Here is a 223584-nt window from a genome sequence, read left to right as displayed (position 1 = left end):
GCACGCGTACGCCGCCGCGGACGGCTCCGGCGACGTGTACTTCGACGTCCGCAGCTGGCCGGCGTACGGCGAGCTGACGCGGCAGCGCCTCGACGACATGGAGGCCGCCGAGGACGCCGACCCGCGCGGCAAGCGCGACCCGCGCGACTTCGCGCTCTGGAAGGGCCGCAAGCCCGCCGAGCCGGAGACCGCGTCCTGGCCGAGCCCCTGGGGCCCGGGCCGCCCGGGCTGGCACATCGAGTGCTCGGCGATGGCCGGCAAGTACCTCGGCCCGGCGTTCGACATCCACGGCGGCGGCGTCGACCTGCGCTTCCCCCACCACGAGAACGAGCAGGCCCAGTCGCGCGCCGCGGGGCACCCGTTCGCGTCGTACTGGTTCCACAACGCCTGGATCACCACCGCCGGCGAGAAGATGAGCAAGTCGCTCGGCAACTCGCTGCTCATCCCCGAGGTGCTCAAGCGGGTGCGCGGGATCGAGCTGCGGTTCTACCTGGTCGCGAGCCACTACCGCAGCCACGTCGAGTTCAGCTTCGAGGCGCTCGACGAGGCCGCGCAGGGCTTCCGCCGGATCGAGGGCTTCCTCGGGCGTGCCGGCGCGACCGCCACCGGCGAGGTGCCGGCGGCGTTCGCCGAGGCGATGGACGACGACCTCTCGACCCCCGCTGCCGTCGCGGTCCTGCACGACGCGGTGCGCGAGGGCAACCGACTGCTCGGCGCCGGCGACGACGCGGGCGCGCGGGCCGTGGCCGCGGGCGTGCTCGCCATGCTCGACGTGCTCGGGCTGCACCCGGCCGACCCCGCGTGGGGCGCAGCGCCGGGCGACGACGACAAGCTCACCAGTGCCGTCGACGCCCTCGTCGCCGGCCTCCTCGAGCAGCGCGCGCAGGCGCGCGCCGCCAAGGACTTCGCCACTGCCGACGCGATCCGGGACCGGATCAAGGCCGCCGGCATCGAGGTCGAGGACACCCCCGACGGACCGAAGTGGACACTGATCTGATGCCAGGCAACTCCAGCCGCAAGGGCGCCATCCGCAAGACCGCCAAGAAGCCGACCGCCGGGTCCGGCGGCCGGGTCAAGCGCGGCCTCGAGGGCCGCGGCCCGACGCCGAAGGCCACGGACCGGCCCTACCACCAGGCGTACAAGGCCGCGAAGAAGTCCGACAAGTCCGCACCGGCGCGGCCCCGGCGCCGCAGCACCGGCGGCGACGCGGAGTGGATCGCCGGCCGCAACCCGGTGGTCGAGGCGCTGCGCGAGGGCGTGCCGGTCAGCGGCCTGTACGTCGCGGAGGGCGCCGAGCGCGACGCCCGCCTGCGCGAGGCGTTCGCGCTGGCGGCCGAGCGCGGCGTCAGCCTCCTCGAGGTCGGCCGCGGCGAGCTGGACCGGATGACCAGCGGCGCCGTGCACCAGGGACTCGCGGCGCGCGTCCCGGCGTACGAGTACGCCCACCCCGACGACCTCCTCGACGCTGCGGCTGCCCAGGAGGAGCCGCCCCTGATCGTCGCCCTCGACCAGGTCACCGACCCCCGCAACCTCGGCGCGATCGTGCGCAGCGCGGCCGGGTTCGGCGCGCACGGCGTCCTCATCCCCGAGCGGCGCGCGGCGAGCATGACCGCGTCGGCCTGGAAGACCAGCGCCGGCGCCGCGGCCCGCACCCCGGTCGCCCGCACGGTCAACCTGGTCCGCCAGCTCAAGGCCTACCAGGAGGCGGGCTGCATGGTCGTCGGGCTGGACGCCGACGGCGACGTCACCCTGCCCGAGCTCGTCTCGCCCGAGGGCCTCGCCGACGGCCCGATCGTGCTGGTGGTCGGCGCCGAGGGCGGCGGGCTCTCCCGCCTGGTCGCCGAGACCTGTGACCAGCTCGTCTCGATCCCGATGGTCAACCAGGTGGAGTCGCTCAACGCCGGCGTCGCCGCCAGCGTCACCCTGTACGCGATCGCGGAGGCCCGCGCCCGCCGCTGACCGCGTCACCTGTGGGCTGCGTCACCTTCGTCGGCGTGCCTCGTTGGAGGAGTGTGTCCCGCTCACCGACCCGAGGCAGGTGCCGCTCATGTCGCTCCTTGAGGTCGACGACGTCGTCGTGCAGTTCGCAGGGGTCGCGGCGGTCGACCACGCCACCTTCGCGGCGCAGTCGGGCCGGGTCACCGGCCTGATCGGGCCGGCCGGCGCCGGCAAGACCACCTGCTTCAACGTGATCAGCGGGCTCCAGCGCCCGGTGACGGGGCGGGTGCGCTTCGACGGGCGCAACGTCACCCGGCTGCCGGCGCACCGCCGCGCCGGGCGCGGGATGGGCCGCGCGGTCCAGCGGCTCGAGGCGTTCGGCGCCCTCTCGGTCCGCGAGAACGTCCGCGTCGCCGTCGACCTCCACCGCGGCCTCGTCGGGTGGGTGCGGCCCGCGGCCGCGAACGTCGACGCGCTGCTCGAGCGGGTCGGCATCCTGTCCTACGCCCAGGAGCGGGCCGACTCGATCCCCACCGGCACCGCCCGGCTGCTGGAGCTCGCGCGCTGCCTCGCCGGCAACCCCCGGCTGCTGCTCCTCGACGAGCCGTCCTCGGGCCTCGACGAGATCGAGACCCGCGCGCTCGGCGACCTGCTCCGGGAGCTCGCCGCCGAGGGCCGCGGGATCCTCCTCGCCGAGCAGGACCTGGACCGGGTGACGGGCGTCTGCGACGACGTCCACGTCCTCGAGTCCGGGTCGGTCATCGCCTCCGGCGCCCCGTCGCTGGTCCGCTCGGACCCGGCGGCCGCCGAGTCTCCGTGATCCCGAGGGCCCCGATGCCGGTCGCGTCCGGGGCGGTCAGAGGGGCAGGCCGGGCGGCAGGTGGTGGGAGAGGTCGCCGACCAGGTCGACGTACATCGTGCGGGTGTCGAACCACCAGCGGCCCTCGAGCCGGTGGAAGGTGTCGCGGTAGCGGCCGGTGACGATCACCTGGAGCGGCAGCTCGGGCGTCGCCTGCGCGACGAGGTAGCGCGAGGAGCAGGTCGCGGTGCCGGCGTCCTCGTCGACGTCGATGCGGGCGTTGGTGACGGCGTGGTGGGTCCGGGGGGTGCCGTCGTCGTGGCGGCGCGTGGTGGCGCCGTACAGGCGGCGTACGGCGTCGCGCCCCTCGAAAACCGCGCCCGGCGGACCGCCCTCCTGGCCGTGGATGCGGCCGTGGGCGAACAGGTCGGCGACCCCGTCGAAGTCGCCCGCGTCGATGCGCTCGGCGTAGAGGTAGAGCAGGTTCTCGATCTCGCGCGCGCTGTCGGCCACGGGACGCAGCCTAGGGACGGACGCCGCACCTGACCGACGAACCTTCCGCTTGACCGATGGAGCTTCGTCGGTCAAGCGGAGGATTCACCGGTCGACCGGTGAATCGTCCCCCCGCCTCAGACGTCCCCGACCGCCTCCGCGGACTCGGCGGTGACCACCTCGTCGGGCTTGGTGACGAGCACGTTGGCGATGTAGTCGGCGGCGGTCTCGCGGATGTCGACCTCGCGGCCGGCGCGCTCGGAGAGGTACCAGCGGTGCACCAGCACCTCGTGGAAGAACTCGGCCGGCTCCAGCTTGCCGCGCAGGTCGTCCGGGATCATCTCCACCAGCGGCTCGTAGACGTCGACCAGCCAGCGGTAGGCGACCAGGTTGCGGTCCTCGCGGCCCAGGTCGTGGTGCGCGGTGAACGCGGCGATGTCGTTGAGCAGCCGGCGGGCCTGCGCGTCCTCCACGTCCAGCCCGGTCAGGGCCTGCAGCTCGCGGCGGTGGTGTCCGAGCTCGACGACCTTGGGCTGGATGCGGACCCGGTCGCCGTCGAAGTCGGTGATGATGTCGAGCTCGTCGACGTCGAAGCCGAGGTCGTTGAGCCGCTCGATGCGCTGCTCGATGCGCCACATCTCCCCGGTGTGGAACTCCTCGACGTCGGTGAGCTCGGCCCAGAGCGCGGCGTACCGCTCCTGGATCAACGCGATGATGTCGTGCGGCTCCACGTTGGCGTCGAGGGAGCGGCTGGCCTGGAGGTCGAGGAGCTCGGCGAAGACGTTCTCGGTGGCGATGGTGAGGTCGTACTCGCGCATCTGCCGCGACAGCGTGGAGCGCAGCTCGCCGGTCTCGGCGTCGACGAGGTACGCCGCGAAGCCGCCGGCGTTGCGGCGGAACAGCACGTTGGAGAGCGAGACGTCGCCCCAGAAGAAGTCGGCGAGGTGCAGCCGGACCAGCAGCACGACCAGCGCGTCGACGAGCGCCGGGAGGCTGTCGGCGCTCAGCCCGTGGGCGAACAGGCTGCGGTAGGGCAGCGAGAACCGCAGGTGCTGGGTCAGCAGCGCCGCCGGCAGCTCCTCGCCGTGGGCGTCGACGCGGCCGGTCACGACCCCCTGCGGCGCCACCGCGGGCAGCCCGAGGCGGTGCAGGTCGCGGAGCAGCCGGTACTCCCGGAAGGCGATCTCCGCCACGGTCTCCTTGACCGCGTACGTGCGGGTGCCCAGGCGCACGATCCGGACGACGTGGCGGGAGAGCCCGCGGGGGAGCGGGACGACGTGCTGGTCGGTCCACTCCTCCAGCGGCAGGGACCACGGGAGGGTGACGATCGCCGGGTCGGGCCGGCTGGCGACGATGCGCAGCGGCATGCCCGCCACCCTAGGACCCGGGCCGGGGTCCGGCCAGGGAAGATTGACGCTTCAACCGGCGTTGGCTGGGCATGAAGAACTTCGGGTTCCTGTCCTTCGGTCACTGGACGCCGTCGCCGCAGTCGCAGACCCGGTCGGCCGCCGACGCGCTGCTGCAGTCGATCGACCTGGCCGTCGCGGCCGAGGAGCTCGGCGCGGACGGGGCGTACTTCCGGGTGCACCACTTCGCCCGCCAGCTCGCCTCGCCGTTCCCGCTGCTCGCCGCGGTGGGCGCCCGGACCAGCCGGATCGAGATCGGCACCGGCGTCATCGACATGCGCTACGAGAACCCGCTCTACATGGCCGAGGACGCCGGGGCGGCCGACCTGATCTCCGGCGGCCGGCTGCAGCTCGGCATCAGCCGGGGGTCACCGGAGCAGGTGGTCGACGGGTTCCGCTACTTCGGCTACCAGCCCGCCGAGGGCACCGACCACGCCGACATGGCGCGGCGGCACACCGAGGTGCTGCTCGAGGTGCTGCGCGGCGAGGGGTTCGCCGAGCCGAGCCCGCGACCGATGTTCCCGAACCCGCCCGGGCTGCTGCGGGTCGAGCCGTTCTCCGAGGGGCTGCGCGACCGCATCTGGTGGGGCGCCGGCTCCCGGCGTACGGCGGAGTGGACGGCCGAGCAGGGGATGAACCTGATGAGCTCCACCCTGCTCACCGAGGACACCGGCGTGCCGTTCCACCAGCTGCAGGCCGAGCAGATCCAGCTGTTCCGCGACGCCTGGAAGGCCGCGGGCCACGCCCGCGAGCCGCGCGTCTCGGTCAGCCGCAGCATCTTCCCGCTGGTCAGCGACGAGGACCGGGCGTACTTCGGTGCCGAGTCGCGCAGCCGTGACCAGGTCGGCATGCTCGAGGGCGGCCCGGCCCGCTTCGGCCGGACGTACGCCGCCGAGCCCGACCAGCTGGTCCGCGAGCTGGCCGAGGACGAGGCGATCGCCGCCGCCGACACCCTGCTGCTCACCGTGCCCAACCAGCTCGGCGTCGACTACAACGCCCACGTGCTCGAGAGCTTCGCGACGCACGTGGCTCCGGCGCTGGGCTGGAAGCCGCGGACGGCTGCCTGATCACCGTCTGATCACGGCACCCGCCGGAGCATCCGCGTCGAGCGACTCCAGGTAGGCGGCGTTCCCGCGCAGCGCCGCCTCGTAGCGGAGCACCTCGTCGGTCCGGAACTTGTCGGCGACCAGCTGGAGCACGGACCCGAGGGCAGCACTCGGCCTCCCCGCCGCATGCAGCGTCAGCGACCTGAACAGCACCAGCGACTCCGACTCGGGGAACCGCCGGATCCCCTCGTCGAACAGGGCGAGGCTCTCGTCGAAGAGCCCCAGGTTGCGCAGCGTGCTGCCGTACTGCAGGTAGCACTGACGCAGCCACGTGCCCTCGAGCCCGGCGTCCATCGCTCGGCGGTAGTACTCGGCCGCGACCGCTTCCTGCCCGTCGGTGTCGTACGCCCCGCCGACCTCGTACAGCACGGCCGGATCGTTCGGGTGCTGCTCCAGGACCCGGGTGAACGCCTCGATGGTGGGGGCCATGTCCTCCCGATCTCGAGCAGCGAAGATCTCGTCCAGGGTCGCGCGGAGGTCGTCGTGGGTCATCGTCGTTCTTGCTCCTCAGTGGGCGGTCTCCCCGGTGAACCGGGGAGACCTGATGTTCTCAGGCGATCCCCGGGTCCCAGTCACCCCCTCAGAGGCGCCAGATCCAGAGACCCGGGCCGCCGGCAGGCAGTCGTACGACGCCGCGGCGGTCCCGGAGGTCGGGGCCGTCACCCTCGGTGGCGAGCAGCAGCGACCCGTCGGTGAGGCCCAGCGGACCCGCGGGGAGGTCGAGCGCGGGCCCGGCGGAGCGGCGGGCGCAGACGAGCACCGAGCCCGAGGGGTGCTCGCGCAGGAAGACCATCGTGTCGTCGTCGACGTGGGCCCACCGCAGCCCGCCGCGGCGCAGCGCGTCGTGGTCGCGGCGGGCGGCCGCGAGCGCGCCGTACGCCGCGAGGGTGGCGCGGTCCCAGAGCTCGGGGCGGTCCCACGGCATCGGGCGCCGCGAGTCCTCGCCGAGCACGCCCTCGAGGCCGATCTCGTCGCCCGCGAAGATCATGGGTACGCCGGGGAGGGTGAACTGCAGCCCGGCCGCGACCCGGTGCACCTCGCCGGAGCCGGTGACCGTGCGGATCCGGGCGCTGTCGTGGGAGCCGAGGATGTTCCACGAGGTCGACGCGGCCAGCCAGCCGTAGCGGGCCAGCCACTCCCGCAGCGTGCGGTGCACCAGCGGGCCGGTCCGCCGGGGCACCGGCAGCGGCCGGCCGAAGGAGCGCGCCGGCGACTCGGGGTCGCGCAGCCACGACCACACCGGCCAGGAGAACCCCGAGTAGTTCATCGTCCCGTGCCAGCCGTCGCCGTCCAGGTCGCCGGACGCGTCGTGGTTGTGCTCGCCGATCACCAGCGGGTCGGGCCGCTCGGCGGCCGCGGTCCGGCGTACCGCCTGCGCGACGTCGTTGTTGACGTCGATCGCGCCCAGGCGGCCGGTCATGTTCGCGACGTCGATGCGCCACCCGTCCACGTCGTACGGCGGCCGCAGCCAGCGCGCCACGACGGAGTCGGGGCCCTCGACCATCGCTGCGCGCAGCGAGGGGTCGGCGAGGTTGAGCTTCGGCAGCGTGCCGTGCCCGAGCCAGCACTCGTAGCTGCCGTCGTGGTTGAAGTAGTACCAGCTCCGCGTCGGGGACGCCGGGTCCGCCGACGCCTGCACGAACCACTCGTGGGTGTCGCCGGTGTGGTTGGTGGTGAGGTCGCCGAGCAGCCGCCAGCCGCGCTCGTGCACGGCGCTGCTGAGCCGGGCGTACGCCGCGTCGCCGCCGAGCAGCGGGTCCACGCCGGCGAACGTCGAGGCGTTGTAGCGGTGGTTGCTCTCCCCGGGGAAGACCGGCGTCGTGTAGAGGATCGTGGCGCCGGTCGCCGCGACGTGGTCGAGGTGCTCGACGACGCCGTCGAGGTCGCCGCCGAAGTACTGCAGCGGCGTGTGCGGGTCGCTGCCCTCGAAGACCACCTCGTCGTGCCACTCCGCCGGGACCGCCCAGTCGGGCACCGGGCGCTCGTCGGCGGCGGCCGAGCGGGCGAACCGGTCCGGGAAGACCTGGTAGACCACGCCGTCGCGCCCCCAGTCCGGCGCGGGCTCGTGGACGGTCACCCGGAAGTCGAAGGTGTCCGGCCCGTCGTGCTCCACGACGCCCGCGGCGGTCAGCCAGCGCTGGTTGCCGTCGGCGTCGGCGAGGAGGAACCGGTAGTGGGTCACCGGGTTGTGCACCGGCAGCTCGCCCTCCCACCAGACCGCGTGCTCCTCGTGCGAGACGACTCCGCAGGCGTGGAACGTCGGCTCCGCGTCGTACGTCGTGCGCACCCACACCGACTCGACCGGGTCGCCCGCCCAGGTGCGGACCCGGACCTTGACCGGCCAGCCGAGCGAGGGGGACTCGTGCTCGAGGTACGTCGGCGAGCCGTCGTGGTGCGGCTCGTGCAGCAGGTGGCCGGGGGGCTGGGCGGTCATGGGACCAGCGTCGCGGGCCGTCGTTCGGACCACCAAGTCCCGGGCCGTGTGGCGCCGCCGGAAACCTAGAACGGGTTCTAGTTCCGCTGCTACCGTCCCGGCATGACCAGCACCCCCACCGACCAGCCGCGCGTCGTCGTCGTCACCGGCGCCGCGTCCGGCGTCGGCCACGCGACCGCCACGATGTTCCGCGACGCCGGCGCGACCGTCTTCAGCCTCGACGTGAACACCACCGTCCCCGACGGCACGACGTACGTCGCGTGCAACGTCGGCGACAAGGCGTCGGTCGACGCGGCGATCGAGGTCTGCGGGCAGCACGGCCGCATCGACGTGCTCGCCAACGTCGCGGGCATCGTGCAGTTCGGCCGGTTCGAGAAGATCAGCGAGGCCGAGCTGGACCGGGTGCTGACGGTGAACCTCAAGGGCCCGTTCCTGCTCACCCAGGCCGCGCTGCCGCTGCTCGAGGTCGGGCCCGGCTGCGTCGTCAACGTCTCGTCGGTGGCCGGGCGCGTGCCGCAGCCGTACGCCGCGGCGTACGGCGCCTCGAAGGGCGGGCTCACGCAGCTGACCAAGAACCTCGCGCTCGAGCTGGTCTCGCGCGGGATCCGGGTGAACGCGGTGTGCCCCGGCACCATCGACACCCCGATGGTGGCGCACGTGGCGGAGAGCTACCCGACCGACCTCGAGCCGCGGATCGCCGAGCGGCTGTTCATGCAGATGCCCGGCGCGATCCCGGCGCAGGAGGTCGCGGAGGCGATCGGCTACCTCGCCTCCCCGAGCGCCCGGTTCGTCACCGGCGAGGTGCTCGCCATCGACGGGATGATGAGCTGACCGGCGTCCTGGACGGCCGCATCGCGGTCGTCACCGGCGCCGGCCGCGGCGTCGGCGCCGGCATCGCCCGGGCACTGGCCAAGGAGGGCGCGCACGTCGCGGTCGTCGACATCGACGCCGAGGCCGCCGAGACCGTGGCGGCCGAGCTGTCGTCGTACGCCGCGGTGCTCGCGGTGCGCTGCGACATCCGCGACTCCGCCCAGGTGGACGCGTGCGTGGCCGAGGTGGTGGAGCGGTTCGGCACCGTCGACGTGCTGGTCAACAACGCCATCGACGCACGCGGCGCGGGCCCGTTCGAGGCGACCACCGACGACGACCTCGACCGGGTCCTCGACACCGGCCCGAAGGCGACGCTGTACTTCATGCGGGCCTGCTTCCCGCACCTGCGCGAGACCGACGGCGGCGGCCGGGTGATCAACCTGCGCTCCGGCTCCGAGCCGCAGGGCCTGGCCGGGTTCGGCGCGTACATCGCGTCCAAGGCCGCGATCGGCGGCCTGACCCGGGTGGCGGCCCGCGAGTGGGGCCGGCACGGGATCACCGTCAACAACCTCGCGCCGTTCGTGCTCAGCGACGGGGCGCGCTCGCACTTCGACGAGCACCCCGAGGAGCTGGAGAAGGTCGTGCGGACCCTGTCCCTGCGCCGGGTCGGCGACGCCGAGACCGACGTCGGCCGGGCCGCGGTCTACCTGGCCGGGCCCGACTCCTCCTACGTCACCGGCGTGACGCTGAGCGTCGACGGCGGCGGCAGCTTCTTCAGCTGAGCCGGGGGGCCACTAGCATGGCCCGGCCGCCCGAGGGCGGCACGCCGCCTTAGCTCAGTTGGTAGAGCATCGCCCTTGTAATGCGAATGTCGAGAGTTCGATTCTCTCAGGCGGCTCCACCGCGTCGCGGACGCCCGCCGGACGTCATACGAATCGGTCACGATGGCGACCAGCTCGTACGACGTCCCGCGGGACGTCATGCGATCCGGCGGCCATCACGACCAGCTCGTATGACGTCCCCGGCGGCGGTGGCGGCGGCTCAGGCGGCTCCGCGGCGGCGGCCGCTCAGCGCAGCTGCCGCACCTCGAACCTCGCGGGCGGGTGGGCGATCGCCTCCTGGGCGGCGACCAGCTGGATCTCGCGGGTGCCGGCGGCGATGGTCTGCTCCAGGATCGCGAAGACCGTCGACGTCGTGGCGCCGAGCGCGGCGGCGGGGGAGCCGGTGCTGCGCAGGTGGGCGAGGTACAGCGCGGCGGTCACGTCGCCGCAGCCGTTGGGCGCGATCGGCAGCAGCGGCGTGGTCACCGCCCAGGCGCCCTCGTCGGAGACGGCGACCACGTCGAGGTGGTCCGCGGCGCCGTCGGCGGTCAGCACGCTGGTGACCAGCACGTCGCGGGGTCCGCGGTCGCGCACCTCGTCGACGGCGTCGAGCACCTCGGCCATCGTCGTGGTGGTGCGGCCGGCGAGGAAGTCGAGCTCGAAGTGGTTCGGCGTGAGCACGTCGGCCTGCGGGACGACCGTGTCGCGCATGAACTCCGGGATCCCCGGCCGCACGAACATCCCGCGACCGACGTCGCCCATCACCGGGTCGCAGCAGTAGATCGCGTCGGGGTTGAGCGCCTTGACCTGGGCGACGGTGTCCAGGATGACCGCGCCGACGGCCGGGTCGCCCTGGTAGCCGGAGAGCACCGCGTCGACCTCGCCGAGCACGCCGCGGTCGGCGATCCCCGCGATCACGTCGGCGACGTCGGTGGGCGCGAGCAGCGGCCCGCGCCACGCGCCGTACCCGGTGTGGTTGGAGAAGTGGACGGTGAGCACCGGCCACACCTCGTGCCCCAAGCGCTGCAGCGGGAAGACCGCTGCGGAGTTGCCGACGTGGCCGTACGCGACGGAGGACTGGATCGAGAGGATCTGCACGGGGACATCGTGCACCCTCGGAGAACTAGAACAGGTTGCAGTTCATGTCGTATCGTGGCCCACGACACATTCCCGCAGTATGTGAACTCGAGGACGGCCATGTCGAAGACCCCCTACCGCAACGAAGCCGACTACGTCGTCGTCGGCTCGGGCAGCGCCGGCGCCGCGATCGCCGGCCGCCTGGCCGAGTCGGGCGCGAGCGTGATCGTCCTCGAGGCGGGCAAGAGCGACGAGCAGTTCCTGACGAAGAAGCCGGGGATGATCGGGCCGATGCACTCGGTGCCGGAGATCAAGAAGCGGGTCGACTGGGGCTACTACTCCACCCCCCAGAAGCACATCCTGGACCGGACGATGCCGGTCCCGCGCGGCAAGGTCGTCGGCGGCTCGAGCTCGGTCAACGGGATGGTCTACGTGCGCGGCAACCGCGCCAACTACGACTCCTGGGCGGCCGAGGGCTGCACGGGCTGGGACGCCGACAGCGTCAACGCGGCGTACAAGAAGATGGAGGACTTCGAGGGCGGGGAGAGCTCCTTCCGCGGCGCCGGCGGCCCGATCCGGGTGACCCGCAACGAGCACCCGCAGGAGGGCACCCTCCAGTTCATCCAGGCCACCTCGGACGCGCTGGGCGTGAAGGTCCTCGACGACTACAACGGGGAGTCGCAGGAGGGCGTCAGCCGGATGCAGCAGAACGCTGCGCAGGGGCTGCGCTACAGCGCCTCGCGGGGCTACATCCACCACCTCGCGCCGCCGACCCTGCAGCTGCAGTCGCAGGTGCTGGTGCGCAAGGTCGTCATCGAGAACGGGCGGGCCACCGGCGTCGAGGTGACCGACAAGAACGGCGCCCGCCGCACGGTCCGCGCGGGCAAGGAGGTCATCCTCTCGGCCGGGTTCGTCGGCTCGGCGCAGCTGCTGATGCTCTCCGGCATCGGCCACGCCCAGCACCTGAAGGACCACGGCATCGACGTGGTCGCGGACCTGCCGGTCGGCGACAACCTGCACGACCACATGTTCCACGCGATGACCTTCCACACCACGTCCTCGAAGCTGCGGGGCAACGCCTTCTTCTTCGGCCGCGGCATCGCCAAGGAGGTGGTGCGGCCCGGCACCACGTTCCTCGCGAACTCGGTCTTCGAGGCGGTCGGCTTCGTACGCACCTCGCAGGCCGCCGACGTCCCCGACCTGCAGCTGCACCTGCTGCCCTGGGCCTACGTCTCGCCCAACCAGGACGCGCCGATCCGCCACGACGTCGACCAGCGGCCGGCCCTGACCGTGCTCGCCACGCTGATCTACCCCCGCAGCCGCGGCACCCTGCGCCTGGCCTCCGCCGACCCGACCGCGGCGCCGCTGATCGACCCGCAGTACCTCGCCGACCCCGCCGACCTCGAGGTCCTCGGCGAGGGCTCGGAGATGGTGCGGGAGATCATGGGCGGCACGGCCTTCGGCGGCGCCGTGAAGAGCGAGATCCACCCCGGCACCGACCTGCAGGGCCAGGCGCTGCGCGACGCGATCCTGAACCGGGCGACCTCGGTCTACCACGGCGTGGGCACCTGCCGGATGGGCGTCGACGAGCTCGCGGTCGTCACCCCCGACCTCAAGGTCCGCGGCGTCGAGGGCCTCCGGGTCTGCGACGCCTCCATCATGCCGTCGATCACCGGCGGCAACACCAACGCGCCCGCGATCATGATCGGTGAGCGCGGCGCCGAGCTCGTGCTCGGACGGAGCTGAGATGACCACCATCCCGCAGACCCCCCACCGCGTGACCCGGCCCGCGAGCCTGACCGACGCCTTCCTCGAGGGGCTCGTCGCCCGCGTCCCGTCGACCAGCGGCGGCACCTGGAAGCTCACCGAGGTCTACACCGGCGAGCACCTCGTCGACCTCCCGCAGTCGACCCCCGCCGACATCGAGCAGGCGTACGCCGCGGCGCGGGCGGCCCAGCGGGAGTGGGCGGCGTGGCCGCTGGCCAAGCGGCTCGCCGTGTTCAAGCGTGCGCACACCCTGCTCGTCGACAACGCGCACACCACCGCCGACCTGATCCAGGCCGAGAGCGGCAAGAACCGGCGGATGGCGATCGAGGAGACCTGCGACCCGCCGATGGTGATCAGCCACTACCTCAAGCGGGCGCCCAAGGTGCTGGCGCCGACCAAGCGCGGCGGGCCGGTGCCGTTCCTGTCCTCCTCGACCGAGATCCGGCAGCCCAAGGGCGTCGTCGGGATCATCGCGCCCTGGAACTTCCCCTTCGCCACGGGGCTCTCCGACGCGGTCGCCGCGCTGATCGCCGGCAACGGGGTGGTGCTCAAGCCCGACAACAAGACCGCGCTGTCGCCGCTCTACGGGATCTCGCTGCTCGAGCAGGCCGGCCTGCCGAAGGGCCTGTTCCAGGTCGTCTGCGGCGAGGGTCCTGACGTCGGGCCGACGCTCATCGACCACGCCAACTACGTGATGTTCACCGGCTCCACCGCCACCGGGCGGGTGATCGGCGAGCGCGCCGGGCGCAACCTGATCGGCTGCTGCCTCGAGCTCGGCGGGAAGAACCCGATGATCGTCCTCGACGACGTCGACGTGGACGAGTGGGTCGCCGGCACCCTGTTCGGCGTCTTCGGCAACACCGGCCAGATCTGCATGCACATCGAGCGGATCTACCTGCCCGACTCGCGGTACGACGAGCTCAAGGCCGCGTTCGTGGCCGCGACCGAGAAGCTGCGGATCGGGGCGGCGTACGACTTCGGCCCCGAGCTCGGCTCGCTCGTCTCCGTCGACCACATGCGCCGGGTGCAGGGCCACGTCGAGGACGCCGTCGCCAAGGGCGCCACGGTGGTCACCGGCGGGAAGCCGCGGCCCGACCTCGGCCCGGCGTTCTTCGAGCCGACCGTGCTCGAGGGCGTCACCACCGACATGGTCTGCGGGGTCACCGAGACCTTCGGGCCGGTCGTCGCGCTGCACCGCTACCGCACCGTCGACGAGGCGGTCGCGCTCGCCAACGACACCGACTACGGGCTCAACGCCTCGGTGTGGGGCCGCGACATCTCGCGCGCCGAGGCGGTCGCCCGGCGGATCGAGGCCGGCAACGTCAACGTCAACGACGCGCTCGCCACGGCGTACGCCTCCAAGGGCACGCCGTCGGGCGGGGTGAAGCAGTCCGGCGTCGGCGCCCGGCACGGCGACCAGGGCCTGCTGAAGTACACCGACGTGCAGAACCTCGCGGTGCTCAAGAAGCAGGTGATGATGCCGCGGCCCGGCCAGGACTACGAGGACCACGTGAAGGGGATGCTCTCCGGGCTCAAGATGATGCGGCGCACCGGGATCCGCTGACGCCGGTCGCGGCGGTCAGCGGACCCGGACCGGCACCGGGTTCGCGCCGTCCGCCACCAGCCGGGCGGGACCGCGTCGTACGCCGGCGGGCAGGTCGACCGTCCAGGTCACCTGGCCGTCCTCGCCCGCATCGGCCGTGCCGAGCTCGAAGGTGCGACCACGTTGGCGCAGCTCGAGCGCGACGTCCTGCGCAGGGACGGGCGGCGGGTCGTCGTCCTCGCAGGACTGGCAGCCGAAGGAGATCGTGCAGCTCATGCTGTCCTGGCAGCCGTCGACGAAGGCCCGACCCCGCACGGTGCGGGCCGCGCCGCGCTCGAGGACCGGGCTCTCGCCGACCTCGAGGTACGGCGCGGCGCAGGACGCCGAGGCCGGGCGCTCGGGGTACGGCGCGAGCACGAGGCCGAGCAGGACCGACAGGGGCAGCAGGCTGGCGCGACGCACGAGGAGTGGACGTCGCGGAGGACCGATCGGTTCCCGTCCCGGGTGGTGGTGCAGCGATCGCCGCTGCGCCGCCGCCGTCGCCCCCATGTCGACGGCGGCGCCGTCTCGGTCTCCGAGGACCGGCGACCGCCGCACGAGGGCCTGATCGGCGGGCCGGGATCGCAGTTGAGGAACCGGTCGCGACTGTCCGAGGAGTGGTCAGGCGACCTGCAGGGACCGCTTCGAGAGGCCCATCCAGAAGCCGTCGACGACCTGCGCGCCCGGCTCGCCGGGGTCGCTGGCGGCGCCGAGGGTGACGAACAGCGGCGAGTAGTGCTCGACCGTGGGGTGCGCGTAGGGCATCCCGGGCGCCTTCGCGCGGTAGTCGGCGAGCTCGTCGACGTCGCCGCGGGCGAGCGCCTCGCCGGCCCAGGCGTCGAAGTCGGTCGACCAGCCGGGCGGCGCGGCGTCGATGCGGAAGTCGGTGAGGAACGGCAGTCCGTGGGTCAGGAAGCCGGAGCCCACGATCAGCACGCCCTCCTCGCGCAGCGGGCGGAGCCGCTGGCCGATTCGCATCAGCCGCTCGGGGTCGTGGGTGGGCAGCGACATCTGCAGCACCGGCACGTCGGCGCCGGGGTACATGATCGTGAGCGGCACCCAGGCGCCGTGGTCGAGCCCGCGCGAGGTGTGCTGGTGCACCGGCTCGCCGGCCGGCATCAGGCCCGCGACCCGGCGCGCGAGCGCGGAGGCGTCCGGCGTCGCGTAGGTCATCTGGTAGTACCGCGGGGCGAACCCGCCGAAGTCGTAGACCAGCGGGGCGCCGCTCGCGGAGAGGCTGACCGGGGCCGACTCCCAGTGCGCGCTCACGATGAGGACCGCGGTCGGGCGGGGCAGGTCGGCTGCCCAGGACGCCAGCTGCCCCGACCAGAGCGGGTCGTCGAGCAGCGGCGGGGCGCCGTGCCCGAGGTAGAGCGCGGGCATCCGGGCGGCGGGGGTCATGTCCACTCCAAATGGTTTCACTTTCAACCTTATTCCATCGGCAGGCGCCAGTCGAGGGGCGCGCCGCCCTGCTCCACCAGCAGCGCGTTGACCCGGCTGAACGGCCGCGAGCCGAAGAACCCGCGGCTGGCCGAGAGCGGGGACGGGTGGGCCGACTCCACCCACGGGACCGTGCCGAGCGCCGGCTTCAGGCTCTGCGCGTCCCGGCCCCACAGCACCGCGGCGAGCGGCCCGCCCCGGCGTACCAACGCCTCGATCGCGCACGCCGTGACCTCTTCCCAGCCCTTGCCGCGGTGCGACGCGGACGCCCCCGGCTGCACGGTGAGCACCCGGTTGAGCAGCATCACCCCGGCGTCCGCCCAGGCGCTGAGGTCGCCGTGCGCGGGCGGCTCCACCCCGAGGTCGTCGCGCAGCTCGCGGTAGATGTTGGCCAGGCTGCGCGGCACCGGCCGCACGTGCGGGTCGACCGCGAAGCTCAACCCGATCGGGTGGCCCGGGGTGGGGTAGGGGTCCTGGCCCACCACCAGCACGCGGACGTCGGCGAGCGGGCGGCGGAACGCGCGGAAGACGTGCTCGCCGGCGGGCAGGTAGGGCCGCCCGGCCGCGAGCTCGGCGCGCAGGAACCGGCCCAGCTCCGCCACCTGCTCGTCCACCGGCGCCAGGGCCGCCGCCCAGTCGGGTGCCATCAGGTCCTGCTCGACGAGTCCGGCCAGCGCGCTCACGCGGGCACTCTAGGTGGTCGTGACAGCTGCGGGTCAGCGGCCGAACCGCGCGCTCCGGGCAGGTACGGCGCCCGCCCGCGCTCGCCGACCTCGACGGCGAGGATCGCCTGGTGGTCGGCGTCGCCCGCGATCGCCGACTGGTTGGCGACCAGCACGCGGGTGCCGAGGAAGGTCGCGCTGCACGGGGTGTCGAAGGGGATGGCGGAGCCGTTCTCGCCGGTCAGCGGCAGGTCCGGGAACCGGTCGACCTCGCGCCCGCGGGCGGTGAGCTCGACGATCTGGTTGGTGCCGAGCAGGGCGACGTAGAGGTGCCCGGACCGGCCGATGCCGAAGCCGTCCGGCAGCTCCAGGGCGCCGGAGGTCCAGAGCTTCGCGAGCCGCCCGGGGGCGCCGCTGCGGCGTACCTTCAGGGAGTAGAGGGCGCCGGAGACCGGGAGCTGCGAGCCGTCGAGGACCGCCTGCTGCGAGACCACCAGGTCGCGGCGTCCGGGGCGGAACCGGATGCCGGTGGTGCCGAAGTCGGTGCCCTCCAGTGCGGACGAGCGGAACCACGGCCGGGGCGTGCGGGACCCGCGGGCGAGCCGCCAGATCACCGGCTGGTGGTAGTCGGTGACGTACAGGGCGCCGTCGGGACCCCAGGTGGCGTAGTTCGGCACCGCGCCGTCGGGGAAGCGGGCGATCCGCCGCCACCGCCCGGTGCGCACGTCGAGCGTGCGGACCGTCCGGGTCGAGGTCTCGAGGACCACCAGCCTCCCGCCGCGGGTCTGCTGGGCGACCTGGACGCCGTGGGAGCCGTCGCGCACCTGTCTCGGGACCGGCCAGGACCGGAGCAGCTGACCGCGGCGCGACCACTCGAAGACCCGGGACGGCACGCCGGTCGCCCCGCTGTTGACGTAGGTGCCGGCGTAGACCCGGCCGTTGGTGTGCGCGTGGACGTACGCCGGGTAGCCGGGTGCGGGGACGCGCGAGAACACCGCGGTGTCCCAGACCTCCCGGTCGGCGGGCGCGGCCGGCGCGGCCGCCGCCGGGACCGTAGCGAGCGGCAGCACCAGGGCGAGAGCGGCCAGCCAGGGGAGCAGGCGCCTCACAGCCGCTCCAGCACCTCGGTCGCGGCACGCTTGCCGGCGCGCACGGCGCCGTCCATGTAGCCCGACCAGTACGTCGCGGTCTCGGTGCCGGCCCAGTGCACGCGGCCGAACGGCTTCCGGATCACCGGGCCGAGCTGCACCATCGTGCCGGGCGCGTGGAACGCGGTCGGGCCGCCGCGGGTCCAGCGCTCGCGGGTCCAGTCCTGCTCGGTGTACTCGATCGGGCGCAGCGCCTGCTCGCCGAACATCGCGGCGAACCCCTCCAGCACGTGCCGGCGGCGCCGGTCCTTGCTCATCGTGCCGTAGGTGCGCCAGGTCGAGCCGCCGACGAACGCCAGCAGCACGCCCGGGCTGCCGTCGCGGGGGGAGTTGTCGAAGACCGCACGGGCCGCGCCGGAGTCGTTGATGCCGAACCCGGTCAGCCCCTCCTTGCGCCAGAACGGCGTGCGGTAGACCGCGTCGCACTTCATCAGCCGGCCCATGTCGAGGCTGCGGAGCAGCTGCTGGCGCCGGGTCGGCAGCCGCGGGAACCAGTCGATGTCGAGCACCAGCGGCGGCGGGGCGGCCACGACCACCCGCTTCGCGACGACCGTCCCGCGGCGGGTGTGCACGTGCACCCGGTGGTCCTTCTGCACGATCCGCTCCACGCCCGCGCGCAGGGCGACCACGTCCCCGAGCCGCTTGGCCAGCCGGAGGGGGATCAGCTGCGAGCCGCCGACGAAGCGGCGCTCCTGGGCGCCGTTCGCGGTGTCGGAGTTGCGGGAGAAGGTGCCGACGTTCCGCTCGTTGCCCGAGCACGCGACGTACCAGAGCACGAAGAGGAGGGAGAGCTCGTCGGGGTCGGCGCCGAACCCGGGCTGGGTCCAGGCATCGATCAGGGTGCCGACACCGGACGGGTTCAGCGTCTGGCGGCGGATGAACTCGCCGAGGCTCATCGCGTCCCACTCCGCGCCGCGGGGGTGGTCCCAGGGCGCCTCGACGTCGAGCTCCGCGGCGTACCGGTCGATCAGCGTGAGCAGGATCGCCGCGTCGGCGAGGATCGTGGGGTCGGGCGGGACGGTGCCGGTGTACTCGAGGCGGCCGGTCAGGCCGGAGACGTAGACGCTGCTCCCGGTGTTGTGCTCGAGGAAGGTCGGGACCTTCAGCTCGCGGGCCAGCCGGAGGATGTGGTCCTGGGTCGGCCCGACGAACGCGCCGCCGGCCTCGATCACCCCACCGGACTCGAGGCGGTGGTTGAGCACCCGCCCGCCGACCCGGCCGCGGGCCTCCACGACGAGGACGTCGACCCCGCGGCGGGCGAGCTTCTGCGCGGTGACCAGCCCGGAGATGCCGGCGCCGACCACGACCACGTCGGCCGTGCGGGGGAGGCGCCCCTGGCGGCCGAGCGCCTCGGCCTCGGTGAGCGCGCCGACGCCGAGCGGCACGGTCGCGGCGCCGGCGGCGCCCCCGAGCAGCAGTCGGCGGGACAGGCCCGGGTCGGGGGCGAGGGGCAGCGGCATGGGGGCTCCCGGCGGCAAGAAGTGAACATGTGTCAGGTTCGGCTCCGGACCCTACACTCTGGAGCATGTCGTCCGCACCGGTCGAGGAGTCCTTCCCCGCCCGCCGCCGGGTCCCGATCCAGGAGCGCAGCCGGATGCGGGTCGAGCGGATCCTGGACGCCGCCGCGACGCTCGTGGTCCAGCGCGGGGTCGAGGCGCTGACCACCCGGGAGATCGCCCGGGTCGCGGCGGTCCCCGTCGCGTCGCTCTACCAGTACTTCGCCGACAAGGACGCCGTGCTGCTGGCCCTCGCCGAGCGGGACATGGCCGAGATGGACGAGCAGGTGCTGGCCGACCTCGCCGACCTGGGCGCGCCCACCGTGGCCGAGGTCGTGCGCACGGTGCTGGCCTCGTTCGTCACGGTCTACGACCGGCGCCCGGCGTTCGTCGAGCTCTACCTGCGGGGGCGCACCAACGCCGCCGTCGCGCAGTTCGGCCGGGAGCACAACGCGCGCGTCGCGCGCCTGCTCCGGGCGTACGCCGTGGACGCGGGCCTCGCGCTCCCGACGCTCACCGACCAGGTCGTCGAGCTCGCGGTCGAGGTCGGCGACCGGGTCTTCCAGCTCGCCTACGAGCACCGCCGCGACGGCGACCCGGCTCTGGTGGCCGAGGGCGCGACGATGGTGACCGCCTACCTGGAGCGGCACGCGGTGGACCCGCCGGCGCCGGCGTGACCCGGCGGGCCGGTCGGAGGGATCAGGCGGGCGCGGGCTGGGTGTCCGGCTCGAAGGGCGGTACGCCGGGGTCCTCGCCGGGCGCGGGCCCGGGGTCGATCGGGACCGGGTCGCCGCTCGGGACGATGTCGGGGTCGGGTGCGGGCTCGCCAGGTGTCGTGGTCATGCGTCCCGGTACCCGATCCGGCGTCAGCCGACGGCCCGCACCGGCCGCGACAGCCGGTCCAGGAACGCCACCAGCAGCGCCTCGCGCATCGCGGGGGAGGCCAGGTCGAGCATCGCGTTGACCTCGGCCATCCGGTCGGGGAGCGCGAGGTCGTCCCCGGCGCCGTCCCCGCCGTCGCCGCCGACCAGTCCGGAGGCCGCGAGCAGGCCGTCGAAGTCGGCGTCGGTGAGGGTGGCCGGGTCGAGCGAGGCGATGTACGCCGCGACGCCGGGGTCGACCGCGACCGGTCCGGCCGCGACCGCCGCGGCGACGGCCTCGGCCAGCGCGACCAGGAAGTCGTCGACCGACGCGAGCGTCGCGGCGCTGACCGAGAGGTGCACGGTGGCCGGCCCGCCGGCGTACGACATCTGCGGCTGGACGTACCAGCCGCGCGCCGCCATCTCGTCGCAGACCGTGAACGCGTCGCAGCTGCCGTCGGTGGCGAGGGCGACCAGCGTCGAGTCGGGCGGGACGACGACCCGCAGCGCGGGGATCGCCGCGATCCCCGCCACGATCCGGTCGACCGCCTCGAGGACGTCGCGGGTCAGCCGCAGGTAGCCGTCGTCGCCGAGGGTCCGCAGCACCGCCCACGCGCCAGCGAGCGGGCCGCCGGACTTGGTCGACTGCATCGTGGAGTTGAGCATCGTGTAGCCCGGCCAGGCGGCGGACGCGAAGAACTGCGGGCGCCGCAGCTCCGGGGTGCGGTGCAGCAGCACCGAGGTGCCCTTGGGCGCGTAGCCGTACTTGTGCAGGTCGACGGAGATCGAGGTGACGCCCTCGACCGCGAACGTCCAGGGCGGTACGGCGCGCCCCAGCCGCGCGGCGTACGGCAGCACCCAGCCGCCGATGCAGGCGTCGACGTGGCAGCGGATCCCACGGGCGGCGGCCGCGGCGGCGATCTCGGTGACCGGGTCGACGACGCCGTGGGCGTACGACGGCGCGCTGGCCACGACGAGCACGGTGCTGTCGTCGGTGGCCGCGGCCATCGCGGCGGGGTCGGCGCGGAGGTCGGGGCCGACCGGCACCAGCCGCGCCTCGACGCCGAAGTAGTGCGCGGCCTTGTGGAAGGCGGCGTGCACGGTGTCGGGCAGCACCATGCTGGGGGCGGCGACCGAGGGGCTGCCGTCGCGCGCGGCCTGCACGGCGAGCAGCACCGACTCGGTGCCGCCGGAGGTGACGGTGCCGACCGCGGTCGCGGGGGCGTCGAGCAGGTCGGCGGTGAACCCGACGACGTCGTTCTCCATCCGCAGCAGGCTGGGGAACGCGGTGGGGTCCAGCCCGTTGGAGCCGGCGTACGCCGCGACGGCGGCGCGGCCGACCTCGTCGACCTCCGCGAGCCCCGAGTCGTAGACGTAGGCCAGCGTGCGGCCGCCGTGGACGGGCAGGTCCGCGGCCTGCATCTCCTTGAGCCGGGCGAGCGCGTCGCTCATGCCGGCACCGCCTCCTCCTCGACCGCGTCGGCCTCGAGCGTGTAGCGCGCCAGCCACCAGAGGCTGGCGAGGACCAGGACGGCGGGGAGCAGCGCGAAGCCGAGCACGATCGCGGTCTCCGCCGAGCCGGGCTGGGCGACGCCGGAGCCGGATCGGTAGCCGCCGAGCTGCAGCACGACCGCGAAGACCGCGGGGCCGAGCGCCAAGCCGAAGGTCTCGCCGGCGGTCCAGACGCCGGTGTAGACGCCGACCCGGTTCTCGCCGGTGCGCTGGGTGTCGACCGCCGCGGCGTCGGGGAGCATCGCCATCGGGAAGACCTGGCAGCCGGCGTACCCGACGCCGCTGACCGCGACCGCCGCGAACAGCACCGCGGCCGGGGCGGCGTCGGCGAGCACCGAGACCAGCGAGCCGAGCGCGAGCAGCAGCGAGGAGACGACGTACCCGCGCTTCTTGCCGACCCGCTGGCCGAACGCCGCCCAGACCGGCGTCAGCAGCAGCGCGGGCGCGACGAAGCAGGCGAACAGGGCGGTGACCGCGCCCGTGCTGTCGAGGACGTCCTCGGCGAGGTAGTCGACGCCGGCGAGGATGCACCCGACCGCGAGCGCCTGGACGACGAACGTGGTGAGCAGCATGCGGAAGTCCCGCGCGCCCGCGACCACCCGAAGCTGGTCGCGCAGGGTGCCCGCCCCCGGATGCACCGTGCCGAGCGGCGCGCGGCGGGTGCCGACGTACGCCCCGACGACGCCGACGAGGATCAGGCCGGCCATCACCAGCCCCATCAGCCGGTAGCCGTCACGGCCGCCGACGGCGTCGCGGATCGCGGGCGCGGTGGCGCCGGCGAGCAGGATGGTCAGCGCCAGGATCGCGACCCGCCAGGTCATCAGCCGGGTGCGCTCGTCGTACGACGCGGTCATCTCGGCGGGCATCGAGACGTAGGGCACCTGGAAGAACGCGTACGCCGACGCGCAGGCCAGGAACGCAACCAGCACCCACGCGGCCTCCAGGCCGGTGGACGTCTCGGGTGCCGCGAAGAGCAGTGCGAACGCGACCGCCAGCGCGATGCCCGCGCGGAGCAGCCACGGGCGGCGCGCGCCCCGGGGGTCGACGGTGCGGTCGCTGATCCGGCCCGCGATCGGGTTGAGGACGACGTCCCACGCCTTCGGCAGGAAGACGATCACGCCCGCCGCGGCCGCCGCCATCCCCACCTCGTCGGTGAGGTAGGGCAGCAGCATCAGCCCCGGGACGGTCCCGAACGCCCCCGTCGCCACCGACCCCGACCCGTACCCCGCCCGGACGCTGCGGGGCAGGGTGGCCTGCTGGGTGGTGGGCATGGCGGGGAGGGTAGCGGGGGGTTTCCCCGGATCACCGGGGAAACCGGACGTTCTCGGCCGGAATTTCCCCTGAGAACATCAGGTTTCCCCGGATCACCGGGGAAACCTTCACCCCCCACTCACGGCGACAGCGACCGCGACCCACCCGACCCGTACCGCCGCTTGGGGTTGGCGCCGATCGCCTTGGGGGACGGCGCGGTGCGGGCGGCGGGCGCCCGCTTGCCCGCGGCCTTGCGCGGGGTCGCGTCCGGCGCCTTCTTCCGGGCCGCGGCCTTCTTCGCCTGCTTCTTCTTCGCGGCGGCCTTGGCGACCGGCTCGCTCGAGGTCCACTCCTCGAACCACTCGTCGAGGACCGGCCAGGTCGCGGTCCGCGCGGCCCGGCCGGTGAGCATGCCGAGGTGGCCGCCGGGCACGATCTCGAACCGTACGTCGCGCGCGCCGGCGAGGTGCTGCACCACGGCCTTCACCGCGGCGACCGGCGCGATCCCGTCGGTCGTGCCGGCGAGGACCAGCACCGGCGCGGTGATCGAGGACAGCGTGATGGTGCGCCCGGACAGCTCCATGCTGCCGCCGACGAGCGCGTTGCCGGTCACGAACCGGTGGTAGAGCTGCCCGAAGGCGCGGCCGGAGTACGCCGCCATCGCGGCCGTGAACCGGTCGACCGCCTCGACCTGCGCGAGGAACTCGCTGTCGTCGAGGTGGGCCGCCACCGCGAGCGGCTTCGCGACGAGCCGCTGGAACGACGGGAGCCGGACCGCCCACCGCACCCCCGGCACCGCGCCGGCCACCTGGAAGCCGCGGGCGACCAGGTCCCGCCCCTCCGTGGGGTCGAGCAGCGGCCGCGGCGGGGCGACCAGCGGCACCTGCGAGACGTCGGTGGGGGAGCCGACGACGCTGACCGAGGCGATCGGCAGGTCCGTCCGGTCCGCGGCGGTCAGCAGCGCGAGGATCCCGCCCAGGCTCCACCCGACGAGGTGCACGGGCCGGCCGCCGGCGTGCGCGGAGACCGCCTCGATCGCGCGGGGGACGACCTCGTCGACCCACGGCTCCATCCCGAGCTCGCGGTCGCGGACGTCGACCTCGCCGTACTCCACGAGGTACGTCGGGCGTCCCGCGGCGACGAGGTGCTCGACCAGCGAGCAGCCGCGCCGCAGGTCGTAGCAGCGCGCCGGCGCGGCCAGCGGCGTCACCAGCAGCACCGGGTCGCCCTGCTGGCGCACCCCGGCGGCCGGCCGGTAGTGGTGGACCTCGCGCAGCGGACCCTCTTCGACCAGGGTGCGCGGCATCGGGCGCAGGTCGGCGACCCCGCCACCGAGGACCAGGTGCGCGACGTTGCCGGCGGCCGAGACGACCTGGCCGGGCTTCGGGATCAGGTCCATGGCCGCAACGTACCCGCCGCTCAGCCGCCCTGGTAGGTCCTGCCCATCCAGGTGGAGTCGTCGGAGATCGGCGCGTAGCCGTAGCGGGCGTACAGGCCGGGCGAGGACGTGGTCACCAGCAGCGCCCGCTTGATGTGCCGCCCGACCAGCTCCTTGTCGATCGCGTCCATCAGCGCGGTGCCGATGCCCTGGGCGCGGTGCTCCGGGGCGACGTACACGTCGCAGAGCCAGGCGAACGTCGAGCGGTCGGTGACCAGCCGGGCGAAACCGACGAGCACCTCGTCGTCGTACGCGCCGAAGCACAGCGAGTTGGCGATCGAGGTCTCGACGACCTCGCGGGGCCGGCCGAGCGCCCAGTAGGCGTCGGTCGAGAGCCAGCGGTGGACGGTGTCGACGTCCAGCCGGGCGGGGTCGGTCGAGATCTCCAGCACGTCAGGACCGCCTCGCGGGCCGCACGGCCTTCCCGTGCGAGCTGCGGACGTCGGACAGCTCGGTCATGAAGCTGTCGGCCCAGGCCGCCACGTCGTGCTGGGTGACGGTCCGGCGCATCGCCCGCATCCGCCGGGTCAGCTCCTTGGGCTCGGCCCGGTAGGCCTCGAGCATCGCCGACTTCATGCCGTTGATGTCGTAGGGGTTGACCAGCCACGCCTGCCGCAGCTCGTCGGCGGCGCCGGCGAACTCCGAGAGCACCAGCGCGCCGGTGTTGTCGGCGCGGCACGCGACGTACTCCTTGGCGACGAGGTTCATCCCGTCGCGGTACGGCGTGACGGCCATGATGTCGGCGGCGCGGTAGAGCGCGGCCATCTCCTCGCGGGGGTACGACGAGTGCAGGTAGCTGATCGCGGGGCGGCCGATCCGGCCCAGGTCGCCGTTGATCCGGCCGACGAGGCGGTCGATCTCGTCGCGCAGGATGCGGTACTGCTCGACCTCCTCGCGCGAGGGCACGGCGACCTGCACGAACACGGCGTCCTCGACGTCGAAGTGGCCGTCGACGATCAGCTCGCTGAACGCGCGCAGCCGCGCGTAGATGCCCTTGGTGTAGTCGAGGCGGTCGATGCCGAGGAAGACCTTGCGCGGGTTGCCCAGCGCCTCGCGGATCTCGGCCGCGCGGCGCTCGACCGGCGCGGAGCTCGCGAGCTCCTCGTACCCCTTGGCGTCGATCGAGATCGGGAACGCCTTCGCCCGGACGGTGCGCCCGTCGGGCAGGTAGACCAGGTCGCGGTGGGTCTTGTGGCCGACCCGCTGGCGGACCAGCCGGACGAAGTTCTGCGCCGCCCCCGGCAGCTGGAAGCCGACGAGGTCGGCGCCGAGCAGCCCCTCGAGGAGCTCGCGGCGCCACGGCAGCTGCTGGAACAGCTCCCCGGGCGGGAACGGGATGTGCAGGTAGAAGCCGATCCGGAGGTCGGGGCGGAGCTCGCGCAGCATCCGCGGCACCAGCTGCAGCTGGTAGTCGTGGACCCAGACGGTGGCGCCCTCGGCGGCGAGCTCGGCGGCCTTCTCCGCGAACCGGTGGTTGACCGCGACGTAGGACTCCCACCACTCGCGGTGGAACTCCGGCTTGGCGACCAGGTCGTGGTAGAGCGGCCAGAGGGTGCCGTTGCTGAAGCCCTCGTAGAACCCCTCGATGTCCGCGGCGGTCATCGACATCGGGACCAGGCTCATGCCGTCGTCCTCGAACGGCGCCAGGTCCTGGTCGGTGCCGCCCGGCCAGCCGACCCAGACGCCGTCGTTGGCCCGCATCACCGGCTCGATCGCGCTGACCAGGCCGCCCGGGGAGCGACGCCAGCCGACCGAGCCGTCGGCCTGCTCGACCCGGTCCACGGGGAGCCTGTTGGCGACGATCACCAGGTTGTTCGGCACGGCTCTCACCCTAGTCACTCGATCCTCGTCCCGGTGCACGGACCGTGCGCGGGTGGTGCAGGCACCACCTCCGGGCGGCGGGCGTGCGCCCCTGTACCCGCCCCCGGCCGTCCCTAGCGTGGAGCCATGACCGCCGCCTCCACCCGCCTCGTGCACGACACCGCCTACGTGCTGTCCGCCCTGGTGCTGGCCGTCGTCTCGTTCGTGGTCGCCGTGGTCGGCGTCTCGGTCGGGACGGCGCTGCTGCTCACGCCCGTAGGGGTGCTCGTGCTCGCCGGGACGGCGTACGTCGCCCGCGGGCTCGCCCAGCTGGAGCGGGTCCGGATGGCCCGGCTCCTCGGCGCCGATGTCCCGCCCGCGTCGTACGCCGCGGCGCGGCCGGGCGCCGGCTGGCTGCGGCGCACGGCGACCCCGCTGGGCGACCCGCAGACCTGGCTCGACCTGCTCTGGTCGGTGCTCGCGCTGGTGACCGGGACCGCGGCGTTCGCCGTCACGGTCACGTGGTGGGCCGTGGCGGGCGGCGGGTTGACCTACTGGTGCTGGCAGCGGTGGGTGCCGCAGGAGGGCGACGACGAGACCCTCGCCGCGCTGCTCGGCCTCGGCGAGGGCCAGCAGGCCGAGAGCCTGCTGCTGCTCGCGATCGGGCTCGCCGCCGCGGTCACGCTGCCGTTCGTGGTGCGGGGCTGCGCCGCCGTGCACGCCGGGCTGGCCGCCGCGCTGCTGTGCACGCGTGGCGCCCTCACGCGTCCGCCGCGTAGCGGACCCCGATCTGCTCGCGCAGGGCGTCCATCTGCCGCATCAGGGTGAGCGTCTGGGCGTGCGGCACCAGCGGGCTCTCCAGCAGCCCCTCGCGGAGGCAGCGGCCCACCTCGGCGATCTCGTTGCCGTAGCCCTGGCCGATCACCGGCTCCGCGCCCGCGATCCGCTGCGGGTGGGTCGGCCCGTCCGGCCCGACCTCGGTGTACGTCGCGTGCCGGGGGTGGTTGAACTCCCACGGCAGCTCGATCCGCCCGCGGTCGGTCGCGATCGCGGCCGTGCACGAGGACCACCCGGTCATCGACGCGGTCATGGTGGCGACGGCGCCCCCGGCGTACCTCCCGGCGACGGCGACGTCGAGGTCGACGCCGGTGGGGCCGAGGCCGGCTTGGGCGCTCAGCGACTCGGCCTCGCCGAGCATCAGGTGGGCGAAGGTCAGCGGGTAGACGCCCATGTCGAGCAGCGCGCCGCCGCCGAGCGCGGGGTTGAACATCCGGTCCTCCGGGGGCGCGTCGACCGCGAACCCGAGCTCGGCGCGCAGTGCCCGGGGGGTGCCGAAGTCGCCGGCGTGCAGCCGCTCGCGGAGCGCGCGGATGACCGGGTGGCAGGCCATCCACATCGCCTCCATCAGGAACAGCCCGCGCTCCCGCGCCAGCCGGACCATCTCCTCGGCGTCCTGGGTGGTCAGCGTCAGCGGCTTCTCGCAGAGCACGTGCTTGCCGGCCGCGAACGCCAGCCGGGCGTTCTCGAGGTGCAGCGCGTGCGGCGTGGCGACGTACACGACGTCGACGGCGGGGTCGGCGACCAGCTCCTCGTAGGACCCGTGGGCGGTCGCGGCGCCGCCGGTGTGGCGGGCGGAGAACTCCTCGGCCGCCGCGATCCGGCGCGATCCCACGGCGGCGATCTCCGTGTCGGGGACCAGGGCGAGGTCGTGGGCGAAGGCGTGCGCGATCTTGCCGGTGGCGAGGATGCCCCAGCGGACGGTGTCGGCCATGACGGGACCCTACGCGGATCCGACACCTCGTACGACGACCTCGGCAGGTCGAATGACACCGGTGTGGTTCGACGTCTACAGTGGTGCCGCAACAGCTCGACCCGCGCACCGCCTTTCCTGGGAGACATCGCATGGACGCCGCGAACGCCCTTCACGGCCACGAGGCCGAGGCTCCCTCGACCCTCAGTGACCGCGACCGCGACATCCTCGAGTTCGAGCGGCAGTGGTGGAAGTACGCCGGCGCCAAGGAGACCGCGGTCCGCGAGAAGTTCGACATGAGCTCCACCCGGTACTACCAGGTGCTCAACGCCCTCATCGACCGTCCCGAGGCGCTCGAGGCCGACCCGCTGCTGGTCCGCCGGCTGCGCCGGCTGCGCGCCGCCCGGCAGCGTCAGCGCTCGGCCCGCCGCCTCGGCTTCGAGGTCTGAGACCGCGATGCGCCAGCGCGGGCTGCTCTTCCCCTCACCCGTGGTGATGCTCAGCATCATCGCCGTCGCGATGGCCGCGATCGCCTTCGTCGCCACCCGCGGCGGGGAGCCGACCGAGCGCAAGGTGAGCATCGTCGCCGACGCCTCGCCGAGCGCCCCCGCGACGCCCGAGGCCCCGGAGACCCTGCGCAAGGACCCCAAGCCGGAGCCGCCTCCGGTGGACCGCGCCAAGGTCTACGTCGAGGTCTACAACAACTCCGGCATCTCCGGCCTCGCCGGCCGGGTCGCCACCAGCGCCACCGACGCCGGGTGGATGGTGGTCGGCTCCGACAACTGGTACGGCACGATCCCGGCCACCACCGTCTACCACCCGCCGCGGCTGGCCCGCGCCGCCAAGCTGCTCGCCCTCGACCTCGGCATCCAGCGCACCGCGCCCGCCGTCGGCGCCATGCGGCTCGACCGGCTGACGGTCGTGCTCACCGGCGAGCTCGGCTGACGCTGGACCCCGTGCCCGCTCCCGCGGCGGGGCTGGTTGGCTGACCCCATGGAGTTCACCTCGACGGCCGGGGAGCAGCGCTGGGCCGCCCTCGTCCGGGCGGCCGCCGAGACGGTGGTCGGGCTGGACTTCGACGGCACCCTCTCGCCGATCGTCGACGACCCCGAGCAGGCGCACATCCACCCCGACGCCGGCGAGGTGCTCGCCGACCTGGCGACCCAGGTCGCCGCGGTGGCCGTCGTCACCGGGCGGCCGGCGCGCCAGGCGCTCGTCCTCGGGGGTCTCGAGGAGGTCGGCGAGGCGATCAGCGACGCCGGCAAGGAGCTCTACCTCTTCGGCCAGTACGGCAACGAGCGCTGGAGCTCCAGCAAGCGCCGGATCATCTCCCCGCGCCCGCCCGCCGGACTCGCAGCATTCCTCCGCGACCTGCCGCGCGCGCTGCGTACCGCCGGCGCCGCCGACGCGTACGTCGAGGACAAGGGGCTCGCGCACGCCGTGCACACCCGGCGCCTGTCCGAGCCCGACGCGGCGTACGCCCGGCTGCTGCCGCTGCTGCGCGACCTCGCCGGGCGCAACCACCTGGTGCTCGAGCCCGGCCGGCACGTCATCGAGGTGCGGGCGCCGGGCATGGACAAGGGCCAGGCGGTCCGGACCATCGTCGAGGAGGTGGGCGCCGGCGGCTTCCTGTTCGCCGGCGACGACCTGGGCGACCTGGAAGCGTTCGAGGCGGTCTCCGCGCTGGCCGCCGAGGGGATGCCCACGCTGCTCGTCTGCTCGGCCTCGGACGAGGAGTCCGCGCTGATGGAGCACGCGGACGTCGTCGTACCCGGCCCGGACGGCGTGCTCGACCTGCTCCGTCAGCTCACCGCCGACGCCCGGGAGTCCCGCGCCTGACGGGCGCGCCGAATCCCGCCCCGCCTGCTGTAACGCGGTGTCCACCGCTGTTCTGCGGTGCTGCAGCACCGCAGAACAGTCGCGGACACCGCGTTACAGCGGCGCGCCGCCGCGGGTCCACATCGCGGAACCTGTGTGCACATGCTGAGACGGCACCCCGTAGAGTTCCGACCAGCTCATCAAGAGGGACTGAGGGAACGGCCCAGTGAAGTCCCGGCAACCGCCACGAGCCTCCGCCTCCCGGACATCGGGATCGGATCGTGGAAACGGTGCTAATTCCGCCCGGACCGCGACCGTCGCGCCGGGGAAGATGAGAAGGAGGACTTCATGAGCGCCGTCACCACCGCCGAGCCCGTCACCGAGGGCCAGACCCTGCGCGAGGGCGCGTTCGGCAACGCCACCGCCCTGGCCTGCCGCGAGTGCGGGCACCAGGTCGAGCTCGGCCCGCACTACGCGTGTCCGGAGTGCTTCGGCCCCCTCGAGATCGCCTACGACTTCCCGCAGGTCACCCGCGAGGAGATCGAGGCCGGTCCGCGCAACATCTGGCGCTACAAGGCGCTGCTGCCGGTCCCCGCCGACATCGAGGACAGCCCCAACATGGAGCCCGGGTTCACCCGGCTGCTCAAGGCGCACAACCTCGGCCGCGAGCTGGGCATCGACAACCTGTGGGTCAAGGACGACAGCACCAACCCCACCAACTCCTTCAAGGACCGCGTCGTCGCCTGCGCGCTGAGCGCGGCCCGCGAGTTCCACAGCAAGGTCTTCGCCTGCCCCTCCACCGGCAACCTCGCGAACGCCGTGGCCGCCGCCGGCGCCCGGGCCGGTATCAAGACCGTCGTCTTCATCCCGAGCAACCTCGAACAGCCCAAGCAGGTCAACTCCGCGGTCTTCACCGAGTCGCTGGTCGCCGTCAACGGCAACTACGACGACGTCAACAAGCTCGCCTCCGAGATCGCGGGCGAGGAGGACGGCTGGGCGTTCGTCAACGTCAACGTCCGCCCGTACTACGCCGAGGGGTCCAAGACGCTCGGCTACGAGATCGCCGAGCAGCTGGGCTGGCGGCTGCCCGACCAGGTCGTCATCCCGGTCGCGTCCGGCTCCCAGCTGACCAAGGTGCACAAGGCCTTCCAGGAGCTGGTGAAGCTCGGCCTGGTCGAGGACAAGCCGTACAAGATCTACGGCGCGCAGGCCACCGGCTGCTCGCCGGTCTCGGTCGCCTACAAGGCCGGCGTCGACGCGATCCGCCCGGTCAAGCCGGACACCATCGCCAAGAGCCTGGCCATCGGGAACCCCGCCGACGGGATCTACGTCCTCGACATCTGCCGCGAGACCGGCGGCGCCGTCGAGGACGTCACCGACGAGCAGGTCCGCGACGGCATCGTGCTGCTGGCCCGCACCGAGGGCATCTTCACCGAGACCGCCGGCGGCACCACGGTCGCGGTGCTGAAGAAGCTCGTCGAGACCGGCCAGCTCGACACCTCGCTCGAGACCGTCGTCATCAACACCGGCCACGGCCTGAAGACCCTGGACGCCGTCTCCGGGTCCGTCGGCCCGGTCGCCACCATCGACCCGTCGTACGCCGCGTTCAGCGCGACCGGCCTGGCCTGAGTCTCGATACACCGGCCGCTCGTTCCTCGCGTCCGGCACTCGACCACCGAAAGAAGGGCACCGTGAGCGTCTCCGTCCGCATCCCGACCATCCTGCGCACCTACACCGGCGGCGAGTCCGAGGTGTCCGCCTCCGGCGCCACCCTGGCCGAGGTCATCGACGACCTCGACGCCAGCTACAGCGGCATCAAGGGCCGGATCCTCGACGACGCCGGCGAGCTGCGCCGGTTCGTCAACGTGTACGTCGGCAACGAGGACGTCCGCTTCCTCGACAGCCTCGGCACCGCCACGCCCGACGGCACCCAGGTCTCGGTCATCCCGGCGGTCGCGGGCGGCTGAGCCCCCGCCGCCCCCGCAGGTGCGCGGCCTCCGCCGCGTTGTCGCACAGCGCCAGCGCGGCGTCGTACGCCTGCAGCGCCTCGTCGCGGCGGCCCAGCCGGGCGAGCAGCTCGGCGCGGACGGCGGGCAGCCGGTGGCCCCCGAGGGCGACCCCGTCCAGGGCGTCCAACCCCGCACCCGGGCCGTCCCGCTCGGCGAGCGCCACCGCGCGGTTGAGGCGTACGACGGGGGAGTCGCCGAGCGCGAGCAGCTCGTCGTACCGCTCCACGATCCGCGCCCAGCAGGTCTCCTCGGCGGAGGGGGCGATCGCGTGCTCGGCGGCGACCAGCGCCTGGAGCAGGTACGGCGCGGGCGGCGCGTGCACCAGCGGGCGGAGCAGCTCCAGCGCCTCGAGCGCCTCGTCGTGGTGCCAGCGGCCGCGGTCCTGGTCGGGGAGGAGCACCAGTCGGCCGTCGACGGCACGGGCGTCGCGGCGGGAGTGCTGGAGGAGCATCAGCGCGAGCAGGGCGTCGAGCTCGGCGCGGACGCCCGGCTCGAGGTCGGAGGGCAGCACCGACCGCAGCACCCGCACCAGCCGGACCGCCTCCGCGGCGACGTCGGCGCGCAGCACGTCGGGGCCGGAGCCGGGCGCGTACCCGCTGGTGAACGCGAGGTAGGCGACGTCCGCGACCACCCCGACCCGCGAGGCCAGCTCGGCGCCGGACGGCACCAGGAACGCGGCGCCGGCGAGCTTCTTCCGGGCCCGGGTCAGCCGGGCCGCCATCGTCGCGGTCGGCACCAGGAACAGCCGCGCCACGTCGGTCGTGGGTACGCCGAGGACCAGCCGCAGCGTCAGGGCGGCGGCCGCCTCCCGCGAGAGCCGCGGGTGCGCGCAGAGCAGCACGAGCCGCAGCCGCTCGTCCACGACCGGCTCCCCGGCGTCCGCCATCACCCGCTGCGCCTCCTCGGTCAGCCCGGCGTCGACCACGAGCAGCGGCCGCTTCCGCGCCGCCACCCCCTCGGTCCGCAGCCGGTCGAGGACCCGGCGCCGGGCGGTCGTCAACAACCACGCGGGCGGGTTGTCGGGCGGCTCGTCCCAGGTGCGGGCGGCGGCCTCGAAGGCGTCGGCGAGCGCGTCCTCGGCCAGGTCGAGACGCCGGAACTGCGCGACGAGCAGGGCCAGCAGCCGGCCCCACTCCTCGCGCAGCAGCGTCTCGAGGGGGGTCAGGGCGCTCAGCCGTCCGTGGTGGGCCGGATCTCGACCGAGCCCGACCGTGGCAGCAGCCGTGCCAGCTCCACCGCCGTGTCGCGGTCGGGCAGGTCGACGATCCACAGTCCGCCCACCTGCTCAGCCGTCTCGGTGTACGGCCCGTCGGTGACGGTGCCGTCGGGGCGCAGGGTCACGGCCGCCGAGGGCCCGGCGAGTCCCTCGCCGGCGACCACCGCACCCCGCTCGGCCACCGCGGCCGAGAAGGCCGCGAAGGACTCGAACACCGCCGCGCGCTCCGCGTCGGACAGGTGCGGCCACCGCTCGTAGTGGTCGGTCTCGGCCATCAGCAGCACGAACCTCACGCCGCGTCACCGCTGTGGTCGACCACGGCGCGCACCTCGACCGCCTCGCCGGTGGCGATCAGCACCCGGCAGACCTCGAGGAGGTCGTCGAGGTCGTCGCTCTCCACGAGGTAGAAGCCGCTGAGCTGCTCGACGGCCTCGGCGTACGGCCCGTCGGTGACGTGGAACGCGCCGTCGTCGGTGCGGCGCACGGTCCGCGCGGTGCGGGAGTGGGTGAGCTCGGCGCCGCCCGTGATGCGGTGCCCGCGCTCCTCCAGCAGGCGGGAGAACTCGGCGTGCTGGGCGAAGACGGCGGCCTGCTCCTCGGGGGTCAGGGACTCCCAGGCGTCCTCGTCGCCCGGCAGCAGCACGGCGTACTCGGTCATGGTGGTTCCTCCTGTGCAGGTGGGGCTGAGTCTGTCACTGGGATGACGGACGAGGGGGCCGCGGATCGACAGCGTCTAGGGTCGCGCCGTGCCCGCACCCCAGGTCCTCCTCGCCACCTTCCACGCGCTGCCCGGCGGCGAGCCCGGCCACCCGGCCCTCGACGAGGAGCTCGCCCGGCGCGGGATCACCAGCCGCTGGGTCACCTGGGACGACCCGCAGGTCGACTGGAGCGGCTCGGCCCTGGTCGCCGTGCGCTCGACCTGGGACTACGAGACCCGGCTCGCGGACTTCCTCGCGTGGGCCGAGGAGGTGGAGTCGGCCGGGCCGGTGCTGCTCAACGGCGCCGCGACCTTCCGCTGGAACACCGACAAGCGCTACCTCGTCGAGCTCGCCGACCACGGTGTCCCGACGGTGCCGAGCGTGCTGGTCGACGACCGGGACGGCGTGCGCGCGGTGGTCGAGCGGTACGGCCGGGCCGTCGTGAAGCCGCGGGTCGCCGCCGGCGGGCGGGGCCTGCTCGTGGTCGACGACGCGGACGCCTGGGCGCCCCCGGAGCCCGGCCCCTGGCTCGGGCAGCCGGTGGTGGAGTCGGTGCACACCGAGGGCGAGGCGTCGGTGTTCGTCCTCGACGGTCGCGCGGTCAGCCAGGTCCGCAAGGTCGCGCCGGCCGGCGACGTCCGCGTCCACGAGGAGTACGGCGGCTCGTCGTACCTCGCCGACCTCGACCCGGAGGCCGCCGAGCTCGCCGTCTCCGTGATGGCCGCGAGCGCGGAGCTGGTCGGCGCCGACCTCTGCTACGGCCGGGTCGACCTGATGACCTACGACGGCCGGCTGGTGGTCAGCGAGGTCGAGGTGACCGAGCCCGGTCTCTACCTCGACGTGCTGCCCGGCAACGCCGTACCGTTCGCCGACGCGCTCGAGGCGAGGCTCTGAGGGACGCTGCCCTCCAACCTCCGTCCCCGGTCAGGCGTTGGAGAGGGCATGGGCGAGGAGCAGGGGCGCCGAGCCCCGCGTCCTCGCCTGGCGGGTCGGCACGCGGGAGCACGGAGTCGTCTCCCGGATCGTCGGGCTGGGCGCGGACGAGAGCTTCCTGGCGGCGTTCGCGGCGCTCTCCTGAGTCGGCAGCTGCTTGCACTCGCAGGGGTCGAGTGCTAACAATGGGGCTGGCACTCTTACCATGAGAGTGACAAACCGGAGCGGTGCCAGTTGAGGTCCGAGCGCCGGCGAGAATGGTTCGCCGGGTCCAGCAAGGATCGTCCGTCGCGGGCAACCCACCGATCCGGAACCCCGAACTCCAAGTGTGAGGAACCGCAGGAGTTATGCCCAAGCTGATCGCATTCAACGAGGAGGCCCGGCGTGGTCTCGAGCGTGGCATGAACACGCTCGCCGACGCCGTCAAGGTCACCCTCGGCCCCAAGGGCCGCAACGTCGTCCTGGAGAAGAAGTGGGGAGCCCCCACGATCACCAACGACGGTGTGTCCATCGCCAAGGAGATCGAGCTCGAGGACCCCTACGAGAAGATCGGTGCCGAGCTCGTCAAGGAGGTCGCCAAGAAGACCGACGACGTCGCGGGCGACGGCACCACCACCGCCACCGTCCTGGCCCAGGCCATGGTCCGCGAGGGCCTGCGCAACGTCGCTGCCGGCGCGAACCCGATGGGTCTCAAGCGCGGCATCGAGGCCGCCGTCACCGCCGTCTCCGAGCAGCTGCTCGCGATGGCCAAGGACGTCGAGACGCGCGAGCAGATCGCCGCCACCGCCACCATCTCCGCCGGTGGCGACACCACCGTCGGTGACGCCATCGCCGAGGCGATGGACAAGGTCGGCAAGGAAGGCGTCATCACCGTCGAGGAGTCGAACACCTTCGGCATCGACCTCGAGCTGACCGAGGGCATGCGCTTCGACAAGGGCTACATCTCGGCGTACTTCGTCACCGACCCCGAGCGGATGGAGACGGTCCTCGAGGACCCCTACGTCCTGATCGCGAACCAGAAGGTCTCGAACGTCAAGGACCTGCTGCCGCTGCTCGAGAAGGTCATGCAGTCCGGCAAGCCGCTGCTGATCATCGCCGAGGACGTCGACGGCGAGGCCCTGTCCACGCTGGTCGTCAACAAGATCCGTGGCACCTTCAAGTCCGTCGCCGTCAAGGCTCCGGGCTTCGGCGACCGCCGCAAGGCCATGCTGCAGGACATCGCGATCCTGACCGGCGGCCAGGTCATCTCCGAGGAGGTCGGCCTGAAGCTGGAGTCGACCGGCATCGAGCTGCTCGGCCAGGCCCGCAAGGTCGTCATCACCAAGGACGAGACCACCATCGTCGAGGGCTCCGGCGACGCCGACCAGATCGCCGGCCGGGTCAACCAGATCCGCGCGGAGATCGAGAAGTCCGACTCCGACTACGACCGCGAGAAGCTCCAGGAGCGCCTCGCCAAGCTGGCCGGCGGCGTGGCCGTCATCAAGGTCGGCGCGGCCACCGAGGTCGAGCTCAAGGAGCGCAAGCACCGCATCGAGGACGCCGTTCGCAACGCGAAGGCGGCCGTCGAGGAGGGCATCGTCGCCGGCGGCGGCGTCGCCCTGGTGCAGGCTGCGGCCACGTCCTTCGACAAGCTCGACCTCCACGGCGACGAGGCCACCGGTGCCAACATCGTCCGCGTGGCGACCGAGGCCCCGCTCAAGCAGATCGCGATCAACGCCGGTCTCGAGGGCGGCGTCGTGGCCGAGAAGGTGCGCAACCTGGAGGCCGGTCACGGTCTCGACGCGGCCACCGGCGAGTACGTCGACATGATCGCCAAGGGCATCATCGACCCGGCGAAGGTGACGCGCTCCGCGCTGCAGAACGCCGCGTCGATCGCTGCGCTGTTCCTCACCACCGAGGCCGTCGTGGCCGACAAGCCGGAGAAGTCGGCGCCCATGGGCGGCGGCGACCCCACCGGCGGCATGGGTGGCATGGACTTCTGAGTCCCCCCGCACCACCGCACCACCAGCTCCACCCCGGCGGCCCCGGTCCTCACGCAGGACCGGGGCCGTCCGGCATTTCCCCGTGAGCCGACGCCGCCGACCGTCGTGTGCTGAGGGGCTGGGAGGGTAGAGGGGTGGACGTGGACGCCGAGGACCGACGCCGCCGCTTCGAGGCGCTGGCGCCCGCGATGGTCGACCCGCTGCGCCGGTTCCTCCTCCGCCGCACCGACCCCGACACCGCCGACGAGGTGCTCGCCGACACCCTGCTCGTGTGCTGGCGCAAGGTCGAGCAGCTGCCCGACGAGCCGCTGCCCTGGGCGTACGCCGTCGCGCGGCACTGCCTGCACAACGCCCAGCGGGGCGAACGCCGCCGCCGCCGGCTGGCCGCCAAGGTCGCCGGCCTCGCGCAACCGGGCGACGTACCCGGTCCCGAGCCGGACGGCGACCCCGCGGTCGAGGCGGCGCTCGCCGCGCTGCGCCCGGCCGACGCCGAGCTGGTCCGGCTCTGGGCGTGGGAGCAGCTGACGCCCGCCGAGATCGCGACGGTCCTCGACATCACGCCGAACGCCGCGAGCATCCGGCTGTACCGGGCGCGGCAGAAGCTCGCGGAGCGGTTGCGAAAGAACGACGCCGGTGCCGGACATGAAGGGTCGAGAGAGGGGAGAAGGCCATGAGCGGGACGCACGACGACTTCCACGGCGACGACGAGCTGCGGGCGCGGCTGCGCGCTGCCGACCCGGCCGCCTCCCTCCGGCCGGCCGACCCCGACGGGGTGGCCCGACTCCTGGAGGAGACCATGAGCCACGACACCGACAGCCTCGCCCCCGCGACCCGCCCGGCCGGGGGCCGCTCCCGCGGCCCGCTCACCTGGGTGGTCGCGGCCGCCGCCGCCCTGGTCATCGCCGGCGCCGGCGTCTTCGCCGTCACCGGGCTGCCCGGCGACGACGACGAGGCCCCGCCCGTCGCCGGACCCGGCACCGACCCCACGGTCACGGAGCTCGTGGCGCCCGCCGCCACCGAGGGGCGCTGCATGGTCCCGAACGCCGAGGCGCTCGCCCAGCAGGAGGTCGCCTTCGAGGGCACGGTCACCGAGGTCTCCGACGACGTCGTCGTCCTCGAGCCCAGCACGTTCTACGCCGGCGAGGAGACCGACCGCGTCGAGGTCGCCGCCACCAGCGAGGAGATGCAGGCGCTGATCGGGGCGGTCCCCTTCGAGGTCGGCGGCACCTACCTGGTCTCCGCCACCGACGGCCGGGTCACGGTCTGCGGGTTCAGCGGGCCGGTGTCCCCGGAGCTCGAGCAGCTCTACACCGACGCGTTCGGCGCCTGAGGAGCAGGCCGTGAACGTCCACGGCCTGCTGCTCGCCGCGGGGGCGGGCCGCCGGATGGGGATGCCGAAGGCGCTGGTCGTCGACGAGGCGGGGGAGCCCTGGCTCGCACGGGCGGTCGACGTCCTGCACGAGGGCGGCTGCGCGGAGGTCACGGTGGTGCTGGGTGCGGCCGTCGAGGGCGCGGTCCGGCTGCTCGACGGCCGGGGCGCCGACGTCGTCGTCGCGCACGACTGGGCCGAGGGGATGTCGGCGTCGCTGCGCACCGGGCTCGGGTCCCTCGCCGGGGGCTCCGAGGCTGCGCTCATCCATCTCGTCGACCTGCCCGACGTCACCGCCGCGGTCGTACGCCGGGTGCTGGCGGCCGGCACGGGGCCCGCCGGGCTCGCCCGGGCGGCGTACGACGGGACGCCGGGGCACCCCGTGCTGCTCGGTCGCGACCACTGGGAGCCGGTCGCGTCGGCCGCGACCGCCGACCGAGGCGCCCGCGCCTACCTGCGGGACCGCGACGTACAGCTCGTCGAGTGCGGTGACCTCGCGACCGGGCGGGACGTCGACGTCCCCTCGTGACCCGGTGGGCCGACGTACGGCGTTGTCGGGGGCCCTGCGTTCGCTGCGGGGGACGCTCCTATGTTGCGTCAAGGGGTGATGGTGGGTTCTCGAGGCGTCGGTAGAGGTCGCGGGCGATGTAGCGCTTGAGGCATCGGCGGATCTCGCGGGGGTTCTTGCCTTCGGTGGCACGGCGGGCGGTGTAGTCGCGGGTGGGTTGGTGGCAGCGTTGCCGGGTGATGGCGATGGTGTGCAGGGCGCGGTTGAGTTGTCGGTCGCCGTGGCGGTTGAGGCGGTAGCGGTTGGTGGTTTGGCCGGAGTTGGCGGGGATGGGTGCGGCGCCGGCGAGCATCGCGAAGGCTGCTTCGGAGTGGATGCGGCCGGGGTGGGACCAGGCACACAGCACGATCGCGGCGGTGATCGGTCCGATCCCGGGTTGGTCGAGGAGGTCTGGGCGCCAGGACTTCACGATGGCGGTGATGGTCTTCTCGTAGTCGTCGGCCTCGGCCTGCAGGTGTTGGCTGCGGCGGGCCAGGGTCCGCAGTGTGGTCACGGTCGTGGTGGTCTCGAGGTCCCAGGTGGTGTGGGTGCGCATCGCGGCGGCGGTGCGGATCATCGTTTTCAGTTGCTGGCCTCGGAAGCGGCTCCGGATCTGTTCGGGGGCGGCGATGATCAGGGCGAACAGTTGCCGTTGCGCATCGCCGGCTGCCTGGATCGCTGAGCGTCGTGCGGTCACCAGGACGGCCAGGGCTTGGCGGTCGCCACCGGTGCGTGGGGTGCCGAGTCGGGGTCGGGCTAGGGCCTCGCGGGCGGCGCGGATCGCGTCGAGGGGGTCGGACTTCGCGCCGTTGCGGCGCTTGGCCCGCACGGGCCGGTCGAGCTCGATGACGACCTCGCTGCGCTCGCTGAGGACCCGGGTCAGGCCGGCGCCGTGGCTGCCGGTTCCCTCGATCGCCCAGGCACGCAGCGCGGCGTGACGCTCGGTGAACTCGATGAGCTCGGCGTAGCCCTCGCAGGTGGCCTCGACGGTGATCTCACCGAGCACTCCACCGGTACGGGCATCGACGACGGCAGCCGAGTGGGTGTGCACGTGGGTGTCGACGCCGATGACGACGTCGACTACCTCCCGCAGGTCGATCGAGTCAGTCAGACTGGTCATGCGTTCTCTCCTTGCCGGGACGGGGACGTGGTTCCGGTCCGGGACGGAGAATCGGCAGGACTGTGATGAGACACGTCGGGCGCCGCTAACGCCAGGCGGTCAAGCTCCTGATCAGGCCAGCTCCTCCGACCTGGGCCGGGGCCGACGACCACGAGCGGACAAGTCCCGAGGAAGGCACCTCTAAGTCCCCAAGGACTCGCAGGGCCAGTCTCGACAGGGGTCACGCCCGCGGCCGTCGTACCCACAGCCCATCAGTGATCAGGGCTGCAAGGAAAGACTCACAGTCTCGACATCGCTCGTCGCTGGCGCTCCTCGCTGCTCGACCACCGGGGTCCGCTGGCGCTCCTCGCTGCTCGACCACCGGTGTGCGCTCGCCAACCGCGCGCCAACACCGCGGTCAGTAGCCTCTCTCCATGGAGACCGGGCAGCCCGCGAGCGCCGAGGAGGTCGCCGCGCGCCTGGGGACGACCGGGTACCTCTGCGACGACGCGCTGGCCACCGTCGCCTTCCTCGCCGTGCGGATGCAGCGGCCGCTGCTGCTCGAGGGGGAGCCCGGCACCGGCAAGACCGCGCTCGCGGAGGCGCTCGCCGAGAGCCTCGGGCTGCCGCTGGTGCGGCTGCAGTGCTACGAGGGCATCGACGCGACCCAGGCGCTGTACGACTGGGACTTCCCCCGGCAGGTCCTGCACCTGCGCGCGCTGGAGGCGGCCGGCGGCGACGGCCGCACGGTCGAGGAGGCCGAGAAGAGCCTGTACGACGAGCGGTTCCTGCTCGCCCGTCCGGTGCTGGCCGCGCTCCAGCAGGCGCCGGCCGTGCTGCTCGTCGACGAGGTCGACCGCGCCGACGACGAGTTCGAGGCGTTCCTGCTCGAGGTGCTCTCGACCTACCAGGTGACCATCCCGGAGCTCGGCACCGTGCGCGCCGCGACCCCGCCGCTCGTCGTGCTGACCTCCAACCGCACCCGCGAGCTGCACGACGCGCTCAAGCGGCGCTGCCTCTACCACTGGATCGACCACCCGGGGCTCGAGCGGGAGGTGCAGATCGTGCGGTCCCGGGCCCCGGAAGTCTCCGCGGGGCTCGCGGCGCAGGTGGTCGGCGTGGTCCAGCAGCTGCGCGGCGGCGGCGACCTGCTCAAGCCGCCCGGCGTCGCCGAGACCCTCGACTGGGCGCGCGCCCTGCACCACCTCGGCAGCGTCGACCTCGACCTGGAGACCGCGTCGCGCACGCTGGGCGCCCTGGTCAAGTACCGCGAGGACGCCGACCGGGTCCGCGCCGCGCTGGACCGGATGCTGGCCCGATGACCGACGCCGGGAGCGAGCGGGTGCGGGAGGCGGACGAGGTGCTGCTCGGCTTCGCGCGGGCGCTGCGCGCCGCCGGCGTACCCGTCACCCAGGACCGCGGCCAGACGTTCCTCGCCGCGACCGCCCTGGTCGGGGTCGACGACCGGCGCGCGACGTACCACGCGGGCCGGGCGACGCTCTGCGGCGGACCCGACGACCTGGCCCGCTACGACCAGGTCTTCGAGGCCTACTTCGGGTCGCGCGACGGGCTCCCGCGGCCCCGGCCGGCGCCGCCGGCGACCGTCCCGGCGTACGCCGACCTGCCGGAGGCGGAGTCCGCGGGCGGCGAGGGCGACCAGGACGAGGACGCCGAGGTGGTGCGCGCCCGGGCCAGCGAGCGGGAGGTGCTGCGGCACCGCGACGTGGCCACGCTGACGCCGGCGGAGCGGCAGCGGCTCGCGGGGATGTTCGCGACGCTGCGCCCGCGCGCCCCGCGCCGGCGTACCGCCCGGCACCAGCCGTGGCGCCGCGGACGCGTCGACGCCTCCCGCACGCTCCGCGCCAGCCTGCGCCGGATGGGGGAGCCGGCCGAGGTGGTCCGGCGGCGGCGCGGGAGCAAGCCGCGGCGGGTGGTGCTGCTGGTCGACGTGTCCGGGTCGATGAGCGGGTACGCCGACGCGCTGCTGCGGCTCGCGCACCGGTTCACCCAGGCCGCGCCGGGCTCGGTCGAGACGTTCACGCTCGGCACCCGGCTCACCCACCTGACCCGCGCGCTGCGGCTGCGCGACCCCGACCGGGCGCTGGTCGCCGCCGGCGGCACGGTGCCCGACTGGTCCGGCGGCACCCGGCTCGGGGAGACCCTCGGCTCGTTCCTGGACCGCTGGGGCCGCCGCGGGACCGCGCGCGGGGCGGTCGTGGTGGTGCTCAGCGACGGCTGGGAGCGCGGCGACACCAGCGAGCTGGCCACCCAGGTGGCCCGCCTGCACCGCATCGCGCACCGGGTCGTGTGGGTCAACCCGCACCGCGGCAAGGCCGGCTACGAGCCGGTCCAGCAGGGGGTGCTCGCGGTGCTCCCGCACGTCGACGACTTCGTCGCCGGGCACTCGCTCGCGACGTACGCCGAGCTGGTCGAGGTGGTCGCCCGTGCGTGAGGTGCTGCCCGAGCTGCTCGCCTGGTGGGAGGCCGGCGAGACCGTCGGCGTGGGCACGGTGATCGCGACGTTCCGGTCCGCGCCGCGCCCGCCGGGCGCCTCGATGCTGGTCGGTCCGGACGGGACCGCGGTCGGCTCGGTCTCGGGCGGCTGCGTCGAGGGCGCCGTCTACGAGACCGCCCAGCAGGTGGTGGGCGACGGCGTCCCCGTCCTGGAGCGGTACGGCGTCTCCGACGACGACGCGTTCGCGGTCGGGCTCACCTGCGGCGGCGTCCTCGACGTGTACGTCGAGAAGGTCTCCCGCGAGACCTTCCCCGAGCTGGCCGCGCTCGCCGCCGACGTCGACGCCGGCCGCCCCGTCGCCCTCGCCACCGTCGTCGAGCACCCCGACCCGGCGCGGATCGGCTGCCGGATGGTGGTGCGGCCCGACGGGGTCGCCGGGTCCGTGGGGTCGCCGCGGGCCGACGACGCCGTGCACGACGACGCGCTCGGGCTGCTGGCGGCGGGCCACCACGCCACGCTCACCTACGGCCCCGACGGCGAGCGGCGCGGCGAGGGGATGCGGGTGTTCGTGTGGGCGTTCGCGCCGAAGCCGCGGCTGCTGGTCTTCGGGGCGATCGACTTCGCCGCGGCGGTGGCGCGGGTGGGCGCGTTCCTCGGCTACCACGTGACGGTGTGCGACGCCCGGCCCGTCTTCGCCACCGCGAGCCGGTTCCCCGACGCCGACGAGGTGGTCGTCGACTGGCCGCACCGCTACCTCGCCGCGCAGGCCGAGGCGGGCGCGATCGACCCGCGCACGGTCATCACCGTGCTCACCCACGACCCGAAGTTCGACGTACCCCTGCTCGAGGTGGCGCTGCGGCTGCCGGAGGTGGCGTACGTCGGGGCGATGGGCTCGCGGCGTACCCACGACGACCGGATGGCCCGGCTGCGCGAGGCCGGACTCACCGAGGCCGAGCTGGCGCGCCTGGCCAGCCCGATCGGCCTGGACCTCGGCGCCCGGACGCCGGAGGAGACCGCGATCAGCATCGCCGCCGAGATCATCGCCGGCCGGTGGGGCGGCTCGGGCGAGCCGCTCGGGCACACCCGCGGCCGGATCCACCGGGAGGGGCCGCTCGCATGAGGCGTCCACGGCGGACCACCCTGGCCGCGCTGCTGCTCCTCGCGCCGCTGGTCGCGTGCAGCGGGGAGGAGGAGCCCGCCGAGCCGGACCCGTCGCCCTCCGCGACCCCGAGCGCCGCCCCGTCGACACCCCCGTCGACACCCCCGTCGACGCCCAGCGAGAGCCCTTCGGGCCCCACCCAGCCCCCCACCCCCACCGAGCAGGACGAGACCCTGCCACCGGTCGCCGACGGTCCGGCAGGAAAGGTGTCGCTGCCGGCGCTGATGCGCGAGGACGTCGAGGCCGGCCGGATCCGGCGCACCTCCCGGATCGGCGGCACCGACCGGTGGACGGGCTGGGCGGTCACCTACACCGTCGACGGCGCGACCGTGTCCGGGGAGCTGCTGGTGCCGGCCGGGCGCGGGCCGTTCCCCGCGCTGGTGCTCAACCACGGCTACATCGACCCGGCGATCTACACGCTGGGCCGCGGGATGTCGCGCGAGCAGGAGTGGTTCGCCGACAACGGGTTCGTCGTCCTGCACACCGACTACCGCGGGCACGCCGGCTCCGACCCGGTCGACGACCTGGGGCGCGAGTCGCGGCTGACGTACACCCGTGACGCCATCGGCGCCGTCGAAGCCCTGAAGAAGGAGCGGTACGTCGACGACGATCGGCTCGGCATGGTCGGCCGGTCGATGGGCGGCGCGGTCACCTACAACGCGATCGTCGCGCAGCCCGACCTGGTCGACGCGGCGGTCGTCTTCGCGCCGGTCAGCTCGGCCTTCGTCGACAACCTGCGGCGCTGGACGATCCCCGAGCGGCCGGACGCCGCGCAGGCGCTCTACGGCCGGCTCGGCGGCAGCCCGCGCGAGAACCCGCGGGCCTACCGCGAGCTCTCGGCGCGCACGTACTTCGACCGGGTCGAGGCGCCGGTGCTGATCCTGCACGGCACCTCCGACGACAGCTGCCCCGTCGACTGGTCGCGCGAGACCCAGCGGCTGCTCACCGAGGCGGGCGCCGACAGCACGCTGCAGATCTACCCGGGGGAGGAGCACGCGTTCGGGCCGAGGTTCGCCGACTCGATGACCCGGACGGTGCGGTTCCTCCGGGCCCGGCTGGGGGACTGACGCCGGATCTGTGACCCGGGTCACGCCGACCGGGTACGTTGGCCGCCCGCGCACCCGGAGCCGCCATGAGCCTCACCGACCCGACCGACCTGAGCGCCCGTCGGCACGACGCGGTGCGCGCCTGGACCTCGTTCGTCGAGCACGGCGACCGCGCCGAGCCGCTGGTCCGGCCCGAGATCCTGCACAGCTGGACCCGGTCGGAGGCCGCGATCTCCACCGAGGTCACCCACGCCCCGCTGGCCGACGAGTCGGAGACCGCGTCGATCTGGCGCGACTCGCCGCTGCAGGTCGCGGTCGAGAGGGTCGAGTCCGAGCTCCGCCGTACTGCCGAGGACGGCGACCTGGTCGTCGCCGTCACCGACCCGCAGACCCGGATCCTGTGGACGTACGGCGGCCGGGTGATGCGTCGCAAGGCCGAGACCGTGAACTTCGTGCCGGGCGGGCGCTGGGACGACCAGTCGGTCGGCACCAACGCGCTCGACCTCGCCACCCGCCTGGACGCGCCGGCGATGGTGTTCAGCGCCGAGCACTACGCCTCGATCGTGCACAACTGGGTCTGCTGGGCGGCGCCCGTGCACGACCCGGTCACCGGGGCGGAGCTCGGCGTGATCGACCTGTCGACCACGTGGGACCGCACCCACCCGATCGGGCTCGCGACGGCCCGGGTGATGGCGCGGCTGATCGAGTCCGCGGTGCCCGCCCGTGCGCTCGGCCCGGGCAGCGACGACACCAGCGACCCCGGCCTGGTGATGACGCTGCTGGGCACCGCCGAGACCCGGCTCGACGGGCAGCGGCTGCTGCTCAACCGCCGGCAGACCGAGATCCTCGCGCTGCTCGCGATGAACCCCGGCGGCCTCTCGCTCGAGCAGCTGCACGCCGCCGTGTACGGCGACCAGCCGGTCACCTTCTCCACGCTCAAGGCGGAGGTGTCTCACCTGCGGGCGGCCCTCGGCGGCCAGCTCTCCTCGCGCCCCTACCGGCTGCTGATGCCGGTCGCCACCGACGTCGACCACGTGCTCCTCCTGCTGCGGCGCGGCCGGGTCGCCGCCGCGGTGGAGGCGTACGGCGGCGACCTGCTGCCCGGCACCAACTCGCCGGGGCTCGGCGAGCTCGGGGAGTACGTCGCGGTCGCGGTCCGCGAGGCGCTCCTCGCCGACCCGCAGCCCGACGCCGTGGTCCGCTACAGCGAGCGGGCGCCGTACGACGCCGAGGTGCTGGAGGTCTGCCTCGCCGCCCTCGGCGGCCGCCCGCACCCCGCCGTACCCCTGCTCAAGGGGCGGCTGGCCGTCGCCCGCCGCTGACCGCGCCCCTACTCCTCGCCGGCCCGCAGCCCGGCCCGCAACCGGTCGAGCAGGACGTGGACCGGGTCGGACCGGTCCCGGGCCGGTCGGGGTCCGGGCGCCCCGCTCGCCACGAGCCGGCCGGCGTCCGAGCGCGTCCACTCGCGGACGGCCCACCGCTCCCGGATCCGCCATCCGCCGTCCCGGCGCACGAGGTGGTCGACGTAGCGGAAGCCGGTCGTGAAGTTGAGCGCCGGCTCGTCCGCGGGCGAGCCCCAGTGCACGGCCTGCCCGTAGGTCTCGGCCACGGCCTCGTCCCCGAAGACCTCCACGAGGTGGTTCCCGATGAGGTGCATCGTCCCGTCGAGCGCGGGGAGCATCCTGGCCAACCAGGCGACGTACTCGTCGGCGGAGCCGCTGAACCCGGTGTGGTGGTCCACGCCGTCCTCGGCGTACACCGCCCGGACCCCCTCGAGGTCCATCCGGTCCACCGCCCGGCAGTAGGAGCACACCAGCTCATAGATCTCTGCCCGGTCGTCTCGGAGCGTCGCCACGGGCCCACCCTGGCGTGCCGCACCCCGCAGATCGAGCACGCACTCCGCCGAGTCGGCGCTCGTGTCCGCTTTCTCCACAGCCGGCCTGTGCAGAACCCGGACGACTCGGACGTCATACGAGGCGGCGGCGATGGCCACGAGCTCGTACGACGTCCCGCGTGACGTCGTACGAGGCGGCGGCGATAGCGACCAGGTCGTATGACGTCCGGGGCGGACACAAGCGCCGACTCGGCGAGCTTGCGCGCGGTGACCAACGAGCGGCCAACCCTGCATCCCTACCGTGACCCACGTCACAGCAGGACAGCGACCCCAGGGAGAGCCATGACCCGGATCAACCTCACCGTCGACGGCGCGCGGGTGGCCGACGACGTCGAGCCGCGGATGCTGCTGGTGCAGTACCTCCGCGAGCGGCTCGGCAAGACCGGCACCGTGATCGGCTGCGACACCAGCAACTGCGGCGCGTGCACGGTCCACCTCGACGGCACCAGCGTGAAGTCCTGCAACGTGCTCGCCGTCCAGGCCGACGGCAGCGAGGTGACCACCATCGAGGGGCTCTCGCAGGACGGCGAGCTGCACCCGGTGCAGGAGGCGTTCCGGGAGTGCCACGGCCTGCAGTGCGGGTTCTGCACGCCGGGGATGATCATGCAGAGCGTCGACCTGCTCAAGGAGAACCCGCACCCCTCCGAGGAGGAGATCCGGCTCGGGCTCGAGGGCAACCTGTGCCGCTGCACCGGCTACCACAACATCGTCCGGGCCGTGCAGCACGCGGCCGGCGCCGGCGTCGCCGCCGAGGGCGTGACCGGATGACCGCCGTGCAGGAGAAGCCCGCGGAGAAGGAGATCGGCCGCGACCGGCGCCGCAAGGAGGACCAGCGGCTGATCACCGGCCGCACCCGCTGGACCGACAACATCGCGCTCCCGGGGATGCTGCACCTCGCGATGGTGCGCAGCCCGTTCGCACACGCGCGGATCACCAGCATCGAGGTCACCGAGGCCAAGGCCGCCACCAACGTCGTCGACGTGGTGACCGGCCAGGACCTCGCCGACGTCCAGGGCGTGCTCATCAACGCCTGGCCGATCACCCCCGACCAGAAGGCGCCGACCCACCTGCCGGTCGCGATCGACCGGGTCGCGTTCGCCGGCGAGGTGGTCGCCGTCGTGATCGCCCGCACCGCGGCCGAGGCCCGGGACGCCGCCGAGCTCGTCGACGTGGAGTACGACGTGCTGCCGCCCGCGCTCGACCTCAAGGAGGCGGCCGCGGACCAGACCCTGGCCCACCCCGACCTCGGGACCAACCGCTCGGCGCACTGGGTCTTCGACTCCGCCGAGGCCGGCACCGGCGGCGACGCGCAGCAGGCGATCGCGCAGGCGCGCACCGACGGCATCGTGATCGAGCGCGAGTACCGCCAGCAGCGGCTGATCCCCGCCTTCATGGAGCCGCGCTCCACCGTGGTCGACCCGACCGGCGAGCAGCTCACCGTCTGGTCCTCGACCCAGATCCCGCACATCCTGCGCTACGCGCTCGCCGCCACCACCGGCATCCCCGAGTCCAAGCTGCGCGTGATCGCCCCCGACGTCGGCGGCGGCTTCGGCGGCAAGCTGCAGACCACCCCGGAGGAGTGGATCACCGTCGCGGTGGCCCGCCGTACGGGCAAACCGGTGAAGTACACCGAGACCCGCAGCGAGTCGCTCGTCGCCGGCCACCACGGCCGCGACCAGTGGCAGCGGCTCACGCTGGCGGCCGACAAGCAGGGCAACGTCACCGCGCTGCACGTCGACCTGCTCGCCGACCTCGGCGCATACGTCTCGCTGATCGGCGGGGGCGTGCCGGTCCTCGGCGCCTTCATGTTCAACGCGATCTACAAGTTCCCGGCGTACCGCTTCGAGGTGCAGACGGTCCTCACCAACAAGACCTGGACCGACGCCTACCGCGGCGCCGGGCGCCCGGAGGCGACGTACGCCATCGAGCGGCTGATGGACGAGCTCGCCGCCGAGGTCGGCGTCGACCCGCTGACGATCCGCGAGCAGAACTGGATCACCCACGAGGAGTTCCCGTTCACCACCGTCGCCGGCCTGGAGTACGACTCCGGCAACTACGAGGCGGCGACCGCGCGGGCCAAGGAGATGTTCGGGTACGACGAGCTGCGCGCGGAGCAACGACGTCGCCGCGAGGCGGGTGATCCGGTGCAGCTGGGCATCGGCGTCTCGACGTTCACGGAGATGTGCGGCCTGGCGCCGTCGCGGGTGCTGGGCTCGCTCGACTACGGCGCCGGCGGCTGGGAGCACGCGAGCGTGCGGATGCTCGCCACCGGCAAGGTCGAGGTGGTGACGGGAGCCACCGCTCACGGGCAGGGGCACGCGACGGCGTTCAGCCAGATCGTCGCCGACCGGCTCGGCGTCCCGTTCGAGGACGTCGAGGTGCTGCACGGCGACACCCAGGTCGGGCCGAAGGGGATGGACACCTACGGCTCGCGGTCGCTGGTCGTCGGCGGCGAGGCGCTGGTCAAGGCGACCGACAAGGTCGTCGAGAAGGCGCGGGCGGTCGCCGCCCACCTGCTGGAGGCGTCCGAGGACGACCTGGAGTACGCCGGCGGCCGGTTCACCGTCCGCGGCACCGTCCAGGGCGTCGCGATCCAGGAGATCGCGGGCGCGGTCTTCGCGGCCCACGACCTGCCCGACGGGATGGAGCCCTCGCTGGACTCCGACGCGACGTACGACCCGGTGAACTTCAACTACCCGCACGGCACCCACCTGTGCGCGATGGAGGTCGACACCGAGACCGGCGCGGTGAAGATGCGCAAGTACGTGTGCTGCGACGACATCGGCACCGTCATCAACCCGCTGATCGTCGGCGGCCAGGTGCACGGCGGGCTGGTGCAGGGCATCGCCCAGGCGCTGTGGGAGGAGGCGGTGCACGACGAGTCCGGGACGCTGGTCTCCGGGTCGTTCGTCGACTACCTGCTGCCGACCGCGGCCGACACGATCAGCTTCGAGGTCGACCACACCACGACCCCGTCGCTGACCAACACCCTCGGCACCAAGGGCGTGGGCGAGGCCGGGACGATCGCCTCGACGCCCGCGGTCGTCAACGCGGTCGTCGACGCCGTCCGCCACCTCGGCGTCAGCGACGTCCAGATGCCCTGCACCCCCGAGCGGGTGTGGAAGGCGATCCACGGCGACGGCTCCTCCGGCGGGCCGGCCACCGAGGGCGCGGCGATGCCGCACTTCGAGTCCGACGGCGCCGCCGGCAACCAGGAGACACCCGGCACCAGCAGCACGGAAGGACTGCCCCGATGATCCCCGCTGCCTTCGACTACCTCGCCCCGACGTCGGTCGAGGAGGCCGTCGCGGCGCTCGCCGAGCACGGCGACGACGCCAAGATCATCGCCGGCGGGCAGAGCCTGCTGCCGGTGCTCCGGATGCGGCTGAACGCCCCCGAGATGGTCATCGACCTCGGCCGGATCCCGTCGCTGCGCGGGGTCCGGGACGACGGCGACGCGATCGTCGTCGGCGCGATGACCCCGCACGCCGTGGTCGGGACCGACCCGCTGGTGGCCGAGCACGCCGGCCTGGTCGCCCAGGCCGTCGAGCACCTCGCCGACGCCCAGGTGCGGCACCGCGGCACCTTCGGCGGGGCGCTCGCGCACGCCGACCCCGCCGGCGACCTCGGCGCCCCGGCGCTGGCCCTCGGCGCCGAGTTCGTGGTCGCCGGGTCCGCCGGCACCCGGACCGTGGCGGCCGACGACTTCTTCGTCGGGCTCTTCGAGACCGCGATCGGGGAGGACGAGATCCTCACCGAGGTGCGGCTGCCCAAGCACACCGGCTGGGGCGCGCACTACGAGAAGTTCGTGCGGGTCGTCCACCAGTGGCCGATCGTGGCGGTCGCCGCCACCGTGCGGATCGAGGGCGGCGCGGTGGCCGAGGCGCGGATCGGGCTGACCAACATGGGTGCGACGCCGTTGCGGGCGCGGGCCGTCGAGGCCGCCCTCGTCGGGCAGCCCGCGACGGAGGACGGCGTACGCGCGGCCGCGGAGCTCGCCGCCGAGGGCACCGACCCGCCGTCGGACCTCAACGGCGCCGCCGACTACCGCCGGCACCTGGCCCGGGTGCTCACCCGGCGGGCCGTCCTCGCAGCGGCCGGGGTCGCGTAGTGGACCTCCAGCACCGCTTCACCGTGCCCACGTCGGTCGCGGACACCTGGGCGCTCTTCGACGACGTCGCCTCGGTCGCGGAGTGCTTCCCCGGCGCGACCGTCACCTCGGCCGAGGGCGAGACATTCGCGGGGTCGGTCAAGGTGAAGCTGGGGCCGATCGCGCTGGTCTACAACGGCTCGGGCCGCTTCGTGAGCAAGGACGAGGCCGCGCACCGGTTCGTGGTCGAGGCGAACGGCAAGGACAAGCGCGGCAACGGCACGGCCGGCGCGACGGTCACCCTCTCGATGGCCGAGGCGGCCGGCGGCGCCACCGACGTCGAGGTGCTCACCGACCTCGCGGTGACCGGCAAGCCGGCCCAGTTCGGTCGCGGGGTCATGCAGGACGTCTCCGACAAGCTGCTGGGCCAGTTCGTCGCGTGCCTCGAGCAGCGGCTCTCGTCGTCCCCCGGGCCCTCCGAGCCGGCCGGCGGTGAGCAGGCAACCGAACCTGGGGGTGATCAGGTTGCCAGCTCACCGCTGGCCCCGGAGCCGGAGGCGATCCCCCTCCCGGGCCCGAGTCCGGGCGCCGGCGGGGGCGCCGGCGACGCGCTCGACCTGGGCGCGGCCGTCGTACCCGTGCTGCTGCGGACCTACCGGGTCCCGCTCCTCGCCGCGCTCGCGGGGTTCGTCCTCGGTCGGTGGTCGCGGCGGGGGTAGTCCGACACACCCGTGCTGTTGTCCCGACCTGAGACGACCGGCATGTGTCGGACTACCCCGCCGGGGCGCTCTCCGCCTCGCGCACGCCGTTGGCGCGCGGGGTGAGCTGGGGCTCGAGGCGGAGGATGGCGAGGGCGCCGAGGGCGAGGCAGCCGACGCAGAGGACGCCGATGTAGGCGTTGCCGAGGTGCCGGCCGATCAGGAAGCCGCTCACGGGCGGGGCGATGATCGCGGCCAGCTGGAAGGCCGCGGAGCTGAGCGCGTTGTAGCGGCCGCGCAGGTGGTCGGGGGCGAGCTCGTTGACCAGCGCCGGGATCGTCGGCTGCAGCAGCGTCTCGCCGAGCGCGAACACCGAGGCGCACGCCGCGACCAGGATCGTGGCGCCGAGGGTGCCGGGCACCAGCCCGGAGGCGCCCAGCAGCAGCCAGGCGATCGCCCAGAAGACGCCCATCACCGCGATCACCCGGGTACGCCGGCGCCCCTCGATCCGCTGCAGGACGACCAGCTGCAGCAGCACGATCACCAGCGTGTTCGCGCCGAACGCGAGCCCGAGACCCTGGGTCGAGACCTCCCCGACGGCGCGGGCGTACGCCGGCATCCCGGCGTTGAGCTGGGAGTAGCCGACGAACGAGGACACGAACCCCAGCAGCATCAGCGAGGCGACCGCGGGCCGGCGCAGCACGGTGAGGTAGCCGACCTGCTCCGGAGGCCCGGACTCGTCGTGGACCGGGCGACCCGCGACCCCGCGCAGCGGCACCGCCAGCAGGAAGATCGCCGGCAGGTAGCTGGCGGCGTCGGCGAGGTAGATCCCCTGGAACGTCGAGGCGCGGTCGACGTCGACCACGACGCCGCCGACGACGCCGCCGATCCCGATCCCGAGGTTCAGCAGGGTGAAGTTCACCCCGAAGTAGCGCTGCCGGAGCTCGGCCGGCACCACCGTGGCGATGAAGCTCTGGGTCGCCGGCCAGGACATCCCGAACGCCGCGCCGTTGAGGACCAGGCCCGCCGCCGCCATCGGCCGGGTCTCTGCGAAGGCCAGGACCGTGCCGCCGGCGACCAGCATCAGCAGGGTCCCGAGCAGGATCCGGCGCGGCCCGAGCCGGTCGATCGCGGCCCCGCCGGGGCCGACGACCAGGAAGCCGGCCAGCGGCGGGATCGCCAGCAGCAGCCCGACGTCGCTGAGCGGGAAGCCGCGCACCTCGTTGAGGTAGACGACGTGGAACGGCAGCACCAGGCCGGTGCCGAGGAACTGCACGACCACCACCGAGAGCAGCAGCTTGCCCTCGCGCGGGAGGTCGTGCCAGAAGGAGGAGAGGGTCAGCGGGGAGGGGGTCTGGCCGGTCATCGGCGCGCACTCTGCCAGCCGCTGCGGCCGGTGCGCTGGCGGGGTTCGGACCTCGCGGTCAGTGCCGGTCGCGGCGCACGCGACGCCGCAGCTGCAGGATCCGCAGGGAGGCCGCGAGGATCGCGAGCGCCATGCCGGCGGCGGTGGCGATGAGCAGCGTCGCGGCCAGCGGCGCCTCGCCCTCCCAGCCGAGGTAGGCCACCTCGACCTGCTGGGTGTTCTGCACGATGAAGATCACCAGCAGCACCAGCAGGATGGCGCCGAGCACCACGGCGGTCCACACCCCGCTGGTGCGCGAGCCGCGCAGCGGGTCCTTGGCCGGGCGGCCCGGCTCCGGCGCGGACGTTCCGGACGTGGCCGGTGTCCCGGAGGGGCCGGACGTGCCGGTGGTGCCGGACGTGCCGGTGGTGGGACTCGGCTCGGGGTGGGTGGGGTGCGGGTCGCTCATGCCTCCCGGTGCCCCCGGGCGCCCTCCGGCACGCCCCGGTCAGAAGACGTTCAGCGGCCGGAACTGCACGGAGATCCGCGGGCCGGCCGAGGCGACCTTGGGTACGGCGTGCTCCCAGGTGCGCTGGCAGGAGCCGCCCATCACGACCAGTCGCCGTGGCCCATCTCGATCACCACGCTCTCGCCGCCGGTGCGCGGGCGCAGGTGCAGCTTGCGCGGGTCGCCCACCGAGACGATCGCGACCATGGTGTCGGCGAGCTTGCCGCGCCCGATCGTGTCGCCGTGCCAGGCGACGCTGTCGCGCCCGTCGCGGTAGTAGCAGCAGCCCGCCGTGCGGAACGGCTCGCCCAGCTCGGGGAGGTAGTGCTCGCTCAGCGCGTCGCGCGCCTCCTCCAGCACGGGGTGGGGGAGCGGCTCGCCGATCAGGTAGGTGTGCAGCAGCCGGGGCACGTCGACGACCCGGTCGTACATCTCCCGTCGCTCCGCCCGCCACGGCACGTCGGCGACCAGCCGCTCGAAGACGTCGTCGGCGTCCGGCACCCAGCTGCGGCGCACGTCGACCCAGGCGCCCCGGGTGAGCGGGATCCGCTCCAGCCCCGAGAAGTCGCGGACCCCGGCGGGGGCCGCCTGGAAGAGCAGGCTCTGGAAGTCCATAGCGCCCAGGATATCGAACACGCGTTCGATCCGTCCAGGCTCAGGTGCGGTTGATCAGCACCCGCTCGAGCTGGGTCACCGCCTCGTCGGCGTCCCGCTGGAGGCGGCGCCCCAGCACGAGCGGGGCGAGGAGGCCCCGGACCCCGCGCAGCGCGATGTCGGTGCGCAGGTGCACCCGGCTGCCGCTCCCCGCCGCCACCGGCGTGATGGTGACGGTCAGCAGCACCGTGGCCGCGCCGCCCGTGCCGCGGACCTGGAGCCGCGAGGGCCGGTCGTGGGCGACCGTCGTGTACGTCGCCTCGGTGCGCTGCCCGAGGACCAGCGAGAGGTTGGCGTACGTCGTGCCGACGCCGCCGTCGCCCGACGTACGCCGGGTCTCCAGGGTGCCGGGGTCCCACTCGTTGGTGCGGGTGAAGTCGGCGAGGTAGTCGAAGACCGCGCCGGGCGGCCGGGGGACCGTGAGGGTGCGCTCGGCGTGCATGGGCGCACGTTACGGCCCGACCGGGCCCCAGGTCGGACACCCCGAGGGGTGTCGCGGTCCGGCCCCGGGGTCGGCTCAGGGGACGTTCCGGTGGCGCCGGTTTCACCCCGCACGGGAGCATCGGGGCATGAGCGAGACGCCCACCGCCGGCACCAGCACCGGCACGGTCGCGTGCCGGGTGCGCGGCCTGGTCAAGACCTACGGCACCGGCCCGGCGCAGGTGCGCGCGCTCGACGGGGTGACCCTCGACGTGCTCGCGGGCGAGTTCACCGCGGTGATGGGGCCGAGCGGGTCGGGCAAGTCCACCCTGATGCACTGCCTGGCGGCGCTGGACACCGCCGACTCCGGGGAGGTGTTCGTCGGCGAGGAGGAGCTCACCCGGCTCGACGACAAGGCGCTGACCCGCCTGCGGCGCGACGAGGTCGGCTTCGTGTTCCAGTCCTTCAACCTGGTCCCGACCCTCACCGCCGAGGAGAACATCCTGCTGCCGCTCGCGATCGCGGGTCGCCGTCCCGACCGGGACTGGTTCGACTCCGTGGTCGCCGACGTCGGCATCGGCGACCGGCTGCGCCACACGCCGCAGGAGCTCTCGGGCGGTCAGCAGCAGCGGGTCGCGGTGGCCCGGGCGCTGGTGGGCCGGCCCCGGATCGTCTTCGCCGACGAGCCCACGGGGAACCTCGACTCCCGCTCCGGGGCCGAGGTGCTCGGCCTGCTGCGCCGCAGCGCCGATGCCGGCCAGACGATCGTGATGGTGACCCACGACCCGGTCGCGGCGTCGTACACCGACCGGGTCGTGTTCCTCGCCGACGGCCGCCTCGTCGACGAGCTGCGCCGCCCGACCCGCGAGCAGGTGCTCGAGGTGATGAGCCGGATGAGCGACGCGTGAGGGGCGGGGTCTAGTGCTCCGCGCCGCCCTCAAGAGCCTGCTGGGGCGCAAGGTGCGCCTGCTGATGAGCACCTTCGCGATCGTCCTGGGCGTCGCGTTCGTCGCCGGCACCCTGGTCTTCTCCGACACCCTGAACCGCAGCTTCACCGCGCTGTTCGCCTCCACCGTCGGCGACGTCGTCGTCCAGCCCGAGGGCGCGGCCACGTCGATGGGGGACGTCTCCACGCTCACGGTCCCCGCCGACCTGGTGGACCGGTTGGCGGACGTCGAGGGCGCCGCCCGGGCCGACGGCAACGTCGAGGCGCAGAACGTCGTGGTGATCGACGGGGACGGCAAGGTGGTCGGCGGGTTCGGCCCGCCGTCCCTGGGCGGCAACTGGACCGACGCGCCCGCCGGTCACGGGCTCGAGGGCATGGTCATCACCGAGGGCCGCGAGCCCGCCGGGGCCGACGAGGTCGTGCTCGACGCGGCCACCGCCGAGCAGGCCGGGTACGCCGTGGGCGACCGGGTCCGGCTGAACACGGCCGGCAGCCGGGTGGAGCTGGACCCCACCCTGGTCGGCATCGCCGACTTCCCCTCCGGCGGCTCGCTGAACGGCGCGACCCTCGCGTCGTTCGACACCGCCACCGCGCAGGACCTCTTTCTCGAGGGCGAGGACGTCTACCACGACGTGTGGGTCACCGCCGAGGACGGCGTCTCGCAGGAGGAGCTGCGCGACCGGGTGGCCGACCGGCTGCCCGACGGGTTCGAGGCGGTGACCGGCGACGACGCCGCCGACGAGGCCGCCTCCGACCTGCTGGAGGCGATCTCGTTCCTCACCACGTTCCTGCTGATCTTCGCCGGGATCTCGCTGGTGGTCGGCGCGTTCCTCATCGTCAACACCTTCTCGATCCTGGTGGCCCAGCGCAGCCGCGAGCTCGCCCTGCTCCGGGCGCTGGGGGCCTCGCAGCGCCAGGTCGTCGGCTCGGTGCAGCTCGAGGCGCTGGTGCTCGGCCTGCTCGGCTCGACCCTCGGCCTGGGGCTCGGCGTGCTGCTGGCCGTCGCGCTGCGCGTGGTCTTCGGGCGGATCGGGCTCGACCTGTCCGGGCAGCCGCTGGTCTTCGAGCCGCGCACCGTCCTGGCGGCGTACCTGATCGGCGTGCTGGTCACCATGGCCGCCGCGCTGCTGCCCGCGCTGCGCACCACCCGGATCGCCCCGGTGCAGGCGCTGCGCGACGACGTGGTGCTGCCGGAGTCCTCCATCCACCGGCGGCTGCAGGCGGGCGTCGTGCTCGTGGTCGCCGGGGCCGTGGCGCTGGTCCTGGGCCTCGGCGGCGTCGTCGAGGTGCCGCGCGGAGGCTGGTTCGTCGGGGCCGGGGTGCTCGCCGTCCTGCTCGGCGTCGCCGCTGCGAGCCCGGTGATCAGCCGGCCGTTCCTGGCCCTGGCGCGGGCGGTGTACGCGCGGCTGTTCGGCACCGTCGGCAACCTCGCCGGGCAGAACGCGCTGCGCAACCCCCGGCGTACCACCGCGACCGCGTCGGCGCTGATGATCGGCCTGACCCTGGCCTGCACGATGGCGATCGTCGGCGACTCGGCGAAGGCGTCGGTGGACCGGTCGGTGGAGGAGAACTTCGTCGGCGACTACGTCGTGAGCAACGTCGTCGCCGGCTCGTTCTCGCCGGCGATCGCCGACCGGATGGCCGCGGTCGAGGGCGTGGACCAGGTGGTCCGGCAGCGGCTCACCGGCGGCATGGTGGACGGCGAGCCGCAGGGCGTCACCGGCACCGACCCCGAGGGCGCCGCGTTCCTGGAGCTCTCCGCCGTCGACGGCGCGGTCGAGGACCTGCGCGACGGCACCGTGCTGGTCCAGGAGTCGTACGCCGAGGACGAGGGCCTCGCGGTCGGCGACCGGCTGGCGATCGAGATGCCGACCGGCCCCGAGGAGTGGGAGGTCGTCGGCGTCTACGAGGACAACCCGGTGGTGTTCTTCCCGATCCTCACGACCGTCGACACGCTGCTGGCCACCGGCGCGCAGGACAAGGACAACGCGCTGATCATCGACGTCGACGAGTCCTCGGCCGGGGTGGGCGAGCGGCTCGAGGCGGCGATCGCCGACCTGCCGATCGTCACGGTCAAGGACCAGCGCGAGTTCGCCGAGGAGCAGCGCGAGCCGATCGACCAGTTCGTGCTGCTGATCTTCGCGCTGCTCGCGCTGGCGCTGCTGATCGCGGTGCTCGGCATCGTCAACACCCTCGCGCTCTCGGTGATCGAGCGGACCCGCGAGGTGGGCCTGCTGCGCGCCGTCGGGCTCTCCCGTCGGCAGCTGCGCTGGATGATCACCCTGGAGTCGGTGGTCATCGCCGTGCTCGGGGCGGTCCTCGGAGTCGTGCTGGGCGTGGTCTTCGGCGTGGTGCTGATGCGGGCCGTGCGCGACGAGGGCCTGGAGGTGATCAGCGTGCCGGTCGGCCAGCTCGCCGTCTTCCTGGTCCTGTCGGTGGCCGTCGGGGTGCTCGCCGCCGTGCTGCCCGCCCGCCGCGCGGCCCGGCTCGACGTGCTCCGCGCCATCGCGACGGAGTGACGGGCGGGCCCCCACCTCTGGAAAAACGCAAGTTCTGTGATTTCCCTGTCACCAGGTGTCTAGTCCATCTACGCTCCTTGACGTGGAGGAAGTCATGGTGCCGGACGGACGCGCACTCAAGCACGTGCAGGTGCGCGAGTACGTCCGCTCCCTGGTCACGGGCAGCCTGCCCGGGGCGCCGGCCCCCTCCGAGCGCGAGCTGGTCCACCGCTTCGGGGTCGCCCGGATGACGGTCCGGCAGGCCATGGACGCCCTGGTCGTCGAGGGGCTGCTCGAGCGGATCCCCGGCCGCGGCACCTTCGTCGCGCGACCGCGCCGTACCGCCAGCCGGATCACGAGCTTCACCGAGGAGATGGCGCGCCGCAACCTGCTCGCGGAGTCCCAGACGCTGCTCGCCCGCCGCGAGCAGGCCGGTCCGGGCGTGGCCCGGGCGCTGAGCCTCACCGAGGGCGACGCCGTCATCCACTGGCGCCGGCTGCGCCGCGCCGACGGCACCCCGATGTGCCTCGAGGACGCCTACCTCAACGAGGTGCTGCTGCCCGGCTTCCTGCAGAGCGGCATGCCCACCAGCCTGTACGACGCGCTCGACGCGCGCGGCCTGCGTCCCTCGTGGGCGGAGGACTCCATCAACGCCGACATGGCCACGCCGGACGAGTGCACGCTGCTCGAGATCGAGCCCGGCACCGCCGTGCTGCGCCACTCCCGCCGCGCGATCGCCGGCGAGAAGGTCGTCGAGGTCTCCCGCACCGTCTACCGCGCCGACCGGTTCACCCTCTGGGTGCAGCTCGGCCAGGACGGCTAGGGCTACAGCATCCCCAGCGCGGCCACCGGCTCGCCGGTCTCCTCGCAGACCCAGACCGGGTCGGGACCGCCCAGGTCCGGCTGGATGTAGAGCGCGTGGGGCTCGCCCTCGCAGGTCAGGCAGAGCGGCCAGCGGCACTCGATCTCCAGCAGCGCGTCCTGGACGTCCTGGGCGACCAGGCCCGCGACGTACACCTCGCCCTCGGGCCACTGCTCGGCCCACCACTTGCGGGCCGAGACGGCGTCCTCGAGCGCGCTGACCGCGGCGGGGGTCGCGGCCCCGCGGGACTGGAGGTCGGCCAGGACCCGAGCTCTGGCGTTGAGCAGCAGCACGTTGTCCACAGTCCCATTGTGCGGGTGTTTCAAGAGAAGGCTCCGCCGGGCACGCGTCGGGCACCGGCCGCAGGGGGTGGCCGCGGTCTCGGGAGGTCGTCGATGAGCGGTGCAGCGGTCGGTGCAGAGGTGTGGGTGGAGCGGTGGGACGACCTGCGGCGGCTGCCGGGGGTGATGGACGAGGTGGGGGCGCAGGCCGACCAGGTGGTGCGGCACGCGACGACCTGGGTGGCCAGCCGGCGGGGCTTCGAGCCGAGCCCGGTCTGCCTGCTCCGGCCGCTCGCCGAGGCGATGGACCTGGTCGCCTGGGCCTTCGAGAGCGCGGGCCGCGAGCTCGCCGAGCAGTGGGCCGAGGTGCGTGCGGGCGTGGTCCTCGCCGAGCGGGCGCTCGCGTCCTCCGACGGGGCCGCCGCGGGCGCCTCGGCGGCGCTCACCGGGGCCACCCGGGCGGTGGGCTGAGATGGGCGTCCCGGTCCTGGCCGAGATCCGGCTCGAGGAGCCCGGGCGGGGCGACGCCCAGCTCCGGCACGACGCGACGTTCACCGCCTGGGACGACGCGTTCTCCACGATGCGCGACGTCGTCAACCGCGGCATCGACGCCGTCAACGAGGCCGGCGCCGGGCTGCGCCGGCTGCCCGAGGGCAGCCTCGAGGAGCTGCTGATCCTGCCGCTCACCGGCGACTACCCGGCGATCCGGCAGAACGCCGCGGCCTGCCACGACGTCCGTGACGCGCTCGGCACCTGGAGCGACAACGTGCTGCGGCTCGGGCTCGCCACCGAGCCCGACTGGGGCGGCCGCGCCGCCGCGGCGTACCTCCTGCGCCTCGGGGCGCTCGGCCTGGCGGCGCGCGGCGCCGGCGAGGTCGTCGCCCGGGGGTCCGTCGTCCTCGACGAGGTGGCCCGGGTGTCCGAGGCCGTCGGCATCCGGGTCGAGAAGCTGGTCGTCGAGCTCGGCAAGACCCTGGTCCGGCTGGCCCGGCGGATCCTGAGCAAGGTCGGCGGGCCCGTCGGGTGGGGGGTCTTCGCGCTCGAGGTGCTGACCCAGGGGCTCGACGCGATCACCGACATTATCGACGACGTACGCCGGGTGCTGGAGCTGGTCGACACGCTCCGCGAGCTGCACGCGACGGTGAGCGACTGGGTGGGCGAGCAGCGGGAGCGGCTCGAGCTCTTCGCCGAGCTGCCCGCGCTGCTGCGGCCGTGAGCGCCACCGGCGCCCGGCTCGACGCGCTCCTCGAGCGGGTCGAGGCCGTCACCGAGCGGGCCGCGGCGGCCACCCGCGCGGCGCCGGTCGACCCGGCCGTCCGGGCCGCGCTGGTCGCGGTCGCGGGCGAGGACGCGCCCCGCGACCCCGACGGCCTCTGGCGCGACCCGGCGGCGGCGGGGCCCGAGGGGGTGCGCCTGGTGCAGCGGGCCATCGTCCACGTCGCGGGCGACGTCCGCCGCGCCGCAACCGGCCACGGCTGAGCCGGCTCTCCCTTAGCCTCTCCCCATGGGCGAGGTGCTCCTCGAGGTGACGACGCTGCAGCAGCGCGACGTCCCGGGCGCCCTGGAGGGCGGGGCCGACCGGCTGCACCTGGTCGCGGGCGTGCCCGGCCCGGCCACGTCGACCTCGCCGGAGCCCGCGCTGGTCTCGGCGGTCTGCCGGGAGAGCGACGTCCCGGTCTTCGTGCTGCTCCGGCTCAGCGACGGGTGGACGACCACCGGAGGCGAGCTGGCCCGGTTGGTCGGGCTCGCCGAGACCTACCTCGCCGTCGGCGCCGCGGGGCTCTCGTGGGGCTTCCTCGACAGCGACCTCGAGATCGACACCCAGGTCTGCCGCCACCTCGCGGAGCGGCTGCCGGGCGTGCCCTGGACCTTCCACGGCGCCTTCGACCACGCCCTCGACCCGGCCCGGTCCTGGCGTCGGGTGCTCGACCTGCCCGGCCTGGTCGGCGTGCGCTCGGCGGGCTCGCCGCGCGGCATCGAGGTCGGGTACGACGACCTGCTCGCGCACGCCACGGCCGACCCCGCGGTCGCCCGCCTGCTGCTGCCCGGCGGCGGGCTGCTCGCCGAGCACGTGCCGTGGCTGCTGCGTGCGGGCGTGCGCCAGGTCCACCTCGGCGTGCAGGCGCGGCCCGGGGCGTCGTACCGCTCCTATGTCGAGGCCGGCCACGTCCGCTCGTGGCGGCGGCTCCTCGACGACTCGTCGGCCCGGCTGCAGGGCGACCGGTGACGATCCTCATCGACCCGCCCAACGCCGCCGGGCACGGCCGGCTCTGGTCGCACCTCGCCAGCGACGCGTCCTACGACGAGCTGCACGCCTTCGCCCGCACCCTCGGCATCCCCGAGCGCGGCTTCGACCGCGACCACTACGACGTGCCCGCCGAGTGGTACGACGACGTGCTGGCCGCCGGCGCGCGGCCGGTCAGCTCCCGCGAGCTGGTCGCCCGGCTGATCGCCGCCGGCCTGCGCCGCCGCAAGCCGCGCCCCCGCTGAGGGTGGACCACCGGTGGTCCAGCAGGGACGAAGTCCCGGGGTCGAGACCGGGCGAGGGGCGCGGGGCCTTGGTTGAGGCTGGTTCTCGGCTCACGGGGTTTCGACGACGCTCAAGCACGGCGACGGGCGTCGTCGTACCGGTGAGCGAGCGTGTCGAGGCCCCCGCAGCCCACGAAGTGACGGTGATCTGTCGGTCGGTCTACGTGCGCCGGTGGAAGGTGATCTTCCCGTCGGGTCGGCAGGTGGTGGTGTACGCCGGGTCGTGGGCGCGTGCGTGATGCTGGGGGCAGAGGAGTCGGGCGTGGTCGATGTCGGTGACCCCGCCCTGGGTCCAGGCCGGGTCGTGGTGGGCGTGGCACATGCCGGGTGGCCAGTCGCAGTCTTCGGCGGTGCAGCTCCCGTCGCGGATCGCGATGGCGATCCTCTGGGACTTGGTGTGGAACCGGCGGGTGCGGCCCAGGTCGAGGACCTGGCTGGGTCCGCCGAGGACGGCGGGGATGATCCCGGCCTCACACGCCAACCGGCGGGCTTGGCCGGCGGAGATGGTCGCGCCGGTGTCGAGGTGCGCGACGCCGTGGCCCCCGCAGAAGGTCTCCAGGCTCATCAGCACCGCCGCGGTGGCGTTCACCCCACCGGCCGCAGGAAGCACGTTGGCGGGGATCCGCTCGATGAGCTCACACAGCGCCTGCCCCATCCGCTCCGGACCCGGGCGCCGCACGGGCAGCGTCCCGTGACGGGCGGTCTGGGCTTTGGGTGCGGCGATCGCGTGCAACGCCTTCTTCAGCATCTGCGCTTGGGCGGTGGGGAGCTGGAACCGGCCGTGGGTGATGCCGTGGCCGTCGTCGGTCATCGTCAACCGGGTGTGCGCACGGGCGCGCTCCTCTTCGGCCTCGACGACCTTCGCCTCGTGCGCCTCACCGACCTCCGGGGCCACCACGTCGAGGAGTCGCTTGCCGAGGCGGCGTAGCGCGACCGGGTCGTGGTGGCCGGCCTCCGCGAGCAGCACGTCGACGGCACGGTCGCGGGTCTCGGGCTCGACCTCGTCGGGGAGTGCATCGACGGCGTCGGTGATCACCAGCGCCTGGTCGGGGTTGACCCTGCCCTCGGACAGCGCCACCCGGACCGGCTCGAACACGTCGCGATCCAGGGACTCGGCCAGCCGCATGAACCGGTGGGTCGAAGTGCGGGACTGCCGGGTGGTGACCGCGAGCCAGTTCGCCAGCGAGGTGGCACCGGTGGTCTCGGCGGTGCCGGCCTGCTGGGCGCGGACCGCGACCCGGGCCTGGAGCTCGGTGAGCTCGGACTGCAACCGGTTCAGCTCGACCAACGCGGCACCGGCGGCGGCGGCGTCCATGGAGACCAGCCACGCATCCCTCATCGCGGCGACGTTGTCAGCGGTGCGCGCGACCAGCCCGGTGACCGGGTGGATCCCTGCGACGGTGGCTGCTGACATACCTCTATCGAAGCCGTCACCACCGACAGTCCAGGTCCCGAACGCCCCTTTCCGCCGGGTGCTCAGGTCACGACTCGGTCACGAAGAATCGGCTCCTCCACAGGCCTGATCCGGAGCTGTGGACGCCGTACCGGTCATCGATCGAGGCCCTGCCTTCGCTCACCGGGTTTCGACAACGCTCAGGCGCCGGGGCGCCTTCGCTGCTCAACCACCGGCGGCGCGCTCCACGGTGACTCGATAGCCCAGATTCTCTGCCCGGAACGGGGGCGTCGCCGCTCCTCGTTGCTCAACCACCGGGGGTCGAGGAGTCCGGCCAGAGCCGGCGCGCCCGGCGGGTCAGGTCGGCGCGCAGGGAGGCCAGGTCGGCGCCGACCAGGTGGCCGTCGGCGACGACCGGCACGCCGCCGACGTACACGTGGCGCGCGGACCGCTCTGGGCCGAGGACCAGCGCCGCCAGGGGGTCGAGGACGTCGGCGACGTCGTCGCCGGGCCAGACGACCACGTCCGCGCGGAGCCCGACCTCCAGCCGCCCGATGTCGGTGCGGCCCAGGCACGCGGCGCCGCCCGACGTGCCCAGGGCGAGCGCGTCGGCCGGGCCGAACGCCGTCGGGTCGCCGGCGCGCTGGCGGGCCAGGAAGAGCGCCATCCGCAGCTCGGGCTGCAGGGTGCCGATCTCGTTGGAGGCGACGCCGTCGACGCCGAGGCCGACGGGGGCGCCGGCGTCCACCAGGTCGCGGACCCGGGCGATCCCGGCGCCGAGGCGGGAGTTGCTCGAGGGGCAGTGCGCCACGCCGGTGCGGGCCTCCGCGAGTCGCTGGACCTCGCGGTCGGAGAGGTGGATCCCGTGGGCCACCCACACGTCGGAGTCGATCCAGCCCAGGTCGTCGAGCAGCTCCACGGGGCGCTTGCCGAACCGGGCGAGGGAGTCCCGCTCCTCGTCGAGGGTCTCGGCGAGGTGGGTGTGCAGCCGGATCCCGAGCCGGCGGGCGAGGTCGGCGGACTCCCGCATCAGCCGCTGGCTCACGCTGAACGGGCTGCACGGGGCGGCGGTGACGAACAGCGTCTCGCCGTCGTGGAGCCGCGCGTGCACCGCCTCGGTCGAGGCCAGGATCGCGTCGAGGTCCTCGACCACCGAGTCCGGGGGCAGGCCGCCGCGGCTCTCGCCAAGGTCCATCGACCCGCGGGCCACGTGGGTGCGGATCCCGACCAGCCGGGCCGCCGCCGCGATCGCGTCGAAGACCGAGTCGTCGCCCCCGGGCACCAGGTAGTGGTGGTCGGCCGCGGTCGTGCACCCCGAGAGCGCCAGCTCGGCGAGCGCCACCGCCGCGGCCGCCTCGACGTCCTCCGGCGAGAGCCGCGCCCACACCGGGTAGAGCGTCTGCAGCCAGCCGAAGAGGGTGCTGTCGACCGCCCAGCCGCGGGTCAGCCACTGGTAGAAGTGGTGGTGGGTGTTGACCAGGCCGGGGGTCAGCAGGTCGCCGGAGCAGTCGACGACGACGTCGCCGTCCGCGGCGGGCACCGACCCCACAGCGACGATCCGGCCGTCCGCCATCGCGACGTCGCCGGGCCACCGTGCCCCGCGCAGGACGGTGCGCGTCACCGGCCCGGTCCGCCGAGCTCGCCGAGCTCGCGCTCGAGGTTGGCGCGGGCCGCGGCCTCCCAGCGCTCGCGGGCGTACGGCGTGTGGAACAGGTGGACCTTGCCGCCCAGCGCGCCGAGCACCTGCGCGCGCCCGGTGCGGAACGCCGCGTCGTCGAGGTGGGCGTACTCGCGGCGGACGGCCGCGGTGTAGGCGGCGTACCGCTCGGGCGGCGCCGCGAGGATCGCCAGGTCGGCGTCGGACAGCGCGCAGCCGTGCGGGTCGTCGTCGTCGGGGCGGTGGGTCCCGGTCAGCCGCACCAGCCGGGCGACCTCCGCGACCACCCGGTCGCCGACCAGGCCGCGCAGCGCGTCCTCGGCCCAGGCCGCGGAGCGCTCCTCGTCGTCTCGGTCGCCGTCGTACACCGCGTCGTGGAACCAGGCCGCGAGCCGCACCGGCGCCGGGTCGTACGGCGTGCCGGCGGCGGTCAGCTCGTCGAGCCGGTCGAGCACCTCGGTCAGGTGCTCGGTGTCGTGGTAGCCGCGGGTCGGCCCGGCGTACGCCGCGAGCAGCCGGTCACGGAGGTCGGGGGCGTCGGGGAGGGGCCATCTGTCGGAGAGGTCCACCCGCCCATTCAACCAAGCGCTACCGTGTCGCGGAACGAGAACCTGTTACAGAAATGGGGACGACATGGCAGCGACCAACGAGCGGATCCGCGAGGTCGTCGAGCGGTACGTCGCCCTGGTGGGCTCCGGCACCGCGGCGGAGATCGTCGACCTGTACGCCGAGGGCGCGACGGTCGAGGACCCGGTCGGCAGCGACGTGCTCACCACGCGCGAGCAGATCGCGGCGTTCTACGGAAACCTCGAGGGCCTCGAGATGGAGACCCGGCTGGTCGCGCTGCGGATCGCCGGCGGCGAGGCGGTCTTCCACTTCGAGATCGTCACCAAGGCCGACGGGGCGACCTACACGCTGGCGCCCTTCGACGCGATGACCTTCGACGACGACGGCCGGATCACCACGATGCGGGCCTTCTGGAGCGGCGAGGACATGGTCGCCGGCTGACGCTGCCCCGGGTCGGCTCAGACCCGGGTCCGGGCCAGCATCACCGCGGCGTTCGACCCGTACTGCGCCGTGGCCGACCGCAGCCGCGGCGCGCGCTGCGGGCGGTCGTCGACCGCCAGCGCCAGGTCGCCCAGGTCGTGCCACTGGCCGTCGGCCACGGTGATCCCACCCCGGCGGTGCGCGAGGTGGTCGTGGCTCGCCGGCGCCGGGCGCACCACGAGCTCGAGGTCGGCGGCGGACGCCAGGCCCTCGAACGCGACGCGGCCCCCGGCGTCCGAGCGCGCGCGGGCCACGAGGCGGCCGTGCCGGTCGAGCAGCCGCAGCCGGGCACCGGAGAGCGGGCGCGTCGGGTCGGCGCCGTCGACCACCCGGCACTCCAGCACCCCGCAGGGGCGCGGCGCGGGACGCTGCGGGCGGGCGGGGGAGGCGGCGGTGTCGCGGGTCAGGCGGACGTCGACCTCGGCGACGTACTCGTCGCGCACCACGATCGCGACGACGGCCGTCTCGACGCGGGACGGGTCGGAGGCGGCCCGCTCGTCCGCGACCTCCAGGAAGTACCGCCCGACGGGGAGGACCAGCCGGAACGGGCCGGCGTAGACCCGCCTGCGGCCCAGGCAGCGCCCGTCCGCGGCGTACCACCGGACCTGCACGACGCAGGGTCCCGGCGCGTGCACCGTGCCCCTGACCGTCCCGCGCTGCGTCGTCTGCATGGCGTTCCCCCGACGTGCTCCAGCGGGGCGCAGGTCGCCCCGATGCGGGCGACGCTAGGCACCGACCGTCAAGAGCGGATGCGCAGTTCGGTCAGGAACCGCTCAAGAAACCGCCGGCGGGCTCATCGCCCACCGGATCGTGCCGGTCGCGGCGGTGCCCAGGCCGCGCACGACCGTGCGCTCGGAGACGGGGAGCCACGGCAGCCGCAGCGGCAGCCGCGTCCACGCCGGCATCAGCCCGACCGCGGCGGCGACCAGCACGCCGTACGGCGCCCGCGCGGCCAGCGGCAGCGGCGGGCGGAGCATCAGGTAGCGGACCGCCTCGCGCGCCTCCGGCGTGCCGCGCAGCTCCGGGCGGTACGCCGCGAGCGCCGCGTCCAGCTCGGCCTCGGTGCTCGGCACGTCGACGGCGCCGAGCCGGCGGGCGACCTCGCCGACCTGGGCGACGTACTCGTCGCGCTCGGCGGGGGTCAGCGGCTCCGCGCCGTACACGGTGTGGGCGCGCAGGAAGCTGTCCACCTCGGCGAGGTGCACCCAGGTGAGCAGGTGCGGGTCGGTGGCGGCGTACGGCGTGCCGTCGGGCATCGTGCCGGTGACCCGCTCGTGGATGCGGCGGACGACGGCGATCGCCTGCTCGGCGTCCTCGGCGTGCCCGAAGGTCGTGGTCGCGAGGAAGGTGCTGGTGCGGGCGAGCCGGCCCCACATGTCGCCGCGGTAGCCGGAGTGCTCCGCGACCCCGCGCATCGCCGCCGGGTGCAGGGTCTGCATGAGCAGCGCGCGGATGCCGCCGACGAACATCGAGGCGTCGCCGTGCACCCGCGTGATCGGGCTGCCGGGCTCGAAGAGGCGCGGTCCCGGGCGGCCGTGGATGCGGTCGCGGTGCCGCGCGCCCTCCGGTCCGGCGACGCGCGTGAAGATCGCCTCGCCCAGCATGCTCCGCAGGTCAGCCATGCCCTTGACGGTACGGCGGTGGTGGTCGTCGGCCGGGCGGCTCCGGGCGGCTCCCGGCGGGGCTGGCTCACAGCCCCAGGGCGTCGGCCTCGTCCTCGACGAGCGCGGCATAGAGCGCGTCGGCGGGCTCGAACCCGCCGACGAAGTGGCCGTTCAGCTCCAGCGTGAGCAGCCCGACGAGCCGCGCGAACGCGCCGACCAGGCGCAGGGTGCCGGCCTGCTCGAGGGGCAGGTCGAGCTCCGCCGTGACCGCGTCGAGCTGCCGCCGGAGCGGGCGCGGCAGCCCGGGGCGGGGCGCCGGTGCGCCGTCCACGACGGGAGCGGCCAGGGCCCGGACGACCCGGGCGGCGGGCGCGATCGTGTCGGCCGGCGCGGCGTACCCCGGGATGGCGGAGCCGTAGACCAGCGCGAACCGGTGCGGCTGCGCGACCGCCCAGGCGCGCAGGCCGTCGCAGGTGTCGGCCCACCGGCGACGGGGGGAGCGGCGGGTCCCGCCGGCCGCCTCCAGGGCGTCGGCCAGGTCGGCGTACGCGTCCAGGATCAGCGCGGTGATCAGCTCGTCGCGGCTGGGGTAGTAGCGGTAGATCGCGCTCGAGACGAGGTTCAGCTCCCGGGCGATCGCGCGCAGCGACAGCGAGGTCGCGCCCTCGCTCGCGAGCTGCCGCAGGGCGAGCTCCTTGATCCGCTCGATGTTCGCGGCGCGGGCGAGCTGGCGGGGCGTCTGTCCGTCGGGCACGCCCCGAGCATCGCACGTCGCAGATCACCAGTCACTTAAGAGAGCACCGCTCTTGTTTTCGTGCACGCGCTGTGCGATGGTCGACTCATCAAACAGAGAGCACCGCTCACACATCGGGAGAATCGATGAAGACCACCCGCACCGCCCTCGTCCTCGCCGGCCTGGCCCTCGCCGGCTACCCCGCCCTGCGTCCCTACGGCCCGGAGACCGGCCTCGAGGGCGCCGCCGACCTCGGCTCGACGGCCTGGCTGGTCTCGCACGTGCTCGGCATGCTGGGGTTCGTGCTGGTCGCGCTCGCCCTCCGCTCCGCCTCCGTGGCCGGGGTCGCGTGGCGGGGGCTGCCGCTGCGGTCGGTGGAGTCCCGCGCCTGGGTCGCGGTGGCGCTGCTGCTGCCCTACTACGGCGCCGAGGCCTACGGGCTGAACGAGCTCGGCCGGCACGCCACCGCCACGGGCGACGCCACCGTCCTCGACGTCGCCGACGCGTTCCGCTACGCGCCGCTCGAGGTGGCGACGTTCGCCGCCGGACTGCTGGTGCTCGCGGTCGTCGGCGTCCACCTGGCCCGCGGCCGCTGGGCGGTCGGCGGGGTCGCCCGGTGGGGCGGGCTGCTCGCCGGCGCCGGGCTGGCGACGTACCTCCCGCAGTTCTTCGCGACTCCCGAGCTGCGCGTCGCCCACGGCGCCGTGCTCGGGCTCGGGCTGCTGCTGACCGCCGCCGGCCTCCGGGAGGACCGGGAGCCGGCGGCGGCCGAGCAGGCCGCTCAGTCGCCCTTGACGTTGACGATCTGACGCAGCACGTGCCGGACCTCGACCAGGTCGGTGGCGTCGGCCATCACCTGGTCGATGTCCTTGTACGCCGCGGGGATCTCGTCGAGGAAGGCGTCGGTGTCGCGGTACTCGATGCCCGTCATCGCCGCCCGCAGCTGCTCGCGCGTGAAGGTCTTCCGGGCCCGCGTCCGGGAGTACTCCCGCCCCGCCCCGTGCGGGGCCGACCGCAGCGCCCGCTCGTCACCCTTGCCGACCACGACGTACGACGCGGTGCCCATCGAGCCCGGGATCAGCCCGGGCCGGCCGGCCTCCGCGTTGATCGCCCCCTTGCGGGAGAGCCACACGTCCTCGCCGAAGTGCCGCTCGCGCTCGGTGTAGTTGTGGTGGCAGTTGATCTCCTCCACCCGCCGCACGTCGCCACCGACCCACTCGCCGAGCTGGCGGACGACCCGGTCCATCATCTCCTCGCGGTTCAGCAGCGCGTAGTGCTGCGCCCACGTCATCTCCCGGATGTAGCGGTCGAACTCCGGCGTGCCCTCCTCGAGCCAGGCGAGGTCCCGGTCGGGCAGGTCCTCGCCCTCCCGGAGCCGCCGGGCGACCGCGATGTGGCGCTGCGCGATCTTGTTGCCGACGCCGCGCGAGCCGCTGTGCAGGAACAGCCACACCCGGTCCCGCTCGTCCAGGCTCACCTCGATGAAGTGGTTGCCCGAGCCGAGCGTGCCCAGCTGCAGCTCCCACCGCTTCGCGTACGACGCCGGGTCGAAGCCGGCCGCCTCCGCCTCGCGGGCGAGCAGGTCCAGCCGCTCGCGGGTGTGCTCGCGGCTGACGCTCCGGTTGGCGGCGCCGGCCGAGAGCGGCACGGCGCGCTCGATGGCCTCGCGCAGCGGGCGCCGGTCGGCGGGCAGCTCGCTGCCGACGTACTGGGTGCGGACCGCGATCATGCCGCAGCCGATGTCGACCCCGACCGCGGCCGGCATGATCGCGCCGAGCGTGGGGATGACCGACCCGACGGTCGCTCCCAGGCCCAGGTGGGCGTCGGGCATCAGCGCCAGGTGCGGGTGGATGAACGGCATGCTCGCCGTCGTCACCGCCTGGGCGCGGGTGCCCTCCTCGAGGATCGAAGCCCAGCTGAGGAGCTTCGGGGTGATGGTGTCCATGGTCCTTCCTGTCTCAGGGGCACGCCGACCGGGCGGTCGGCGCGGCCGCTGAGACTAGGTGCCCCGAAATGTCTTGCACCCCAGGTTTTCGGCGTGCTGCGGAGCGTCGGCGGTCGGGTCAGCGGGTCATCAGGTGGTAGGAGAGGACGAGGGACCCGACCGCGAGCGCGAGCGACGTCAGGGCCAGGAAGAGCTGGAGGCTGAGGAGCAGGACGGCGGCGAGCATGCCTTCGCGGGGCTGCGGCCCGGGGCCGATCCTGCCGGGGGCGAACCGGTGCATCGGGGGTGCGTAGGACACCGGCACCGTCTGCCCGGGCGCGACGTCGACGTCGATCGCGGCGTGGCCGTACTCCGCGACCAGCTGGCACCGCGCGTCCACCCGGATCCTCCCGGGGTGGACCGGCAGCACGTTCTCGCCGTACGACGCCGGCACGACCTGGCCGTTGAGCCGGACGACCGGTGCGAACGGACTTGCCGTCCACCGGTTGCCCTGCACGGAGAGCGCGATCCAGCCGGGCGGAGGCAGGGGCTGGTGGAAGGTCTGCGGCTGCTGGTCCGGTCTGGTCACGGTGCCCAGCGTTCCCAGCCGGGCGGACGTCATACGTCCTGGTCGTCAGGGCAGCCAGCTCGTATGACGTCCCGCCGCCGACGGCGCCTCAGGCGGGCAGGTCTTCCGCGTCCACGATCCGGTAGGCGTACCCCTGCTCGGCGAGGAACCGCTGCCGGTTCTGGGCGAAGTCGGCGTCGACGGTGTCGCGCGAGACCACGGTGTAGAAGCGCGCGACCTTGCCGTCGTGGCCGGGCCGCAGCAGCCGGCCGAGGCGCTGCGCCTCCTCCTGGCGCGAGCCGAAGGAGCCGGAGACCTGGATGGCGACCTCGGCGTCGGGCAGGTCGATGGAGAAGTTCGCGACCTTGGAGACGACCAGCAGCCGCTCCTCGCCGGTCCGGAACGCCTCGAAGAGCCGCTGGCGCTCCTTGACGCTGGTGTCGCCCTTGATCACCGGCGCGTCCAGGGCGGCGGCGAGCTCGTCGAGCTGCTCGAGGTACTGGCCGATCACCAGCGTCGGCTGGCCCGCGTGCTTGGCCACCAGCTCGCGCACGACGCGCGTCTTCTCGGCGGTGCACGACGCGATCCGGTAGCGCTCCTCGGGCTCGGAGGTCGCGTAGACCAGCCGCTCGTCGGTGGGCAGGGTGACCCGCACCTCGACGCAGTCGGCCGGCGCGATCCAGCCCTGCGACTCGATGTCCTTCCACGGCGCGTCGTACCGCTTGGGGCCGATGAGGGAGAACACGTCGCCCTCGCGGCCGTCCTCGCGCACCAGCGTCGCGGTCAGCCCGATCCGCCGGCGGGCCTGGAGGTCGGCGGTCATCCGGAAGATCGGCGCGGGCAGCAGGTGCACCTCGTCGTACACGATCAGGCCCCAGTCGCGGGCGTCGAGCAGGTCGAGGTGCGGGTAGACGCCCTTCCGCTTCATCGTGAGCACCTGGTACGTCGCGATCGTGACCGGCCGGACCTCCTTGACCGACCCGGAGTACTCGCCGATCTCGTCCTCGGTGAGCGAGGTGCGCTTGACCAGCTCGTCCTTCCACTGGCGCGCGGAGACGGTGTTGGTGACCAGGATCAGCGTGGTGGCCTGGGCGTGCGCCATCGCGGCCGCGCCGACGACGGTCTTGCCGGCGCCGCAGGGCAGCACCACGACGCCGGAGCCGCCGTGCCAGAACGAGTCCGCGGCGTCGCGCTGGTAGTCGCGCAGCTGCCACTCGGTCTCGTCGAGCGCGATCGGGTGCGCCTCGCCGTCGACGTACCCGGCGAAGTCCTCGGCGGGCCAGCCGAGCTTGAGCAGCGCCTGCTTGAGGTTGCCGCGCTCGGAGGCGTGCACGACGACGGCGCCGACGCTGTCGGGGAGCGGGTCGAGGCGGGCGCCGAGCATGCCCTGCACCTTCTTGGCGCGCAGCACCTCCTCGAGCACCGGCAGGTCGTTGCTGGCCAGCACCAGCCCGTGGGTCGGGTGCTTCTCCAGCCGCAGCCGGCCGTAGCGGGCCATCGTCTCGGCGACGTCGACGAGCAGCGAGTGCGGGACGGCGTACCGGCTGAACTCCAGGAGCGTGTCGACGACCTGCTCGGCGTCGTGCCCGGCGGCGCGGGCGTTCCACAGGCCGAGCGGGGTCAGCCGGTAGGTGTGGATGTGCTCGGGGGAGCGCTCCAGCTCGGCGAACGGCGCGATCGCCTTGCGGCACTCCTGGGCGCGCTCGTGGTCGATCTCGAGCAGCAGGGTCTTGTCGGACTGGACGATGAGGGGGCCGTCGTTCATGCGGGCTGGGCCGCCTTCCGCCGGGCGCGGTACGCCGCGACGTTGGCGCGCGAGGAGCACCGCTCGGAGCAGTAGCGGCGCGAGGCGTTGGGGGAGGTGTCGACGTACACGTGGGTGCACGGGGACGCCGCGCAGGTGCCGAGCCGGGACGGGCCGAGGTCGCAGACCAGGGTGGCCAGGCCGAGCAGCGCCTCGCCGACGAGCAGCTCGGCCACCGAGGCGGAGCGCGCGGCGACGTGCAGGTGCAGGTCGCCGGGGTCGTGGTCGGAGATCCGGGGGGTGACCGGGTGCCGCACCATCAGGTCGTTGAGCCCGTCGACGACGCCCCGCTGGTCGTCGGCGGCCGAGGCCTCGAAGACCGGGCGCAGCTCGCGCTGGAACTTCCGCAGCAGCATGCAGTCGCGGTCGGTCGCCTGCGCGTGCAGCCACTCCCGCCCGGCGAGGTGCGCGACGAGGGCGTCGACGTCGGGCAGCTCGGTGTTGAGGAGCGCGGCCGACTGCTCGGCGTACCGGATGAAGTCCACCTGCGGAGTCTACGAACCGCCCTCAACCGCGGTGACCACGGAGATCCGGTGCACGGCGAAGGTGCGCACGTCGTCGGAGCGGTGGTCGTGCGCGGTCAGCGTGCCGCCCTCGACCGAGAGCGGGTCGACGACCCGCTCCGAGGTCGCGCCGTGGTTGTCGACGTACCCGATCAGGACGGTGGCGCGGCTCTCGACCGCCTCCCGCAGCGCGGCCAGCGACCCGCTCGGGCTGAGCGGGGCCGGCCCGGTGGTGGGCCGGGCCTCGGCCGCGCGGTCCCCGGCGCGCAGCGCGGTGACGACCGCGGCGACCTTGGCGGTCTCGCGCGCGGCGGCGGCGCCCGCACCGGCACTGGACCCGCGGCGGTGCTCGCGGGGGGTGCGGGCGCGGAGCAGGTCGGGCCGGGAGACCCGGACGGTGCCGTCGGGGGCCTCGACGACGGGCGAGGCCCCGAGGTCGCGCAGGCGGGGGAGGAGGACGTCGAGCGGCGTGCTGCTGATCAGCACCGTCGGCGCCAGCTGCCGCAGGCCGAGGGTGCCGGCCTTGGGGTGGTGCAGCAGCTCGGTGAGGGCCGCCTCGTCGTCGGAGCGTAGGAACGCCTCCGCATGCCCGACCCGGACGGTGCCGAACGTGCGGGCGGCGTCGTCGACGAGGTAGCTCAACGGCTGCGGCACCGGCGTGCGCGAGACCCCGCCGAGGAACTCGTGCAGCTCCACGGCGGTCCAGCCGGTGTCGAGGGCGCGGCGCACCGACCGGGGCGTGAAGCGGTACGTCGTGGCGCCGCCGCGCGACTCGACGTCGGCGACCAGGGCGAGGGTGCGGGCCAGCGCGGACTCCAGGGGGCCCGGCGCGACCGCGGTGAGGTCGGCCTGGAGCAGCACGTGGTCGACGGGCTCCGGCAGCAGCGCGGCGAGACCGGGTGCGGGGTCGTCGCCGGTGAGCAGCGCCCGCGCGTACGACGCGAGCCCGCCCAGGCCGCTCACGCCGAGCGCCGCCGACTCGGTGAGCGCCCAGACCACCTGCTCGGCGCGGGTGCGCGGCCGGCGCGGGCGCAGCCAGGCGACCCGCGCGACCAGCGACGGCGTGCCGGTGCCGGTGGCGAGCACCTGGCCGTCGGGCAGCGACCCGAGCGCCTCGAGGGCCATCCGCCGGCTCTCCACCTGGTGCACACCGGCGAGCTCGGGGGCGAGCGCGTTCCACGCCTTGCCCGCGGTGTCGCGGGAGCCGACCAGCCCGGGCATCCGCGGCGAGGCCAGCCAGGCGCGGGCGAGCGCCGCCCACCGCTCGGCGGACGGCAGCGCCGACCACGCGTCGTACGCGTCGGTGGGGACCCAGGCCGGGTCGCCCCCGGCGTCGGCGGCGGTCGCGAGCAGGCCGGCCGCGTGCGCGGTCTCGACCAGGAGCGCCGCGGTCGGCTCGTCGACCTGGAGGAGCTGGGCGGTGGCGCGCAGGTCGCGCACGCTGAGCCCGCCGCTGCGCAGCGCGGTCGGCGGGTGCACGCCCCAGTGGTCGAGGAGCAGCTCGACCCGGCGTACCGCCTCGAACGCCGCGCCCGCCGCCCCGCGGTCGACCATCGCCCGCGGCCGGTCGGACGTCACCAGCACCGGGACGTCGTCCACCGGCGCCGTGGTGCTCCGGCCGCCCCGCAGGGCCAGGCCCACCTCGCCGGGCAGCACGACGACGCCGCCCGATCGGGGCACCAGCAGCCGGCGCGCGAGCAGCTCCTCGGCGGGGGTCGCGGCGTCCTCGGGCAGGACCGTGTGCCGCGAGCCGCCGGTGGTCGCCTCGCCGCCGCTGTCCGCGACGTGCTGGAGCAGCGTCCGGGCGGCCTCGGAGAGCCCCTCGAGGCGCCGGGCCACGTCCTCGGGCGGCGCCGGGTCGTCGGAGACCGGCCGGAGCCCGCTCGACCCCGGTCCGCCGGCGAGCCCGTCCGCGACACCGGTGAGCGCGCGCAGCCCCGACGTGCTCCGCCACACCAGCGCGAGGTCTTCGAGGCGGGCCAGCGCGCCGGCCACGGCGTCCGGGTCGGCCCGCACCACGGCGGCCAGGCCCTCGGGCGTGGTTTGCCTCAGGACGACGAGGGCATCGAGTACGCAGAGCTCGAGCCGGGTCAGCTGGTCGAGCGCCCGCAGCAACGAAGACCGGACAGCAGCCCTGGACGCCAGCTGGCCGGAGTCATGGGGGACTGGAGTGGCCAGGTCGGGTCGGGCGGTGAGCAGCCGCCGCAACCGCTCGTCGGACCAGCCGCGCAGCTGGTCGGCGAGCGAGCGGGAGCCCGCCTCGGGGTCGCGGTGTCCGGACATCGTTCCCACGCTACCGAGGTTTCCGTGAGCGCCGTCGAGCTGCACCACGGGGCGGCCACCCACGTCGGCCGGGTGCGGGAGGTCAACGAGGACTCCCACCTCGCCAGCCCGCCGGTCTTCGCGGTCGCCGACGGCATGGGCGGCCACGACGGGGGCGACGTCGCGAGCGCGATCGTGGTGGAGGAGTTCTCGCGGCTGGCGGCGACCGGGTACGACCCCGCCCGCGGCGCCGAGGTCGTCGCCGGCGTCCTGGACACGGCGAACGCCCGCATCGACCAGTACGTCGCGGAGCAGCAGGCGGCCGGGCAGCCGGACTTCCAGTCCGGGACCACCGCCGTGGCCGCGCTGCTCGTCGAGGCCGAGGGGGAGACCCGGTGGCTGCTGGCGAACGTCGGCGACTCCCGCGCGTACCGCTTCGACGCCGGCCGGCTCGAGCAGGTGAGCGTCGACCACAGCCTGGTCCAGGAGCTGGTGGAGGCCGGGGAGATCTCCGCCGCCGAGGCCGCGGAGCACCCGGCGCGCCACGTCGTCACGCGCGCCCTCGGCGGGCCCGACCGCCCCGAGCCCGACTTCTTCCTGCTGCCGCTGGCCGGCACGTCGCGGCTGGTGCTGTGCTCCGATGGGATCAACGAGATGCTCGACGACGAGGAGATCGCCGCCGTCCTCGCGCGCGCCCCCGACCCCCGTGACGCCGCCGAGGGGCTGGTCGCCGAGGCGGTCGCCGCCGGAGGTCGGGACAACGCGACGGCGGTCGTCGTCGATGTGGTGGGATGGGCCGACGACCCTGCCGAGGACTCAGACCGGCAGCGGGTCGGCCTCGAGGAGAAGCTGGGAGCCCTGCCATGACCGACGCGCCCCCCGCTCTCCGGTCCTACCGGACCGGCGAGTGGTACGCCGTCCTGGGCGAGCAGGTCGCGGTGCTGGTGCCGCCCTCCGAGCGGTCCCGGGTCGCCGCGCTCTGGGAGCTCGTCGACCAGGGCGCTGACGCCGACGAGGTCCTCGACGCGCTGATCGCCGGCGGTCTCCGCGCGCTGCCCGCCTTCGTCCTGGTCGACGACACCGGTGACCGGGTCCGGGTGCTGCTCCGCGGCCCGGCCCGCGCCGGGATCGACACCCACGACGGTCCGGTCGCGCTCGACGGCGCCGACGCCACCACCTGGGTCGAGCGGGTGCTGTCCGGTGTGACGGCCGTCCGCATCGACGTCGACGGGCACGCCCCCGGCGCCGAGGACCGTCGCGTCGACACCGGCCTGCTCCGGGTCGGCCGCGTCGACCGGCCGCCGTACGCCGAGCCGGTGGTGGCTGAGGAGCAGGTCGCCGACGAGGTCGTCCCGGTGGCCGTCGACACCCCGGCGCGCGACCCCGAGCCCGTCGTCGAGCCGGACGTCGAACCCGTTGTCGAGCTCGAGCCTGAGCCGGCGCCTGCGCCGAGGGCCGAGCCGGCGGAGAACCTGGGCCTGTCGCTGCTCGACGACCCCGAGCCGGACGACAGCGAGCTCACCGAGGCGATCGCCCTGCCGGCTGACGTCGGCTCCTGGGGCGCACCGACGGTCCCGCCGCCGCCGGTGCCGCCCGCCGGCTGGTCGGGCGGCGACCACGACGGCGCCACCCGCCACGGCGGTCCCGGCGAGGACCAGCTGGTCCGCGACCAGCCGGGCATCCCCGGGCAGCCCCCGGCGCCCTCGATCACGCGGCCGGTCGCCCACCTCGACTTCTCCCACGGGGAGAGCGTCGAGGTCGACCGGGTCGTGCTGGTCGGCCGGGCGCCCGAGGCGCGCCGGTTCACCGTCACCGAGCAGCCGCGCCTGGTGACCGTGCCGAGCCCCCACCAGGAGATCTCCTCGACCCACCTCGAGATCCGTCCCGGATCGGGCGCCGACCACGGCAGCGCGGTCGTCACCGACCTCGGCTCGACCAACGGCACGGTCCTGGTGCAGCCCGGCCTGCCGCCGGAGGCGCTGCAGCCCGGCATCGCCGTGCAGCTGCTGCCGGGGGCCGTGGTCGACCTCGGCGACGGCGTCACGATCCGGGTCTCCCACCCCCGCCCGTGAGCGAGCAGACCCTGACCAGCGACCAGGCGGCCGCCGGGACGACGTACCCCGCGGCCGGGTTGGAGCGCCGCTTCCACGCCTTCACCCTCGACCGGCTGGTGGCCTGGGCCCTGGACGCGGCCGGCATCGCCGCGGCGTACCTCCTCCTCGTCGAGCGGGGCCGCACCGCGGCGGGCGTCGCCGCGATGGTCGGCACGGTGCTGCTGGTCTCCCTCGCGTACGCCGTCCTGCTCGGGCTGCGCGGCACCTCGCCCGGGCGCGCGGCGGTCGGGCTGCGGGTCGTCGACGCCACCACCGGCACGCCGATCGGCGTGGGGCGCGCGCTGCTGCGCACCGCCGTCCTCGGCGTCGCGACGCTGCCGACGTTCGGGCTCGGCGTGGCCACGCTCGCCTGGACCGCCGTGATGGACGTGGGCGCCCGGCGCCGCGGGTGGCACGACCACCTGGCCCGGTCCGTCGTCGTCGACGTGCGCCCGGCGCCGGTCGAGGTGGTCGAGGAGGCCCCGGCCCCGCGCGCGATCGTCAACCTCACCGCGATGCGGCTCGCCCCGCGCGCCCAGACCCCGCCCGACTCCGCGCCCCGGGCCGTCGCCCGACCGGAGGCCCCGGCGCCCGTGACCCGGCCGACTCCGGAGGCCGCCCCGGACGTCGCCCCGGAGGCGGCGCCCGCGCCGGAGCCCGAGCCGGTCCCCGTCCCGGCTCCGCCCGCGCCGGCCCCCGCCGAGCCGCGGCACGCCGCGCAGGAGTCGGCCTCCCTGGACACCGCCACCTCGCCGGCCCGGACCCGCCGCCGGCGGCTGGGGTACCCGCTGGTCGGCCAGCCGCCGGCCGGTCCGCCGGCCTCGCCGCCGCCGTCGGGGCCGCCGTCCACCCCGCCGCCGCCCCCCACCCCGCCCCCGACCACCGCTCCGCCCACCGTGCCGCCCGCGGTCCCGCCGCCCGTCGCGCGCTGGCGGGTCGCCTTCGACACCGGGGAGTCCTTCGAGGTCACCGGACTGACCCTGGTCGGCCGCCGGCCCGAGGGCCGGCCGGGCGAGCCCGTGCACCGGCTGGTGCCCCTGCACTCCGAGGACCTGTCGCTGTCGAAGACGCACGCGCAGTTCCAGGTGGTGCCCGACGGCGCGCTGGTCGTGATGGACCGCGGCTCGACCAACGGCTCGGTGCTGATCCGCCGCGGCGTACCCCGCCACCTCACCGGCGGCCGCCCCTCCACCCTCCTCGACGGCGACGTGGTCCGCTTCGGCGACCGCACGATGACCGTCGCCCGCGAGTCCTCGGGGTAGTCCGGCACGTTCCGGTCGTGATCGGGCGGGTTCGACGGCCGAAACGTGCCGGACTATCCGTGGGGTGTCGGGTTGGTGGGGTAGTCCGACACATGCGTGCTGTTTCGGGCCGGGAGAACGGCAAGGGTGTGTCGGACTACCCCGTCGGGGAGGTAGTCCGGCACGTTCCGGTCGTGATCGGCCGGGTTCGACGACCGAAACGTGCCGGACTACCCGGAGACAGGGTCTCTGCGGCCCTGGGAGCCGGGCCCGGGCTGGCCTAGATTGCTGGGCATGACCTTCGAGCTCGAGCAGACCGTGACGACCAGTGCCAGCCCGGCGGACGTGTGGGCGCTGTGGAGCGACCCGGGCACCTGGCACCGGTGGGACCCGGCGGTGCGCAGCGTGGCGATGGAGGGGCACTTCGCCGAGGGCGCGGCGGGGACGATGGAGCTGGCGGGGCCGATGGAGGCGCCGTTCGTGCTGGAGATCGTCGAGCCCGGGGCGCGCTACCTGGACCGGCTGACCATCGGCGACCTGGTGATCCGCATCGACCACGTCGTGGTCGCGGCCGGGGACGGCGCCGAGGTGACGGTGCGTACGACGATCGAGGGTCCCGGCGCCGAGGAGATCGGGCCGGTCGTCACCCAGGACACCCCGCGCGCGCTGGAGGCGCTCACCGCGCTGGCCGAGGGCCGCGAGGAGTAGGCCCACATGTAGGGCTCAGCGGGTCAGCAGCACCGGCACCCGCGTGACCGAGCCGTTCGCGCCGCGCCAGGTGACCCAGCCGTCGTCGAACGGCCGCGCCGCGGGGCCGCTGACCCGCATCGTCCAGGTGGCCGACTCGCCCGGGTCCAGCCGCAGCGCGGCGGGGGTGACCAGCACCCGGTGGCGCCGGAAGCCGGTGGCGGACGAGGAGAAGTACATGGTCCGCTCGCCGACGTTGGTCACCGTCCTGCGGGCGACCTCCTGGCCCGCGTGCAGCAGCACCGACGGCGTGTTCAGCGAGGTACGCCGTCCCGCCAGCCAGGCGCGGTACGCCGCGGGCTCGAGGTCGTAGGCGAGCCCCGGCCGCGGCGCCTCCTCGAGCCGGATCCGGCCCGCGCCGCTGCGCAGCACGGAGCCGCCGGGGGCGTCGGTCGCGGTGGTGGCCAGGGCGGAGCGGACGGTCGCCGCGGACCAGTCGTCGTGCCGGCCGAGCAGCACGGCGGCGGCGCCGGCGGTGCGGGCGCTGGCCACCGACGTGCCCGCGACCAGGTCCCAGCGACCGGCACGGACCGACGCCGGGACCGCCGCGAGCTGCCCGGTGGCGGGAGCGACGACGTCCGGCTTCAGCACGGCGGCCGAGGGGTCGCCCGAGCTCGACCACGGCACCACCCGCGGGGCGGTACGGGTCTTGCCGAGCGGCGCGAGGGTCACGGTGCCGGCCGGGTGCCGCCGCGCCCAGCGGCGTACGACGCGCCCGTCGCCGGCGTCGAGGTGGACGGTGGGGACGTCGTGCAGGTCGGCGTTGCGCGAGCCGGGCCCGGTGTTGACCAGGACCATCCCGGCGCCGTCGGCGCGCGCGACCGCCTCGGACTTGCCGACCCGGGCCACCCGGCCGCGCTCGCACAGCACCACCCGGCCGTCGACCCGCCCGGCGTCGAGGCTGCCCGGCGCGCAGGTGCGGGCCTCCGCCCGCGACCAGCCCGGCGCGACGACGTCCGCGGCGAGGACCAGCCGGACGGGACCGACCCTGCGGGAGGCGGCGGTGGCGCCGGCCAGCCGGGGGCCGTCGCCGAGGCGGACCTCACCGACCCGGGCGACCCCGGTGGTGCCGCCGACGGTCGTCACCCAGGGGGAGGGGTGGGCGGCGAACGTGTCGGCGCCGCCGTTGCCGGCGGCCGCCACGACGACGATGCCGGCCTCGGCCGCCCCGAGCAGCGCGCGGTCGAGGGTGTCGGCCCGCGCGGGTCCGCCCACCGAGAGGTTCAGGACGTCGACGCCGTCGGCCGTCGCCCGGTCCACCGCGGTCACCAGGTCGGCCGTGGCGCACCCGTCGTCGTGGGGGTCGGGGGCGGTCCAGCAGGCCTTGTAGACCGCGAGCCGGGTCTGCGGGGCGACGCTCGCGAACCGCCCGAGCGACTCGCGGCCGGCGCGCACCGTGACGCCCGCGTTGCCGGCCGCGACCGAGGCGAGCTGGGTGCCGTGGCCGTGGTCGTCGCGGGGGGAGAGGTCGGCGGAGCTGCGCACACGGTCGGCGCCGAAGCCCTCGACGAAGAAGCGCGCGCCGGCCAGCTTGTCCGAGCAGGTGCCGGTCTCCCAGTCCTCGCCCGGCTGGCACTCGCCGGTGAACCCCTCCGGCCCCCGCCCCAGCGCGGGGACGTCGGCGAAGAGCGGGTTCTCGGGGTCGATGCCCGTGTCCACCATCCCGAGGACGACGCCGGCCCCGCCGCGGCGGGCGCCGCCGGCCGTCGCGAGGTCCGAGGTGGCCGGAGCGCCGCCGGCCAGCGGCCGCACGGCGTTTTGCTCGACCGCCGCGACCCGGTCGACGGTGGCCAGCTCGCGGGCCTGGGCGGGGGTGAGCTCGACGGCGACGCCGTTGAGTGCCGTCGTCCAGCGGTACGTCGGGGCGGGCGCGCCGACGCGGGCCAGCACGGCGTCCTGCTGGAGCGAGAGCCGCAGCCGGCCGACCACGGCGGGGCCGGTGCGGCCCGCGGCGGTGCCGGGGGAGTCCAGGGTGACCAGGTACAGCGCGGTCCGGGGGGCCGCCTGCGCGGCCGGGACCGGCGCCAGGAGGCCGAGCGCCAGGGCGGACCCGAGGACGGCGGCGAGCGCGCACACGAGCGCCGGCGCCCGGCGTACGCCGCCTGCGCGTCCTCGTCTCGTCCGCATCACGATTCCCCGTCGCCCCTCGCGTCGCCAGCCGTCCCAGAAACCCCCAGAGTGGCAGGGACGGCCCAGCCTGCCAACCGACGACCCCGCCCCGACTAGCCTGCAGCCATGCCCGAGGCCACCGACCCACCCCCGCTGGTGGTCGGTTTCGACCTCGACATGACGCTGATCGACACGGTGCCCGGCTTCGGCTCCGTGCTGCGGGCGCTCGGCTCCGAGCTCGGGGTCGACTTCCCGGTCGAGGAGATGACGGCGCGGCTCGGCCCGCCCCTCGAGCAGCTGCTCGCGCCGTACCTCGCCGCCGACGCGATCCCCGCAGCCGGCGACCGGTTCCGCACCCTCTACCCCGACCACGCGGTCGCCCCGGTGCCGGCGCTCGCCGGCGCGCACGACGCGATCGCGGCGGTCCGCCGCCATGGCGGCCGGGTCGTCGTGGTCACCGGCAAGTTCCCCGAGAACGCTCGCCTGCACCTCGACCACGTCGGGTTCGACGTGGACCACCTCGAGGGCTGGGTGTGGGGCGTCGGGAAGGCCGACGTGCTGGTCCGCGAGGGCGCGTCGGTGTACGTCGGGGACCACGTCCACGACGTCGAGGGGGCGCTCGCCGGGGGCGTGCTGAGCGTGTCGGTGCTGACCGGCGGCTGCACCCGCGAGGAGCTGGTCGCCGCCGGCACCCACGTCGTCCTCGACTCGCTGGAAGAGTTCCCCGCCTGGCTCGAGGAGCACCTGCTCACCACCCGGCTCGCGGCGCTCGAGGCCGACCTCCGCGCGCGGGGCTCGGTGCTGGTCGCCTACAGCGGCGGCGCCGACAGCGCGTTCCTGCTCGCGGCCGCCGTCCGGGCGCTCGGGCCGGACCGGGTCGTCGCCGCGACCGGCTACTCCCACTCGCTGCCCGAGGCCGAGCGCGACCCGGCCCGGGCGTTCGCCGAGTCGCTCGGCGTCGAGGTGCTCACGCCCCGCACCCACGAGATGGAGCGCGAGGGCTACCGCGCCAACGCCGGCGACCGCTGCTTCTTCTGCAAGGCCGAGCTCCTCGACGTGCTCGCCCCCCTCGCGGCCGAGCGCGGCCTCGCCCACGTCGCCACCGGCACCAACGCCGACGACGCGGTGGCCGGCTTCCGTCCCGGCATCCGGGCCGCGGCCGAGCGTGGCGCGATCACGCCGCTGCGCGACGCGGGGCTGACCAAGGCCCAGGTCCGCGAGGCCTCCCGCCGCTGGGGGCTGCCGACCTGGGACAAGCCGGCCGCGGCCTGCCTCTCCTCGCGCGTCGCCTACGGCATCGAGGTGACCCCGCACCGGCTCGGCCGGATCGAGCGGGCCGAGACGGCCGCGCGGGCCGCCCTGGCCGGCGTACCCCTCCGCGACCTGCGGGTCCGCGACCTCGGCGACCGGGGCTCGGTGGAGGTCGACGCCGCCCTGCTGCCGCTCCCCGCCGAGCTGGAGGCGGCCGTCCTGGACGCGGTGCGCTCCGCCGGCTTCGACGCGGCCGCGGTGGACCCGCGCGGATTCCGGTCCGGCTCCCTCAACGACGCCCTGCGCGACTGACCACAGACGCAGAACCGGCTCGCCGGGTCCCGCGCGGCCACTAGGCTGGGCGGTCGGACGCGGCACCGGGCCGCGCCGGCGAGGGAAGAGGTCAGGGCCGTGCCCACAGGCAAGGTGAAGTGGTTCGACGCCGACAAGGGCTTCGGGTTCCTCTCGCAAGACGACGGCGCCGACGTCTACGTCCGCACCGAGGCCCTTCCCGAGGGGACGACGACCCTCAAGGCCGGCACCCGCGTCGAGTTCGGCATCGCCCAGGGCCGCCGCGGCGACCAGGCCCTGCAGGTGCGGGTGCTCGAGGCGCCGGCCTCGGTCGCGCGCAGCCAGTCGCAGGCGCGCCGCAAGAAGCCCGAGGAGATGGTCGCGATCGTCGAGGACCTGATCCGCCTGCTCGACGACGTCGGCGAGGCCTACCGCCACGGCCGGCACCCCGACGCGCGGTCGGCCGGGCCCACCGCCAAGCTGCTGCGCGCGCTCGCCGACGAGCTCGAGGCCTGAGGCGCCCTCAGGCAGCAGGGGTACGCCGGGGGCGGGCCGCCTGCGCCCGGCCGCCGAGCACGAACACCGCCCACCCGGCCACGGCCGCGAACGCGACCGCCAGGCCGAGGCGCGCGGGGTCGAGCGGGAGCGCGATCCCGATGAACCCGCCGAGCACCCACGCCACCTGGAGCGCGGTGTCGCTGCGCGCGAAGGCGCTGGCCTGGACCCGCTCGGGGACGTCGCGCTGGATGGTGGCGTCGAGGCAGAACTTGCCGAGCGACTGCGCCAGGCCGGCGGTGAGCCCGAGCAGGGCGAGGAACACCACGCCGTAGAACAACGCGGCGAGCAGCGCCGCCGCCGCGTCGGCAACCAGCACCAGCACCACGGTGACCGACGGGTTGATCTTCTTGAGCAGCGCGGCCGCGGCCACGCCCAGGGCGTTGCCGAGCCCGGCGGCCCCGACCACGAGGCCGATGAGCACCTCGGCGCTCAGGCCGCTCTCGGGAGGGTTCTCGCGGAGCAGGAAGGCCATGAACATCAGCAGGAAGCCGGAGAGGAAGCGCGGCCCGCAGTTGGCGCGCAGCGCGAACGCCACCGCCGGCGGGATCGGCGTGCGGATCCGGCCGCGGGGGGTCGTCGGCCGCGAGTCGTCCTCCCGGAGCACCAGCGTGCCCTCGCCGGCCGAGGAGTCCACGGCCTGGGGCAGCCGGATCGCGCAGACCGTCGCCACCACGAACAGCAGGAACGCGTAGCGCAGCGACCACTCCGGCCCGGCGAGGGAGGCCAGGCCCGCGAGCGGCGCGGAGACCGCGGCGCCGACCATGCCGGACACCGAGACCCGGCCGTTGGCCTTCACCAGCGTGAAGCCCTGCGGCAGCAGGCGCGGCACGGCGGCGGCGCGCGTGACGCCGTACGCCTTGGAGGAGACGAGGACGCCGAGCGCGGCCGCGAACAGCCAGGGGGAGGACTCCCCGCTGATCGCGCTCGCCAGCCCCCAGCACAGGAAGGCGCGCAGCGCCTGGGTGGCCCCGATCGCCCACCGGCGGCCGTGGCTGAACCGGTCGAGGAACGGGCCGATCAGCGGCGCCACGATCGCGAACGGCAGCATCGTCAGGCCGAGGAACAGCGCGACCTGGCCGCGCGCCTCGCCCGAGGGCACCTGGAAGAACAGGCTGCCGGCCAGCGAGATCGCCACGGCCGCGTCGCCGGCGGTGTTGAAGAAGTGCAGGTAGATCAGCCGGTTGAGCCCGGACTGCTCCGCCCCCTGCGCCCCGGCCGCGCGCCGCGCCTGCCGACCGATCGTGCGGCTCATCCGCCCGGTGACCCGCCCCGCGCCGGCGACCCCGCGCGCGGCGGCGCGGGCGCCGGTGCCCAGCCCGCGGCCGACGGTGCGGGCCCGGTCGGTCCGATCGGTCCCGTGCGACGACATGGGCACATCCTGCCCTGCCGCGCCCCCGCACCGCCCCCGACCTGACAGCGCGGCGACGGATGGGTCATGATGCGGAACGTGACGACGACGCTGCGCGCCAAGCCCGACGCCGCTGCCGTGGCGGCGGTCGACCTGGCCCGGGAAGCCCTGGCGCTGGGCGCCGAGCCGAGCGACATCGGTGACTACCTCGGCCACCAGGTCGAGGGGGAGCGGGTCGTGACCCACCTCTTCGCCTGCACGCGCCCCGGGTACGTCGGGTGGCGCTGGTCGGTGACCGTCGCGCGGGCCCCCCGGCAGAAGTACGTCACGGTCGACGAGGTCGTGCTGGTGCCGGGCGAGGACGCGATCGTCGCCCCCGAGTGGGTGCCCTACCGCGAGCGGATCCAGCCCGGCGACCTCTCCCCGGGCGACCTGCTGCCCGTCGACGACGACGACCCGCGCCTGGTCCCGACGTACTCCTTCGGCGACGACCCGCTCGACCAGGACGACAAGGCGCAGGTCCGCATGGTCGCCCAGGACCTCGGCCTCGGCCGGGTCCGCACGCTTTCGCCCGAGGGCCGCGACCTCGCCGCCGAGCGGTGGTACGACGGCGACGGCGGCCCCTCCTCGCCGGTGGCCCAGGCGGCCCCCGACCACTGCTGGACCTGCGGGTTCCTGGTGCGGCTCAACGGCCCGCTCTCGGAGCTCTTCGGCGTCTGCGGCAACGGCGACGCCAACGACGACGGCCGGGTGGTCTCCTACGACCACGGGTGCGGCGCGCACTCCGAGGTGCGGCTGGCCAAGAAGCACGAGCCGCAGCCGCTGCCCGAGCCGGTCGTCGACACCCTCAGCACCGACGAGCTCGAGCGCTTCTAGGCCTGCTCCGCCGGGCCCTGCTCCTCGAGCCCGACCCGGGCCGCCCGACGGCGGCGGCAGTACTCGTAGCCGAACAGCCCGAGGCCGAAGCCGGCCAGGCAGGTCCACAGCCACCAGGTGCGGCCGGCATCGGCGAGCCTGCCGTAGAAGGGCAGCAGCGCGACGAACGCCACCGCCCAGATCGCCGCCCCGACCTGCACCGTCCGGACGCCGTCGACGTCGAGCGGCTCGACATCAGCGACCATGTAGAGGCGACTGCCGAGCTCGTGCTGCGTCGGCTGCTCGTCGCGGAACTCCACGCTGGACACCGTACTCCGCCGCCGACCCCCTCATGAGAGGCTCACGCCCCGTGACCATCGACTCCTACTTCCGCATCAGCGACCGGGGTTCCACGATCGGGCAGGAGGTGCGGGGCGGTCTCGTCACGTTCCTCACGATGTCCTACATCATCGTGCTGAACCCGCTCATCCTCGGCTACGTGCCCGACTCGGAGGGCAACTTCCTCGCGGGCGGCGCCGACGGGCCCAACCTGCCGGCCATCGCCGCCGGCACCGCCCTGGTCGCGGGCGTGCTGACGATCCTCATGGGTGCGGTCGCCAACTTCCCGCTCGCGCTGGCCACCGGGCTGGGGCTCAACGCGTTCGTCGCCGTGGCCATCGCCACGCAGTCCACCTGGGCCGACGCCATGGGCCTGGTGGTGCTGGAGGGCATCGCGATCCTGGTGCTGGTGCTCACCGGGTTCCGCACCGCGGTCTTCCACGCCGTCCCGACCCAGCTCAAGGTCGCGATCTCGGTCGGCATCGGCCTGTTCATCGCGCTGATCGGCTTCGTCGACGCCGGCTTCGTGACCCGCATCCCCGACGCCGCCTCGACCACCGTGCCCGTGCAGCTCGGCTCCGGCGGCCAGCTCTCCGGCTGGCCGATCCTGGTCTTCACCGGCGGCCTGCTGCTGCTCATCGCGCTGTGGGTACGCCGGGTCAAGGGCGCCATCCTCATCTCCATCGTCGTGGCCACCGTCGTGGCGGTGCTCCTCGAGGCGGCCCTCGACCTCGGCGCCCGCGAGGACAACCCGGGCGGCTGGTGGCTGACCGTGCCCTCGCTCGACGGCGTCGTCGACGTCCCCGACTTCGGCACCCTGGGGGAGTTCTCGCTCTTCGGCGCCTTCTCCTCGATCGGCGTCGTGGCCGCCCTGCTGCTGGTCTTCTCGCTGATGCTCGCCGACTTCTTCGACACCATGGGCACGATGACCGCCATCGGTGCCGAGGCCGGCCTCAACGACGAGAACGGCGTCCCGCCGAACACCCAGCGGATCCTGGTCATCGACTCGGTCGCCGCGATCGCCGGTGGCGCGGGCGGCGTCTCGTCCAACACCTCCTACATCGAGTCCGCCTCCGGCGTCGGCGAGGGCGCCCGCACCGGCCTGGCCTCGATCGTGACCGGGCTGCTGTTCCTGCTCGCGACGTTCTTCACCCCGGTGGTCCGCGCGATCCCCTCGGAGGCCGCGGTCCCGGCGCTCGTGCTGGTCGGCTTCCTGATGATGCAGCAGGTCACGGAGATCTCCTGGTCCGACATCGAGATCGCGATCCCGGCGTTCCTGACCATCGTGCTGATGCCGTTCGCCTACTCGATCAGCGCGGGCATCGGCGCCGGCTTCCTCGCCTACGTCCTGATCGCCGTCGTCGTCGGCAAGGCCCGCAAGGTCCACCCGCTGATGTGGGTGGTGGCCGCTCTGTTCCTCGTCTACTTCGGCATCGACCCGATCACCGACCTGCTCACCTGACCCGTCCCGCCCGACACCCGGAACGCCCGTGCGCCCGTCGGCGCACGGGCGTTCTTCGGCGGAATACTTAGCACGGGTAACGAGTTATGCTCGGTACATGCCTACGCTGGAGAAGGTCACCCGCACCGACGCCGGACTCGCCTCCGAGCTCCGGCTCTCCGTCATGCGCCTGCGCCGGAGGCTGGTGGCCGAGCGGCACCCCGACAACGAGTTGAGCATGAACGCGATGGCGGTCCTCGGCGCCCTGCACCGGCACGGCGAGCTCACCATCGGCGAGCTCGCGACCCGCGAGCGCGTGAAGGCGCCGAGCATGACCCGCACCGTCAACTGGCTCGAGGACGGCGGGCACGTCGCCCGTCGGCCCCACGAGACCGACGGCCGCCAGGTGCTCGTCGCCCTCTCCGACCGGGGCCGCGAGACGCTCCTCGCCGACCGGCGCCGCCGCGACGAGTGGCTGGCCCGCCGGCTCCGCGACCTGACCCCGGCGGACCGCGACCTGCTGCGTCGCGCCGCACCGATCCTCGAACGACTCGCCCAGGAGGACTGACCCGCTTCGTGAGCCCCACGTTCCGCTCCCTGCACAACCCGAACTACCGCCGGTACGCCGCCGGGGCCGTGGTGTCGAACACCGGCACCTGGATGCAGCGCGTCGCGCAGGACTGGCTGGTCCTGCAGCTGGCCGTCAACGGCGGCACCGCGGTCGGCATCACCACCGGCCTGCAGTTCCTGCCGGCGCTGCTGCTCTCGCCGCTGGCCGGCGTCGTCGCCGACCGGGTCCCCAAGCGCAGCCTGCTGCAGGTGACCCAGGTGATGATGGCGGTCCCGGCGTTCCTCCTCGGCCTGCTCGCCGTCACCGGCGTCGCCGAGGTCTGGCACGTCTACGTGCTGGCGCTCGTCTTCGGCATCGGCACCGCCTTCGACGCCCCGGCCCGGCAGTCGTTCGTCAGCGAGATCGTCTCGGACGACGACCTGACCAACGCCGTCGGCCTCAACTCCGCCTCCTTCAACGCCGCGCGCGTGGTCGGCCCCGCGGTCGCCGGCGTGCTGATCGCCGCGCTCGGTGGGGGAGCGACGGCCACCGGCTGGGTGATCATGATCAACGCCGTCACCTACCTCGCGCCGATCCTGGCGCTGCGCAGGATGAACCCCGAGACGCTGAGCACCGTGACGCCCGCAGGACGGACGCCGGGGATGGCGCGGGAGGGCCTGCGGTACGTCCGCAGCCGGCCCGACCTGATGCTGGTGCTCGCGATCGTCTTCGTGGTCGGCACCTTCGGCCTGAACTTCCAGATGACCTCCGCGCTGATGGCCACCGACGTGTTCGGCAAGGGCGCCACCGAGTACGGCCTGCTCGGCACGTTCATGGCGGTCGGCTCGCTGACCGGCGCGCTGCTCGCCGCCCGGCGCACCCGGATCCGGCTGCGGCTCGTCGTGGTCGCCGCGATCGCCTTCGGGCTGTCCGAGGTGGTCGCGGGCCTGCTCCCGACGTACCTCACCTTCGCGGTGTGGATGCCGGTGCTCGGCCTCACCGCGCTGACGATGATCACCGCCGCCAACACCCTGATGCAGGTCTCGACCGCACCCGCCCTGCGGGGCCGGGTGATGGCGCTCTACCTGATGATCTTCATGGGCGGCACCCCGCTCGGCGCCCCCGTGGTCGGCTGGGTGGGGGAGACGTTCGGCGCTCGCTGGACGCTGCTCGGCGGCGGCGCGATGACGCTGATCGGCGTGGGGATCGCCACCGCGCTGTACCTGCTCCGTCCCGGCGCCCGTTCGCCCGTTTTGACCCCCGCTGGGGGTGCCGGTAGCCTCTTTCCTCGTGTCTGGGACAACCAGGCCGTTGCGCGTGCTCGGAAGTAGTCAGCGGGACAGGACCGCGGTTCTCCGGCACGGAAACCGACACCACAGCACCACCGTGGTGGCCGTTGATCGGGCGACACGCCCGACCTCGGGGGTGAGCAACGCCGGTTGGTTAGCACCACCCGGACACCGCAGCAGAACGATCGTGCGAGGCACCGTGCCCCGCACTGAGACCCAGACGAAGGGGAACCACCAGGTGCCCACGATCAACCAGCTGGTCCGCAAGGGCCGTCAGGACAAGGTGTCGAAGAACAAGACGCCTGCCCTCAAGGGATCGCCCCAGCGGCGCGGTGTCTGCACCCGCGTCTACACGACCACCCCGAAGAAGCCGAACTCCGCCCTCCGCAAGGTCGCCCGCGTGCGCCTGAGCAGCGGCGTCGAGGTCACGGCGTACATCCCGGGTGTCGGCCACAACCTCCAGGAGCACTCCATCGTGCTCGTCCGCGGCGGCCGGGTGAAGGACCTCCCCGGTGTCCGCTACAAGATCATCCGCGGCACGCTCGACACCCAGGGCGTGAAGAACCGCAAGCAGGCCCGCAGCCGTTACGGCGCGAAGAAGGAGAAGAGCTGATATGCCGCGCAAGGGTCCCGCACCGAAGCGGCCTATCGACATCGACCCCGTCTACGGGTCGCAGCTGGTCTCCCAGCTCGTGTCCAAGGTCCTCCAGGACGGCAAGAAGCAGGTCGCGCAGCGCATCGTCTACACCGCGCTCGAGGGCTGCCGCGAGAAGACCGGCACCGACCCCGTCGTCACGCTGAAGCGTGCGATGGACAACGTGAAGCCGGCCATCGAGGTCAAGTCCCGCCGCGTCGGCGGTGCGACCTACCAGGTCCCGATCGAGGTCAAGGGCACGCGCGGCACCACGCTCGCGCTGCGCTGGCTCGTCGGCTACGCCGCGGACCGCCGTGAGAAGACCATGCACGAGCGGCTGATGAACGAGATCCTCGACGCTTCCAACGGCCTCGGTGCCGCAGTGAAGAAGCGTGAGGACACGCACAAGATGGCCGAGTCCAACAAGGCCTTCGCGCACTACCGCTGGTGAGTACGGCGGGAGCCGGGTACCGGCTCCCGCCCCCAGCGTTCTACCTCCGACCCCCAAGGGACGTAACAGACAGTGGCTGTCGACATCACCACGGACCTCAACAAGGTCCGCAACATCGGCATCATGGCGCACATCGACGCCGGCAAGACCACCACCACCGAGCGCATCCTCTTTTACACCGGCATCACCTACAAGATCGGTGAGGTCCACGAGGGCGCGGCCACGATGGACTGGATGGAGCAGGAGCAGGAGCGCGGCATCACCATCACGTCCGCCGCGACGACCTGCTGGTGGAAGCAGCACCAGATCAACATCATCGACACGCCCGGCCACGTGGACTTCACGGCCGAGGTCGAGCGCTCCCTGCGGGTGCTCGACGGCGCGGTCGCGGTGTTCGACGGTGTCGCGGGCGTCGAGCCGCAGACCATGACCGTGTGGCGGCAGGCCAACAAGTACTCCGTCCCCCGCATGTGCTTCGTCAACAAGCTCGACCGCACCGGCGCGGACTTCTTCCGCTGCGTCGACATGATGATCGACCGCCTCAACTCCACCCCGCTCGTGCTGCAGCTGCCGATCGGCGCGGAGTCCGACTTCCTCGGCGTCGTCGACTTGGTCGGCATGCGTGCCCTGACCTGGCGTGGCGAGACCACGATGGGTGAGGACTACACCGTCGAGGAGATCCCGGCCGAGCTGGCCGAGCAGGCCGCGGAGTACCGCGAGAAGCTGCTCGAGACGCTCTCCGACGCCGACGACGAGATCATGGAGAAGTTCCTCGACGAGGGCGAGTTCACCGTCGAGGAGATCGAGGCCGCGATCCGTCGCGCCACGCTCGCCGACAAGGTCAACCCCGTCCTGTGTGGCACCGCGTTCAAGAACAAGGGCGTGCAGCCGCTGCTCGACGCGGTCGTCAAGTACCTCCCGTCGCCCCTCGACATCGAGGGCATCGTCGGCCACTCGGTCAAGGACGAGACCGTCGAGGTCATCCGCAAGCCCTCCGACGACGAGCCGTTCGCCGGCCTGGCGTACAAGATCGCCTCCGACCCGCACCTGGGCAAGCTGATCTACGTCCGGGTCTACTCGGGCAAGCTCGAGGCCGGCTCGACCGTGGTCAACTCGGTCAACGGCCGCAAGGAGCGAATCGGCAAGGTCTACCAGATGCACGCGAACAAGCGTGAGGAGATCGCGTCGGTCGGCGCCGGCCAGATCGTGGCGGTCATGGGTCTGAAGGACACCAAGACCGGCCACACCCTGTGCGACCCCCAGCACCAGGTCATCCTCGAGTCGATGACGTTCCCGGCCCCGGTGATCGAGGTCGCGATCGAGCCCAAGACGAAGAGCGACCAGGAGAAGCTCGGCACCGCGATCCAGCGGCTCTCCGACGAGGACCCGACCTTCACGGTCAAGGCCGACGAGGAGACCGGGCAGACCATCATCGCCGGCATGGGCGAGCTCCACCTGGAGATCCTGGTCGACCGGATGAAGCGCGAGTTCCGCGTCGAGGCCACCGTCGGCAAGCCGCAGGTGGCCTACCGCGAGACCCTCCGCAAGGAGGTCGTCAAGCACAGCTACACCCACAAGAAGCAGACCGGTGGGTCGGGCCAGTTCGCGAAGGTCGTCGTCAACCTCGGGCCGAACATCGACCCCGAGACCGGCACCGGCGCGGGCTATGAGTTCGTCAACAACGTCTCCGGTGGCCGCGTGCCGAAGGAGTACATCCCCTCGGTCGACCAGGGCGGCCAGGAGGCCATGGAGTTCGGCGTGCTCGCCGGCTACCCGATGGTCGACGTGAAGTTCAGCCTCGAGGACGGCGCCTACCACGACGTCGACTCCTCCGAGCTGGCGTTCAAGATCGCCGGCAACCAGGCCTTCAAGGAGGCCGCACGCATGGCCAAGCCGGTGCTGCTGGAGCCGATGTTCGCGGTGGAGGTGACGACTCCCGAGTCGTTCCTCGGCACCGTCATCGGCGACATCAACAGCCGTCGCGGCCAGATCCGCGCGCAGGAGGAGCGGCACGGCGACATCGTCGTGAACGCCCTCGTGCCGCTGTCCGAGATGTTCGGGTACGTTGGCGACCTGAGGTCCAAGACCTCCGGGCAGGCGTCGTACTCGATGGAGTTCGACTCGTACGCCGAGGTTCCCACGAACATCGCCGACGAGATCATCAAGAAGGTTCGCGGCGAGTAGCCCACCCGGGCCTACCAGCACGGACCCTCGGCACCACCCAGTCAGTACGAGTCAGCAACACACCAACCAGGAGGAGCCCCCAGTGGCTAAGGCGAAGTTCGAGCGGACCAAGCCGCACGTCAACATCGGCACCATCGGTCACATCGACCATGGGAAGACGACGCTCACCGCGGCGATCACCAAGGTGCTGCACGACAAGTACCCGGACCTCAACGCCGCGTCGGCGTTCGATGAGATCGACAAGGCTCCCGAGGAGCGTCAGCGCGGCATCACGATCTCGATCGCGCACGTCGAGTACCAGACCGAGTCGCGGCACTACGCGCACGTCGACTGCCCCGGTCACGCCGACTACATCAAGAACATGATCACCGGTGCGGCGCAGATGGACGGCGCGATCCTGGTCGTGGCGGCCACCGACGGTCCGATGCCCCAGACGCGTGAGCACGTGCTGCTCGCCCGCCAGGTCGGCGTCCCCGCCCTGGTCGTCGCCCTGAACAAGTGCGACATGGTCGACGACGAGGAGCTCATCGAGCTCGTCGAGATGGAGGTGCGCGAGCTCCTCTCCGAGTACGAGTTCGACGGCGACGACATCCCGGTCGTCCGCGTGGCCGCCTTCCCGGCGCTGCAGGGCGACGCCAAGTGGGGCGACTCGATCCTCGAGCTGATGAACGCTGTCGACGAGGCCATCCCGACCCCCGAGCGTGAGACCGACAAGCCGTTCCTCATGCCCGTCGAGGACGTCTTCACGATCACCGGTCGCGGCACCGTCATCACCGGTCGCATCGAGCGCGGCATCGTCAAGGTGAACGAGGAGGTCGAGATCATCGGCATCCGCGAGAAGTCGCAGAAGTCGACCGTCACCGGTGTCGAGATGTTCCGCAAGCTGCTCGACGAGGGCCAGGCGGGCGAGAACGTCGGTCTGCTCCTCCGTGGCACCAAGCGCGAGGACATCGAGCGCGGCATGGTCGTCATCAAGCCGGGCACGACCACCCCGCACACCAACTTCGAGGCCTCGGTCTACATCCTCTCGAAGGAGGAGGGCGGCCGCCACACGCCGTTCTTCAACAACTACCGTCCGCAGTTCTACTTCCGGACCACGGACGTGACGGGCGTCGTCACGCTGCCCGAGGGCACCGAGATGGTCATGCCGGGTGACAACACCGAGATGTCGGTCGAGCTCATCCAGCCCATCGCGATGGACGAGGGTCTGCGCTTCGCGATCCGCGAGGGCGGCCGCACCGTCGGCGCCGGCCGGGTCACCAAGATCACCAAGTGATCGACTGATCCACCGCACCACCCAGCACCACCGAGGAGCCCCCGGAGCCGACAGGCACCGGGGGCTCCTCGCATTTCACGCCGGCTCGGCGGTCAACTCGCGCCGGCTCGGCGGTCAGCTCGCGCCGACTCGGCGGGGCTGGGCGATCGTGGCCGGGGGAGCCGGGTGGGGGAGGATGGTCGGCATGTCCGACGAGCGTGTCCGCCCCGCCCGCCCGCACCACCGGCTCATGGAGGACGGACGCCGGGTCCGCGAGGTGCTGAGCTACTCGCGGCGCAGCTCGAGGTTCACGCCCAACCAGGCCGCCGCCTGGGCCGCGCACCAGGAGAAGTGGGTGGTCCCGGACGCCGCGGTGGACGACCCCGACTTCTCCTGGCGGCACTGGTTCGGCCGCGAGGCGCCGATGATCGTGGAGATCGGGTCGGGCGTGGGGGAGGCGACCGCCCCGCTCGCCGCGGCCCGCCCGGCGTACGACGTGGTGGCGTTCGAGGTGTGGCGCCCCGGCATCGCCGACACCCTCTGGAAGCTGGCCGAGGCCGGCGCCGACAACGTGCGGCTCTGCGGCGTGGACGCGGTGTGGTCCCTCGAGCACCTCTTCGCGCCGCACAGCATCAGCGAGATCTGGACGTTCTTCCCCGACCCGTGGCACAAGACCCGGCACCACAAGCGCCGGCTCGTCGACGCGGCGTTCGCCCGCCTCGTCGCGTCCCGGCTGGTGCCCGGCGGTGCCTGGCGGCTCGCCACCGACTGGGCCGGCTACGCCGACCAGATGCGCGAGGTCCTCGACGCCGAGCCCGGCCTGGAGGGTGGCGTGGTCGAGCGGTGGGCCGAGCGACCGGTGACCCGCTTCGAGCGCAAGGGGCTCGAGGCCGGGCGGGAGATCACCGACCTGTGCTACCGCGCCGTCGGCGAGGGCCCCGCGCCGGCCTGAGCCGGTCCGGCGACCCTCTCAACCTCGCGGGCTCCCGAGGGCTCTTCTCCCTCCGTGACCACCAGGAGGCAACGATGACCGAGGCGGGCTTCGAGGACTTCATGGCCGCTCGGTGGGGGCCGCTCTACCGGACGGCGTACCTGCTGACCGGCGACCGGCACCAGGCCGAGGACCTGCTCCAGGACGCCCTCGCCCGCACCTGCGTGCGGTGGGGCTCGATCCGCGACAAGCGGGCCGCGGACGCCTACGTGCGCCAGGCGATGGTCCGCCAGATGACGCGGGCGTGGCCCCGCCGACGGAGGGAGGTGCCGACCGAGGTGCTCCCGGAGGCCGGCCACGGCGGCGGTCTCGACCTCCGTGCGGACCACCTCGACCTGTGGGACCAGATCCGCCTGCTGCCCCCGCGGATGCGGGCCACCCTCGTGCTCCGGTACGTCGAGGACCTCACGGTCGAGGCGACGGCCGCGGAGCTCGGCTGCTCGACCGGGTCGGTCAAGAGCCAGACCCACCATGCCCTCAAGCGGCTGCGTGCCGCGCTGCCCGACCACGAGCTGGAGCTGCGATGAGCACCACCGAGATCCGCGAGACCCTGTCCGCAGTCCGCGACGCCGTCGCGCCCCCGCCCCCCGACCACCTGGCGGTGCGCGCCCGCGCTCGGGCCGAGCGCCGCCGGCGGGCGTCCTTCCGGTCGGCGGTGGCCCTCTCCGGCGCCGCGGCCGCAGCCGTCGCCGCCGTCGGCGTGGTCGGTCTCGTCCGGGACGCACCGCCCCGGGCCACCGCACCGGCCGCCGGCCCCGTCGCGGAGCCCGCGGCGGTCACGGGCTTCGTCCTCGACGGCCGGCTCGTCGTGGGTGGCTCCGGCGGCTACGAGCGCACCCAGCACCCGGCGCGCACCGTCCTCGGGGTGCTCGACGGCACGCTGGCGTTCCTCGATCCCCGAGGCGGCCTGTTCGGCGTCCCGGTCACCGACCGGGGTGCGGTGGGCGAGGTGCGACGGCTCCTGCCGGGCGTCGTCGACCGCTCCTGGTACGACGCCGGCACCGGCACGTTGACCGTCCAGGAGCGCGGCGGGTCCGTGCGCACCTGGGCCGGGGGCGCTGCTGCCTGGGTTCCGTGGGACCGGCAGTCCGACGCGGACCTGTACCTCGTGCGCGACACCACCTGGGTGGAGTCCGACGCCGACGGCCTGACCCTGCGGGGCCCCGGCCTGACCCGTCGCCTCGGCGCGGGCGGCGGCGTCCTCGACGGTGACCTCGCCGGGACGGCGCTGGCCCTCGCGACCACGGAGGGGCTGCGGTTCCTCGACACCCGGACCGGGCGGCGTACCGGCCGGCAGCCGGGGGAGTGGGCGGGACGGCTCACCCCCGACGGCCTGCGGTACGTCGGGGTCACGGACGGCGGGGTGTACCTCCTGGACCCGGTGAGCGGGGAGCGCGAGCCGATGAGCGGCCCCGACCACCTCGACGGCCTCACCTGGACCTCCGAGGACACCGCCGTCGGGCGCGAGCGCCGCCCGGACGGCTCTGCCGTCCTCTGGGAGTGCCGGGTGGACCGGCGCGGCTGCCAGGAGCTCTACACCGACCCGGACGGGTCCCTGGCGCTCACCAAGTGACCCCGGGGCGGGGCCTCACCGCCGCGAGAGGTGGCTCGGGAGCACGCACGCCTCGTCCAGGCCGAGCACCCGGTTGAGCCGGCCGAAGGCGATCCAGGACCCCAGGCACATCGACAGCTCGACGATCTCGCGGTCGGTGTAGCGGGCCTTCATCCGAGTCCAGAACGCGTCGTCGAGGCCGTGGTGGTCGAGGGTGAACCGCTCGGCGTACTCCGCCGCCAGCCGGGCCCGGTCGTCGAGGTCGCGGGCCGTCCGCCAGCCGCTCACGGCCTCCTCGAAGCCCTCCTCGACGCGGACGCCGTCGCGCTCGGTGCGCCAGTCCTGGCAGAACACGCACCCGTTGAGCTGGGCGACCCGGAGCCGGGCGGCCTCGAACTCCCGCAGCCCGAGCGTGCCGTGCTCGTAGACGCTCTGCGAGAAGGCGGCGGCCGCGGGCCCGATGCCGGGCACCATCGACCCCCACACGTGCAGGATGGGGTCCGACCCGTCGGGGACGTCGATGATCATGAGCACCTCGGGGGAGTGGGGGCCGCTGGATTTGGCCCTGCCTGGGAGATCTGCCAAGATAGTCCGGTTGCTCCGGCGGGTCGCCGGGCTGCGCACATCTTGACTCCTGAATCGCGTCTCCTCTCCCATTGCGGGGAAGCTTTCGGTGACAGGTGTGCGTCCGCACCGTCCTTCGCAGAGATGCGGAGGGGAGACCCGATCATCTCGACGAAACCGTCGGGAGCCATCAACACTGCAGCAGGATCCCGGTCCTGTGTCGCGTCCAGAGGCCGCGACACGCCCGACCGCGGGGGTCGGCCAGCAGGGTGGCGAGCAGCAGGGCGGGACCTACTCAGCCGGAGGACGTCCCGGACACGCACGCGGCAGATGAGAAGAAGGACGGACGAGACCTATGGCGGGACAGAAGATCCGCATCAGGCTCAAGGCCTATGACCACGAGGTGATCGACACCTCGGCGCGCAAGATCGTGGACACCGTCACCCGCACGGGTGCGAAGGTCGCCGGCCCGGTGCCGCTGCCGACCGAGAAGAACGTCTACGTCGTGATCCGCTCGCCCCACAAGTACAAGGACTCCCGCGAGCACTTCGAGATGCGCACCCACAAGCGCCTCATCGACATCATCGACCCCACGCCGAAGACGGTCGACTCGCTGATGCGGCTCGACCTGCCTGCCGGCGTCGACATCGAGATCAAGCTCTGAGGTCTGAGGACATGACTTTCGAACGTAACGCGAAGGGCCTGCTGGGCACCAAGCTCGGCATGACCCAGCTCTGGGACGAGAACAACCGCATCGTCCCCGTGACCGTGATCGCCGCCTCGACCAACGTCGTGACGCAGGTCCGCACGCCCGAGTCCGACGGCTACAACGCCATCCAGGTCGGCTTCGGCGAGATCGAGGGTCGGAAGGTGACCAAGCCCCAGGCCGGTCACTTCGACAAGGCCGGCACCACCCCGCGCCGCCACCTCGTGGAGATCCGCACGACCGCCGCGACCGAGTACACCGTGGGCCAGGAGCTCGCCGTCGACACCTTCGCCGCGGGCGAGGAGATCGACGTCACCGGCACCAGCAAGGGCAAGGGCTTCGCCGGTGTCATGAAGCGTCACGGCTTCCACGGCGTCTCCGCCTCCCACGGTGCCCACCGCAACCACCGCAAGCCCGGCTCGATCGGCGCCTGCGCCACGCCGGGCCGCGTCTTCAAGGGCATGCGGATGGCCGGCCGGATGGGTAACGACACCGTCACCACCCAGAACGTCACCGTGCACGCCGTCGACGTCGAGAAGGGCCTGATCCTCCTGAAGGGTGCCGTCCCCGGCCCCAAGGGTGGCCTCGTGGTCCTGCGCTCGGCCGCCAAGAAGACCCAGGAGGTCTGAGCATGGCTACGCAGAACTCCCGCGTGGAGGCCGTGAACGTCGACCTGCCCGCCGAGATCTTCGACGTGGAGGTCAACGTCCCGTTGATCCACCAGGTCGTCGTGGCGCAGCAGGCCGCCGCCCGCCAGGGCACGCACTCCACCAAGACGCGGGCCGAGGTCCGCGGCGGTGGTCGCAAGCCCTACAAGCAGAAGGGCACCGGCCGCGCCCGCCAGGGCTCGACCCGTGCGCCGCAGTTCGCCGGCGGTGGCGTCGTCCACGGCCCGCAGCCGCGCAACTACGACCAGCGCACGCCCAAGAAGATGAAGGCCGCCGCCCTGCGCGGTGCCCTCTCGGACCGGGCGCGCAACGGCCGCATCCACGTCGTCGACGGGCTCGTCAACAGCGAGGCCCCCTCGACGAAGGCCGCGCTCGCCGCACTGACCGCGCTCGTCGCGGACCGGGCGAACTTCCTGGTCGTGCTCGAGCGCACCGACTCCGTCACCTGGCTCTCGCTGCGCAACGCGCACGAGGTGCACATCGTCGCTGTCGACCAGCTCAACACCTACGACGTCCTCTCGGCTGACGACATCGTCTTCAGCAAGGGCGCGTACGACGCGTTCGTCGGTGGCACCACCAAGGAGGACTCCGCGTGAGCACCCTGCACAAGGACCACCGCGACATCCTGATCGCGCCGGTCGTGTCCGAGAAGAGCTACGGCCTCCTCGACGCGAACAAGTACACCTTCATCGTGCGTCCCGACGCCAACAAGACCGAGATCAAGATCGCGGTCGAGAAGGTCTTCGGCGTCAAGGTCACCTCGGTCAACACGCTCAACCGCCAGGGCAAGACGCGCCGCACCCGCAACGGGCTCGGCAAGCGCAAGGACACCAAGCGCGCCATCGTCTCCCTGGCCGAGGGCGACCGCATCGACATCTTCGGAGGTCCGGTCTCGTGACCGGGCGCCTGATCGCGAGGAACTGAACCATGGCTATCCGCAAGTACAAGCCGACCACCCCGGGCCGTCGTGGCTCCTCGGTGGCCGACTTCGTCGAGATCACCCGGACCACGCCGGAGAAGTCGCTGACGCGTCCGCTGCCCAAGAAGGGCGGACGCAACAACCAGGGCCGGATCACCACCCGGCACCAGGGCGGCGGGCACAAGCGTGCCTACCGCATCATCGACTTCCGTCGCTACGACAAGGACGGCGTGCCGGCCAAGGTCGCTCACATCGAGTACGACCCCAACCGCACCGCGCGCATTGCGCTGCTGCACTACGTCGACGGCGAGAAGCGCTACATCGTCGCGCCGAAGGGCCTCGAGCAGGGCACGCCGGTGGAGTCGGGTCCCAACGCCGACATCAAGCCGGGCAACAACCTGCCGCTGCGCAACATCCCCGTCGGCACCACGATCCACTGCGTGGAGCTGCGGCCGGGCGGCGGCGCGAAGATCGCCCGCTCCGCCGGCAACAGCGCCCAGCTGGTCGCCCGTGAGGGCAGCCGCGCCACGCTGCGCCTGCCCTCGGGCGAGATGCGCTTCGTCGACGTGCGCTGCCGCGCCACGGTCGGCGAGGTCGGCAACGCCGAGCAGTCGAACATCAACTGGGGCAAGGCCGGCCGGATGCGCTGGAAGGGCAAGCGCCCGACCGTCCGCGGTGTCGTCATGAACCCGGTCGACCACCCGCACGGTGGTGGCGAGGGCAAGACCTCGGGTGGTCGTCACCCGGTGTCCCCCTGGGGCAAGGCCGAGGGCCGTACGCGCAAGCGCAAGGCCAGCGACTCCCAGATCATCCGCCGTCGCAAGTCCGGCAAGAACAAGCGCTGATAGGGAAATAGACAAATGCCTCGCAGCCTGAAGAAGGGCCCCTTCGTCGACGACCACCTTCAGAAGAAGGTGGACGCCGAGAACGCCAAGGGCTCCCACAACGTGATCAAGACCTGGTCGCGCCGCTCGATGATCGTGCCGGACATGATCGGCCACACCATCGCTGTCCACGACGGGCGCAAGCACGTCCCGGTGTTCGTGACCGACTCCATGGTCGGCCACAAGCTGGGCGAGTTCGCCCCCACCCGCACCTACCGCGGGCACGTGAAGGAAGACCGGAAGGGACGTCGCCGATGAGCACCACTGAGCGTCAGCGCACCAGCGCCCGTCGTGAGTCGTTGCTCGGCGACCAGCCGGGCTCCTTCGCCACCGCCCGCTTCGTGCGGATCACGCCGATGAAGGCCCGTCGCGTCGTCGACATGGTCCGCGGCATGGCCGTGGACGACGCCCTCTCGCTCCTGCGGTTCGCGCCGCAGGCCGCCGCGGCCACCGTCTACAAGGTGCTCGAGAGCGCCGTCGCCAACGCCGGGACCACCGAGGGTCTCGACACCGGCGACCTGGTGGTCTCCGTGGCGCAGGTCGACGAGGGCCCGACGATGAAGCGCTGGCGCCCCCGTGCCCAGGGCCGGGCCACCCGCATCAACAAGCGCACGAGCCACATCACCCTGGTGGTCCAGCCGGCCGCCGTGGTGAAGGCATCGAAGGCGACCAAGAACGGAAAGAGTGCCTGATGGGCCAGAAGATCAACCCGAACGGGTTCCGCCTCGGCATCTCCACCGACCACAAGTCGCGGTGGTACGCCGACAAGCTGTACAAGTCCTACGTCGGCGAGGACGTCGCGATCCGCAAGCTGCTCTCCAAGGGCATGGAGCGGGCCGGCATCTCGAAGGTGGAGATCGAGCGGACGCGTGACCGCGTCCGCGTCGACATCCACACCGCGCGTCCCGGCATCGTGATCGGTCGCCGCGGCGCCGAGGCCGACCGCATCCGCACCGAGCTCGAGAAGCTCACCGGCAAGCAGGTGCAGCTGAACATCCTCGAGGTCAAGAACCCCGAGGTCGACGCGCAGCTGGTCGCCCAGGGCGTCGCGGAGCAGCTCGCCGGTCGCGTGCAGTTCCGTCGTGCGATGCGCAAGGCGATGCAGACCTCGATGCGCTCCGGTGCCAAGGGCATCCGGATCCAGTGCTCCGGCCGCCTCAACGGCGCCGAGATGTCGCGCACCGAGTTCTACCGCGAGGGCCGCGTGCCCCTGCACACCCTGCGCGCCGACATCGACTACGGCTTCTACGAGGCCAAGACGACCTTCGGCCGGATCGGCGTGAAGGTCTGGATCTACAAGGGCGAGGTCGCCGGCACCCGTGCCGAGCGTCAGGCCCAGGCCGCTGCCCGCGCCGGCGTTCCCGGCCGTGGCGGCAGCCGTCCGCAGCGCGGCGGCGAGCGTCCGACCCGTGGCACCCGTGGCGACCGCCCGGCGCGTGCCGACCGTGGCGACGCCCCTGCCGCGACCGAGGCGCCTGCCGGTGGCGACACCGCTCAGGCGGCCACCCCGGCCGAGACTCAGGAGGGCTGAGCCATGCTGATGCCCCGTCGTGTCAAGCACCGCAAGCAGCACCACCCCAAGCGGACCGGTGCTGCCAAGGGTGGCACGAAGCTCGCCTTCGGCGACTTCGGCATCCAGGCGGTCGAGGGACACTACGTGACCAACCGCCAGATCGAGTCGGCGCGTATCGCGATGACCCGCCACATCAAGCGTGGCGGCAAGGTGTGGATCAACATCTACCCGGACCGTCCGCTGACCAAGAAGCCCGCCGAGACCCGCATGGGTTCCGGTAAGGGCTCGCCGGAGTGGTGGATCGCGAACGTCAAGCCCGGCCGTGTCATGTTCGAGCTTTCCGGTGTGGATGAGGTGACCGCTCGCGAGGCCATGCGCCGTGCGATGCACAAGCTCCCCATGAAGTGCCGGTTCATCACCCGTGAGGCAGGTGAATTCTGATGACGACCGCTCACGAGCTCGACGAGATGAACGACATCGATCTCGAGTCCAAGCTGCGCGAGGCCAAGGAGGAGCTCTTCAACCTCCGCTTCCAGGCGGCCACCGGCCAGCTGGAGAGCCATGGCCGGCTCCGTACGGTCAAGAAGGACATCGCCCGGATCTACACCGTGGTGCGCGAGCGCGAGCTCGGCATCCGGACCGCTCCGGACGCTGGCGACAACCAGAGCAACGAGGATGGTGCCGCATGAGCGAGCAGACCCCGACCACCGAGCGCAACGCGCGGAAGGTCCGAGAGGGCCTGGTCGTCAGCGACAAGATGGACAAGACCGTGGTCGTGTCCGTCGAGGACCGCGTCAAGCACGCGCTCTACGGCAAGGTCCTGCGCCGCACGAGCAAGCTCAAGGCGCACGACGAGACCAACGAGTGCGGCATCGGCGACCGGGTCCTCCTGATGGAGACCCGTCCGCTGTCGGCCACCAAGCGGTGGCGCGTCGTCCAGGTCCTCGAGAAGGCCAAGTAGCCCGTCGAACCGTCGAGCGCAGCCAGCGTGGCTCGACGGAACGAGAAGTCAGCCCGGCGAAGCCGGACGACCATAGACACGTTCCCCCAGGCTCACCGTCAGGTGAGAACCGGGTGACAAGGAGAAGACAGTGATCCAGCAGGAGTCGCGACTCAAGGTCGCCGACAACACCGGTGCGAAGGAGATCCTTTGCATCCGTGTTCTCGGTGGCTCGGGTCGGCGCTACGCCGGCATCGGCGACGTCATCGTCGCCACCGTGAAGGATGCGATCCCCGGTGGCAACGTGAAGAAGGGTGACGTGGTCAAGGCCGTGATCGTGCGCACCGTCAAGGAGCGCCGTCGCGCCGACGGCTCGTACATCCGCTTCGACGAGAACGCCGCCGTCATCCTCAAGAACGACGGGGAGCCCCGGGGCACCCGCATCTTCGGCCCCGTGGGTCGCGAGCTGCGCGAGAAGAAGTTCATGAAGATCATCTCGCTGGCCCCGGAGGTGCTGTGATGACCAAGAACGTCGTGAACATCAAGAAGGGCGACACCGTCAAGGTGATCGCCGGCAAGGACAAGGGTGCCGAGGGCAAGGTCATCCAGGTGCTCCGTGAGGAGCAGCGGGTGATCGTCGAGGGCGTCAACCGGGTCAAGCGACACACCAAGGTCGTCAACCAGGGCGGGCGCGCCGGCACCACCGGCGGGATCATCACCGCCGAGGCCCCCATCCACGTCTCCAACGTCATGCTCGTCGAGGGCGACGGCGTGACCCGGATCGGCTTCCGCCGTGACGAGGTCACCAAGCGCCGTCCCGACGGCTCGACGTACTCCGCGACGCGCAGCGTCCGCATCTCTCGCAAGACCGGCAAGGAAATCTGATGACCGAGACCCAGACCACCGCGTCCGCGTCCACCACCCCTCGTCTCAAGACCCGCTACCGCGAGGAGATCCTCCCCGCGCTGCGCTCCGAGTTCGAGATCCCCAACGTCATGCAGGTCCCCGGTCTGGTGAAGATCGTGGTCAACATGGGCGTCGGCGAGGCGGCCCGCGACTCCAAGCTGATCGACGGCGCGGTCAAGGACCTCACCGCGATCACCGGCCAGAAGCCGCTGGTCACCAAGGCCCGCAAGTCCATCGCGCAGTTCAAGCTGCGCGAGGGCATGCCGATCGGCGCGCACACCACGCTGCGCGGCGACCGGATGTGGGAGTTCCTGGACCGCCTGCTCTCGCTCGCGCTGCCCCGTATCCGCGACTTCCGCGGGTTGAACCCGGGCCAGTTCGACGGCCGTGGCAACTACACCTTCGGTCTGACCGAGCAGGTCATGTTCCACGAGATCGATCAGGACAAGATCGACCGGTCGCGCGGCATGGACATCACGATCGTGACCACGGCCACCAACGACGACCACGGCCGGGCGCTGCTCAAGCAGCTCGGCTTCCCGTTCAAGGAGAACTGACATGGCGAAGACCGCTCTGAGGGTCAAGGCCGCCCGCAAGCCCAAGTTCGCGGTGCGCGGCTACACCCGCTGCCAGCGCTGCGGCCGGCCCAAGGCCGTCTACCGCAAGTTCGGCCTGTGCCGCATCTGCCTGCGCGAGATGGCGCACCGCGGCGAGCTGCCCGGCGTCACCAAGTCCTCCTGGTGAACCCCAGGACCCACGACCGCTGAAGGTCGCCCGTCCCGCGAGGCGTGCGAAACCACAGAAGAGAGAGAACGACGTCCCATGACGATGACTGACCCGATCGCAGACATGCTGACCCGTCTGCGCAACGCCAACCAGGCGTACCACGATGCGGTGACCATGCCGTACAGCAAGCTCAAGCAGGGTGTCGCCGACATCCTCAAGCAGGAGGGCTACATCACGTCGTACGACGTGGCGGAGCCCGCCGAGGGCGAGGTCGGCAAGACGCTGACCATCACCTTGAAGTACGGCCGCAACCGCGAGCGCTCGATCGCCGGGGTGCGCCGCATCAGCAAGCCCGGACTGCGGGTCTACGCCAAGCACACGGGTCTCCCGAAGGTGCTCGGCGGCCTGGGGGTCGCGATCATCTCGACCAGCCAGGGCCTGCTCACCGACCGCCAGGCCAACCAGAAGGGCGTGGGCGGAGAAGTCCTCGCCTACGTCTGGTGACCCCGATTACTGCGAAGGAGTAACAACAGCATGTCGCGTATTGGCAAGCTCCCCGTCGCGGTGCCGTCGGGTGTCGACGTGGCGATCGACGGCGCGCTGGTGACGGTCAAGGGCCCCAAGGGCACCTTGTCCCACACCGTCGCCGCCCCGATCTCCATCGAGAAGGCCGACGGCGTCCTCGACGTCAAGCGCCCTGACGACGATCGCATCAGCAAGTCGCTCCACGGCCTGACCCGCACGCTGGTCAACAACATGGTCGTGGGCGTCACCGACGGTTACGAGAAGAAGCTCGAGATCGTGGGCGTGGGCTACCGCGTCCTGTCGAAGGGCCCGACCCAGCTGGAGTTCCAGCTCGGGTACTCCCACCCGATCATCTTCGACGCCCCCGAGGGGATCACCTTCGCCGTCGAGAGCCCCACCAAGCTCGGTGTCCAGGGCATCGACAAGCAGCTCGTCGGCGAGGTTGCCGCGAAGATCCGCAAGCTGCGCAAGCCCGAGCCCTACAAGGGCAAGGGCGTCCGTTACGCCGGCGAGCAGATCCGCCGCAAGGTCGGAAAGGCTGGTAAGTGACCCATGGCGATCTCACTGAAGAACAACAAGCACACCGCGACCCGCGTCCGGGCGCGCCTGCGCCGTCAGGTGCGTGGACGCAAGAAGGTCTCCGGAACCGCCGAGCGTCCGCGCCTGGTCGTGACCCGCAGCGCAAAGCACATCACCGTCCAGGTCGTCGATGACCTCGAGGGCAAGACGCTGGCCTACGCCTCCACCATGGAGGCCGACCTGCGCGGCACCGACGGTGACAAGACCGCCAAGGCGAAGCGGGTCGGCGAGCTCGTCGCCGAGCGCGCCAAGGCTGCCGGGATCGACGGCGTGGTCTTCGACCGGGCCGGCAACAAGTACCACGGTCGCGTCGCGGCCCTGGCAGACGGCGCTCGCGCCGGCGGCCTGACCTTCTGATCGCACGAAGAGCTAGAAAGAGAAGAGGAACAGTCTCATGAGCGGAGCCCAGCGCGGACAGCGCAGTGGCGGGCGCCAGGGGGGTCGCGACGACCGTCGCGGCGGCCAGGCTGCTGACAAGACCGCCTACATCGAGCGCGTCGTTGCGATCAACCGTGTCGCCAAGGTCGTGAAGGGCGGTCGTCGCTTCAGCTTCACCGCCCTCGTCGTCGTCGGTGATGGTGAAGGACTCGTCGGTGTCGGGTACGGCAAGGCCAAGGAGGTGCCCGCGGCGATCGCCAAGGGTGTCGAGGAGGCCAAGAAGGCCTTCTTCCGCGTCCCGCGGATCCAGGGCACCATCCCTCACCCCGTCCAGGGTGAGAAGGCCGCGGGCGTGGTCATGCTGCGTCCCGCCGCTCCTGGTACCGGCGTCATCGCCGGTGGCCCGGTGCGCGCGGTCCTGGAGTGCGCCGGCATCCACGACATCCTGAGCAAGTCGCTCGGCTCGTCGAACCAGATCAACATCGTGCACGCGACCGTCGAGGCGCTGCGGATGCTCGAGCAGCCCGAGGCCGTGGCCGCCCGTCGTGGTCTGCGCGTCGAGGACGTCGCCCCGGCGGCGCTCCTGCGGGCGCGGGCCGAGGTCGTCGCCCCCGCCGGGGGTGCGTCCTGATGGCGCAGCTGAAGGTCCGCCAGGACCGGGGCCTCGTCGGTCTGAAGAAGAACCAGCGCGAGACGCTGCGGACGCTCGGCCTCAAGCGCATCGGCGACGTCGTCGTCAAGGAGGACCGCCCGGAGATCCGCGGCATGGTCAACACGGTCCGTCACCTCGTGACGGTCGAGGAGGTGGAGTGACATGACGCTCAAGCTGCACCACCTGCGCCCGGCGCCCGGTGCCAAGACCGCGAAGACCCGTGTGGGTCGCGGTGAGGCCTCGAAGGGCAAGACCTCCGGTCGCGGTACCAAGGGCACCAAGGCCCGCTACCAGGTTCCGTCCTCCTTCGAGGGCGGCCAGATGCCGATCCACATGCGGCTCCCCAAGCTGAAGGGGTTCAAGAACCCGTTCAAGGTGGAGTTCCAGGTCGTCAACCTCGACCGGATCAACGACCTGTTCCCCGAGGGTGGCGCTGTCACCGTCGAGGAGCTCGTGGCCCGGGGCGCGGTTCGCAAGAACCAGCCCGTCAAGGTCCTCGGACAGGGCGAGATCTCGGTGAAGGTCGACGTCAGCGTCCAGGCGGTCTCCGCGTCCGCCAAGGAGAAGATCGAGGCGGCGGGCGGAACCACCACCCTCGTCTGAGTCGTTGTGATCAAGGGCGCGGCGGGGCTGCACTGCGCAGCCCCGCCGCGCCCTTCGCTGTCCCGCGACGCCGACCGGGCGTCGAGTCCGAGACCGCACCAGGCCCCTGTTAGGCTTCGCGGGGTTTCTGGCCGCTGTCTGCGGAGACCATGATTTTCTGCTGGAGAAAGAGGATCGTCTCGTGCTAGGCGCGTTCGCCAACGCTTTCCGGACGCCGGACCTGCGGCGCAAGCTGCTGTTCGTCCTGCTGGTCGTCGTGATCTTCCGGGCCGGTTCCCAGATCCCAGCTCCCGGGGTCCACGTCGCCAACGTGCAGACGTGTGTGGACCGGCTGGAGGACTCCAGCCTCTACAGCCTGATCAACCTGTTCTCGGGCGGAGCGCTGCTCCAGCTCACGATCTTCGCGCTGGGCATCATGCCCTACATCACCGCCAGCATCATTCTGCAGCTGCTCGTCGTGGTCATCCCGCGGCTCGAGGCGCTGAAGAAGGAGGGCCAGGCGGGCCAGACGAAGATCACGCAGTACACCCGCTACCTCACCCTCGGCCTCGCGCTGCTCCAGGCGACCGGCATCGTGGCGCTCGCCCGGTCCGGCAACCTGCTCCAGGGCTGCGACTTGCCACTGCTGCACGACGAGGGCACCGCGACGTTCCTGGTGCTGGTCATGACCATGACCGCCGGCACCGCGGTGATCATGTGGCTCGGTGAGCTGATCACCGACCGCGGCGTCGGCAACGGCATGTCGATCCTGATCTTCACCCAGGTGGTCGCCACCTTCCCGACCGCGCTCTGGCAGGTCCAGAAGGGCCAGGGCTGGTGGGTCTTCGGCATCGTGATGGCGATCGGCCTGGTCATCGTCGCGGCGGTCATCTTCATCGAGCAGGCGCAGCGCCGGATCCCGGTGCAGTACGCCCGCCGGATGGTCGGCCGCAAGATGTTCGGCGGCAGCTCGACGTACATCCCGCTGAAGGTGAACCAGGCCGGCATCATCCCGGTCATCTTCGCCTCGTCGCTGCTCTACCTGCCCGCGATGGCGGTCCAGTTCAACCAGAACAGCGGCGCCTCGTGGATCGGCTGGGTCAACGACTACTTCGTCGACGGCTCGCACCCGCTGTACATGGCGACGTTCTTCCTGCTCATCGTCTTCTTCACCTACTTCTACGTGTCGATCACCTTCAACCCCCAAGAGGTGGCCGACAACATGAAGAAGTACGGCGGCTTCATCCCCGGGATCCGGGCGGGCAAGCCGACCGAGGACTACCTGTCCTACGTCCTGTCCCGCATCACGCTGCCGGGAGCGCTCTACCTCGGGCTCATCTCGCTGATCCCGTTGATCGCCCTGGTTCTCATCGACGCGAACCAGAACTTCCCGTTCGGCGGCACGTCCATCCTGATCATGGTGGGCGTCGCGCTCGACACGGTGAAGCAGATCGAAAGCCAGCTCCAGCAGCGCAACTACGAAGGATTCCTGCGGTAAATGCGACTCATCATCATGGGCCCCCCCGGAGCGGGGAAGGGCACCCAGGCGAAGTTCATCGCGGAGCACTTCGGGATCCCCGCGATCTCCACCGGTGACATCTTCCGCGCCAACGTCTCCGAGGGCACCCCGCTCGGCATCGAGGCCAAGCGCTTCATGGACGCGGGGGAGTACGTCCCCGACGAGGTCACGAACAAGATGGTCCGCAACCGGATCGACGAGAAGGACGCCGAGCGCGGCTTCCTGCTCGACGGCTACCCGCGCACGGTCGCCCAGGTCGAGGAGCTCGACGGGATGATCGCCTTCACCGGCCACCAGCTCGACGCGGTGCTGGTGCTGACGGTCGACCAGGACGAGATCGTCAACCGGCTCCTCCAGCGCGCCCAGGTCGAGGGTCGCGCGGACGACACCGAGGACGTCATCCGCCGGCGCCAGGAGCTGTACGTCCAGGAGACCGAGCCGCTCATCGAGGTCTACCGCGACCGCAGCATCTGCCGCGAGGTCGACGGCATGGGCGAGGTCGACGAGGTCACCCAGCGGATCTTCGAGGCCCTCGACGACATGCCGGAGAGCTAGCGGGGACGCGTCAGCGGATCCGCTGGTGGTGGTCGAGCGAGCCGCGCGACCGAGGAACGAGGTCGCGACCGGCGTGTCGAGACCCGGCAACTGACAGGAGACGGACGTGGGCTTCCTGGATCGCGGCCTGGAGATCAAGACCCCCCAGCAGGTCGACGCCATGCGGAGGGCCGGGCTGGTGGTCGGCCGGACCCTCGAGGTGCTGCGTGCCGCGGTGCGCCCCGGCATCAGCACCGCCGAGCTGGACGCGATCGCCGAGGACAGCATCCGCTCGTCCGGCGCGACCCCGTCGTTCCTGGGCTACCAGGGGTTCCCGGCCTCGATCTGCGCGTCGGTGAACGACGAGGTCGTGCACGGCATCCCGGGGCCCCGCGTGCTCGTGGACGGCGACGTCGTCTCGATCGACTGCGGCGCGATCGTCGCCGACGAGTCCGGGCAGGGCTGGCACGGCGACGCCGCGATCACCGTGGCGGTGGGCGACGTGCCCACCGAGGTCCAGGAGCTGATGCGGGTGACCGAGGAGGCGCTCTGGCTCGGCATCGCGGCAGCGCGCCGCGGCGGCCGGGTCGGCGACATCTCGCACGCCGTCGAGAGCCACGTCCGGTCCCAGGGCCCCTACGGGATCCTCGAGGACTACGTGGGTCACGGCATCGGCACCCAGATGCACCTGCCGCCCAACGTCCCCAACGTCGGCCGCGCCGGCCGCGGTCCCCGCCTGGTCGAGGGCCTGGCGCTGGCGGTCGAGCCGATGATCACCCTCGGTGGCAAGCAGACCGACCTGCTCGACGACGACTGGACGGTGGTCACCACCGACGGCAGCCCCGCCGCGCACTACGAGCACACGTTCGTGCTGACCGATTCGGGTACCTGGGTGCTGACAGCACTCGACGGCGGCGAGGCGCGGCTGACGGCGCTCGGCGTCCCCTTCGGGGGACGGTAGTCGGAGGCCGGCCACGCGGTCGCAGCCGACGACGTGGAAGGATGGAGGCGCAGGAGGGGAGTATTCCTTCGCTGCGGTCTCGTCAGCACGTCCGGTGACATCGCCGGTCCGGGGCCGTGGGCCGCTCACGCGGCGGAAGAGACCTCTGGCATGCCGCCGTTCGCCAGACCAGGAGGAACCCTGTGGAAGTCTCTGCCCTTGAGTGGGGCATCACGATCGGGGCCACCATCGCGGTGCTGCTCTTCGACGTGGTGGTCATCGCCCGCAAGCCGCACGAGCCGTCCCTGCGCGAGTGCGCCGTCGCGCTGAGCGTCTACGTGGGAGCGGCGCTCGCCTTCGGAGCCTTCATCTGGGGCTACCACGGCGGCGACTACGGCATCGAGTTCTACACCGGCTGGCTGGTCGAGTACTCCCTGTCGGTCGACAACCTCTTCGTCTTCATCGTGCTGATGAGCGCGCTCAACGTGCCCCGGAAGTACCAGCAGGAAGCCCTGATGGTGGGCATCATCCTGGCGCTGATCTTCCGCGCGATCTTCATCGCCGTCGGTTACCAGCTGGTCGAGAACTTCTCCTGGGTCTTCTACATCTTCGGGGCGTTCCTGATCTACACCGCGATCACGCTGGTGCGCAGCTACCGCTCCGAGGAGGAGGAGCACCCCGAGGAGAACCGGATGGTCAACTTCGCCCAGCGGCGGCTCAACGTGGGTGAGGACTACCGCGGCCTCACGCTGTGGTGGAAGGAGAACGGCACCCGCGTCGTCTCACCGATGCTGATCGTGATCTTCGCGCTGGGCCTGACCGACATCATGTTCGCGCTCGACTCGATCCCGGCGATCTTCGGCATCACCCAGGAGCCGTACCTGGTCTTCACGGCCAACGTCTTCGCCCTGATGGGGCTGCGCCAGCTCTACTTCCTGCTGGGCGGGTTGCTCAAGCGGCTGGTCTACCTGTCGCTGGGCCTGGCGTTCATCCTGGCCTGGATCGGCGTGAAGCTGATCGTGCACGCCCTGCACGAGGGCCACGTGATCGGCTTCGAGATCCCCACCCTCGCCAGCCTGGCGGTCATCATCGTCACCCTGGCGATCACCGCGGTGCTCAGCCTGCGCAAGACCAAGAACGACGAGCAGGTCGGGATGACCACGACGGCGCCCCCGGCGCCCAAGCCGGTCGACTGACCTCGGTCCGACCCGGAATGCGGACGGGGTCGGCGGGCGTTCACCACGGGTGACCCCGCCGACCCTCTCCGTCCTCGACCTGGTGCCGGTGCGCGAGGACCAGAGCACCTCCGACGCCCTCGCCGCCACGCTCTCGCTCGCCCGCACGGCCGACGAGCTCGGGTACCGGCGCTACTGGCTCGCCGAGCACCACAACATGCCGGCCGTCGCCGCCACCAACCCGCCGGTGCTGATCGGGATGGTCGCCGGCGCGACGCGCAGGATCCGGGTCGGGTCCGGCGGCGTGATGCTCCCCAACCACGCCCCGCTGGTGATCGCCGAGCAGTTCGCGCTGCTCGAGGCGGCGTACCCGGGCCGGATCGACCTCGGCATCGGCCGCGCCCCCGGCACCGACCCGGTCACCGGGTGGGCGCTGCGGCACGGCGCCGGGGGAGTCACCGACGAGGCGGTCTCCCGGTTCCCGGAGTACGTCGAGAACGTGCTGGCGATGATGGACGCCGCCGGGGTCGGGCTCGCGGTCCAGGGCCGCACCCACGTGCTCCGCGCGACCCCGGTCGCCACCTCGGTGCCGACCGTCTGGCTGCTCGGGTCCTCGGACTACTCGGCCCGGCTCGCCGCCGAGAAGGGCCTGCCCTACGTCTTCGCCCACCACTTCTCCGGCAGCGGCACCGCCGAGGCCCTCGCGCTGTACCGCTCGTCCTTCCGGCCCTCGCCGGAGCTGGCCGAGCCGAGCACGTTCCTGACCGTCAACGCCTCCGTGGCCGAGGACGCCGACGAGGCGCGCCGCCGCGCCCTCCCGCAGCTGCTGATGATGCTCGCGCTGCGCACGGGCCAGCCGCTCGGCCCGCAGGTGTCGGTCGAGGCGGCCGAGAAGGTCGAGCTGGCCGCCGGGCAGCGCGAGATCGTCGAGGCGATGGCGGCGCGGTGGGTGATCGGCGGTCCGGCCGAGGCCCGCGAGCAGGTCGCGCGGCTGGCTGCGACGTACGACGTGGACGAGGTGATGATCCACCCGGTCGCGGGCGCGGCGGTCGGCGCGGAGCCCACCGGCAGCCCGGCGCGCGAGGAGACGCTGCGCCTGCTCGCCGGGTGAGGACCGGACGGATTCGTCTTTCCTGGCAGTTCCCGACTAAACTGGTGTGTCGGCCCAACGTGGGTCTGTTTCGCGGCGCCTCGCGGCTGCCCGGATCGCTAGCGGTTCGCTCCCAGAGCGCCCCGTTCGCGTGCCCGGGAAGAGGAGCCCGGAACGGCCGCACGAGGTCCACCGGGAGCCCAGGCTCCCGGAGGTTCCCGGGCCACCCGGATCCGGTCCGTACCGGCCCCGGTGCTCCACCGGTGGACAGATCGACAGATTGTGGAGGACATGCCGAAGAAAGAAGGCGTGATCGAGCTCGAGGGCACCATCACGGAGGCCCTTCCCAATGCGATGTTCCGCGTGGAGCTGAGCAACGGACACAAGGTGCTCGCCCACATCAGCGGAAAGATGCGCCAGCACTACATCCGGATCCTTCCCGAGGACCGCGTGGTGGTGGAGCTCTCTCCGTACGACCTCACCCGGGGTCGGATCGTCTACCGCTACAAGTAGCCAGCCGAGCATCTGAGAGGACCTCCTCGTGAAGGTCAACCCCAGCGTCAAGGCCATCTGTGACAAGTGCAAGGTGATTCGTCGCCACGGCCGCGTCATGGTGATCTGCGAGAACCCGCGCCACAAGCAGCGTCAGGGTTGATGCCGAAGGCATCAAGGTCGAGTAGCCCGAGCCGCTAGGCGAGGGCATATCGAGACCCAGCAGGGCCGCACCATCACAACTGAACAACCCACATCGTGACTGCTAGCCGCCTCGTGCGGCGAATCACCTCCGGAGCAGCGGCCGGAGCCCGGGAGCACCCGGGACGCGTCACGAACGAAACCGCTGTGAACCAGAGAAGGAACGCCACATGGCACGCCTCGTCGGTGTCGACCTCCCGCGCGACAAGCGCATCGAGATCGCACTCACCTACATCTACGGCATCGGCCGTACCTCCGCCCAGAAGCTGCTCGCCGACACCGGCGTGAGCCCGGACCTCCGGGTGCACCAGCTGGGTGACGAGGAGCTGGTCAAGCTCCGTGACGCCATCGAAGCCAACCACAAGATCGAGGGTGACCTCCGTCGCGAGGTCCAGGCTGACATCCGTCGCAAGATCGAGATCGGCAGCTACCAGGGTCGCCGCCACCGCATGGGTCTCCCCGTCCGCGGTCAGCGCACCAAGACCAACGCTCGTACCCGCAAGGGCCCGAAGCGCACGGTTGCCGGCAAGAAGAAGGCGAAGTGATTCGGCGCTGACGCGCTGATCTCTTCGTCCACCGAGCTTTCTAGACCAGACCTCAGGAGAACTGCATGCCTCCCAAGAGCCGCACCGCGGCCGGCGCCAAGAAGGTGCGTCGCAAGGAGAAGAAGAACGTCGCTCAGGGCGAAGCCCACATCAAGAGCACGTTCAACAACACCATCGTCACCATCACCGACCCCACCGGGGCGGTGATCTCGTGGGCCTCGGCCGGCACCGTCGGCTTCAAGGGCTCGCGCAAGTCCACCCCGTTCGCCGCGCAGATGGCCGCTGAGGCCGCCGGACGCCGGGCGATGGAGCACGGCATGAAGAAGATCGACGTCTTCGTCAAGGGCCCGGGTTCGGGCCGCGAGACGGCGATCCGCTCCCTGGGTGCGATCGGCCTCGAGGTCGGCACCATCCAGGACGTCACGCCCACGCCCCACAACGGCTGCCGCCCGCCCAAGCGCCGCCGCGTCTGATCCCGGCACCCAGAACAGGAGACTTGAGAAATGGCCCGTTACACCGGCCCCATGACCCGGAAGTCGCGCCGCCTGGGCGTCGACCTCGTCGGTGGGGACGCCGCGTTCGAGCGTCGTCCCTACGCCCCCGGCCAGCACGGCCGCGCGCGCATCAAGGAGAGCGAGTACCGCTCGCAGCTGCAGGAGAAGCAGAAGGCTCGCTTCACCTACGGCGTCCTGGAGCGTCAGTTCCACAACTACTACGTCGAGGCCTCGCGGCGCGCCGGCAAGACCGGTGACAACCTGCTGCAGCTCCTCGAGTGCCGCCTGGACAACGTGGTGTACCGCGCCGGCTTCGCCCGGACCCGCCGCCACGCCCGCCAGCTGGTGAACCACGGGCACTTCCTGGTGAACGGCAAGAAGGTCAACATCCCGTCCTTCCAGGTCACCGCCCACGACATCATCGACGTGCGCGAGAAGTCGCTCGAGATGACCCCGTTCATCGTGGCTCGCGAGACCCACGGCGAGCGCGTCGTCCCCGCGTGGCTGGAGGCGCTCCCCACCCGGATGCGCATCCTCGTGCACCAGCTCCCGACCCGGGCCCAGATCGACCTCCCGGTCCAGGAGCAGCTCATCGTCGAGTTCTACTCCAAGAAGTAACCGCCCGGGGGTCGCCCCCCGGTGCACCAGCACCACTTCCGTCACCTCAGCAGTTCGGGCCCGTCATATAGCGGGTGGGCCCGGAAAGGAAAGATTCAGTGCTCATCGCACAGCGCCCCACCCTGTCGGAAGAGTCCGTCGACGAGTTCCGCTCGCGGTTCGTGATCGAGCCGCTGGAGCCTGGCTTCGGCTACACCCTCGGCAACTCCCTGCGCCGTACCCTCCTCTCCTCGATCCCCGGTGCCTCGGTCACGAGCATCAAGGTCGACGGAGTCCTCCACGAGTTCTCCACCATCGAGGGGGTCAAGGAGGACATCACCGAGGTCATCCTCAACCTCAAGGGCCTGGTCGTCTCCTCGGAGCACGACGAGCCCGTGACGATGTACCTCCGCAAGTCCGGCGCCGGTGAGGTCACCGGCGCCGACATCACGCCGCCCGCCGGCGTGGAGGTGCACAACCCCGAGCTGGTCCTCGCCACCCTGTCCGACAAGGGCAAGCTGGAGATGGAGCTGGTCGTGGAGCGTGGCCGCGGCTACGTGTCCGCCGTCCAGAACAAGGGCGCGGACAACGAGATCGGCCGGATGCCGGTCGACTCGATCTACAGCCCGGTGCTCAAGGTGACCTACAAGGTCGAGGCGACCCGTGTCGAGCAGCGCACGGACTTCGACAAGCTCGTCATCGACGTCGAGACCAAGCCGTCGATCCGTCCCCGCGACGCGATCGCCTCGGCCGGCAAGACCCTGGTCGAGCTGTTCGGCCTGGCCCGCGAGCTGAACGTCGAGGCCGAGGGCATCGACATCGGTCCCTCGCCGGTCGACGAGCAGCTGGCTGCCGACCTCGCCCTCCCGGTCGAGGACCTGCAGCTGACCGTCCGGTCCTACAACTGCCTCAAGCGCGAGGGCATCCACACCGTGGGTGAGCTCATCAGCCGCTCGGAGCAGGACCTGCTCGACATCCGCAACTTCGGTGCGAAGTCGATCGACGAGGTCAAGGCCAAGCTGGTCGAGATGGGCCTGTCCCTCAAGGACAGCGCGCCCGGCTTCGACCCGCAGGCGGCCCTGGCGGCGTACGGCGACGACGACGACGACGCGTTCGTCGAGGACGAGCAGTACTGAGCCCCACCCCCTGACCGGCGGCGACCGCCGCCGGCCTACTACCCCGGTACCTGGTACGGCCGGGGAGGAACGAGAGAACCATGCCTAAGCCCACCAAGGGTCCCCGCCTCGGCGGGAGCCCGGCCCACCAGCGTCTGATCCTGGCGAACCTGGCCACCCAGCTCTTCGAGCACGGCCGGATCACCACGACCGAGTCCCGGGCGCGCGCGCTGCGCCCGCACGCGGAGAAGCTGATCACCAAGGCCAAGAAGGGCGACCTGCACAACCGGCGCGAGGTCCTCAAGACCATCCGCGACAAGTCGGTCGTGCACGTGCTGTTCACCGAGATCGCCCCGACCTTCGCGGAGCGTCCCGGCGGCTACACCCGCATCACCAAGCTCGGCCCCCGCAAGGGCGACAACGCCCCCATGGCCGTGATCGAGCTGGTCACCGAGGCCTACGCCCCGTCGGGCTCGACCACCCAGGCCGCCCCGGCCGCCGCCCCGGTGGAGGCTCCCCTCGAGGAGACCGCCGCCGAGGACAGCACCGAGGGGACCGCAGTCGAGAACCCGCCGACCGAGCTCACCGAGGAGGCGTCGCTCGAGGAGAGCGTCGTCGCCGAGGAGGAGCCGGTCGAGGGCACCGAGGAGACCGCGGCCCCCGAGGCCGAGGCGACCGAGGACGACCCGAAGGCCTGAGTCACAGAACCGCCGTACGCCGGCCCGTCACCCGCGAGGGTGGCGGGCCGGTGTCGTTGTCGGGGGGCGCTCAGCCGGCGTGCAGGGTCTCCAGCAGGCCGGCGGCGTCCAGGGTGCGCGGGGCGGCGCCGGCGCGGGCGTGCTCGTGCACGACCCGCTGGAGCAGCTCGTTGACCGGGGTGGGTACGCCGTGCAGCCGGCCGAGGAGGACGACCTCGCCGGCCAGGTAGTCGACCTCGGTGTCGACCGCACCGCGGGCCAGGCTCTGCCAGGTCGAGCCGCCGACGGGGACCGGCAGGTCGTCGCGGCGGCGCAGCACGTCGCCGCGCCGCTCGCGGTCCTCCTCGGCGCTGACGAGCGGTACGCCGGCGGTGCGCAGCACCAGCTCGCCCTCCTCGGTGGCGAGCGCGGCCAGCTCGTCGGCGGCCGGGCCCGGCTCGCAGACGGCGTCGACGGCGTTGCCGACGTTCATCAGCAGCTTGCGGTGCTTCCAGGCCGCCACCAGTGCCCGCGGGACCGACTCGAAGCCGGCGGCGCGGAGGTCGGCGGCGATCGCCTCGCAGGTGGGGTCGGCGCCGTGCGGCACCCGGCCGATGTCGAGGATGCCGGGCACCGGCCAGCACTTCTGGACCACGACGCCGGGCTCGAGGTGGGTGGCGGGCAGCATCACGCAGACGGAGTACGCCGCGGCGAAGCGCCGCAGCACGGCCGCCTCGTTGGCGACGCCGTTCTGCAGGGAGACCACGACCGTGCACGCGGGGGCGTGGGCGGCGAGGTCGTCGAGGGCCGCCGCCGTCTGGTGGCCCTTGACCGCCAGCAGCACCACGGTGTCGTCGGTCCACGCGACCTCGGCAGGCGAGGTCACCGCGGGTGCGCGGACCACGTGCCGGCCGTCGGCGCGGTCGAGGAGCAGCCCGTCCTCCTGGAGCCGGTCCAGGTGGGCGCCGCGGGCGACGAACGTGACCGGGATCCCGGCCAGGTGCAGGTTGCCGCCGACGACCCCGCCGACGGCACCGGCCCCGAGGACGACGTACCGCACCTCAGCGCCCGGTCGGCCGGTTGCGGAGCACGATCGTCCAGCTGCCCACCGCGACCGCCATCACGATCAGGACGACGCCGGCCACCACCAGCCAGGTGGTGTCCTGGGCGAGACCGATGCCGGCGAGCACGAGGCCGACCACGGCGTCGGAGGAGGCCATCAGGGCCAGCATCGGGATGAGCCGGCGGGGGTCCGCGGTGTCGGGCATGGCGCGCATCATGCCAGCCGGCTCACCAGGCGTCCTCGAGCAGGCGGGTCGCCTCGTCGCGGGTGAGGCCGAGCCGGCGCGCGGCCACGGCGTACGTCCGGGCGGCGGCGAGCGCGTCGCCGGTCGAGGCGGCGGCCGAGGCGGCCACGAAGGTGCCGCGGCGGCCCTCGGTGACCACGACGCCGTCGGCCTCGAGCTCGCGGTAGGCGCGCGCGACGGTGCCGGCGGCGATCCCGAGCTCGGCCGCGAGGCCCCGGACGGTCGGCAGCCGGGTGCCGGCGGGGAGGTCGCCCGAGGTGGCGCGCGCGGCGATCTGGGCGCGCAGCTGCTCGTACGGCGGGCTGGCCGCGGCGTCGTCGAGCGGGTGCACCTGCATGGCGCGAGCGTAGGGCCTGCCTAGGGTGGAGGGGTGGACGGTGACGTGCTGGTGGTGGGGGAGTCCCTGGTCGACGTCGTGCAGCGCGCCGACGGCAGCGTCGTCGAGCACGCCGGCGGCAGCGCCGCCAACGTCGCGGTCGCGCTCGCCCGGCTGGGGCGGCCGGTCCGGTTCGCGACGGCGATCGCCGACGACCGGTACGGCGGGCTGGTCGCCGCCCACATCGGCCGCGACGGCGTCCGCCTGGCCGTCGACCCCGAGGTGGTGGAGCGGACCGCGTCGGCGCGCGCGACGCTGGCCGTCGACGGATCGGCGTCCTACGAGTTCGACCTGGAGTGGCGGCTGGCGGAGGTGCCGTCCGACCCGGCGCCGCTCGCCGTGCACGCCTGCTCGATCGGGGCGGTCCTCGAGCCGGGGGCCGCGCAGGTGCGCGCGCTGCTGGCCCGGATGCGGCCGGTCGCGACGGTGACGTACGACGTCAACGCCCGCCCGGCGATCACCGGCACCGGGCCGGACCTGCGCGCGGCCGTCGAGGCGGTGGTCGCGCTCGCCGACCTGGTCAAGGCGAGCGACGAGGACCTGGCCGCGCTGCACCCGGGCCTGGACCCGGTGGCGGCGGCCCGCCGGCTGCTGGACCTCGGTCCCGCCGCGGTCGTCGTGACCCGCGGCGCCGAGGGCAGCAGCTGGGTCGCCCGGGACGGCGTGGTCGACGTCCCCGCCGTGACCACGGAGGTCGTCGACACGATCGGCGCCGGCGACACCTTCGGGGCGGCGCTGCTCGACGGGCTGTGGACGCGCGGGCTGCTCGGGGCCGACCGTCGCGACGACCTCGCCGCGATCCCGGACGTGGAGCGGCTGGCGCTGCTCCAGCACGCGGCCCGCGCCGCGGCGCTCGTGGTCGGTCGGCCCGGCGCCGACCCGCCGTACCGCAACGAGCTGGGGTAGCCCCGCCTCAGGACTCCGCGGGGGCGAGCCACCGGTGGATGAGCGCGACCACGCTGGCCCCCTCGCCGGCCGCCGCGGCGACCCGCTTCATCGAGCCGGCGCGGACGTCCCCGGCGGCGAAGACACCGGGGACGGTGGTGGCCAGGCTGGCCGGGGGCACGCCGTCCGCCCAGTGCGCGCGCGGGGTGTCGCGGCCGGTGAGGACGAAGCCGTTCTCGTCGAGGGCCACCTGCGGCGGGACCCAGTCGCAGTGCGGCTCGGCCCCGAGGAGCAGGAAGAGACCGTGCGTGTCGTGGCGGGTGCGCTCGCCGGTGCGGGTGTCCTCCAGGCCCACCCACTCCAGGTGCCCGTCGCCCCCACCGTCCACGACCTGGCTGCAGACCCGGACCGAGATGCGGGGGTTGTACCGGATCTCGCCGACGAGGTACTGCGACATGGTCTCGGCGAGGTCGGGGCGGCGGACCAGGATCGTGACCGACCGGGCGAAGCGGGACAGGTGCACCGCGGCCTGCCCGGCGGAGTTGCCGCCGCCGACCACGAAGACGTCCCGGCCCTCCATCTCCCGGGCCGCGGTCATCGCGGCGCCGTAGAAGACGCCGCTGCCGACCAGCTGCTCCAGCGGCTCGACCCGGAGCTTGCGGTAGGCGACCCCGCTGGCGATCACGACCGCACGGGCGCTGACGTCGCCGCCGGCCGTGCGGACCACGTGCGGGCCGCCCACCGGTCCCGGCTCGAGCGCCTCGACGGTCCAGCCGGTGACGAAGTGGGTGCCGAACCGCAGCGCCTGGTTGCGTGCCCGCTGCGCCAGCCGCATGCCGGAGATGCCGCGCGGGAAGCCGAGGTAGTTGCGGATCATCGAGCTGGTCCCGGCCTGGCCGCCGACGGCCTCGGCCTCCAGCACGACCGTGGAGAGACCCTCGGAGGCGGCGTACACGGCGGCGGCCAGGCCCGCGGGCCCGGCGCCGACGACGCACACGTCGACGGTGCCCGCCACGTCCAGGTCGCCGGGCGCGCCGAAGACCGACGTCGCCACGTCGCTGACCGAGGTGGCGAGGATCGGCGCCCGGCCCAGGGGCAGCACCAGTGGGTACGACGGCGCCTGGCCCGGCGGCAGCTGGGAGAGGGCGTAGCGCCCGCCCTCGGAGTCGGGCTCGTAGACCCGGTTCGGCATGCCCATCCGGTCCAGGAAGTCCCGGATCTCCAGGGTGAGCCGGTCGCGGACCGGGCTGACGATCTTCGTGGACACGACCTCCGGGTCGGCGACCGTCGAGCCCCAGTCGGAGAGCAGGTCCGTGACGGCGTGGTGGAACTCCTCGTCCCGCGTGCCGCGCGGCATCAGCAGGTAGGCGTCGTACTTGCCGGTGGCCAGGCCCACGCGGAGCGCCGGGGCATCCGCGATGAACCGCTGCCAGTGGGCCGCGATCATCCGCCGCGCGTTGGGCGCCACCGCCCGCCACCGGGCGAACGCCGCCAGGACGTGGGCGTCGGGGAGCACCGACTCGGTGACGAGGAGCGCGACGGCGCCGCCCGCCCCGACGACCTCCCGGGCGACCGCCTCGGCCTCGGCGGCCGACGACGCCGTGCGGACGTCGTACTCGTCCTGGTAGCGGCGGAACGCGCCGCGGAGGTCCTCGAGGTGGTGCTCGGAGACCAGGACGATCGCGGGCGGTGCGGCCACGGGACCAGCGTACGGAACAATGGCCGGGTGCGGCTCCGGATCGATCTCGCCTATGACGGCAGCGACTTCCACGGCTGGGCCGGGCAGCCGGGCCTGCGGACCGTGCAGGGCACGCTCACCACGGCGCTGGCGACCGTGCTCCGGGTGCCGTCGGTCTCCGTGACGTGCGCGGGCCGCACCGACACCGGCGTCCACGCGCGCGGCCAGGTGGTGCACCTCGACGTCGAGCGGGCGGTCCTCGAGGCCGTGACCGGGCGGTCCGCCGACGACCCGCTGACCTCGCTGGTCCGCCGGCTGAACGGTCTGCTCCCTCCCGACGTCCGGGTACGCCGCGCGGCGGAGGCCGCGGACGGGTTCGACGCCCGGTTCTCCGCGCTGTGGCGGCGCTACGCCTACCGGATCGCCGACCGCCCCGAGCAGCTGGACCCGCTGGCGCGCTCGCACGTGCTCGCCGCCGCCCGCCCGCTCGACGCCGACCTGATGAACGAGGCGTCGGTGCCGTTGGTCGGCCGCCACGACTTCGCGTCGTTCTGCAAGCAGCGCGAGGGCGCGACCACGATCCGCACCCTGCTCGACCTCACCTGGGCGCGCCGCGACGACGGGGTGCTGGTCGGGACGGTGCGCGCCGACGCCTTCTGCCACAGCATGGTCCGCGCGCTGGTCGGCTGCCTGATCTCGGTCGGGGAGGGCCGGCGCCCCGTCTCGTGGGCGGCCGAGGTCCTGCACGCCCAGCGGCGCGACCCGGGCGTCGCGGTCGCGCCGGCCCTCGGGCTGACGCTCGAGGAGGTCGCCTACCCGGTCGACGACGAGCTCGCCGCCCGCAGCCTGCTGACCCGCGCCCGGCGCGTGCGGGAGGACGCATGAGCGACGAGCACTACTTCAGCGCCGACCCGTCGGTGGCGTTCAAGCGCGCGCCCGTGACCGCGGAGGTCTGGGGGCGCTCGCTGTCCCTGGTCAGCGGCTCGGGGGTGTTCGCGCAGGGCCGGCTCGACGTCGGCACCGCCGTGCTGTTCCGCGAGACCGAGCCGCCCGCCCCCGGGCACGTGCTCGACCTCGGCTGCGGGTACGGCGTGATCGGGCTCGCCGTCGCCGTGGCGGTGCCGGGCGCCACGGTCACCGCGGTCGACGTCAACGAGCGCGCGGTGCTGCTGGCCAACGAGAACGCCGCGTCGCTCGGGGTCGCGCACCGCTACACCGCCACCACCCCCGACGGCGTCAACCCCGGCGCGACGTACGACGAGATCTGGTCGAACCCGCCCATCCGGATCGGCAAGGACGCGCTGCACGAGCTGCTGCTGACCTGGCTGCCGCGGCTGGCCCCCGGCGGTCGGGCGGTGATGGTGGTCGGCAAGAACCTCGGCGCCGACTCGCTCCAGCGCTGGCTCGGCGACCGCGGCTGGCCGACCACCCGACTCGCCAGCGCCAAGGGGTTCCGCGTCCTGGAGACCCGCCGCGCCTGACCCGCCGAGTCGGCGTGAGTTGCGCGGAGAGCGGGCAACTCACGCCGACTCGGCGTCAGGGGTGGGGGTTACTCGGGGATGCCGGACTCGGGGGGCGCGTCGTCGGCCTGGCCGGACTCGTCCTCGGTGATCTCGACGTCGCCGATGTCGGTGGTCAGCACCGGGGTGAGCGGCTCGCCGACGCCGCCCTGGAGCTCCACGAGCCGCAGGCCGGAGATGCCGAGGTGGCTGTCGCCGCTGTAGCGGTACGGCGCGAGCTGCGGGCCGTCGAGGTCCTGGCCCACCTCCTCCATCGCCTCGACGAGACCGTCGCGGGTGAGGTCCTCGCCGGCCTCCTGCAGCGCCTGGACGAACGCGTAGGCGTGCGACATGCCGTAGATCCGGTAGTTGGTGAGCTCGCCCTTCTCGCCGTGCTCGTCCCAGACCTGCTGCCACAGCTGGACCCACGGGTCGTCCGGGGCGTCCACGCCGGGGATGTACTCCGAGGTCAGCACCCCGTCGAGCGAGCTCTCGCTGCCCGGCACCGCGCCCTCGGAGAACTCCGAGAGCAGCGACCCGACCAGGGCCGGGTCGGAGCCGACGTTGCTGTAGTACCACTGCGGCGTGTAGCCGAGCTTGAGCGCGACCAGCTGGCTGAGCGCGGTGTACGACGGGGTGTTGAACGAGAGCACCAGGTCGGCGCCCGCCGCCTGCAGCGCCGCGATCTGCGGGCCGACGTCGGTGTTGCCGGAGGTGTAGCGCTCCGCGGCGACGACCTGGTCGTCGACGAACTGCCGCACCCCCTTCTCCGCGTCGTCGCCGAAGTCGTCGTCCTGGAGGAAGAGCCCGACCTTCGCGTCCGGCATGTTCTCGGCGACGTACTGGCCGATCACCTTGCCCTCGATCTCGTAGTCGGGCTGCCAGCCGAAGGTGTAGGGCCGGTCCTCGACCGCGTCGCCCCACTGCAGGGACCCGGAGCTGACGAAGAAGTCGGGCACCCCCTCGTCGTTGAGGAAGTCGACGACCGCGCTGTGCGTCGGCGTCCCGAGGCCGCCGACCATCGCGAAGATCTCGTCCTGGAGCACCAGCTCGTTGGTGACCTTGCTGGTGTTGGTCGGGTTGTAGCCGTCGTCCTTGACGACGTACTCGATCTGCCGGCCGTGCACCCCGCCGGCGGCGTTGACGAAGTCGAAGTAGGCCTTCGCGCCGGTCGGGATCTCGTTGTACCCCGGCGCCGCGACCCCGGTGAGCGGGAAGTGCGCGCCGACGGTGACGGACTCGGCGGTGACGCCCGGGTCGGCGGCGCCGCCGCCGTCCCCGTCGTCGTCCTCGCGGTCGTCGCCCGCCCCGCAGCCGGCGAGCAGGAGCGAGGACGCGACGAGGCCGACCAGGCCCGCCAGGGGCGCCGGGCCCCGGAGGTTGGGTTTCATGCTGGTGTTCCCTTCGTGGTGGAGGAGGAGGCGCCGGACCGCGGGGGCCCGGGGACTGGGTCGAGCTCGGGATCGGGGGCCGGGTCGGTGGCGGGCGAGGCGTCGCGGACGAGGTCGGGCGGGGTACGGCGGGCGCGGCGCCGGTGCAGCACGCCGCGGAGCGCGCCGGCGAGGCCGAGGGGCGCGACCAGCACGACCAGCACCATCACCACGCCGTAGATCAGCGGCGCCAGCTCGGCGGCACGGATGTCGCTGAGCCCGGCGTCCCTGCCGAGGCCGGTGATCACCTGCGGGAGGAACGTGAGCAGCCCGGCGCCGACCAGCGCGCCGCCGAGGCTCCCGAGACCGCCCAGCACCACGGCCGCGAGCAGCGTGAGGCTGAGCGTCAGCGTGAAGCTGCTCGGCGCCGCCAGCCGGACCGTGAACGCGAGCATCGCGCCGGCGGCGCCGGCCGCGGCGGCGCTGACCACGAACGCCGAGACCCGCGCCCGGCCGAGGTCGATCCCGGCGAGCTCGGCGGCGACCTCGTCGTCGCGCACCGCCCGCCACCGCCGGCCGACCCGGCTGCGGGACAGGTTGGCGAGCAGCACGTAGGTGACGATCAGGGTCAGCCAGGCGAGCAGCGCGACGTACCCGCTGTTCGTGAGCTCCTGGCCGGTGAGGAAGTACGCCGCGTCCAGCACCGGCTCGGAGGGGTCGGGCAGCACCACCCGCAGCCCCTGCTCGCCGCCGAGCCGCTCCTTGAAGGTGAGCGCGATCCCGGGCACCGCGACCGCGAGCGCGAGGGTCGCGCCGGCGAGGTAGGGGCCGTGCAGCCGGGCGGCGGCGACGCCGACCAGGACCCCGACCACGAGGGTGGCCAGCACGGAGGCGAGCACCACCACGAGCAGCGGCACCGAGGCGTCGCGGTCGGGCAGCAGCAGCGCCGCGGTGTACGCGCCGATCGCCATCAGCGCGCCGTGCCCGAGCGAGATCTGCCCGTTCAGGCCGGTGAGCACGGTCAGCCCGCCCGCGGCGATGCCGAGGTAGGCCATCTCGGCCAGCTGGAAGCGGCGGAAGTCGCTGACGCCCCCGAGGACCAGCAGCACCACCACGAGGGCGACCGCGGCCACCAGCAGGTGCCGCAGCAGGGTCGAGGACGACCACAGGCGGGCCACGGCGCGCATCAGACCCGCCTCGCCGGCGCCTGCGCGAACAGCCCGCCGGGTCGCAGGGTGAGCACCGCCATCAGGATCGCCAGCGCCGCGAGCGCGACCAGCCCGGACCCGACGTACCCGCTGACGAAGCTGAGCGAGAGGCCGAGGAGCAGGCCGCCGACCACCGCCCCGACCGGGCTGTCGAGGCCACCGAGCACGGCGGCGACGAAGCCGTAGACCACCACCGAGTCCATGTACGACGGGTGCACCAGGCTGCCGCCGGCGATCAGCAGGCCGGCGAGCGAGCCGACCAGCGAGGCCAGCGCCCAGCCCAGCGTGAGCATCCGGCCGACCCGGACGCCGAGCAGCCGGGCCACCTCCTGGTTGAACGCCGCCGCGCGCATCCGCAGCCCCACGTCGGTGAACCGGAACAGCGCGACCAGCAGCAGCATCACCACCAGCACGGCCACCACCGTGAACACCCCGAAGCCGGTCAGCGCGATGGTGCGGTCGCCGACCTCGAACCCGCGGATGCCGAACGGCGCGGGGAAGGACCGGTAGCTGTTGCCGAACACGACCGCCGCCACCCCGTGCAGCACGATGAACAGGCCGAGGGTGAGGATGACCGCGTTGATCTCCGGGCCGCCCTCGACCGGCCGCACCACGACCCGCTCCAGGAACGCGCCGAGCAGCAGGCCGGAGAGCAGGGCGGCGGCGAAGCCGAGCCAGTAGGAGTAGCCGGCGTCGAGGATCACCAGCGCCACGAACGTCGTCACCATCGCCATCGGCGCCTGCGCGAAGTTCACGACCCGCGTCGAGCGCCAGATCAGGACGAGCGCGAGCGCGAACGCGGCGTACACCATCCCGAGGGTCAGGCCGCCGAGCGCGGTGTTGATCAGCTGCTGCACGTGGTCTCCGGTCTGCGGGGCGGGTCGGCGGGTCAGAACCCGAGGTAGGCGTGGCGGAGCTGGTCGTCGCCGGCCAGCACGGAGGCGTCCTCGTCGGCGACGACCGCGCCGAGGTGGAGGACCACCCCGCGGTCGGCGACGGACAGCGCGCTGCGGGCGTTCTGCTCGACGAGGAGCACGGTGAGCCCGTCGTCGCGCACGAGGCCGCGGAGCAGGTCGAAGATCTGCACGACGACGCGCGGGGCGAGCCCCAGGGACGGCTCGTCGAGCAGCAGCAGCTCGGGCGTGGCCATCAGCGCGCGGCCGATCACCAGCATCTGCCGCTCCCCGCCGGACAGGCTGCCGGCGGGCATCGCCCGGCGGTCGGCGAGCACCGGGAACAGCGCGTACGCCCGGTCCAGCCGGCCGGCGTCGACCTTGCCGGACCGGCCGAGCCCGCCGAGCCGGAGGTTCTCCTCGACGGTCAGCTCGGTGATCACGCCGCGGCCCTCGGGGACGTGGGACATGCCGAGCGCGGGCATCCGCTCGGCGGCGACGCCGCGGACGTCGCGCCCGGCCAGCTCGACGCTGCCCGAGCGGGCCCGGTGCAGCCCCGAGACGGTGCGCAGCAGGGTGGTCTTGCCGGCGCCGTTGGCGCCGAGGACCGCGGTGATCTGGCCGCGGGCGGCGGTGAAGGAGACCTCGCGCAGCGCGGTGACCGCGCCGTACCCGGCGGTGAGGTCGTGGACGGCGAGCATCAGGCGACGTCCTCACCGAGGTACGCGGCGAGCACGGCGGGGTCGTGGCGGACCTCGTCGGGGGTGCCGTGGGCGATCACCCGGCCGAAGTCGAGCACGGTGATCTCGTCGCAGACCCGCATCACCAGGTCCATGTGGTGCTCGACCAGCAGCACCGACGTGCGGTCGGTGAGACCGCGCACGAGGTCGCCGAGCTCGTCGATCTCGGCCGCGGACAGGCCGCTCGCCGGCTCGTCGAGCAGCAGCAGCTCCGGCTCGCCGACCAGGGCGCGGGCGAGCGCGACCCGCTTGCGGACGGGGTACGGCAGGCTCGGCGGGTGCAGGGCCGCGACGTGCGCGACGCCCAGCCCCTCCAGGGTCGCCATCGCCCGGTCGCGCAGCTCGCGCTCGTCGCGCGAGGAGCGGGGGAGGGCCAGCAGCGCGCCGACGAAGCCGGTGCGGGCGTGCCGGTCGCCGCCCACCATCACGTTCTCCAGCACCGAGACCCGGTCGAAGAGCCCGAGCCCCTGGAGGGTGCGGGCGATGCCGAGGCCGGCGAGGTCGTGGGGGCGCAGCCGGTCGAGCGGCCGGCCCTGGCGCTCGAGGTGTCCGCTGTCGGGCCGGACGAACCCGCAGACCACGTTGAACAGCGTGGTCTTGCCGGCGCCGTTCGGCCCGATGACGCCGTGCACCCGGTGCGGGGCGACGGTCAGGCCGACGTCCTGCAGGGCGGTCAGCCCGCCGAAGGTGACGGTGACGTCGCGCAGGACGAGCTCGGGGGTCGCGGTGCCGGGGCCGGACGTGCTCACCAGGGTCCCTCCGGATCTGCCTCGGATTTGGGCGATGTGACCTGCACCACCTTGGTGGGACCGCACAGATCGGTCATTGGGCGGAGCGCACAGAGATCGTTGGTCCGTACGCCGCAGATCGGCCCCGGGGCTGGTCAGCGTTGTGCACCGGGTGCGAACGTGCTCCCATGCGCGCCGTGTCGACCCCGGGTCCGGCCCAGGGGGAGGAGCGGGTCCAGCACGCCTGGGGCCTGCTCCTGGACCAGTCCGACCCGATCGCCGACAGCATCACGCTGACCCTCTTCGAGCGGGACGCGGAGCTCTACGAGCGGATCGGGCCGGAGCTGCGCGCCGACGTACGTGCCTCGACGCGGCAGCACATCCGCCGCGGGCTGCGGATCCTCGCCGGGCGCCACGACGCGGCCCACCCGGACGCCGACAACACCGTCGACCTGTGGCGTGACACCGGCCGGCGCCGGGCGCGGCAGGGGGTGCCGCTGGAGCTGGTGCTCAACGCCTACACGCTCGGCGCGCGGATCCTGTGGGAGGCGCTGGTCTCGCGGGCGCGCACCGACCCCGGCAGCGGCATCGACGACCAGGTGCTGCTGCAGGCGGCGAAGACCGTGTGGTCGAACCTCGACGTCCAGAACGCCATCCTCATCGACGCCTACCGCCGCGAGAGCGCGCGGCTCCAGCGCCGGGACCTGCAGCGCGAGCAGAGCGTGCTGGACGCGCTGCTCGAGGGCCGCGGCGCCGACCCGGAGTTCGCCGACGAGGCGCGCGCGACGCTCGAGATCGGGCCCGACGACGCGATCGCGTGCGTGGTCGCCCTGCACGACGGGGCGCTCGTGGGCGACGACGCCCTCGCACCGGCCGAGGACCGGCTGGACCGGCTCGGCATCCCCGCGCGGTGGCACGTCCGGTCCGGGGTCTACTACGGGCTGCTCTCGGGGCGGCTGCCCGAGGAGGACGGCCTGGTCGAGCTGTTCGCGCCGTACGCCGCGGGCCGGATGGGCATCGCCGCCAGCCCGGAGGGGATCGCCGGCTTCGCGACCGCCTTCCAGCTCGCCACCCGCGCCGCCGAGACGCTGACCCGGGGCGAGCAGCGGGTGGTCTGCGTCCGGGAGCGGCTGCCCGAGGTGCTGCTCGCCGGGAGCCCGCAGGTGACCCCGCTGCTGCTCACCGAGACCCTCGGGCCGGTGCTCGCCCAGCCCGAGGCGCAGGCGAAGACCCTGCTGGACACCCTCGCCGCGCTGCTGCGCCACGATGGCTCACCGACCCACGCCGCGGCCGACCTGTTCTGCCACCGCAACACGGTGATCTACCGGCAGAAGCAGATCGAGCAGCTCACCGGCCGCTCGCTCGCCGTGCCCCGCGACAAGATGCTCCTCGCGCTCGCCCTGCTCGCCACCGGCCGCGGTTGACCCGCCGAGTCGGCGTGAGTTGACCGTGTGGTGGGCAACTCACGCCGACTCGGCGGTCAACTCACGCCGACTCGGCGTCAGGGGTGCAGGACGTCGTGGAACATCCGGCAGGTGTCCTCGACGGCGGACTTGGCGGCCCGGCAGAGGCCGCCCATCTCGACGAAGCCGTGGATCAGGCCGTCGTAGGCACGGAGCTGGACGGGTACGCCGGCCTTCCGCAGCGCCTCGGCGTACGCCGTCCCCTCGTCGCGGAGCGGGTCGAACTGCGCGACCACGACCACGGCGGGGGCCACCCCGGCGAGGTCGCCGTACAGCGGCGAGATCCGGGGGTCGGTGAGCTCCTCGCCGGCGAGCTGCCCGACGTACTGCTCGGCGAACCAGAGCATCGTCGCGGTGTCGAGGAAGTAGCCCTCGCCGTTCTCGGCGCGCGAGGGGTGCTCACCGGTGAAGTCGGTGGCGGGGTAGACCAGCAGCTGGCCGGCGAGCGGCGTGCCCTCGTCGCGCAGCACCTGGGCCACGATCGCCGCGAGGTTGCCGCCGGCGGAGTCGCCGGCGACGCCGAGCCGGTCGGCCCCGCCGAGCTCGTCGAGGTGCCCGGCCGCCCAGCGAGCCGCGGCGAGCGCGTCGTCGACGGCCGCGGGGTGGGGGTGCTCGGGCGCGAGCCGGTAGTCGACGGAGACGACGACGCAGTCGGCGAGGTTCGCGATGGTGCGCGCCATGACGTCGTGGGTGTCGAGGTCGCCGATCACCCAGCCGCCGCCGTGGAAGAGCAGCACCGTCGGCAGCGGTCCCTCGTGCGGCCGGTAGACCCGCGCCGGCAGGTCGCCGTCCCCGCCCGGCACCGTCCTGTCCACCACGGACGCGACGTCGGGGACGGTCGCCGGGTCGCGCAGGTCGACGCTCAGGGTGCGGAAGCCGGCGCGTGCCTGCTCGGGCGTCCCCGCGTGCATCGGCGGGGCTCCCGAGGAGTCCAGGAACTGCAGCAGGACGGCGATCTCGGGGTCGAGGCGGGGATCGAGCTGGGTCATGCGGGACCTCTCTGCTGGTCGGTGGTTCAGACGAAGGCGCTGATGCCGGTCTCGGCGCGCCCGATGAGCAGCTTCTGGATCTGGCTGGTGCCCTCGTAGAGGGTCATCACCCGGGCGTCGCGGAGGTACTTCTGCGCGGGGTACTCATCGACGTACCCGGCCCCGCCGTGCACCTGGATCGCGTTGTTCGCCGCGCGGACGGCGGCCTCCGAGGCGTACAGCTTCGCCTTGGAGGCCTGGACGCCGAACGGCTCGCCGCGGTCGATGAGGTCGGCGCACCGCCAGACCAGCAGCCGCGCGGCGTCCGCGTCCACGGAGATGTCGGCGATCATGTCCTGCACCAGCTGGAAGCCGGCGATCGGCCGGCCGAACTGGGTGCGCGAGGTGGCGTACTCGACCGAGGTCTCCAGGCAGCCCTGGACGATGCCGACGCAGCCGGCCGCGACCGAGACCCGGCCCTTGTCGAGCGTGGTCATCGCGATCCGGAAGCCCTGGCCCTCCTCGCCGAGCAGCGCGTCGGCGGGCACCCGGACGTCGGTCAGGAACAGCTCGGCGGTGGCCTGGCCGCGCAGGCCGAGCTTGCCGGTGATCTCGCGCGCCTCGAAGCCGGGGGAGTCGGTCGGCACCAGGAACGCGCTGACGCCCTTCGGGCCGGGGCCGCCGGTGCGCGCGAAGACCAGTGCGACGTGGGCCCAGGTGCCGTTGGTGATGAACAGCTTCTGCCCGGTGATCAGCCAGTCGGAGCCGTCGCGGCGGGCCCGCGCGGTCAGGTTGCCGGCGTCGGAGCCGGTGTCGGGCTCGGTGAGGCCGAAGCAGCCCAGGATGGTCGCGTCGGCGATGCCGGGCAGCCAGCGCTGCTTCTGCTCCTCGGTGCCGAAGCCCAGGATGGACTTGCCGACCAGGCCGTTGGAGACCGACACGATGCCCCGCAGGGCGGAGTCGGCCCGGCCGAGCTCCTCCATGCCGAGCACGTAGGTGAGGTAGTCGCCACCGAGGCCGCCGTACTCCTCGGGGAGGGTGAGCCCGAAGAAGCCGAGCTCGGCCAGCCTCGGGATGATCGCGAGGTCGACGGACTCCTCTCGGTCCCACTGCGCGCGGTGCGGCACCGCCTCGCGGTCGAGGAACTCGCGGGCGAGGTCGCGGAACGCCAGCTGCTCGGGGCTCAGGGTCAGGTCCACGAGGTCACCGGTCGCCCGTGTGCCGCGCGATCTCCGCCTTGGCCAGCGAGTTCTTGTGCACCTCGTCGGGGCCGTCGGCGAAGCGCAGCGTGCGGATCCCGGCGAACGCCGCGGCCAGCGGGAAGTCCTGGGAGAGCCCGCCCGCTCCGTGCGCCTGGATGGCTCGGTCGACGATCTCCTGGACCACCTTCGGCGTCGCGATCTTGATCGCCTGGATCTCGGTGTGCGCGCCGCGGTTGCCGACGGTGTCCATCAGCCAGGCGGTCTTGAGCACCAGAAGCCGCAGCTGCTCGACGGCGACCCGCGACTCCGCGATCCACTCGCGGACCACGCCCTGCCGCGAGAGCGGCCGGCCGAACGCGACCCGACCCTCGACCCGGCGGCACATCAGCTCGATCGCCAGCTCGGCGACCCCGATGGCGCGCATGCAGTGGTGGATTCGGCCGGGACCCAGGCGGGCCTGGGCGACGCCGAAGCCGTGGCCCTCCTCGCCGATCAGGTTGGCCACCGGCACCCGGACGTCCTCGAAGAGCAGCTCGGCGTGCCCGCCGTGCTCGTGATCGTCGTACCCCAGCACCGTCATCGGGCGTACGACGGTCAGGCCCGGCGTGTCCCGGGGCACCAGCACCATCGACTGCTGGCGGTGCCGCGAGGCGTCGGGGTCGGTCTTGCCCATCACGATGAAGATCTCGCAGTCGGGGTTCATCGCGCCGGTGATCCACCACTTGCGCCCGTTGAGCACGTAGTGGTCGCCGTCGCGGACGATCGCGGTCTCGATGTTGGTGGCGTCGGAGGACGCGACGTCGGGCTCGGTCATCGCGAACGCCGACCGGATGCGGCCGTCGAGCAGCGGGTCGAGCCACCGCTCCTGCTGCTCGGGGGTGCCGAACATGTGCAGCACCTCCATGTTGCCGGTGTCCGGCGCCGCGCAGTTCATGGCGGCCGGGGCGAGGTGGCCGCTGCGCCCGCTGATCTCGGCGAGCGGGGCGTACTGCAGGTTGGTGAGGCCGGCGCCGCGGCCGCCGCTGTCGCCGGGGAGGAAGAGGTTCCACAGCCCGCGGCGGCGCGCCTCGGTGGTGAGCTCGGCGAGCACCGGCGCGCTGGTCCACGCGAACGGGTCGTCGAGCGCCGCGAGCTGGTCGTGGAAGACCTGCTCGGCCGGGTGGACGTGGCCGTCCATGAAGTCGAGCAGCTCGCGGCGGAGCTCCTCGGTGCGGGCGTCGTAGGCGAAGTCCATGGGGTCTCCCGGGATCGGTGGGTCTGTCAGTGGTCGGTGGCGGTGAGCGCGGCGAGGCCGGCGGCGAGCAGTGGCTCGACCGCGGCGCCGACGGTGTCGAAGCCCTCGCCGACGGTCTGGCCGTGCAGGTGGCGGAAGTGGATCCCCTCGAGGATCACCGCGAGCTTGAGGTGGGCCAGCCCGAGGTGGAAGCCGAGGTCGCCGAGCGGGCGGCCGCCGGCCGCGGCGTACCGCGCCAGCTGGGCGTCGGCGTCGGGGTAGCCGGGGGCGGCGCTCGCGTCGGCGACCGCGCCGCCGCCGGCGATGGTGCCGAGCCGGTCGTAGACGAGCAGCAGCGCGACGTCGGTGAGCGGGTCGCCGATCGTGGCCATCTCCCAGTCGACGACGGCGCGCACGGGGTGCTCGCGGTGCTCGTCGGTCGCGTCCACGAGGAGGTTGTCGAGGCGGTAGTCGCCGTGCACGATGCCGGCGGCGCTGCCGTCGTCGCCGGCGGGCACGCTCGCGGCGAGCCGGGCCAGCAGCGCGTCGGCGTCCGGGAGGTCGCGGGTGCGGGACCCGTCGAGCTGCCGGCCCCAGCGGCGTACCTGGCGCTCGAGGAAGCCGACCGGCCGGCCGAGGTCCTGGAGGCCGACGGCGCCCGGGTCGACGGCGTGCAGCCGCGCCAGCACGTCGACCATGGCGCCGGCGAGCGCCGCCGTGCGCTCCGGTCCGAGGTCGGCGAGCTGGTCGGCGGTGCGGTACGCCGTGCCGGCGACCCGCTCCATCACGTAGAACGGCGCGCCGAGCACGGCCGGGTCGTCGCAGTGCGCGTACGTCGCCGGCACGGGCACGTCGGTGCCGGCGAGCGCGCTCATCACCGTGAACTCGCGGCCCATGTCGTGCGCGGTGGCCTGCACGTGGCCGAGCGGCGGCCGGCGTACCACCCACCAGGCGGAGCCGTCGGTGACCTCGTAGGTGAGGTTCGACTTGCCGCCGGCGAGCAGCCGGCCGCGCAGGTCGCCGGCGAGCTCGCCGGGCCGCTGCGCGTCGTACCAGTCCCGGAACGCGGTGAGGTCGAGGCCCGGGAGGTCGTCGGGGGCGGTCACGAGCCGAGCCCGTCGACCTTGGCCTGGAGGCGGCGCATGCCGGCGAGCCAGCGGTCGGTGTCGGCGGCGCGGGCGGCGTAGTAGTCGGCCACCTCAGGGTGGGGGAGCACCAGGAACCGGTCGTCGGCCAGCGAGCGCACCCAGGCGTCGGCGACCTGCTCGGGCTCGAGCGCGGTGTCGCGGGAGAGCAGCCCCTGCAGCGGGCCGGCCTCCTCGAGCATCCGGGTGCGCACGCCCTGCGGGCAGATCGCCTGGACGGTGACCCCGCGGTCGCCGTACGTCACCGAGAGCCACTCGGCGAAGCCGACCGCGGCGTGCTTGGTGACCGAGTACGGCGCGCTGCCGACCATCGTGAGCAGCCCGGCGGCGGAGGCGGTGACGACGAACCGGCCGCCGCCGCCGTCCTCGAGCCAGCGCGGGACGAGCGTGCGCGCGGCTCGGACGTGGGCCATCACGTTGACGTCGAGCACCTGCTCCCAGGCGGCGTCGGGGGTCTGCAGGCTGTCCGGCCCGGCGGCGCCGTCGATGCCGGCGTTGGCGAGGTAGACGTCGACGCGGCCGAGCGCCTCGGTGGCGCGGTCGACCAGCGCGCGGACGCCCTCGTCGGAGGCGCAGTCGCCGGGGACCGCCGTACCCCCGACCTCGGCGGCGACGGCGTACGCCGCGTCGGCGTCGAGGTCGTTGACGACGACGCGGGCGCCCTCCTGCGCGAGCCGGACGGCGAGCGCCCGGCCGATCCCGCGGCCCGCGCCGGTCACGACCGCGCCGGCGCCGGCGAGCGGGCCGGTCATCAGACGCCGCCGGTCAGGGTGACGCCCCCGTCGAGGACCACGGTCTGGCCGGTCAGCCAGGCGGCGTCCTCGGAGAGCAGGAACGCCACGACGCTGCCGACGTCCTCGGGGACGCCGAGCCGCTTCAGCGGGTACGCCGACGCGACCTCCTCCTCGCGGCCCTCGTAGAGCGCGCTGGCGAACCGGGTCTTCACCACGGCCGGCGCGACGGCGTTCACCCGGACGCCCGGGCCGAGCTCGACGGCGAGCGACTCGGTGAGGCTGATCAGCATCGCCTTGCTGGCGCCGTACATGGAGATGCCGGGGGCGGGCTTGACGCCGGAGACCGAGGAGACGTTGACGACCGCGCCGCCGTGCTCGCGCATCCAGGCGTGGTACGCCGTCTGCACCCAGGCGAGCGCGCCGAGCGCGTTGACCTCGACGATCTTGCGTGCGGCGGCGAGGTCGAGGTCGACGAGCGGCCCGTACACGGGGTTGATGCCGGCGTTGTTGACCAGCAGGTCGAGGCTGCCGAACGTCTCGATCGTGCGGGCGACCGCGTCGTCGCGGTGGGCGGGGTCGTCGGCCTTGCCGGCGACGGCGATCGCGTGCTCGGGCCCGCCGAGCGAGGCGACGGCCTCCTCGAGCGCCTCGGGCTTGCGGGCGGTCAGGCAGACCCGCGCGCCCTCGGCCACCAGCCGCTCGGCGATCCCGAGGCCGATGCCCCGGCTCGCGCCGGTCACCAGCGCCACCTTGCCCTGCAGACCCCGCATGCCGTCCCCGCCCCTCACATCGTTGCCCTCTGACTAAGCGCTTGCTTACTATCGCTGCCATGCCCCCCGAGGTCAACGCCCGCGACCGGCTCCTCGCCGCGGCGGTGGAGGCGTTCTCGGCGCGCGGCTTCCACGGCACCACCACCCGCGACATCGCGGCGGCCGCGGGCATGAGCCCGGCCGCGCTCTACGTGCACCACCGCTCCAAGGAGGAGCTGCTGCACCTGATCTGCCTCGTCGGCCACCAGCGGGTGCTGGCCCTGTGCGAGGACGCCGTCGCGGGCCCCGGCACCCCGGTCGACCACCTCGCGCGGCTGGTCGAGGAGTTCGTCCGCCACCACGCCGTCCACCACGTCAGCGCCCGCGTGGTGACCTACGAGATGGCCGCGCTCACCGAGGAGCACCGCGCGGAGGTCGAGGAGCTGCGCCGCCGCATCGACCGGGTGATGCGCGACCTGCTCGAGCGCGGCGCGGCCTCGGGGCACTTCACGACCACCGACCCGGCGATCACCGCCACCGCGCTGCTCTCGCTCGGCATCGACGTGGCGCGCTGGTACCGCGAGGACCGCGGCTGGAGCCCCGACCTGGTCGCCGAGCACTACCGCGGGCTGGCCCTGCGGATGGTCGGCGCGGCCTGAACACAAGCGCCGACTCGGCGTGAGTTGAGCGCCGAGTCGGCGTGAGTTGTCACCCGGCGGCGCAACTCACGCCGACTCGGCGGGCTCCTGCGCGGGGGTGGGGGTGGGGGCAGCGGCGTCGAGGCGGTCGGCCCGGCGGCGCTCCCAGGCGGAGGCGAGCACCAGCACCAGCAGCGCGAGCGCGGCGCCGGCGACGATGTCGATGACGTAGTGCTCGGCGAAGTAGACCAGCGCCGTCGACATCGCCAGCGGGTAGAGCAGCAGCAGCCAGCGCCACGGCGTGCGCAGCCGCTGGACGGCGTACATCGCGATCAGGAAGGAGATGCCGGCGTGCAGCGACGGCATCGCCGCCACCGGGTTGCCGACGCCCTGGAGCACCAGGTCGATCCGGTCCAGGCCGATGTCGGACCACCCGCGGCTGGTGATCCGGGTGACCTCGCCCATCTGCCCCTGCTCGGAGGCCATCCACGGCGGGGCCATCGGGTAGAGGATGTAGACGACCAGCGCGCCGAAGTTGATGCCGACGTAGCGCCGCATCCACTTCATCCACTCACCGCGGTTGCGCACCCACAGCACGGCCGCGATGGTCAGGCCGGCGAGGAAATGGGTGGCGTAGACGGTCGTGAGGAACAGGTCGTAGAACCGCGGCTCGCTGTCCTTGGTGCACGGGTCGCCGCACCAGGCGTCCTGCAGCCGCTCGGTCGGGGTGACCCCGCCGCCGAGCCACTCGTCGACGGTGATCGGCATCTGCACGTGCACCGGCAGCCCGAGCTCGTCGGTCAGCCCGCGGCTGTAGAAGTAGATGACCAGGCCGACCACCGGCAGCCACCAGTCGCGCAGGAACGCCAGGTGCGAGCGCGGCGGCGCCTCGACGTTCCACGCGATCGTGCCGACCCAGAGCCACAGGAAGACCTGCACGGTGTCGTTGGGGATGCCGAGCAGCTCGATCCACACGCCGAGCAGGACCGCGTACGCCGCCATCGCGGCGACGCGCGCCCCGCGCCGGGTACGCCGTGGCGCAGCCAGGCGCACGTCCTCGTCGATCGGCTCCTCGGCCTGCTGCACCATGGGCAGCAGTCTAAGGAGTGTCGATCATCCCCGCCCGGCGGTCGGCGCCAGCGGGTCGATCGCGCCGTACCCCTCGATGCCGGCCGCCAGCCGGGCCAGGTGGTGCTGGCCGTCGCCGAGCAGGTGGTCGAGCGCGGAGAGCCGCGCGGCGTACATGCCGACGGAGTACTCCGCGGTCATCGCGATGCCGCCGTGCAGCTGGATCGCCTCCTGGCCGACGTGCCGCGACGCCCGGCTGACCTGGTACGCCGCCCGCGCGGCCGCGTCGGCGGCCCGCGTGGCGTCGCCGGTCGCGAGCACCATCGTCGCCCACTGCACGAGGCTGGAGGCCAGCTCGAGGGAGACGTACATGTCGGCGGCGCGGAAGTTCAGCGCCTGGAAGGTGTTCAGCGTGACGCCGAACTGCTTGCGGCTGGTGAGGTACGACGTGGTCGCGGCGAGCGCGACCTCCATCGCGCCGAGCGCCTCCTGGCCGGCCATGATCCGGCCGATGTCGAGGATGGTGGCGATCGTCGGCTCGAGGTCCTGGCCGGGCGTGCCGAGCGGGGTGGCGGCGGTGCCGTCGAAGGTGACCCGCGCGGCGCGGCCCCCGTCGTACGTCGTGTAGCCGTCGCGCTGCACCCCGTCGGGGTCGACGAGGAACACGCCGGTGCCGCCGTCGGGCAGCGCGGCGCTGACGACCAGCAGGTCGGCGCGGGCGCCGTGGGGGACCGGCTCCTTGACGCCGGTGAGGGTCCACGCGTCGCCGTCCCGGGTGGCCCGCACGGCGCTCGCGGACGGCGCCCACCGGCTGCCCTCCTCGTCGTGGGCGAAGGCCAGGACGCTCTCGCCTGCGGAGAGCGCGCCGAGCACCTCGGCGCGCTGCCCGCGGGTGCCGGCCGCGGAGACCAGGCCGCCGGCGAGCACGACGGAGGTGAGGTACGGCTCGGGCGCGAGCACCCGGCCCAGCTCGCGGGCGACGATGCCGATCTCGACCGGACCGGCCCCGACGCCGCCGTCCTCCTCGGCGAACGGCAGCCCGAGCAGGCCCATCTCGGCCAGCTGCGTCCACATCTTCTCGCTGAAGCCGGGCTCCTCGGCGGCGGTGCGGCGGCGCTGCTCGAAGTCGGCGTACGCCTTGCCGACCAGGCCGCGCACCGCGTCGCGGAGGGCGTCCTGCTCGTCGTCGTAGGTGAAGTCCATGTCAGTCCCCTCAGAGTCCCAGGATCGTGCGGGCGATGATCTGGCGCTGGATCTCGTTGGACCCGCCGTAGATCGACGCCTTGCGCATGTTGAGGTACGTCGGCGCCGCGAGGTGGGCCCACTCGGGCACGCCGGCGCCCTCGCCGGTCGCCAGCCCCGCCGGTCCGGCGAGGTCGAGCACCAGCTCGGTGACCGCCTGCTGGATCTCGGTGCCCTTGAGCTTGAGCACCGAGCTCGCGGGGTGCGGCTCGCCGCCCTCGGAGTGGGCGACCACGCGCAGCGCGGTCAGCTCCAGCGAGAGCAGCTCGTTCTCGAGCTCGGCGAACCGGGCGCGCGTGAACGGGTCCTCCAGCTGGGCGCCGGCGAGCTCCTTGGCCTGGGCGAGGACGCGCTTGGTCGTCCCGACCGGGGCGACGCCGACGCGCTCGTTGCCGAGCAGGAACTTCGCGATCGTCCAGCCGCCGTTGAGCTCGCCGACCAGCAGGTCCGCAGGCACCCGCACGTCGGTGAACCAGACCTCGTTGACCTCGTGGCCGCCGTCGATCAGCTCGATCGGGCGCACCTCCACGCCCGGGGAGGTCATGTCGATGAGCAGCATCGAGATGCCGGCCTGCTTCTTGACCTCGGGGTCGGTGCGCACCAGCGTGAAGATCCAGTCGCCGTACTGGCCCAGCGTGGTCCAGGTCTTCTGCCCGTTGACCACGAAGTGGTCGCCGTCGCGCACCGCGGTCGTGCGCAGGCTCGCGAGGTCGGAGCCGGCGTCGGGCTCGGAGAAGCCCTGGCTCCACCAGATGTCGAGGTTGGCCGTCGGCGGCAGGAACCGCTCCTTGAGCTCCTGGGAGCCGAAGTGCGCCAGCACCGGGCCGATCATGTTGGCGTTGAACGCCAGCGGCAGCGGCACGGCGGCCGCCTGCATCTCCTCGTTCCACAGGTGACGGCGCAGGTCCGACCAGCCGCGGCCGCCCCACTCCTCGGGCCAGTGCGGTACGGCGAGCCCGGCGGCGTTCAGCGTCTGCTGGCTCTCGACGATCTGCTCCTTGGTGAGCTCGCGCCCCGCGGTGACCGCGTCGCGGATCTCCTGGGGGAACTTCATCGTGAAGAACTCGCGCATCTCCTCGCGGAACGCCTGGTCCTCGGCTGACAGCTCCAGCTGCATCGGTGCCCTCCCTGGGGTGTGAGCGCCCATCATGGCGCGGGCCCGGTGACCAGGACATGGGCGCCCCGCCCAACGCTGGTCCCTACCCGAGCATGGCCGGGGTGACGGCGGACGCCGTGGCGGCGCGGCAGCCCGCCGACCTTGCCCCGGCCGCCGTACTTCTCAGGGAGAACCTGATGTTCTCGGCCATCGCGACGGCCGAGAACATCAGGTTTCCCCGGTTCACCGGGGAAACCGGCCGCCGTCCCCGTTATCAGTTCGCCGAACACGCCACCGAGGCGGACAATCCTCCGACGTGGGTCATGTGGATGTCGCCGGGGTGCGCTACGAGCTGCCGGACGGGCGGGTGCTGCTCGAGGACGTGTCGTTCCGGGTGGGCGAGGGGGCGAAGGTCGCGCTGGTCGGGGCGAACGGCGCCGGCAAGACGACGCTGCTCCGGATCATCACCGGCGAGCTCGCGCCGCACGCCGGCGCGGTGACGCGCAGCGGCGGGCTCGGCGTGATGCGCCAGCAGGTCGCCGTGGGCAGCACGAGCGTCGCCGACCTGCTGCTGAGCGTCTCCCCGCCGCGCGTCCGCGAGGCCGCGGCCGCGGTGGACCGCCTCGAGCTGGCGCTGATGGAGCACGACGACGAGAAGACCCAGATGGCCTACGCCACCGCCCTGGGCGAGTACGCCGACGCCGGCGGGTACGACGTCGAGGTCGTCTGGGACGTGTGCACGATCGCCGCGCTGGGGGTGCCGTACGACCGGGTGAAGTACCGCGAGCTCACCACGCTCTCCGGCGGCGAGCAGAAGCGGCTGGTGCTGGAGTACCTGCTCCGCGGTCCCGACCAGGTGCTGCTGCTCGACGAGCCCGACAACTACCTCGACGTCCCGGGCAAGATCTGGCTCGAGGGCCGGATCCGCGAGTCCGACAAGACCGTGCTGATGATCAGCCACGACCGCGAGCTGTTGAACAACACCGCCACCCGGGTCGTGACCGTCGAGCTGGGCGCCGCGGGCAACACGGTCTGGACCCACCCGGGCGGCTTCACCTCCTACCACCAGGCCCGCACCGACCGGTTCGCGCGCCTCGAGGAGCAGCGCCGTCGCTGGGACGAGGAGCACGCGAAGCTCAAGGCGCTGGTGCTCCGCCTGAAGGTCAAGTCGGAGTACAACGACGGGATGTCGAGCCAGTACCGCGCCGCGCAGACCCGGCTGCGGAAGTTCGAGGAGGCCGGGCCGCCGACCGAGCAGCCGCGCGAGCAGCAGGTCACGATGCGGCTCACCGGGGGTCGCACGGGCAAGCGCGCGGTGGTCTGCGAGCAGCTCGAGCTCGAGGGGCTGATGCGCCCCTTCGACCTCGAGGTCTGGTACGGCGAGCGGGTCGCCGTCCTCGGGTCCAACGGCTCGGGCAAGTCGCACTTCCTCCGGCTGCTCGCGGCCGGCGGCAGCGACCCCGACGTCGAGCACCGGCCAGTGGGCGAGGTGCGGATCGAGCCGGTGCGGCACCGCGGCCAGGCGCGCCTCGGCGCCCGGGTCCGGCCGGGCTGGTTCGTGCAGACCCACGAGCACCCCGAGCTGGTCGGGCGGACGCTGCTGGAGGTGCTGCACCGCGGCGACGGGCACCCCGACGGCCGGCGCGGGATGGGCCGCGAGCAGGCGGCCCGGGTGCTGGACCGCTACGAGCTCGCGCACGCCGGCGAGCAGACCTTCGAGTCACTCAGCGGCGGCCAGCAGGCCCGCTTCCAGATCCTGCTGCTCGAGCTGTCGGGGGCCACCCTGCTGCTGCTCGACGAGCCCACCGACAACCTCGACGTGCAGTCGGCCGAGGCGCTCGAGGAGGGCCTCGCGGCGTTCGAGGGCACGGTGCTCGCGGTCACCCACGACCGCTGGTTCGCGCGCGGCTTCGACCGGTTCCTGGTCTACGGCGCCGACGGCGAGGTCTACGAGTCCGACGGGCCGGTCTGGGACGAGGGCCGGGTGGAGCGGGCGCGGTGAGCGGCTACCAGGTCGTGCCGCTCGACGTCGACGACGACGTGGCGTACGCCGCGTGGCACCGGGTCTACGAGGCCGCCGAGCGGCACGGGCGCGGGGCCAGCGCGACGCCCTGGCAGGCCGAGGAGCTGCGGGTGATGATCCGCGACGGCGGCACCCGCTCCTGGTCGACGGCGTACGCCGGCCTGCTCGGCGGCGAGCTGGTGGCGACCGGACGGGTGCGGCTGCCGCTGCTCGACAACCGCGACCGCGCCGAGCTCGCCGTCCACGTGCACCCCGACCACCGGCGCCGCGGGTACGGGCGGGCGATGCTCGCCCGGCTCGAGGAGGTCGCCCGCGGGCGCGGCCGCACCATCCTCGGCGGCGAGACCCGCTACGCCTACGGGGCGGGGGCGGAGGGGATCGGCGAGAGCGGGCCGGAGTTCGCCCGGGCCTGCGGGTACGTGCTCGGGCTCGGCGACGTCCAGCGCGAGCTGCGTCTTCCCGTCGACGACGCCCTGCTCGACGCGCTCGCCGCCGAGGCGGCGCCGCACCACGCGGCGTACACGCTGCGGTCGTGGGTCGGCCCGGTGCCCGAGGAGCTCCTGCAGGGCTGGGCCGACCTGGCTTCGACGCTGATGACCGAGGCGCCGACCGGCGACCTCACGCTCGAGCCGGAGTCGGCGAGCACCGCCGCGGTCCGCGAGGACGAGGCGGAGACCGCGAAGAAGGGCCGCACCAAGCTGCACACCGTGGCCCTGGCCGCGGACGGCACGGTCGCGGCGTACACCGACCTGGCCTGCACCGACCACGGGTCGGACCGGGGCTACCAGTGGGGCACCCTGGTCCGACGCGACCACCGCGGCCACCGGTTGGGGCTCGCGGTGAAGGTCGCCAACCTGCGGCAGCTGCAGCAGCTGCGCCCGTCGGTGCGGACGCTGGTCACCTACAACGCCGAGGTCAACGAGCACATGGTCGGCGTGAACGACCGGCTCGGCTACACGCCGACGGCGCGGCTCGGCGAGTTCCAGAAGACACTCGCCTGAGCCGCGCCGTGCGGGGGGATCAGGACTCGGAGGCGTCCGAGTCCAGCTCGAGCTCGGTGGTGCTCTCCACGCCGTCGCGCTCGTAGGTCACGGTGACCGTGTCGCCGGGCCGGTAGGAGCGGATCGTGGCGATCAGGTCGTCGGACCCCGCGACGTGCTGCTCGTCGATCTTCGTGATCACGTCGCCCTGCTTCAGCCCGGCGTCCGCCGCGGCGGAGTCGCCGCCGACCTCGCGGACCAGCGCGCCCTCGCTCGGGGTGGCGCCCTCCTCGGCGCCCGGCATGCCCGGCACCGTGCCGGGCTCCGCCCCGACGTCCGAGACGCTGATGCCGAGCAGGGCGTGGCTGGGCGTCTCGCCCGCGACGATCTCCTCGACGATCGGCATGGCGTCGTCGATGGGGATCGCGAAGCCGAGGCCGATGGAGCCGGCCTCGCTCGTGCCGAACGGCGAGGACGAGGCGGTGCTCCGGATCGAGGAGTTGATGCCGACCAGGCGGCCCTCCATGTCGACCAGCGGGCCGCCGCTGTTGCCGGGGTTGATCGCCGCGTCGGTCTGGATGGCGGGGTACGCCGTGGTGCCGTCCGCGCTCTGGCCGACCCCGACCGGGCGGTTCAGCGCGCTGACGATGCCGCTGGTGACGGTCGCGTCGAGACCGAACGGCGAGCCGATCGCGACGACGCCCTCACCGACCTCGAGGTCGTCGGACGAGCCGAGCGTGATGGGGGTGAGCCCCTCGACGTCCTCGGCCTGGATCACCGCGACGTCGGTGAGCGGGTCGGTGCCGACGATCTCGGCCTCGGCCTCGGTCCCGTCGTTGAACGACACCGTGATCTCGCCCCCGTCGCCCGCGAGCTCGACCACGTGGTCGTTGGTCAGCACCTGGCCGTCCTCGCTGAGCACGACGCCCGATCCGGACCCCGAGCCCTGCGCGCCGGTGACGTCGATCTTCACCACCGACGGGAGCACCGACGCCGCGACCGACTCCACCGTGCCGTCGGTGGCGGGCTCGGAGTCGGAGTCGGAGTCGGCGAACTGCGCGGTGGAGCGGGACGGCGTACCGGCGCGGTTGCCGGTCGGGTCGTCGTCCCAGGCGTCCCAGGCAGCGGCGCCGCCCAGGCCCGCGGCGCCGCCGGCCACCAGGGAGGCGGCGACCACGCCCGCCGCGAACCGCCGGCCGCGCGGAGCGCGGGGCTGCGTGAGCGGGGCGGGCGGCGGGGTGGTCGGGGGAGCGGGCACCGGCTGAGGCGTCGTGGGGGGCGCCGTCGGAGGCGCGGTGGGGGCCGCCGCGGCGGGGGCCGCGGTGGGCTGCTCGCCCGCGGTGGGGCGCACGGGCTGGGTGTCGTCGTGCCACTCGTTGGTCATGCTGCGTGCCTCCTGTTCGGCGTCTCGCTGCCGTCTCGTTGTTGATGACAATCATCGGCCTCCAGCCTGTGACCAGGCTGAGACGGCGCTGGGTGCCCGCGAAGAAGCCGCCTTGTGCCCCCGTGTGAACTGCGTCACGATCGGCGCCATGGATGCCACCGTCGCCCCCGAGGCCCTCGCCGCCGCCACTTCGACCCCGAATGGGCCCGCGCCCCGTGCCAGGTTCGTCGACGACCGCCTCGCCCACTGGGCGGCGACGAACCCCGACGCGGAGTGCATGACCTACCTCGGCCGCACCTGGACCTGGGCGCAGTGGGACGACCGGGTACGCCGCGCGGCCGGTGGGCTCCAGGAGCTCGGCGTCGGCCGCGGCGACGTGGTCGCGTTCCTCGACAAGAACCACCCGGCCTGCGTCGAGATCAGCCTCGCCGCCGGGTCGCTCGGCGCCGCCAACGCGATCGTCAACTGGCGGCTCGCCGGCGACGAGATCGACTACGCCGTCAACGACAGCGGCGCGACCGTGCTGTTCGTCGGCACCGAGCTGGCGCCGGAGGTCGCCCGGATCCGCGACCGGCTCACCGCGGTCCGCACGGTGATCGAGGTGACGCCGGACGGCGCCGAGGGCGACGAGTACGAGGCCTGGCTGGCGGCGGCCACCCCGGCCTCCCGGCCCGACGACGTCTCGCCCGACGACGTCTGCCTGGTGATGTACTCCTCCGGCACCACCGGCCGGCCCAAGGGCGTGATGCTCACCCACACCAACATGGTCGAGCACACCGTCTGCTCCCACGAGGGGCTGGTGCTCGAGCCCGGCGACAAGATGATGGTGGCGATGCCGCTGTTCCACGTCGGCGGCTCGTCGTACGTCCTGCTCGGCCTGCACGACGGCCTGCCGAGCGTGATGACCCGGGACCCCGACGGGGCGTCGCTGGCCGGCGCGATCCTCGCCGGCGCCAACCGGACCTTCCTGGTCCCCGCGGTGCTGGCCCAGGTGCTGCAGGCGGGCCCCGACGCGGTGCGGCTCTTCGGGGCGCTGAAGACCTACACCTACGGCGCCTCCCCGATGCCGCCGCCGCTGCTGCGCGCCGCGATGGAGGCCTGGCCCGACACCGACTTCGTGCAGGTCTACGGCCTGACCGAGGTCGCCGGCGTGGCCACGCACCTGATGCCGGAGGACCACCGCGACCCCGACCACCCCGAGCGGCTGCTCTCGGCGGGACGGCCGATCCCGGGCATGGAGGTCCGGGTCGTCGACCCCGCCACCCTGGAGGACCGGCCGGTGGGGGAGCCCGGCGAGATCTGGCTGCGCTCCCGGCAGGTGATGAAGGGGTTCCTCGGCAAGCCGGAGGCGACCGCGCAGGTGCTCACCGACGACGGCTGGTTCCGCACCGGCGACCTGGGCCGGCTCGACGACGGCGGCTACGTCTACGTCGAGGACCGGCTCAAGGACATGATCATCAGCGGCGGCGAGAACATCTACAGCCCCGAGGTCGAGCGGGTCCTGGCCGAGCACCCCGCGGTCCTCGAGGTGGCGGTCATCGGCGTCCCGGACGACCGATGGGGCGAGTCGGTGAAGGCGGTCGTCGCGCTGCGGCCGGACACGACGGCCACCGAGGCCGAGCTGGTGGCGTACTGCCGCGAGCACCTCGCGCACTACAAGTGCCCCGGGTCGGTCGACGTCCTCGGCGCGCTGCCGCGCAACCCCACCGGCAAGATCCTCAAGCGGGAGCTGCGCGCGCCGTACTGGGCCGACCGCGAGCGCGGGGTCAACTGACCCTGACCTGTGGAAGGAACGCCGAGTCGGCGCACATGTGCGCCGACTCGGCGACTCTCTCCACAGGTCAGACGGGGAGGCCGCGGCGGCGGAGGTCCGCGCGGAGCGGGCCGGCGCCGGTGAAGACGATCCCGTCCATCCCGAGCGCGACGGCGGCCGCGACGTTGGCGGGGCGGTCGTCGACGAAGACCATCTGGTCCAGGGGCACGCCGCTGCGCTCGGCGACCAGCTCGAACGCACGGGCGTCGGGCTTGGCGACCCCCTCGACCCCGGAGACGACCACGCCGTCGAGGAGGGCGAGGAAGTCGAACCGCTCCGGCGCGTGCGGGTAGAGCTCGGCGGACCAGTTGGTCAGCCCCCACTGGACGACGCCGGCCCGGTGCAGGTCCCGGAGCAGGTCGACGGTGCCGGGCACCTCGCCGACGAGCGAGCGCGCGAAGTGGGTCCGGTAGGCCCGGGCGTGCTCGGCCCAGTGCGGGTGGGTGCGCGCCACCTCGGCCTCGGCGTCGTCCCAGCCGCCGCCGGCGTCCTGGACGTGGTTCCAGGCCAGGAAGTCGAAGTCCTCCGCGGCGAGGAACCGCGCGGCCTCCTCGGGCCCCACCCCGGCCGCCACCGCGTCCTGGGGCTGCCAGTCGATGAGCACGTTGCCGAGGTCCCAGACGACCGCGACCCCGGACGGCGTGCCGTCCGGGGTCGGGGTGGTGTGTTCGGTCATCTCAGTGTGGTCTCGACACGCGGGTCGCGACTTCGTTCCTCAGTCGCGCCGCTGCTCGACCTGGCCCGGGCTTCGTCGCAGCGTTGGGGCTTCGCTGCGCTCAGGCCCAACGCTCCGACGCGGGCACAAACTCCAGCTGCCGGTCGCCGGTGTAGATCTGCTTGGGCCGGGCGATCTTCTGCTCCTTGTCCTGCACCAGCTCGTGCCACTGGGCCAGCCAGCCCGGGGCGCGGCCGATCGCGAACAGGACGGTGAACATCTCCGGCGGGAACTGGAAGGCCTCGTAGATCAGGCCGGAGTAGAAGTCGACGTTGGGGTAGAGCTTGCGCTTGACGAAGTACTCGTCCTCGAGCGCGATCTTCTCCAGCTCCTGCGCGATCTCGAGCAGCGGGTTGACCCCGGTGACCTCGAAGACGTCGTCGCAGGCCTTCTTGATGATCTTGGCGCGCGGGTCGTAGTTCTTGTAGACCCGGTGGCCGAAGCCCATCAGCTTCTCGTTGCCCTCCTTCACCCCGGCGATGAAGGCCGGGATGTTCTCCTTCGAGCCGATGCGCCGCAGCATCCGCAGCACCGCCTCGTTGGCGCCGCCGTGCAGCGGGCCGAAGAGCGCGCCGACACCGGCCGCGACCGCGGAGTACGGGTCGACCTGCGAGGAGCCGACGGAGCGGACCGCGTTGGTCGAGCAGTTCTGCTCGTGGTCGGCGTGCAGGATGAACAGCACGTCGAGCGCCTTGACCAGCCGCGGGTCGGCCTCGTACTTCTGCTCGCTCATCTTGAACAGCATCGAGAGGAAGTTCGCGGTGTAGCCGAGGTCGTTGTCGGGGTAGACGAACGGCTTGCCCTGCGCGTGGCGGAACGACCAGGCGCCGAGCGTCGGCATCTTCGCGATCATCCGCACGATCTGCATGTGGCGGTTGTCGGCGTCGGTGATGTTGCGCGCGTCGGGGTAGAACGTCGAGAGGGCCCCGACCGACGCCATCAGCATCCCCATGGGGTGCGCGTCGTACCGGAAGCCCTCCATGAACGACTTCACGTTCTCGTGGACGAACGTGTGGTAGGTGATCTCGTGCACCCACGCGTCGTACTCGGCCTTCGTCGGGAGCGCCCCGTGGATCAGGAGGTAGGCCACCTCGAGGAAGTTCGACTTCTCGGCCAGCTGCTCGATGGGGTAGCCGCGGTACTCGAGGATCCCCTTCTCGCCGTCGATGAAGGTGACGGCCGAGCGACAGGACGCCGTGTTGACGAAGCCCGGGTCGTAGACGGCCAGTCCCGGGGCCTCGTCCGAGGCCTTGATCTTCCCGACGTCGGCGGCGCGGATGGTGCCGTCGACGATCGGTACGTCGTACTCCTGTCCGGTGCGGTTGTCACGGACGGTCAGAGAATCAGTCACCCTCGCAACCTAACCGCTGAGGTGAAGAGACCGACACCCGGTGTCCGCCTCCCGGTCCGGTCCCGGCCGGGTGCCACGTTTTGACCCGCCGGAGCGGGTGCCCGTATCTTGGGGAGTCGCGCCTCCTGCCGCACTCCCTCGTGGGGTGCAGATCCGGACGATTCCGAGCCGGGCAGTGTTCGTCAGAGGGCGCAGCAGCACCACCCGGACGGGCAGTCCGTCCGGGTCCTACGAACGAGAAGGCTCAGTCCTGTGCGCACGTACAGCCCCAAGCCCGCTGACATCCAGCGCGAGTGGCACGTCATCGACGCCACCGACATCGTCCTCGGCAAGCTCGCCGTGACCGCGGCGACCCTCCTGCGCGGCAAGCACAAGGCGATCTTCGCCCCGCACGCCGACACCGGTGACTTCGTCATCATCATCAACGCGGAGAAGGTCGCCCTGTCGGGCAGCAAGAAGACGACCAAGATGTCCTACCGCCACTCCGGCTACCCGGGCGGCCTCTCGGCCACCCCCATCGGTGAGCTGCTGGAGAAGGACGCCCGCAAGGCGATCGAGAAGGCCGTGTGGGGCATGCTCCCCAAGAACCGCCTCGGTCGGCAGGTGCTCAAGAAGCTGAAGGTCTACTCCGGCCCGACGCACCCGCACGCGGCCCAGCAGGCCGTCCCCTTCGAGATCACCCAGATCTCCCAGTAATCGCGCCCGCCGAGAAAGTCTGAAGAGGAATTCATCGTGGCTGACACCACCGAGGTCGAAGAGACGACCTACGAGGTCGACGAGCAGGGCGTTGCCTACAGCTCGGAGAGCGCCCCGTCCGCCGACGCACCGCTGCGTCCGGCGACCATCGCCCCCGCCGCGGCCACCGGCCGCCGCAAGGAGGCCGTGGCCCGCGTCCGCATCGTGCCGGGCACCGGCCAGTGGACGGTCAACGGCCGTACGCTCGAGTCGTACTTCCCGAACAAGCTGCACCAGCAGGTCGTCAACGAGCCGTTCGCCGAGCTCGAGCTCGACGGCCGGTTCGACGTGATCGCCCGGATCCACGGCGGCGGCATCACCGGTCAGGCCGGCGCGCTGCGCCTCGGCGTGGCCCGCTGCCTGAACTGGATCGACACCGAGGCCAACCGCCCGGCGCTGAAGAAGGCCGGCCTGCTCACCCGTGACGCCCGCGTCATCGAGCGCAAGAAGGCTGGTCTGAAGAAGGCCCGCAAGGCGCCGCAGTTCAGCAAGCGCTGACGCTCCCTCCTGTGGGACGTCTGTTCGGCACGGACGGGGTCCGGGGCCAGGCGAACGGTCTGCTGACCGCCTCGCTGGCCCTGGACCTGTCCGTCGCCGCCGCCCGGGTCCTCGTCGACCGGGGCGGCTACGCCGGCCAGCGACCGCGTGCGGTCGTCGGCCGGGACACCCGGATCTCGGGCCAGTTCCTCGAGCACGCCGTCGTCGCCGGGCTCGCCTCGGCCGGCGTCGACGTGGTCCGGGTGCGGGTGGTGCCGACGCCCGGTGTCGCCTTCCTGACCGACGCGCTCGGCGCCGACGTCGGGGTGGTCATCAGCGCCTCGCACAACCCGATGCCCGACAACGGCATCAAGTTCCTCGCCCGCGGCGGGGTCAAGCTCGACGACACCATCGAGCGCGCCATCGAGGAGCGGATGGGGCAGCCCTGGCAGCCCCCCACCGGCGCCGACGTCGGCCGGGTGACGCCGTACTCCACGCCGCTGGAGGAGTACGTCGCCCACCTGGTCAGCACCGTCAAGCCGCTCACGGGCCTGCGCGTGGTGCTCGACTGCGCCCACGGCGCGGCGTACCAGGCCGGCCCGATGGCCCTGGCCGCGGCCGGCGCGACGGTGATCCCGATCAACGCGGCGCCCGACGGCCTGAACATCAACGAGGGCTGCGGATCGACGCACCTCGGCCCGCTCCAGGCCGCCGTCCTCGAGCACGGCGCGGACGCCGGCTTCGCCCTCGACGGCGACGCGGACCGCTGCCTGGCCGTGGACCACCGCGGCCGGGTCGTCGACGGCGACCAGATCATGGCCATCCTGGCGCTCGGCCTGCGCGACGCCGGCCGGCTGCGCGACGACACCCTCGTGGTCACGGTGATGAGCAACCTGGGCCTGCTGCGCGCGATGGCCGAGCACGGCGTCGCCGTGCGCCAGACCGCCGTCGGCGACCGCTACGTCCTGGAGACGATGAACGCCGACGGCTACTCCCTCGGCGGCGAGCAGTCCGGCCACGTCATCCAGCGCGACCACGCGACCACCGGCGACGGCATCCTCACCGCCCTGCACGTGCTGGAGCGGATGGTCGTCACCGGGGAGTCCCTGGCCTCGCTGGCCTCGGTGATGACCCGGTTCCCGCAGGTGCTCGTCAACGTCGGCGGCGTCGACCGCAGCCGCACCGACGACGAGGTCCTCGCCGCCGCGGTGGCCGAGGAGGAGGCGGCGCTCGGCGACACCGGCCGGGTGCTCCTGCGTCCCTCGGGCACCGAGCCGCTGGTCCGGGTGATGGTCGAGGCCGAGACCCAGGGCCGCGCCGAGCAGGTCGCCGAGCGGCTCGCAAAGGTGGTGCGGGAGCGGCTCACGCTCTCCTAGGGTCGGGCGCGTGACCGACGTCCGCGTGCGGGAGATCGACCCCACCGACGGGACCGCCCTGCGGTCCTGGTGGGAGGTCGGCGCGGCGTCCTCCGCCCACGACCGGGCGTACGACGGGTGGCCGTCCTGGGACGTCGCGCGGCCGCTCTACTCCCTCCCGCGCACGGACCTGGCCCGCCGGCTCCTGCTGGCGACCAAGGACAGCGTCGTGGTGGGTTCGGGGTTCCTCGTCCTCTTCCTCGCCGACAACCGGCACCTGGCCGAGCTCGACGTCCAGGTGCACCCGGACCACCGTCGCCGCGGCGTGGGCCGGGCGGTGCTCGCCGAGCTGGAGCGGCTCGCCGCCGACGACGGCCGCACGGCGTACGTCGGGTCGGCGTACGCGCCGCCGGGGGAGGGCTCCCCGTCGACGGCGTTCGCGGAGGCGAGCGGGTACCCCGTCGCCAGCCGCGAGGAGACCAAGCTGCTGGACCTGCGGACCGCGCCGGCGTCGTGGGGTCCGCTGGAGGCCGAGGTCGCCGCCCACCTGGGCGGGTACCGCGTGGTCGCCTTCGAGGACCGGGTGCCCGAGGAGTGGGTGCCGGACTTCTGCGACCTGCTCTCGGCGTTCATGACCATGGTCCCGCGGGGCGACCTCGACGTGGGGGCGGCGTCCTGGACGCCCGAGCGGCTGCACGAGGTCGAGGAGCGGACGGCCGCCACCGGCCGGCGGTGGCTGGTCGCGGTCGGGGTGACCCCGGGGGGCGGGCTGTGCGGCTTCCACGAGCTCGGCGTGGTCGCGGCCGACCCGCGGGTCGCGACCGTCGGCGGCACCCTGGTGCTGCCCGGCCACCGCGGCCACCGGATCGGGCTCGGGATGAAGCTCGCCACCCACCGGCGGGTGCTCGAGCTGTTCCCGGACGCGACGTCGGTCGTGACCAGCAACGCCGGCGTCAACGCCGCCATGAACGCCGTCAACGAGGCGCTGGGCTACCGGGTCGTCGAGCAGGCGCTCGACGTGCAGAAGCGGGTCAGACCTTCCTGAGCCGCACGTAGCGCACCGAGTGGTCGCGGTCCTTGCGCATCACCAGCGTGGCCCGCGAGCGGGTCGGCAGGATGTTCTGGACCAGGTTGGGGCCGTTGATCGAGTCCCAGATCCGCTCGGCCTCGGCGACCGCGTCCTCGTGGCTCATCGCGCCGTACCGCGCGAAGTAGGAGTGCGGGTCGCGGAACGCCGTCTCCCGCAGCCGCAGGAAGCGGGAGACGTACCAGTCGCGGATCTTGTCGCGGCCGGCGTCGACGTACACGCTGAAGTCGAAGAAGTCGCTGACCGCCAGGCTGGTGCGGCCGTCCTCGCGCACCCGGGCCGGCTGCAGCACGTTGAGGCCCTCGATGATGACGATGTCGGGCCGCTTGACCACGATCTTCTCGCCGGGCACCACGTCGTAGACGAGGTGGGAGTAGACCGGGGCCTCGACCTCGTCCTTGCCGGACTTGATGTCGACGACGAAGCGCAGCAGGGCACGGCGGTCGTAGGACTCCGGGAACCCCTTGCGCTGCAGCAGCCCGCGCCGCTGGAGCTCGGCGTTGGGGTAGAGGAAGCCGTCGGTGGTCACCAGCGCGACGTTGGGGTGCTCGGGCCAGTGGGCGAGCATCTGCTGCAGCACGCGGGCGGTGGTCGACTTGCCGACGGCGACCGAGCCGGCCAGGCCGATGACGAACGGCGTGCGCGGCGGGGTGCGCTGGTGGAGGAACGCCTCCTGCTGGCGGTGCAGGTTGCCGGCCGACTCGACGTACAGGCTCAGCAGCCGGCTCAGCGGCAGGTAGACCTCCTGGACCTCGTCGAGGTCGAGGGAGTCGCCCAGGCCGCGGAGGCGGCGTACCTCCTCGACGCTGAGCGGGTTGGCGGTCTCCTCGGCGAGCGCGGCCCAGGCCTTGCGGTCCAGCTCGATGTACGGGGAGGACTCGTGGGCGCCGTCGTGGCCACCCCCGGAAGACATGCGGGTGATTGTTGCAGCCGCCCCGCGGTGGTCGGAGGAGGGTCCACCCGTCGTTAGCATGGCTCTCATGTGCGGCATCGTGGGATACGTCGGTCATCAGCAGGCGCAGGGCGTGGTGGTCGAGGGTCTCCGTCGGCTGGAGTACCGCGGCTACGACTCCGCGGGCATCGCGCTCGTGGACGGCGGGTCGCTGGTCGCCCAGAAGCGGGCGGGCAAGCTCGCCAACCTCGAGAAGGCCATCGCCGAGTCGCCCCTCCCGGGCTCGACCACGGGCATCGGGCACACCCGGTGGGCCACCCACGGCGCGCCCAACGACGTCAACGCCCACCCCCACCTCGGCAGCACCCGCCGGGTCGGCCTGGTGCACAACGGGATCATCGAGAACTTCGCCGAGCTGCGCGCCCGGCTCGAGGACGCCGGCCACGACCTGGTCTCGGAGACCGACACCGAGGTCGCCGCGCACCTGCTGGAGCTCGAGGTCCAGGTCGACGACGACCTGACCGCCGCGATGCAGCGGGTCTGCCGGCAGCTCGAGGGCGCGTTCACGCTCGTCGCGGTCGACGCCCAGGACCCCTCGCGGGTCGTCGCGGCGCGCCGCAACAGCCCGCTCGTGGTCGGCCTCGGCGACGGCGAGAACTTCCTCGGCTCCGACGTCGCGGCGTTCATCGAGCACACCCGCGAGGCGCTCGAGCTCGGCCAGGACCAGGTCGTCACGATCACCTGCGACGGCGTAGCGGTGACCGGCTTCGACGGCACGCCCGCGGAGGGCGAGCGCTTCCACGTCGACTGGGACCTCTCGGCCGCCGAGAAGGACGGCCACGACTGGTTCATGCGCAAGGAGATCTTCGAGCAGCCGCGCGCCGTGGCCGACTCGCTCCTCGGCCGGCACTCCCGAGGCGGGCTGCTCCAGCTCGACGAGATGCGCCTCTCCGACCAGGAGCTGCGCGACATCGACAAGATCATCATCATCGCGTGCGGCACGTCGTTCTACGCCGGCATGGTGGCCAAGTACGCCATCGAGCACTGGTGCCGCGTGCCGGTCGAGGTCGAGCTGGCCTCGGAGTTCCGCTACCGCGACCCGATCCTCGACTACTCCACGCTGGTCGTCGCGATCAGCCAGTCCGGGGAGACCGCCGACACCCTGCAGGCGATCCGGCACGCGCGCGGGCAGCGGTCCAAGGTGCTGGCGATCTGCAACACCAACGGCTCGACCATCCCGCGCGAGTCCGACGCGGTCATCTACACCCACGCCGGCCCCGAGATCGGCGTCGCCTCGACCAAGGGCTTCCTGACCCAGCTGGTGGGCTGCTACCTGCTCGCCCTCTACCTCGCGCAGGTCAAGGGCACCCGGTACGGCGACGAGATCGACGAGGTCATGCGCCAGCTCGAGGAGGTGCCCGACCAGATCCAGTCGGTACTCGACGGCGCGGAGCAGGTCTACGCGCTCGCCCGCGAGCACGTCGGCGCCCGCTCGGTGCTGTTCCTGGGCCGGCACGCCGGCTACCCGGTGGCGCTGGAGGGTGCGCTCAAGCTCAAGGAGCTGGCCTACCTGCACGCCGAGGGGTTCGCGGCCGGCGAGCTCAAGCACGGCCCGATCGCGCTGGTCGAGGAGGGGCTGCCGGTGCTGTGCGTCGTCCCGCCCCGCGGCCGCGACCAGCTCCACGACAAGATGATCAGCGGCATCCAGGAGGTGCGGGCACGGGGCGCGCGCACGATCTGCCTGGCCGAGGAGGGCGACGAGGCGATCACGCCGTACGCGGACCACGTGGTGCGGCTGCCGAAGGTGCCGGTGCTGCTCCAGCCGCTGGTGGCCGTCGTACCCCTGCAGCTGTTCGCCTGCGAGCTCGCCTCCGCGATGGGCCACGACGTCGACCAGCCGCGCAACCTCGCCAAGTCCGTCACGGTCGAGTGACCCGGTGATGTCCCAGTGATGTCCCGGTGATCGTCGGGGTCGGCATCGACGTCTGCGACATCGAGCGCTTCGCCGAGTCCCTGGAGCGCACGCCCGCGCTGCGCGAGCGGCTCTTCACCCCCGCCGAGGCCGGCCGGCCGCTGGCCTCGCTGGCCGCCCGCTTCGCGGCCAAGGAGGCGCTCGCCAAGGCGCTCGGCGCGCCGGTCGGCATGTCCTGGCACGACGCCGAGGTCGTCAACGAGTCCTCCGGCCGGCCGCTGCTCGAGATGCGCGGCTCGGTGCTCGCCCGCGCCCACGCCCTCGGCGTCACCTCCGTGCACGTCTCGCTCTCCCACGACGCCGGCATCGCCTCCGCCGTGGTGGTCCTGGAGTCCTGACCCCGCACCGGTCGGACTCGTTACCTGGCGGACACGACTGGTCCCTGTCCGGCACGGGACCGAAACCTCACGGCAACGCACCCTCCCTACGGTCACGACGTTCTCGGGTCCGTCGATGGGAGGAACAGCGTGAAGAAGTCGAGGAGGTCCCGCGCGTCGCTCGCCGTGGCGGCGTTGGGTGCGGCCGTGCTCACGGCCGGCACCGCCGGGCCGGCGAGCTCGGAGGCGGCCGCGCCGGCGGCTCCGGGGGACGGGGGTCCCTACCTCGCGCCGTACTACACGACCGGTGACCTGACCGACGACGAGCAGGTGACCCAGGACGACCTGGACCTGCTGGTCGAGGCCCTGGGCACGGAGACCGGGGACGCGGGATGGGCCGCCGTGGCGGCCGCCGACCTGGACGCCGACGGCGAGATCGAGCTGACCGACGTCGCCGACCTGTCCCAGCGGATCGTCTACGACGACGGGCCGTTCTCGCTCGTCGAGGCGTCCGCCCTGGACATGCAGAAGGCGATGAACGCCGGGGTCACGACCTCGGTGGAGCTGACGCGGGACTACCTGGCGCGGATCGCGGCGTACGACGAGCTGACCGACGCCGCGCACCCCCGCGCGCTGAACTCGATCATCACCACGGGCGGCCAGGCGGCGCTCGACGCCGCGGCCGCGAGCGACGCCGCCCGCACCGCGAACGGCGGGCCGCGCACCATGCTCGACGGCGTCCCGGTCGTCGTGAAGGACAACTACGACACCCGCGACATGCCCACCAGTGCCGGTCACGGCAGCTGGAAGAACAACCAGACCGAGGACGACGCGTTCATGGTCGAGGGCCTCCGGGACGCCGGGGCGGTCGTCCTGGCGAAGGCCACGCTCGACGAGTGGGCGTTCGGGTTCGCCTCGGAGTACACGACCGAGAGCGAGCCGGGGTCCTCCAAGCTGGTCGCCAGCCCGTACGTCCTGGCCCGCACCGCAGGGGGGTCCAGCGGCGGCACCGGCGCGTCCATCGCTGCGAACCTCGGCGGCATCGGCTTCGGCAGCGACACCGGGGGCTCGATCCGGGTCCCGTCGTCGTACAACCAGCTCGTCGGCATCCGGCCCACGACCGGGCTGGCGAGCCGGGACGGCATCGTCCCGCTCGCCCTGAGCCAGGACACCGGGGGCCCGATGACGCGGACGGTCTCCGACGCCGCGATCGCCCTCGATGCCGTCACCGGGATCGACCCGAACGACCCGCTCACCTCCGAGCAGCAGGGCAAGGTGCCGACGTCGTACACCTCCTATCTCGACCCGACGGCGCTCGAGGGCACCCGGATCGGGTTCCTGTCCAGCATGGTGGGCACCAACGCCACCACGGTGCGGCTGTTCAACCGGGCGAAGGCCGACCTGACCGCCCAGGGCGCGACCGTGGTGGAGATCGCCACCACGCCGGCGGCGATCACCGCGACCCTCAACGAGGGCAGCGGGAGCACCAACGAGTTCAAGCACGACCTCGACATCTACATCGCCGAGCACCTCGACCCGGACGTCCCGACGCGGAGCCTCCAGGCGATCATCGACTCGGGCCACGTCGTCCCGGGCCGAGCGAGCACCTACACCAGCCGCAACGCGGTGACCCCGCAGCAGTACCAGACCTGGATGGGCACCCACGGCACGGCGATCGCCAACGGCGAGGTCGCGGTGGAGGCGCTGCTCGCCGAGCACGACCTCGACGCGCTCATGTACCCGAGCGGCAACCCCTACGGGACCATCGGCACGAACCTGCGGCTGAGCCCCAACACGGGCATGCCGGCCGTGTCGGCCCCGATGGGCCAGGCCACGGCGTCCGAGGCGATCCCGGGTGCGGGCGTCAACCTCGAGCTGCTCGGCCCGAGCTACTCCGAAGGCCTGCTGATCGGGCTCGCGCACGACTACGAGCAGGCCACCCGCCACCGCACCGCGCCGGTGCTCTACCCCGCGCTGGAGGACCAGTGAGCACCGTCGAGAAGACCGTCGAGAGGACGCCGAGGATGACCGAGCGGCGCCGGCGGGTCGGCGGGCTCGCCGCCCTCGCCCTGGGGCTGGGAGCCCTCGCGTGGGTCCCGACCGCCGTCGCCGGGCCGGCCGAGCCCCGGCTCGACGAGCCGGTGGCGCTGGACGGCTACGGCATCGCGGTGTCGGCCGAGGAGGTGGTGCTCGGGGACACGCTCACCGTCACCGTCTCCGCGGAGGACGTCACCGACCTCTACGCCTACGACCTGACGCTGGAGTTCGACCCCGAGGCCCTCGAGTACGTCGAGGGCAGCGCGGCCACCGAGCTCACCGGCGCGACGTACGGCCTCGAGGAGGACGGGACCCTCGAGGTCGTGCACACCAAGCTCGGCACCTCGCCGAGCGCGACCGGCGCCGTCACCCTCGCCTCGGTGACGTTCACGGCGACCGAGGTCGGCCCGGTCTCGGTGTCGGCGAGCAGCCTCGAGACCGTCACCACCGACCGGGTCGCCACGACCACGGCGGACGTGGGGACGGTGCCGGTGGAGGTGGCCGCGAAGGCCGCCCCGGTGGCCACCACGGCCCCGCGGGTGACCGGCACGGCGACGGTGGGCAGGAAGCTCACCGCCACCGGCGGGGCGTGGAGCCACGAGGACGTCGCCGTGTCCCACCAGTGGACCCGGGGCGGCAAGCCGATCTCCGGCGCCACCGGCACGACGTACCGGCTGCGGCCGGCCGACGCCCGTCGGGTCGTCGCGGTCGTCGTCTCGGCGGCGAAGCCGGACCACGTGACCGGCACGGCCACCGCCTCCGCCGGAAAGGTGGCCAGGGCGGTCACGCAGACGCGGATCCGGGTGCCCACCCAGGTCCGCCCGGGCGCCCGTCCCACGGCCACGGTGAGGGTGGCCGCGGCCGGCATCACGCCGACCGGAGCCGTGAAGGTGACCTACGGCGGCAAGGTCGTCAGGAAGGTGCGCCTCAAGGGCGGCGCGGTCGAGGTCGTGCTCCCCGCGCGGGCGGCGGGGCGCTACCTGCTGAAGGTCCGCTACCTGCCCGCCGACGGCTTCACCGCCAGCAGCAGCACGATCGGCGTCCGCGTCGTCCGCTGACCGGTGAGTCGCACCCGTCCCACCCGGCCGGCCCCGCACTAGGGTCGGCCGGGTGAGGCACGCACACACCGTCGCGCAGGTGCGCGAGGCCGAGGCCGCGCTGCTGGCGCGGCTGCCGGAGGGCGCGCTGATGCAGCGGGCGGCGCACGGCCTGGCGCACGCGGTCCTCGAGCTGCTGGGTACGGCGTACGGGCGCCGCGTCCTGCTGCTGGTGGGGCCGGGGGACAACGGCGGCGACGCGCTGTACGCCGGGGCGGTGCTCGCGCGTCGCGGGGTCGCGGTCGACGCCTGGCCGCTCGCGGACCGGGTGCACCCCGAGGGGCTCGCCGCGCTGCGCCGAGCCGGTGGGCGCACTGTCGACGGGGTCCGCACGCGCCCGGACGTGGTGGTCGACGGCATCGTCGGCATCGGCGGACGACCGGGCCTGCGACCGGACGCGCAGGCCGCGCTGGCCGCGCTGGCCGGCGTCCCGCTGGTCGCGGTGGACGTGCCCTCGGGCGTCGACGTCGACACCGGCGAGCTCGACGGGCCGCACGTCGCCGCCGACCTCACCGTCACCTTCGGCACCCTCAAGGTCGCCCACCTCGTCGACCCCGCGGCCCACGCCAGCGGGACGGTCCACCTCGTCGACCTCGGGCTCGACCTGCCGGAGGCGCCGGTCGAGGCGCTGCAGCCCGAGGACGTCGCCCGGCTGCTGCCGCGGCCGAGCCAGGACGCGCAGAAGTACGTCCGCGGCGTCGTCGGCGTCCGCGCCGGGTCGGCGCAGTACCCCGGCGCCGCGCTGCTGAGCGTCGCCGGCGCGTCCACCGGCCTCTGCGGGATGGTCCGGTACGTCGGCCCGGCGGCCGTCGCGGACCGGGTGCGGCAGGCGCACCCCGAGGTCGTCGGCGCGGGCCGCGTGCAGGCCTGGGTGGTCGGGTCGGGCGGCGGCGAGGACGCCGGCGCCGAGCTGGCCCGCGCGCTCGAGGACGGCGTGCCGACCGTCGTGGACGCCGACGCCCTCGCGCACGTGGCGGGGACGCTGCCCGCGACCACCGTGCTCACCCCGCACGCCGGCGAGCTGGCCGCCATGCTCGACGCGGAGCGCGCTGCGGTCGAGGCGGCGCCGCTGGCGCACGCCCGGCGGGCGGCGGCGGCGTACGGCTGCGTGGTGCTGCTCAAGGGCCGGCACACGCTGGTCGCGACCCCGGCGGGCCGGGTCCGGGTCACGACGACGGGGGTGCCGTGGCTGGCGACCGCGGGCGCGGGCGACGTCCTCGGCGGCCTGGTCGGCGCGCTGCTCGCGGCCGGGCTCGACGCGTTCGACGCCGCGTCGGTCGGGTCCTGGCTGCACGGCGCCGCGGCGACCCTGGCCTCGGCCGGCGGACCGCTCGTCGCGGGCCAGGTGGCGCCGGCGGTCGCGGACGCCGTCCGCGGGCTCCCCGACCCGTGATGGGAGAATCGGGCCCATGAGCCCCGCGCGCGCCGAGATCGTCGTCGATCTCGCGGCGCTGCGGCACAACGTCGCCCTCCTCCGCGAGCGCGTCGGCGTCGCGATGATGACGGTGGTCAAGGCCGACGGCTACGGCCACGGGATGGTCGAGTCGGCGCGCGCCGCCCGCGAGGCCGGCGCCGCGTGGCTCGGGGTCGCCACCCTCGACGAGGCGCTCTCGCTGCGCGCCGCCGGCGACACCGGCCGGGTGCTGTGCTGGCTGACCGTCCCCGGCGAGGAGTACGCCGCGGGCCTGGCCGCCGACGTCGACCTCACGGCGTACTCGCTGGCCGAGCTGGACGAGGTCGCCGCCGCCGTCCGCGCCACCGGCACCCCGGCCCGCCTCCAGCTCAAGATCGACACCGGGCTGTCCCGCGGCGGCGCCACCCGCGCCGACTGGCCCGCGCTGGTCGCGGCGGCGCGCGACGGCGAGCGCGACGGGCTCTGGCGGGTCACCGGGATCTGGTCGCACCTCTCCTCCAGCGACGAGCCCGACGACCCGGCCAACGACCAGCAGGAGGCGGCCTTCCGCGAGGCGCTGGCCGTGGCCGAGTCGGCCGGCCTGGCCCCTGAGGTGCGGCACCTCGCCAACTCCGCCGCCGCGCTGCTGCGCCCCAGCGCCCGCTTCGACCTGGTGCGTTGCGGCATCGCGTCGTACGGCCTGGACCCGGCGCCGGGCCACACCCCCGACCTCGGGCTGGTGCCGGTGATGACCGTCCGGGCCCGGCTGGCGATGGTGAAGGAGTTGGCGCCCGGCGACGCGGTCTCCTACGGCCACACCTGGACGGCGCCGGCGCCCACGACGGTGGGCCTGGTGCCGTTGGGGTACGGCGACGGCGTGCTGCGCTCCGCGAGTGGTCGGGCCGAGGTCCTGGTCGCAGGACGGCGCCGCCCGCTGCGCGGACGCGTGTGCATGGACCAGGTCGTGGTCGACCTGGACGGCGACGAGCCGGCCGTCGGCGCCGAGGTCGAGCTGTTCGGCACCGGCCGCGACGGCGGCCCGACCGCCCAGGACTGGGCCGAGGCCTGCGGGACGATCAGCTACGAGGTCGTGAGCCGGATCGGCGGCAGCCGGGTGCCGCGCCGGCACGTCGACAGCGCGGCTGACGGGGGGAGCGCCCGATGACGCTCGCGCGCAGGCTCGCCGCCGCGGGCGTGGCGGGCGTGGCCGGTCTCGCCGCGGCCGGCCTGGCCGTGGGCGTCACGCAGCGCCGCCGGTCGATCGGGCGCCGCGACCCGGACAGCACGGTGCTCGGCAGCCTGCGCTCGCCCCCGACCACGGTGGTCGCCGACGACGGCGTACCCCTGCACGTCGAGGTCGACGAGCCGGCGGAGCCGACCTCGCCGGTCACGGTGGTCTTCTGCCACGGCTACGCGCTGAACCTCGACTGCTGGCACTTCCAGCGCGCCGCCTGCCGCGAGGCCGGCATCCGGGCGGTCTTCTACGACCAGCGCTCGCACGGCCGGTCCGGGCGGTCCTCGCGCGAGAACGCGACGATCGACCACCTCGCCCTCGACCTCGTCCGGATCCTCGACGAGATCGTCCCCGACGGGCCGGTGGTGCTCGTCGGCCACTCGATGGGCGGGATGACGGTCGTGGGCCTGGTCGAGGCGCACCCCGAGCTGGTCGGCGACCGGATCGTCGGCGTCGGGCTGATCGCCACGACCGCCGGCGGCCTCGACCCGAGCCGGATCCTGTTCCCGCTGATCCCCGCGCGGATCGGCGGCGAGCTCACCGACGGCGCGATCCGCACCCTCGCGCGCCGCCACCGCACCGTCGACGGCCTGCGGCGCGCCGGGCGCTCGCTCGCGACGGTCGTCACCGACCTGTTCGCGTTCGGCGACGCCGTGCCCGCGTCGTACGTCCGGTTCGTCGACGACATGCTCTCCGCGACGCCGTTCGAGGTGGTCGCGGAGTTCTTCCCGAGCTTCCGCGGGCTCGACAAGTTCGACGCCGTCGAGGTGCTCGGCCGGGTGCCGGCCTCGATCGTCTGCGGCACCTCCGACCGGCTGACGTCCATCGGGCACAGCCGCAAGCTGCACGACCGGATCGCCGGCTCGCGGCTGCTGGAGTGCGAGGGCGCCGGCCACCTGGTGCTGCTGGAGCGGCACCACGAGGTGGACGCCGAGCTGTCCCGCCTCTACGCCGCCGCCGCGGCGGGGGTCGTCCGGTGAGCGGACGTCGACCGGCGCCCGTCGTACGCCGGGTCGGGCCGGAGGCCGCGGCCGAGGTGCTCGCCGTGGTGCGGGAGGCCTTCGCCGCCCGGCCGCCGCTGGACCCGCCCGCCGAGGCGCTGACCGAGACCGAGGAGAGCATGGCGGCGCTGCTCGCCAAGCACGGCGGGCTGGTGGCCCGGCTGGGCGACGAGACGGTGGGCGCTCTGGTCCTGGACCCGGTGGGCGGGTCGATGTACCTGCGTCGGTTCGGGGTCGCGCCGCAGGCCCAGGGGCACGGCGTGGCCGCCCGGCTGATCGACGCCGCGGTCAACGCCTCGGGCGGCTTCGACGACCTCACCGTCGTCGCGCGCGAGGAGCTGCCGCGCACGATCCGGTTCTGGCAGCGGCAGGGCTTCCGGGAGGTCCGCCGCTTCTCGCCGAACGTCGAGCTGCGCCGACCGCTCAACACCTTCGTCTTCGACGCCCCGGACGCCGAGGCGATGCGCGAGATCGGCGAGGCGCTCGCCGGGCAGCTGGTCCCGGGCGACCTGCTGGTGCTCAGCGGCGAGCTCGGCGCGGGCAAGACCACGTTCACCCAGGGCATCGGCGCGGGCCTGGGCGTGCGCGGCGACATCACCTCGCCCACCTTCGTCATCGCCCGCGTCCACCCCTCGCTCGCCGACGGGCCGCCGCTGGTGCACGTCGACGCCTACCGCCTCGGCGGGATCGACGAGCTCGACGACCTCGACCTCGACACCTCGCTGGAGGAGTCGGTCACCGTCGTGGAGTGGGGCGAGGGGGTCGCCGAGGGGCTGGCCGAGTCGCGCCTGGAGATCCGGATCATCCGGGCGCTCGCCGACGACGAGCCCGACGCCGACGCCGAGCTCGACCCGCGCCGGGTCCTGATGACCCCGGTCGGGCCGCGCTGGTACGAGCTCGACGTCCCCTCCAGCCACCGGCCCCCGCTCGCCGAGAAGCTCAACGAGAACCTGCTGCTCGACTTCCGCCGCTGCCCCGAGGAGGAGCTCGGGCACCTCGACCCCGAGATCCCGCTGGTCCTCTCGCTGACCGTGGCCGAGCACGAGGGGCGCACCCTCATGGTCCGCAACCACTGGAGCCGCGAGTGGGAGCTGTCGGGCAAGGAGGTCGACGACGAGGAGGGCGAGACCCCCCGCGCGGCCGCCGTCCGCGCGTTCCGCACCGAGACCGGGTCCGAGCCCGCCGACCTGGACTTCGTCGGCGTCGCGACCGTGCAGCTGGGCCACGAGCGCCGCATCGAGCACGCCGCGATCTACCACACGGTGCTCGTCCACCCGCCCGAGACGCCGCCCGGCGGCGAGGTCAAGCAGATGACCTGGTGGGACCTGGAGTCCGACCTCCCGGCGCTCTCGCCGATCGACGCGCACCTGGCCAGGCTCGCGCACGGGCTGACCTGACCCGTCTCGTAGGCTCGCCGGGTGCTGCTCGCGTTCGACACCGCCACCCCGCTGGTCTCCGTCGCGGTCCACGACGGCGCCGACGTGGTCGTCGAGCTCTCGTCCGACCGGCCGATGAAGCACGGCGAGCAGCTCGCGCCGCTCCTCGCCGAGGCCCTCGACCGCGCCGGGATCGTCCGGCAGGACCTCACCGCGATCGCGGTCGGCGTCGGGCCCGGTCCGTTCACCGGCCTCCGGGTCGGGCTGGTCACCGCCCGCACCCTCGCCCACGTGCTCGAGGTCCCGGTGTACGGCGTGTGCTCGCTCGACGTGCTCGCGGTCGAGGCGGCCGGGTCGGGGCTGCTGGGCGACACCGACTTCGCGGTCGCCACCGACGCGCGCCGCAAGGAGGTCTACCTCGCGACGTACGCCGCGTCCGGGGAGCGGCTCGCGGGGCCGGTCGTCGACAAGCCGGCGGCGCTCGCGACCGGCGTACCCGTCGTGGGGGAGGGCGCCGTGCTCTACCCCGACGCGTTCCCGCACGCCACCGGCCCGACCCGGCCGAGCGCCGGCTGGCTGGCGCGGGCGGTCGCCGAGGAGCTCGCCGAGATCGTGGACCCCGACCCGCTCTACCTCCGGCGCCCCGACGCGGAGACGCCGCGACCCCCGAAGAAGGTCTCGTGATCCGGGAGGCCACCGTGGCCGACGTCGAGGACGTCGCTGCCCTGGAGGCCGAGAACCTCGGCGTCGACGCCTGGTCGCCCGGCCTGGTCGAGGCGGGGATCGCCGGCGACCTCCCGACCGTGCACTACCTGGTGGCCGAGGTCGACGGCGTCGTCGTCGGGCACGCGGTGGTGAGCGCGGTCGCCGACATCGCCGAGCTGCAGCGGATCGCGGTCACCCCCGCCCACCGGCGCAGCGGCCTGGCCACCGCGCTGCTCGACGAGGGCTGCCGGCTGGCGCGCCAGGAGGGCGCCGACCGGCTGCTGCTCGAGGTGCGCGAGGACAACCTCGGCGCGCTCCGGTTCTACGCCGCGCTCGGGTTCGTCGAGGTCGACCGCCGGGCGCGCTACTACCGCGACGGCACCACCGCTGTCGTCCTGCGCCGTGCGCTGGTCAGCGGCTGCGGCGCGAACGGCATGATGGACCGGTGAGCGACGAGCCCCTGGTCCTCGGCATCGAGACCTCCTGCGACGAGACCGGCGTCGGCATCGTGCGGGGCCGGACCCTGCTGGCCGACGCGGTGGCGAGCAGCGTCGACGAGCACGCCCGCTTCGGCGGCGTGGTGCCCGAGGTCGCGAGCCGGGCGCACCTCGAGGCGATGGTGCCGACGATCGACCGAGCCTGCGAGACCGCCGGCGTACGTCTCCACGAGGTCGACGCGATCGCCGTCACCAGCGGCCCCGGCCTGGCCGGCGCGCTGCTGGTCGGGGTGGCGGCGGCCAAGGCGCTCGCGCTGGGCCTCGGGAAGCCGCTGTACGGCGTCAACCACCTCGCCTCCCACGTCGCGGTCGACCAGCTCGAGCACGGGCCGCTGCCCGAGCCGTGCGTGGCGATGCTGGTCAGCGGCGGGCACTCCAGCCTGCTGCGCGTCGAGGACGTCACCGGCGACATCGACCCGCTGGGGTCCACCATCGACGACGCCGCGGGGGAGGCCTTCGACAAGGTCGCCCGGCTGCTCGGCCTGCCGTTCCCCGGCGGCCCGCACATCGACCGGGTGGCCCGCGACGGCAACAGCGTGTACGTCGACTTCCCGCGCGGGCTCAGCTCGCGCCGCGACCTCGAGCGGCACCGGTTCGACTTCTCCTTCTCCGGGCTGAAGACCGCCGTCGCGCGCTGGGTCGAGGCGCGCGAGCGGGCCGGCGAGCCGGTGCCGGTCGCCGACGTGGCGGCGTCCTTCCAGGAGGCGGTCTGCGACATCCTGGTGCGCAAGGCGCTCGACGCCGCGTCGTCGGAGGGCATCGACGACCTGCTCATCGGCGGCGGCGTCGCCGCGAACTCCCGCCTCCGCGCGCTCGCCGAGGAGCGCGCCGCCGGCCTCGGCATCCGGGTCCGCGTCCCCCGGCCGGGCCTCTGCACCGACAACGGCGCGATGGTCGCCGCCCTCGGCGCCGAGATGGTCCGGCGCGGCCGTACGCCGTCCTCCCTCGACCTGCCCGCCGACTCCAGCCTGCCGGTGACCGAGGTCCTTGTCTGAGCCGCTGCGTGGCGCCCCGCCCCCGGACGTCATACGTCCTGGTCGCGATAGCCGCCACGTCGTACGACGTCCCGCGGGACGTCAGACGAGTCGGTGCCGATAGCCGCCAACGCGTATGACGTCCCGCGCGGCGACCGGTGCCCTATCAGGACGGCCCAGCGTCACTCCGCGAGCAGGTACTCCTCGACCATCTCGGGGTTGCCGCCGGGCGCCGGACCGTCGACCACCTCCGGCTCGGAGCCGTCGAGCGGCACCCGGACCAGCGACCACGCCCGGCCGGAGAGGTCGGTGGTGCTGACCAGCAGGTGCCCCGCGTCGCCCCAGCCGGCCCGGCTGACGACCACCTCCGACTCGGGGGGCGACGTCGCTCCGGCAGAGGGGGACGCGACCGGCTCGGTCCCGTCCGGGAAGGTCAGCACCGGCCGCAGGTCGAGGTCCAGCACGACGACCTCGCCGGACATGTTGTTGTCGCCGCGCATCCCGAGCAGGTGCCGCCCGTCGGGGGAGAACCGCAGCCCCGACGTCTCGCAGGTGCGCGCGACGAGCTCGCCGGCCACGGCCTCGTAGAGCGCCGCGCAGCCGAACTGCTCGGCGGGCCCCGGGGGGAGCTCCACGGCCCAGAGCTGCCCGTCCGGGGAGACGTCGCTGATGCTCGCGAACGGCCACAGGTCCTCCGTGGCGTCCGAGGCCCGGTCGAGGGAGACGTCGTACGTCAGCGCGTTGCTGTCGCCGACCAGCACCCGGCAGCCGCCGGCGGCGCACGAGTGCCCCAGCACCGCCTCGATCGTCGGCAGGGTGAGGTCGTCGACCGGCACCCGGGCCAGGTCGGTCGGCGCGGACTGGTCCGACTCCAGCACCTGCACCTGCCCCTCCGCCCCCACCCAGGCCACGGTGCGGCCCTCGTTGCCGGTGGTCAGGTCGTTGACGAGGACGGGGTACGACGTCGGCTCGGCGCCGGCCGGGTCGAGCACCACGGCGCGGCGGGGGAGCATCAGCACGACCCGGCCGTCGGTCAGGGTGGCCAGCTCGGTGACCTCCCCGACGTCCGGCGGCAGGGCGACCGTTCCCCCGTCGGGCAGCGTGACGACGCCGTCGTGGAGGACGGCGGCCGACGGGGACACAGGCGGACCGGCGGGGTCGACGGCGCGGTCGGAGCGGTCCTCGCCCGGCCCGGCCAGCAGCGCGACGGGCAGCGCGACGGCGGCCACCGCGGCGGCCGCGCACGCGGCGACGCCTCGCCGGCGGCGCCGGATGGAGCGCGCCCTCCCGCGGATGTCGTGCACCGTGAACGGCGCGTCCTGCAGGGCCTCGGCCCGCTCGTCGAGCGTGCGGGCCAGCCTCGACTCGAGCTCCTGGGTGCGGTGGTCGGTCATCGCTGCTCCTCCCTCGGGTCGAGCTCGGCCGGGGTGCGCTCGCGCAGGAGCGCGAGCGCCCGGCTGGACTGGGACTTCACGGTGCCGACGCTGATCCCGAGCACCTCGGCGGTCTCGGCCTCGGTGAGCTGCTCGTAGTAGCGCAGCACGACCACCGCCCGGGCCCTGCGGGGCAGCGTCTGCACGACCTGCCACAGCGCGTCGCCGAGGCCCTCGTCGTACGCGTCGTGGTGGGGGCTGCCCTCCGGCAGCACCTCGGTGGCGTGCTCGCGGCGCTTCCAGCCGCGGCGCCACACCGAGTTGTTCTCGTTGACCATGATCCGGCGGACGTAGGCGTCCACGGCGCCGCGGTCGCGCACCTTGTCCCAGGCCAGGTACAGCTTGGCCAGCGACGTCTGCAGGACGTCCTCGGCCTGGTGCCGGTCCCCGGTGAGCAGGTACGCCGTGCGCAGCAGCGCCGGCTGTCGGGCGGCGAGGTACGCCGTGAACTCGGCGTCGCGTGCCGCGGACCTGCCCATGGCCCCAGTCTCGGCGCCGGTCCTCTCGATGAGCTGCATCTGCTCACTCCCGTCCGTGTCGAGGGCAAGACGCGAACGCGGGCAGAAGGGTTGCAACCGCGCGGTGGGTGCCTCCCTCTACGGTGGTCCTGGTCGGACCGGGTGGCGGTCCGACGTCGGAGGAGGACGCACATGCAGCAGGTGAAGGCCGTGGTCGCACGGGCGAAGGGCGCTCCCGTCGAGGTGGTGACGATCAACGTCCCCGACCCGGGTCCGGGCGAGGCGGTGGTGCAGGTCCAGGCCTGCGGCGTCTGCCACACCGACCTGCACTACCGCGAGGGCGGCATCAACGACGAGTTCCCGTTCCTGCTCGGCCACGAGGCCGCGGGCGTCGTGGAGGCCGTCGGGCCCGACGTGACCGACGTGGCGCCGGGCGACTTCGTCGTCCTCAACTGGCGCGCGGTGTGCGGCGAGTGCCGCGCCTGCAAGCGCGGCGACCTCCAGTACTGCTTCAACACCCACAACGCGACGCAGCGGATGACCCTCGAGGACGGCACCGAGCTGTCCCCGGCGCTCGGCATCGGCGCGTTCGCCGAGAAGACGCTCGTCGCGGCCGGCCAGTGCACCAAGGTCGACCCCTCGGCCCGCGCGGCCGCGGTCGGCCTGCTCGGCTGCGGCGTGATGGCCGGCATCGGCGCGGCGATCAACACCGGCGCGGTCACCCGCGGCCGCTCGGTCGCGGTCATCGGCTGCGGCGGCGTGGGCGTGGCGGCGGTCGCCGGCTCCGCGCTGGCCGGCGCGAGCCCGATCATCGCCGTCGACATCGACCCCAAGAAGCTCGCCAAGGCCCAGGAGATGGGCGCCACCCACACCGTCGACTCCTCGCAGGTCGACCCGGTGGAGGAGATCAAGCGGATCTGCGCGGAGACCTACGACGGCGCGGACGGCGCCGACGTCGTCATCGAGGCGGTCGGCCGGCCGGAGACCTGGAAGCAGGCGTTCTACGCCCGCGACCTCGCCGGCACCGTCGTCCTGGTCGGCGTGCCCACCCCCGACATGAAGGTGCCCGACCTGCCGCTGATCGACGTCTTCGGCCGCGGCGGTGCGCTCAAGTCGAGCTGGTACGGCGACTGCCTGCCCTCGCGCGACTTCCCGATGCTGGTCGACCTCTACCAGCAGGGCCGGCTCGACCTCGACGCGTTCGTCACCGAGGAGATCGGCATCGACGACGTCGAGGCGGCGTTCGACAAGATGCACCACGGCGACGTCCTCCGCTCGGTCGTGATCCTGTGAGCGCCCGCGTCGACCACGCGGTGGTCAGCGGCACCTTCTCGCTCGACGGCGAGACCCACGAGGTCGACAACAACATCTGGGTGGTCGGCGACGACGCGGAGTGCGTGGTCATCGACGCGCCCCACGACGTCGACGCGATCATGGCGGTCGTCGGCGACCGTGCGGTGCGCGCGATCCTGCTCACCCACGCCCACGACGACCACAGCCGGATGGCGCCGGCCCTGCGGGAGCGGGTGGTCGCGCCGATCATGCTGCACCCCGACGACCGGCCGCTGTGGGAGCTCACCCACCCCCAGGACGAGGACGGGGTCCTCTGGGACGTCGACCTCGGCGAGGGCTTCGAGATCGTCGTCGGCGGCACCCTGCTGCGGGCGCTGCACACCCCGGGGCACGCCCCGGGCGCGGTCTGCTTCTACGCCCCGTCGCTCGGCTGCGTCTTCACCGGCGACACGCTCTTCCAGGGCGGGCCCGGCGCGACCGGTCGCAGCTTCAGCGATCGGCCCACGATCGAGGCGTCGATCCGCGAGAAGCTCTTCGCGCTGCCCGACGAGACCGTGGTGCACACCGGTCACGGCGACGACACCACGATCGGCGCCGAGAAGGCCGCACTCGCATAGCGCATCCCTCCGGGCGGGACGTCGGCGGGGAGGTCCCGCCCGGAGACGGGACTTCAGACCCGGAGGGTCGAGCACCTTCGCCTCTGATCGAGCGCCGGCGGATGGGCGAAGGTTGGTGACATCAAGGCGGAACGGGCACCAGGTCCCCGCCGGTCACCGAAGGAACGTCATGCGCGCAGCACTCGACAAGTTGATCTCGTGGACAGGGCTTGCCCTGGCCGTCGTCCTGCTCATCGCCGGCGGACTGCTGTTGTGGGCCAACACCTTCATCGCGGACCAGGTGGACCAGCAGCTCTCGGACCAGGACATCATCATGCCCGAGGGTCCGGCGCTCGAGTCGCTTCCCGAGGCTGACCGCGAGGCGATCGAGGAGTTCGCCGGCAGCCCGCTGGACACCGGCCCCGAGGCTCAGGCCTACGCCGACCACTTCATCCTCGCCCACATGAACGCCAGCGGCGAGGAGCTCGCCGGTGAGCCGGTCACCTACCAGGAGGCCAGTGGCAAGGGCCGCGAGCTGTCGGCGGCCCTGGCCGAGAACCCGGACGCCACCCAGGAGCAGATCGACGAGGCAGCGGCCTGGATGGATCTGCGCGAGTCGCTCTTCCAGGGCAACACCCTGCGCGGCCTGCTCCTCTACGGCTACGCCTTCGCGACCATGGGCACCATCGCCGGCATCGCTGCCATCGGCTCCTTCGCCGGTGCCGCCGTCCTGCTCGTCCTGGCCGGCCTCGGGATCCGGCACGCTCGCCGCGTCGCCCGGTCCGAGGGTGTCGGCACCGGCGGCAAGGTCGCCCAGACCGTCTGAGCAACCGTCCGCCCCGTCATCTCCCGGAACCCGCACAGGGTTCCGGGAGATTCGGCGTTCCCGGGACGGGGGCGCCGGCGCGGGCGTCGCTCAGAGCGGGCGGACGAGCAGCGCCGTACCGCTCCCGGCGACGCGGGTCATCACGAGGGTGGCCTCGTCGTCGCCGTGCAGGTCGAGCCGCTTGCGCAGCTGCTCGGGCACCACGTCGACCCCACGCTTCTTGATCGTCAGCCGGCCGATGCCGCGCTCGCGGAGCGCCGCGCGCAGCGGCTTGTCGCGGTAGGGGAGCTCCTCGAGCACCTCGTAGCCGCGGGCGAACGGCGTCGTGACCGCCTCGGCCGAGGTCACGTAGGCGATGTGCTCGTCGACCAGGCCGCCGCGCACGCCGGCCGCGACCGCGGTCACCAGCCCGGCGCGGATCACCGCCCCGTCCGGCTCGTAGAGGTACCGGCCGACCGGGAGCACCCCGACGGCGTCCGCGCCCGGGTCGTCCTCGTCGGTCATCGTCGCCAGCCCGCCGTCGCCGATCACCGTGGCGCGCCGGGCGGTGGTGGCCAGGCTCCCGGACCAGAGCGCGGCCTCCTTGACCTCGCCGTGGTCGCTGACCCACTCCGCCTCGACGCCCGGGGGCACCAGCGAGTGCGGGATCCCCGGCGCGACCTTCACGCAGGCGTCGTGCCGCAGGAGCTTCTCGACGAACGGCCAGGGCGGCGTCCAGTCGGCGGCGTCGAAGGTCCGTCCCCGGCCGGTACGCCGCGCGGGGTCGGCGTACGCGACGTCGAAGGGGGAGGGGTCGATCGTGGTGGCGTCGGCGACCTGCACCGCACCGGGCAGGTCGAGCGCGGCCAGGTTGGCGCGGGCCACCTCGACCCGCACGGGGTCGAGGTCGACGCCGGCGCAGGTGATCCCGGCCCGGGCGGACGCCATCAGGTCGCCCCCGATGCCGCAGCCGAGGTCGATCAGGCTGCCGGTCCGGAAGGCCTCGAGCCGGGCCGCGCGGTGGGTCGCCACCGACAGCCGGGTGGCCTGTTCGAGGCCGTCGGGCGTGAAGTACAGCCGGGCGGCGAGGTCGCCGAACTTCGCGGCCGCCCGCACCCGCAGGGTGGCCTGGGTGAGCGCGGCGGCCACCTGCTCCGCGGAGGCGTCGCGCCGCAGTGCGGCCTGGGCGCGCAGCGGGTCGTCGTCGGCCACCTCCTCGGCGCGGGCGAGCAGCCGCTGCCCGTCGTCGGTCAGCAGCCACCGGAAGGCGTCGAGGTCCACCGCCCGATCCTCGCAGGTCGCTCGCGCGCGGGGGGCGCTGGCACTCAGCGCAGGGGAGTGCTAGTTTCAGTACTGGCACTCTCCTCGTGAGTCTGCCAACGCCCGCACCCCGGTACGACCCCCGCGACGGCGCCCCGGGACGCAGGCACCCAGACGTGAAACACCCGCCATCCGAAGTTCGAAAGTGGAGGTCGACATCGTGTCGGTCAACATCAAGCCCCTCGAGGACCGCATCGTCGTGAAGACGCTCGAGGCAGAGCAGACCACGGCCTCCGGCCTGGTCATCCCGGACACCGCCAAGGAGAAGCCCCAGGAGGGCGAGGTCATCTCGATCGGCCCCGGCCGCATCGACGACAACGGCAACCGGGTCCCGCTCGACGTCGCCGTGGGCGACAAGGTCATCTACAGCAAGTACGGCGGCACCGAGGTCAAGTACGCCGGCGAGGAGTACCTCATCCTCTCGGCGCGCGACGTCCTCGCCGTCGTTTCCTGATTCTTCTGAGCTAGTCCGGCACGTTTCGGTCCTCGCACTCACGTGCCGACGACCGGAGCGTGCCGGACTACTCGTTTTCTAGGTTCGTTTCAAGGAGAGCAATGCCCAAGATCCTGGAGTTCGACGAGAACGCCCGACGCGCCCTCGAGCGCGGCGTCGATGCCCTCGCCAACGCCGTCAAGGTGACGCTCGGCCCCAAGGGCCGCTACGTCGTCCTGGACAAGAAGTGGGGCGCCCCGACCATCACCAACGACGGTGTCACCGTCGCGCGTGAGATCGAGCTGGACGACCCGTTCGAGAACCTCGGCGCCCAGCTGACCAAGGAGGTCGCCACCAAGACCAACGACGTCGCGGGTGACGGCACCACCACGGCCACCGTGCTCGCGCAGGCGATGGTCCACGAGGGCCTCCGCGCGGTCACCGCCGGCGCCAACCCGATGGGCCTCAAGCGAGGCATGGACGCCGCGGCCGAGGCCGTCGGCGAGGCGCTCCGCGCCGCCGCCCGGGAGGTGGACTCCAAGGAGGACATGGCCTCGGTGGCCACCATCTCCAGCCGCGACGCGCACATCGGCGACCTGCTCGCGCAGGCCTTCGACAAGGTCGGCAAGGACGGTGTCATCACCGTCGAGGAGTCCAACACCATGGGCACCGAGCTCGACTTCACCGAGGGCATGCAGTTCGACAAGGGCTACATCTCGGCGTACTTCGTGACCGACCCGGAGCGGATGGAGGCCGTCCTCGACGACCCCTACATCCTGCTGCACCAGGGGAAGATCTCGGCGATCGCCGACCTGCTCCCGCTGCTGGAGAAGGTCATCCAGGCCGGCAAGCCGCTGTTCATCCTCGCCGAGGACGTCGACGGCGAGGCGCTCTCGACCCTGGTCGTCAACAAGATCCGCGGCACCTTCAACGCCGTCGCGGTGAAGGCCCCGGCCTTCGGCGACCGCCGCAAGGCGATGATGCAGGACATCGCGACCCTGACCGGTGGTCAGGTCATCGCCCCCGAGGTCGGCCTCAAGCTCGACCAGGTCGGCCTCGAGGTCCTCGGCCAGGCGCGCCGTGTCGTCATCACCAAGGACAACACCACGATCGTCGACGGCGCCGGTGACACCGCCGAGGTCGAGGGGCGCGTCAACCAGATCAAGGCCGAGATCGAGTCCACCGACTCCGACTGGGACCGCGAGAAGCTCCAGGAGCGCCTCGCGAAGCTGGCCGGCGGCGTGTGCGTCATCAAGGTCGGCGCCCACACCGAGGTGGAGCTGAAGGAGAAGAAGCACCGCATCGAGGACGCCGTCTCCGCGACGCGCGCCGCGATCGAGGAGGGCATCGTCGCCGGCGGCGGCTCCGCCCTCATCCACGCGGCCTCCGTGCTCGACGACAACCTCGGCCTCACCGGCGACGAGGCGGCGGGCGTGCGGATCGTGCGCAAGTCCGTCGACGAGCCGCTGCGCTGGATCGCCGAGAACGGCGGCGTGAACGGCTACGTCGTCATCACCAAGGTCCGCGAGCTCGGCGTCGGCAACGGCTACAACGCCGCCACCGAGGAGTACGGCGACCTGGTCGCCCAGGGCGTCCTGGACCCGGTCAAGGTCACCCGCTCCGCGCTGGTCAACGCCACCTCGATCGCGGCCATGCTGCTGACGACCGAGACGCTGATCGTGGAGAAGCCCGAGGACGAGGACGAGTCCGCCGGGGCCGGCCAGGGCCACGGCCACGGGCACGGCCACTGAGCTCCACGCTCTGAGCCTCACGCACCACCCGCACGACGTACGACGGCGCCGGTCCCCTCGGGGGCCGGCGCCGTCGGCGTTTCGCGGGGGATCCGGGCTCAGCCCAGCTCGGCCAGCCACTGCGTCGCGCCGTGGCCGCGGTTGACCGGGGTGTGCCACATCGCCAGGTCGGAGCCGTGCGGGACCGGTCCGCCGAGGCCGAACTTCGACCAGCTCTCGCTGAGCTGGACGAGGTCGCCGGTCTCGGGCCGGAACGCGTAGGTGCCGCCGTCCTCGCGGCTGAAGCCGGTCACGAGCACCGCCGGGCCGCCCGCCCAGCCGGCCTCGACGCCGTCGCCGCGGACGGTGACCACCTGCTCGCCGTCGGTGCCGACGACCTGCACGCGGTCGTCACGGACGCCGTCGCGCGTGCCGCAGTACTGGCTGAGGACCAGGAGGTCATCGACGCGCTGCAGGCCGAGCTGGTTGCAGCGGTCCCCGGACAGCGGGTCGAAGTCCCGCTCCTCGCCGGTGGCGAGGTCGCGCACGTGGACGCGGTCGTTGGGCTCGTTGTGGGTGGCGGTGAAGGTGAGCTGGTCACCGGTGACGTCGAAGTCGCCGACGACGGTCTGCTCGTCTCGGACGTCGCCGGGGTCGGTGAGCGAGACCGACCACAGGTCGAACTTCCGGATCTCGCCCCCGGTGTCGAGGGAGACGTAGAGCCGGTCGCCGCCGGCCTCGACGCTCTGGACCTCCGCGCGGGGGAGCGAGGGCCACTCGATCGTGGACCACGTCTCGGTCGTCCGGTCGAAGACGCGCGCGGAGACGTCCTTGGCCCCCTGCCGCAGCCCGCGGAAGACCAGCCGGTCGGTGCCGAGGGAGATCGGGCCGTCGATCTGCTGCGGCCCACCGGGGAGCCAGCGGGGCTCGTCCTCGGCCGGGTCGAGCAGCCCGACCCGGGTGTGGTTGCGGACCGTGTGCGGGCCGTCGGTCACCAGCACCAGCCCGTCGTCGGTGACGCCCGAGAGGTAGCGGCCGTTGGCGCGGTCGAGGTTCTCGTTCGTCAGCGACGTGAGCACCCGGAAGTCCTCGCCGGGCACCCCGGCCCGGGCATCTGCCAGCGTCAGGACCCGGCCCACGGGTTCCAGCTCGCGGTCGGCGGCGTCCGGCCCGGACCCGCCGCCGACGTCGGTCAGCAGCGAGCCGGTCACCAGCACGCCGGCGACGACCGCAGCGGTGCCCCCGGCGACGGCGACGCGGCGGCGGCGTACCCGGCCCCGCCCGGTGCGGACCACGGCGTCGAGGTCGAGGTGGTCGGGGGGCGGGGACGCGACGTTCTCCCGCATCAGCTGCTCGAGGTCGTTCACCATGACGGGCTCCCTGCACTGTTGACGGTGAGCTCGTCGCGTGACGCGCTCTCGAACATGGACCGCAGCGAGCCCAGGCCCCGGGAGGTCTGGCTCTTGACGGTGCCCTCGCTGCACCCGAGGGCCAGCGCGGTCTCGCGGACGTCGAGCTCCTCGAAGTAGCGCAGCACGACGCAGGCCCGCTGCCGCTCCGGCAGCCGGGCGAGCGCCGCCATCAGCGCGGCCCGGTCGGCGACCGCGGACGCGACGTCCTCGGTCGAGGCCCGGGACGGGTCCGGCTCGACCGGCACCTCCCGGCTCGACCGGCGCCGGCTCGCGTCGAGGAACGCCGAGACCACCGCCTTGCGGGCGTAGCCGAGCTCGCCGCCCTGCTTCACCAGCCGCGGCCAGGCGACGTACACCCGGACCAGCCCCTCCTGGACGTGGTCGGAGGCCCGGTCCCAGTCCCCGCACAGCAGGTACGCCGTGCTGCGCAGCCGTCGCCGGGCGCCGGCGGCGAACTCGGTGAACGCCGCGTCGTCCGCGGCGTCCCGGCGCCTCATGCGTGCCCCTCGTGTCGTCCCATGCCCTTCGGAACGGGGTGGGCGGCCGATCGGTTGCACGCCGGCACGGGATTTCCCGCCTCGGTCAGGAGCAGTCGGGGCGCACCGGCGCCCGGTCGACCCCGCGGAGCAGGTACACCGGCCGGTCGTCGCAGCCGGTCCCGTGCTCGACGTACCGCTCCTCGACGACGTCGGCGAACCGGCGGCCGGCGTCCTCGTCCCAGAGGTCGAAGTCGACCCACTCGACCAGCCAGGTGGGCGCGTCCGGGCCCTCGACCAGCGCGGTGAGCTCCTCGAGGTCAGGGTCGAGGGTGCGCATCGGGAGGCTCCACAGGTGCTGGTACGGCGACCGCAGGCCGCTCGCGAGCACCAGGTCGGCGCGGCCGCCGAAGACGACCAGCGTGTCGTCGGGCTCGGCGACCTCCGCGATCGCCGCGCCGGTGTCGTGCTCGTGGAACTCCTGCATCCCCAAGGCGTTGTACGCCGTCCAGCCGACCAGGCACGCGACCGAGGACAGGGCGGCGCCGACGATCACCCCGCGCATCGTGCGCCCGCGCCGGTCGCCGTGCCGGACCAGCAGGGCGGCGGCGAGCGCGGTCGCCGGCAGCAGCGGGAAGAGGTAGTCGCGCCAGAAGCTGCCGCCGATGAGCAGCGCGGTCGCGTCGAAGGCGAGGAGCGCGCCGGTGGCGGCGGTGATGGCGCGGTCGTGGGCCCACTCGTCGCGGATGTGCACGACGAACCCGCCGAGCACCACCAGCATCCCGGCGACCACGGCGGCGGTCAGCAGCACCCCGAGCCGCCAGACGGGCGCGCTGGGGCTGGCCATCGCGATCACCGCGGACGCGTCGGAGCGGAAGCCGGCGACGGCGTACCACAGCGTCTCGAGGCGTACGCCGGCCGCGAGCGCCCAGCCGATCGTCACCGCCAGCGGGATCGCGGCGCCCGCCAGCCCGGCCGCGGACAGCCGGAGCAGGTCGCGAACGGGCAGCTGGCGGGTGGCCGCGGAGACGAGCAGCAGGGTGCCGGCGAAGACCAGGCCGCCGAGGAGGTTCTGCTTGATGTGCGGCGCGGTGCCGGCGAGCAGGCCGGCGAGCAGGGCGAGCGGCACCGAGCGCCGCCGCAGCGCGAGGATGGCGAGCGCGCAGCCGGCCATCACGAACGGCAGCCCGAGCAGCTCGCCCTTCACCGCGACCGCGTCGATCACGGCGTTGGTGGTGATCGCGGCGACGCAGACCGCCGTCCAGCGGGCGGCGCGGACGCCGGCGACCAGCCGCGCGGCCCACGCGGCGGCGAGCACCAGCGCCGCGCACGCGATCGCCCCCAGCACCCGGATGAAGTGCGGTCCGCCGATCGCGTCGGACGCCTCGAAGATCGCGATCAGCAGCGGCGGCCGGTCGACGAAGTAGTGGCCGAAGACGCTGTCCGGCATCGGGTCCCAGGAGCGCCCGACCAGCAGGAACCCCGCCTCGTCGGCGCGCACCGGACGGGTCAGCCCGGGCATCCGGAGCAGGAACGCCGCCGCGGCGGCGAGGACGACGGTGTACCGGGAGTCGACCCGGTCCGTGAGCCCGCGACCGATGCGGAGCAGGAGGTCGCCGAGCCGCTGCATGGCGACACTGTCTCAGACACCCCACCGGTCCCGTTCGTTGCACGCACGCAACAGCGCTGACGTGGTCCCGCAACGTCGGCGGGGCACGCTCGGCGGATGCTGTGGAGAGTGCGCACGACCCTGCCCGACCGCCCCGGCGCGCTCGCCGCCCTCGCGCAGCACTGCGGGGAGGCGGGGGTGAACATCCTGGGTCTCCAGGTCTTCCCCGGCGCCGAGGACGGGCCCGGGACGGTCACCGACGAGCTCGTGGTGCGGACGCCCTCGGACTGGGGGCCCGGCGAGATCGCGCGGCTGGTCGAGGCCTCGGGCGGCGTCCACGTCGTCTCGGTGCCGTGCACGGAGGCGGCGCTCGGCGACCAGCCGGTCCGCTACGTCCGGGCGGCCCGCCGGATCCTCGCCCAGCCGGCCGCGTTCCCGGAGCTCGTGGCGCTGCTGCTGGACGCCGAGGCGGACCCGCCGGACGGCACCGGCCGGCCCCAGGACGTGCTGACGATGACCGTCGGCGACGTCGAGGTGCAGGTCCGGCGCACCGCGCCGTTCACGGCCACCGAGCGGGCCCGCGGCGCCGAGGTCGCCGGCCTCGTGACCGACGTCCTCCAGCGCGACCGCGAGCCGGACGGCGTCGCGGCCCCCGCGCCGGGCCGGCGGCTGGGCGGCGGCCAGGTGCCCGAGTACGTCGCGGAGGGCAGCTCGGTCTCGGCGGTCGTCGGGGACGCGGTGGTCGGGCTGGCGACGGTCGGTGCGGCCTCCCCCGACGAGGCCGGCGCGCGCTCGCTGGTGCTGCGGGTCGACCCGGCCTGGCAGCGCCGCGGCATCGGGACCCGGCTGCTGGTCGAGGGCGCGCGGCTCGCGCAGCTGCTGGGGGCCTCCGAGGTGGTGCTGACCACCCGCGCGGACAACCGGGCGGTGCTGCCGATGGTGCTGGCCGCCGGCATGCGCGGCCGGATCCGGATGGCGGCCGACGTGCTCACGGTGCGGGTGCCGCTGGCGCCGGGTCTCACGCGCAGCCGGGTGACTCCCTGAGCCGCGGCCACTGCTCCACGTCGGCGGGCGAGCGGCCGACGTACACCGCGTCGGGGGTGCGCCACAGCCGCCGGCCCTCGCGGACGAGGCCGGTGTCGGTCGCGCCGTCCGGCAGCGTCGTGCTCGGCTCCCACGGCACCACGAGCTGGTCGCGCAGCCAGCGCTGCGGGTCGCGGACGTACGTCGGGCCCGGCCGGCGCTCGCCGAACCGCAGGAACGTCATCGACTGCCAGTCGCAGTGCTCCGGCCCGCGCCAGGCGGAGAGCTCGGTGGTCGGCACCGGTCGCCCCTCGCCGTCGGTCCACACCTCCAGGCCGATCGCGTCGGTGTGCTCGCGCGGCAGCTCGGCGGGGTCGCACTGCGCCCAGGACTCGAGGTACCAGCCGTCGCCGCCCGCGCCCTCGGTGCCCTCGCCGTCGTGCACGACCAGCGCCTGCTTCGCGACGCCGTCGACCTCGAGCACGTAGAGCACCCGGTCGTCGGTGCGCGCCGCCACCGTGAGGCCGTCCTGGAACTGGAAGGTGCCGGGCACGTGCTCGCTGGCCGCCGTCTCCAGCGCGCCGGCCGGACTCCCGGACGTCGCGCCCTCGGCGTACACCTCGGCGTCCTCGAAGCCGCCGTCCCCCCAGGTGTCGCACCGCACCACGTCGCCCGCCGCCCCCGCCCGCGGGTGCCGGGCCTCCGCCCGCGAGACGTGCAGCGGCCCGTCGTACGCCGTGGCCGCGGGCGGGGCGCCCACCTCGCCCACCTCGCCCTCCGTGCCGTCCCCGACGTCGGTGCTGGAGCCGCACGCGACCAGCACCGGGACCAGCACCGGGACCAGCAGGCCGGCGGCCAGCAGAGGATGACGCACGTCCGGTAGGACGTCCCCCGCCCACCCCCGGTTCCGCCCGACTGTGGAAATCCCCGCCGAGTCGGCGCACATGTGCGCCGACTCGGCGAGGTTCTCCACAGCTGGGGTGGGTCAGCCGAGGGCGCGGTCCAGGTTGAGGGCGGCGCTGATCAGGCTGAGGTGGGTGAAGGCCTGGGGGAAGTTGCCGAGCTGGTCGCCGGTGAGGCCGACCTGCTCGCCGTACAGGCCGAGGTGGTTGGCATAGCTGAACATCTTCTCGAGCGCGAGCCGGGCGTCGTCGAGCCGGCCGATGCGGGTCAGCGCCTCGACGTACCAGAACGAGCAGATCGAGAAGGTGCCCTCGGTGCCGTCGACGCCGTCCGGGCTGCGGCCGAGGTCGTAGCGGAACACCAGGGTGTCGGAGACCAGCCGCTCCTCGATCACCCGGAGCGTGGAGACGAAGCGCGGGTCGTTCGGCGCCACGAACTTCACCATCGGCATCAGCAGCACGCCGGCGTCGACGGTGTCGGCGCCCTCGTGCTGCATGAAGGCCCCGACCTCCTCGTCCCAGCAGTGCTCCATGATCCGGTGGTAGACCGCGTCGCGGACCTCGGCCCAGCCGGCCAGGTCACCGGGCAGCCCGCGCTGCCGGGCGATCCGCATCATCCGCTCGATGGCGACCCAGCACATCAGCCGGGACGTCGTGTGCGCCCGCGGCTGGTCGCGGATCTCCCACATCCCGGCGTCCTCGCGCTCCCAGTTGGCCAGCACCCACTCCAGCAGCCGGGTGAGGTCCGCCCACGCGTCGTGGCTGAGGCCGGGGCCGTACTTGTTGAACAGGTAGACCGAGTCGATCAGCTCGCCGTAGATGTCGAGCTGGAGCTGGTCGACCGCACCGTTGCCGATCCGCACCGGGCGGGAGTCGGCGTACCCGCGCAGGTGGTCGAGCTCGGACTCGTGGGGGATGTCGCCGTCGATCGTGTAGAGCACCCGCAGCGGCCCGAGCTCGGGGTTCTCCTCGCGGTCCTCGCCCATCCGCTGGGAGAGCCACTCCATGAACGCCGCCGCCTCGTCGGTGAACCCCAGGCGCAGCAGCGCGTACAGGCTGAACGCCGCGTCGCGGATCCAGACGTAGCGGTAGTCCCAGTTGCGGCTGCCGCCCCGCTCCTCCGGGAGGCTCGTGGTGGGCGCGGCGACGATCGCGCCGCTCGGCTCGTGGGTGAGCAGCTTGAGGGTCAGCGCGGAGCGGTTGACCATCTCCCGCCACCGGCCGGTGTACGTCGACTGGGAGAGCCAGCCGCGCCAGTACGCCGCGGTCTGGTCGAAGAGTCGCTCGGTGGCGTCGCCGTCGTCGGGGCGCAGGTCCTCCCCGTCGCCGAGCACGTGCAGGACGAAGAGCGCCTGGTCGCCGGGGCCGAGCGTGACCTCGGCCGAGACCGAGCCGTCGCTGGTGTCGAGGTCGGCGGTCGAGGTCAGGCCGAGGCGTACGCCGTCGCCGGCGATCAGCACCCCCTGGTCGACGACCTCCGTGGTCGGGTGGCACCGGCCGTAGTCGGGCCGCGCGGTGAGCTCCATCCGGATCCGGACGCGTCCGCGCACCGCGACGACCCGGCGGGTGAGCCGCTGCCGGTGGTCGGGGTCGTGGGCGCGGATCAGTGGCATGAAGTCGTGCACCTCGGCGACGCCCTCCTCGGTGAGGAAACGGGTCACGAGGATCGCGGAGTCGGGGAAGTAGAACTGCGTCGTCGTGGTCGCGCCGCCGACCGGGCCGAGCCGCCAGGCGCCGCCCTGCTCGGGGTCGAGGAGCGCGCCCAGCACGCTGGGCGAGTCGAAGCGAGGGGCGCAGAACCAGTCGATGGTCGCGTCCGCGCCGACCAGCGCGCAGGTGCGCAGGTCGCCGATCAGCCCGTGGTCGGCGATCGGCAGGAAGTCGCCGTCCGGGTCAGTCACCGAGCCGCCACCCGCCCCGGGGCAGGTCCAGCGCCGCCTGCGGCCCCCAGGACCCCTGCGGGTAGGGCTGCACCTCGGGCCGGTCGTCGAGCACCGGCTGGCAGACCTGCCAGAGCCGGTCCACCTCGTCGCCGCGGGTGAACAGCGTCTGGTCGCCGCGCAGCACGTCGAGCAGCAGCCGCTCGTAGGCCTCGAGCGGCTCCTGGTCGGTCTGCTCCCCGAGGTCGAGCCGCAGCGTGGCGTCGGTCAGCACCGGGTCGGGGCCGGGCCGCTTGGCCCGGATGTCGACGGTGACGACCGGGTCGTCGGTGAGCTCCAGGACCAGCTCGTTGGGTCCGGGGTCGCCGCCGAAGAGCCGGTTCTCCGAGGGGCGGAAGCGCAGCGTGATGGTGCGGCGGCCCTCGGGCATCGCCTTGCCGGTGCGCAGGTAGAAGGGGACGTCGCGCCAGCGCTCGTTGTCGACGTACGCCTCGAGGGCGACGAAGGTCTCGACCTCGGAGTCGTCGGCGACGTCCTCGTCGTCGCGGTAGCCCTCGAACTGGCCGAACACCACCCGGGCGGGGTCGAAGGGGCGGAGGTCGGCGAAGACCGCCGCCTTCGCGTCGCGCAGCGACGGGGCGTCGAGGCTGCCGGGGTCCTCGAGGGCGACGAACCCGAGCAGCTGGCACAGGTGGGTCGAGATCATGTCGCGCAGGCAGCCGGTGGACTCGTAGAAGCCGCCGCGGCCCTCGAGCCCGAGGTCCTCGGGGACGTCGATCTGCACGCTGGCAACCGAGCGGCGGTCCCAGGCCGGCTCGAAGAGCCGGTTGGCGAAGCGCAGCGCGAGGATGTTCTGCACCGCCTCCTTGCCGATGAAGTGGTCGATGCGGAAGACCTGGTCCTCCTCGACGACGTCCTTGAGGGCGGCGTCCAGCTCGCGCGAGGACGCCAGGTCGAGGCCGAACGGCTTCTCGACCACCAGGCGGGCGCGCTCGACCAGGTCCTCGCGGCCGAGCATGGCGACCATGTCGCCCATGATGGCGGGCGGCAGGGAGAGGTACACCAGCCGCCGTACGTCGTCGGTCGCGCCGTCGCCGAGCTCCTCCTCCGCCTCGCGGACGGCGGCGGCCAGGTCGGCGCCGTCGTCGGCGTCGGAGGTCCGGAACGACACCCGCTCCAGGAGCCCGTCGACCACCTGCTCGTCGAGGTCGTCGACCGACTCGGCCAAGGCCTCCCGCACCTGGTCGCGGAACTCCTCGTCGGAGCCCGGCGAGTGCCGGCCGCTGCCGATGACGGCGTACCGCTCGGGCAGCCGGCCCGCGGCCGCGAGGGCGTAGAGGCCCGGGAACAGCTTGCGGCGGGCCAGGTCGCCGGTGGCCCCGAAGAGCACCAGGACGTGGGGGGCGAGGTCGTCGACGTCGTGGGTGGGCACGCCGGGTCGGTGCCCGCACCGGGTCAGTGTCACTCCCTTCCGTTGGTGGAGCAGCGAAGGCGCTCTGGCGCCTGAGTGTGTCGAAACCCGGTGACCCGACGTACGGCGGTGACCGCGGTCGCTGGTGGGCTGCGGGGGTTTCGACACGCTCGTCGCTGGCGCTCCTCGCTGCTCAACCACCGGTCTGGGCGACAGTGGGCGGCCAGTACGCTGGAGGAGTGGAGCTCCCCGACAAGTTCGCGGCCCTGGGCCTGACCTACGACGACGTCCTGCTGCTGCCGGGCCACTCCGACCTGGCGCCCTCCGACATCGACCTGACCTCGCGCCTGACGCGGGAGATCTCCCTGAAGGTGCCGCTGGTCAGCGCCGCCATGGACACCGTCACCGAGTCGCGGATGGCGATCGCGATGGCGCGCCAGGGCGGGCTCGGCGTGCTGCACCGCAACCTCTCGATCGAGGACCAGGCCTACCAGGTCGACCTGGTCAAGCGCACCCAGACCGGCATCATCTCCAACCCGGTCACCATCGGCCCCGACGCGACCCTGGAGCAGCTCGACAAGCTCGCGGGCGAGTTCCGCATCTCCGGCTTCCCGGTCGTCGACGGCGAGCAGCGCCTGATCGGCATCATCACCAACCGCGACCTGCGGTTCACCCCCGTCGCGGAGTGGGCGACCACCAAGGTCGACGAGGTGATGACGCCGATGCCGCTCATCACCGGCCCCGCCGACATCAGCCGCGAGGACGCCACCCTGCTGCTGCGCCAGCACAAGCGCGAGCGGCTGCCGCTCGTCGACGACCAGGGCCGGCTCACCGGCCTGATCACCGTCAAGGACTTCGTGAAGTCCGAGCAGTTCCCGAACGCCTCCAACGACGCCGCCGGGCGGCTGATGGTCGGTGCGGCGATCGGCTACTTCGGCGACGCGTGGCAGCGGGCCACGACCCTGATCGAGGCCGGTGCCGACGTCCTGGTCGCCGACACCGCCCACGGCAACGTCCGGCTGCTGCTCGACATGGTGCGCCGGCTCAAGACCGACCCGGCGACCAAGCACGTGCAGGTGGTCGGCGGCAACGTCGCGACCCGCGAGGGCGCCCAGGCGTTCGTCGACGCCGGCGTCGACGCGGTCAAGGTCGGGGTCGGTCCCGGCTCGATCTGCACTACCCGCGTGGTCACCGGCGTGGGCGTCCCGCAGGTCAGCGCCGTCTACGAGGCCTCGCTCGCCTGCAAGCCCGCCGGCGTCCCCGTCATCGCCGACGGCGGCCTGAAGTACTCCGGCGAGATCGCCAAGGCTCTGGTCGCCGGCGCCGACACCGTGATGATCGGTTCGCTCCTCGCCGGCTGCGAGGAGTCGCCCGGCGACCTGGTCTTCGTCAACGGCAAGCAGTTCAAGGCCTACCGCGGCATGGGCTCGCTGGCCGCGATGTCGAGCCGCGGCAAGAAGTCGTACTCCAAGGACCGCTACTTCCAGGCCGAGGTCGCCAGCGACGACAAGATCGTGCCCGAGGGCATCGAGGGCCAGGTCGCCTACCGCGGGCCGCTGGCCGCGGTCGCCCACCAGCTCATCGGCGGGCTGACCCAGTCGATGTTCTACGTCGGCGCCGCGACCGTCCCGGAGCTGCAGGAGAAGGGCCGGTTCATCCGGATCACCTCCGCCTCGCTCCAGGAGAGCCACCCCCACGACGTGCAGATGACCGCCGAGGCGCCCAACTACAGCGGCCGGTAGATCAGCAGCGCGCCCCGCGTGACCGGCCCGTTTCCGGTGATCCGCACGTCGTAGTCGTCGCCGCGCAGCAGGACTCCGGCGGTCATCCAGGCCACCCCCTCGGGGCTGCCCAGGGACGCCGAGCCGCCGCGGTCGAGCCGCCCCTCCCACGTGGCCTGCACCATGGCGCCCTCCGCGACGAGCCCGATCAGCAGGTCGGTGTCGGACGCCTCGACCCGGGTGCCCCAGTCGTCGACGTCGCCGAAGGACTCGGGGGTGCGGTCCAGGCGCCAGGTCCGCCCGGCGTACTCGATCTGCGACTCGACGCGCGTGCCGAACACCTCCACCGGCTCGGCGGGCTGCTGGTAGACCGCGACGCCGAGGTCGGTCCCCGGCGAGTCCACCACCGGGCCGCGGGCGCCCCGGGTGAGGTAGGCGCGCACGGTGTGGTCGAGGACCCGGGCCCCGTCCTCGAGGACGCCTCCAACAATGCCGACGCTCGCGCTGTCCCGGGCCTGGCAGGAATGGCCCCGCGGACCCAGGTCGTCGATCTCGAACTGCAGCCACAGGCCACGCTCGGCGGCGGCGCAGTACGACGCGAGGCGCACCTCGGGCAGCCGCCCGCGGAACGTCACCGCGACCGCCGACTCGTCCTCCGCGAACGCCGCCGCGAGCAGCGGGCCGCCGGCGACGGTGTCGCGGAAGACCACCTCGCCGTTGTCCACGCCCGGCGCCAGCCCGGCGCTCTCGTAGATCGCGACCCCGGTCTCCGCCCCGTCCGGGGCGCCGTCCAGCCGCACCCGCAGCGTGGCCCCGGCGTCGCCGACCGGCACCGGCTGCTCCAGCCCCTCGCCGCCGACCACCCGCGCGACGGCCGTGCCGTCGACGAGCAGCGTGGCCGACCCGGAGCCGAGCCCGCTGGCCGCGAACGCCACCGCGCGCTCCTCCTCGGAGCCCCGCAGCCGGAGCCGGTCGTCCTCGCCCTCGATCGGGTCGCCGCCGGTGAGCTCGTAGGGGACGCCGTGGACCGCCACCCGCTGCGGCACGTCGACGCCGACCACGGTCGGGGGCGCCGCGGCCTGGGGCCGCTCGGGGCGGTCCAGCGAGGCGACCACGGTCGCGCCGGTCGCCACGACCAGCACGGCCGCCACGGCACCCGCGGCGGCCCGCCGACGGCGTACCACCCGGATCCGCTCGCGGACGGCGACCGGGCGGGCCCACCGGTCGGCGTCGTCGATCGCCGCGGCGTGGTCGTCGAGGGTCTCGCGCAGGTCACGCAGGCTGGTCATGAGCGGTCCTCGCTGGTGCGGGTGGTGGGGCTGAGGTCGGGGCCGGCGGCGAGCGCGGGGTCGATCCGCAGCTTCGCGAGCGCCTTGCTGGTCTGGCTCTTCACGGTGCCGGCGGTGACGCCGAGCAGGCGGGCGGTCTCGGCCTCGCTGAGGTCCTCGACGAAGCGCAGCACCACGACCGCGCGCTGACGGCGCGGCAGCCGGCCCATCGCCGCCCACAGGTCGTGGCGCTGGTCGGCGGCGTCGTGCTCGCCGCTCGCGGGCGGCGGCTCCGGCGGGTCGGCGTACGCGTGCTCCCCGTTCCAGCGGCGCCGCCACCAGGAGGCGTAGGTGTTGACCAGGATCTTGCGGACGTACGGCTCGGGCCGGTCCTCGATCCGGGACCAGGCGAACCAGGCCTTGGCGAGCGCGGTCTGCAGCAGGTCCTCGGCTAGCGCGTGGTCCCGGGTGAGCAGGTACGCCGTGCGCAGCAGGCCGCTGGAGCGCCCGGCGACGAACTCGTCGAAGTCCGCGCGTGCGTCCACCAGGGCTCCTGGGATCGTCGACCGCTCTCCGGTCAGGGCTTCCATACCCTGCCCGACCGATCGGGCCGCCGGTTCGGTTGCCCGTCTTCTCGATAGAGTTCGTGGGTGACCGAGATCGAGATCGGGCGGGCCAAGCGAGCCCGCCGCGCCTACGCCTTCGACGACATCGCGATCGTGCCGTCCCGGCGCACCCGCGATCCCGAGGAGGTCAGCATCGCCTGGCAGATCGATGCCTACCGCTTCGACCTGCCGGTGCTGGCCGCCCCGATGGACTCGGTGATGTCGCCGGCGACCGCCATCGCCCTGGGGCGGTACGGCGGGCTCGGGGTGCTCAACCTCGAGGGCATCTGGACCCGCTTCGAGGACCCCACCGACCTGCTGGAGGAGGTCGCCGGCCTGCGCGGCACCGAGGCGACCCGCCGGATGCAGGAGATCTACCGCGAGCCGGTCAAGGCCGAGCTGATCACCGAGCGGCTGCGCGAGGTCCGCGAGGCCGGCGTGACGGTCGCGGGGTCGCTCTCCCCGCAGCGCACCAAGGAGTTCGCGAAGACCGTGGTCGACGCGGGGGTCGACATGTTCGTCATCCGCGGCACGACGGTCAGCGCCGAGCACGTGTCCTCGCAGGCGGAGCCGCTGAACCTCAAGGAGTTCATCTACGAGCTCGACGTCCCGGTCGTGGTCGGCGGCTGCGCGACCCACCAGGCCGCGCTGCACCTGATGCGCACCGGCGCCGCCGGGGTGCTCGTCGGCTTCGGCGGCGGGGCGGCGCACACCACCCGCACCGTCCTCGGCGTCGCCGTGCCGATGGCCTCCGCCCTCGCCGACGTCGCAGCGGCCCGGCGCGACTACCTCGACGAGTCCGGCGGGCGCTACGTCCACGTGATCGCCGACGGCTCGATCGGCAAGTCCGGCGACCTCGCCAAGGCGATCGCGTGCGGCGCCGACGCGGTGATGGTCGGCTCGCCGCTCGCCCGGGCGACCGACGCCCCCGGCCGCGGCTTCCACTGGGGCACCGAGGCCCACCACGCCGACCTGCCCCGCGGCCAGCGGGTCGAGTTCGACACCGTCGGGACGCTGGAGGAGATCCTCTTCGGCCCCTCCCGGGTCGCCGACGGCACCATGAACCTCATCGGCGCCCTCAAGCGGGCGATGGCCACCACCGGCTACACCGACCTCAAGGAGTTCCAGCGGGTCGAGGTCGTCGTCGGGTGATCGTCGCCGCCGGGCAGGCGGTCGCCGTCGCCGGCAACCTCGCGGCCAACGTCGCGACCGCGGCCCGGCTGACCCGGCTCGCCGGCAGCCAGGACGCGGCGCTGCTGGTGCTCCCGGAGGCGTTCCTGACCGGGTACGACGAGGCGGTCTTCGCCGGGCCGCTCCCCACGCCCGACGACCTGACCGGCCCGCTCCTCGACCCGCTCCGCGCGGCCGCGGCGGCGAGCGGCACCACCGTCGTGGCGAGCGCGGCGCTCCAGCGGCCGGCGTACCGCACGCTGAGCTCGGTGGTCGTCGGCCCCGACGGCCGCACCGGCGCGCCGTACGACAAGCAGCACCTCGACGGCCTCGAGCGCACGTACTTCACCCCCGGCGACCACGGAACCTCGATCACCGTCGAGGGACACGAGCTCGGCCTCAGCATCTGCTACGACGGCTGCTTCCCCGAGCACGCGCGGGCGGCGTCCGACGACGGCGCGGTCGGCTACCTGGCCTCGGTGGCGTTCTTCCCGGGCGGCGCGCACCGCCGCGACCTCTACTACGCCGCCCGCGCGCTCGAGAACGGCATCTACGTCGTCGTCGCCGGCCTCACCGGCCGCTGCGGGGCGTCGTCGTTCATCGGCGGCTCGGCCGTCTACGACCCCGAGGGCCGGCCGCTCGCGCGGCTCGACGAGGAGGAGGGGCTGGCGCTCGCCGAGCTGGACGCCGGCCTGGTCGCCGCCACCCGCGCCCGGCACCCCATGCACCACGACCACCGGCCCTCGCTCGGCACCCGCGTCCGCGCCTGACCCTGCGCGGTACACCTGCCGTTTGGTCACAAACCGCAGGTCTCGGAGGTGTTTTCGTGCGGTGTGTGACCAAACGGCGGCAGGGCGGGTGCGCCGAGGCCCGCCGTCTTGGTCGCGGCGGCGTGCTCGTCCCGCCGGGCCGCCACGTCGTATGACGCTGCCGTTTGGTCACAAACCGCAGGTCTCGGCGCCATTTTCCTGCGGTTTGTGACCAAACCGCAGGGGTCAGGCCGGCGGACAAGACCGCGCCGCCGAACTCGTTGACAACTAGAACACGTTCCACCCATGCTGACAGGCGTCAAGTTGAGAGCCACGTCACACAGGAGGTCCCGTGACCCAGGCATCCGCAGCGCCGCCGCCCGACATGAAGATCCAGGTCTCCAGCCGCGACGCGTCCACCGTTCCCGGGTTGCTGGCCGACTGGCTGGCCACCCTCCTCCCGGCGGACGCCGCGCCCGAGGTCGTGCTGCACAGCGGGGTCGACGCCAACGGGATGTCCTCGGAGACGCTGCTCTTCGACGCGACCTGGACCGAGGACGGCGAGCGCGAGCTGCACCGCTTCGTGGCCCGGGTCGCCCCGACCGCGGCCGACTTCCCGGTCTTCGCCAGCTACGACCTCCAGCACCAGTACGACGCGATGCGCCTGGTCGGCGAGCTCACCGACGTCCCGGTGCCCGGGGTCCGCTGGATGGAGCCGACCGGCACCGTCCTCGGCAGCCCGTTCTTCCTGATGGACCGCATCGACGGCGTGGTGCCGCAGGACGTGCTGCCCTACACCTTCGGCGACAACTGGCTCTTCGACGCGAGCGCCGAGCAGCAGCGGCGGGTGCAGGACAGCACCACCGCCACGCTGGCCGCGCTGCACGCGATCCCCGACGCGGCGAGCACCTTCGCCTTCCTCGACCCGCCGTACGACGGGGCGAGCCTGCTCGAGCGCCACCTCGCCCGGGCCCGGGGCTGGTACGAGTTCGCCGTCCCCGACATCGGCCGCTCGCGCACCGCCGAGCGGGCGCTGGCCTGGCTCGAGGCGAACCTCCCCGAGGGCGGCGACACCGTGCTGTGCTGGGGCGACGCCCGGATCGGCAACGTCATGTACGCCGACTTCGAGCCCGCGGCCGTCCTGGACTGGGAGATGGCGGCGATCGGCCCGCGCGAGCTCGACGTGTCCTGGATGCTCTTCGCCCACTGGGTCTTCCAGTCGATCACCGACATGCTCGAGATGCCCGGGATGCCGGGCTTCATGCTCGAGGAGGACGTCGTCGCCGCCTACGAGGAGGCGTCAGGGGTGCCCCTCGGCGACCTCGGCTGGTACCACGTCTTCAACGCCCTGCAGTGGTGCGTGATCTTCATGCGCACCACCGCCCGCTCGATCCACTTTGGGGAGATGGAGCGCCCCGAGGACATCGAGACCGCAATGCACCACAAGCCGCTGATGGAGCGGATCATGAACCAGGTAGGGGCCTAGACCATGGCGATCACCGAGCTCGACGAGTACCCGATCCACCAGGCGCCGCTGCCGATCTCCTGGCCGGCGTCCAGCGACCGGAACTTCTACGACCGCAACTACTTCAACTGCCACGACCGCAGCGGCGAGATCTTCGTGATCACCGGGCTCGGGTACTACCCGAACCTCGGCACCAAGGACGCCTACCTGCTCGTCGCCCGCGACGGCAAGCAGACCGCGCTGCACTTCTCCGACCTCTGCGACAACGACCGGCTCAACCAGTCTGTCGGTGGCTACCGCGTGCAGGTCGAGGAGCCGCTCCAGCGGATCCGGATCCAGGTCGACGAGACCGAGGGCATCGCCGCCGACCTGACCTGGCAGGGACTCTTCCCGGTGATCCAGGAGGAGCACCACATCCTCCGCTCCGGTGCCCGGACCACCCTCGACGCGCAGCGCTTCGCCCAGCTCGGCAGCTGGACCGGCCACCTCGACATCGACGGCGAGCGGATCGAGGTCACCCCGGACCGCTGGCTCGGCAGCCGCGACCGGTCCTGGGGGATCCGCCCGGTCGGCGAGGCGGAGCCTGCCGGCGCGCCGAGCGACCCGCCGTTCGAGGGCATGTGGTGGCTCTACGTGCCGCTCGCCTTCGACGACTTCGCGATCGTGCTGATCCTCCAGGAGGACCCGAACGGCTACCGCACCCTCAACGACTGCCACCGGGTCTGGCCCGACGGCCGCGTCGAGCAGCTCGGCTGGCCGCAGGTGAAGGTGCACTACGCCTCCGGCACCCGTACGCCGAGCGGCGCCACGATCCGCTGCACCTCCGCCACGGGGGAGACCCTCGAGCTCGAGGTCTCCTCGCTGCTGGCCGCGCCGCTCCACGTCGGCGGCGGGTACGGCGGCGACCCCGACTGGACCCACGGCATGTGGAAGGGCGAGAAGTTCGTCGAGCGGCTGACCTACGACATGGCCGACGACGCGGTGCGGGGCCGCTTCATGTTCGGCTGCGTGGACCACGTCGGTCGCGGGCTGCTCACCGAGGGCGGCCGCACGGTCGAGGGGTGGGGGCTCTTCGAGCACTTCTGCATCGGCCGCCACGACCCCAGCGGCTTCGCCGACTACTTCACCCTCGCCCCCTGAGCTACCACCCATCCACGGAGACCTGACATGAGCCTCGACCGCGATTCCTTCTTCATCGACGGCGGCTGGGCCGCGCCGGCGACCTCGGCGACCATCGAGGTGGTCTCGCCGCACACCGAGCAGGTCGTCGCGACCGTGCCGGAGGGCAGCGCCGCCGACGTGGACGCGGCGGTCGCCGCCGCGCGCCGCGCCTTCGACGAGGGCCCCTGGCCGCGGATGTCGCCGGAGGAGCGGATCGACGTCATCCAGGCGTTCTCGCACCTCTACGCCGGCAAGCTCGCCGAGATGGCCGAGCTGATCACCGTGGAGATGGGCTCGCCGACGTCGTTCTCGAACCTCGCCCAGTCGCCCGCCCCGTGGATGCAGATCGAGTCGTTCCTCGGCATCGCCCGGGCGTTCTCCTGGGAGGAGACCCGGCCCGGCGCCCTCGGTGCCGACGTCGTCGTACGCCGGGAGCCGGTCGGCGTGGTCGCGGCGATCCCGCCGTGGAACGTCCCGCAGTTCACGACCATCTCCAAGGTCGTCCCGGCGCTGCTCGCCGGCAACACCGTCGTGGTGAAGCCGGCCCCCGAGACGCCGCTGGACGCCTACCTGATGGCCGAGCTGCTCGCCGAGGCCGGCGTGCCCGCGGGCGTGGTCAACATCGTCGCCGCCGGGCGCGAGGTGGGGGAGCACCTGGTCGCCCACCCCGGCATCGACAAGGTGGCGTTCACCGGCTCGACCGCGGCGGGCCGCAAGATCGCCGCGGTCTGCGGCGAGCAGCTCAAGCGGGTCTCCCTGGAGCTGGGTGGCAAGTCGGCCGCGATCGTGCTCGACGACGCCGACCTGGCCGCGACGATGGAGGGGCTGAAGTTCGTCGCCCTGATGAACTCCGGGCAGGCCTGCGTCGCCCAGACCCGGATCCTGGCCTCGCGGCGCAACTACGCCGCCGTGGTCGACGCGCTCGCCGAGACCGTCGCGGGCATGAGCGTCGGCGACCCCGCCGACCCGGCGACCGAGATCGGCCCGATGGTCGCCCAGCGCCAGCAGGAGCGGGTCGAGAAGTACATCGCGCTCGGGCAGGAGGAGGGCGCCCGCCTGGTCGTCGGCGGCAACGGGATGCCCGAGGGCCTGTCCTCCGGCTGGTACGTCCGCCCGACGGTCTTCGCCGACGTCGACAACCGGATGCGGATCGCCCAGGAGGAGATCTTCGGGCCGGTGCTCTCGGTGATCCCGTTCGACGACGTGGACGACGCGGTGCGGATCGCCAACGACTCCGACTACGGCCTGGCCGGGACGGTGTGGACCGCCGACCAGGACGCCGGCATGGACGTCGCCCGCCGGGTCCGCGCCGGCACGTACGGCGTGAACACCTACTCGATGGACTTCGCGGCGCCGTTCGGCGGCTTCAAGGCGTCCGGCATCGGCCGCGAGTTCGGCCCCGAGGGGCTCGCGCAGTACACCGAGCTGAAGGCCATCTACCCGACCGCCCCGGCGATGTGAGAGTTACCTCCGGGTAGTCGCGGAGACAGCCGTCACATACTCTCGGTACATGAGTGCCTCGAACCCCACCTCCGCCGGCGGCCCGCTGCTCGAGGGTCCGCACGACCCCGAGCACGACCCGACCGCGGCGTACGCCCTCGAGCCGGAGTACGTCGCGGCCCTCACCGCCCGCCTGGTGGCCACGTCGGGACGCACCGTCCCGGTGCGGTCGCCGCTGAGCGGGGCGCCGCTGGCGCACGTGCCGCAGTCGAGCGACGAGGACGTCGAGGAGGCCTTCGTCCGGGCCCGGCGCGCGCAGGAGTCGTGGGCGCGCACCTCCCTGGAGGAGCGCTCCGCCGCGATGCTGCGCCTGCACGACCTGGTGCTGGACCGCCAGGACGAGATCATCGACCTGATCGTGTGGGAGTCCGGCAAGGCGCGCAAGCACGCCTTCGACGAGCCGCTGCACGTCGCGCTCACGGCCCGGTACTACGCCCGCACCGCCCACGAGCACCTCGACACCCGGCGCCGGCTCGGCGTCGTCCCCGGCCTGACGCGCGTCGAGGTCAACCGGGTCCCCAAGGGCGTCGTCGGGATCATCTCGCCGTGGAACTACCCGTTCACGATGGCGATCTGCGACGGCCTGCCCGCGCTGCTCGCCGGCAACGCGGTGGTCGCCAAGCCCGACGCCCAGACGATGCTCTCGGCGCTGCTCGCCGCGAAGCTGCTCGAGGAGGCCGGCTTCCCGCGCGACCTGTGGCAGGTCGTCGCCGGCCCGGGCTCCGCGGTCGGCCCCGCGATCATCGGGCGCGCCGACTACATCTGCTTCACCGGCTCGACCGCCACCGGCAAGCGGGTCGCCCAGGGCTGCGCGGAGCGGCTGATCGGCTGCTCGCTCGAGCTCGGCGGCAAGAACCCGATGCTGGTGCTGCGCGACGCCAACCTGGAGAAGGCCGCCGAGGGCGCCGTGCGGGCGTCGTTCTCGAACGCCGGCCAGCTGTGCGTCTCGATGGAGCGGCTCTTCGTGGCCGACCAGGTCTACGACCGGTTCATGGAGCGCTTCGTCGCGCGCACCGAGGCGATGACCCTCGGCGCGACGCTGGAGTGGGGCAACGACATGGGCTCGCTGATCTCCCAGGAGCAGCTCGACGTGGTCACCCACCACGTCGAGGAGGCGGTCGCCAAGGGCGCCCGGGTGCTCACCGGCGGCCGGGCCCGGCCCGACCTCGGCCCGTACTTCTTCGAGCCCACGATCCTCGAGGGCGTCACGCCCGACATGGCCTGCTTCAAGGACGAGACCTTCGGCCCGGTCATCTCGGTCTACCGCTTCCACGACGAGAGCGACGCCGTCGCCCGCGCCAACGAGGGCGAGTTCGGCCTGAACGCCGCGATCTACAGCCAGGACGGCACCCGCGCCCGGGCGATGGCCCGGCACATCAAGGCCGGCACGGTCAACATCAACGAGGCCTTCGGCGCCACGTTCGCCAGCGTGGACGCGCCGATGGGCGGCATGCGCCAGTCGGGCCTGGGCCGCCGCCAGGGCAGCGAGGGCATCCACCGCTACACCGAGTCGCAGTCGGTCGCCACCCAGCGGCTGATCCGGTTCGCGCCGATGCTCGGCATGTCCGACGCGGCGTACGCCAAGGTGATGACCGCCAACCTCCGCCTGATGAAGAAGCTGGGTCGCGCCTGATGGGCGCGCACGAGTCGTTCGACTTCGACGTCCTGGTCGTCGGGTCCGGGTTCGGCGGGTCGGTCACCGCGCTGCGGCTGACCGAGAAGGGCTACCGCGTCGGCGTCCTCGAGGCCGGCGCCCGGTTCGGCGACAAGGACTTCGCCGAGACCTCCTGGGACCTCAAGCGGTACCTGTTCCAGCCCGCGGCCGGGATGTACGGCATCCAGCGCATCGACCCGCTCCGCGACTGCCTGATCATGTCCGGCGCGGGCGTCGGCGGCGGCTCCCTGGTCTACGCCAACACCCTGTACGAGCCGCTGCGGGCGTTCTTCACCGACCCGCAGTGGAGCCACATCACCGACTGGCGCGACGAGCTCGCGCCGTACTACGACCAGGCGAAGCGGATGCTGGGCGTGGTCGAGAACCCGCTCCGCACCCCGGCCGACGACGTGATGGAGAAGGTCGCCTCCGAGATGGGCGCGGCCGACACGTTCCACCCGACCCCGGTCGGCGTCTTCTTCGGCGGGCCCGAGCAGCCCCAGGGCGAGACCGTCGCCGACCCGTACTTCGGCGGCGCCGGGCCGGAGCGCAAGACCTGCATCGGCTGCGGCTCGTGCATGAGCGGCTGCCGGCACAACGCCAAGAACACCCTGGTGAAGAACTACCTCTACCTCGCCGAGGAGAACGGCGCCGTCGTGCTGCCGCTCACCACGGTGACCCGGGTCAGCCCGCGCGACGGCGGCGGGTACGACGTCCAGGTCCGCTACACGAAGGCGAAGCGGCCCGGCAAGGGCTCGCGGCGCACGCTCACCGCCGAGCAGGTCGTGTTCTCGGCGTCCGCGCTCGGCACCCAGCGGCTGCTGCACCGGATGCGCGACGAGGGCCACCTGCCCCGGCTCTCGGAGCGGCTCGGCTTCCTCTCCCGCACCAACTCCGAGTCGATCCTCGGCGCGATCGCACCGGACATCTCGATCGACTACAGCCAGGGGATCGCGATCACCTCGAGCTTCCACCCCGACGAGGACACCCACGTCGAGCCGGTCCGCTACGGCAAGGGCAGCAACTTCATGACGCTGCTGCAGACCGTGCTCACCGACGGCGACGGCCCGTTGCCGCGCTGGCGCACCTGGCTGCGCGAGATGTGGCTCCAGCGGGCGAGCATCAAGGACTTCTACGACCTCAAGCACTGGTCCGAGCGCACGGTGATCGCGCTGGTGATGCAGAGCCTGGACAACTCGCTGACGACCTACACGCGGAGGATCCCCGGCACCCGCAAGCGCTACCTCACCACCAAGCAGGGCCACGGCGTCCCGAACCCGACCTGGATCCCGGCCGGGAACACTGCGGTGCGGCTGATGGCCAAGGCCATGGGCGGCACCCCTGGCGGCTCGATCGGCGAGCCGTTCAACCGGCCGATGACCGCGCACTTCCTCGGCGGCTGCGCGATCGGCGACTCGCCCGAGACCGGCGTGATCGACCCGTTCCAGCGGGTCTACGGCCACCCCGGCCTGCACGTCGCCGACGGCTCGGCCGTGACCGCCAACCTGGGCGTGAACCCGTCGCTGACGATCACGGCCCAGGCCGAGCGCGCGATGGCGTTCTGGCCCAACAAGGGCGAGCCGGACCGCCGGCCCGACCTCGGGGCGCCGTACACCCGGATCGAGCCGGTCTCGCCGGTCGCGCCGGTGGTGCCCGACCACGCCCCTGGGGCGTTGCGGCTGCCGATCGTCGGGGTCAGCTGACCGAGGCCGGCAAGTTCTCCGGGGCGGCCCCGTAACCCGTCCGCGGGGCGCCTCGTTGAACCCTGCAGACCCGGTCCACTCTGTGCTCCCTCCCGCGACCGGGTCGCGCGGTCCTGCACTGTCCAACAGCGTGCACGGACGGTCAGGGCCCGGCTACCTCCCTCCTCGGCCGGGCCCTGACGCGCCGCGTCGAGCGTGCCGAGGTCCCCGCCGGTGGTTGAGCGATGTCGAAACCCGGTGACCCGACAGGCAACCCCGACCCGGCGCATCGAGACCCCGCGAGTCGGCGCTTGTGTTCGCAGCCTGGCGGGACACAAGCGCCGACTCGGCGAGTGCTTCGGTGGTCGAGAGGCCCTGCGTCTACTCACCGGGTCTCGACAACGCTCAGGCGCAGAGCGCCTTCGCTGCTCAACCACCGGCGGAGCGCGGGTCGAGCGGTCGGTGCGCCACGGATAGGCTGGGGACATGACCCAGCAGCCCGACCATGACCTCGTGCTGGTCGTCGACTTCGGCGCGCAGTACGCCCAGCTGATCGCCCGCCGGGTGCGCGAGGCGCGGGTCTACTCCGAGATCGTGCCGCACCACGTGCCGGTGGCGGAGATGCTCGCCCGCAAGCCGAAGGCGATCATCCTCTCCGGCGGCCCGTCGTCGGTGTACGCCGAGGACGCGCCGGGCATCGACAGCGCGATCTTCGAGGACGGCACCCCCGTCTTCGGCATGTGCTACGGCTTCCAGCTGATGGCCCAGAGGCTGGGCGGCGAGGTCGCCCACACCGGGGCCCGGGAGTACGGCCGCACCCAGGTGACCGTCGGCGAGCCCGGCACCCTGCTCGCCGGCGTGCCCGGCGAGCACCGGGTCTGGATGTCCCACGGCGACTCGGTCACCGCGGCGCCCGAGGGCTTCCAGGTGCTGGCGTCGACCGAGTCGACGCCGGTGGCGGCGTTCGAGGACGTCGGGCGCGGGATGGCCGGCGTGCAGTGGCACCCCGAGGTGCTGCACTCCGAGCACGGGCAGCAGGTGCTCGAGCACTTCCTGCTCGAGATCGCCGGCTGCCGGCCCACCTGGACGATGGTCAACATCGTCGAGGAGCAGATCGAGAAGATCCGCGCCCAGATCGGCGACCGCGGCCAGGCGATCTGCGGCCTCTCCGGCGGCGTCGACTCCGCCGTGGCCGCCGCGATCGTGCAGCGCGCGATCGGCGACCGGCTCACCTGTGTGTACGTCGACCACGGGCTGATGCGGCAGGGGGAGACCGAGCAGGTCGAGCGCGACTTCGTCGCCGCGACCGGGGTCGACCTCAAGGTCGTCGACGCCGAGAAGCAGTTCCTCGACGCGCTGGCCGGCATCTCCGACCCCGAGGAGAAGCGCAAGACGATCGGCCGCGAGTTCATCCGGGTCTTCGAGGCGGCGGAGGCCGAGGTGCTCGGTGCCGCGGCCGCCGAGGGGGACAAGGTCGCCTTCCTGGTCCAGGGCACGCTCTACCCCGACGTCGTGGAGTCCGGCGGCGGCGCCGGCGCCTCGACCATCAAGTCCCACCACAACGTGGGCGGCCTGCCCGACGACCTCGAGTTCGAGCTGGTCGAGCCGCTCCGCGCCCTGTTCAAGGACGAGGTCCGCCTCGTCGGCGAGCAGCTCGGCCTGCCCGCCGACATCGTCTGGCGCCAGCCGTTCCCGGGCCCCGGCCTGGGCATCCGGATCATCGGCGAGGTCACCCGCGAGCGGCTCGACATCCTGCGCGAGGCCGACGCGATCGCCCGCGAGGAGCTCACCCGCGCCGGCCTGGACCGCGACATCTGGCAGATGCCGGTGGTGCTGCTCGCCGACGTCCGCTCGGTCGGCGTCCAGGGCGACGGCCGTACGTACGGCCACCCCGTCGTCCTCCGGCCGGTCACCTCCGAGGACGCGATGACCGCCGACTGGGCCCGGCTGCCGTACGACGTGCTGGAGCGGATCTCGACCCGGATCACCAACGAGGTGCGCGAGATCAACCGGGTCACCGTCGACATCACCTCGAAGCCGCCCGGCACCATCGAGTGGGAGTGACGCACCCCCGCTGACCTGGGCATAGAGATCAGCAGGAACGTTCAAGGCCGCACCCGCGACCCTGCAGCAGAGTCCTGTCCATGAACTCACTGATCCGGCTCGCCGCTCTCGCTGCCGCCGCCCTCACCACCACCGCCGCCCTCGCCACCTCCGCCGCCGCCATGGTGCCCGCGCCCGAGCACTCCCCGGTCGCCGCCAAGCCCGCCACCCGGACCGCCGCCCAGGCCCCGAAGGCGGAGCGGATCGACTTCGTGCGCTACTGCGACGACGGCGGGATCTACCACACGCACAAGCGGACGGACAACGGTCCGGCGTTCATCGAGGGCACCCGCGACAAGTTCATCAACGTCGACGGGAGCTACGACGGGCCCCGGCGCGTCTACACCTGCGGCTACATCGTGCTCCAGGACCCGACGTTCACCGGCTCGGTGCAGAGCATCCGCGTCAAGCGCTGAGCCGGCCCGGCACTCGGCCCTGACCCGGTGCCGCCCTCATGGGGTGGGCGGCACCGGATCTCAGGGGCAGGCGGACAACCACTCCCGGAACGGCATCTTGGTGGGCGTGAACCCGTTGACGGTGCGCGCGGTCCGCGTGAAGTGGGCGCTGTCGGCGAAGCCCGCGGCGTGCGCGGCCTCGGTCGCCGTGGCGCCGGCGGACAGGTGCCGCATCGCCACCATGTAGCGGTGCCAGAGCAGGTAGCGCCGGATCGGCACCCCGACCTGCTCGCGGAAGACGTGCTGCAGCCGGCTCTCGCTCAGGTGGGAGATGCGGCACAGGTCCTCGACCGTCGGCGGGGGCGAGGGTACGGCGCGCAGGTGGTCCAGCACGGCCCGGATCCGCGGGTCGTGCTCGTGCTCGTCCGGTTCGCGCGAGCCGAGCACCTCGAGCGCCGACCGCCACTGCCGGTGCGCGGTGTCGCAGTCGGCGTCCGCGACCCCGTCGAGGCGCGCGCACAGCGCCGCGGTGACGGCGTCGTCCAGGACTGCCCAGTCCCGGTTGCGGAGCAGGTGCTCCCGGAGGAACCGCCCCGTGGGGCTCTCCGACTCCACCCACCCGATCGCCGTCAGCGCTCCCGCGCAGTCGAACCCGTGCTCGGCAGCCGTGTCCACGATCAGCCCGGCCGCCTGTCGCCAGCTCCCGTCCAGCCATACCCGGGGGGCTCCCTGGAGTCCCACGGAGAGCTGGAGGGCGCCGTGGGAGTGCGGCTCCGCCTCCAGGAAGTTCGTGACCACGAGGAACTCGGTGGGCCACAGGAACCCGCGGATCCGCGGCTCAGCCGGCACCGGCCCGCACCGGGTCGATGACGTCGGCGGCGAAGCGCGCCATCCCGTCGAGCTTCTGCTCCAGCGTCGCGTCCATGCCGGAGTAGTAGACCCACGGCATCGTCATGCACTCGGTCACGCCACCCTCGCGGGCCCGGGCGAAGTGCTCGGGCAGGAACGCGTCGGTGAGCGCGACGATCACCTCGAAGTCGCCGGTGGCACCCTGCTCCGCGCGGACCTCCGCCAGCCGCGTCGCCCACCCGATCGCCGTGTCGGTCCGGAACATGTCGCCGACCCAGCCGTCGTGCCGGGCCGCGCGGGCGAAGGCGATCTCGGACAGGCCGCCGACGTAGATGGGCGGCTGCTCGGTCGGGGTCGGCTCCATCACCAGGCGCGGCGCGTCGTAGAACTCGCCGTGGAACTCCGTCCACCCGGGCTCCCACAGCGCCTTCACCAGGGCGAGGCCCTCGTCGGTACGCCGGCCGCGGGTGCGGAAGTGCTGCTCGAGCAGGTCGAACTCCTCCTCGCACCACCCGATCCCGATCCCGAGGCTGACCCGGTTGCCGGACAGCACCGCGGCGGTGCCGACCGACTTCGCCACCTGGAACGGGTTGCGCATCGCCGGCACGTAGACGGAGGTGAAGAACCGCAGCCGGGTGGTGACCGCCGCCAGCGCGCCGACGAGGACCCACGGGTCGGGCCACTCCGCGGAGTGGTCCCAGCGACGCGCCCCGTCGGGCGTGTAGGGGTACGGCGTCGCGAGGGTCTCGAGGTCGACGACGTGGTCCGGGATCGCCAGGCTGTGGTAGCCGAGGTCGTCGGCCGCCCGGGCGATCGGCAGCAGCTGGTCGGTGGGCAGGAAGGCGGTGCTGATCGAGAAGCGCACGCCGTCACGATAGAACGTGTTCTCGTTTCGCGCGGGAGACCGGCCTATCGTGGGCCGCATGATGCGCGCGCTGCACCACCTCGACCTCTGGGTGAGCGATCCCGACCTCGCCGCCGAGGAGTGGGGGTGGCTGCTGGGCGAGCTGACCTGGGAAGCCGATCCCGCCACCCGGAGCTGGACGCACCCCGACGGCACCTACCTCTTCCTGGAGCGGTCCGAGGACCAGGTCGACGCCCCGCACGACCGGCTGCGTCCCGGGGTCAACCACCTCGCGCTGCACGCCGCGGACCGGCCGTTGCTCGACCGGCTCCGCGCGGAGTCCTCGGGCCACGGCTGGCACGAGCTGTTCGCGGACCGCTACCCGCACGCGGGCGGGGAGGAGCACGTCGCGCTCTACCTCGCGAACAGCGAGGGCTTCGAGGTCGAGGTGGTCCTCGCCCGGGAGCCCGACGCCGACTGAGCCGCCGGCGTACGTCGCCGAGCGGTAGCCGGCCGCGACGCGGGGTTCGACGAGCTGGTCGCCGACCTCCGCGTCGCGCCGCCGTGCTGGGTGCTACCTGAGGACGCTCGAGCCGCCCGGGGGGTCGGTCAGTTCAGGTCGTCGTCGAGGGTGTCGTCGGTGACGATGTGGACGGCGGCCTCCTCGGCCGACGCCGCGGCGCCGTCGATGCCGACGTCCTCACCGACCAGCTCCGGCTCGGTGTCCTCGCCGAGGCCCTGGTCGGGCGCGACCAGCCGGCCGGCGCGCTCGTCGCCGACCTGGTCGTTCGGCGTCTCGGTGACGAGCGCCTCGACCTCCGCCTCGGAGACGTCGTACGGGTCCGGCTCCGGCACCTCCTGGCGCACGCGCTGGTCGATGGTCTCGCGGTGCTCCTCCTCCCAGGGCGTGTTGCCGTAGCCCTGGGCGGCGGAGTAGCTCTCGGGCGGCGAGTAGCCGCGGTCCGCCTCGTCGGCGACGTCGCTGTCGAGGAGCAGGTCCTCGGCAGCCGGCTGGTCCTCGTCGTCGACGCTGTACTCCCCGTAGACCTCCTTGTCGCCCGGGTCCGGGTTTCCGCCGTCGATCGTCATGGGTCCTCCTGGGGTCGCGAAACAGTGCAACCGAGTCGGTACCCGGCTCGAACGGGCCGCATGCCCGGGACCCTTGACATTAGTTCGAGTCCCGCACTTAATGGCGGGGTGACTCTCGTGCTCGGCGTCGACTCCTCGACGCAGTCGACCAAGGCGGTGCTGGTCGACGCCGCGGACGGCACCGTCGTCGACAGCCGTACGGCGCCGCACCCGCCGGGCACCGAGGTCGACCCGCGCGCCTGGCTGACCGCGTTCGACACCGCCACCGCCGGCCTGCTCGAGCGCGCCGACGCGGTGGCCGTCGCCGGGCAGCAGCACGGCATGGTCGCCCTCGACCACGCGGGCGACCCCGTGCGCGACGCCCTGCTCTGGAACGACACCCGCTCGGCGTCCGCCGCCCGCGCGCTGGTCGACGAGATGGGCGGCCCGCAGGCCTGTGCCGACGCGGTCGGCAGCGTCCTGGTCGCGTCCTTCACCGCGGCCAAGCTCCGCTGGCTGCGCGACCACGAACCCGAGAACGCCGCCCGCGTCGCCGAGGTGCTGCTGCCCCACGACTACGTGTCGCGGCACGCCGCGGCGCCCGGCACCGCCTCGTTCACCGACCGCGGCGACGCCTCCGGCACCGGCTACTTCGGCACGGCCACCGGCGCGTGGCGCCACGACCTCCTCGAGCTGGCCCTGGGCCGCGGCGCCGGCCTGCCCGCCGTGGTCGCGCCGGGCGCGGTCGCGGGGCACACGCCCGGGGGAGCGGTGCTCGCCGCGGGCACCGGCGACAACATGGGCGCCGCGCTCGGCATGGACCTCGCGCCCGGGGACGTGCTCGTCTCCGTCGGCACCTCCGGCGTCGCCTCCGCCGTGAGCGCCACGCCCGTCGCCGACGGCACCGGCGTGGTGACCGGGTTCGCCGACGCCCGCGGAAGGTTCCTGCCCATGGTCACCACGATGAACGCCGCCGGGATCCTCGACCTCCAGGGCCGGCTGCTCGACGTCGACCACGACCAGCTCGCCGCGCTGGCGCTCGCCGCCCCCGCCGGCGCGCACGGCGCCGTGCTGCTGCCCTACTACGGCGGCGAGCGCAGCCCCGACCGGCCGGACGCCGTCGGCACCTGGACCGGGCTGACCGGCGACACCACCCGCGCGGACCTCGCCCGGGCGGCGTTCGAGGCGCTGCTCTGCTCGCTCGCCGACGCGGTCGACCGGGTCGCGGCGGTCACCGGCGACACACCTCGACGGGTGCTGCTCGTCGGCGGCGCCACCCGCAGCCCCGCGCTGCGCGCGCTCGCCCCCGCCGTCCTCGGCCGCCCCGTGACCCTCCCGCCGCCGGGGGAGTACGTCGCGCGCGGCGCCGCCCGGCAGGCCGCGTGGGCGCTGTCCGGCGCCGCCGAGCCGACGGCGTGGCCGCTCGACGGCGGCGAGGTCCTCGAGGCCGAGCCGACCCCGCAGGTCCGCGCGGCGTACGCCGCCCTCCGCGACCGCACCGAGTCCTGGTGACCCACCCCCGCCCGCGCACCCGACGAGAGGCCCGACCATGAGCATCGAGATCCCCACCCCCGCCCCCGAGGACAAGTTCTCGTTCGGTCTCTGGACCGTCGGCTGGCAGGGCGTCGACCCGTTCGGCAGCGCGACCCGTCCGCCGATGGACACCGTGCACGCGCTCGAGAAGCTCGCCGGGCTCGGCGCCTACGGCGTCAACTTCCACGACGACGACGTGATCCCGTTCGGCAGCGACGACGCCACCCGCGACAAGATCATCGCGCGGTTCAAGCAGGGCCTCGCCGACACCGGCCTGGCCGTCACGACCGCCACCACCAACCTGTTCTCCCACCCGGTGTTCAAGGCCGGCGCGTTCACCGCCAACGACCGCGACGTACGCCGGTTCTCGCTGCGCAAGGTGATGCGCAACATCGACCTCGCCGCCGAGCTCGGCGCGCAGGTGTACGTCGCGTGGGGCGGCCGCGAGGGCGCCGAGTTCGGCGCCTCGCAGGACACCGCGGTGGCCCTGGACCGGATGAAGGAGGCCTTCGACCTCCTCGGCCAGTACGTCGTCGACCGCGGCTACGACCTCCGCTTCGCGATCGAGCCGAAGCCCAACGAGCCCCGCGGCGACATCCTGCTCCCGACCGTCGGTCACGCCCTGGCGTTCATCCACGAGCTCGAGCGCCCCGAGCTGGTCGGCGTGAACCCCGAGATCGGGCACGAGGAGATGGCCGGCATGAACGCCGCGGCCGGCTACGCCCAGGCGCTGTGGTCCGGGAAGCTGTTCCACATCGACCTCAACGGGCAGAACGGCCCGAAGTTCGACCAGGACCTGCGCTTCGGCGCCGGCAACGCGCGCGGCGCCTTCTGGGTCGTTGACACCCTGCTCGCGGGCGGGTACGACGGCCCGGTGCACTTCGACTACAAGCCCTCGCGCGTCGAGGACGAGGACGGCGTGTGGGTGACCGCCGCCGCGAACATGCGCAACTACCTCATCCTGCGCGCGAAGGTGCAGGCGTTCCGCGCCGACCCGGAGGTGCAGGAGGCGCTGGTCGCCGCCCGGCTGCCCGAGCTCGCGCAGCCCACCCTGTCCGACGGCGAGGGCTGGGAGCAGCTGCTGGAGTGGCCGCTGCCCGACGTCGAGGCGCTGGCCCAGCAGGGGGCCGCCGTGGAGCGGCTCGACCAGCTGGCGCTCGAGCACTTGTACGGCGTCCGCTGACCACCCCGGTGGTCGGCGACCGGCCGGCGAGCACGGAGCGGCTGCGCCGGCAGAACGCCGCCCTCGTGCTGCGCAGCCTGCGCCGGCTCGGGCCGGCCACCCGGGCCGAGCTGGCGCAGCGCACCGGGCTGGCCAAGGCCACCGTCGGCGTCATCGTCGCCGGGCTCGAGGCCGCCGGTGCCGTGACCGAGGAGGAGTCCCGCAGCGGTGCCCGCGGGCGTCCGGGTCGCCCGGTCGCCCTGAGCGGCGAGCGGTGGGTCGGCGTCGGGCTCGAGCTCAACGTCGACTACGTCGCCGCGGTCGTCGTCGACCTCGCGGGCGGGGTCGTGCACCACGAGGTCCGCCCCGTCGAGGGCGGCCGCACCGGGCACGAGCGCGCCCTCCTCGGGCTCGCCGAGGCGGTCCGCGACCGGTGCCGCGCGGCCGGGCAGGTCAGCGTCGGCGCCACCGTCGCCGTGCCCGCGCTGGTGCGCGGCGACAACCGCACGGTGGCGTGGGCGCCCAACCTCGCCCTGGAGGGGCCCGACCTCGCCGACCGGGTCGCCGACCTGCTCGGCACCCCCGTCCGGGTCGGCAACGACGCCAACTGCGCGGCGTACGCCGAGGCGCGGCACGGCGCCGCCGCCGGCGTCCGGCACGCGCTCTACCTGACCGGCACCGTCGGCATCGGTGCAGGCATCGTGGACCGCGGCGAGCTGGTCCGCGGCGGCGCCGGGTTCGCGGGCGAGGTGGGGCACATGCCTGTCGGTGACCCGACCGCCCGCTGCGGCTGCGGCCGGGTCGGCTGCTGGGAGGCCTCGGTGGGCCTGCACGCGATGCTCGCCGCCGTCGGCATGCCCGAGCTGGCCACCCCGCTGGAGACCGCGGCGGCCGTCGCCCAGCGCGCGGCCACCGACGCCGAGGTCCGCGCCGCGCTCGGCCGGGTCGGGGAGGCGGTCGGCCTCGGGCTCGCGATGCTGGCCGGCGTCCTGGACCCGGAGGTCGTGGTGCTGGGCGGCTACTTCGTGCCGCTCGGCGACCTGGTCCTCGAGCCCGCCCGGCGGACCCTCGACGCCCGGCTGGCGTCGGCGGCGCAGGTCCGGCCCGAGCTGCGGCTCAGCACGCTCGGCATCGAGGCGGCCGCCCTCGGGGCCGCGGAGCAGGCGTTCGCCGACGTGCTCGCCGGCGACGTCGACCTGACCGCCGGGACCTGAGGACCGGCCCCGCTCAGCCCGCGAGCCCGACGCGGACGTCGAGCAGCGCCGTACCGAGGGCGGCGACGGGGTCGACGAACAGCGGCGCCAGCGCCATCTCGGCGGCGCCGAGCAGCACCGAGTCCTCGCCGAGGCCGGGCAGCGCGAGGGTCACCGACTCCAGGGGGGCGGGCAGGGCGCGGTCGGCCATCCCCGCCGCGATCTCTGCGCCGACGAGCACGTGCAGGCTGCGGAAGTACCCGCCGAGCACCACCAGCCGGGGGTTGAAGGCGTTGACGATGCTGGCGAGCCCGTGGCCCAGGGCGGTGCCGGTCGCCCGCAGCTCGCGGGTCGGCTTCTCGAACCCGTCGAGCACCTCGCCCAGCTGGGCGACCTTGTCGGCGGGGCACTGGATCGCCTCGGCGATCGCGTGCGCCCCGACCTCGGTCTCCCAGCAGCCGAGGTTGCCGCAGTGGCAGGGGCGCCCCTCCGGGTTGAAGCGGAGGTGGCCGATCTCGCCGGCGTACCCGCCCGCGCCCTCGAGCCGGTGCCCGCCGGTGATCACGCCGGCCCCCACACCGACGTTGCCGGAGACGAAGATCAGGTCGTCGATGCCGACCCCGACGCCGCGCTGGTGCTCGGCCAGGGCGCCCAGGTCGGCGTCGTTGGCGATCGCGACCGGGATGTCGAGCCCGAGCGCCGCGAGCAGGATGCCGCCGAAGGAGACGTCGTGCCACTCCAGGTTGGGCGCCAGCCGGACCAGCCCGTCGGAGCGCCGGATCAGGCCGGGCACGCTCACCCCGATGCCGACGAGCGGGGCGGTGGCGGGGGCGTCCTCGACCACGCAGCGGATCAGCGTGGCCACCGAGGCGCCGACCTGCCAGGCCTCGCCACCGCCGACGATGGGCGCCTCGGCGCGACGCTGCACGACGCCGCCGAGCCCCACCCGGGCCACCACCGCCCGGTCGACCCCGAGGTCGACGGCGATGACGTAGGGACCGCCCGGGGCCAGGCGCACCCCGGCGGAGGGTCGCCCGGCCCCGGAGCGCGCGCCGACGGGCAGCGCGCGCTCGGTGACGGCGAGCGACTCCAGCTCCGCGACCAGGCCCGCGATGGTGCTGCGGTTGAGCCCCATCAGGCTGGTCAGCTCGGCCCGGGAGATGTGCCCGGCGCGGTGCACGTGCCGCAGCAGGGTGCCGAGGTTGTGGCGCCGCACGGACTCCTGGTTGGTGCCGAGGCCGGCGCTCGAGCGGGTCATGGGATCAGTTTCCGGTACCGCCTAGACGCCGGCTGCCGAGCGGCGACGGCGTGAGATCGCGTCCACGCCCGCGGCCAGCAGCAGTACCCCGCCGGTCACCAGGAAGTTGATGTAGCTGGCCTGGTTCAGCAGCCCCAGGCCGTTGGGAATGGTCGCGATGACCAGCCCGCCGATCACGGCGTCCATCGCCCGGCCCCGGCCCCCGAAGAGGCTGGTGCCGCCGATCACGGCCGCGCCCACGGCGTACAGCAGCTCGTTGCCGCCGCCGGAGCCCGGCGAGACCTTGCCGGTGTACGACGCGGCCAGCAGGCCGCTGACCGCCGCCATCGAGGAGCAGATCACGAAGGCCAGGATCTTGATCCGGGTCACGTTGATGCCGGCGCGGCGCGCGGCCTCGGCGTTGCCGCCCACGGCGTACAGGTGCCGGCCGAAGCGCGTCCGGCCGAGCACGAAGGTCCAGAACAGCAGCAGGGCGACGACGACCGGCAGCACCCAGGGGATGCCGCTGATGACGAAGTTGGGGTTCGGCGCGCGGTTGGTGCTGAGCAGCGCCGTGAGGCCGAGGACGACGGCGGCGAACACCGCGATCTGGATGACCACGACCGCGAGGGGCTGGTGGACCAGGCCCCGGGCCGAGCGCGAGCGGTAGCGCCAGAGCCGGAGCGCGGCGAAGCCGAGGACGATCACCACGGCCGCGATCCAGCCGGCGGTCACCGGGACGTTCTTGATCGACAGGCCGCGCAGGATCTCGTCGTCGTACCGCAGCGAGCCGCCGGAGCCGATCAGCTTCAGCGGGACGGCCTGCAGCGCGAGGAAGAAGGCGAGGGTGACGACGAACGAGGGGATGCCCAGCAACGAGACGAGCGAGCCGATGGACAGGCCGACCGCGGCGCCGACCGCGATGCCGGCCAGCGTCGCCACCCACCAGGACAGGTCGTAGTCGATCATCGCCAGCGCGGTGATGGTGGCGGCGGCGCCTCCTGTGAAGCCAGCCGAGAGGTCGATCTCGCCCAGCAGCAGGACGAAGACCAGGCCCATCGCGAGGACGCAGATGCTGCCGGCCTGCACGACCAGGTTCGCCATGTTGTACGTCGTGAGGAAGCCGTCGTGGAGCGAGGAGAAGACCAGGAACAGCACGACCAGGCCGAGGATCGCGGGGAGCGAGCCCATGTCGCCGCCCCGGAGGCGGTTGAGGTAGTCCCGCGCCGAGCCGCTGATCGACGCGGCCTGACGTTGGTCCTGGTCGAAGCCGCCGTCGGCGGGCTTCGTGGGGGTGTCGGATCCGACGGTCATGAGGGTGTCTCCGGTCCTGGTCAGACGGTCACGGTCACGGGGTTCTCGGCGATGCCGAGGTCCCCGGAGCGGCCGGCGGTGATGAGCTCGACGACCCGGTTGGGGGTGACGTCCTCGGTGTGCACGTCGGCCGCGACCCGGCCGAGGTAGAGCGCGGTGATCCGGTCGGCGACCTCGAAGACGTCGCCCAGGTTGTGCGAGATCAGCACGACGCCGAGGCCGCGGTCCGCCAGCCGGCGGACCAGGTCGAGGACCTGCCGGGTCTGCGCGACGCCGAGGGCGGCGGTCGGCTCGTCGAGGAGCACGACCTTGGAGTTCCACAGCACCGCCTTGGCGATCGCGACGGTCTGGCGCTGCCCGCCGGACAGGCTGGCCACGCTCTGCCGCACCGACTTCACGGTGCGCACCGACAGGGAGGCGAGGGTCTCGCGTGCGCGGGTCTCCATCGTGACCTCGTCCAGGCCGATGCGCGTGGTCTCCTCGCGGCCGAGGAACATGTTCTCGACGATGTCGAGGTTGTCGCAGAGCGCGAGGTCCTGGTAGACGACCTCCACGCCGAGGCGGGCGACGTCACGCGGACCGTGCACGGTGACCTGCTCGCCCTCGAAGAGGTAGTCACCGGAGTCGCGGCCGTAGATGCCGGCGATGATCTTCACCAGCGTCGACTTGCCGGCGCCGTTGTCGCCCACCAGCGCGGTCACCTGACCGGGGTGGACGGCGAAGTCGACGTCGTGCAGGACGTGCACGACCCCGAAGCTCTTGTTGACCCCGCGCAGCTCGAGCAGCGGTGCTGCCATGACGTCCCACTTCCTCAGCGAATTGTTGTTCGGATGGACGAAAGGCGCCCGGGCGGGCGAACCGCCCGGGCGCCCCCCTCGTGCGGGTCAGGAGACCCCGGCCTCCTCGCAGAACTTCGCGAACTCGCCGGCGCACACGTCGGCGGCGGACTGGCCCTCGTCGTCGATGACGACCTGGACGTTCTCCTGGGTGATCGCCTCCGGCTCGAGCAGGATCGAGGGGACCTCGCGGCCGCTCTCGGAGTCCATCGTCATGCCCGTGGTCTCGGCCTCCTCGCCTCTGGCCAGGGCGATCGCGGTCTTGGCCAGGGCGTCGGCCTCGAGCTTCGCGGACTTGTAGACCGTCATGCACTGGGTGCCGGCGAGGACGTTCTGCAGGCCCTCGACCGTGGCGTCCTGCCCGGTGACCGGGACCTCGCCGGCCTGGCCGTTGCCCTCGAGCACGCTGATGACGGCGCCGCCGAGACCGTCGTTCGCGGCCAGCACGCCGTCGACCTTGCCGTCCGCACCGGTGTAGAGCTGCTGGAAGATCGTGACGGCCTCCTCGTTGTCCCACTCGGGGACGGCCTGCTCGCCGACGATCGTGTAGCTGTCGATCCCGTCGAGGACGCTGTGGGCGCCCTCGGCGAAGAGAGTGGCGTTGTTGTCGGTCGGCGAGCCGTTCAGGTAGACGATGTTCGCGTCCTTCTCGCCGAGGCAGTCCGCGAGGCCCTGACCCTGCAGCTCGCCGACGACGGTGTTGTCGAAGGAGACGTAGTACTCCGCCGAGCCGCCCAGGGTGAGGCGGTCGTAGTCGATGGTGGCGACGCCCTGCGACGCTGCCTTCTCCTGGATCGCGGCACCCGACTTGGAGTCGAGGTTGACGATCGCGAGGACCGTGACGCCATCGCCGATCATCGAGTCGGCGATCTGGGTCATCCGCTCCGCGTCGCCCTCGGCGTTGTCGATGGCGTACTCGACCCCGGCCTCCTCGAAGGCGGCCTCCAGGGCCGGCCGGTCCGCGCTCTCCCAGCGGACCGACGACTCCGTGTCGGGCAGGATGACGCCGACCTTGCCGGCGGCCTCGCTGCTGGTGCTCTCGCCGCTGCTCCCGCTCCCGCTGTCCGAGTCGTCCCCGCACGCGGCGAGCGACATCGCCACCCCGAGCATCCCGACCACGACCATGCTGTTCTTCCGCTTCACGCGAACCGCCTCCCAGCGACTAGGTGCGCCCGCTCGCCCGCCGTCCGACCGGAGATCCGCTGCGCGTTTGTTGTTCGCCACAACATAAGCAGTGATGGAGGTCACGTCTAGGGGGTCACGGCGACGTGTCGCATTCGTGACCTGTCAATCGCAGCGGGCGCGCTCTACCCCGCTGTCACGCGGTGTCCGGTGCTGTTCCGCGGTCGTGCAGCACCGCAGAGGAGCGGTGGACACCGCGTGACAGCGGGCGGAGGCTCAGCGCAGGGCGTACGTCGTGGTGCGCTCGCGGACCGGGCGGTCGATGCCCGCGCCGATCTCCACGAGCTCGGCGACGGTCTTCGCGGAGCCGTGCTCGGAGCCGGCCATCCGCGAGATCGTCTCCTCCATCAGCGTGCCGCCGACGTCGTTGGCGCCGGCGCGCAGCATGGCGCGGGTGCCCTCGACGCCGAGCTTGACCCACGAGGTCTGGATGTTGCGGATCCGGCCGTGCAGCAGGATCCGCGCCATCGCGTGCACGGCGAGGTTGTCGCGCAGCGTCGGCCCGGGGCGGGCCACGCCGGCGAGGTAGATCGGCGCGGAGGTGTGCACGAACGGCAGCGGCACGAACTCGGTGAAGCCGCCGGTCTCGTCCTGGATGCGGCTCAGCACCCGGAGGTGGCCGACCCAGTGCCGCGGGTTGTCGACGTGCCCGTACATCATCGTGCTGGTGGTCGGCAGCCCCACGCGGTGGGCGGTGGAGACGACCTCGATCCAGGTGCGGGTGGGCAGCTTGCCCTTGGTGAGCACCCAGCGCACCTCGTCGTCGAGGATCTCGGCCGCGGTGCCGGGCAGCGAGCCGAGACCGGCCTCGCGCGCCTTGATCAGGAAGTCCTCGATGGAGAGGCCGGTGCGGGCGGTGCCGTTGACGACCTCCATCGGCGAGAACGCGTGCACGTGCATCTCCGGCACCCGCTGCTTGATCGCCGAGGTCAGGTCGAAGTACGCCGTCGCGGGGAGCTCGGGGTCGATCCCGCCCTGCATGCAGACCTCGGTGGCGCCGAGGTCCCAGGCCTCCTGGGCCCGGTCGGCGACCTCGTCGAGGGAGAGCGAGAAGGCGTCGGCGTCGGTGCGGCGCTGGGCGAACGCGCAGAACCGGCAGCCGACGTAGCAGACGTTGGTGAAGTTGATGTTCCGGTTGACCACGTAGGTCACGTCGTCGCCGACGGTCTCGCGGCGCAGCGCGTCGGCGAGCCGGGTGACCTCGTCGAGGAGCGGTCCCTCGGCGGTCATCAGCGTCAGCGCGTGCTCGTCGGACAGGTTGCCGGGGTCGGCCTCGGCCGCGGCCATCGCCTCGCGGCCCTCGGCGTGCAGGACGGCGGGGGCGCCGTCGATCAGCGAGGTGCCGGACGCGGCGTCCTTGACCGTCTCCCAGTCGCCGTAGACGTCGGCGAAGTCCGAGCGCCGGTCGTCGGTGCGGCCCTCGGTGTCGACCGCGGCGTGCAGGTCGGTGCGACCGAGGGACTCGAACCCGCCGTCCGGCTCCTGCCACGGCAGCCCGACAGGTCGTACGCCGGGGCGCGCGAGCCCGTCGTCGGTCGCGAGCGCGGCGACGTGCCCGGCGACCCGCGGGTCCAGCCAGGGGCTGCCGTCGCGGAGGGCGGCGCGGACGTACTCGGGGTGGATCGTGAGCCGGGCGATCAGCTCGAACCCGCACTCGGCGCTGACCTCGCGCAGCCGCTCGAGCGAAGGCCAGGGCCGCTCGGGGTTCACGTGGTCGGGGGTGAGCGGCGAGACGCCGCCCCAGTCGTCGACGCCGGCGGCCAGCAGGGCCCGGCACTCCGCGAGGTCGACCAGGTTGGGCGGCGCCTGCACGCGCGCCTTGGGGCCGAGCACGATGCGAGTGACAGCCAGCGCGGCGCGGTACTCGTCGAGCCCGAGGTCGTCGGTGTGCCGCATCGCGGTGTCCGGCTTGGCCCGGAAGTTCTGGACGATGACCTCCTGCACGGCGCCGTACGCCCGGGACGTCGCGCGCAGGGCGAAGATCGTCTCGGCGCGCTCCTCGAGCGTCTCGCCGATGCCGACCAGCACGCCGGTGGTGAACGGGATCGAGAGCCGGCCGGCGTCCTCGAGCACCCGGAGCCGGACCTCGGGGTCCTTGTCGGGCGAGCCGAAGTGAGCCTCGCCGCGGGTCTCGAAGAGCCGCCGCGAGGTGGTCTCCAGCATCATCCCCATCGAGGGGGAGACCGGCTTGAGCCGGTTCATCTCCTCCCACGACATCACGCCGGGGTTGAGGTGGGGGAGCAGGCCGGTCTCCTCCAGCACCCGCACCGCCATCGCCCGCACGTAGGCGAGCGTGGAGTCGTACCCGCGCTCGTCGAGCCACGCGCGCGCCTCGGGCCAGCGGTCCTCGGGCCGGTCGCCGAGGGTGAACAGCGCCTCCAGGCAGCCGAGCGCGGCGCCGTCGCGGGCGATCGCGAGGATCTCGTCGGGGGAGAGGTACGGCTCGCGCCCCTCGCGGGCGGCCTGGCCCGGGGTCTCCACGAACGTGCAGTAGTGGCAGCGGTCGCGGCACAGCCGGGTGACCGGGATGAAGACCTTGGGGGAGTAGGTGACGACCCCCGGGCGGCCGGCCGCGACTAGGCCCGCGTCGCGGACCCGGGCGGCGACGGCCGTGAGCCGGTCGAGGTCGTCGCCGGTGGCGGCGAGCAGCACCGCCGCCTCGGAGACGTCGAGCGCGGCCCCCCGCTCGGCCCGGGCCAGTGCCCGGCGTACCTGCTGGGGGGTCGGCTGCGTCACCTCGCCAGGCTAACCGCGTCCTGCTCGGCGCCCACCGGGGGCTCGCCCCGTGGTCCGCGGTCCAGGCTGCTGGGCCACCAGATCCGGCCGCCGAGGTCGAGGTTGAGCGCGGTGACCAGCACCGAGCGCACGACCAGGGTGTCGAGCAGCACGCCGAGCGCCACGGTCACCCCGATCTGGGCGAGGGCCACCACCGGCAGCGAGCCGAGCACCAGGAACGTCGCCGCCAGGACGAGCCCGGCCGAGGTGATCACGCCGCCGGTCGAGGCCAGCGCGAGCAGCGAGCCGCGCCGGGTGCCGTACACGGCGGTCTCCTCCCGCACCCGGGTCATCAGGAAGATGTTGTAGTCGATCCCGAGCGCGACGAGGAAGACGAAGGTGTACAGCGGGAACCCGGGGTCGGCGTGCGCGAACCCGTCGTTGCTCTCGAAGAGCGGCAGCCGCGTGAACACCTCGGTGAACAGCAGCGTGGAGATGCCCATCGCGGCGCCGAAGGACAGCACGACGGTGGCCATCAGGATCAGCGGCGCGACCAGCGCCCGGAGCAGGACCACCAGGATCAGGAGCACCACCAGCAGCACGATCGGGATGATCACCAGGTTGTCGCGCTCGGCGGCGATCTTGGTGTCGAGGTAGATGGCGGACCCGCCGCCGACCAGCGCGTCGGCGCCCTCGACGCCGCCCGCGGCGTCCCGGGTGTCCTCGACGATGGTGAACGCGGCGGGGGAGGAGATGTCGGCCTCGATCGGCGCCTCGAAGTAGGACCGGCCGTCGCCGACCTCCTGGGGCTGCGTCGGCTCGGCGAGGCCGTCGACCTGCCCGACCGCCTCCGCGACCGCGTCGACCCGGTCGGCGTCGGTGACCACCTGGACGGTGTTGGACGTGTCGGCCAGGCCGTGGTCCACGAGCAGCGTCTGGCCCTCGATGGAGTCGAACCGCTGGGTGTAGGTGTCCTCGGCCGACAGCCCGGAGGTGTCGAGCTTGAGCAGGCCCAGGCACGCGACGGCGAGCAGCAGGGCCGTGGTCGTCCAGACCGCGCGCGGGCGGGGGCGGATCCGCTCGCCCACCTTAGCCCAGAAGCCGGTGCCGGTGGGCTCCGGCGAGCCGTACGACGGCCGCTTGGGCCAGAAGATCCAGCGGCCGCAGATCACCAACAGGGCCGGCAGGAGCGTGACCATGACGACGAAGGTGACCGCCACGCCGACGGCGAGCACCGGGCCGAGCCCGGCCGTGGAGTTGAGGTCGGCGAAGGCGAGGCAGAGCATGCCGAGCACGACGGTGGCCGCGCTGGCGAGGATCGCCGGGGCCGCCCGGTGCAGGGCGAACGCCATCGCCTCGTGCCGGTCCTCGTGGCGGCGCAGCTCCTCGCGGTAGCGCGCCACGAGCAGCAGGGCGTAGTCGGTGCCGGCGCCGATCACCAGGATGCCGAGGATCGACTGGCTCTGGCCGTTGACGGTGAGGTCGGCGTACTTGGCCAGCAGGTAGACCACGCCGCCGGAGATCAGGTAGGCGACGACGGAGGAGATGATCGGGAGCAGCCACAGCAGGGGGCTGCGGTAGGTGATCAGCAGGATCACGATCACCACCGACAGCGTGATCAGGATCAGGTTGGTGTCGATCCCCTCGAACGCCGCGGACGCGTCGGCGGCCTGCCCGCCGTACCCGGAGAGGCGGACCTCGCCGCCGTCGAGGTCGGCGATCTCGCGGATCTCGTCGGCCGCGTCGGGGATCTCGACCCAGCCGTCCTCGCCGAAGTTGAAGGTGAAGGCGAGGTAGGCAACCTCGCCGTCCTCGGAGACCAGGGGCGGCACCGGCGTGCCCTGCGCGGCCAGCGCCTCGGCGGCGTTCGGCGAGACCACGCCCTCGGCGGTGATCCCGTCGACCTCGGCGATCTCCTGGGCGTGCTCGTCCATGGTGGCGAGGTCGTCGTCGGTGAGGCCGCCGTCGCGGTGGTAGACCAGCAGCGTGGGGATCTCGTTGGGGTCGACGGTGCCGGTGAGCTCCTCGACCACGCGGGTGGACTCGGCGGAGCCGGGCAGCCAGGACGACGCCTCGTTGTTCTGGACGTCGGCGAGCTGGGCGTTCAGCCCGCTCATCAGGGCGGCGATGATGAGGGCGACCGCGAGCACGATCCACTTCGTGATGCGGCCGGTGAGTCGGCCGGCGATCTGACGGTGCATCTCAACACTCCAGCAGAAAGAGGGGGTCGTCGTCATCGGGGTTTCCCTGAGACAGACCCGCAGCCCCGCCGGGACTCATCGGTCCGGGGCTAGGCCGATTCCTCCGCACCGGCCCGGCGCCGCTCCCACAGCGAGCAGCCGACCAGCACCGCGAGGGCGACCAGCGCCCCGGCGATCGCGTCGACGACGTAGTGCTCGGCGAAGTAGACCAGCGCGAGCGACATCGCCAGCGGGTAGGCGAGCAGCAGCCACCGGGCGGGGTGGCGCAGCCGCTGCACGGCGTAGAAGGCCACGAGGAACGCGAAGCCGGCGTGCAGCGAGGGCATCGCCGCGACCTTGTTGGCCATCCCGTGCAGGACGATGTTCTGCCGGTGCAGGTCGAGCTCGGACCACCCGCGGCCGGTGATCCGGGCGACCTCGCCGATGAACCCGTCGCGCGAGGCCATCCACGGCGGCGCCATCGGGTAGGCGACGTAGATCGCCAGCCCGGCGAGGTTCATCGCGACGAACCGCCGGATCCAGCGCACCCACTCGTGCCGGGCCCGCACCCACAGGACGCCGGCGAGGCCGAGCGAGACCAGGAAGTGGCTGGCGTAGACGGTGGTGAGCGCGGTGTCCCACCAGCGCGGCGGCGTCCCCTTGGCGCACGGGTCGCCGCACCAGGCGGACTGGAGCTGCTCGGTGGGCGTGGTCCCGCCGCCCAGCCACTCGTCCATCCGGATGGGCGCGGTGACGTGGACGGGCATCCCGGTCTGGTCGGCGAGGCCGCGGCCGACCCAGTAGAGGACCAGCAGCAGCATCGGCCAGCGCCAGTCGCGCCACCAGGCGAGGCTGACCTCGCGCGCGGACTCGGCGTACCAGGCGACGGTGCCGAGCCAGACCCACAGGCAGACCCCGATGGTGTCGTTGGGGATGCCGATCAGCAGGCTCCAGGCGACCAGCGCCACGGCGTACAGACCGACGGCGCGGCGGCGCGCCTCCGGCCGCGTGGGGGGTACGGCGGCCGGCGGGGCGGCGGTCGCGGACGTCACGGTGCGGGGTCCTTCCGGTGGTAGATCGTGAAGCGGCCGGGGCTCCCGACCAGCTCGTAGTGCTCCTCGACGTGGCCCTCGGCGAGGGTGGCGTCGATGCCCCAGGTGTCGAGCGAGCGGCCGGTGACGATCAGCCAGGTCGGGCGGTCGGAGCCTGCCAGCACGGCGGCCAGCTCCTCCAGGTCGGGGTCGCGCACCCGCACCGGCAGGCTCCACAGGTCGGGGTAGGGGCTGTGCAGGTCGACGGCCTCGAGGATGTTGGCCGCGCCGAAGGCGACCATGCCGGTGTCGCCGGGCTCGACCCGGTCGCGGAGGTACGCGATCACCGGCTCCTCGGGCCGCTCCACGGGGTGGACGGCCACGAAGCCGACCACCGCGAGCGAGGAGGCCGCCGCGAAGCCGTAGCTCCAGGCCAGCGCCCGCCGCGGCAGGACCGGCCGCTGCGCCGCCGCCGCGGCCAGCAGGACGATGCCCGGGACCAGCCCGGTGAGGTAGTGCAGCCAGTAGCTGCCGCCCAGGTAGACCGCGACCAGCTCCCAGGCGAGGACCGCGACGGCCGGCCACCGCAGGTCGACCGGTACGTCGTCGCGCGCGGGCCGCCGTACGGCCCGGCCGAGCGCGAGCACCAGGAACGGCGCGCCGCTGCCCACGAAGGCGCCGACCAGGCCGAGCAGCCGGCGGGTGGTCGTGTCGGTCGCCGAGGAGACGATCGTCGCGGCCGCGGCGCCGCGGAACTCGACCACGGCCTCCCAGAGCGCGACCGGGTCGGTGCCGCGGAGCGCGGCCATCCCGACGGCGGCCGCGACGGCCGCCAGCCCGCCGGCGAGGAAGCCGAGCAGCACCGGCGCGGCCAGGCCGCGCAGGCGTCCCTCGGCGCGCCACCGCAGCACGGCGAGGACCACCACCAGCACGCCGACGTCGACGAGGTTCTGCTTGACCATCGCGGCGCTCGCGCCGGCGACGCCCGCGAGCACGCCCCAGCCGAGACCGGTGGCCGTGGAACGGGCCGCGGTGGACCGCAGCGCCGCCGCGAAGCCGGCGAGGAGGAACGGCGTGCCGAGCAGCTCGCCGTTCACGGCGCCGCCGCCGAACAGCGGCGTCGCCAGCAGGACCGCGGCCGCGCCGGCCGCCAGGAGCGGTGCCCGCCGCGCTCGCGGGACGGCGAGCCGGCCGACGGCCGCGGCGAGCAGCACCGACGTGACGACCGCGAGCACGCCCATCAGCCGCAGGGCCCACGGCCCGCCCAGGGCGTCGGCGATCGCGAACAGCCCGATCAGCACCGGAGGCCGGTCGACCCAGTAGTCGCCGTACAGCGAGGAGCCCTCCGCCCACTGCGCGGCGACCACGAGCATCCCGCCCTCGTCGGGGGAGAGGGTGCGCCCCATGAACGGCACCCAGCCCACGCACGCCACGGCCGCGAGCCCCGCCACGGACAGCCAGGCCGACCGGACGTACCGGGGCGCAGGGGCGCGGCGGAGCATCGGGGACCTCGATCCTGAAGAGCGGGCTCGCTCAGCACTCTAGGATGAGGAGTCCTCTTGACGTCAGGCCGTTTCGCCGATGCGCGCCGGGATCAGGGAAGGACCAGGGTCAGATCCCCAGGCCGCGGCCGATGATCTCCTTCTGGATCTCGGTGGTGCCGCCGTAGATGGTCTGGATCCGGCTGTCGACGTACGCCTTGGAGATGGGGTACTCGTTCATGTAGCCGTAGCCGCCGTGCAGCTGCACGCCCTGGTCGGCGAACTTCTTCTGCAGCTCGGTGGTCCACCACTTCGCCATCGAGGCGAGCGAGGTGTCGACCTGGCCCGCGTTGAGCTTCAGGACGCAGTCGTTGACGAAGAGGCGCGCGATGTGCGCCTCCGTAGCCATCTCGGCGAGCAGGAAGCGGTTGTGCTGGAACTTGCCGATCGGCTTGCCGAACGCCTCGCGCTCCTTGGCGTAGTCCAGGCACAGGTCGAGGATGTGCTCGATCGCGGCGATGGCGATCGCAGCGATCGAGATCCGCTCCTGGGGCAGGTTGACCATCAGGTTGATGAAGCCGGCGCCCTCGTCGCCGAGCACGTTCTCCTTGGGCACCACCACGTTGTCGAAGAACAGCTCGGCGGTGTCCTGGGCCTTGAGGCCCATCTTGTCGAGGTTGCGGCCGCGCTCGAAGCCGGCCATGCCGCGCTCGACGACCAGCAGGCTGATGCCCTGGTGCTTGGCGTCGGGGTCGGTGCGGGCGACGACGATCACGAGGTCGGCCAGGATGCCGTTGCTGATGAACGTCTTCGAGCCGTTGAGCAGGAAGTGGTCGCCCTGGTCGACGGCGGAGGTCTTGATGCCCTGGAGGTCCGAGCCGGCGCCCGGCTCGGTCATCGCGATCGCGGAGATCAGCTCGCCGCTCACCAGGCCCGGGAGCCAGCGCTTCTTCTGCTCCTCGGTGCCGAGCTGGCTGATGTAGGGGACGATGATGTCGCTGTGGACCGGGAAGCCGAGCCCGCTCGCGCCGACCTTGGAGATCTCCTCGGCCAGCACCATGTTGTAGCGGAAGTCGCGGATCCCCGGGCCGCCGTACTCCTCCTCGACGTCGAAGCAGAGCAGCCCCGCATCGCCGGCCTTGGTCCAGACGGCGCGGTCGACCTGGCCGTCCTTCTCCCACTGCTCGTGGTGGGGGACCACCTCGCGCTCGAGGAACGCGCGGGCGGTGCGGCGGAAGTCTTCGTGCTCCTGCTCGAGGATGGTGGGACGGTCAGGCATGAGGGCTCCTACGAGTCGTGGATGACGACGTAACTGTTACAGCAACGCTGTCAAGGTTCAAGGTCTACTGTGCCAGTCGTGACCGAGGAAGACCTGCTCACCGTCGACGAGCTCGCCGCAGCCGTCGGCCTGACGGTGCGCACGACGCGGTACTACGCGGGGCTGGGGCTGCTCCCGGCGCCGGTACGCCGCGGGCGGGTGGCCTACTACGGGCCGCTGCACCGCGCCTACCTCGAGCTGGTGCGGGCGCTGCAGGACCACGGGTTCACCCTCCAGGCCGTCGAGCGGTACGTCGCGTCGCTGCCGGACGACGCCACCGTGGAGGACATCGCGCTCCAGCGGACGATGCTCACCTCCTGGACCTCCTCGCCGGCGCGAGAGGTCACCAAGCGCGAGCTGGAGGCGGAGGCGGGACGCAAGCTCTCAGCCACCGACCTCGACCTGCTCGTGCGCCTGGGCCTGCTGACCCGCCACGGCCGCGGCTGGCGTGCGATGCCCAACCTGCGGATCGGCCTGGAGCTGCTCGACCTCGACATCGCCCCCGAGGGGATCGGCGCCGCCGGCGACGCGATCACCCGCCACATGGACGCCCTCGCCGACGAGCTCACCGAGATCCTCCGCGCCGAGGTGCTCGCGCCGTACCGCCGAGACGCGCACACCCCCGAGGAGGCCGCTCGGCTCGAGGCCACGCTGCCGTTGCTGCGGCGGCTCACGCTAGAGGCTGTGGTCGCGGGTTTCCAGCGGGCTGCGAATGCCGTGATCACGCGTTCGCTGGCTCGGTAGACGGGCTAGCCCCTTTCGCCGCTTTCGGGGCCGCGTGACGCCGCCCGCTCATGCCCGACGGGAGTGCGCTTCTTTTATTACGCGCGAGCGGCTCGTCATACGAGTCCCAGCAGACCTCAAGTTGGCCGTCTGGGACGGTTCCTCCGCAAAGAACCGACCATCGCTTTACGCTCCAGGTATGCCGGACCCATCAGCCGGGTGGTACCACGACCCGCACGACTCAACGAGGTTGCGGTACTGGAACGGCGCCCAATGGGCCGAGCACTTCCATCCGGTCCCGCCGCAGCCGGCCCACACGACCCCGCGGACCGGTGCGGCCCGGACCGGCAAGCCCTCGGCGTGGATAACCAGCGGCCAGCGCTCCTGGTTCTCACGGCACAAGATCCTTACTGCAGTCCTGGCCGTCGTTCTGCTCTTCACCGTATTGAGCACAATCGGTGGCGCCCTAGAGGAGACCCCTGAAAAGGGTGAGAGGTCAGGGAAGCCGGAGCCGAAAACTTGGACGGTGCCGAAGCTCGATGGCCTAAGGCTGGACAAAGCGCAAGCTGAGCTCAAGGACGCGAACCCGGACGCGAAGACCGACCTTCGCGATCTCGCACCACGGCGCCGCAAGATCGGTGGTGCCGAGCACTGGAATGTGATCAGGACGGTCCCAGCCGGAGGCAGCTCGCTCGACCTCGACGAGACCCTCACCGTCTTCCTCCTAAGGGACCGCGAGTACCAATGGTTTCGCAACCACCCCCGGATGCCGGAGATCCGCAAGAGATACGGCGGCTACTACGAGGAGAACCTCGGCTACGGCGACGAGTTCCTGCAGTACCACCCCACGTTCGACAAGATTCGAGAATTGGTGCTCGTCCGATACCCGCGCGGCTACGAAACGCGAAGGTCGAAACGGATCGAGTCGGTCCCTCCCTACCGGACGGACCTGAAGTTCGACCCCTCGATCGAGCCCCGCGCTGAGGGGCAGGCCCGCAGGGGACTCCTCGCTCCAAGGAACGGGACAGACCTTCGGAACACGAAGCTTGCCTGGCCAGTCGCGGGAACCCGACTTCGCGTCGGCCAACTTTTCGTCTACTACGTGCTGGATGAGGATAAGGAGTGGGCTCGGGAGCAGGCGCAGGTGCAGGACGACGACTTTGACGTGTATATCGACGGTGATGATGACGACGACGTCAATGTCCCTGGCTGGCTCTGCCCGACCCGCTTCTGCTGACCACCCCTGGGGCCGCGCGCCGCAGCGTGCGTCTGTCCGTCTCAACGGCAGCAGGGGCTCATTGCAACCTCGGTGCCGATGGACGACCCGCTCGCGCGTGCAAGACACTCGCTGAACTCCCCAAGCACGGGAGGTCTTGCACGTCTCCTCGAGTCGAACCCTCCTCACAACCGCTCGCGAACCCGGACGCGTGATCAACGCGCCCTCCGATGCCCACGAAGCGCTACTTGCACCCATTCGACATCGCAGTCCGTACTGGCCCTACCGGATCGCCCCGATCCGTGCGGCCCGGAAATGTCTCTCCACCGCCTGTGGCCGTAACGACCCTGCTGTTGCCGGTGTGGTGTGCCTGTCCGCGCCCTCGCCATCGCCGCGGTCCGTGCCTCGCGCAAACACACGGCTTCACAGTCCACCACAACCGACACCGGTAGCACGGGTAACGCGCATCGGTTTGGTCCGGCGCGGTCGGCTGGCTTAAGGCCTGGGCAACTGCGGCAGCGTAGGTAGAGCGGGCGGCACAAATGTGAGCGCGGGATCCTCGAGGTGGTCCTGCAAAACCTCGATCACCCCGTCGCCATAGCCAGCGAGCGCCTTCTGGTATCCCTGCACGACTGGATACGTGGACGTCAACTCGTCCGCCGTCACCAAGAACTGCGAATCACGGACCCACTGCCGCCAAGCGAGGGACGTGTCGTAGAAGTCGTGGACCACGCGATAGCTGGGATAGCCGCCCAGTGGCACGTAGGTAGTGAACAACGCATTACGCATGCGCCACAGCACTGCCGTGCCCGCCAAGCCCCTCCTACGTCCGCAGACATCGTCGCGAAGATTGCTGACTTCGACCATGAGCTGAGCAGCGGCGGCAGCGCGCTCGTCCGCTGCCTTCCGTGCGTCGGCTTCTCGCAGCTCGTCGCGGCGGGAGCGCTCGCCGTACCGGTACGCCAAGAGCACGCCAAGTACCACAGTAAGGGCCCCCAGAACTGCGCCGAGAAGCGTTGATGCCCATCCCGACCATGCGTCGGCCGACTCCATCTGCATGATGCGACGTTACTGCCGCGGTCGTGCGACCCGCGTCCTTCCGCTGCATCAGCCGCCACATTGACGCGTCACAGACGCAGCAGCGTCGCGAGGACCGGCTCGGCGCAGCGACCCTATGACGGCACGATCACGACCTTGCCGAGCGCCTGCCCTTCTCCGACGTACGCGAGCGCGGCAGGGGCTTCCTCGAGGGAGAAGGTCCGGTCGATGGGAATCGCTATCTCCCCCTGAGCGCACAGGTCGGCGAGCGGCTGGAAGCGGACCGGGCCCGCCTTCACGGCGAGCACCCCGATGGAGCGGCGGCTGAGGAGCCCGAGCACCGAACCGGCGGTGAGCACCCGGAGCAACGTGCCGACCGACCCACCGACACACCGGTAGCGGCCCCCACGATTCAGCGCGCGCCGGTAGGCGAAGACCGACCGATGCGCGACCAGGTCCAGGATCAGGTCGAAGGGCTGGGACAGGCGCGTGAAGTCGTCCGCGGTGTAGTCGACCACGTGGTCGGCGCCCAGGGACAGCATGAAGTCCAGCTTCTTGCCGTTGTCGACGCCGGTGACGTGGGCACCCGCTCGCTTCGCGAGCTGGATGGCGAACGACCCCGAGCCTCCGCCGGCGCCGTTGATCAGCACCCGCGACCCTGGCCGTGCCCAGCTGGTCCCTTGCCAGGCGATCGCTCCCGGCTGCAGGACGGTCGCGGCCTGCGCGAACGTCAACGCAGACGGCTTGCGGGCCAGCACCGACTCCGGTGCCACGGCGTACTCCGCGAAGCCGCCCTTGAGCGCGAGGTTGTCGCCGTACACCTCATCCCCAGCGCGAAAACGGGTCACCCCGTCGCCGGTCGCCTCGACCACGCCGGCGATGTCCGAGCCGAGCGTCGGGCGCGCCGGAGAACGCCAGCCGCCGATCCGCGCGTAGACGGGCGAGCCACGCAGGCACTCCCAGTCGCTGAGGTTGATCGAGGTCGCCGCGACCTTGATCAGCACCTGACCGGCGGCGGGCGAGGGCATCGGCACGTCCTCGATGCGGAGCACCTCAGGACCGCCGTACTGGCCATGGATGACTGCTCTCACTTCGCCGCTCCCGCCTTGGGGCCCTGCAGAACCCCCCAGCAGGGTAGGCGGCGAGCTTCGACTTGTCTGGCCTACGCGGCGCTCCAGCCGGTGCGTCTTACTACCGCTTGCGAGCGCACCCTGTTGGTGAAGGCAAAGAGCAACTCCCCGTCTTGCCCGGCCCACTGGCTGATCGTCAGGCGGCGCTTCCGGGTCCGTTGAAGGTTGGGCTTGAAGGGTTCAGACGCTCCATCGCCCGGCGTGCCTTATCGATGTGGTTCGAGGCGGCCGTCCACTTCGCTTGCATGGCGGGCTCGATGTCGTCGGTGTCGCAGCCGTAGTCGAAGATGCAGTCGTTCCAGTCGGACACGGTCGTTACGTACTGGTTGAAGGCGGACTCAAGGTTGGCGCCCGCCGTCAGACAGTCGTCCTTGCCCAGGCTCGGCACATCCATCTTGCTGTACGCCACCGAGACCTTGCCGACGAGGTCGGATAGTTCTTGCTGGCTGAGGCCGACGTCGAGACGGGCATCGACGATGTTGAGGGCGTTGAGGAGTGGCCCGAGTTGGCTGACACAGTTGTCGTAGATCCCCTGTACGCGCACTTGCTCGGCGGCTTCTTCGGCCGCTCGCTCTGCTTCTGCCTCGGCGGCCAGGCGCTCCTCCTCGGCCCTTTCGCGCGCCGCCTCGTCGCGCCGTTCCTGCGCAGCAACATCGGCTCGATGGTTGACGATGAGAACCGCGGCGACGGCCCCCGAGATCGCCAGCACCACGACGATGGCGACGAGGGTCGCCCAAAGGCCTTTACGGCTGCGGCGCGGCGAAACTGGAGCGGCGTAATCAGGTCGGCCCATGGGCGTCCAGGCAGGCGGAGATGACTGTTCCCCGACCTGATCGTCGGGTGCGGATGATTCCGCGTTGTGCTGGTTCTGCGAGTCGGTCACGGTTACTTTCCTGCCTGAGGTCGTGTTGCCTGTGCCGGTCAAGGAGATCAGAGGATCGGCGCGCACGTCCTGAGAACGAACAACCCCCACGTCTGGTGCGGCGAGATGACCGGACGCGCTCGTATGTACGAGTCATAGCTAGGAAGGGGAGGCTCGTTCGATGATGCCCGCCGTTCTTGGCGCCTGCCTGGGAGTCCGCTGGCTGCACTACGGTCCAGCCCATGCGAACTACGCTTGCGGCCTGTGCGGCCCTGGTCCTGCTTGCTGGTTGCGGCGGCGGTTCTGACGACTCCGCGGATGCGAGCAGCCCCACCGCCCAGAGCGCGGCGCTGGTCCTCCAGTCGCAGATCCCAGACGTCATTGAGTTGGTCAAGCTCGACGAAGACAACGACCCGAATGACCTCATCGGACGCCCGAACGGGTACTCGGCCGCGACCGTCATGTTCGACTCGCGAGTGTCCTGCGAAGGGGACGAGCCGGGGGTCGACTGCGGAGCGACTATCGAGGAGTGGCCTTCGGAGAAGGACGCTGAGAAGCGGTCCGACTACATCCAGGATCTGCAGTCCGGCAGCAGCCTCCTGGGAAGCGAGTGGAGCACCGTCCGCGACAACCTGCTCCTGCGCGTCACAGGGAACATGAACCCTTCTGACGCCGAGGCTTACGCCGACATCTTCAAGTCCGCGGACCTCGGGAAAGACGTCAGCGACAAGCTCCCCGACGCTGCGGGGATCGACGCAGGCAGCGGTGCTCCGTCACCTGAGGATGAGCCGTGGACCCTGGTGGACTCCGGCTTCGGCGCCCAGTACGGGTACGCCTGGACGATCGCTCGTGTGCAGAACAACGACGATCACGCCGGACAGACCGTCACCGTCAACTTCAACCTGCTGGACGAGTCCGGCGAGCTCCTTTCAAGCGGCTCCCAGGTGTCTCACTTCAGCTGGCCAGGACAGGTGCTCCCGGTCGCGACTCAGGTCGAGGTGCCGAAGGGAAAGAAGCCCGCAACCGTCGAGGCCTCGGTCCTCGTGGAGGACGAGGGAACCTTCGACGACCAGACCTCCGAGGACTGGGGCACGTTCCCCGGCAAGGTTTACCAGCCGGAGTACTCAGACTCCTACGGAGCGCGGTTCGAAGTCACCAACCCGACCGATGAGTTGCTCGAGGGGTCGTCGTTGCAGGTGGTCTGCACGAACAAGGCCGGCGAGATCATCGGCGGCTCCGGCGAGTATCCAGACCTCATCCCGGCATCGGGCCGCGTGATGGTCGACGTCTCCTCGCTCTACACCGCGACCAAGCCCGCCGAGTGCACCGGCTACCTCGCTCCTTGGATGTAAGGGACTCGAACTTCAGATCGCCGACACGAGCTGTCCTTTCCTCCATTGCGGAGCCGCCTACCTCGCGTCAGACCGTGCGCAGTGGGTGGCCCGGTGTGCCCCCTGGCCATTGACGGCGGCGAGTTTCCGTCATCCAGATCGCCGGCCGGCGGACCCGGGCGAGCCAGCGCTATGTGAGGCAAAGCTCCCGGTAGCGTCCGGGGGTGTCCAGTCCTCGTCGATCCAGCGCTGGTCGGCGCAGCGCGTCACCGCGCCGACGCGGGACGCGACAGCCGCAGCGGCCGTTGCCGACCGCCGGGCCGGGGGAGCGGCTGTGGGTGCTCGACGTCCCGTACGGGACAGCGGTCGACGGCGCCACCTGGCATCCGGCGGTCAAGGCCCACCTGTACGTCGGGCGCGCCGTGCCCGCGCACCTCGCGCCGTACGCCCCGGGGCCGCACACGCTCGGTCGGTTCGTCGAGAACACCCTCAACCCCGGCGATCCGACGCCCGTGCCCGAGCCGACCGAGGAGCTCGAGCCCCGGAGGATCCAGTTCGAGGCGGCCGACGCGATCGCGGAGCGCGCCGCGGCGGGCGGACGGCAGTTCCTGCTGGCCGACGAGCCCGGCGTGGGCAAGACGATCTCCGCGGTCCTCGGCGCGATGGCGGTGGGCGACCTCCGCGGCGCGCGGCGGGTGCTGGTCGTGGCTGATCGGCCCGCCGCGATCACCATCGGCCACTGGTGCCGCACGATCGCGGCGCTGGGCGACGGGGGCCTGGAATGGGTCGTGATCACGTGGGACCGGCTGGAGAAGGTCACGGCCCACGAGTGGGACGTGATCATCGCCGACGAGGCGCACGCGCTGCGACGAACGACGACGAAGCGGTGGAAGCTCTGGGCCCGCATCTCGGGGCACGGGAAGCCGCACGACAAGGCGCCGTTCGTGATCGCGACGACCGCAACGCCCGGGCACACGCCCCTCGAGCTGCCGTACCTCGCTCCCGCCTACGCGCAGGTGCTCGGCGAGCCGATGCGGGAGTGGACCTCGGCGTCGCAACCCGGGGTCGCGTTCGCCGCCGCGCTCGAGCGCCACGGCGTCGGGATGGAGCCGGGCCGGTACGGCGCGACCTGGACCACCGATCCGGGGCGCCGCGCCGCGGACCTCAAGCTGGTACGCGGCTGGCTCTCCGACGAGCGGCCGCCGGCGATGCTGCACCGCGCCGCGCCCTGGGGGCCGGTGCCGATCTCCGGCATGCCGGTCGCGCTCACGCCGGCGGAACGGACGGCGTACGAGGCCGAGTGGGGCGAGTTCTGTCGTGAGATGGACATCGCCCGACGCGGCCGCAACGTCGCGAAGGGCCGGGCCGCGCTGCTGCGCTTCCGGCAGAAGGCCGGGCTGATCCGCGTCGACTCGACGGTCGCCTGGATCGACCAGCAGGTCCAGTCCGAGCGACAGGTGGCGTGCTCCGTCGAGTTCGTCTCGACCGCCGCCGACCCGATCGCCGACCGGTTGCGTGACTCCGGCATCGAGGTGGCCTCGATCTACGGCCGCGACCGGTTCGACGCCGAGGCGGAGCGGCTCCGGTTCCAGACCGGAGAGGCGAAGGTCTGCGTCTTCACCACGGTCGCCTCCATCAGCCTGCACGCCGGCGAGACCCTCGCCGGCGGCCGCCAGGCGAGCACCGAGCCGCGGGTCGGCGTCTTCCACCAGGCCCGCTTCTCGGGCATCGCCGCCCGGCAGGTGACCGGTCGCACCCACCGCGACCACCAGGTCTCGCCGTGGCACATCGCGTACGCCGAGGGCACGGTCGAGGAGCAGGTCGGCAAGGTGATGGTGGAGCGGATCGCCGCAGCCTCCGACACGGTCGGAAGCGACACCACCGGCCTCGCCGACCTCGCGCAGCTCCTCGGGGCCGACTGGCTGCCGCCCACGACCCTGACCGAGAACGGCACCTGACCGGGGCTGGGAGGTGACGGGGGAGCGGCGCCGCGGATCCACCACACAGTCGGAGGCGGCTCACTGCGCCGTGTCGCGGACGCACTGATCTACCGACCATGTTCCTGGTGCACCGACGGTCACGATGGCTCGAGGTGGTCCCACCAGAAGCTGATCTTGATGTCGTTACCGGCGTCGGGATCGACGGTGCGGTGCAGCTCGAGCGCCGTGATTCGCCCGTCACGGGGGTCATCGTGCGCCTTAGTCGGCCGTGGCACTGTCCCAAGCAGTGGT

The 223584-nt window shown here is 73.1% G+C and carries 229 protein-coding genes, 1 tRNA gene and 1 riboswitch (2 of these 231 only partly in view); of the genes, 138 read left to right on the top strand and 92 right to left on the bottom strand.

Annotated elements, in window-relative coordinates; genetic code table 11:
- The 3 genes from cysS to H4O22_RS17735 form a co-directional block, all read left to right on the top strand.
- Nucleotides 1-997, top strand: partial view of a cysteine--tRNA ligase gene (gene cysS, locus H4O22_RS17745; RefSeq protein WP_182524643.1) — the 3' portion only. The gene continues 398 nt to the left of window position 1, outside the view; 997 of the gene's 1395 nt are visible here — the last part of the coding sequence; the start codon falls outside the window, past its left edge; it ends in the stop codon at nucleotides 995-997.
- Nucleotides 997-1959 (top strand): 23S rRNA (guanosine(2251)-2'-O)-methyltransferase RlmB, encoded by a 963-nt coding sequence (rlmB, locus tag H4O22_RS17740; RefSeq protein ID WP_182524642.1) that lies wholly within the window; start codon nucleotides 997-999, stop codon nucleotides 1957-1959. The genes cysS and rlmB overlap by 1 nt, the downstream gene beginning before the upstream one ends.
- Before the next feature lie 88 nt (nucleotides 1960-2047).
- Nucleotides 2048-2758: an ABC transporter ATP-binding protein gene (locus H4O22_RS17735; RefSeq protein ID WP_182524641.1), complete on the top strand. Its 711-nt coding sequence runs from the start codon at nucleotides 2048-2050 to the stop codon at nucleotides 2756-2758.
- 36 nt (nucleotides 2759-2794) lie between these two features.
- Here H4O22_RS17735 and H4O22_RS17730 read toward each other — a convergent pair whose 3' ends face one another.
- The gene (locus tag H4O22_RS17730) at nucleotides 2795-3250 is read right to left on the bottom strand and encodes a nuclear transport factor 2 family protein (protein WP_182524640.1); all 456 of its coding nucleotides are present in this window, start codon (nucleotides 3248-3250) and stop codon (nucleotides 2795-2797) included.
- Between the two features lie 116 nt (nucleotides 3251-3366).
- Nucleotides 3367-4596 (bottom strand): DUF4032 domain-containing protein, encoded by a 1230-nt coding sequence (locus H4O22_RS17725; protein ID WP_182524639.1) that lies wholly within the window; start codon nucleotides 4594-4596, stop codon nucleotides 3367-3369.
- Nucleotides 4597-4667: 71 nt separating this feature from the next.
- Between H4O22_RS17725 and H4O22_RS17720 the strand changes: the two genes are divergently transcribed.
- Entirely contained in the window at nucleotides 4668-5702 is a 1035-nt protein-coding gene (locus H4O22_RS17720) for an LLM class flavin-dependent oxidoreductase (protein ID WP_182524638.1), read from the top strand.
- Here the strand turns inward: H4O22_RS17720 and H4O22_RS17715 are convergent, their stop codons facing one another.
- Both H4O22_RS17715 and H4O22_RS17710 read right to left on the bottom strand, forming a co-directional pair.
- Nucleotides 5703-6233: a tetratricopeptide repeat protein gene (locus H4O22_RS17715; protein WP_182524637.1), complete on the bottom strand. Its 531-nt coding sequence runs from the start codon at nucleotides 6231-6233 to the stop codon at nucleotides 5703-5705.
- A gap of 88 nt (nucleotides 6234-6321) precedes the next feature.
- Nucleotides 6322-8175: a glycoside hydrolase family 13 protein gene (locus H4O22_RS17710; protein ID WP_182524636.1), complete on the bottom strand. Its 1854-nt coding sequence runs from the start codon at nucleotides 8173-8175 to the stop codon at nucleotides 6322-6324.
- Between the two features lie 102 nt (nucleotides 8176-8277).
- Between H4O22_RS17710 and H4O22_RS17705 the strand changes: the two genes are divergently transcribed.
- The 3 genes from H4O22_RS17705 to H4O22_RS17695 all read left to right on the top strand — a co-directional run bounded on the left by H4O22_RS17705 (nucleotide 8278) and on the right by H4O22_RS17695 (nucleotide 9886).
- Nucleotides 8278-9006, top strand: a complete 729-nt coding sequence (locus H4O22_RS17705; RefSeq protein ID WP_182524635.1) for an SDR family NAD(P)-dependent oxidoreductase — start codon at nucleotides 8278-8280, stop codon at nucleotides 9004-9006.
- Nucleotides 9003-9767 carry an SDR family NAD(P)-dependent oxidoreductase gene (locus H4O22_RS17700; RefSeq protein ID WP_182527211.1) on the top strand — a complete coding sequence of 255 codons (765 nt, stop codon included), beginning with the start codon at nucleotides 9003-9005 and terminating at the stop codon, nucleotides 9765-9767. The genes H4O22_RS17705 and H4O22_RS17700 overlap by 4 nt, the downstream gene beginning before the upstream one ends.
- 43 nt (nucleotides 9768-9810) lie before the next feature.
- Nucleotides 9811-9886: transfer RNA gene (locus H4O22_RS17695), tRNA-Thr, on the top strand.
- Between the two features lie 166 nt (nucleotides 9887-10052).
- Here the strand turns inward: H4O22_RS17695 and pdxY are convergent.
- Nucleotides 10053-10904: a pyridoxal kinase PdxY gene (gene pdxY, locus H4O22_RS17690; RefSeq protein ID WP_182524634.1), complete on the bottom strand. Its 852-nt coding sequence runs from the start codon at nucleotides 10902-10904 to the stop codon at nucleotides 10053-10055.
- Between the two features lie 99 nt (nucleotides 10905-11003).
- Between pdxY and H4O22_RS17685 the strand changes: the two genes are divergently transcribed.
- Both H4O22_RS17685 and H4O22_RS17680 read left to right on the top strand, forming a co-directional pair.
- The gene (locus tag H4O22_RS17685) at nucleotides 11004-12629 is read left to right on the top strand and encodes a GMC family oxidoreductase (protein WP_182524633.1); all 1626 of its coding nucleotides are present in this window, start codon (nucleotides 11004-11006) and stop codon (nucleotides 12627-12629) included.
- Between the two features lies 1 nt (nucleotide 12630).
- Nucleotides 12631-14214 (top strand): succinic semialdehyde dehydrogenase, encoded by a 1584-nt coding sequence (locus H4O22_RS17680; protein WP_220451203.1) that lies wholly within the window; start codon nucleotides 12631-12633, stop codon nucleotides 14212-14214.
- A 15-nt stretch (nucleotides 14215-14229) separates the two neighbouring features.
- Here H4O22_RS17680 and H4O22_RS17675 read toward each other — a convergent pair whose 3' ends face one another.
- The 5 genes from H4O22_RS17675 to H4O22_RS17655 all read right to left on the bottom strand — a co-directional run bounded on the left by H4O22_RS17675 (nucleotide 14230) and on the right by H4O22_RS17655 (nucleotide 18942).
- The gene (locus H4O22_RS17675) at nucleotides 14230-14655 is read right to left on the bottom strand and encodes a hypothetical protein (protein ID WP_182524632.1); all 426 of its coding nucleotides are present in this window, start codon (nucleotides 14653-14655) and stop codon (nucleotides 14230-14232) included.
- Between the two features lie 198 nt (nucleotides 14656-14853).
- Complete coding sequence (locus tag H4O22_RS17670) at nucleotides 14854-15633, bottom strand: dioxygenase family protein (protein ID WP_227466481.1); 780 nt, start codon at nucleotides 15631-15633, stop codon at nucleotides 14854-14856.
- Between the two features lie 29 nt (nucleotides 15634-15662).
- Nucleotides 15663-16319 (bottom strand): uracil-DNA glycosylase, encoded by a 657-nt coding sequence (locus H4O22_RS17665; protein ID WP_182527208.1) that lies wholly within the window; start codon nucleotides 16317-16319, stop codon nucleotides 15663-15665.
- Between the two features lie 32 nt (nucleotides 16320-16351).
- The gene (locus tag H4O22_RS17660) at nucleotides 16352-17443 is read right to left on the bottom strand and encodes an SMP-30/gluconolactonase/LRE family protein (RefSeq protein ID WP_182524631.1); all 1092 of its coding nucleotides are present in this window, start codon (nucleotides 17441-17443) and stop codon (nucleotides 16352-16354) included.
- Entirely contained in the window at nucleotides 17440-18942 is a 1503-nt protein-coding gene (locus H4O22_RS17655) for a flavin monoamine oxidase family protein (RefSeq protein WP_182524630.1), read from the bottom strand. Before H4O22_RS17655 ends, H4O22_RS17660 begins: the two co-directional genes overlap by 4 nt.
- 65 nt (nucleotides 18943-19007) lie before the next feature.
- Here H4O22_RS17655 and H4O22_RS17650 point away from each other — a divergent pair, with 65 nt between their 5' ends.
- Complete coding sequence (locus H4O22_RS17650) at nucleotides 19008-19655, top strand: TetR/AcrR family transcriptional regulator (RefSeq protein ID WP_182524629.1); 648 nt, start codon at nucleotides 19008-19010, stop codon at nucleotides 19653-19655.
- A gap of 22 nt (nucleotides 19656-19677) precedes the next feature.
- On the opposite strand, the gene H4O22_RS17645 is transcribed toward H4O22_RS17650, so the two are convergent.
- The 6 genes from H4O22_RS17645 to H4O22_RS17620 all read right to left on the bottom strand — a co-directional run bounded on the left by H4O22_RS17645 (nucleotide 19678) and on the right by H4O22_RS17620 (nucleotide 25860).
- Nucleotides 19678-19821 (bottom strand): hypothetical protein, encoded by a 144-nt coding sequence (locus H4O22_RS17645; RefSeq protein WP_182524628.1) that lies wholly within the window; start codon nucleotides 19819-19821, stop codon nucleotides 19678-19680.
- A 23-nt stretch (nucleotides 19822-19844) separates the two neighbouring features.
- On the bottom strand, nucleotides 19845-21290 hold the full coding sequence (locus tag H4O22_RS17640; protein ID WP_182524627.1) for a pyridoxal phosphate-dependent decarboxylase family protein: 1446 nt from the start codon (nucleotides 21288-21290) through the stop codon (nucleotides 19845-19847).
- Nucleotides 21287-22621 (bottom strand): MFS transporter, encoded by a 1335-nt coding sequence (locus tag H4O22_RS17635; RefSeq protein ID WP_182524626.1) that lies wholly within the window; start codon nucleotides 22619-22621, stop codon nucleotides 21287-21289. The genes H4O22_RS17640 and H4O22_RS17635 overlap by 4 nt, the downstream gene beginning before the upstream one ends.
- A 119-nt stretch (nucleotides 22622-22740) precedes the next feature.
- Nucleotides 22741-24000: an alpha/beta fold hydrolase gene (locus tag H4O22_RS17630; protein ID WP_182524625.1), complete on the bottom strand. Its 1260-nt coding sequence runs from the start codon at nucleotides 23998-24000 to the stop codon at nucleotides 22741-22743.
- 20 nt (nucleotides 24001-24020) lie between these two features.
- Nucleotides 24021-24431 carry a GNAT family N-acetyltransferase gene (locus H4O22_RS17625; RefSeq protein WP_182524624.1) on the bottom strand — a complete coding sequence of 137 codons (411 nt, stop codon included), beginning with the start codon at nucleotides 24429-24431 and terminating at the stop codon, nucleotides 24021-24023.
- 1 nt (nucleotide 24432) lies between these two features.
- Nucleotides 24433-25860, bottom strand: a complete 1428-nt coding sequence (locus H4O22_RS17620; protein ID WP_406603329.1) for an alpha,alpha-trehalose-phosphate synthase (UDP-forming) — start codon at nucleotides 25858-25860, stop codon at nucleotides 24433-24435.
- 126 nt (nucleotides 25861-25986) lie between these two features.
- Between H4O22_RS17620 and H4O22_RS17615 the strand changes: the two genes are divergently transcribed.
- Nucleotides 25987-26667 (top strand): sensor domain-containing protein, encoded by a 681-nt coding sequence (locus H4O22_RS17615; RefSeq protein ID WP_182524622.1) that lies wholly within the window; start codon nucleotides 25987-25989, stop codon nucleotides 26665-26667.
- Here H4O22_RS17615 and H4O22_RS17610 read toward each other — a convergent pair.
- Nucleotides 26600-27610: a Gfo/Idh/MocA family protein gene (locus H4O22_RS17610; RefSeq protein WP_182524621.1), complete on the bottom strand. Its 1011-nt coding sequence runs from the start codon at nucleotides 27608-27610 to the stop codon at nucleotides 26600-26602. The two genes, H4O22_RS17615 and H4O22_RS17610, sit on opposite strands and share 68 nt — an antisense overlap.
- Nucleotides 27611-27741: 131 nt before the next feature.
- Here H4O22_RS17610 and H4O22_RS17605 point away from each other — a divergent pair, with 131 nt between their 5' ends.
- From H4O22_RS17605 to H4O22_RS17585, 5 genes are all read left to right on the top strand, one after another.
- Nucleotides 27742-28038, top strand: a complete 297-nt coding sequence (locus H4O22_RS17605) for a nucleoid-associated protein NapA (protein WP_182524620.1) — start codon at nucleotides 27742-27744, stop codon at nucleotides 28036-28038.
- A 7-nt stretch (nucleotides 28039-28045) separates the two neighbouring features.
- The gene (locus tag H4O22_RS17600) at nucleotides 28046-28534 is read left to right on the top strand and encodes a LytR C-terminal domain-containing protein (protein ID WP_182524619.1); all 489 of its coding nucleotides are present in this window, start codon (nucleotides 28046-28048) and stop codon (nucleotides 28532-28534) included.
- A 48-nt stretch (nucleotides 28535-28582) separates the two neighbouring features.
- Entirely contained in the window at nucleotides 28583-29428 is an 846-nt protein-coding gene (otsB, locus tag H4O22_RS17595) for a trehalose-phosphatase (protein ID WP_182524618.1), read from the top strand.
- 173 nt (nucleotides 29429-29601) lie between these two features.
- Nucleotides 29602-29745, top strand: a riboswitch (SAM riboswitch).
- 10 nt (nucleotides 29746-29755) lie between these two features.
- A complete protein-coding gene (gene thrC, locus H4O22_RS17590) occupies nucleotides 29756-31036 on the top strand; it encodes a threonine synthase (RefSeq protein ID WP_182524617.1) in 1281 nt (426 codons plus the stop codon).
- Nucleotides 31037-31098: 62 nt separating this feature from the next.
- A complete protein-coding gene (locus H4O22_RS17585) occupies nucleotides 31099-31374 on the top strand; it encodes a MoaD/ThiS family protein (protein ID WP_182524616.1) in 276 nt (91 codons plus the stop codon).
- Here H4O22_RS17585 and H4O22_RS17580 read toward each other — a convergent pair.
- Genes H4O22_RS17580 through H4O22_RS17570 form a run of 3 tightly spaced genes read right to left on the bottom strand, consistent with a single transcriptional unit; the run spans nucleotide 31349 to nucleotide 33290 of the window.
- Nucleotides 31349-32686, bottom strand: a complete 1338-nt coding sequence (locus tag H4O22_RS17580) for an RNA polymerase sigma factor (RefSeq protein ID WP_244963012.1) — start codon at nucleotides 32684-32686, stop codon at nucleotides 31349-31351. The two genes, H4O22_RS17585 and H4O22_RS17580, sit on opposite strands and share 26 nt — an antisense overlap.
- A complete protein-coding gene (locus tag H4O22_RS17575) occupies nucleotides 32587-32925 on the bottom strand; it encodes a YciI family protein (protein ID WP_244963011.1) in 339 nt (112 codons plus the stop codon). Before H4O22_RS17575 ends, H4O22_RS17580 begins: the two co-directional genes overlap by 100 nt.
- Nucleotides 32922-33290, bottom strand: a complete 369-nt coding sequence (locus H4O22_RS17570) for a YciI family protein (RefSeq protein WP_182524615.1) — start codon at nucleotides 33288-33290, stop codon at nucleotides 32922-32924. Before H4O22_RS17570 ends, H4O22_RS17575 begins: the two co-directional genes overlap by 4 nt.
- A gap of 88 nt (nucleotides 33291-33378) precedes the next feature.
- Here H4O22_RS17570 and H4O22_RS17565 point away from each other — a divergent pair, with 88 nt between their 5' ends.
- The 6 genes from H4O22_RS17565 (at nucleotide 33379) to H4O22_RS17540 (ending at nucleotide 38143) form a co-directional block, all read left to right on the top strand.
- Nucleotides 33379-34224: an ATP-grasp domain-containing protein gene (locus tag H4O22_RS17565; protein WP_182524614.1), complete on the top strand. Its 846-nt coding sequence runs from the start codon at nucleotides 33379-33381 to the stop codon at nucleotides 34222-34224.
- A gap of 37 nt (nucleotides 34225-34261) precedes the next feature.
- The gene (locus H4O22_RS17560; RefSeq protein ID WP_182524613.1) at nucleotides 34262-34408 is read left to right on the top strand and encodes a hypothetical protein; all 147 of its coding nucleotides are present in this window, start codon (nucleotides 34262-34264) and stop codon (nucleotides 34406-34408) included.
- 202 nt (nucleotides 34409-34610) lie between these two features.
- Nucleotides 34611-36245: a chaperonin GroEL gene (gene groL, locus H4O22_RS17555; protein ID WP_182524612.1), complete on the top strand. Its 1635-nt coding sequence runs from the start codon at nucleotides 34611-34613 to the stop codon at nucleotides 36243-36245.
- Between the two features lie 134 nt (nucleotides 36246-36379).
- A complete protein-coding gene (locus H4O22_RS17550) occupies nucleotides 36380-36919 on the top strand; it encodes an RNA polymerase sigma factor (RefSeq protein WP_244963010.1) in 540 nt (179 codons plus the stop codon).
- A complete protein-coding gene (locus H4O22_RS17545; RefSeq protein WP_182524611.1) occupies nucleotides 36916-37575 on the top strand; it encodes a hypothetical protein in 660 nt (219 codons plus the stop codon). Before H4O22_RS17550 ends, H4O22_RS17545 begins: the two co-directional genes overlap by 4 nt.
- A 10-nt stretch (nucleotides 37576-37585) precedes the next feature.
- Nucleotides 37586-38143, top strand: a complete 558-nt coding sequence (locus H4O22_RS17540) for a nucleotidyltransferase family protein (protein ID WP_182524610.1) — start codon at nucleotides 37586-37588, stop codon at nucleotides 38141-38143.
- Nucleotides 38144-38201: 58 nt separating this feature from the next.
- On the opposite strand, the gene H4O22_RS17535 is transcribed toward H4O22_RS17540, so the two are convergent.
- On the bottom strand, nucleotides 38202-39281 hold the full coding sequence (locus H4O22_RS17535; RefSeq protein WP_182523629.1) for an IS110 family RNA-guided transposase: 1080 nt from the start codon (nucleotides 39279-39281) through the stop codon (nucleotides 38202-38204).
- Nucleotides 39282-39694: 413 nt separating this feature from the next.
- On the opposite strand from H4O22_RS17535, the gene H4O22_RS17530 reads away from it, so the two are divergent.
- The 5 genes from H4O22_RS17530 to H4O22_RS17510 all read left to right on the top strand — a co-directional run bounded on the left by H4O22_RS17530 (nucleotide 39695) and on the right by H4O22_RS17510 (nucleotide 45242).
- Complete coding sequence (locus H4O22_RS17530) at nucleotides 39695-40582, top strand: AAA family ATPase (RefSeq protein WP_182524609.1); 888 nt, start codon at nucleotides 39695-39697, stop codon at nucleotides 40580-40582.
- On the top strand, nucleotides 40579-41712 hold the full coding sequence (locus H4O22_RS17525) for a vWA domain-containing protein (protein WP_182524608.1): 1134 nt from the start codon (nucleotides 40579-40581) through the stop codon (nucleotides 41710-41712). The genes H4O22_RS17530 and H4O22_RS17525 overlap by 4 nt, the downstream gene beginning before the upstream one ends.
- A complete protein-coding gene (locus H4O22_RS17520) occupies nucleotides 41705-42835 on the top strand; it encodes an XdhC family protein (RefSeq protein WP_182524607.1) in 1131 nt (376 codons plus the stop codon). The genes H4O22_RS17525 and H4O22_RS17520 overlap by 8 nt, the downstream gene beginning before the upstream one ends.
- Entirely contained in the window at nucleotides 42832-43941 is a 1110-nt protein-coding gene (locus H4O22_RS17515; protein WP_182524606.1) for an alpha/beta hydrolase family protein, read from the top strand. Before H4O22_RS17520 ends, H4O22_RS17515 begins: the two co-directional genes overlap by 4 nt.
- A gap of 65 nt (nucleotides 43942-44006) precedes the next feature.
- Nucleotides 44007-45242, top strand: coding sequence for a helix-turn-helix domain-containing protein (locus H4O22_RS17510; protein ID WP_182524605.1), 1236 nt, complete (start codon nucleotides 44007-44009; stop codon nucleotides 45240-45242).
- An 8-nt stretch (nucleotides 45243-45250) separates the two neighbouring features.
- On the opposite strand, the gene H4O22_RS17505 is transcribed toward H4O22_RS17510, so the two are convergent.
- On the bottom strand, nucleotides 45251-45775 hold the full coding sequence (locus tag H4O22_RS17505; RefSeq protein ID WP_220451202.1) for a nuclear transport factor 2 family protein: 525 nt from the start codon (nucleotides 45773-45775) through the stop codon (nucleotides 45251-45253).
- 321 nt (nucleotides 45776-46096) lie between these two features.
- On the opposite strand from H4O22_RS17505, the gene H4O22_RS17500 reads away from it, so the two are divergent.
- Genes H4O22_RS17500 through H4O22_RS17485 form a run of 4 tightly spaced genes read left to right on the top strand, consistent with a single transcriptional unit; the run spans nucleotide 46097 to nucleotide 50623 of the window.
- Nucleotides 46097-46582, top strand: a complete 486-nt coding sequence (locus H4O22_RS17500; RefSeq protein ID WP_182524604.1) for a (2Fe-2S)-binding protein — start codon at nucleotides 46097-46099, stop codon at nucleotides 46580-46582.
- The gene (locus tag H4O22_RS17495) at nucleotides 46579-49071 is read left to right on the top strand and encodes a xanthine dehydrogenase family protein molybdopterin-binding subunit (RefSeq protein WP_182524603.1); all 2493 of its coding nucleotides are present in this window, start codon (nucleotides 46579-46581) and stop codon (nucleotides 49069-49071) included. Before H4O22_RS17500 ends, H4O22_RS17495 begins: the two co-directional genes overlap by 4 nt.
- Nucleotides 49068-49925 carry an FAD binding domain-containing protein gene (locus tag H4O22_RS17490; protein WP_182524602.1) on the top strand — a complete coding sequence of 286 codons (858 nt, stop codon included), beginning with the start codon at nucleotides 49068-49070 and terminating at the stop codon, nucleotides 49923-49925. Before H4O22_RS17495 ends, H4O22_RS17490 begins: the two co-directional genes overlap by 4 nt.
- Nucleotides 49925-50623, top strand: coding sequence for an SRPBCC family protein (locus H4O22_RS17485; protein WP_182524601.1), 699 nt, complete (start codon nucleotides 49925-49927; stop codon nucleotides 50621-50623). Before H4O22_RS17490 ends, H4O22_RS17485 begins: the two co-directional genes overlap by 1 nt.
- Before the next feature lie 52 nt (nucleotides 50624-50675).
- Here H4O22_RS17485 and H4O22_RS17480 read toward each other — a convergent pair whose 3' ends face one another.
- From H4O22_RS17480 to H4O22_RS17465, 4 genes are all read right to left on the bottom strand, one after another.
- Nucleotides 50676-51968, bottom strand: coding sequence for an MFS transporter (locus H4O22_RS17480; RefSeq protein ID WP_182524600.1), 1293 nt, complete (start codon nucleotides 51966-51968; stop codon nucleotides 50676-50678).
- Between the two features lie 58 nt (nucleotides 51969-52026).
- Nucleotides 52027-52416 carry a LapA family protein gene (locus H4O22_RS17475; RefSeq protein WP_182524599.1) on the bottom strand — a complete coding sequence of 130 codons (390 nt, stop codon included), beginning with the start codon at nucleotides 52414-52416 and terminating at the stop codon, nucleotides 52027-52029.
- 140 nt (nucleotides 52417-52556) lie between these two features.
- Nucleotides 52557-53069 carry an alpha-ketoglutarate-dependent dioxygenase AlkB family protein gene (locus H4O22_RS17470; RefSeq protein WP_244963009.1) on the bottom strand — a complete coding sequence of 171 codons (513 nt, stop codon included), beginning with the start codon at nucleotides 53067-53069 and terminating at the stop codon, nucleotides 52557-52559.
- A 40-nt stretch (nucleotides 53070-53109) separates the two neighbouring features.
- Nucleotides 53110-53550 carry an SRPBCC family protein gene (locus tag H4O22_RS17465; protein ID WP_182524598.1) on the bottom strand — a complete coding sequence of 147 codons (441 nt, stop codon included), beginning with the start codon at nucleotides 53548-53550 and terminating at the stop codon, nucleotides 53110-53112.
- Between the two features lie 127 nt (nucleotides 53551-53677).
- On the opposite strand from H4O22_RS17465, the gene H4O22_RS17460 reads away from it, so the two are divergent.
- The 3 genes from H4O22_RS17460 to H4O22_RS17450 all read left to right on the top strand — a co-directional run bounded on the left by H4O22_RS17460 (nucleotide 53678) and on the right by H4O22_RS17450 (nucleotide 57795).
- The gene (locus H4O22_RS17460) at nucleotides 53678-54436 is read left to right on the top strand and encodes an ABC transporter ATP-binding protein (protein ID WP_182524597.1); all 759 of its coding nucleotides are present in this window, start codon (nucleotides 53678-53680) and stop codon (nucleotides 54434-54436) included.
- A 13-nt stretch (nucleotides 54437-54449) separates the two neighbouring features.
- Nucleotides 54450-56993: an ABC transporter permease gene (locus H4O22_RS17455; RefSeq protein ID WP_182524596.1), complete on the top strand. Its 2544-nt coding sequence runs from the start codon at nucleotides 54450-54452 to the stop codon at nucleotides 56991-56993.
- An 82-nt stretch (nucleotides 56994-57075) separates the two neighbouring features.
- On the top strand, nucleotides 57076-57795 hold the full coding sequence (locus tag H4O22_RS17450) for a GntR family transcriptional regulator (RefSeq protein WP_244963008.1): 720 nt from the start codon (nucleotides 57076-57078) through the stop codon (nucleotides 57793-57795).
- A 2-nt stretch (nucleotides 57796-57797) separates the two neighbouring features.
- On the opposite strand, the gene H4O22_RS17445 is transcribed toward H4O22_RS17450, so the two are convergent.
- Nucleotides 57798-58136, bottom strand: coding sequence for a hypothetical protein (locus tag H4O22_RS17445; RefSeq protein ID WP_182524595.1), 339 nt, complete (start codon nucleotides 58134-58136; stop codon nucleotides 57798-57800).
- 93 nt (nucleotides 58137-58229) lie between these two features.
- Between H4O22_RS17445 and H4O22_RS17440 the strand changes: the two genes are divergently transcribed.
- Genes H4O22_RS17440 through H4O22_RS17420 form a run of 5 tightly spaced genes read left to right on the top strand, consistent with a single transcriptional unit; the run spans nucleotide 58230 to nucleotide 60605 of the window.
- The gene (locus tag H4O22_RS17440) at nucleotides 58230-58586 is read left to right on the top strand and encodes a hypothetical protein (protein ID WP_182524594.1); all 357 of its coding nucleotides are present in this window, start codon (nucleotides 58230-58232) and stop codon (nucleotides 58584-58586) included.
- A gap of 1 nt (nucleotide 58587) precedes the next feature.
- A complete protein-coding gene (locus H4O22_RS17435) occupies nucleotides 58588-59331 on the top strand; it encodes a hypothetical protein (RefSeq protein WP_182524593.1) in 744 nt (247 codons plus the stop codon).
- Nucleotides 59328-59594, top strand: coding sequence for a hypothetical protein (locus H4O22_RS17430; RefSeq protein ID WP_182524592.1), 267 nt, complete (start codon nucleotides 59328-59330; stop codon nucleotides 59592-59594). Before H4O22_RS17435 ends, H4O22_RS17430 begins: the two co-directional genes overlap by 4 nt.
- A 25-nt stretch (nucleotides 59595-59619) precedes the next feature.
- Nucleotides 59620-60342 carry a copper homeostasis protein CutC gene (locus H4O22_RS17425; RefSeq protein ID WP_182524591.1) on the top strand — a complete coding sequence of 241 codons (723 nt, stop codon included), beginning with the start codon at nucleotides 59620-59622 and terminating at the stop codon, nucleotides 60340-60342.
- Nucleotides 60339-60605, top strand: a complete 267-nt coding sequence (locus H4O22_RS17420; protein WP_182524590.1) for a DUF4031 domain-containing protein — start codon at nucleotides 60339-60341, stop codon at nucleotides 60603-60605. The genes H4O22_RS17425 and H4O22_RS17420 overlap by 4 nt, the downstream gene beginning before the upstream one ends.
- A 199-nt stretch (nucleotides 60606-60804) precedes the next feature.
- Here the strand turns inward: H4O22_RS17420 and H4O22_RS17415 are convergent, their stop codons facing one another.
- From H4O22_RS17415 to H4O22_RS17405, 3 genes are all read right to left on the bottom strand, one after another.
- Nucleotides 60805-62058 (bottom strand): HNH endonuclease signature motif containing protein, encoded by a 1254-nt coding sequence (locus H4O22_RS17415; protein WP_182524589.1) that lies wholly within the window; start codon nucleotides 62056-62058, stop codon nucleotides 60805-60807.
- A gap of 286 nt (nucleotides 62059-62344) precedes the next feature.
- Nucleotides 62345-63658, bottom strand: coding sequence for an 8-oxoguanine deaminase (locus H4O22_RS17410; RefSeq protein WP_244963007.1), 1314 nt, complete (start codon nucleotides 63656-63658; stop codon nucleotides 62345-62347).
- Nucleotides 63655-64263, bottom strand: a complete 609-nt coding sequence (locus tag H4O22_RS17405) for an HD domain-containing protein (protein ID WP_182524588.1) — start codon at nucleotides 64261-64263, stop codon at nucleotides 63655-63657. The genes H4O22_RS17410 and H4O22_RS17405 overlap by 4 nt, the downstream gene beginning before the upstream one ends.
- A 64-nt stretch (nucleotides 64264-64327) precedes the next feature.
- Between H4O22_RS17405 and H4O22_RS17400 the strand changes: the two genes are divergently transcribed.
- A complete protein-coding gene (locus H4O22_RS17400; RefSeq protein WP_182524587.1) occupies nucleotides 64328-64702 on the top strand; it encodes a nuclear transport factor 2 family protein in 375 nt (124 codons plus the stop codon).
- A gap of 17 nt (nucleotides 64703-64719) precedes the next feature.
- On the opposite strand, the gene H4O22_RS17395 is transcribed toward H4O22_RS17400, so the two are convergent.
- The 3 genes from H4O22_RS17395 to H4O22_RS17385 form a co-directional block, all read right to left on the bottom strand.
- Nucleotides 64720-65412, bottom strand: coding sequence for an MSCRAMM family protein (locus H4O22_RS17395; RefSeq protein ID WP_182524586.1), 693 nt, complete (start codon nucleotides 65410-65412; stop codon nucleotides 64720-64722).
- Nucleotides 65413-65514: 102 nt separating this feature from the next.
- Nucleotides 65515-66363 (bottom strand): oxygenase MpaB family protein, encoded by an 849-nt coding sequence (locus H4O22_RS17390; RefSeq protein ID WP_182524585.1) that lies wholly within the window; start codon nucleotides 66361-66363, stop codon nucleotides 65515-65517.
- A gap of 67 nt (nucleotides 66364-66430) precedes the next feature.
- A complete protein-coding gene (locus H4O22_RS17385) occupies nucleotides 66431-67099 on the bottom strand; it encodes a TetR/AcrR family transcriptional regulator (RefSeq protein ID WP_182524584.1) in 669 nt (222 codons plus the stop codon).
- 125 nt (nucleotides 67100-67224) lie between these two features.
- On the opposite strand from H4O22_RS17385, the gene H4O22_RS17380 reads away from it, so the two are divergent.
- Nucleotides 67225-67887, top strand: a complete 663-nt coding sequence (locus H4O22_RS17380) for a hypothetical protein (protein ID WP_182524583.1) — start codon at nucleotides 67225-67227, stop codon at nucleotides 67885-67887.
- On the opposite strand, the gene H4O22_RS17375 is transcribed toward H4O22_RS17380, so the two are convergent.
- The 5 genes from H4O22_RS17375 to H4O22_RS17355 all read right to left on the bottom strand — a co-directional run bounded on the left by H4O22_RS17375 (nucleotide 67860) and on the right by H4O22_RS17355 (nucleotide 74160).
- On the bottom strand, nucleotides 67860-69023 hold the full coding sequence (locus H4O22_RS17375) for an RtcB family protein (RefSeq protein WP_182524582.1): 1164 nt from the start codon (nucleotides 69021-69023) through the stop codon (nucleotides 67860-67862). The two genes, H4O22_RS17380 and H4O22_RS17375, sit on opposite strands and share 28 nt — an antisense overlap.
- Nucleotides 69024-69141: 118 nt before the next feature.
- Nucleotides 69142-69591, bottom strand: coding sequence for a hypothetical protein (locus H4O22_RS17370; protein WP_182524581.1), 450 nt, complete (start codon nucleotides 69589-69591; stop codon nucleotides 69142-69144).
- An 88-nt stretch (nucleotides 69592-69679) separates the two neighbouring features.
- Nucleotides 69680-71335: a DNA repair helicase XPB gene (locus tag H4O22_RS17365; protein ID WP_182524580.1), complete on the bottom strand. Its 1656-nt coding sequence runs from the start codon at nucleotides 71333-71335 to the stop codon at nucleotides 69680-69682.
- A complete protein-coding gene (locus H4O22_RS17360) occupies nucleotides 71332-71859 on the bottom strand; it encodes a CGNR zinc finger domain-containing protein (protein WP_182524579.1) in 528 nt (175 codons plus the stop codon). Before H4O22_RS17360 ends, H4O22_RS17365 begins: the two co-directional genes overlap by 4 nt.
- Nucleotides 71860-71868: 9 nt before the next feature.
- A complete protein-coding gene (locus tag H4O22_RS17355) occupies nucleotides 71869-74160 on the bottom strand; it encodes a helicase C-terminal domain-containing protein (protein ID WP_182524578.1) in 2292 nt (763 codons plus the stop codon).
- 24 nt (nucleotides 74161-74184) lie between these two features.
- On the opposite strand from H4O22_RS17355, the gene H4O22_RS17350 reads away from it, so the two are divergent.
- The 4 genes from H4O22_RS17350 to H4O22_RS17335 all read left to right on the top strand — a co-directional run bounded on the left by H4O22_RS17350 (nucleotide 74185) and on the right by H4O22_RS17335 (nucleotide 78181).
- Nucleotides 74185-75006 carry a PP2C family protein-serine/threonine phosphatase gene (locus H4O22_RS17350; RefSeq protein ID WP_182527258.1) on the top strand — a complete coding sequence of 274 codons (822 nt, stop codon included), beginning with the start codon at nucleotides 74185-74187 and terminating at the stop codon, nucleotides 75004-75006.
- Complete coding sequence (locus H4O22_RS17345) at nucleotides 75003-76211, top strand: FHA domain-containing protein (protein ID WP_182524577.1); 1209 nt, start codon at nucleotides 75003-75005, stop codon at nucleotides 76209-76211. Before H4O22_RS17350 ends, H4O22_RS17345 begins: the two co-directional genes overlap by 4 nt.
- Nucleotides 76208-77494, top strand: coding sequence for an RDD family protein (locus H4O22_RS17340; RefSeq protein ID WP_182524576.1), 1287 nt, complete (start codon nucleotides 76208-76210; stop codon nucleotides 77492-77494). Before H4O22_RS17345 ends, H4O22_RS17340 begins: the two co-directional genes overlap by 4 nt.
- A 273-nt stretch (nucleotides 77495-77767) precedes the next feature.
- Nucleotides 77768-78181 (top strand): SRPBCC family protein, encoded by a 414-nt coding sequence (locus H4O22_RS17335; RefSeq protein ID WP_182524575.1) that lies wholly within the window; start codon nucleotides 77768-77770, stop codon nucleotides 78179-78181.
- Nucleotides 78182-78196: 15 nt separating this feature from the next.
- On the opposite strand, the gene H4O22_RS17330 is transcribed toward H4O22_RS17335, so the two are convergent.
- On the bottom strand, nucleotides 78197-80347 hold the full coding sequence (locus H4O22_RS17330) for a S8 family serine peptidase (RefSeq protein WP_182524574.1): 2151 nt from the start codon (nucleotides 80345-80347) through the stop codon (nucleotides 78197-78199).
- 108 nt (nucleotides 80348-80455) lie between these two features.
- On the opposite strand from H4O22_RS17330, the gene larE reads away from it, so the two are divergent.
- Both larE and H4O22_RS17320 read left to right on the top strand, forming a co-directional pair.
- Nucleotides 80456-81892, top strand: a complete 1437-nt coding sequence (larE, locus tag H4O22_RS17325; protein WP_220451200.1) for an ATP-dependent sacrificial sulfur transferase LarE — start codon at nucleotides 80456-80458, stop codon at nucleotides 81890-81892.
- Nucleotides 81893-81991: 99 nt separating this feature from the next.
- Nucleotides 81992-82387 (top strand): cold-shock protein, encoded by a 396-nt coding sequence (locus H4O22_RS17320; RefSeq protein WP_182524573.1) that lies wholly within the window; start codon nucleotides 81992-81994, stop codon nucleotides 82385-82387.
- Between the two features lie 7 nt (nucleotides 82388-82394).
- Here H4O22_RS17320 and H4O22_RS17315 read toward each other — a convergent pair whose 3' ends face one another.
- Nucleotides 82395-83798 (bottom strand): MFS transporter, encoded by a 1404-nt coding sequence (locus H4O22_RS17315; protein WP_220451199.1) that lies wholly within the window; start codon nucleotides 83796-83798, stop codon nucleotides 82395-82397.
- 69 nt (nucleotides 83799-83867) lie between these two features.
- Here H4O22_RS17315 and H4O22_RS17310 point away from each other — a divergent pair, with 69 nt between their 5' ends.
- A complete protein-coding gene (locus tag H4O22_RS17310) occupies nucleotides 83868-84653 on the top strand; it encodes a DUF3027 domain-containing protein (RefSeq protein WP_227465980.1) in 786 nt (261 codons plus the stop codon).
- Here the strand turns inward: H4O22_RS17310 and H4O22_RS17305 are convergent.
- Nucleotides 84650-84952 (bottom strand): DUF2530 domain-containing protein, encoded by a 303-nt coding sequence (locus H4O22_RS17305; RefSeq protein ID WP_244963006.1) that lies wholly within the window; start codon nucleotides 84950-84952, stop codon nucleotides 84650-84652. The genes H4O22_RS17310 and H4O22_RS17305 overlap by 4 nt on opposite strands.
- Before the next feature lie 32 nt (nucleotides 84953-84984).
- On the opposite strand from H4O22_RS17305, the gene H4O22_RS17300 reads away from it, so the two are divergent.
- From H4O22_RS17300 to H4O22_RS17255, 10 genes are all read left to right on the top strand, one after another.
- Nucleotides 84985-86433, top strand: coding sequence for an NCS2 family permease (locus H4O22_RS17300; RefSeq protein WP_182524571.1), 1449 nt, complete (start codon nucleotides 84985-84987; stop codon nucleotides 86431-86433).
- Between the two features lie 97 nt (nucleotides 86434-86530).
- On the top strand, nucleotides 86531-86980 hold the full coding sequence (locus tag H4O22_RS17295; protein ID WP_182524570.1) for a MarR family transcriptional regulator: 450 nt from the start codon (nucleotides 86531-86533) through the stop codon (nucleotides 86978-86980).
- An 8-nt stretch (nucleotides 86981-86988) separates the two neighbouring features.
- Nucleotides 86989-88293 (top strand): MFS transporter, encoded by a 1305-nt coding sequence (locus H4O22_RS17290; protein WP_182524569.1) that lies wholly within the window; start codon nucleotides 86989-86991, stop codon nucleotides 88291-88293.
- 196 nt (nucleotides 88294-88489) lie between these two features.
- Nucleotides 88490-88864 carry a 30S ribosomal protein S12 gene (gene rpsL, locus H4O22_RS17285; RefSeq protein ID WP_028636428.1) on the top strand — a complete coding sequence of 125 codons (375 nt, stop codon included), beginning with the start codon at nucleotides 88490-88492 and terminating at the stop codon, nucleotides 88862-88864.
- 1 nt (nucleotide 88865) lies between these two features.
- Entirely contained in the window at nucleotides 88866-89336 is a 471-nt protein-coding gene (gene rpsG / locus H4O22_RS17280) for a 30S ribosomal protein S7 (RefSeq protein ID WP_182524568.1), read from the top strand.
- Between the two features lie 72 nt (nucleotides 89337-89408).
- The gene (gene fusA, locus H4O22_RS17275; protein ID WP_182524567.1) at nucleotides 89409-91520 is read left to right on the top strand and encodes an elongation factor G; all 2112 of its coding nucleotides are present in this window, start codon (nucleotides 89409-89411) and stop codon (nucleotides 91518-91520) included.
- Nucleotides 91521-91602: 82 nt separating this feature from the next.
- Complete coding sequence (tuf, locus tag H4O22_RS17270) at nucleotides 91603-92796, top strand: elongation factor Tu (protein ID WP_182524566.1); 1194 nt, start codon at nucleotides 91603-91605, stop codon at nucleotides 92794-92796.
- Nucleotides 92797-92980: 184 nt separating this feature from the next.
- Nucleotides 92981-93727, top strand: a complete 747-nt coding sequence (gene trmB, locus H4O22_RS17265) for a tRNA (guanosine(46)-N7)-methyltransferase TrmB (protein WP_319804136.1) — start codon at nucleotides 92981-92983, stop codon at nucleotides 93725-93727.
- A gap of 74 nt (nucleotides 93728-93801) precedes the next feature.
- A complete protein-coding gene (locus tag H4O22_RS17260; protein ID WP_182524564.1) occupies nucleotides 93802-94293 on the top strand; it encodes a SigE family RNA polymerase sigma factor in 492 nt (163 codons plus the stop codon).
- Nucleotides 94290-95339, top strand: a complete 1050-nt coding sequence (locus tag H4O22_RS17255; RefSeq protein WP_182524563.1) for a hypothetical protein — start codon at nucleotides 94290-94292, stop codon at nucleotides 95337-95339. Before H4O22_RS17260 ends, H4O22_RS17255 begins: the two co-directional genes overlap by 4 nt.
- 15 nt (nucleotides 95340-95354) lie before the next feature.
- On the opposite strand, the gene H4O22_RS17250 is transcribed toward H4O22_RS17255, so the two are convergent.
- A complete protein-coding gene (locus tag H4O22_RS17250; protein ID WP_182524562.1) occupies nucleotides 95355-95846 on the bottom strand; it encodes a carboxymuconolactone decarboxylase family protein in 492 nt (163 codons plus the stop codon).
- Between the two features lie 391 nt (nucleotides 95847-96237).
- Here H4O22_RS17250 and rpsJ point away from each other — a divergent pair, with 391 nt between their 5' ends.
- The 33 genes from rpsJ to rplQ all read left to right on the top strand — a co-directional run bounded on the left by rpsJ (nucleotide 96238) and on the right by rplQ (nucleotide 115260).
- Complete coding sequence (rpsJ, locus tag H4O22_RS17245; protein WP_182524561.1) at nucleotides 96238-96546, top strand: 30S ribosomal protein S10; 309 nt, start codon at nucleotides 96238-96240, stop codon at nucleotides 96544-96546.
- 11 nt (nucleotides 96547-96557) lie between these two features.
- Nucleotides 96558-97217 carry a 50S ribosomal protein L3 gene (rplC, locus tag H4O22_RS17240; protein WP_182524560.1) on the top strand — a complete coding sequence of 220 codons (660 nt, stop codon included), beginning with the start codon at nucleotides 96558-96560 and terminating at the stop codon, nucleotides 97215-97217.
- A 2-nt stretch (nucleotides 97218-97219) separates the two neighbouring features.
- Nucleotides 97220-97852, top strand: coding sequence for a 50S ribosomal protein L4 (rplD, locus tag H4O22_RS17235; RefSeq protein WP_182524559.1), 633 nt, complete (start codon nucleotides 97220-97222; stop codon nucleotides 97850-97852).
- Nucleotides 97849-98154 carry a 50S ribosomal protein L23 gene (gene rplW / locus H4O22_RS17230; RefSeq protein WP_182524558.1) on the top strand — a complete coding sequence of 102 codons (306 nt, stop codon included), beginning with the start codon at nucleotides 97849-97851 and terminating at the stop codon, nucleotides 98152-98154. Before rplD ends, rplW begins: the two co-directional genes overlap by 4 nt.
- Nucleotides 98155-98183: 29 nt before the next feature.
- Nucleotides 98184-99020, top strand: a complete 837-nt coding sequence (gene rplB / locus H4O22_RS17225) for a 50S ribosomal protein L2 (RefSeq protein ID WP_182524557.1) — start codon at nucleotides 98184-98186, stop codon at nucleotides 99018-99020.
- A 15-nt stretch (nucleotides 99021-99035) separates the two neighbouring features.
- Complete coding sequence (gene rpsS / locus H4O22_RS17220) at nucleotides 99036-99317, top strand: 30S ribosomal protein S19 (RefSeq protein ID WP_011757330.1); 282 nt, start codon at nucleotides 99036-99038, stop codon at nucleotides 99315-99317.
- The gene (gene rplV / locus H4O22_RS17215; protein ID WP_182524556.1) at nucleotides 99314-99751 is read left to right on the top strand and encodes a 50S ribosomal protein L22; all 438 of its coding nucleotides are present in this window, start codon (nucleotides 99314-99316) and stop codon (nucleotides 99749-99751) included. Before rpsS ends, rplV begins: the two co-directional genes overlap by 4 nt.
- Nucleotides 99751-100590, top strand: coding sequence for a 30S ribosomal protein S3 (gene rpsC, locus H4O22_RS17210; RefSeq protein ID WP_182524555.1), 840 nt, complete (start codon nucleotides 99751-99753; stop codon nucleotides 100588-100590). The genes rplV and rpsC overlap by 1 nt, the downstream gene beginning before the upstream one ends.
- A gap of 3 nt (nucleotides 100591-100593) precedes the next feature.
- Nucleotides 100594-101013, top strand: coding sequence for a 50S ribosomal protein L16 (gene rplP, locus H4O22_RS17205; RefSeq protein ID WP_182524554.1), 420 nt, complete (start codon nucleotides 100594-100596; stop codon nucleotides 101011-101013).
- A complete protein-coding gene (gene rpmC / locus H4O22_RS17200; RefSeq protein ID WP_182524553.1) occupies nucleotides 101013-101261 on the top strand; it encodes a 50S ribosomal protein L29 in 249 nt (82 codons plus the stop codon). The genes rplP and rpmC overlap by 1 nt, the downstream gene beginning before the upstream one ends.
- Nucleotides 101258-101533, top strand: a complete 276-nt coding sequence (gene rpsQ / locus H4O22_RS17195; RefSeq protein WP_182524552.1) for a 30S ribosomal protein S17 — start codon at nucleotides 101258-101260, stop codon at nucleotides 101531-101533. Before rpmC ends, rpsQ begins: the two co-directional genes overlap by 4 nt.
- 130 nt (nucleotides 101534-101663) lie before the next feature.
- A complete protein-coding gene (rplN, locus tag H4O22_RS17190) occupies nucleotides 101664-102032 on the top strand; it encodes a 50S ribosomal protein L14 (RefSeq protein ID WP_090849740.1) in 369 nt (122 codons plus the stop codon).
- Nucleotides 102032-102397 (top strand): 50S ribosomal protein L24, encoded by a 366-nt coding sequence (gene rplX / locus H4O22_RS17185; protein ID WP_220451198.1) that lies wholly within the window; start codon nucleotides 102032-102034, stop codon nucleotides 102395-102397. The genes rplN and rplX overlap by 1 nt, the downstream gene beginning before the upstream one ends.
- A complete protein-coding gene (gene rplE / locus H4O22_RS17180; protein WP_182524551.1) occupies nucleotides 102397-102975 on the top strand; it encodes a 50S ribosomal protein L5 in 579 nt (192 codons plus the stop codon). Before rplX ends, rplE begins: the two co-directional genes overlap by 1 nt.
- Before the next feature lies 1 nt (nucleotide 102976).
- The gene (locus tag H4O22_RS17175; RefSeq protein WP_028636399.1) at nucleotides 102977-103162 is read left to right on the top strand and encodes a type Z 30S ribosomal protein S14; all 186 of its coding nucleotides are present in this window, start codon (nucleotides 102977-102979) and stop codon (nucleotides 103160-103162) included.
- Nucleotides 103163-103240: 78 nt separating this feature from the next.
- Nucleotides 103241-103648, top strand: coding sequence for a 30S ribosomal protein S8 (gene rpsH / locus H4O22_RS17170; RefSeq protein WP_182524550.1), 408 nt, complete (start codon nucleotides 103241-103243; stop codon nucleotides 103646-103648).
- A gap of 30 nt (nucleotides 103649-103678) precedes the next feature.
- Nucleotides 103679-104218, top strand: a complete 540-nt coding sequence (gene rplF, locus H4O22_RS17165; RefSeq protein ID WP_182524549.1) for a 50S ribosomal protein L6 — start codon at nucleotides 103679-103681, stop codon at nucleotides 104216-104218.
- 3 nt (nucleotides 104219-104221) lie between these two features.
- A complete protein-coding gene (gene rplR / locus H4O22_RS17160) occupies nucleotides 104222-104605 on the top strand; it encodes a 50S ribosomal protein L18 (RefSeq protein ID WP_182524548.1) in 384 nt (127 codons plus the stop codon).
- A 37-nt stretch (nucleotides 104606-104642) separates the two neighbouring features.
- Nucleotides 104643-105257, top strand: a complete 615-nt coding sequence (gene rpsE, locus H4O22_RS17155; RefSeq protein ID WP_182524547.1) for a 30S ribosomal protein S5 — start codon at nucleotides 104643-104645, stop codon at nucleotides 105255-105257.
- Nucleotides 105257-105439: a 50S ribosomal protein L30 gene (gene rpmD / locus H4O22_RS17150; protein ID WP_182524546.1), complete on the top strand. Its 183-nt coding sequence runs from the start codon at nucleotides 105257-105259 to the stop codon at nucleotides 105437-105439. Before rpsE ends, rpmD begins: the two co-directional genes overlap by 1 nt.
- A gap of 1 nt (nucleotide 105440) precedes the next feature.
- Complete coding sequence (rplO, locus tag H4O22_RS17145; protein WP_182524545.1) at nucleotides 105441-105881, top strand: 50S ribosomal protein L15; 441 nt, start codon at nucleotides 105441-105443, stop codon at nucleotides 105879-105881.
- 181 nt (nucleotides 105882-106062) lie between these two features.
- Nucleotides 106063-107358, top strand: coding sequence for a preprotein translocase subunit SecY (gene secY / locus H4O22_RS17140; protein ID WP_182524544.1), 1296 nt, complete (start codon nucleotides 106063-106065; stop codon nucleotides 107356-107358).
- The gene (locus H4O22_RS17135; protein WP_182524543.1) at nucleotides 107359-107934 is read left to right on the top strand and encodes an adenylate kinase; all 576 of its coding nucleotides are present in this window, start codon (nucleotides 107359-107361) and stop codon (nucleotides 107932-107934) included.
- Nucleotides 107935-108040: 106 nt separating this feature from the next.
- Nucleotides 108041-108874, top strand: coding sequence for a type I methionyl aminopeptidase (map, locus tag H4O22_RS17130; protein WP_182524542.1), 834 nt, complete (start codon nucleotides 108041-108043; stop codon nucleotides 108872-108874).
- Nucleotides 108875-109056: 182 nt separating this feature from the next.
- Complete coding sequence (locus H4O22_RS17125; protein WP_182524541.1) at nucleotides 109057-110049, top strand: TerC family protein; 993 nt, start codon at nucleotides 109057-109059, stop codon at nucleotides 110047-110049.
- Between the two features lie 49 nt (nucleotides 110050-110098).
- Nucleotides 110099-111139, top strand: a complete 1041-nt coding sequence (locus tag H4O22_RS17120; protein WP_182524540.1) for an LLM class flavin-dependent oxidoreductase — start codon at nucleotides 110099-110101, stop codon at nucleotides 111137-111139.
- 270 nt (nucleotides 111140-111409) lie between these two features.
- Nucleotides 111410-111631 (top strand): translation initiation factor IF-1, encoded by a 222-nt coding sequence (infA, locus tag H4O22_RS17115; RefSeq protein WP_026145687.1) that lies wholly within the window; start codon nucleotides 111410-111412, stop codon nucleotides 111629-111631.
- A 28-nt stretch (nucleotides 111632-111659) separates the two neighbouring features.
- Entirely contained in the window at nucleotides 111660-111773 is a 114-nt protein-coding gene (rpmJ, locus tag H4O22_RS17110; RefSeq protein WP_038272979.1) for a 50S ribosomal protein L36, read from the top strand.
- 208 nt (nucleotides 111774-111981) lie between these two features.
- Nucleotides 111982-112356, top strand: a complete 375-nt coding sequence (gene rpsM, locus H4O22_RS17105) for a 30S ribosomal protein S13 (RefSeq protein ID WP_182524539.1) — start codon at nucleotides 111982-111984, stop codon at nucleotides 112354-112356.
- Nucleotides 112357-112421: 65 nt separating this feature from the next.
- Complete coding sequence (gene rpsK, locus H4O22_RS17100) at nucleotides 112422-112829, top strand: 30S ribosomal protein S11 (protein ID WP_090849777.1); 408 nt, start codon at nucleotides 112422-112424, stop codon at nucleotides 112827-112829.
- Between the two features lie 30 nt (nucleotides 112830-112859).
- Complete coding sequence (rpsD, locus tag H4O22_RS17095) at nucleotides 112860-113468, top strand: 30S ribosomal protein S4 (protein WP_182524538.1); 609 nt, start codon at nucleotides 112860-112862, stop codon at nucleotides 113466-113468.
- Nucleotides 113469-113566: 98 nt separating this feature from the next.
- Nucleotides 113567-114583, top strand: coding sequence for a DNA-directed RNA polymerase subunit alpha (locus H4O22_RS17090; protein ID WP_182524537.1), 1017 nt, complete (start codon nucleotides 113567-113569; stop codon nucleotides 114581-114583).
- Nucleotides 114584-114663: 80 nt separating this feature from the next.
- Nucleotides 114664-115260: a 50S ribosomal protein L17 gene (gene rplQ, locus H4O22_RS17085; RefSeq protein ID WP_182524536.1), complete on the top strand. Its 597-nt coding sequence runs from the start codon at nucleotides 114664-114666 to the stop codon at nucleotides 115258-115260.
- A 70-nt stretch (nucleotides 115261-115330) separates the two neighbouring features.
- Here rplQ and H4O22_RS17080 read toward each other — a convergent pair whose 3' ends face one another.
- The 3 genes from H4O22_RS17080 to H4O22_RS17070 are packed head-to-tail and all read right to left on the bottom strand — an operon-like array spanning nucleotide 115331 to nucleotide 116883.
- A complete protein-coding gene (locus H4O22_RS17080; protein ID WP_182524535.1) occupies nucleotides 115331-116299 on the bottom strand; it encodes a ketopantoate reductase family protein in 969 nt (322 codons plus the stop codon).
- 1 nt (nucleotide 116300) lies between these two features.
- The gene (locus tag H4O22_RS17075) at nucleotides 116301-116507 is read right to left on the bottom strand and encodes a hypothetical protein (protein WP_182524534.1); all 207 of its coding nucleotides are present in this window, start codon (nucleotides 116505-116507) and stop codon (nucleotides 116301-116303) included.
- Between the two features lie 22 nt (nucleotides 116508-116529).
- Complete coding sequence (locus tag H4O22_RS17070; protein WP_182524533.1) at nucleotides 116530-116883, bottom strand: GntR family transcriptional regulator; 354 nt, start codon at nucleotides 116881-116883, stop codon at nucleotides 116530-116532.
- A 33-nt stretch (nucleotides 116884-116916) separates the two neighbouring features.
- Between H4O22_RS17070 and H4O22_RS17065 the strand changes: the two genes are divergently transcribed.
- A complete protein-coding gene (locus H4O22_RS17065) occupies nucleotides 116917-117828 on the top strand; it encodes a PfkB family carbohydrate kinase (protein ID WP_182524532.1) in 912 nt (303 codons plus the stop codon).
- A 7-nt stretch (nucleotides 117829-117835) separates the two neighbouring features.
- On the opposite strand, the gene H4O22_RS17060 is transcribed toward H4O22_RS17065, so the two are convergent.
- Nucleotides 117836-119506: an NAD(P)/FAD-dependent oxidoreductase gene (locus H4O22_RS17060; RefSeq protein WP_182524531.1), complete on the bottom strand. Its 1671-nt coding sequence runs from the start codon at nucleotides 119504-119506 to the stop codon at nucleotides 117836-117838.
- A gap of 27 nt (nucleotides 119507-119533) precedes the next feature.
- Here H4O22_RS17060 and truA point away from each other — a divergent pair, with 27 nt between their 5' ends.
- Complete coding sequence (gene truA / locus H4O22_RS17055; protein ID WP_182524530.1) at nucleotides 119534-120370, top strand: tRNA pseudouridine(38-40) synthase TruA; 837 nt, start codon at nucleotides 119534-119536, stop codon at nucleotides 120368-120370.
- Entirely contained in the window at nucleotides 120367-120966 is a 600-nt protein-coding gene (locus tag H4O22_RS17050; protein ID WP_182524529.1) for a class I SAM-dependent methyltransferase, read from the top strand. Before truA ends, H4O22_RS17050 begins: the two co-directional genes overlap by 4 nt.
- A gap of 68 nt (nucleotides 120967-121034) precedes the next feature.
- Here H4O22_RS17050 and H4O22_RS17045 read toward each other — a convergent pair whose 3' ends face one another.
- Genes H4O22_RS17045 through H4O22_RS17025 form a run of 5 tightly spaced genes read right to left on the bottom strand, consistent with a single transcriptional unit; the run spans nucleotide 121035 to nucleotide 125944 of the window.
- Nucleotides 121035-122375 (bottom strand): ABC transporter substrate-binding protein, encoded by a 1341-nt coding sequence (locus H4O22_RS17045; protein WP_182524528.1) that lies wholly within the window; start codon nucleotides 122373-122375, stop codon nucleotides 121035-121037.
- Entirely contained in the window at nucleotides 122372-123541 is a 1170-nt protein-coding gene (locus H4O22_RS17040; RefSeq protein WP_182524527.1) for a branched-chain amino acid ABC transporter permease, read from the bottom strand. The genes H4O22_RS17045 and H4O22_RS17040 overlap by 4 nt, the downstream gene beginning before the upstream one ends.
- The gene (locus H4O22_RS17035) at nucleotides 123541-124419 is read right to left on the bottom strand and encodes a branched-chain amino acid ABC transporter permease (protein ID WP_182524526.1); all 879 of its coding nucleotides are present in this window, start codon (nucleotides 124417-124419) and stop codon (nucleotides 123541-123543) included. The genes H4O22_RS17040 and H4O22_RS17035 overlap by 1 nt, the downstream gene beginning before the upstream one ends.
- A 32-nt stretch (nucleotides 124420-124451) precedes the next feature.
- Nucleotides 124452-125156 carry an ABC transporter ATP-binding protein gene (locus H4O22_RS17030; protein WP_182524525.1) on the bottom strand — a complete coding sequence of 235 codons (705 nt, stop codon included), beginning with the start codon at nucleotides 125154-125156 and terminating at the stop codon, nucleotides 124452-124454.
- Nucleotides 125156-125944 (bottom strand): ABC transporter ATP-binding protein, encoded by a 789-nt coding sequence (locus tag H4O22_RS17025; RefSeq protein ID WP_220451197.1) that lies wholly within the window; start codon nucleotides 125942-125944, stop codon nucleotides 125156-125158. The genes H4O22_RS17030 and H4O22_RS17025 overlap by 1 nt, the downstream gene beginning before the upstream one ends.
- Before the next feature lie 167 nt (nucleotides 125945-126111).
- Here H4O22_RS17025 and H4O22_RS17020 point away from each other — a divergent pair, with 167 nt between their 5' ends.
- The gene (locus H4O22_RS17020; protein ID WP_182524524.1) at nucleotides 126112-127347 is read left to right on the top strand and encodes an RsbRD N-terminal domain-containing protein; all 1236 of its coding nucleotides are present in this window, start codon (nucleotides 126112-126114) and stop codon (nucleotides 127345-127347) included.
- Between the two features lie 77 nt (nucleotides 127348-127424).
- Here the strand turns inward: H4O22_RS17020 and H4O22_RS17015 are convergent, their stop codons facing one another.
- From H4O22_RS17015 to H4O22_RS16990, 6 genes are read right to left on the bottom strand one after another with little or no spacing between them, the layout of a single operon-like run.
- On the bottom strand, nucleotides 127425-128375 hold the full coding sequence (locus H4O22_RS17015; protein ID WP_182524523.1) for an alpha/beta hydrolase: 951 nt from the start codon (nucleotides 128373-128375) through the stop codon (nucleotides 127425-127427).
- Between the two features lie 26 nt (nucleotides 128376-128401).
- Nucleotides 128402-129553, bottom strand: coding sequence for an acyl-CoA dehydrogenase family protein (locus H4O22_RS17010; protein ID WP_182524522.1), 1152 nt, complete (start codon nucleotides 129551-129553; stop codon nucleotides 128402-128404).
- 4 nt (nucleotides 129554-129557) lie between these two features.
- The gene (locus tag H4O22_RS17005) at nucleotides 129558-130790 is read right to left on the bottom strand and encodes an acyl-CoA dehydrogenase family protein (protein ID WP_182524521.1); all 1233 of its coding nucleotides are present in this window, start codon (nucleotides 130788-130790) and stop codon (nucleotides 129558-129560) included.
- A 26-nt stretch (nucleotides 130791-130816) separates the two neighbouring features.
- Nucleotides 130817-131875: a phosphotransferase family protein gene (locus H4O22_RS17000; RefSeq protein ID WP_182524520.1), complete on the bottom strand. Its 1059-nt coding sequence runs from the start codon at nucleotides 131873-131875 to the stop codon at nucleotides 130817-130819.
- The gene (locus tag H4O22_RS16995; RefSeq protein WP_182524519.1) at nucleotides 131872-132666 is read right to left on the bottom strand and encodes an SDR family NAD(P)-dependent oxidoreductase; all 795 of its coding nucleotides are present in this window, start codon (nucleotides 132664-132666) and stop codon (nucleotides 131872-131874) included. Before H4O22_RS16995 ends, H4O22_RS17000 begins: the two co-directional genes overlap by 4 nt.
- A complete protein-coding gene (locus H4O22_RS16990; protein ID WP_182524518.1) occupies nucleotides 132666-133418 on the bottom strand; it encodes an SDR family oxidoreductase in 753 nt (250 codons plus the stop codon). Before H4O22_RS16990 ends, H4O22_RS16995 begins: the two co-directional genes overlap by 1 nt.
- A 59-nt stretch (nucleotides 133419-133477) precedes the next feature.
- Here H4O22_RS16990 and H4O22_RS16985 point away from each other — a divergent pair, with 59 nt between their 5' ends.
- A complete protein-coding gene (locus H4O22_RS16985) occupies nucleotides 133478-134056 on the top strand; it encodes a TetR/AcrR family transcriptional regulator (RefSeq protein WP_182524517.1) in 579 nt (192 codons plus the stop codon).
- A 66-nt stretch (nucleotides 134057-134122) separates the two neighbouring features.
- Here the strand turns inward: H4O22_RS16985 and H4O22_RS16980 are convergent, their stop codons facing one another.
- The 4 genes from H4O22_RS16980 to H4O22_RS16965 all read right to left on the bottom strand — a co-directional run bounded on the left by H4O22_RS16980 (nucleotide 134123) and on the right by H4O22_RS16965 (nucleotide 137688).
- On the bottom strand, nucleotides 134123-135124 hold the full coding sequence (locus tag H4O22_RS16980; protein ID WP_182524516.1) for a phosphatase PAP2 family protein: 1002 nt from the start codon (nucleotides 135122-135124) through the stop codon (nucleotides 134123-134125).
- A 24-nt stretch (nucleotides 135125-135148) separates the two neighbouring features.
- Nucleotides 135149-136306, bottom strand: a complete 1158-nt coding sequence (locus H4O22_RS16975) for an acyl-CoA dehydrogenase family protein (RefSeq protein ID WP_182524515.1) — start codon at nucleotides 136304-136306, stop codon at nucleotides 135149-135151.
- 10 nt (nucleotides 136307-136316) lie between these two features.
- A complete protein-coding gene (locus H4O22_RS16970) occupies nucleotides 136317-137462 on the bottom strand; it encodes an acyl-CoA dehydrogenase family protein (protein WP_182524514.1) in 1146 nt (381 codons plus the stop codon).
- Nucleotides 137463-137544: 82 nt separating this feature from the next.
- Nucleotides 137545-137688, bottom strand: coding sequence for a hypothetical protein (locus tag H4O22_RS16965; RefSeq protein ID WP_182524513.1), 144 nt, complete (start codon nucleotides 137686-137688; stop codon nucleotides 137545-137547).
- A gap of 69 nt (nucleotides 137689-137757) precedes the next feature.
- Here H4O22_RS16965 and H4O22_RS16960 point away from each other — a divergent pair, with 69 nt between their 5' ends.
- Both H4O22_RS16960 and H4O22_RS16955 read left to right on the top strand, forming a co-directional pair.
- Entirely contained in the window at nucleotides 137758-139443 is a 1686-nt protein-coding gene (locus tag H4O22_RS16960) for an ABC-F family ATP-binding cassette domain-containing protein (RefSeq protein ID WP_182524512.1), read from the top strand.
- The gene (locus H4O22_RS16955; RefSeq protein WP_182524511.1) at nucleotides 139440-140465 is read left to right on the top strand and encodes a GNAT family N-acetyltransferase; all 1026 of its coding nucleotides are present in this window, start codon (nucleotides 139440-139442) and stop codon (nucleotides 140463-140465) included. The genes H4O22_RS16960 and H4O22_RS16955 overlap by 4 nt, the downstream gene beginning before the upstream one ends.
- A gap of 19 nt (nucleotides 140466-140484) precedes the next feature.
- Here the strand turns inward: H4O22_RS16955 and H4O22_RS16950 are convergent, their stop codons facing one another.
- Nucleotides 140485-141828: a S1C family serine protease gene (locus H4O22_RS16950; protein WP_182524510.1), complete on the bottom strand. Its 1344-nt coding sequence runs from the start codon at nucleotides 141826-141828 to the stop codon at nucleotides 140485-140487.
- A 148-nt stretch (nucleotides 141829-141976) separates the two neighbouring features.
- Between H4O22_RS16950 and H4O22_RS16945 the strand changes: the two genes are divergently transcribed.
- Nucleotides 141977-143602: a long-chain-fatty-acid--CoA ligase gene (locus H4O22_RS16945; RefSeq protein ID WP_182524509.1), complete on the top strand. Its 1626-nt coding sequence runs from the start codon at nucleotides 141977-141979 to the stop codon at nucleotides 143600-143602.
- Nucleotides 143603-143669: 67 nt separating this feature from the next.
- Here H4O22_RS16945 and H4O22_RS16940 read toward each other — a convergent pair whose 3' ends face one another.
- Both H4O22_RS16940 and H4O22_RS16935 read right to left on the bottom strand, forming a co-directional pair.
- Complete coding sequence (locus H4O22_RS16940; protein ID WP_182524508.1) at nucleotides 143670-144317, bottom strand: HAD-IA family hydrolase; 648 nt, start codon at nucleotides 144315-144317, stop codon at nucleotides 143670-143672.
- A gap of 100 nt (nucleotides 144318-144417) precedes the next feature.
- On the bottom strand, nucleotides 144418-145707 hold the full coding sequence (locus H4O22_RS16935; RefSeq protein ID WP_182524507.1) for a citrate synthase: 1290 nt from the start codon (nucleotides 145705-145707) through the stop codon (nucleotides 144418-144420).
- 252 nt (nucleotides 145708-145959) lie between these two features.
- Here H4O22_RS16935 and rplM point away from each other — a divergent pair, with 252 nt between their 5' ends.
- From rplM to H4O22_RS16915, 4 genes are read left to right on the top strand one after another with little or no spacing between them, the layout of a single operon-like run.
- Nucleotides 145960-146403 carry a 50S ribosomal protein L13 gene (rplM, locus tag H4O22_RS16930; protein WP_182524506.1) on the top strand — a complete coding sequence of 148 codons (444 nt, stop codon included), beginning with the start codon at nucleotides 145960-145962 and terminating at the stop codon, nucleotides 146401-146403.
- A gap of 36 nt (nucleotides 146404-146439) precedes the next feature.
- Complete coding sequence (gene rpsI, locus H4O22_RS16925) at nucleotides 146440-146940, top strand: 30S ribosomal protein S9 (protein WP_182524505.1); 501 nt, start codon at nucleotides 146440-146442, stop codon at nucleotides 146938-146940.
- An 11-nt stretch (nucleotides 146941-146951) separates the two neighbouring features.
- The gene (gene glmM / locus H4O22_RS16920; RefSeq protein ID WP_182524504.1) at nucleotides 146952-148295 is read left to right on the top strand and encodes a phosphoglucosamine mutase; all 1344 of its coding nucleotides are present in this window, start codon (nucleotides 146952-146954) and stop codon (nucleotides 148293-148295) included.
- 10 nt (nucleotides 148296-148305) lie between these two features.
- On the top strand, nucleotides 148306-149319 hold the full coding sequence (locus H4O22_RS16915; protein WP_182524503.1) for a GNAT family N-acetyltransferase: 1014 nt from the start codon (nucleotides 148306-148308) through the stop codon (nucleotides 149317-149319).
- Here H4O22_RS16915 and coaA read toward each other — a convergent pair.
- On the bottom strand, nucleotides 149306-150274 hold the full coding sequence (gene coaA / locus H4O22_RS16910; RefSeq protein WP_182524502.1) for a type I pantothenate kinase: 969 nt from the start codon (nucleotides 150272-150274) through the stop codon (nucleotides 149306-149308). The two genes, H4O22_RS16915 and coaA, sit on opposite strands and share 14 nt — an antisense overlap.
- Nucleotides 150275-150341: 67 nt before the next feature.
- Here coaA and glmS point away from each other — a divergent pair, with 67 nt between their 5' ends.
- From glmS to tsaD, 11 genes are all read left to right on the top strand, one after another.
- Nucleotides 150342-152186 carry a glutamine--fructose-6-phosphate transaminase (isomerizing) gene (gene glmS, locus H4O22_RS16905; protein WP_182524501.1) on the top strand — a complete coding sequence of 615 codons (1845 nt, stop codon included), beginning with the start codon at nucleotides 150342-150344 and terminating at the stop codon, nucleotides 152184-152186.
- Nucleotides 152187-152212: 26 nt separating this feature from the next.
- Nucleotides 152213-152563 (top strand): holo-ACP synthase, encoded by a 351-nt coding sequence (locus H4O22_RS16900; RefSeq protein ID WP_182524500.1) that lies wholly within the window; start codon nucleotides 152213-152215, stop codon nucleotides 152561-152563.
- Nucleotides 152564-152692: 129 nt separating this feature from the next.
- Nucleotides 152693-154531, top strand: coding sequence for an amidase family protein (locus H4O22_RS16895; protein WP_182524499.1), 1839 nt, complete (start codon nucleotides 152693-152695; stop codon nucleotides 154529-154531).
- A 35-nt stretch (nucleotides 154532-154566) separates the two neighbouring features.
- The gene (locus H4O22_RS16890; RefSeq protein WP_182524498.1) at nucleotides 154567-155637 is read left to right on the top strand and encodes a cohesin domain-containing protein; all 1071 of its coding nucleotides are present in this window, start codon (nucleotides 154567-154569) and stop codon (nucleotides 155635-155637) included.
- 52 nt (nucleotides 155638-155689) lie between these two features.
- On the top strand, nucleotides 155690-157069 hold the full coding sequence (locus H4O22_RS16885) for an NAD(P)H-hydrate epimerase (protein ID WP_182524497.1): 1380 nt from the start codon (nucleotides 155690-155692) through the stop codon (nucleotides 157067-157069).
- Between the two features lie 16 nt (nucleotides 157070-157085).
- Entirely contained in the window at nucleotides 157086-158234 is a 1149-nt protein-coding gene (gene alr, locus H4O22_RS16880; RefSeq protein WP_182524496.1) for an alanine racemase, read from the top strand.
- Nucleotides 158231-159283 carry an alpha/beta fold hydrolase gene (locus H4O22_RS16875; protein WP_182524495.1) on the top strand — a complete coding sequence of 351 codons (1053 nt, stop codon included), beginning with the start codon at nucleotides 158231-158233 and terminating at the stop codon, nucleotides 159281-159283. The genes alr and H4O22_RS16875 overlap by 4 nt, the downstream gene beginning before the upstream one ends.
- Complete coding sequence (gene tsaE / locus H4O22_RS16870) at nucleotides 159280-160701, top strand: tRNA (adenosine(37)-N6)-threonylcarbamoyltransferase complex ATPase subunit type 1 TsaE (protein WP_182524494.1); 1422 nt, start codon at nucleotides 159280-159282, stop codon at nucleotides 160699-160701. Before H4O22_RS16875 ends, tsaE begins: the two co-directional genes overlap by 4 nt.
- A gap of 21 nt (nucleotides 160702-160722) precedes the next feature.
- Nucleotides 160723-161364, top strand: a complete 642-nt coding sequence (tsaB, locus tag H4O22_RS16865) for a tRNA (adenosine(37)-N6)-threonylcarbamoyltransferase complex dimerization subunit type 1 TsaB (protein WP_182524493.1) — start codon at nucleotides 160723-160725, stop codon at nucleotides 161362-161364.
- Nucleotides 161361-161834, top strand: a complete 474-nt coding sequence (rimI, locus tag H4O22_RS16860; protein ID WP_182524492.1) for a ribosomal protein S18-alanine N-acetyltransferase — start codon at nucleotides 161361-161363, stop codon at nucleotides 161832-161834. Before tsaB ends, rimI begins: the two co-directional genes overlap by 4 nt.
- Nucleotides 161831-162877, top strand: a complete 1047-nt coding sequence (tsaD, locus tag H4O22_RS16855; RefSeq protein ID WP_182524491.1) for a tRNA (adenosine(37)-N6)-threonylcarbamoyltransferase complex transferase subunit TsaD — start codon at nucleotides 161831-161833, stop codon at nucleotides 162875-162877. Before rimI ends, tsaD begins: the two co-directional genes overlap by 4 nt.
- A gap of 161 nt (nucleotides 162878-163038) precedes the next feature.
- Here tsaD and H4O22_RS16850 read toward each other — a convergent pair whose 3' ends face one another.
- Together H4O22_RS16850 and H4O22_RS16845 are read right to left on the bottom strand one after the other, a co-directional pair.
- Complete coding sequence (locus H4O22_RS16850; RefSeq protein WP_182524490.1) at nucleotides 163039-164250, bottom strand: hypothetical protein; 1212 nt, start codon at nucleotides 164248-164250, stop codon at nucleotides 163039-163041.
- Nucleotides 164247-164768 (bottom strand): SigE family RNA polymerase sigma factor, encoded by a 522-nt coding sequence (locus H4O22_RS16845; RefSeq protein WP_220451196.1) that lies wholly within the window; start codon nucleotides 164766-164768, stop codon nucleotides 164247-164249. The genes H4O22_RS16850 and H4O22_RS16845 overlap by 4 nt, the downstream gene beginning before the upstream one ends.
- 171 nt (nucleotides 164769-164939) lie before the next feature.
- On the opposite strand from H4O22_RS16845, the gene H4O22_RS16840 reads away from it, so the two are divergent.
- The 3 genes from H4O22_RS16840 to H4O22_RS16830 all read left to right on the top strand — a co-directional run bounded on the left by H4O22_RS16840 (nucleotide 164940) and on the right by H4O22_RS16830 (nucleotide 167462).
- Nucleotides 164940-166040: an S-(hydroxymethyl)mycothiol dehydrogenase gene (locus H4O22_RS16840; RefSeq protein WP_182524488.1), complete on the top strand. Its 1101-nt coding sequence runs from the start codon at nucleotides 164940-164942 to the stop codon at nucleotides 166038-166040.
- Entirely contained in the window at nucleotides 166037-166657 is a 621-nt protein-coding gene (locus H4O22_RS16835) for an MBL fold metallo-hydrolase (protein WP_182524487.1), read from the top strand. Before H4O22_RS16840 ends, H4O22_RS16835 begins: the two co-directional genes overlap by 4 nt.
- Nucleotides 166658-166826: 169 nt before the next feature.
- Nucleotides 166827-167462 carry a hypothetical protein gene (locus H4O22_RS16830; protein WP_182524486.1) on the top strand — a complete coding sequence of 212 codons (636 nt, stop codon included), beginning with the start codon at nucleotides 166827-166829 and terminating at the stop codon, nucleotides 167460-167462.
- A gap of 90 nt (nucleotides 167463-167552) precedes the next feature.
- Here the strand turns inward: H4O22_RS16830 and H4O22_RS16825 are convergent, their stop codons facing one another.
- Nucleotides 167553-168722 (bottom strand): THUMP-like domain-containing protein, encoded by a 1170-nt coding sequence (locus H4O22_RS16825; protein WP_182524485.1) that lies wholly within the window; start codon nucleotides 168720-168722, stop codon nucleotides 167553-167555.
- 199 nt (nucleotides 168723-168921) lie between these two features.
- Between H4O22_RS16825 and groES the strand changes: the two genes are divergently transcribed.
- Complete coding sequence (gene groES, locus H4O22_RS16820; protein ID WP_090850792.1) at nucleotides 168922-169215, top strand: co-chaperone GroES; 294 nt, start codon at nucleotides 168922-168924, stop codon at nucleotides 169213-169215.
- Nucleotides 169216-169316: 101 nt separating this feature from the next.
- The gene (groL, locus tag H4O22_RS16815; protein ID WP_182524484.1) at nucleotides 169317-170945 is read left to right on the top strand and encodes a chaperonin GroEL; all 1629 of its coding nucleotides are present in this window, start codon (nucleotides 169317-169319) and stop codon (nucleotides 170943-170945) included.
- Nucleotides 170946-171043: 98 nt separating this feature from the next.
- Here the strand turns inward: groL (H4O22_RS16815) and H4O22_RS16810 are convergent, their stop codons facing one another.
- From H4O22_RS16810 to H4O22_RS16800, 3 genes are all read right to left on the bottom strand, one after another.
- A complete protein-coding gene (locus H4O22_RS16810; protein ID WP_182524483.1) occupies nucleotides 171044-172294 on the bottom strand; it encodes a hypothetical protein in 1251 nt (416 codons plus the stop codon).
- Nucleotides 172288-172833: a SigE family RNA polymerase sigma factor gene (locus H4O22_RS16805; RefSeq protein ID WP_182524482.1), complete on the bottom strand. Its 546-nt coding sequence runs from the start codon at nucleotides 172831-172833 to the stop codon at nucleotides 172288-172290. Before H4O22_RS16805 ends, H4O22_RS16810 begins: the two co-directional genes overlap by 7 nt.
- 85 nt (nucleotides 172834-172918) lie before the next feature.
- A complete protein-coding gene (locus tag H4O22_RS16800; RefSeq protein WP_182524481.1) occupies nucleotides 172919-174442 on the bottom strand; it encodes a hypothetical protein in 1524 nt (507 codons plus the stop codon).
- A gap of 96 nt (nucleotides 174443-174538) precedes the next feature.
- Here H4O22_RS16800 and H4O22_RS16795 point away from each other — a divergent pair, with 96 nt between their 5' ends.
- The gene (locus H4O22_RS16795; RefSeq protein WP_182524480.1) at nucleotides 174539-175465 is read left to right on the top strand and encodes a GNAT family N-acetyltransferase; all 927 of its coding nucleotides are present in this window, start codon (nucleotides 174539-174541) and stop codon (nucleotides 175463-175465) included.
- Here H4O22_RS16795 and H4O22_RS16790 read toward each other — a convergent pair.
- The 3 genes from H4O22_RS16790 to zwf all read right to left on the bottom strand — a co-directional run bounded on the left by H4O22_RS16790 (nucleotide 175440) and on the right by zwf (nucleotide 179658).
- The gene (locus tag H4O22_RS16790; protein ID WP_182524479.1) at nucleotides 175440-176318 is read right to left on the bottom strand and encodes a hypothetical protein; all 879 of its coding nucleotides are present in this window, start codon (nucleotides 176316-176318) and stop codon (nucleotides 175440-175442) included. The two genes, H4O22_RS16795 and H4O22_RS16790, sit on opposite strands and share 26 nt — an antisense overlap.
- Nucleotides 176319-176429: 111 nt before the next feature.
- Complete coding sequence (locus tag H4O22_RS16785; protein ID WP_182524478.1) at nucleotides 176430-178247, bottom strand: glycoside hydrolase family 15 protein; 1818 nt, start codon at nucleotides 178245-178247, stop codon at nucleotides 176430-176432.
- Nucleotides 178240-179658 carry a glucose-6-phosphate dehydrogenase gene (zwf, locus tag H4O22_RS16780; RefSeq protein ID WP_220451195.1) on the bottom strand — a complete coding sequence of 473 codons (1419 nt, stop codon included), beginning with the start codon at nucleotides 179656-179658 and terminating at the stop codon, nucleotides 178240-178242. The genes H4O22_RS16785 and zwf overlap by 8 nt, the downstream gene beginning before the upstream one ends.
- Before the next feature lie 218 nt (nucleotides 179659-179876).
- On the opposite strand from zwf, the gene guaB reads away from it, so the two are divergent.
- Nucleotides 179877-181379 carry an IMP dehydrogenase gene (guaB, locus tag H4O22_RS16775; RefSeq protein ID WP_182524477.1) on the top strand — a complete coding sequence of 501 codons (1503 nt, stop codon included), beginning with the start codon at nucleotides 179877-179879 and terminating at the stop codon, nucleotides 181377-181379.
- On the opposite strand, the gene H4O22_RS16770 is transcribed toward guaB, so the two are convergent.
- Entirely contained in the window at nucleotides 181364-182647 is a 1284-nt protein-coding gene (locus H4O22_RS16770; protein WP_182524476.1) for a hypothetical protein, read from the bottom strand. The two genes, guaB and H4O22_RS16770, sit on opposite strands and share 16 nt — an antisense overlap.
- Nucleotides 182644-183171 (bottom strand): SigE family RNA polymerase sigma factor, encoded by a 528-nt coding sequence (locus H4O22_RS16765; protein ID WP_244963005.1) that lies wholly within the window; start codon nucleotides 183169-183171, stop codon nucleotides 182644-182646. The genes H4O22_RS16770 and H4O22_RS16765 overlap by 4 nt, the downstream gene beginning before the upstream one ends.
- Before the next feature lie 105 nt (nucleotides 183172-183276).
- Between H4O22_RS16765 and H4O22_RS16760 the strand changes: the two genes are divergently transcribed.
- The 9 genes from H4O22_RS16760 (at nucleotide 183277) to H4O22_RS16720 (ending at nucleotide 195131) form a co-directional block, all read left to right on the top strand.
- Nucleotides 183277-184383: a GuaB3 family IMP dehydrogenase-related protein gene (locus H4O22_RS16760; RefSeq protein WP_182524474.1), complete on the top strand. Its 1107-nt coding sequence runs from the start codon at nucleotides 183277-183279 to the stop codon at nucleotides 184381-184383.
- Nucleotides 184380-185171 (top strand): carbon-nitrogen hydrolase family protein, encoded by a 792-nt coding sequence (locus H4O22_RS16755; RefSeq protein WP_182524473.1) that lies wholly within the window; start codon nucleotides 184380-184382, stop codon nucleotides 185169-185171. The genes H4O22_RS16760 and H4O22_RS16755 overlap by 4 nt, the downstream gene beginning before the upstream one ends.
- A 331-nt stretch (nucleotides 185172-185502) precedes the next feature.
- Nucleotides 185503-186636 (top strand): phosphotransferase family protein, encoded by a 1134-nt coding sequence (locus tag H4O22_RS16750; RefSeq protein WP_244963004.1) that lies wholly within the window; start codon nucleotides 185503-185505, stop codon nucleotides 186634-186636.
- 3 nt (nucleotides 186637-186639) lie between these two features.
- Nucleotides 186640-187755, top strand: a complete 1116-nt coding sequence (locus H4O22_RS16745; protein ID WP_182524472.1) for an Rv3169 family protein — start codon at nucleotides 186640-186642, stop codon at nucleotides 187753-187755.
- 27 nt (nucleotides 187756-187782) lie between these two features.
- Complete coding sequence (locus H4O22_RS16740) at nucleotides 187783-189237, top strand: aldehyde dehydrogenase (RefSeq protein WP_182524471.1); 1455 nt, start codon at nucleotides 187783-187785, stop codon at nucleotides 189235-189237.
- Nucleotides 189238-189286: 49 nt separating this feature from the next.
- A complete protein-coding gene (locus H4O22_RS16735; protein ID WP_182524470.1) occupies nucleotides 189287-190909 on the top strand; it encodes a succinic semialdehyde dehydrogenase in 1623 nt (540 codons plus the stop codon).
- Complete coding sequence (locus tag H4O22_RS16730) at nucleotides 190909-192633, top strand: GMC oxidoreductase (protein ID WP_182524469.1); 1725 nt, start codon at nucleotides 190909-190911, stop codon at nucleotides 192631-192633. The genes H4O22_RS16735 and H4O22_RS16730 overlap by 1 nt, the downstream gene beginning before the upstream one ends.
- Before the next feature lie 465 nt (nucleotides 192634-193098).
- The gene (gene guaA, locus H4O22_RS16725; RefSeq protein WP_182524468.1) at nucleotides 193099-194676 is read left to right on the top strand and encodes a glutamine-hydrolyzing GMP synthase; all 1578 of its coding nucleotides are present in this window, start codon (nucleotides 193099-193101) and stop codon (nucleotides 194674-194676) included.
- Between the two features lie 80 nt (nucleotides 194677-194756).
- Nucleotides 194757-195131 carry a hypothetical protein gene (locus tag H4O22_RS16720; protein WP_182524467.1) on the top strand — a complete coding sequence of 125 codons (375 nt, stop codon included), beginning with the start codon at nucleotides 194757-194759 and terminating at the stop codon, nucleotides 195129-195131.
- 60 nt (nucleotides 195132-195191) lie between these two features.
- Here the strand turns inward: H4O22_RS16720 and H4O22_RS16715 are convergent, their stop codons facing one another.
- Nucleotides 195192-195959: a helix-turn-helix domain-containing protein gene (locus tag H4O22_RS16715; RefSeq protein WP_182524466.1), complete on the bottom strand. Its 768-nt coding sequence runs from the start codon at nucleotides 195957-195959 to the stop codon at nucleotides 195192-195194.
- Nucleotides 195949-196824, bottom strand: a complete 876-nt coding sequence (locus H4O22_RS16710; RefSeq protein WP_182524465.1) for a TIGR03619 family F420-dependent LLM class oxidoreductase — start codon at nucleotides 196822-196824, stop codon at nucleotides 195949-195951. Before H4O22_RS16710 ends, H4O22_RS16715 begins: the two co-directional genes overlap by 11 nt.
- Before the next feature lie 58 nt (nucleotides 196825-196882).
- On the opposite strand from H4O22_RS16710, the gene H4O22_RS16705 reads away from it, so the two are divergent.
- Nucleotides 196883-197284, top strand: coding sequence for a VOC family protein (locus H4O22_RS16705; RefSeq protein ID WP_182524464.1), 402 nt, complete (start codon nucleotides 196883-196885; stop codon nucleotides 197282-197284).
- Between the two features lie 128 nt (nucleotides 197285-197412).
- Here the strand turns inward: H4O22_RS16705 and H4O22_RS16700 are convergent, their stop codons facing one another.
- Nucleotides 197413-197892, bottom strand: a complete 480-nt coding sequence (locus H4O22_RS16700; RefSeq protein ID WP_182524463.1) for a DUF5709 domain-containing protein — start codon at nucleotides 197890-197892, stop codon at nucleotides 197413-197415.
- A gap of 108 nt (nucleotides 197893-198000) precedes the next feature.
- On the opposite strand from H4O22_RS16700, the gene H4O22_RS16695 reads away from it, so the two are divergent.
- The 3 genes from H4O22_RS16695 to H4O22_RS16685 are packed head-to-tail and all read left to right on the top strand — an operon-like array spanning nucleotide 198001 to nucleotide 201780.
- Nucleotides 198001-199383, top strand: a complete 1383-nt coding sequence (locus tag H4O22_RS16695; RefSeq protein ID WP_182524462.1) for an FGGY family carbohydrate kinase — start codon at nucleotides 198001-198003, stop codon at nucleotides 199381-199383.
- 37 nt (nucleotides 199384-199420) lie between these two features.
- A complete protein-coding gene (gene xylA / locus H4O22_RS16690; protein ID WP_182524461.1) occupies nucleotides 199421-200587 on the top strand; it encodes a xylose isomerase in 1167 nt (388 codons plus the stop codon).
- Nucleotides 200588-200595: 8 nt separating this feature from the next.
- Nucleotides 200596-201780 (top strand): ROK family transcriptional regulator, encoded by a 1185-nt coding sequence (locus tag H4O22_RS16685; RefSeq protein WP_182524460.1) that lies wholly within the window; start codon nucleotides 200596-200598, stop codon nucleotides 201778-201780.
- Between the two features lie 13 nt (nucleotides 201781-201793).
- Here the strand turns inward: H4O22_RS16685 and H4O22_RS16680 are convergent, their stop codons facing one another.
- The 9 genes from H4O22_RS16680 to H4O22_RS16640 form a co-directional block, all read right to left on the bottom strand.
- On the bottom strand, nucleotides 201794-203017 hold the full coding sequence (locus tag H4O22_RS16680) for an ROK family protein (protein WP_182524459.1): 1224 nt from the start codon (nucleotides 203015-203017) through the stop codon (nucleotides 201794-201796).
- Between the two features lie 21 nt (nucleotides 203018-203038).
- Complete coding sequence (locus H4O22_RS16675; protein WP_182524458.1) at nucleotides 203039-204310, bottom strand: sugar ABC transporter permease; 1272 nt, start codon at nucleotides 204308-204310, stop codon at nucleotides 203039-203041.
- 20 nt (nucleotides 204311-204330) lie between these two features.
- Nucleotides 204331-205107 carry an ATP-binding cassette domain-containing protein gene (locus H4O22_RS16670; protein ID WP_182524457.1) on the bottom strand — a complete coding sequence of 259 codons (777 nt, stop codon included), beginning with the start codon at nucleotides 205105-205107 and terminating at the stop codon, nucleotides 204331-204333.
- Between the two features lie 87 nt (nucleotides 205108-205194).
- A complete protein-coding gene (locus H4O22_RS16665; protein ID WP_182524456.1) occupies nucleotides 205195-206289 on the bottom strand; it encodes a sugar ABC transporter substrate-binding protein in 1095 nt (364 codons plus the stop codon).
- 255 nt (nucleotides 206290-206544) lie between these two features.
- Complete coding sequence (locus H4O22_RS16660) at nucleotides 206545-209064, bottom strand: bifunctional FO biosynthesis protein CofGH (RefSeq protein WP_182524455.1); 2520 nt, start codon at nucleotides 209062-209064, stop codon at nucleotides 206545-206547.
- Nucleotides 209061-211244 carry an MMPL family transporter gene (locus H4O22_RS16655; RefSeq protein ID WP_182524454.1) on the bottom strand — a complete coding sequence of 728 codons (2184 nt, stop codon included), beginning with the start codon at nucleotides 211242-211244 and terminating at the stop codon, nucleotides 209061-209063. The genes H4O22_RS16660 and H4O22_RS16655 overlap by 4 nt, the downstream gene beginning before the upstream one ends.
- Nucleotides 211245-211333: 89 nt before the next feature.
- Complete coding sequence (locus H4O22_RS16650) at nucleotides 211334-212275, bottom strand: phosphatase PAP2 family protein (protein ID WP_182524453.1); 942 nt, start codon at nucleotides 212273-212275, stop codon at nucleotides 211334-211336.
- Nucleotides 212272-213756, bottom strand: coding sequence for a hypothetical protein (locus H4O22_RS16645; RefSeq protein ID WP_182524452.1), 1485 nt, complete (start codon nucleotides 213754-213756; stop codon nucleotides 212272-212274). The genes H4O22_RS16650 and H4O22_RS16645 overlap by 4 nt, the downstream gene beginning before the upstream one ends.
- 109 nt (nucleotides 213757-213865) lie before the next feature.
- The gene (locus H4O22_RS16640; protein WP_182524451.1) at nucleotides 213866-215014 is read right to left on the bottom strand and encodes an acyl-CoA dehydrogenase family protein; all 1149 of its coding nucleotides are present in this window, start codon (nucleotides 215012-215014) and stop codon (nucleotides 213866-213868) included.
- Between the two features lie 78 nt (nucleotides 215015-215092).
- Here H4O22_RS16640 and H4O22_RS16635 point away from each other — a divergent pair, with 78 nt between their 5' ends.
- Both H4O22_RS16635 and H4O22_RS16630 read left to right on the top strand, forming a co-directional pair.
- A complete protein-coding gene (locus tag H4O22_RS16635) occupies nucleotides 215093-215797 on the top strand; it encodes a MerR family transcriptional regulator (RefSeq protein WP_244963003.1) in 705 nt (234 codons plus the stop codon).
- A gap of 178 nt (nucleotides 215798-215975) precedes the next feature.
- The gene (locus H4O22_RS16630; protein WP_182524450.1) at nucleotides 215976-217013 is read left to right on the top strand and encodes a DUF2510 domain-containing protein; all 1038 of its coding nucleotides are present in this window, start codon (nucleotides 215976-215978) and stop codon (nucleotides 217011-217013) included.
- Nucleotides 217014-217487: 474 nt separating this feature from the next.
- Here the strand turns inward: H4O22_RS16630 and H4O22_RS16625 are convergent, their stop codons facing one another.
- The 3 genes from H4O22_RS16625 to H4O22_RS16615 all read right to left on the bottom strand — a co-directional run bounded on the left by H4O22_RS16625 (nucleotide 217488) and on the right by H4O22_RS16615 (nucleotide 220043).
- Entirely contained in the window at nucleotides 217488-218051 is a 564-nt protein-coding gene (locus H4O22_RS16625; RefSeq protein WP_182524449.1) for a hypothetical protein, read from the bottom strand.
- Nucleotides 218052-218164: 113 nt separating this feature from the next.
- Nucleotides 218165-219034, bottom strand: a complete 870-nt coding sequence (locus H4O22_RS16620) for an NAD(P)-dependent alcohol dehydrogenase (protein WP_220451194.1) — start codon at nucleotides 219032-219034, stop codon at nucleotides 218165-218167.
- Between the two features lie 262 nt (nucleotides 219035-219296).
- Nucleotides 219297-220043 (bottom strand): hypothetical protein, encoded by a 747-nt coding sequence (locus H4O22_RS16615; protein WP_182524447.1) that lies wholly within the window; start codon nucleotides 220041-220043, stop codon nucleotides 219297-219299.
- A 221-nt stretch (nucleotides 220044-220264) separates the two neighbouring features.
- Here H4O22_RS16615 and H4O22_RS16610 point away from each other — a divergent pair, with 221 nt between their 5' ends.
- Together H4O22_RS16610 and H4O22_RS16605 are read left to right on the top strand one after the other, a co-directional pair.
- Complete coding sequence (locus tag H4O22_RS16610; RefSeq protein WP_182524446.1) at nucleotides 220265-221374, top strand: hypothetical protein; 1110 nt, start codon at nucleotides 220265-220267, stop codon at nucleotides 221372-221374.
- Between the two features lie 284 nt (nucleotides 221375-221658).
- Complete coding sequence (locus H4O22_RS16605) at nucleotides 221659-223311, top strand: DEAD/DEAH box helicase (RefSeq protein WP_227465914.1); 1653 nt, start codon at nucleotides 221659-221661, stop codon at nucleotides 223309-223311.
- Nucleotides 223312-223430: 119 nt separating this feature from the next.
- Here H4O22_RS16605 and H4O22_RS16600 read toward each other — a convergent pair whose 3' ends face one another.
- On the bottom strand, nucleotides 223431-223584 hold the 3' portion of the coding sequence (locus H4O22_RS16600) for a hypothetical protein (RefSeq protein WP_182524444.1). The gene runs 551 nt beyond the window's last position; only the last 154 of its 705 coding nucleotides appear in the window; its start codon lies beyond the right edge, outside the window; its stop codon occupies nucleotides 223431-223433.

Source organism: Nocardioides dongkuii, from assembly GCF_014127485.1.
Taxonomy (GTDB): domain Bacteria; phylum Actinomycetota; class Actinomycetes; order Propionibacteriales; family Nocardioidaceae; genus Nocardioides; species Nocardioides dongkuii.
Note: the sequence above shows the minus strand (reverse complement) of the source record. Positions and strands in the feature narration are given on the sequence as shown.

Coding starts and splice junctions, on each gene's coding strand:
- rlmB (WP_182524642.1), top strand. CDS start 997: ATGCCAGGCAACTCCAGCCGCAAGGGCGCCATCCGCAAGACCGCCAAG.
- H4O22_RS17735 (WP_182524641.1), top strand. CDS start 2,048: ATGTCGCTCCTTGAGGTCGACGACGTCGTCGTGCAGTTCGCAGGGGTC.
- H4O22_RS17725 (WP_182524639.1), bottom strand. CDS start 4,596: ATGCCGCTGCGCATCGTCGCCAGCCGGCCCGACCCGGCGATCGTCACC.
- H4O22_RS17720 (WP_182524638.1), top strand. CDS start 4,668: ATGAAGAACTTCGGGTTCCTGTCCTTCGGTCACTGGACGCCGTCGCCG.
- H4O22_RS17715 (WP_182524637.1), bottom strand. CDS start 6,233: ATGACCCACGACGACCTCCGCGCGACCCTGGACGAGATCTTCGCTGCT.
- H4O22_RS17710 (WP_182524636.1), bottom strand. CDS start 8,175: ATGACCGCCCAGCCCCCCGGCCACCTGCTGCACGAGCCGCACCACGAC.
- H4O22_RS17705 (WP_182524635.1), top strand. CDS start 8,278: ATGACCAGCACCCCCACCGACCAGCCGCGCGTCGTCGTCGTCACCGGC.
- H4O22_RS17685 (WP_182524633.1), top strand. CDS start 11,004: ATGTCGAAGACCCCCTACCGCAACGAAGCCGACTACGTCGTCGTCGGC.
- H4O22_RS17680 (WP_220451203.1), top strand. CDS start 12,631: ATGACCACCATCCCGCAGACCCCCCACCGCGTGACCCGGCCCGCGAGC.
- H4O22_RS17670 (WP_227466481.1), bottom strand. CDS start 15,633: ATGACCCCCGCCGCCCGGATGCCCGCGCTCTACCTCGGGCACGGCGCC.
- H4O22_RS17665 (WP_182527208.1), bottom strand. CDS start 16,319: ATGGCACCCGACTGGGCGGCGGCCCTGGCGCCGGTGGACGAGCAGGTG.
- H4O22_RS17655 (WP_182524630.1), bottom strand. CDS start 18,942: ATGCCGCTGCCCCTCGCCCCCGACCCGGGCCTGTCCCGCCGACTGCTG.
- H4O22_RS17650 (WP_182524629.1), top strand. CDS start 19,008: ATGTCGTCCGCACCGGTCGAGGAGTCCTTCCCCGCCCGCCGCCGGGTC.
- H4O22_RS17645 (WP_182524628.1), bottom strand. CDS start 19,821: ATGACCACGACACCTGGCGAGCCCGCACCCGACCCCGACATCGTCCCG.
- H4O22_RS17640 (WP_182524627.1), bottom strand. CDS start 21,290: ATGAGCGACGCGCTCGCCCGGCTCAAGGAGATGCAGGCCGCGGACCTG.
- H4O22_RS17635 (WP_182524626.1), bottom strand. CDS start 22,621: ATGCCCACCACCCAGCAGGCCACCCTGCCCCGCAGCGTCCGGGCGGGG.
- H4O22_RS17630 (WP_182524625.1), bottom strand. CDS start 24,000: ATGGACCTGATCCCGAAGCCCGGCCAGGTCGTCTCGGCCGCCGGCAAC.
- H4O22_RS17615 (WP_182524622.1), top strand. CDS start 25,987: ATGACCGCCGCCTCCACCCGCCTCGTGCACGACACCGCCTACGTGCTG.
- H4O22_RS17610 (WP_182524621.1), bottom strand. CDS start 27,610: ATGGCCGACACCGTCCGCTGGGGCATCCTCGCCACCGGCAAGATCGCG.
- H4O22_RS17605 (WP_182524620.1), top strand. CDS start 27,742: ATGGACGCCGCGAACGCCCTTCACGGCCACGAGGCCGAGGCTCCCTCG.
- H4O22_RS17600 (WP_182524619.1), top strand. CDS start 28,046: ATGCGCCAGCGCGGGCTGCTCTTCCCCTCACCCGTGGTGATGCTCAGC.
- otsB (WP_182524618.1), top strand. CDS start 28,583: ATGGAGTTCACCTCGACGGCCGGGGAGCAGCGCTGGGCCGCCCTCGTC.
- thrC (WP_182524617.1), top strand. CDS start 29,756: ATGAGCGCCGTCACCACCGCCGAGCCCGTCACCGAGGGCCAGACCCTG.
- H4O22_RS17570 (WP_182524615.1), bottom strand. CDS start 33,290: ATGACCGAGTACGCCGTGCTGCTGCCGGGCGACGAGGACGCCTGGGAG.
- groL (WP_182524612.1), top strand. CDS start 34,611: ATGCCCAAGCTGATCGCATTCAACGAGGAGGCCCGGCGTGGTCTCGAG.
- H4O22_RS17545 (WP_182524611.1), top strand. CDS start 36,916: ATGAGCGGGACGCACGACGACTTCCACGGCGACGACGAGCTGCGGGCG.
- H4O22_RS17535 (WP_182523629.1), bottom strand. CDS start 39,281: ATGACCAGTCTGACTGACTCGATCGACCTGCGGGAGGTAGTCGACGTC.
- H4O22_RS17530 (WP_182524609.1), top strand. CDS start 39,695: ATGGAGACCGGGCAGCCCGCGAGCGCCGAGGAGGTCGCCGCGCGCCTG.
- H4O22_RS17525 (WP_182524608.1), top strand. CDS start 40,579: ATGACCGACGCCGGGAGCGAGCGGGTGCGGGAGGCGGACGAGGTGCTG.
- H4O22_RS17515 (WP_182524606.1), top strand. CDS start 42,832: ATGAGGCGTCCACGGCGGACCACCCTGGCCGCGCTGCTGCTCCTCGCG.
- H4O22_RS17510 (WP_182524605.1), top strand. CDS start 44,007: ATGAGCCTCACCGACCCGACCGACCTGAGCGCCCGTCGGCACGACGCG.
- H4O22_RS17500 (WP_182524604.1), top strand. CDS start 46,097: ATGACCCGGATCAACCTCACCGTCGACGGCGCGCGGGTGGCCGACGAC.
- H4O22_RS17495 (WP_182524603.1), top strand. CDS start 46,579: ATGACCGCCGTGCAGGAGAAGCCCGCGGAGAAGGAGATCGGCCGCGAC.
- H4O22_RS17490 (WP_182524602.1), top strand. CDS start 49,068: ATGATCCCCGCTGCCTTCGACTACCTCGCCCCGACGTCGGTCGAGGAG.
- H4O22_RS17480 (WP_182524600.1), bottom strand. CDS start 51,968: ATGACCGGCCAGACCCCCTCCCCGCTGACCCTCTCCTCCTTCTGGCAC.
- H4O22_RS17475 (WP_182524599.1), bottom strand. CDS start 52,416: ATGAGCGACCCGCACCCCACCCACCCCGAGCCGAGTCCCACCACCGGC.
- H4O22_RS17470 (WP_244963009.1), bottom strand. CDS start 53,069: ATGGACTTCCAGAGCCTGCTCTTCCAGGCGGCCCCCGCCGGGGTCCGC.
- H4O22_RS17465 (WP_182524598.1), bottom strand. CDS start 53,550: ATGCACGCCGAGCGCACCCTCACGGTCCCCCGGCCGCCCGGCGCGGTC.
- H4O22_RS17460 (WP_182524597.1), top strand. CDS start 53,678: ATGAGCGAGACGCCCACCGCCGGCACCAGCACCGGCACGGTCGCGTGC.
- H4O22_RS17440 (WP_182524594.1), top strand. CDS start 58,230: ATGAGCGGTGCAGCGGTCGGTGCAGAGGTGTGGGTGGAGCGGTGGGAC.
- H4O22_RS17435 (WP_182524593.1), top strand. CDS start 58,588: ATGGGCGTCCCGGTCCTGGCCGAGATCCGGCTCGAGGAGCCCGGGCGG.
- H4O22_RS17425 (WP_182524591.1), top strand. CDS start 59,620: ATGGGCGAGGTGCTCCTCGAGGTGACGACGCTGCAGCAGCGCGACGTC.
- H4O22_RS17415 (WP_182524589.1), bottom strand. CDS start 62,058: ATGTCAGCAGCCACCGTCGCAGGGATCCACCCGGTCACCGGGCTGGTC.
- H4O22_RS17400 (WP_182524587.1), top strand. CDS start 64,328: ATGGCAGCGACCAACGAGCGGATCCGCGAGGTCGTCGAGCGGTACGTC.
- H4O22_RS17395 (WP_182524586.1), bottom strand. CDS start 65,412: ATGCAGACGACGCAGCGCGGGACGGTCAGGGGCACGGTGCACGCGCCG.
- H4O22_RS17390 (WP_182524585.1), bottom strand. CDS start 66,363: ATGGCTGACCTGCGGAGCATGCTGGGCGAGGCGATCTTCACGCGCGTC.
- H4O22_RS17380 (WP_182524583.1), top strand. CDS start 67,225: ATGAAGACCACCCGCACCGCCCTCGTCCTCGCCGGCCTGGCCCTCGCC.
- H4O22_RS17375 (WP_182524582.1), bottom strand. CDS start 69,023: ATGGACACCATCACCCCGAAGCTCCTCAGCTGGGCTTCGATCCTCGAG.
- H4O22_RS17365 (WP_182524580.1), bottom strand. CDS start 71,335: ATGAACGACGGCCCCCTCATCGTCCAGTCCGACAAGACCCTGCTGCTC.
- H4O22_RS17355 (WP_182524578.1), bottom strand. CDS start 74,160: ATGTCCGGACACCGCGACCCCGAGGCGGGCTCCCGCTCGCTCGCCGAC.
- H4O22_RS17345 (WP_182524577.1), top strand. CDS start 75,003: ATGACCGACGCGCCCCCCGCTCTCCGGTCCTACCGGACCGGCGAGTGG.
- H4O22_RS17335 (WP_182524575.1), top strand. CDS start 77,768: ATGACCTTCGAGCTCGAGCAGACCGTGACGACCAGTGCCAGCCCGGCG.
- H4O22_RS17330 (WP_182524574.1), bottom strand. CDS start 80,347: ATGCGGACGAGACGAGGACGCGCAGGCGGCGTACGCCGGGCGCCGGCG.
- larE (WP_220451200.1), top strand. CDS start 80,456: ATGCCCGAGGCCACCGACCCACCCCCGCTGGTGGTCGGTTTCGACCTC.
- H4O22_RS17315 (WP_220451199.1), bottom strand. CDS start 83,798: ATGTCGTCGCACGGGACCGATCGGACCGACCGGGCCCGCACCGTCGGC.
- H4O22_RS17310 (WP_227465980.1), top strand. CDS start 83,868: ATGCGGAACGTGACGACGACGCTGCGCGCCAAGCCCGACGCCGCTGCC.
- H4O22_RS17300 (WP_182524571.1), top strand. CDS start 84,985: ATGAGAGGCTCACGCCCCGTGACCATCGACTCCTACTTCCGCATCAGC.
- H4O22_RS17295 (WP_182524570.1), top strand. CDS start 86,531: ATGCCTACGCTGGAGAAGGTCACCCGCACCGACGCCGGACTCGCCTCC.
- rpsG (WP_182524568.1), top strand. CDS start 88,866: ATGCCGCGCAAGGGTCCCGCACCGAAGCGGCCTATCGACATCGACCCC.
- trmB (WP_319804136.1), top strand. CDS start 92,981: ATGTCCGACGAGCGTGTCCGCCCCGCCCGCCCGCACCACCGGCTCATG.
- H4O22_RS17260 (WP_182524564.1), top strand. CDS start 93,802: ATGACCGAGGCGGGCTTCGAGGACTTCATGGCCGCTCGGTGGGGGCCG.
- H4O22_RS17255 (WP_182524563.1), top strand. CDS start 94,290: ATGAGCACCACCGAGATCCGCGAGACCCTGTCCGCAGTCCGCGACGCC.
- H4O22_RS17250 (WP_182524562.1), bottom strand. CDS start 95,846: ATGATCATCGACGTCCCCGACGGGTCGGACCCCATCCTGCACGTGTGG.
- rpsJ (WP_182524561.1), top strand. CDS start 96,238: ATGGCGGGACAGAAGATCCGCATCAGGCTCAAGGCCTATGACCACGAG.
- rplC (WP_182524560.1), top strand. CDS start 96,558: ATGACTTTCGAACGTAACGCGAAGGGCCTGCTGGGCACCAAGCTCGGC.
- rplD (WP_182524559.1), top strand. CDS start 97,220: ATGGCTACGCAGAACTCCCGCGTGGAGGCCGTGAACGTCGACCTGCCC.
- rplB (WP_182524557.1), top strand. CDS start 98,184: ATGGCTATCCGCAAGTACAAGCCGACCACCCCGGGCCGTCGTGGCTCC.
- rpsS (WP_011757330.1), top strand. CDS start 99,036: ATGCCTCGCAGCCTGAAGAAGGGCCCCTTCGTCGACGACCACCTTCAG.
- rplV (WP_182524556.1), top strand. CDS start 99,314: ATGAGCACCACTGAGCGTCAGCGCACCAGCGCCCGTCGTGAGTCGTTG.
- rpsC (WP_182524555.1), top strand. CDS start 99,751: ATGGGCCAGAAGATCAACCCGAACGGGTTCCGCCTCGGCATCTCCACC.
- rplP (WP_182524554.1), top strand. CDS start 100,594: ATGCTGATGCCCCGTCGTGTCAAGCACCGCAAGCAGCACCACCCCAAG.
- rpmC (WP_182524553.1), top strand. CDS start 101,013: ATGACGACCGCTCACGAGCTCGACGAGATGAACGACATCGATCTCGAG.
- rpsQ (WP_182524552.1), top strand. CDS start 101,258: ATGAGCGAGCAGACCCCGACCACCGAGCGCAACGCGCGGAAGGTCCGA.
- rplX (WP_220451198.1), top strand. CDS start 102,032: ATGACCAAGAACGTCGTGAACATCAAGAAGGGCGACACCGTCAAGGTG.
- rplE (WP_182524551.1), top strand. CDS start 102,397: ATGACCGAGACCCAGACCACCGCGTCCGCGTCCACCACCCCTCGTCTC.
- H4O22_RS17175 (WP_028636399.1), top strand. CDS start 102,977: ATGGCGAAGACCGCTCTGAGGGTCAAGGCCGCCCGCAAGCCCAAGTTC.
- rpsH (WP_182524550.1), top strand. CDS start 103,241: ATGACGATGACTGACCCGATCGCAGACATGCTGACCCGTCTGCGCAAC.
- rplF (WP_182524549.1), top strand. CDS start 103,679: ATGTCGCGTATTGGCAAGCTCCCCGTCGCGGTGCCGTCGGGTGTCGAC.
- rplR (WP_182524548.1), top strand. CDS start 104,222: ATGGCGATCTCACTGAAGAACAACAAGCACACCGCGACCCGCGTCCGG.
- rpsE (WP_182524547.1), top strand. CDS start 104,643: ATGAGCGGAGCCCAGCGCGGACAGCGCAGTGGCGGGCGCCAGGGGGGT.
- rpmD (WP_182524546.1), top strand. CDS start 105,257: ATGGCGCAGCTGAAGGTCCGCCAGGACCGGGGCCTCGTCGGTCTGAAG.
- rplO (WP_182524545.1), top strand. CDS start 105,441: ATGACGCTCAAGCTGCACCACCTGCGCCCGGCGCCCGGTGCCAAGACC.
- H4O22_RS17135 (WP_182524543.1), top strand. CDS start 107,359: ATGCGACTCATCATCATGGGCCCCCCCGGAGCGGGGAAGGGCACCCAG.
- infA (WP_026145687.1), top strand. CDS start 111,410: ATGCCGAAGAAAGAAGGCGTGATCGAGCTCGAGGGCACCATCACGGAG.
- rpsM (WP_182524539.1), top strand. CDS start 111,982: ATGGCACGCCTCGTCGGTGTCGACCTCCCGCGCGACAAGCGCATCGAG.
- rpsK (WP_090849777.1), top strand. CDS start 112,422: ATGCCTCCCAAGAGCCGCACCGCGGCCGGCGCCAAGAAGGTGCGTCGC.
- rpsD (WP_182524538.1), top strand. CDS start 112,860: ATGGCCCGTTACACCGGCCCCATGACCCGGAAGTCGCGCCGCCTGGGC.
- rplQ (WP_182524536.1), top strand. CDS start 114,664: ATGCCTAAGCCCACCAAGGGTCCCCGCCTCGGCGGGAGCCCGGCCCAC.
- H4O22_RS17075 (WP_182524534.1), bottom strand. CDS start 116,507: ATGCCCGACACCGCGGACCCCCGCCGGCTCATCCCGATGCTGGCCCTG.
- H4O22_RS17070 (WP_182524533.1), bottom strand. CDS start 116,883: ATGCAGGTGCACCCGCTCGACGACGCCGCGGCCAGCCCGCCGTACGAG.
- H4O22_RS17050 (WP_182524529.1), top strand. CDS start 120,367: ATGAGCGACGAGCACTACTTCAGCGCCGACCCGTCGGTGGCGTTCAAG.
- H4O22_RS17045 (WP_182524528.1), bottom strand. CDS start 122,375: ATGAAACCCAACCTCCGGGGCCCGGCGCCCCTGGCGGGCCTGGTCGGC.
- H4O22_RS17040 (WP_182524527.1), bottom strand. CDS start 123,541: ATGCGCGCCGTGGCCCGCCTGTGGTCGTCCTCGACCCTGCTGCGGCAC.
- H4O22_RS17030 (WP_182524525.1), bottom strand. CDS start 125,156: ATGCTCGCCGTCCACGACCTCACCGCCGGGTACGGCGCGGTCACCGCG.
- H4O22_RS17020 (WP_182524524.1), top strand. CDS start 126,112: ATGCGCGCCGTGTCGACCCCGGGTCCGGCCCAGGGGGAGGAGCGGGTC.
- H4O22_RS17015 (WP_182524523.1), bottom strand. CDS start 128,375: ATGACCCAGCTCGATCCCCGCCTCGACCCCGAGATCGCCGTCCTGCTG.
- H4O22_RS17005 (WP_182524521.1), bottom strand. CDS start 130,790: ATGGACTTCGCCTACGACGCCCGCACCGAGGAGCTCCGCCGCGAGCTG.
- H4O22_RS16995 (WP_182524519.1), bottom strand. CDS start 132,666: ATGACCGGCCCGCTCGCCGGCGCCGGCGCGGTCGTGACCGGCGCGGGC.
- H4O22_RS16990 (WP_182524518.1), bottom strand. CDS start 133,418: ATGCGGGGTCTGCAGGGCAAGGTGGCGCTGGTGACCGGCGCGAGCCGG.
- H4O22_RS16985 (WP_182524517.1), top strand. CDS start 133,478: ATGCCCCCCGAGGTCAACGCCCGCGACCGGCTCCTCGCCGCGGCGGTG.
- H4O22_RS16980 (WP_182524516.1), bottom strand. CDS start 135,124: ATGGTGCAGCAGGCCGAGGAGCCGATCGACGAGGACGTGCGCCTGGCT.
- H4O22_RS16975 (WP_182524515.1), bottom strand. CDS start 136,306: ATGGACTTCACCTACGACGACGAGCAGGACGCCCTCCGCGACGCGGTG.
- H4O22_RS16970 (WP_182524514.1), bottom strand. CDS start 137,462: ATGCAGCTGGAGCTGTCAGCCGAGGACCAGGCGTTCCGCGAGGAGATG.
- H4O22_RS16950 (WP_182524510.1), bottom strand. CDS start 141,828: ATGACCAACGAGTGGCACGACGACACCCAGCCCGTGCGCCCCACCGCG.
- H4O22_RS16945 (WP_182524509.1), top strand. CDS start 141,977: ATGGATGCCACCGTCGCCCCCGAGGCCCTCGCCGCCGCCACTTCGACC.
- H4O22_RS16940 (WP_182524508.1), bottom strand. CDS start 144,317: ATGACCGAACACACCACCCCGACCCCGGACGGCACGCCGTCCGGGGTC.
- coaA (WP_182524502.1), bottom strand. CDS start 150,274: ATGTCTTCCGGGGGTGGCCACGACGGCGCCCACGAGTCCTCCCCGTAC.
- glmS (WP_182524501.1), top strand. CDS start 150,342: ATGTGCGGCATCGTGGGATACGTCGGTCATCAGCAGGCGCAGGGCGTG.
- H4O22_RS16890 (WP_182524498.1), top strand. CDS start 154,567: ATGACCGAGCGGCGCCGGCGGGTCGGCGGGCTCGCCGCCCTCGCCCTG.
- alr (WP_182524496.1), top strand. CDS start 157,086: ATGAGCCCCGCGCGCGCCGAGATCGTCGTCGATCTCGCGGCGCTGCGG.
- H4O22_RS16875 (WP_182524495.1), top strand. CDS start 158,231: ATGACGCTCGCGCGCAGGCTCGCCGCCGCGGGCGTGGCGGGCGTGGCC.
- H4O22_RS16850 (WP_182524490.1), bottom strand. CDS start 164,250: ATGACCGACCACCGCACCCAGGAGCTCGAGTCGAGGCTGGCCCGCACG.
- H4O22_RS16845 (WP_220451196.1), bottom strand. CDS start 164,768: ATGGGCAGGTCCGCGGCACGCGACGCCGAGTTCACGGCGTACCTCGCC.
- H4O22_RS16840 (WP_182524488.1), top strand. CDS start 164,940: ATGCAGCAGGTGAAGGCCGTGGTCGCACGGGCGAAGGGCGCTCCCGTC.
- H4O22_RS16830 (WP_182524486.1), top strand. CDS start 166,827: ATGCGCGCAGCACTCGACAAGTTGATCTCGTGGACAGGGCTTGCCCTG.
- groL (WP_182524484.1), top strand. CDS start 169,317: ATGCCCAAGATCCTGGAGTTCGACGAGAACGCCCGACGCGCCCTCGAG.
- H4O22_RS16810 (WP_182524483.1), bottom strand. CDS start 172,294: ATGGTGAACGACCTCGAGCAGCTGATGCGGGAGAACGTCGCGTCCCCG.
- H4O22_RS16805 (WP_182524482.1), bottom strand. CDS start 172,833: ATGAGGCGCCGGGACGCCGCGGACGACGCGGCGTTCACCGAGTTCGCC.
- H4O22_RS16800 (WP_182524481.1), bottom strand. CDS start 174,442: ATGCAGCGGCTCGGCGACCTCCTGCTCCGCATCGGTCGCGGGCTCACG.
- H4O22_RS16795 (WP_182524480.1), top strand. CDS start 174,539: ATGCTGTGGAGAGTGCGCACGACCCTGCCCGACCGCCCCGGCGCGCTC.
- H4O22_RS16770 (WP_182524476.1), bottom strand. CDS start 182,647: ATGACCAGCCTGCGTGACCTGCGCGAGACCCTCGACGACCACGCCGCG.
- H4O22_RS16745 (WP_182524472.1), top strand. CDS start 186,640: ATGGCGATCACCGAGCTCGACGAGTACCCGATCCACCAGGCGCCGCTG.
- H4O22_RS16740 (WP_182524471.1), top strand. CDS start 187,783: ATGAGCCTCGACCGCGATTCCTTCTTCATCGACGGCGGCTGGGCCGCG.
- H4O22_RS16735 (WP_182524470.1), top strand. CDS start 189,287: ATGAGTGCCTCGAACCCCACCTCCGCCGGCGGCCCGCTGCTCGAGGGT.
- H4O22_RS16730 (WP_182524469.1), top strand. CDS start 190,909: ATGGGCGCGCACGAGTCGTTCGACTTCGACGTCCTGGTCGTCGGGTCC.
- guaA (WP_182524468.1), top strand. CDS start 193,099: ATGACCCAGCAGCCCGACCATGACCTCGTGCTGGTCGTCGACTTCGGC.
- H4O22_RS16720 (WP_182524467.1), top strand. CDS start 194,757: ATGAACTCACTGATCCGGCTCGCCGCTCTCGCTGCCGCCGCCCTCACC.
- H4O22_RS16705 (WP_182524464.1), top strand. CDS start 196,883: ATGATGCGCGCGCTGCACCACCTCGACCTCTGGGTGAGCGATCCCGAC.
- H4O22_RS16700 (WP_182524463.1), bottom strand. CDS start 197,892: ATGACGATCGACGGCGGAAACCCGGACCCGGGCGACAAGGAGGTCTAC.
- xylA (WP_182524461.1), top strand. CDS start 199,421: ATGAGCATCGAGATCCCCACCCCCGCCCCCGAGGACAAGTTCTCGTTC.
- H4O22_RS16680 (WP_182524459.1), bottom strand. CDS start 203,017: ATGACCCGCTCGAGCGCCGGCCTCGGCACCAACCAGGAGTCCGTGCGG.
- H4O22_RS16675 (WP_182524458.1), bottom strand. CDS start 204,310: ATGACCGTCGGATCCGACACCCCCACGAAGCCCGCCGACGGCGGCTTC.
- H4O22_RS16670 (WP_182524457.1), bottom strand. CDS start 205,107: ATGGCAGCACCGCTGCTCGAGCTGCGCGGGGTCAACAAGAGCTTCGGG.
- H4O22_RS16655 (WP_182524454.1), bottom strand. CDS start 211,244: ATGCACCGTCAGATCGCCGGCCGACTCACCGGCCGCATCACGAAGTGG.
- H4O22_RS16645 (WP_182524452.1), bottom strand. CDS start 213,756: ATGCTCCGCCGCGCCCCTGCGCCCCGGTACGTCCGGTCGGCCTGGCTG.
- H4O22_RS16640 (WP_182524451.1), bottom strand. CDS start 215,014: ATGCCTGACCGTCCCACCATCCTCGAGCAGGAGCACGAAGACTTCCGC.
- H4O22_RS16630 (WP_182524450.1), top strand. CDS start 215,976: ATGCCGGACCCATCAGCCGGGTGGTACCACGACCCGCACGACTCAACG.
- H4O22_RS16625 (WP_182524449.1), bottom strand. CDS start 218,051: ATGCAGATGGAGTCGGCCGACGCATGGTCGGGATGGGCATCAACGCTT.
- H4O22_RS16610 (WP_182524446.1), top strand. CDS start 220,265: ATGCGAACTACGCTTGCGGCCTGTGCGGCCCTGGTCCTGCTTGCTGGT.